The 230686-nt window shown below is 64.8% G+C and carries 169 protein-coding genes (2 of these 169 running past the window's edge); 118 read left to right on the forward strand and 51 right to left on the reverse strand.

The genetic code is table 11. The annotated features are described in order from the left end of the window. On the reverse strand, positions 1 to 155 hold the 5' end (the start) of the coding sequence (locus R4P47_RS02265) for an Lrp/AsnC family transcriptional regulator (protein WP_149405290.1). Its footprint begins 325 nt before the window's first position; only the first 155 of its 480 coding nucleotides appear in the window; it begins with the start codon at positions 153 to 155; its stop codon lies off the left edge, out of view. 134 nt (positions 156 to 289) lie between these two features. Here R4P47_RS02265 and pdhA point away from each other — a divergent pair, with 134 nt between their 5' ends. The 4 genes from pdhA to R4P47_RS02285 are packed head-to-tail and all read left to right on the forward strand — an operon-like array spanning position 290 to position 5901. Then, a complete protein-coding gene (pdhA, locus tag R4P47_RS02270; protein ID WP_317547478.1) occupies positions 290 to 1372 on the forward strand; it encodes a pyruvate dehydrogenase (acetyl-transferring) E1 component subunit alpha in 1083 nt (360 codons plus the stop codon). Continuing rightward, positions 1369 to 2364, forward strand: a complete 996-nt coding sequence (locus R4P47_RS02275) for an alpha-ketoacid dehydrogenase subunit beta (protein WP_300523801.1) — start codon at positions 1369 to 1371, stop codon at positions 2362 to 2364. The genes pdhA and R4P47_RS02275 overlap by 4 nt, the downstream gene beginning before the upstream one ends. A 48-nt stretch (positions 2365 to 2412) precedes the next feature. Next, positions 2413 to 3702, forward strand: coding sequence for a dihydrolipoamide acetyltransferase family protein (locus tag R4P47_RS02280; protein WP_317547477.1), 1290 nt, complete (start codon positions 2413 to 2415; stop codon positions 3700 to 3702). A 51-nt stretch (positions 3703 to 3753) separates the two neighbouring features. Further along, positions 3754 to 5901: a thiamine pyrophosphate-dependent enzyme gene (locus R4P47_RS02285; protein ID WP_317547476.1), complete on the forward strand. Its 2148-nt coding sequence runs from the start codon at positions 3754 to 3756 to the stop codon at positions 5899 to 5901. 1 nt (position 5902) lies between these two features. On the opposite strand, the gene R4P47_RS02290 is transcribed toward R4P47_RS02285, so the two are convergent. Beyond that, positions 5903 to 7384, reverse strand: coding sequence for an MDR family MFS transporter (locus R4P47_RS02290; RefSeq protein ID WP_317547475.1), 1482 nt, complete (start codon positions 7382 to 7384; stop codon positions 5903 to 5905). Positions 7385 to 7514: 130 nt separating this feature from the next. Here R4P47_RS02290 and R4P47_RS02295 point away from each other — a divergent pair, with 130 nt between their 5' ends. Beyond that, positions 7515 to 8162 (forward strand): TetR/AcrR family transcriptional regulator, encoded by a 648-nt coding sequence (locus R4P47_RS02295; protein WP_262498277.1) that lies wholly within the window; start codon positions 7515 to 7517, stop codon positions 8160 to 8162. Between the two features lie 39 nt (positions 8163 to 8201). On the opposite strand, the gene R4P47_RS02300 is transcribed toward R4P47_RS02295, so the two are convergent. Together R4P47_RS02300 and R4P47_RS02305 are read right to left on the reverse strand one after the other, a co-directional pair. After that, positions 8202 to 9347 carry an FAD-binding oxidoreductase gene (locus tag R4P47_RS02300; RefSeq protein WP_317547473.1) on the reverse strand — a complete coding sequence of 382 codons (1146 nt, stop codon included), beginning with the start codon at positions 9345 to 9347 and terminating at the stop codon, positions 8202 to 8204. Continuing rightward, positions 9344 to 9841, reverse strand: coding sequence for an Lrp/AsnC family transcriptional regulator (locus tag R4P47_RS02305; RefSeq protein WP_094686552.1), 498 nt, complete (start codon positions 9839 to 9841; stop codon positions 9344 to 9346). Before R4P47_RS02305 ends, R4P47_RS02300 begins: the two co-directional genes overlap by 4 nt. 170 nt (positions 9842 to 10011) lie before the next feature. Here R4P47_RS02305 and R4P47_RS02310 point away from each other — a divergent pair, with 170 nt between their 5' ends. The 4 genes from R4P47_RS02310 to R4P47_RS02325 all read left to right on the forward strand — a co-directional run bounded on the left by R4P47_RS02310 (position 10012) and on the right by R4P47_RS02325 (position 13274). Next, positions 10012 to 10584: an antibiotic biosynthesis monooxygenase gene (locus R4P47_RS02310; protein WP_149405297.1), complete on the forward strand. Its 573-nt coding sequence runs from the start codon at positions 10012 to 10014 to the stop codon at positions 10582 to 10584. Positions 10585 to 10608: 24 nt separating this feature from the next. Continuing rightward, positions 10609 to 11376, forward strand: coding sequence for a tyrosine-protein phosphatase (locus R4P47_RS02315; RefSeq protein WP_269594331.1), 768 nt, complete (start codon positions 10609 to 10611; stop codon positions 11374 to 11376). 16 nt (positions 11377 to 11392) lie between these two features. Next, positions 11393 to 11917 carry a peroxiredoxin gene (locus R4P47_RS02320; RefSeq protein ID WP_068051633.1) on the forward strand — a complete coding sequence of 175 codons (525 nt, stop codon included), beginning with the start codon at positions 11393 to 11395 and terminating at the stop codon, positions 11915 to 11917. A 229-nt stretch (positions 11918 to 12146) separates the two neighbouring features. Continuing rightward, positions 12147 to 13274 (forward strand): class I SAM-dependent methyltransferase, encoded by a 1128-nt coding sequence (locus R4P47_RS02325; protein WP_269594333.1) that lies wholly within the window; start codon positions 12147 to 12149, stop codon positions 13272 to 13274. 3 nt (positions 13275 to 13277) lie between these two features. On the opposite strand, the gene R4P47_RS02330 is transcribed toward R4P47_RS02325, so the two are convergent. Next, positions 13278 to 13703 carry a hypothetical protein gene (locus R4P47_RS02330; RefSeq protein WP_068051629.1) on the reverse strand — a complete coding sequence of 142 codons (426 nt, stop codon included), beginning with the start codon at positions 13701 to 13703 and terminating at the stop codon, positions 13278 to 13280. 197 nt (positions 13704 to 13900) lie between these two features. Between R4P47_RS02330 and R4P47_RS02335 the strand changes: the two genes are divergently transcribed. Next, positions 13901 to 14749: a Bax inhibitor-1/YccA family membrane protein gene (locus R4P47_RS02335; protein ID WP_269594334.1), complete on the forward strand. Its 849-nt coding sequence runs from the start codon at positions 13901 to 13903 to the stop codon at positions 14747 to 14749. Between the two features lie 67 nt (positions 14750 to 14816). On the opposite strand, the gene R4P47_RS02340 is transcribed toward R4P47_RS02335, so the two are convergent. After that, positions 14817 to 16037 (reverse strand): acetyl-CoA C-acetyltransferase, encoded by a 1221-nt coding sequence (locus tag R4P47_RS02340; protein WP_032376585.1) that lies wholly within the window; start codon positions 16035 to 16037, stop codon positions 14817 to 14819. 71 nt (positions 16038 to 16108) lie between these two features. Continuing rightward, positions 16109 to 17122, reverse strand: a complete 1014-nt coding sequence (locus R4P47_RS02345) for an SGNH/GDSL hydrolase family protein (RefSeq protein WP_094611866.1) — start codon at positions 17120 to 17122, stop codon at positions 16109 to 16111. A gap of 96 nt (positions 17123 to 17218) precedes the next feature. Between R4P47_RS02345 and R4P47_RS02350 the strand changes: the two genes are divergently transcribed. Next, positions 17219 to 18604 (forward strand): cystathionine beta-synthase, encoded by a 1386-nt coding sequence (locus R4P47_RS02350; protein WP_032397585.1) that lies wholly within the window; start codon positions 17219 to 17221, stop codon positions 18602 to 18604. 53 nt (positions 18605 to 18657) lie between these two features. Here the strand turns inward: R4P47_RS02350 and R4P47_RS02355 are convergent, their stop codons facing one another. Continuing rightward, positions 18658 to 19830, reverse strand: coding sequence for an acyl-CoA dehydrogenase family protein (locus tag R4P47_RS02355; RefSeq protein WP_094611864.1), 1173 nt, complete (start codon positions 19828 to 19830; stop codon positions 18658 to 18660). An 81-nt stretch (positions 19831 to 19911) separates the two neighbouring features. Here R4P47_RS02355 and R4P47_RS02360 point away from each other — a divergent pair, with 81 nt between their 5' ends. From R4P47_RS02360 to R4P47_RS02410, 11 genes are all read left to right on the forward strand, one after another. Further along, positions 19912 to 21084, forward strand: coding sequence for a cystathionine gamma-synthase (locus tag R4P47_RS02360; protein ID WP_032376589.1), 1173 nt, complete (start codon positions 19912 to 19914; stop codon positions 21082 to 21084). Next, complete coding sequence (locus R4P47_RS02365) at positions 21081 to 21857, forward strand: glutamate racemase (protein ID WP_317532192.1); 777 nt, start codon at positions 21081 to 21083, stop codon at positions 21855 to 21857. The genes R4P47_RS02360 and R4P47_RS02365 overlap by 4 nt, the downstream gene beginning before the upstream one ends. A 122-nt stretch (positions 21858 to 21979) precedes the next feature. Then, on the forward strand, positions 21980 to 23164 hold the full coding sequence (locus tag R4P47_RS02370) for an MFS transporter (protein WP_317532193.1): 1185 nt from the start codon (positions 21980 to 21982) through the stop codon (positions 23162 to 23164). Positions 23165 to 23361: 197 nt separating this feature from the next. Further along, complete coding sequence (gene mdo, locus R4P47_RS02375) at positions 23362 to 24633, forward strand: NDMA-dependent methanol dehydrogenase (RefSeq protein WP_269594342.1); 1272 nt, start codon at positions 23362 to 23364, stop codon at positions 24631 to 24633. 73 nt (positions 24634 to 24706) lie between these two features. Further along, on the forward strand, positions 24707 to 25744 hold the full coding sequence (locus R4P47_RS02380; RefSeq protein ID WP_149405306.1) for a MadB family AAA-type ATPase: 1038 nt from the start codon (positions 24707 to 24709) through the stop codon (positions 25742 to 25744). Next, entirely contained in the window at positions 25741 to 27258 is a 1518-nt protein-coding gene (gene madC, locus R4P47_RS02385) for a MadC family VWA domain-containing protein (protein ID WP_317783995.1), read from the forward strand. Before R4P47_RS02380 ends, madC begins: the two co-directional genes overlap by 4 nt. A gap of 185 nt (positions 27259 to 27443) precedes the next feature. After that, a complete protein-coding gene (locus R4P47_RS02390) occupies positions 27444 to 28631 on the forward strand; it encodes an iron-containing alcohol dehydrogenase (RefSeq protein WP_068051617.1) in 1188 nt (395 codons plus the stop codon). After that, entirely contained in the window at positions 28628 to 29983 is a 1356-nt protein-coding gene (locus R4P47_RS02395; protein WP_068051604.1) for a MadS family sensor histidine kinase, read from the forward strand. The genes R4P47_RS02390 and R4P47_RS02395 overlap by 4 nt, the downstream gene beginning before the upstream one ends. Before the next feature lie 23 nt (positions 29984 to 30006). Further along, positions 30007 to 30660, forward strand: a complete 654-nt coding sequence (locus R4P47_RS02400; RefSeq protein WP_032405004.1) for a MadR family response regulator transcription factor — start codon at positions 30007 to 30009, stop codon at positions 30658 to 30660. A gap of 153 nt (positions 30661 to 30813) precedes the next feature. After that, positions 30814 to 31827 carry a helix-turn-helix domain-containing protein gene (locus R4P47_RS02405; RefSeq protein ID WP_149405309.1) on the forward strand — a complete coding sequence of 338 codons (1014 nt, stop codon included), beginning with the start codon at positions 30814 to 30816 and terminating at the stop codon, positions 31825 to 31827. A 150-nt stretch (positions 31828 to 31977) separates the two neighbouring features. Further along, positions 31978 to 33243: an acyl-CoA dehydrogenase family protein gene (locus R4P47_RS02410; protein ID WP_317783996.1), complete on the forward strand. Its 1266-nt coding sequence runs from the start codon at positions 31978 to 31980 to the stop codon at positions 33241 to 33243. A gap of 81 nt (positions 33244 to 33324) precedes the next feature. Here R4P47_RS02410 and mftM read toward each other — a convergent pair whose 3' ends face one another. Both mftM and R4P47_RS02420 read right to left on the reverse strand, forming a co-directional pair. Beyond that, a complete protein-coding gene (mftM, locus tag R4P47_RS02415) occupies positions 33325 to 34152 on the reverse strand; it encodes a mycofactocin oligosaccharide methyltransferase MftM (RefSeq protein WP_317783997.1) in 828 nt (275 codons plus the stop codon). Positions 34153 to 34464: 312 nt separating this feature from the next. After that, complete coding sequence (locus R4P47_RS02420; RefSeq protein WP_269594346.1) at positions 34465 to 35184, reverse strand: TetR/AcrR family transcriptional regulator; 720 nt, start codon at positions 35182 to 35184, stop codon at positions 34465 to 34467. 49 nt (positions 35185 to 35233) lie between these two features. Between R4P47_RS02420 and R4P47_RS02425 the strand changes: the two genes are divergently transcribed. After that, positions 35234 to 35875: a TetR/AcrR family transcriptional regulator gene (locus R4P47_RS02425; protein ID WP_269594347.1), complete on the forward strand. Its 642-nt coding sequence runs from the start codon at positions 35234 to 35236 to the stop codon at positions 35873 to 35875. 56 nt (positions 35876 to 35931) lie between these two features. Here R4P47_RS02425 and mftR read toward each other — a convergent pair whose 3' ends face one another. Beyond that, positions 35932 to 36585, reverse strand: a complete 654-nt coding sequence (gene mftR / locus R4P47_RS02430; protein WP_317783998.1) for a mycofactocin system transcriptional regulator — start codon at positions 36583 to 36585, stop codon at positions 35932 to 35934. A gap of 105 nt (positions 36586 to 36690) precedes the next feature. Here mftR and mftA point away from each other — a divergent pair, with 105 nt between their 5' ends. Genes mftA through mftD (R4P47_RS02455) form a run of 5 tightly spaced genes read left to right on the forward strand, consistent with a single transcriptional unit; the run spans position 36691 to position 40729 of the window. Beyond that, the gene (mftA, locus tag R4P47_RS02435) at positions 36691 to 36804 is read left to right on the forward strand and encodes a mycofactocin precursor MftA (protein ID WP_094639111.1); all 114 of its coding nucleotides are present in this window, start codon (positions 36691 to 36693) and stop codon (positions 36802 to 36804) included. Between the two features lie 2 nt (positions 36805 to 36806). Continuing rightward, positions 36807 to 37100, forward strand: a complete 294-nt coding sequence (mftB, locus tag R4P47_RS02440; RefSeq protein WP_300514547.1) for a mycofactocin biosynthesis chaperone MftB — start codon at positions 36807 to 36809, stop codon at positions 37098 to 37100. Positions 37101 to 37134: 34 nt separating this feature from the next. Then, positions 37135 to 38367, forward strand: a complete 1233-nt coding sequence (gene mftC / locus R4P47_RS02445) for a mycofactocin radical SAM maturase (protein WP_037188381.1) — start codon at positions 37135 to 37137, stop codon at positions 38365 to 38367. Then, on the forward strand, positions 38367 to 39545 hold the full coding sequence (gene mftD / locus R4P47_RS02450) for a pre-mycofactocin synthase MftD (protein ID WP_317783999.1): 1179 nt from the start codon (positions 38367 to 38369) through the stop codon (positions 39543 to 39545). The genes mftC and mftD (R4P47_RS02450) overlap by 1 nt, the downstream gene beginning before the upstream one ends. Further along, positions 39542 to 40729 (forward strand): pre-mycofactocin synthase MftD, encoded by a 1188-nt coding sequence (gene mftD, locus R4P47_RS02455; RefSeq protein ID WP_317784071.1) that lies wholly within the window; start codon positions 39542 to 39544, stop codon positions 40727 to 40729. The genes mftD (R4P47_RS02450) and mftD (R4P47_RS02455) overlap by 4 nt, the downstream gene beginning before the upstream one ends. 80 nt (positions 40730 to 40809) lie before the next feature. Here mftD (R4P47_RS02455) and R4P47_RS02460 read toward each other — a convergent pair whose 3' ends face one another. Further along, positions 40810 to 41136: a LuxR C-terminal-related transcriptional regulator gene (locus R4P47_RS02460; protein ID WP_317784000.1), complete on the reverse strand. Its 327-nt coding sequence runs from the start codon at positions 41134 to 41136 to the stop codon at positions 40810 to 40812. Between the two features lie 223 nt (positions 41137 to 41359). Between R4P47_RS02460 and R4P47_RS02465 the strand changes: the two genes are divergently transcribed. Beyond that, positions 41360 to 45133 (forward strand): WD40 repeat domain-containing protein, encoded by a 3774-nt coding sequence (locus R4P47_RS02465; protein WP_317784001.1) that lies wholly within the window; start codon positions 41360 to 41362, stop codon positions 45131 to 45133. Positions 45134 to 45151: 18 nt separating this feature from the next. On the opposite strand, the gene R4P47_RS02470 is transcribed toward R4P47_RS02465, so the two are convergent. From R4P47_RS02470 to R4P47_RS02480, 3 genes are all read right to left on the reverse strand, one after another. Next, positions 45152 to 45895, reverse strand: a complete 744-nt coding sequence (locus tag R4P47_RS02470) for an aspartate/glutamate racemase family protein (RefSeq protein WP_317547416.1) — start codon at positions 45893 to 45895, stop codon at positions 45152 to 45154. 10 nt (positions 45896 to 45905) lie between these two features. Further along, on the reverse strand, positions 45906 to 47459 hold the full coding sequence (locus R4P47_RS02475; protein WP_149405318.1) for an NCS1 family nucleobase:cation symporter-1: 1554 nt from the start codon (positions 47457 to 47459) through the stop codon (positions 45906 to 45908). Positions 47460 to 47659: 200 nt separating this feature from the next. Then, positions 47660 to 48376, reverse strand: a complete 717-nt coding sequence (locus R4P47_RS02480; RefSeq protein ID WP_300514642.1) for a GntR family transcriptional regulator — start codon at positions 48374 to 48376, stop codon at positions 47660 to 47662. 70 nt (positions 48377 to 48446) lie between these two features. Between R4P47_RS02480 and mftE the strand changes: the two genes are divergently transcribed. The 13 genes from mftE (at position 48447) to R4P47_RS02545 (ending at position 64474) form a co-directional block, all read left to right on the forward strand. Next, complete coding sequence (gene mftE / locus R4P47_RS02485) at positions 48447 to 49133, forward strand: mycofactocin biosynthesis peptidyl-dipeptidase MftE (RefSeq protein ID WP_317784002.1); 687 nt, start codon at positions 48447 to 48449, stop codon at positions 49131 to 49133. Positions 49134 to 49258: 125 nt separating this feature from the next. Then, positions 49259 to 50656: a mycofactocin biosynthesis glycosyltransferase MftF gene (gene mftF, locus R4P47_RS02490; protein ID WP_317547794.1), complete on the forward strand. Its 1398-nt coding sequence runs from the start codon at positions 49259 to 49261 to the stop codon at positions 50654 to 50656. 33 nt (positions 50657 to 50689) lie between these two features. After that, positions 50690 to 52171, forward strand: a complete 1482-nt coding sequence (gene mftG / locus R4P47_RS02495) for a mycofactocin system GMC family oxidoreductase MftG (RefSeq protein ID WP_411567280.1) — start codon at positions 50690 to 50692, stop codon at positions 52169 to 52171. 91 nt (positions 52172 to 52262) lie between these two features. Continuing rightward, positions 52263 to 52400 carry a hypothetical protein gene (locus R4P47_RS02500; protein ID WP_176460347.1) on the forward strand — a complete coding sequence of 46 codons (138 nt, stop codon included), beginning with the start codon at positions 52263 to 52265 and terminating at the stop codon, positions 52398 to 52400. A gap of 109 nt (positions 52401 to 52509) precedes the next feature. Beyond that, on the forward strand, positions 52510 to 53805 hold the full coding sequence (locus R4P47_RS02505; protein ID WP_068051494.1) for a transcriptional regulator: 1296 nt from the start codon (positions 52510 to 52512) through the stop codon (positions 53803 to 53805). Positions 53806 to 53926: 121 nt separating this feature from the next. Next, on the forward strand, positions 53927 to 55450 hold the full coding sequence (locus R4P47_RS02510; RefSeq protein ID WP_068051492.1) for an aldehyde dehydrogenase family protein: 1524 nt from the start codon (positions 53927 to 53929) through the stop codon (positions 55448 to 55450). Beyond that, positions 55450 to 55989: a DUF779 domain-containing protein gene (locus tag R4P47_RS02515; protein ID WP_300514581.1), complete on the forward strand. Its 540-nt coding sequence runs from the start codon at positions 55450 to 55452 to the stop codon at positions 55987 to 55989. Before R4P47_RS02510 ends, R4P47_RS02515 begins: the two co-directional genes overlap by 1 nt. Positions 55990 to 56069: 80 nt before the next feature. After that, positions 56070 to 57053 (forward strand): cation transporter, encoded by a 984-nt coding sequence (locus R4P47_RS02520; protein WP_317784003.1) that lies wholly within the window; start codon positions 56070 to 56072, stop codon positions 57051 to 57053. A 136-nt stretch (positions 57054 to 57189) separates the two neighbouring features. After that, positions 57190 to 58644: an ethanolamine permease gene (gene eat / locus R4P47_RS02525; protein ID WP_269594359.1), complete on the forward strand. Its 1455-nt coding sequence runs from the start codon at positions 57190 to 57192 to the stop codon at positions 58642 to 58644. Then, on the forward strand, positions 58641 to 60053 hold the full coding sequence (locus R4P47_RS02530; protein ID WP_317784004.1) for an ethanolamine ammonia-lyase subunit EutB: 1413 nt from the start codon (positions 58641 to 58643) through the stop codon (positions 60051 to 60053). Before eat ends, R4P47_RS02530 begins: the two co-directional genes overlap by 4 nt. After that, positions 60050 to 60826 (forward strand): ethanolamine ammonia-lyase subunit EutC, encoded by a 777-nt coding sequence (gene eutC, locus R4P47_RS02535; protein WP_317784005.1) that lies wholly within the window; start codon positions 60050 to 60052, stop codon positions 60824 to 60826. Before R4P47_RS02530 ends, eutC begins: the two co-directional genes overlap by 4 nt. A gap of 53 nt (positions 60827 to 60879) precedes the next feature. Next, the gene (locus R4P47_RS02540; protein ID WP_317784006.1) at positions 60880 to 62514 is read left to right on the forward strand and encodes an AMP-binding protein; all 1635 of its coding nucleotides are present in this window, start codon (positions 60880 to 60882) and stop codon (positions 62512 to 62514) included. A 13-nt stretch (positions 62515 to 62527) separates the two neighbouring features. Next, positions 62528 to 64474, forward strand: coding sequence for an acetoacetate--CoA ligase (locus R4P47_RS02545; protein ID WP_317784007.1), 1947 nt, complete (start codon positions 62528 to 62530; stop codon positions 64472 to 64474). Here the strand turns inward: R4P47_RS02545 and R4P47_RS02550 are convergent. Beyond that, complete coding sequence (locus tag R4P47_RS02550) at positions 64450 to 64905, reverse strand: acyl-CoA thioesterase (protein WP_256980686.1); 456 nt, start codon at positions 64903 to 64905, stop codon at positions 64450 to 64452. The genes R4P47_RS02545 and R4P47_RS02550 overlap by 25 nt on opposite strands. 52 nt (positions 64906 to 64957) lie before the next feature. Between R4P47_RS02550 and R4P47_RS02555 the strand changes: the two genes are divergently transcribed. The 11 genes from R4P47_RS02555 to R4P47_RS02605 all read left to right on the forward strand — a co-directional run bounded on the left by R4P47_RS02555 (position 64958) and on the right by R4P47_RS02605 (position 139093). Beyond that, a complete protein-coding gene (locus R4P47_RS02555) occupies positions 64958 to 66415 on the forward strand; it encodes an amidohydrolase (protein ID WP_317784008.1) in 1458 nt (485 codons plus the stop codon). A 100-nt stretch (positions 66416 to 66515) separates the two neighbouring features. Then, entirely contained in the window at positions 66516 to 66962 is a 447-nt protein-coding gene (locus R4P47_RS02560; protein WP_317784009.1) for a hypothetical protein, read from the forward strand. Further along, positions 66959 to 68449 (forward strand): HAMP domain-containing sensor histidine kinase, encoded by a 1491-nt coding sequence (locus R4P47_RS02565; RefSeq protein WP_317784010.1) that lies wholly within the window; start codon positions 66959 to 66961, stop codon positions 68447 to 68449. Before R4P47_RS02560 ends, R4P47_RS02565 begins: the two co-directional genes overlap by 4 nt. 24 nt (positions 68450 to 68473) lie before the next feature. Next, a complete protein-coding gene (locus tag R4P47_RS02570) occupies positions 68474 to 68641 on the forward strand; it encodes a hypothetical protein (protein ID WP_317784011.1) in 168 nt (55 codons plus the stop codon). 109 nt (positions 68642 to 68750) lie between these two features. Then, on the forward strand, positions 68751 to 70250 hold the full coding sequence (locus tag R4P47_RS02575; RefSeq protein ID WP_317784012.1) for an SLC13 family permease: 1500 nt from the start codon (positions 68751 to 68753) through the stop codon (positions 70248 to 70250). A gap of 30 nt (positions 70251 to 70280) precedes the next feature. After that, positions 70281 to 71474: a glycerate kinase gene (locus R4P47_RS02580; protein WP_317784013.1), complete on the forward strand. Its 1194-nt coding sequence runs from the start codon at positions 70281 to 70283 to the stop codon at positions 71472 to 71474. 113 nt (positions 71475 to 71587) lie between these two features. Further along, a complete protein-coding gene (locus tag R4P47_RS02585; RefSeq protein WP_317784014.1) occupies positions 71588 to 72013 on the forward strand; it encodes a PPOX class F420-dependent oxidoreductase in 426 nt (141 codons plus the stop codon). Between the two features lie 268 nt (positions 72014 to 72281). Next, entirely contained in the window at positions 72282 to 102479 is a 30198-nt protein-coding gene (locus R4P47_RS02590) for a non-ribosomal peptide synthase/polyketide synthase (RefSeq protein ID WP_317784015.1), read from the forward strand. Between the two features lie 112 nt (positions 102480 to 102591). Continuing rightward, a complete protein-coding gene (locus R4P47_RS02595) occupies positions 102592 to 116523 on the forward strand; it encodes a non-ribosomal peptide synthetase (RefSeq protein WP_317784016.1) in 13932 nt (4643 codons plus the stop codon). Between the two features lie 281 nt (positions 116524 to 116804). Beyond that, positions 116805 to 124967: a non-ribosomal peptide synthetase gene (locus tag R4P47_RS02600; RefSeq protein WP_317784017.1), complete on the forward strand. Its 8163-nt coding sequence runs from the start codon at positions 116805 to 116807 to the stop codon at positions 124965 to 124967. Between the two features lie 185 nt (positions 124968 to 125152). Continuing rightward, on the forward strand, positions 125153 to 139093 hold the full coding sequence (locus tag R4P47_RS02605; protein ID WP_317784018.1) for a non-ribosomal peptide synthetase: 13941 nt from the start codon (positions 125153 to 125155) through the stop codon (positions 139091 to 139093). A gap of 39 nt (positions 139094 to 139132) precedes the next feature. Here the strand turns inward: R4P47_RS02605 and R4P47_RS02610 are convergent, their stop codons facing one another. The 9 genes from R4P47_RS02610 to R4P47_RS02650 all read right to left on the reverse strand — a co-directional run bounded on the left by R4P47_RS02610 (position 139133) and on the right by R4P47_RS02650 (position 147582). After that, complete coding sequence (locus tag R4P47_RS02610; protein WP_317784019.1) at positions 139133 to 140086, reverse strand: glycosyltransferase family 2 protein; 954 nt, start codon at positions 140084 to 140086, stop codon at positions 139133 to 139135. Positions 140087 to 140292: 206 nt separating this feature from the next. Beyond that, positions 140293 to 141255: an esterase/lipase family protein gene (locus R4P47_RS02615; protein WP_317784020.1), complete on the reverse strand. Its 963-nt coding sequence runs from the start codon at positions 141253 to 141255 to the stop codon at positions 140293 to 140295. A gap of 70 nt (positions 141256 to 141325) precedes the next feature. Continuing rightward, complete coding sequence (locus R4P47_RS02620) at positions 141326 to 142366, reverse strand: glycosyltransferase (RefSeq protein ID WP_317784021.1); 1041 nt, start codon at positions 142364 to 142366, stop codon at positions 141326 to 141328. Between the two features lie 33 nt (positions 142367 to 142399). Further along, positions 142400 to 143248, reverse strand: coding sequence for an ABC transporter permease (locus R4P47_RS02625; protein WP_411567281.1), 849 nt, complete (start codon positions 143246 to 143248; stop codon positions 142400 to 142402). A 2-nt stretch (positions 143249 to 143250) separates the two neighbouring features. Further along, complete coding sequence (locus R4P47_RS02630; RefSeq protein WP_317784073.1) at positions 143251 to 144030, reverse strand: ABC transporter permease; 780 nt, start codon at positions 144028 to 144030, stop codon at positions 143251 to 143253. 62 nt (positions 144031 to 144092) lie between these two features. Beyond that, positions 144093 to 145064, reverse strand: coding sequence for an ATP-binding cassette domain-containing protein (locus R4P47_RS02635; RefSeq protein ID WP_317784023.1), 972 nt, complete (start codon positions 145062 to 145064; stop codon positions 144093 to 144095). 120 nt (positions 145065 to 145184) lie between these two features. Then, positions 145185 to 146138 (reverse strand): diiron oxygenase, encoded by a 954-nt coding sequence (locus tag R4P47_RS02640; protein ID WP_317784024.1) that lies wholly within the window; start codon positions 146136 to 146138, stop codon positions 145185 to 145187. A 34-nt stretch (positions 146139 to 146172) separates the two neighbouring features. Further along, a complete protein-coding gene (locus R4P47_RS02645) occupies positions 146173 to 147075 on the reverse strand; it encodes a prephenate dehydrogenase dimerization domain-containing protein (RefSeq protein WP_317784025.1) in 903 nt (300 codons plus the stop codon). A gap of 12 nt (positions 147076 to 147087) precedes the next feature. Further along, positions 147088 to 147582 (reverse strand): hotdog fold domain-containing protein, encoded by a 495-nt coding sequence (locus R4P47_RS02650; RefSeq protein ID WP_317784026.1) that lies wholly within the window; start codon positions 147580 to 147582, stop codon positions 147088 to 147090. A 491-nt stretch (positions 147583 to 148073) separates the two neighbouring features. Here R4P47_RS02650 and rpsJ point away from each other — a divergent pair, with 491 nt between their 5' ends. The 11 genes from rpsJ to rpsQ are packed head-to-tail and all read left to right on the forward strand — an operon-like array spanning position 148074 to position 153374. Further along, entirely contained in the window at positions 148074 to 148379 is a 306-nt protein-coding gene (gene rpsJ / locus R4P47_RS02655) for a 30S ribosomal protein S10 (protein WP_003938093.1), read from the forward strand. A gap of 14 nt (positions 148380 to 148393) precedes the next feature. Beyond that, positions 148394 to 149059, forward strand: a complete 666-nt coding sequence (rplC, locus tag R4P47_RS02660) for a 50S ribosomal protein L3 (protein ID WP_027496309.1) — start codon at positions 148394 to 148396, stop codon at positions 149057 to 149059. Next, entirely contained in the window at positions 149056 to 149733 is a 678-nt protein-coding gene (rplD, locus tag R4P47_RS02665) for a 50S ribosomal protein L4 (RefSeq protein WP_008718317.1), read from the forward strand. The genes rplC and rplD overlap by 4 nt, the downstream gene beginning before the upstream one ends. Further along, entirely contained in the window at positions 149730 to 150035 is a 306-nt protein-coding gene (gene rplW, locus R4P47_RS02670; RefSeq protein WP_027496310.1) for a 50S ribosomal protein L23, read from the forward strand. Before rplD ends, rplW begins: the two co-directional genes overlap by 4 nt. 39 nt (positions 150036 to 150074) lie before the next feature. Further along, positions 150075 to 150911 (forward strand): 50S ribosomal protein L2, encoded by an 837-nt coding sequence (rplB, locus tag R4P47_RS02675; protein ID WP_008718311.1) that lies wholly within the window; start codon positions 150075 to 150077, stop codon positions 150909 to 150911. A gap of 13 nt (positions 150912 to 150924) precedes the next feature. Further along, positions 150925 to 151206, forward strand: a complete 282-nt coding sequence (gene rpsS / locus R4P47_RS02680) for a 30S ribosomal protein S19 (protein ID WP_008718309.1) — start codon at positions 150925 to 150927, stop codon at positions 151204 to 151206. Beyond that, complete coding sequence (gene rplV / locus R4P47_RS02685) at positions 151203 to 151625, forward strand: 50S ribosomal protein L22 (RefSeq protein ID WP_037188319.1); 423 nt, start codon at positions 151203 to 151205, stop codon at positions 151623 to 151625. Before rpsS ends, rplV begins: the two co-directional genes overlap by 4 nt. Continuing rightward, positions 151625 to 152434 carry a 30S ribosomal protein S3 gene (rpsC, locus tag R4P47_RS02690; protein ID WP_027496312.1) on the forward strand — a complete coding sequence of 270 codons (810 nt, stop codon included), beginning with the start codon at positions 151625 to 151627 and terminating at the stop codon, positions 152432 to 152434. Before rplV ends, rpsC begins: the two co-directional genes overlap by 1 nt. A 3-nt stretch (positions 152435 to 152437) precedes the next feature. Further along, positions 152438 to 152854 (forward strand): 50S ribosomal protein L16, encoded by a 417-nt coding sequence (gene rplP / locus R4P47_RS02695; protein ID WP_027496313.1) that lies wholly within the window; start codon positions 152438 to 152440, stop codon positions 152852 to 152854. After that, a complete protein-coding gene (rpmC, locus tag R4P47_RS02700) occupies positions 152854 to 153099 on the forward strand; it encodes a 50S ribosomal protein L29 (RefSeq protein WP_032376634.1) in 246 nt (81 codons plus the stop codon). The genes rplP and rpmC overlap by 1 nt, the downstream gene beginning before the upstream one ends. Continuing rightward, positions 153096 to 153374, forward strand: coding sequence for a 30S ribosomal protein S17 (gene rpsQ / locus R4P47_RS02705; RefSeq protein ID WP_317784027.1), 279 nt, complete (start codon positions 153096 to 153098; stop codon positions 153372 to 153374). Before rpmC ends, rpsQ begins: the two co-directional genes overlap by 4 nt. A gap of 64 nt (positions 153375 to 153438) precedes the next feature. Here the strand turns inward: rpsQ and R4P47_RS02710 are convergent, their stop codons facing one another. The 4 genes from R4P47_RS02710 to R4P47_RS02725 are packed head-to-tail and all read right to left on the reverse strand — an operon-like array spanning position 153439 to position 159632. Beyond that, entirely contained in the window at positions 153439 to 154761 is a 1323-nt protein-coding gene (locus R4P47_RS02710; protein WP_317784028.1) for an AIM24 family protein, read from the reverse strand. A 28-nt stretch (positions 154762 to 154789) separates the two neighbouring features. Then, entirely contained in the window at positions 154790 to 157915 is a 3126-nt protein-coding gene (locus R4P47_RS02715) for an ATP-binding protein (RefSeq protein ID WP_317784029.1), read from the reverse strand. A gap of 17 nt (positions 157916 to 157932) precedes the next feature. Then, positions 157933 to 158598 carry a hypothetical protein gene (locus R4P47_RS02720; protein ID WP_317532221.1) on the reverse strand — a complete coding sequence of 222 codons (666 nt, stop codon included), beginning with the start codon at positions 158596 to 158598 and terminating at the stop codon, positions 157933 to 157935. After that, the gene (locus R4P47_RS02725; protein WP_317532222.1) at positions 158595 to 159632 is read right to left on the reverse strand and encodes an endonuclease domain-containing protein; all 1038 of its coding nucleotides are present in this window, start codon (positions 159630 to 159632) and stop codon (positions 158595 to 158597) included. The genes R4P47_RS02720 and R4P47_RS02725 overlap by 4 nt, the downstream gene beginning before the upstream one ends. Before the next feature lie 238 nt (positions 159633 to 159870). Here R4P47_RS02725 and rplN point away from each other — a divergent pair, with 238 nt between their 5' ends. Genes rplN through R4P47_RS02745 form a run of 4 tightly spaced genes read left to right on the forward strand, consistent with a single transcriptional unit; the run spans position 159871 to position 161321 of the window. After that, entirely contained in the window at positions 159871 to 160239 is a 369-nt protein-coding gene (gene rplN, locus R4P47_RS02730) for a 50S ribosomal protein L14 (protein ID WP_032397538.1), read from the forward strand. Further along, on the forward strand, positions 160240 to 160557 hold the full coding sequence (gene rplX, locus R4P47_RS02735) for a 50S ribosomal protein L24 (protein ID WP_032397537.1): 318 nt from the start codon (positions 160240 to 160242) through the stop codon (positions 160555 to 160557). Position 160558: 1 nt separating this feature from the next. Beyond that, positions 160559 to 161131 (forward strand): 50S ribosomal protein L5, encoded by a 573-nt coding sequence (rplE, locus tag R4P47_RS02740; RefSeq protein ID WP_008718275.1) that lies wholly within the window; start codon positions 160559 to 160561, stop codon positions 161129 to 161131. A 4-nt stretch (positions 161132 to 161135) separates the two neighbouring features. After that, positions 161136 to 161321 carry a type Z 30S ribosomal protein S14 gene (locus R4P47_RS02745; protein WP_008718273.1) on the forward strand — a complete coding sequence of 62 codons (186 nt, stop codon included), beginning with the start codon at positions 161136 to 161138 and terminating at the stop codon, positions 161319 to 161321. Between the two features lie 93 nt (positions 161322 to 161414). Here R4P47_RS02745 and R4P47_RS02750 read toward each other — a convergent pair whose 3' ends face one another. The 8 genes from R4P47_RS02750 to R4P47_RS02785 form a co-directional block, all read right to left on the reverse strand. Beyond that, on the reverse strand, positions 161415 to 162113 hold the full coding sequence (locus tag R4P47_RS02750) for a DUF3303 domain-containing protein (RefSeq protein WP_317784030.1): 699 nt from the start codon (positions 162111 to 162113) through the stop codon (positions 161415 to 161417). A gap of 1 nt (position 162114) precedes the next feature. Further along, positions 162115 to 163482, reverse strand: coding sequence for a glutamine synthetase family protein (locus R4P47_RS02755; RefSeq protein WP_317784031.1), 1368 nt, complete (start codon positions 163480 to 163482; stop codon positions 162115 to 162117). A gap of 344 nt (positions 163483 to 163826) precedes the next feature. Then, complete coding sequence (locus tag R4P47_RS02760; RefSeq protein WP_317784032.1) at positions 163827 to 164066, reverse strand: hypothetical protein; 240 nt, start codon at positions 164064 to 164066, stop codon at positions 163827 to 163829. 49 nt (positions 164067 to 164115) lie between these two features. Continuing rightward, positions 164116 to 164358: a hypothetical protein gene (locus R4P47_RS02765; RefSeq protein WP_317547389.1), complete on the reverse strand. Its 243-nt coding sequence runs from the start codon at positions 164356 to 164358 to the stop codon at positions 164116 to 164118. Between the two features lie 24 nt (positions 164359 to 164382). Then, entirely contained in the window at positions 164383 to 164622 is a 240-nt protein-coding gene (locus tag R4P47_RS02770) for a hypothetical protein (protein WP_300525308.1), read from the reverse strand. Positions 164623 to 164624: 2 nt separating this feature from the next. Further along, entirely contained in the window at positions 164625 to 165830 is a 1206-nt protein-coding gene (locus tag R4P47_RS02775) for a colicin E3/pyocin S6 family cytotoxin (protein WP_317784033.1), read from the reverse strand. Then, positions 165830 to 166120 (reverse strand): WXG100 family type VII secretion target, encoded by a 291-nt coding sequence (locus R4P47_RS02780; RefSeq protein WP_317784034.1) that lies wholly within the window; start codon positions 166118 to 166120, stop codon positions 165830 to 165832. Before R4P47_RS02780 ends, R4P47_RS02775 begins: the two co-directional genes overlap by 1 nt. Beyond that, positions 166117 to 166449: a WXG100 family type VII secretion target gene (locus R4P47_RS02785; protein WP_317784035.1), complete on the reverse strand. Its 333-nt coding sequence runs from the start codon at positions 166447 to 166449 to the stop codon at positions 166117 to 166119. Before R4P47_RS02785 ends, R4P47_RS02780 begins: the two co-directional genes overlap by 4 nt. Positions 166450 to 166930: 481 nt before the next feature. On the opposite strand from R4P47_RS02785, the gene rpsH reads away from it, so the two are divergent. The 9 genes from rpsH to map all read left to right on the forward strand — a co-directional run bounded on the left by rpsH (position 166931) and on the right by map (position 172619). Next, entirely contained in the window at positions 166931 to 167329 is a 399-nt protein-coding gene (gene rpsH, locus R4P47_RS02790) for a 30S ribosomal protein S8 (RefSeq protein WP_008718266.1), read from the forward strand. Between the two features lie 14 nt (positions 167330 to 167343). After that, entirely contained in the window at positions 167344 to 167883 is a 540-nt protein-coding gene (rplF, locus tag R4P47_RS02795; protein WP_317784036.1) for a 50S ribosomal protein L6, read from the forward strand. A 1-nt stretch (position 167884) separates the two neighbouring features. Continuing rightward, the gene (gene rplR / locus R4P47_RS02800; protein ID WP_032365631.1) at positions 167885 to 168301 is read left to right on the forward strand and encodes a 50S ribosomal protein L18; all 417 of its coding nucleotides are present in this window, start codon (positions 167885 to 167887) and stop codon (positions 168299 to 168301) included. A gap of 34 nt (positions 168302 to 168335) precedes the next feature. Then, entirely contained in the window at positions 168336 to 169007 is a 672-nt protein-coding gene (rpsE, locus tag R4P47_RS02805) for a 30S ribosomal protein S5 (RefSeq protein ID WP_032397534.1), read from the forward strand. Then, positions 169007 to 169186 carry a 50S ribosomal protein L30 gene (gene rpmD, locus R4P47_RS02810; RefSeq protein WP_008718256.1) on the forward strand — a complete coding sequence of 60 codons (180 nt, stop codon included), beginning with the start codon at positions 169007 to 169009 and terminating at the stop codon, positions 169184 to 169186. Before rpsE ends, rpmD begins: the two co-directional genes overlap by 1 nt. A 2-nt stretch (positions 169187 to 169188) precedes the next feature. After that, positions 169189 to 169632 (forward strand): 50S ribosomal protein L15, encoded by a 444-nt coding sequence (rplO, locus tag R4P47_RS02815; protein WP_032397532.1) that lies wholly within the window; start codon positions 169189 to 169191, stop codon positions 169630 to 169632. 316 nt (positions 169633 to 169948) lie between these two features. Further along, positions 169949 to 171271 (forward strand): preprotein translocase subunit SecY, encoded by a 1323-nt coding sequence (gene secY / locus R4P47_RS02820; RefSeq protein ID WP_032397531.1) that lies wholly within the window; start codon positions 169949 to 169951, stop codon positions 171269 to 171271. Beyond that, positions 171268 to 171822 carry an adenylate kinase gene (locus R4P47_RS02825; protein WP_094639134.1) on the forward strand — a complete coding sequence of 185 codons (555 nt, stop codon included), beginning with the start codon at positions 171268 to 171270 and terminating at the stop codon, positions 171820 to 171822. Before secY ends, R4P47_RS02825 begins: the two co-directional genes overlap by 4 nt. After that, positions 171822 to 172619, forward strand: a complete 798-nt coding sequence (gene map / locus R4P47_RS02830) for a type I methionyl aminopeptidase (protein WP_317784037.1) — start codon at positions 171822 to 171824, stop codon at positions 172617 to 172619. Before R4P47_RS02825 ends, map begins: the two co-directional genes overlap by 1 nt. Before the next feature lie 18 nt (positions 172620 to 172637). Here the strand turns inward: map and R4P47_RS02835 are convergent, their stop codons facing one another. Continuing rightward, positions 172638 to 173531, reverse strand: a complete 894-nt coding sequence (locus tag R4P47_RS02835; protein ID WP_068051347.1) for a glycosyltransferase — start codon at positions 173529 to 173531, stop codon at positions 172638 to 172640. Between the two features lie 348 nt (positions 173532 to 173879). Between R4P47_RS02835 and infA the strand changes: the two genes are divergently transcribed. The 9 genes from infA (at position 173880) to R4P47_RS02880 (ending at position 179199) form a co-directional block, all read left to right on the forward strand. Beyond that, on the forward strand, positions 173880 to 174101 hold the full coding sequence (gene infA, locus R4P47_RS02840; protein WP_005140011.1) for a translation initiation factor IF-1: 222 nt from the start codon (positions 173880 to 173882) through the stop codon (positions 174099 to 174101). 89 nt (positions 174102 to 174190) lie between these two features. After that, the gene (rpmJ, locus tag R4P47_RS02845) at positions 174191 to 174304 is read left to right on the forward strand and encodes a 50S ribosomal protein L36 (protein ID WP_025347279.1); all 114 of its coding nucleotides are present in this window, start codon (positions 174191 to 174193) and stop codon (positions 174302 to 174304) included. 204 nt (positions 174305 to 174508) lie between these two features. Then, positions 174509 to 174883, forward strand: coding sequence for a 30S ribosomal protein S13 (gene rpsM, locus R4P47_RS02850; protein ID WP_008718227.1), 375 nt, complete (start codon positions 174509 to 174511; stop codon positions 174881 to 174883). After that, on the forward strand, positions 174883 to 175296 hold the full coding sequence (gene rpsK, locus R4P47_RS02855; RefSeq protein ID WP_027496331.1) for a 30S ribosomal protein S11: 414 nt from the start codon (positions 174883 to 174885) through the stop codon (positions 175294 to 175296). The genes rpsM and rpsK overlap by 1 nt, the downstream gene beginning before the upstream one ends. A 21-nt stretch (positions 175297 to 175317) precedes the next feature. Then, positions 175318 to 175923 (forward strand): 30S ribosomal protein S4, encoded by a 606-nt coding sequence (gene rpsD / locus R4P47_RS02860; RefSeq protein ID WP_032397528.1) that lies wholly within the window; start codon positions 175318 to 175320, stop codon positions 175921 to 175923. A gap of 99 nt (positions 175924 to 176022) precedes the next feature. Continuing rightward, on the forward strand, positions 176023 to 177087 hold the full coding sequence (locus tag R4P47_RS02865; protein ID WP_008718222.1) for a DNA-directed RNA polymerase subunit alpha: 1065 nt from the start codon (positions 176023 to 176025) through the stop codon (positions 177085 to 177087). A 34-nt stretch (positions 177088 to 177121) separates the two neighbouring features. Continuing rightward, positions 177122 to 177709 carry a 50S ribosomal protein L17 gene (rplQ, locus tag R4P47_RS02870; protein ID WP_068051325.1) on the forward strand — a complete coding sequence of 196 codons (588 nt, stop codon included), beginning with the start codon at positions 177122 to 177124 and terminating at the stop codon, positions 177707 to 177709. Between the two features lie 5 nt (positions 177710 to 177714). Continuing rightward, on the forward strand, positions 177715 to 178611 hold the full coding sequence (truA, locus tag R4P47_RS02875) for a tRNA pseudouridine(38-40) synthase TruA (RefSeq protein WP_317784038.1): 897 nt from the start codon (positions 177715 to 177717) through the stop codon (positions 178609 to 178611). A gap of 30 nt (positions 178612 to 178641) precedes the next feature. Further along, a complete protein-coding gene (locus tag R4P47_RS02880) occupies positions 178642 to 179199 on the forward strand; it encodes an NAD(P)H-dependent oxidoreductase (RefSeq protein WP_317784039.1) in 558 nt (185 codons plus the stop codon). 7 nt (positions 179200 to 179206) lie between these two features. On the opposite strand, the gene eccE is transcribed toward R4P47_RS02880, so the two are convergent. Further along, positions 179207 to 180895 carry a type VII secretion protein EccE gene (gene eccE, locus R4P47_RS02885; protein ID WP_317784040.1) on the reverse strand — a complete coding sequence of 563 codons (1689 nt, stop codon included), beginning with the start codon at positions 180893 to 180895 and terminating at the stop codon, positions 179207 to 179209. A gap of 132 nt (positions 180896 to 181027) precedes the next feature. On the opposite strand from eccE, the gene eccB reads away from it, so the two are divergent. Next, positions 181028 to 182482: a type VII secretion protein EccB gene (gene eccB, locus R4P47_RS02890; RefSeq protein WP_317784074.1), complete on the forward strand. Its 1455-nt coding sequence runs from the start codon at positions 181028 to 181030 to the stop codon at positions 182480 to 182482. 8 nt (positions 182483 to 182490) lie between these two features. On the opposite strand, the gene mycP is transcribed toward eccB, so the two are convergent. From mycP to R4P47_RS02905, 3 genes are all read right to left on the reverse strand, one after another. Next, positions 182491 to 183912, reverse strand: coding sequence for a type VII secretion-associated serine protease mycosin (mycP, locus tag R4P47_RS02895; RefSeq protein ID WP_411567282.1), 1422 nt, complete (start codon positions 183910 to 183912; stop codon positions 182491 to 182493). Continuing rightward, the gene (eccD, locus tag R4P47_RS02900; protein WP_317784041.1) at positions 183879 to 185450 is read right to left on the reverse strand and encodes a type VII secretion integral membrane protein EccD; all 1572 of its coding nucleotides are present in this window, start codon (positions 185448 to 185450) and stop codon (positions 183879 to 183881) included. Before eccD ends, mycP begins: the two co-directional genes overlap by 34 nt. Positions 185451 to 185579: 129 nt before the next feature. After that, complete coding sequence (locus R4P47_RS02905; protein ID WP_317784042.1) at positions 185580 to 186569, reverse strand: LLM class flavin-dependent oxidoreductase; 990 nt, start codon at positions 186567 to 186569, stop codon at positions 185580 to 185582. Between the two features lie 232 nt (positions 186570 to 186801). Between R4P47_RS02905 and eccCa the strand changes: the two genes are divergently transcribed. The 8 genes from eccCa (at position 186802) to glmM (ending at position 196163) form a co-directional block, all read left to right on the forward strand. Beyond that, positions 186802 to 190800, forward strand: coding sequence for a type VII secretion protein EccCa (eccCa, locus tag R4P47_RS02910; RefSeq protein ID WP_317784043.1), 3999 nt, complete (start codon positions 186802 to 186804; stop codon positions 190798 to 190800). Next, on the forward strand, positions 190797 to 192251 hold the full coding sequence (locus tag R4P47_RS02915; RefSeq protein WP_317784044.1) for a type VII secretion-associated protein: 1455 nt from the start codon (positions 190797 to 190799) through the stop codon (positions 192249 to 192251). Before eccCa ends, R4P47_RS02915 begins: the two co-directional genes overlap by 4 nt. 159 nt (positions 192252 to 192410) lie before the next feature. Further along, positions 192411 to 192776, forward strand: a complete 366-nt coding sequence (locus tag R4P47_RS02920) for a WXG100 family type VII secretion target (protein WP_269594400.1) — start codon at positions 192411 to 192413, stop codon at positions 192774 to 192776. A 64-nt stretch (positions 192777 to 192840) separates the two neighbouring features. Then, complete coding sequence (locus tag R4P47_RS02925; protein WP_068051312.1) at positions 192841 to 193122, forward strand: WXG100 family type VII secretion target; 282 nt, start codon at positions 192841 to 192843, stop codon at positions 193120 to 193122. A gap of 97 nt (positions 193123 to 193219) precedes the next feature. Beyond that, positions 193220 to 193561 (forward strand): TraR/DksA family transcriptional regulator, encoded by a 342-nt coding sequence (locus R4P47_RS02930; protein WP_094639189.1) that lies wholly within the window; start codon positions 193220 to 193222, stop codon positions 193559 to 193561. A gap of 174 nt (positions 193562 to 193735) precedes the next feature. Further along, the gene (rplM, locus tag R4P47_RS02935) at positions 193736 to 194179 is read left to right on the forward strand and encodes a 50S ribosomal protein L13 (protein ID WP_037188282.1); all 444 of its coding nucleotides are present in this window, start codon (positions 193736 to 193738) and stop codon (positions 194177 to 194179) included. Next, positions 194176 to 194700 carry a 30S ribosomal protein S9 gene (rpsI, locus tag R4P47_RS02940; protein ID WP_032397516.1) on the forward strand — a complete coding sequence of 175 codons (525 nt, stop codon included), beginning with the start codon at positions 194176 to 194178 and terminating at the stop codon, positions 194698 to 194700. Before rplM ends, rpsI begins: the two co-directional genes overlap by 4 nt. A gap of 107 nt (positions 194701 to 194807) precedes the next feature. Continuing rightward, the gene (gene glmM, locus R4P47_RS02945) at positions 194808 to 196163 is read left to right on the forward strand and encodes a phosphoglucosamine mutase (protein ID WP_149405352.1); all 1356 of its coding nucleotides are present in this window, start codon (positions 194808 to 194810) and stop codon (positions 196161 to 196163) included. Between the two features lie 6 nt (positions 196164 to 196169). Here glmM and R4P47_RS02950 read toward each other — a convergent pair whose 3' ends face one another. Further along, the gene (locus R4P47_RS02950; protein WP_037188278.1) at positions 196170 to 197210 is read right to left on the reverse strand and encodes an LLM class F420-dependent oxidoreductase; all 1041 of its coding nucleotides are present in this window, start codon (positions 197208 to 197210) and stop codon (positions 196170 to 196172) included. A gap of 151 nt (positions 197211 to 197361) precedes the next feature. On the opposite strand from R4P47_RS02950, the gene R4P47_RS02955 reads away from it, so the two are divergent. From R4P47_RS02955 to R4P47_RS02965, 3 genes are read left to right on the forward strand one after another with little or no spacing between them, the layout of a single operon-like run. Continuing rightward, positions 197362 to 197667 carry a type VII secretion target gene (locus R4P47_RS02955; RefSeq protein ID WP_068051310.1) on the forward strand — a complete coding sequence of 102 codons (306 nt, stop codon included), beginning with the start codon at positions 197362 to 197364 and terminating at the stop codon, positions 197665 to 197667. Further along, the gene (locus tag R4P47_RS02960; protein WP_317784045.1) at positions 197664 to 199460 is read left to right on the forward strand and encodes a hypothetical protein; all 1797 of its coding nucleotides are present in this window, start codon (positions 197664 to 197666) and stop codon (positions 199458 to 199460) included. The genes R4P47_RS02955 and R4P47_RS02960 overlap by 4 nt, the downstream gene beginning before the upstream one ends. Next, positions 199457 to 199726 carry a hypothetical protein gene (locus tag R4P47_RS02965; protein WP_317784046.1) on the forward strand — a complete coding sequence of 90 codons (270 nt, stop codon included), beginning with the start codon at positions 199457 to 199459 and terminating at the stop codon, positions 199724 to 199726. Before R4P47_RS02960 ends, R4P47_RS02965 begins: the two co-directional genes overlap by 4 nt. A 22-nt stretch (positions 199727 to 199748) precedes the next feature. Here the strand turns inward: R4P47_RS02965 and R4P47_RS02970 are convergent, their stop codons facing one another. Continuing rightward, the gene (locus R4P47_RS02970; protein ID WP_317784047.1) at positions 199749 to 200609 is read right to left on the reverse strand and encodes a chlorophyllase/cutinase-like alpha/beta fold protein; all 861 of its coding nucleotides are present in this window, start codon (positions 200607 to 200609) and stop codon (positions 199749 to 199751) included. Between the two features lie 100 nt (positions 200610 to 200709). Between R4P47_RS02970 and glmS the strand changes: the two genes are divergently transcribed. From glmS to tsaD, 8 genes are all read left to right on the forward strand, one after another. Next, a complete protein-coding gene (gene glmS, locus R4P47_RS02975) occupies positions 200710 to 202572 on the forward strand; it encodes a glutamine--fructose-6-phosphate transaminase (isomerizing) (protein ID WP_037188267.1) in 1863 nt (620 codons plus the stop codon). 8 nt (positions 202573 to 202580) lie between these two features. Then, a complete protein-coding gene (locus R4P47_RS02980) occupies positions 202581 to 204014 on the forward strand; it encodes an NAD(P)H-hydrate dehydratase (RefSeq protein ID WP_317784048.1) in 1434 nt (477 codons plus the stop codon). 80 nt (positions 204015 to 204094) lie between these two features. Next, positions 204095 to 205297: an alanine racemase gene (gene alr, locus R4P47_RS02985; protein WP_411567283.1), complete on the forward strand. Its 1203-nt coding sequence runs from the start codon at positions 204095 to 204097 to the stop codon at positions 205295 to 205297. Between the two features lie 3 nt (positions 205298 to 205300). Beyond that, a complete protein-coding gene (locus R4P47_RS02990) occupies positions 205301 to 206320 on the forward strand; it encodes an alpha/beta fold hydrolase (protein WP_037188263.1) in 1020 nt (339 codons plus the stop codon). Further along, positions 206313 to 206822: a tRNA (adenosine(37)-N6)-threonylcarbamoyltransferase complex ATPase subunit type 1 TsaE gene (tsaE, locus tag R4P47_RS02995; RefSeq protein WP_317784049.1), complete on the forward strand. Its 510-nt coding sequence runs from the start codon at positions 206313 to 206315 to the stop codon at positions 206820 to 206822. Before R4P47_RS02990 ends, tsaE begins: the two co-directional genes overlap by 8 nt. A gap of 52 nt (positions 206823 to 206874) precedes the next feature. Beyond that, a complete protein-coding gene (gene tsaB / locus R4P47_RS03000) occupies positions 206875 to 207546 on the forward strand; it encodes a tRNA (adenosine(37)-N6)-threonylcarbamoyltransferase complex dimerization subunit type 1 TsaB (RefSeq protein ID WP_317784050.1) in 672 nt (223 codons plus the stop codon). Then, positions 207543 to 208034 carry a ribosomal protein S18-alanine N-acetyltransferase gene (gene rimI, locus R4P47_RS03005; protein ID WP_411567284.1) on the forward strand — a complete coding sequence of 164 codons (492 nt, stop codon included), beginning with the start codon at positions 207543 to 207545 and terminating at the stop codon, positions 208032 to 208034. Before tsaB ends, rimI begins: the two co-directional genes overlap by 4 nt. Then, entirely contained in the window at positions 208031 to 209068 is a 1038-nt protein-coding gene (tsaD, locus tag R4P47_RS03010; protein WP_317784051.1) for a tRNA (adenosine(37)-N6)-threonylcarbamoyltransferase complex transferase subunit TsaD, read from the forward strand. Before rimI ends, tsaD begins: the two co-directional genes overlap by 4 nt. On the opposite strand, the gene R4P47_RS03015 is transcribed toward tsaD, so the two are convergent. Beyond that, positions 209053 to 210717, reverse strand: coding sequence for an Hsp70 family protein (locus R4P47_RS03015; protein ID WP_317784052.1), 1665 nt, complete (start codon positions 210715 to 210717; stop codon positions 209053 to 209055). The genes tsaD and R4P47_RS03015 overlap by 16 nt on opposite strands. 521 nt (positions 210718 to 211238) lie before the next feature. On the opposite strand from R4P47_RS03015, the gene groES reads away from it, so the two are divergent. Further along, positions 211239 to 211538, forward strand: a complete 300-nt coding sequence (gene groES, locus R4P47_RS03020) for a co-chaperone GroES (protein WP_008718149.1) — start codon at positions 211239 to 211241, stop codon at positions 211536 to 211538. 98 nt (positions 211539 to 211636) lie between these two features. Continuing rightward, a complete protein-coding gene (gene groL, locus R4P47_RS03025) occupies positions 211637 to 213250 on the forward strand; it encodes a chaperonin GroEL (RefSeq protein WP_149405362.1) in 1614 nt (537 codons plus the stop codon). 67 nt (positions 213251 to 213317) lie between these two features. Here groL and R4P47_RS03030 read toward each other — a convergent pair whose 3' ends face one another. After that, the gene (locus R4P47_RS03030) at positions 213318 to 214496 is read right to left on the reverse strand and encodes an IS30 family transposase (RefSeq protein ID WP_141214699.1); all 1179 of its coding nucleotides are present in this window, start codon (positions 214494 to 214496) and stop codon (positions 213318 to 213320) included. A 293-nt stretch (positions 214497 to 214789) separates the two neighbouring features. Next, the gene (locus R4P47_RS03035) at positions 214790 to 215083 is read right to left on the reverse strand and encodes a WhiB family transcriptional regulator (protein ID WP_027496361.1); all 294 of its coding nucleotides are present in this window, start codon (positions 215081 to 215083) and stop codon (positions 214790 to 214792) included. A 719-nt stretch (positions 215084 to 215802) separates the two neighbouring features. Here R4P47_RS03035 and R4P47_RS03040 point away from each other — a divergent pair. The 3 genes from R4P47_RS03040 to R4P47_RS03050 all read left to right on the forward strand — a co-directional run bounded on the left by R4P47_RS03040 (position 215803) and on the right by R4P47_RS03050 (position 218354). Then, positions 215803 to 216630 (forward strand): hypothetical protein, encoded by an 828-nt coding sequence (locus R4P47_RS03040; protein WP_317784053.1) that lies wholly within the window; start codon positions 215803 to 215805, stop codon positions 216628 to 216630. Between the two features lie 136 nt (positions 216631 to 216766). Continuing rightward, positions 216767 to 217345 (forward strand): sigma-70 family RNA polymerase sigma factor, encoded by a 579-nt coding sequence (locus tag R4P47_RS03045; RefSeq protein WP_032397500.1) that lies wholly within the window; start codon positions 216767 to 216769, stop codon positions 217343 to 217345. After that, positions 217338 to 218354, forward strand: a complete 1017-nt coding sequence (locus R4P47_RS03050; protein WP_317547367.1) for an anti-sigma-D factor RsdA — start codon at positions 217338 to 217340, stop codon at positions 218352 to 218354. Before R4P47_RS03045 ends, R4P47_RS03050 begins: the two co-directional genes overlap by 8 nt. 80 nt (positions 218355 to 218434) lie before the next feature. Here R4P47_RS03050 and R4P47_RS03055 read toward each other — a convergent pair whose 3' ends face one another. Next, positions 218435 to 218839 carry a DUF5319 domain-containing protein gene (locus R4P47_RS03055; protein WP_032378069.1) on the reverse strand — a complete coding sequence of 135 codons (405 nt, stop codon included), beginning with the start codon at positions 218837 to 218839 and terminating at the stop codon, positions 218435 to 218437. Between the two features lie 298 nt (positions 218840 to 219137). Here R4P47_RS03055 and guaB point away from each other — a divergent pair, with 298 nt between their 5' ends. The 4 genes from guaB to guaA all read left to right on the forward strand — a co-directional run bounded on the left by guaB (position 219138) and on the right by guaA (position 225419). After that, positions 219138 to 220661: an IMP dehydrogenase gene (gene guaB, locus R4P47_RS03060; RefSeq protein WP_188078559.1), complete on the forward strand. Its 1524-nt coding sequence runs from the start codon at positions 219138 to 219140 to the stop codon at positions 220659 to 220661. 57 nt (positions 220662 to 220718) lie between these two features. Then, entirely contained in the window at positions 220719 to 221858 is a 1140-nt protein-coding gene (locus R4P47_RS03065) for a GuaB3 family IMP dehydrogenase-related protein (RefSeq protein ID WP_037188243.1), read from the forward strand. 186 nt (positions 221859 to 222044) lie between these two features. After that, complete coding sequence (locus R4P47_RS03070) at positions 222045 to 223799, forward strand: FAD-dependent oxidoreductase (RefSeq protein WP_068051264.1); 1755 nt, start codon at positions 222045 to 222047, stop codon at positions 223797 to 223799. A 30-nt stretch (positions 223800 to 223829) separates the two neighbouring features. Then, the gene (gene guaA, locus R4P47_RS03075) at positions 223830 to 225419 is read left to right on the forward strand and encodes a glutamine-hydrolyzing GMP synthase (protein WP_032397497.1); all 1590 of its coding nucleotides are present in this window, start codon (positions 223830 to 223832) and stop codon (positions 225417 to 225419) included. A 5-nt stretch (positions 225420 to 225424) separates the two neighbouring features. Here guaA and R4P47_RS03080 read toward each other — a convergent pair whose 3' ends face one another. Continuing rightward, positions 225425 to 225685: a hypothetical protein gene (locus tag R4P47_RS03080; RefSeq protein ID WP_317547365.1), complete on the reverse strand. Its 261-nt coding sequence runs from the start codon at positions 225683 to 225685 to the stop codon at positions 225425 to 225427. Next, positions 225682 to 227058 (reverse strand): PspC domain-containing protein, encoded by a 1377-nt coding sequence (locus R4P47_RS03085; RefSeq protein ID WP_317784054.1) that lies wholly within the window; start codon positions 227056 to 227058, stop codon positions 225682 to 225684. Before R4P47_RS03085 ends, R4P47_RS03080 begins: the two co-directional genes overlap by 4 nt. A 111-nt stretch (positions 227059 to 227169) precedes the next feature. Between R4P47_RS03085 and R4P47_RS03090 the strand changes: the two genes are divergently transcribed. The 3 genes from R4P47_RS03090 to R4P47_RS03100 are packed head-to-tail and all read left to right on the forward strand — an operon-like array spanning position 227170 to position 230262. After that, entirely contained in the window at positions 227170 to 228558 is a 1389-nt protein-coding gene (locus tag R4P47_RS03090) for a sensor histidine kinase (RefSeq protein WP_411567285.1), read from the forward strand. After that, positions 228555 to 229202: a response regulator gene (locus R4P47_RS03095; protein ID WP_068051262.1), complete on the forward strand. Its 648-nt coding sequence runs from the start codon at positions 228555 to 228557 to the stop codon at positions 229200 to 229202. Before R4P47_RS03090 ends, R4P47_RS03095 begins: the two co-directional genes overlap by 4 nt. A gap of 52 nt (positions 229203 to 229254) precedes the next feature. Then, on the forward strand, positions 229255 to 230262 hold the full coding sequence (locus R4P47_RS03100) for a MerR family transcriptional regulator (protein ID WP_317784056.1): 1008 nt from the start codon (positions 229255 to 229257) through the stop codon (positions 230260 to 230262). A 135-nt stretch (positions 230263 to 230397) separates the two neighbouring features. Here the strand turns inward: R4P47_RS03100 and R4P47_RS03105 are convergent, their stop codons facing one another. Continuing rightward, on the reverse strand, positions 230398 to 230686 hold the 3' portion of the coding sequence (locus R4P47_RS03105; protein ID WP_411567286.1) for a serine/threonine-protein kinase. Its footprint extends 941 nt past the window's final position; 289 of the gene's 1230 nt are visible here — the last part of the coding sequence; the start codon falls outside the window, past its right edge; its stop codon occupies positions 230398 to 230400.

The raw sequence follows: 230686 nt of genomic DNA on the forward strand, positions 1-230686 counted from the left end.
GGCGTGAGCGATCCCTTGTCGTCCCATCGACCGAGGCGCGCCTGCACGGTGTTGCGGGACAGGCCCAAGGTGGTGGCGAGTTCGACGCCGGTGGCTCGCGGCTTGGCGCAGAGGGCGAGGAGGAGTCGGGCGTCGGTCTTGTCCAGATCGGTCATTGCGCACTTCCTGTCGCTCGGTCGTTACCCAATATTGTGCATCGTGCGCAGTTCTGAAGTCAGCACTTGTGCACTCTGGCTGTCGGTGGTGTTCTTGTGAAGGACATCACACCACGACGGAGAGTGCGACGAACATGAACACCACCTCGCTGGTACAGCTGATCAAAGAATCTGGAACGGTGGTCCGCAACGAGACCTACTCACCTCACGTCGCGGACATCGACACGGCCGCGATGATGGAGATGTACCGCGATCTCGTGGTCGTCCGGCGCATCGACGCCGAGGCGACCGCGCTACAGCGGCAGGGCGAACTGGGCTTGTGGGCACCGCTGCTCGGGCAGGAAGCGGCACAGGTCGGATCCGCTCGTGCGCTCGACACCGAGGACTTCGTGTTCGCCAGCTACCGCGAGCACGGCGTTGCTTACTGTCGCGGAGTAGACCCCACCCAGATGCTGCGGTTCTGGCGCGGCTCGACGCTCTCGGGCTGGGACCCGTACGAGTACCGCATGACTACGCCCGCGATCATCGTCGGCTCGCAGGGATTGCACGCCACCGGGTACGCCATCGGCATGCAGCTCGAGGGAGCCGAGGGCGCGGCCATCACCTACTTCGGCGACGGCGCAACCAGCCAGGGCGACATCTCCGAGGCGCTGGGCTTCGCCGCCAGTTTTCACGCACCGGTGGTGTTCTTCTGCCAGAACAATCAGTGGGCGATCTCCGAGCCGGTGACCGTGCAGACCAAGGCAACGATCGCCGCCCGCGGTGAGGGCTACGGCATTCCGTCGGTCCGCGTCGACGGCAACGACGTTCTCGCCGTCCTGGCCGTCACCAGGGCAGCGCTCGCTCGCGCCCGCGAGGGCAGCGGCCCGACTCTCATCGAGGCCGTCACCTACCGCATGGGCCCGCACACCACCTCCGACGATCCGACGCGATACCGCTCGGGTGCCACCGACGACGAATGGCGCGCCAAGGATCCGATCGACCGAATCGAGAAGCTACTGAGGCGAATCGGCGTGTTCGACGACGCATTCGCCGCCTCGGTCAAGCGCACCGCCGATGACGTCGCGGCCGAGCTTCGTCGCGGATGCCTCGAGACCGTCGAACCGGCTGCGATGTCGGTGTTCGACAACGTCTACGCCGACCCCCACCCCCTCCTGGACGACGAGCGAGCCCAGTTCGCCTCGTACCAAGCCGGATTCGAAGGAGCTTCGTCATGACCACCCTGGAACGGCCCACCAGTCTTCCGTTGGGCAAGGCCATCAACGCAGGTCTGCGACGAGCGATGGAGAACGATCCGAAGGTTCTGCTGATGGGCGAGGACATCGGCAAGCTCGGCGGCGTCTTCCGCATCACCGACGGCCTGCAGAAGGACTTCGGCCCCGGACGGGTACTCGACATGCCGCTGGCGGAGTCGGGCATCATCGGCACCGCAGTCGGACTCGCGATGCGGGGATTCCGCCCGGTGTGCGAGATCCAGTTCGACGGCTTCATCTATCCGGCGTTCGACCAAATCGTCTCGCAGGTCGCCAAACTGCACTACCGCACCAGTGGAAACGTCAAGATCCCCATGACGATTCGGGTGCCCTACGGCGGCGGAATCGGTGCCGTCGAGCATCACTCGGAGTCTCCCGAAGGCTATTTCGCGCAGACCGCAGGACTTCGCGTCGTCACGTGCAGCAACGCCGCCGACGGCTACTCCATGATTCAGCAGGCCATTGCCAGCGACGATCCGGTCCTGTTCTTCGAGCCGAAGCGTCGGTACTGGGAGAAGAGCCCGATCGACCTCGATGCCGACGCGTCGTACCCGCTGCATCGGGCGCGGGTGGTCACCGAGGGCACCGACCTCACCTTGATCGCGTACGGACCGCTCGTCGCCACTGCCCGCAAAGCCGCCGAAGTCGCTGCCCACGAGGGGGTGTCGATCGAGGTCATCGATCTTCGTTCACTCTCACCCATCGACTTCGAGACCATCGAGGCCTCGGTACGCAAGACCGGGCGTCTGGTCGTCACGCACGAGGCCCCCGTGTTCATGGGCCTCGGCTCCGAGATCGCCGCTCGGATCTCCGAACGCTGCTTCTACAACCTCGAGGCACCGGTACTGCGCGTCGGCGGCTTCGGTACTCCGTACCCGGCATCGAAGCTGGAGAAGTTCTATCTCCCCGACGTCGACCGGATTCTCGACGCAGTCGACCGCTGCCGCTCGCACTGACCTCGCGCTCACCGACCGCCGCCGATACGTACCGAACAGGATTCGACGATGCCCACCATCAAGAGCTTTCCGTTGCCCGACCTCGGGGAAGGACTCACCGAAGCCGATCTGCTGACCTGGCTGGTCGCGGTCGGCGACACGATCGAGTTGAACCAGAACATCGCCGAGGTCGAAACGGCCAAGGCCGCCGTCGAACTTCCGTCACCGTTCGCGGGCGTCGTTGCTGCCCTGCATGTGTCGGAGGGTGACACCGTCGAGGTCGGGGTTCCGATCATCGACATCCGAGTCGATGGAGACACCGAGGACCCCGACGTCGTCGTCACCGGCACCGATGTGGACGACGCGAGTCCTGTCGAGGACAGCGAGGAACGCGTTCCGGTTCTCGTCGGTTACGGCGTGGCGAAGGAAGGATCGAGTCGACGCGGCGGCCGGGGGACCACTCCGGTCTCTGCGGCATCGACCGGGCAGAACGGCAGACCGCTGGCTGCACCGCCGGTGCGAAAGATCGCCAAGGACAACGCCGTCGACCTATCCGAGGTACCCCCGACCGGAGCTCGCGGCGACGTCACCCGAGACGATGTCGAGTCATATCTGCACGGAGCCGACACTGCAGGGGAGCAGACCCCACTGCGGGTCGGCCGCGAAGAGCGGACCCCGATCAAGGGGGTGCGCAAACATACTGCGGATGCAATGGTGCGCAGTGCATTCACCGCTCCGCACGTCACCGAGTTCGTCACGGTGGACGTCACCGACACCCTGACTTTGCTGGACTCGCTACGGTCCTCCGCCCACTTCGCCGACGTGCGGCTGACCCCGCTGGCGCTGGTCGCCAAAGCGGTTCTCGTTGCGCTGAAATCGAATCCCTCGCTCAACTCCTCCTGGGACGAGGCTGCTCAGGAGATCGTCACCAAGCACTACGTCAACCTCGGCATCGCCGCAGCAACCCCGCGCGGATTGATGGTGCCCAACATCAAGGATGCACACGAACTGTCCCTGGTGGACATCGCCCGCGCACTGGCAGAGCTGACGCGAACGGCCAAGGAGGGCAAGAGCAGTCCGGCCGACCTGGCGGACGGCACGATCACGATCACCAACGTCGGAGTGTTCGGAGTGGACGCGGGCACTCCCATTCTCAATCCCGGCGAGGCTGCCATCCTGTGCTTCGGTTCGATCCGCCGCATTCCGTGGGAGCACGAGGGCGAGATCGCATTGCGGTCCGTGACGACACTGTCGCTCTCGTTCGATCACCGCCTCGTCGACGGCCAGCAAGGTTCGCAGTTCCTGGCCCTCGTCGGCCGGTTGCTGAGCACTCCGATGGATATGATCGCCCTGAGCTGATTCCTCAGCTCGGCTCGACGCAGACAGCTCGATGGAGACAAAGGTGCGAGTGTGGCCGAGGCGATCGACGAGTACTTCCTGAAGCAGGTTCGGTCGGCTCGGAACGGAGATTCGGCCGTTGCCGATCCGGACCGACTGCTCCGGTACTTCGACGCGCAACTCGCGAGCCGGCATCTCGACTTCGCCGCGCGCTGGTTGCAATCAGCTGGCTTCGGCTACTACACCATCGGCTCGTCCGGGCACGAGGCCAACGCAGCCGTCGGTGCCGCGACGACGGTCACCGACCCGGCACTGCTGCACTACCGCTCCGGTGGTTTCTACGCGGCACGTGCACAACAGTATTCGGACGCGACCCCGATCCGGGATGTGCTGGCGAGTCTGGTCGCCTCGACTGGCGATCCGATGTCCGGCGGCCGCCACAAGGTGTTCGGACATCCGGATCTGGGGATCGTTCCACAGACATCGACCATCGGCTCGCAGGTACCGCGCGCAGTCGGTCTGGCGTTTGCACTCGGCCGGGCGAAGGCTCTGCGGCATCGCACCCCGTGGCCCGAGGACGCCATTGTCGTGTGCAGCTTCGGCGACGCCTCGGCCAACCATTCGACGACGGTGGGGGCGCTCAACTCGGCGGCCTACTGCGCGCACCAATCCGTTCCGATGCCGATATTGTTCGTCTGCGAGGACAACGGGATCGGCATCAGTACCCGATCGCCGCGAGGGTGGATAGCGCAGTCGCTCGGCAGATTTCCCTCGATCGAGTACGTGCGGGCCAACGGACACGATCCTGATGCATTGATGCATACCGTCGACGCTGCCGTTGCTACCGTGCGGACACGGCGTCGACCGGTGGTCCTGCACCTCGAGACGGTGCGGCTGATGGGCCACGCCGGATCCGACGCCGAGCTCGCGTACCGAACCAATGCAGACATCGTCGGCGACTACATTCGAGATCCGTTGCTCGCCACTGCACGTACGCTGATCGGGGCCGGGGTGCTCTCGGCAGCCGACGTCGAAGTGCGCTACGAGGCGATGCGCGAGACCGTCATGGCCGAGGCCGAGGTAATGGTCGAGTCAGTGCGGACCGGGGCGTCGTCGCGCCTGGCCACCGCGGACGAGGTGATGGCTCCGCTGACCGAACGGCGACCCGCTGCCGTGGCCGCCACCGAGCAGAGCCTGCGGCCCGCACAGGGTGGGCCGCATCTGACGCTCGCCGCCATGATCAACAGGACCCTCACCGAGATCATGGCAGCGCGACCGGACGTCCTCGTGTTCGGGGAGGACGTGGCCGTCAAGGGCGGCGTCTACGGTGTCACGAAGGGTCTACGCAAGAAGTTCGGCGCAGCACGGGTTTTCGATACGCTGCTCGACGAGCAGACGGTGCTCGGCACCGCCCTCGGTACTGCGCTCGCCGGGTTCGTTCCGATACCCGAAATTCAGTATCTGGCGTACCTGCACAATGCGGAGGATCAGTTGCGCGGCGAGGCCGCGTCGCTCAAGTTCTTCTCCGATTCGCAGTTCACCAACGGGATGGTCGTGCGCATAGCAGGCCTGGCGTATCAGCGTGGTTTCGGTGGGCACTTTCACAACGACAACGCGGTTGCGGTGCTGCGTGATATTCCCGGCATCGTCGTTGCCGTTCCGAGTTCCGCGGCCGAGGCCGCCGCCCTGCTGCGGACGTGTGTGGCACTGGCCGTGGAGGAGGGACGGGTATGCGTCTTTCTCGAGCCGATCGCGTTGTATCACCGCAACGACCTGCTCGACGGTGACGGGGCGCTGCGGTGCGTCGACGAAGGCCCGGCCCAATTCGGCACCGTCGCAACGCATGGCGGTGGCATGGATCTGGCCATCGTCACCTTCGGAAACGGGGTGGTGATGAGCAGGCGCGCGGTGCCGAGGTTGCATGAGCACGGAATCGGCGTGACGATCGTCGACCTGCGGTGGATCGTTCCGCTGCCGATCGACGACCTTCTGCGCCGGCTCGACGGCTTCGATCGAGTGTTGGTCGCCGACGAGACCCGGCACGACGGGGGAGTGGGAGAAGGCGTCGTGACGGCCTTGATCGAGGGTGGCTACGCGGGCAAGGTCCGCCGAGTGGCGAGCAAGAATTCGTTCGTGCCACTCGGCGGAGCAGCAGATCTCGTCCTCCTGTCGGAAGACGAGATCGTGTCTGCGGCTGTGAAGATGGTTCGATCCGGTTGAGTCAGTGCACCGGCTGTGCGGGAGCGACCTCGTCGAGATCACTACGTGCCGGGGCGCGGATGAAGAACGACGCCACCACCGCAACCAGCGATACTGCACCGCCGTAGAGGAAGGCGGTGTGGATGCCTGCCTCCGAACCTCCCACCTGAGTTGCGCCGTCGGAGATTCGGGCTGCCGCGGTGTTCGACATGACGGTGACGAACAGTGCGGTCCCGGCAGCGCCTGCCAACTGCTGCACCGTGTTGAAGATGGCGCTACCGTGCGAGTACAGCTGGGTCGGAAGCGATCCCAGCGATGAGGTCATGAGCGGCGTCATGATCAGCGCGAGCCCCGCCGAGAGCAGCATGTGGATGCCGATCACCAAGGGCAGTGCGGTCTGCGCGTCGAGCACGGTCATCGACCACAGCGCGGCGCTCACCACCATCGCACCTGGAATGACCAACGGGCGCGGTCCGATTCGGTCGAAGATGCGTCCGACGAACGGCGCAAGCAGGCCCATCAGCAGTCCGCCGGGGAGCAGCATGAGTCCGGTGTCCAGGGTGTCGAGACCGCGGACGTTCTGCAGGTACATCGGTAGCAGGATCAGAGCGCCGAACAGGGCCATCATCGAGATTGCGATCATGCCGAGGCCGATGCTGAAGGTCGGGGTACGGAACGGACGCATGTCCAACAGTGCGCCGCCGCGGTCCTGACGCGAGATCTGACGCAGCACGAACACCACGAGGGCAATCGCTCCGACCGCCAGTGGCAGCCATACCGGCACCACGGACTCCTCGGCCGAATGTCCCAGGCTGCTCAGGCCGTAGACGATACCGCCGAAAGCCAACGCGGACAGGACGACCGACAGGGGATCGAACGACGGTCGACCGGTCTGGGTCACGTTTTTCACCAGGGTGGTCCCGATGGCGAACGCGACGAGCGCGATCGGCAGCACGAGCCAGAACATCCAACGCCAGTTCAGCGAATCGAGGATGATGCCCGAGATCGTCGGACCGATGGCGGGGGCCACGGCGATGACGATGGAGATCACGCCCATCATTGCGCCGCGCTTGTGCGCGGGAACGACGGTCAGCACCGTCGTCATCAACAGCGGCAACATGATCGCCGTGCCGCTGGCCTGCGTGACGCGTCCGAGCAGGAGCAGCTCGAAGCCCGGGGCAGAGGCTGCGAGCAGTGTGCCGACGGTGAACAGACTCATCGCAGCCACGAATACCTGGCGCAACGTGAAGCGCTGGAACAGGAATCCGGTGATGGGGATGACCACGGCCATCGTCAACAGGAATCCGGTGGTGAGCCACTGCGCCGTCGTCGCCGTGATGTCGAGGTCGACCATCAGGGTCGGGAGTGCCACGCTCATGATCGTCTCGTTGAGGATCATGACGAACGCGGCGATGACGAGAATGCCGATCAGAAGTTTGCTGCCCGGCGCGAGTTCGTCGTCCAGCGCGGACTCGGATGTGTGGTCGGTCTGAGGTGAGTTCATCGGACGCTTTCGAGTATCGGTACAAGGTGCGGACAACGGACCGCCTAGATAGCTTGAGTCACCATGACAGTGACTGTCAACTTGAATATTACTGGTAAGTTGACGGTGAGAACCCGAAGGAGTGACGAGGATGACCGAACGAGTGTTGGATCTGCGAGAACGACGTCGCCGAGACACCCAGCTCGAGATCTCCTGCGCAGCGCTCGACCTGTTCGAGAAGCAGGGGTGCGCAGCGACGACGGTCGACGAGATCGCGCGTCGGGCAGGGGTATCGCCCAGTACGTTCTTCCGTAGTTTCGCGTCGAAGGAAGAATCCGTCCTCGGAAACGACCCCGAGCTGGACGTCGATCTGCACGCCTGGCTGGCGTCCACGGCACCGGAAAACATCACCATCACCGGAATCGAAGCACTCTACGAGCGATCCGTCGAACGATTTTCCTCCGCACCGGACGAGGTGCGTGATCGTCTCCTTCGCACCCGACGGCTGATCGGGGCCGACGCGCACCTGCGATCCGCGGCCTTCGCCCACGACGCGATGACATTGTGCCGCGTCACCGATGCGGTGGCCGAACGGCTCGGTGGCCACGAATCGCGTTCCTATGCACGACTTCTGGTGGAGGGTGCCGGCATGGTCATGCGCATCGCCTTCGACGACTGGGCCGAGCGGGTCGACGGTGGACAGGACGCCGATCTACTGGACATCTACCGAACCACGGTGCGTGATCTACGACGCGTCGTCGGTAGAGCGGCTGCGCCGCACGTGAGTGAAACTTCGTAGCAGGGGTCGAGTTTTCGTGCACGTGGCGCGAAGCGCCTCTCACCCGAAGCGCTGCGGCGCCACGTCGCCCGGCCGTAGTCCGCGCTCGGTCACATCGACCGGAAGTGGTTGCCGCCGTATCAGAGACGCGCCCACTCTGGCCAGCGCCGCACACGTCTGGATTCCGTATCCGCCCTGACCGGCGCACCAGAAGAAACCTTCGACTTCTCGATCGAAGCCCACGACCGGGGTGCGATCGGGAACGAAACTGCGCAGACCCGCCCAGGACGAGCGCAGATGCCTTCCCGTCAGCGTGGTCGCCTCGGCGATGTCGTCGAACGCCCGCGCGATCTCCAGCTCGTCCGGGCGCGCATCACTCGGTTCGGTGGGCGTCTCGTCCGCAGGCGAACACAAGAGTTGTGCGCCTTCGGGTTTGATGTAGAACTTCTCGTCCATGTCGCTCAACGTCGCAAGATTCGCGGTGTCGAGATTGTCGGGTGCGGCGACCATGAACACCGACCGACGCATCGGCACGAGTCCGATGGGATCGGCTCCCGCCATCGCCCCGAGAACATCCGCCCACGCGCCTGCCGCGTCGACGACGAGCGGCGCGGTGTGGACCGACCCGTCCGTGGTGTGCACGTGCCACAGTCCGTCGACGCGTCGCAGTTGCGTCACACCTGCCCCGGTGTGCACTCGACCACCTCGATCGCGCAGCCCCCGCACGAACCCCTGATGCAACGCGTGTACGTCGACCTCCATCGAATGTGGTTCGTACAGTGCACAATCGATCAGTTCGGGACGCAGCGGCGGAAAGAGCGTCTGCGCGTCGGCCGGGGATACCAGTTGGGCGTCCGGCGTCAGTCGGCTGACGTCCGCGTACATTGCCTCCAGCGCGTCACCTCGGCCGCTGGCCGCGAACTGCAGCAGCGGACGCGGGGCGAGCAATTCGGATCGGAAGTGTTCCGGCGGGTTCGTCAGGAATTCTCGACTCGCCGTCGTCAGAGCGCGAATGGTGCTGTTGCCGTAGGTCTCCAGGAACAGTGCGGCCGAGCGGCCGGTGGTGTGGAAGGCCAGGGTCTTCTCGCGCTCGAGCAGCGTGACGCGTCGGTCGCTCGCGAGTTCGTATCCGAGCGAGACACCCCCGATTCCGCCGCCGATCACGATGACATCGGTGGAGTTCGGATCTCGCTCGGACGTGGTCATGGATTGCTTCCGTTCGTTGTCTCTGCGGTCCACTGCGCGCCCGGTCCGATCGCTTCGTCGAAGATCAGCCAGGTTCGCGTCGACAGTATCCCGTCGAGTCCCTGCAGCTTGTCGAGTACCAGATGGCGTAGCGCCGAGGTGTCGGGAGCTCGCACCAGAACGAGTGCGTCGAAGTCGCCGCCCATGAGGCTGACGTGTTCGACGAACGGAAAGGTGCTCAGGTCGTCGGCGACGGCTCGCCAGGAATCCTGCCGAATGGACAGTGCCACATAGGCCGACGCGCCGAACCCCGCCTTCTCGTAGGCGATGCGTGCGGTGAATCCCTCGATGACACCTTCGTCGACGAGGCGGTCGACGCGCACGTAGGCGTGCGCCCGCGAGATGTGGGTGGCCTCGGCCAGGGCGCGCATGGACATTCGGCCGTCGCGGCTGAGCTCGGTGACGATGCGTCGGTCCACGTCGTCGAGACGGTACTCGGGTCGGTGCTGTGCCATCCGTCCACTCCAGGTCGCTCGGAAAGGGTCTGTGTAGACGAATTGTCACATCTTTCGTGGCCATGAGCCATCGATCTTCGATTCGGCTCTCGATTTGAAAGTCGGTCCATCTGGCCGCACTCTGTGTAGAACACATCGATCCGCGACGAACACGCGCAGAAGGGGTAGTCATGACCACGACCGACACGCTCGATCACGTCACGACCTCGGTCGCACGACGCGTTCGACAGGGATACGAAACAGACTTCGTGGAGTGGACCGATCACGGGATGGATCTGGTCCGAACCTTTCCCGGATTTCTCGGTGGCGGCTGGCTGCGCAGTTCCGGTGATTCCAGCGACTATCACGTGGTGTACCGATTCGAGACCCACGACGACCTCGACGCCTGGCTGCGCTCGGATGCCAGGCGCACCTGGCTCGCCACCGGCCGTCCCATCGCCGACGACGTTGCGACCCATCGACTCTCCGGTGTGGAGGGATGGTTCGAGCCGCAGTCCAACCTCACCGACGCCGTTCGGGTGATCGGTGGACCGCCGCCGCGGTGGAAGCAGGCGATCTCGATCGGCGTGGCCTTCTACGCTGTCAGTCTGCTCGTCAACATCGTTCTCACTCCGCACCTGACGGACCTGAACGTGGCTCTGCGCACCGCACTGGTGGTGATGATGTGCACGCCGCTGATGGTCTACGTGGTGATGCCGTTCGTCACCGCCCGGCTACGGCGGTGGCTGGTACCGCACTCGTAGCTTCACCTTCGATAGGGTCGAAGCATGCCCGACGCCCCGGTACACGATCAATTCGCCCTCGACGGGGCCTGGAACTTCCGTGATCTCGGCGGTGTGCGTACCACGGACGGGGCGACGGTTCGGCCCGGATTGTTCTATCGCGCATCCGAATTGAGCGGGTTGACCGAGGTCGGGCAGCGCGTTGTCGCGGATCTCGGCATCCGTACCGTGTTCGATTTTCGCGGTGATGCGGAGGCCGAGCGAAGCGGTGTCGACAGGGTTCCCGCCGGCGTCGAGTCGATCTCCGTGCCGTACGAGAATCTGAAGGGCGAGCGAGCCCCACACGAGGCGGCACCGATTCTCGACGAGCAGAGTCAGGTGGACTACATGATGCGCGCCTATGCGTCGTTCTCGACTCTCGACGGTGCGTCGCATGCGATCAAGCGGGTGGTGGACGAGATCGTGGGGCGTCGCGGCGGTGTCCTGGTGCACTGCGCAGCGGGTAAGGACCGCGCGGGGTGGACGGTCGCGACGGTGTTGCGAGCGGCAGGCGTCGACGAGGACGACATCGTCGCGGACTATCTGAGGAGCAACGATGCGATGGAGCCGTTGCTCGCGCACGTCCGCCGGACCTGGGCCGGACTCCACGACGTTCTGCCGACCGAGGCGATCCTGGGAGTTCGTGCGTCCTATCTGGAGCACGGATGGGCCACCATGGAGTCGAACCAGGGTTCGTTCGGCGGATATCTGACCCACCTGGGTATCGATCGGGATCTCCGGCAACGCCTGACTGCTGCCCTCGTACAGGGCTGAGCGGTAACCTCGCCCCATGCGCATCGGAAAGACCGCCCCGGACTTCGAGTTGCCGGACCATTCCGGTGAACTGCGTGCGCTTTCCGACCTGACGGCGTCGGGTCCGGTCGTCCTGTTCTTCTATCCGGCGGCCAACAGCCCCATCTGCACAGCCGAAGCGTGTCACTTCAGGGATTTGGGCACGGAATTCGACAGATTCGGCGCACAACGTGTGGGCATCAGTACCGACACCCGAGATCGCAACCATCATTTCGCGCTGCAGAGGTCGTTCGACTTTCCGCTTCTCTCCGATCCCGACGGGGCGGTCGCCGAACAGTTCGGAGTGCGTCGAGGCGGGTGGTTCACGCGGCGGCGTCGGCTCCGAGAGCTCGAACGCGGCCACTCGAACGCGGGCCGTCGCGGATATGTGAGGCAATTACTGTCCGTGAAGCGGACGACATTCGTGATCGATCGGCACCGAGTGGTGCGGATGACGGTGCGGAGCGAGCGCGGTCACGTGCATGCGACCAAGGCGCTCGAGTACCTGCGCTACCTGTCGTGAGAGTTGCTCGTTACGTTCCGAACGTCATTCGTTCGCGCCGCTGAACAGGGCGGTGTAGACGGCAGGCTTCGAAGCTTCGGCGTGTGCATCGGTCGATGCATCGTCAGGATGGCTGAAGAGTGCCTCGTTCTTGTCTTTGTGTTCCATTCCCCGAGCATGCCCCTGATTCGCCGCAATAGCCACTCGCCGCGCGGGCTGTCGTGGGTGTGCAGGGTGGGATACTGCTCGGGTGCCCGATGAATCCCTGTTCGACGCCCTCCGCCGTGAGCCCGACGCCGAGGCACCCAACCTCCATGCCGTCGACGCCGCGGACCGCCTCGTCCTCGATACCGTCGACGAACTCCCCGGAATCGACAGGACGATGCCGATCGCGGTGATCGGCGACAGGTACGGAGCCATGACCCTCGGGGCCGTTTCTCTCGGTTTCACCGCGGTTCGCGTTCATCAGGACGCCGTCACCGGCGCGCGGGCACTCGAGCTGAACGCCGCGCGGGTCTCGTTGTCGGACTCCTACACCCAGCACGCCTTGGGCACCGAGCTGCTGACCGACGTGGGCACAGTACTGATGCAATTGCCGCGAAGTCTTGCCGAACTCACCGAGATCGCCGAGCACATCGCGGCACACGCGGCGGCGGACGTCGTCGTCCTCGCGGGCGGGCGAGACAAGCACATGACCCCCGCGATGAACGACGTCCTGAGAAAGTCGTTCGAGACCGTCACGGCCGGCCGCGGCCGGCAGAAAGCCCGAGTGCTCACCGCAACCGGGGCGGTGGCGTCGGGCATGACGTATCCGGTGAGCAAGCGGATTGCCGATGTGGACATGACGGTGGTGGCGCACGGTGCGGTGTTCGCGGGGGCCGGCCTCGATATCGGAACTCGTTTTCTGCTCGAGTACATACCGAAGATGCTGCCGCGGGCTCGCACCGCCGTCGATTTGGGTTGTGGCACAGGGATTCTCGCCACCGAGCTGGCTCGGACCAGGCCCGAACTCGAGGTGATCGCGACAGATCGCTCGGCGGCAGCGATCGCATCGGCGTCGGCCACTGCGGCGGCGAACGGGACTCGAATTTCGGTGATCGCCGACGACGCGATGTCGACCTTCGATTCCGAATCGGTCGATCTGGTGGTCTGCAATCCACCGTTCCACGAGGGTGCCGCGGTGCACACGGGCGCGGCGAGCAAATTGTTCGCCGCCGCCGGTCGGGTGCTGCGACCGGGCGGACAGATGTGGACGGTCTACAACACACACTTGAACTACCGGCGTGAACTGGCCGACGCGGTGGGTCCAACCGATCTCATGGGCCGCAACGGCAAGTTCACCGTCGCTCGCTCGGTACGCCCGAGCGAGCAACGATGACTGTCAGGTGACCGGGCCGCCGTCTTCGGGAGTTCCGTCGATCTGTCCCCGGTTGCGCCCGAGGTCCTCGACGAGGGTGCCCTCGACGATCTCGGCCTGACGCTGGCCTTCCGCGTAGTCGATGTCGGGATCCTCGTCGGATTCCTCGACGACGTGGTCGACGAGTTCCTCGGTCAGTTCGTCGTCTGGAGTCTCGGTGATCGGGCGGTCGAGTTCCTCCTCGACGGCGATGTCGGGTTCTTCCTCGCTGAGCTTGAGATCCAGGCTCTCGCCCTCGGCAGCCTCGCGAGCGGTGGTGCCGAAGCTGTTGGCCTCGCTCCAATGGTCGGGGGGATCGACCACGGTGTCGCCGTCGTCGTTGCGCACCTCGTCGGAGTCGACGCTTTCACTGGGGTCCAAGGTCTGGTCGGGTCCGTCTTCGATTGCCATTTCCTCATACTGCCCGTTTCGATTCGGTGTCACACACGCGGTCGTCTCCGCGTGTGTGCCCGGTACCCGGTAGAGTCCGTTTTGTCCGTCGTAGAAGTTCTCCTCCTGGGAACTTTTGTCCGGATGTCAGACGTTCTACTGATGACCGACGGGGAGATCCCCGGTGGGGATCAGAACTTACGAAGGGAAGAGACACGGTGCGCACCTCCAGCAACCCGGTGTTCCGCAACCTGCCCAAGCAGCAGGGCGGCGGATACGCCACATTCGGATCTGCGACGGCTGGAGCCTCGCAGGCCGCAACCTTCGGCCAGCATCCCGGAACGCAGGCCGACCCGTACACGACGCAGCCTGCTCAGCGGGCCATGACGATCGACGACGTGGTCACCAAGACCGGCATCACCCTCGGTGTGCTGAGCGTGACGGCGATCATCTCGTACCTATACGCCTCTGCCAACCCCTCGGCAGCGCCCGCACTCTTGATCGCTGGCGGTCTGATCGGGTTCGGTCTGGTCATGTTCGCGACCTTCGGTCGCAAGATGGACAACAAGTTCATCGTGCTCGCGTACGCCGCAGCCGAAGGCGTGTTCCTCGGTGCGCTGTCGCTGGTGTTCACCGGTGAAATCTTCGGCATGAGTGGTGGATCGGGCCTCATCGGCCAGGCGATCCTCGGCACGTTCGGCGTGTTCTTCGGCATGCTGATCGTCTACAAGACCGGAGCCATCCGCGTCACCCCGCGTCTGACCCGCATGATCGTCGGTGCCCTCATCGGTGTCGTCGTGCTGATGCTCGGCAACCTCGTCGCCAGCTTCTTCATGGACGGCGGCTTCGGACTGCGCGACGGTGGGCCCATCGCCATCATCTTCAGCCTCGTCTGCATCGGCATCGCGGCGTTCAGCTTCCTGCTCGACTTCGATCAGGCCGATCAGCTGATCCGCGCACAGGCTCCCGAGAAGGCAGCCTGGGGAGTCGCCCTCGGTCTGACCATCACGCTGGTCTGGCTGTACGTCGAGATCCTGCGTCTGCTGAGCTACTTCCAGAACGACTAGTACTCACACGAAAAAGCCCCGCCGCTCCTTCGAGGAGGGCGGGGCTTTTTCGTTGTGATCTCTCGACTCAGCTGAGTCGTTCCAGCACCATGGCCATACCCATGCCGCCGCCGACGCACATGGTCTCGACGCCGAACGTCTTGTCCTGGGTGGTCAAGTTGTTCAGCAGCGTGGTGGTGATGCGTGCACCGGTCATACCGAACGGGTGGCCGATCGCGATGGCACCGCCGGAGACGTTGAGCTTGTCCTCCTCGATGCCGAGGTCGCGTGCCGATCCCAGGACCTGCACGGCGAAGGCCTCGTTGATCTCGAACAGGTCGATGTCGGAGATCGACATGCCCGCGATCTTCAGCGCCTTGCGGGTGGCCTCGATAGGTCCGAGACCCATGATCTCGGGGGACGTACCGGTGACGCCTGTGGAGACGATGCGGGCCAGCGGGGTCAGGCCCAGTTCCTTGGCCTTGGTGTCGCTCATGATGACCAGCGCTGCTGCGCCGTCGTTGAGCGGGCAGGCGTTGCCTGCAGTGATGGTGCCGTTGGGGCGGAAGACCGGCTTGAGCTGGCTGATCTTCTCGTACGTGGTGCCGGCGCGGGGGCCGTCGTCGGTGTTGACGACAGTGCCGTCGGGCAGGGTCACCGGGGTGATCTCCCGCTCGAAGAAACCGGCGTTGATAGCCTCTTCGGCGCGGTTCTGGCTGCGCACGCCCCAGTGATCCTGGTCCTCGCGGGTGATGCCGGTGAGGAGGGCGACGTTCTCGGCCGTCTGGCCCATCGCGATGTACGCGTCGGGCAGTTCGCCGTTCTCGCGGGGATCGGTCCAGCTGTCCGCGCCCTCTTCCTGTGCCTTCTTGGTGCGGGCCTCGGCGTCGGCGAAGATCGGGTTGTGGCTTTCCGGAAGCGAATCCGAGCTGCCGTGGATGAAGCTCGACACGCTCTCGACACCTGCGGAGATGAACACGTCACCCTCGCCTGCCTTGATCGCGTGCAGCGCCATGCGGGTGGTCTGCAGCGAGGACGAGCAGTAACGCGTGATCGTCGTTCCGGGCAGCGAGTCGTAGCCGAGCTGAACCGCGACGATGCGAGCGAGGTTGTTGCCCTGCATGCCGCCGGGCAGGCCACAGCCCAGGAGCAGGTCGTCGATGTCCTTCGGGTCCAGCGAAGGCACCTTGGCCAGCGCGGCGGCGACCATCTGGGCGGTAAGGTCGTCGGGACGAATGTCCTTGAGCGACCCCTTCATCGCCCTGCCGATCGGTGAGCGCGCGGTGGCGACGATGACTGCCTCTGGCATGAGATCTCCTTCGAATCGATACTGCTTACCTGCTCTGTTACCGCCGAGTAGGCGATGTCTCCTGACCGAACTTACAACCCCGCCCGACCGCCGCCGCCACGACGTACGAGATCCTCGGATGCAGTGACGATCTCGGCGTCGAGCTCCGCCGTTCTGCGACGCAGGAAGCGATCGAGTGCGGCCGTTGCGCGGGGGATGGCTTTGCGTGATTCGACGGCCGCGGACACGGTGGGCAGTTCGGGTAGCGGTCCTCCGTGCCACACCCCCAACGCTGATGCGAGGACCGGCAGAATCTGCTGCGCCGCGAGCTCGTAGCCGGCGGCCGACGGGTGGAAGCGGTCCGCCGAGAACATGGTGTCGGGTGCCGCCAGAAACTCGGGGGAGAGCAGATCCGCCAACGCCACCGGATGTCCGCCTGCACTGAGCGTGCGGGCCGTCTGCGCGTTCGCGAGGCGTCGACCCCAATTGCGGACGACGGTGCGCAGCGGCTGCGGAATGGCCGTCACGACACCGAGATCGGGGCACGTACCCACGGCGACGACGCAGCCCTTGGCGGTGAGCCGCTCCACCGCGTCGCCCAACCGGGCCGCGGACGCCGCGATGGAGAATTTCTTGGTGACGTCGTTCGCGCCGACGAAGATGACCGCCGCGTCCGGGGGCGGGCCCGCGACGAACATCGCGTCGACCTGGCCTTCGAGTCCCTTCGAGGTGGCACCGGCAATCGCCTTGGTACTCAATCGGATTCGTTGCCCGGTTTCCTCGGCCAGTCCGCGTGCGAGCAGCACGCCGGGGACTTCGTCGGCGACGATGCAGCCCACTCCTGCTGCAGTGGAGTCGCCGAAGATCATCAGATGAATATCTGCTGAATTTCCCATCCGCCACCGTTCCGGGGCCGCGCATCCCGCGGTGTAGACGCCGTCGGCCTCCGGTGGTTTGGCGGTGGTGCGCCCGATGACACCGCGTGCCGCAGCGGCCTGCGCCATCAGATGTCGGTACGCGGCCCAGGACGCAGTCCCTGCTCCGGAGCCTGCGAGAACCGTCGCGGCGCTCGCTTTCGCAGCGGTACGCCATCCGCTCGCCGTCACAGATCGATCCCTCTCGTCGCGCCGTCGTCACCATCGTAGGCGGGTGTCGACGGCCGTGACCGAGAGTCGAATACCCGCATCTGGGAAGATGGTGGAATGCGCATCGCTCAGCACATCACCGAACTCATCGGCAACACCCCGTTGGTGAAGTTGTCCACCGTCATCGGCGACGGTGCAGGCACGGTCGCGGCCAAGATCGAGTACCTCAACCCGGGTGGTTCGTCCAAGGACCGCATCGCCGTGAAGATGATCGACGCGGCCGAGGCGTCCGGCGAACTGAAGCCCGGCGGCACCATCGTCGAGCCCACGTCCGGCAACACCGGCGTCGGTCTCGCGCTTGTCGCTCAGCAGCGCGGTTACAAGTGCGTGTTCGTGTGCCCCGACAAGGTCGGCGAGGACAAGCGCAACGTGCTGCGCGCCTACGGAGCCGAGGTCGTCGTCTGCCCGACGGCAGTCGCACCCGAGGATCCCAACAGCTACTACAGCGTCTCCGATCGACTCGTTCGCGAGATCGAGGGAGCCTGGAAGCCCAACCAGTACTCCAACCCCGCAGGTCCGGCCAGCCACTACGAGACCACCGGTCCCGAGATCTGGGCCGACACCGACGGCAAGATCACTCACTTCGTCGCGGGCGTCGGCACCGGTGGCACCATCTCCGGCACCGGCAAGTACCTCAAGGAGGTCTCCGGCGGCAAGGTCAAGGTCATCGGCGTCGACCCCGAGGGCTCGGTGTACTCCGGAGGCACAGGCCGCCCGTACCTCGTCGAGGGCGTCGGCGAGGATTTCTGGCCGACCGCCTACGACCCGTCCATCCCGGACGAGATCATCGCCGTCTCCGATGCCGATTCGTTCGACATGACCCGTCGCCTCGCACGGGAAGAGGGCCTGCTGGTCGGCGGCTCGTGCGGAATGGCTGCCGTTGCTGCTATCCAGGTGGCCGAGCGTGAAGGTCCCGACGCACTGGTCGTCGTTCTGCTGCCCGACGGCGGACGTGGCTACCTGGCCAAGATCTTCAACGATTCCTGGATGTCCTCGTACGGATTCCTGCGGTCCAGGTTGGACGGCACCACCGAGGAGACCTCCGTCGGCGCGGTGCTGCGCGGCAAGTCCGGTGCATTGCCGGATCTGGTGCACACCCACCCGTCCGAGACCGTGCGCGACGCCATCGAAATCCTGCGCGAGTACGGCGTCTCGCAGATGCCCGTCGTCGGAGCCGAGCCGCCCGTCATGGCAGGCGAGGTTGCAGGCAGCGTCACCGAGCGTGATCTGCTCAGCGCCGTGTTCGAGGGTCGCGCGGCGTTGGCAGACCCCGTCGCCAAGCACATGAGCGCGCCGTTCCCGCTGATCGGTGCAGGCGAAACCGTCTCCGACGCCACCAAGGCACTCGGCGAATCCGATGCGCTGATGGTCGTCGAAGAAGGCAAGCCCGTCGGCGTCATCACGCGCCACGATCTGCTCGGATTCCTCAGCAAGGGTGCCTAGCGGCAGTGGTGCGGCTGAGCGCCCCAGGGGGCACTCAACCGCACCACTGTGCGTCAGCGCACGGCGCTGGTACCGGTGAGCGCCTGCCCGATCACCAGTTGATGGACCTCGGATGTGCCCTCGTAGGTGAGGACGGATTCGAGGTTGTTGGCATGTCGGAGCACCGGGTATTCCAGCGTGATTCCGTTGGCTCCCAATATCGTTCGGCATTCACGAGCAATCTTGATCGCTTCGCGCACGTTGTTGAGCTTGCCGAGTGACACCCGCTCGCCCGGCAGTTCGCCCTTGTCTTTAAGTCGGCCCAGGTGCAGTGCGAGCAGTTGCCCCTTGCCGAGTTCGAGTGCCATGTTGGCGAGCTTGGCCTGGGTGAGCTGGTATCCGGCGAGTGGCTTGTCGAACACCGCGCGAGTCTGCGAGTACTCGATGGCAGATTCGATGCAGTCCCGCGCCGCACCCATAGCGCCGAAGACGATGCCGAAGCGGGCCTCGTTGAGGCAGCTCAACGGTCCGCTCAGACCGCGGGCCTCGGGCAGCATCGCGTCGGCAGGCAGTCGAACGTCGTCGAAGACCAACTCACCGGTGATCGACGCACGCAGCGACAGCTTCTTCTTGACCGTGTTGGCGGTGAATCCCGGTGTGTCGGTCGGCACGACGAATCCGCGAATCTTGTCCTCGGTCTGCGCCCACACGACGGCGACGTCGGCGACGGGACCGTTGGTGATCCACATCTTGCTGCCGTTGAGGATCCAGTCGTCACCGTCGCGCTTGGCCCGGGTGAGCATCCCGCCTGGGTTCGATCCGAAGTCGGCCTCGGTGAGCCCGAAGCAGCCGATCAGCGATCCCTCGGCCATGCCCGGAAGCCACTGCTGCTTCTGCTCCTCGGAGCCGTACTTCCAGATGGCGAACATCGCCAACGAGCCCTGCACCGAGACCAACGATCGGATGCCCGAGTCGATCGCCTCGAGCTCGAGGCAGGCCAGGCCGTACGCCGTCGCCGAGGTTCCGGCGCAGCCGTATCCCTCGAGATGCATGCCCAGCAACCCGAGCGAGCCCAGCTCCTTGGCCAGTTCACGCGCCGGCACCGTGCCCTCGTCGAACCAGTCGGCGATGTGCGGACGGATGCGCTCGTTGCCGAACTTGCGGACGGTGTCCCGGATCTGGCGCTCCTCGTCGTCGAGGAGTGAATCGATCGCGAACAGTTCGTCGACGCTCTGGGAGTTGGCCACGGTGCCTCTTTCCGCTGGGGGTTGTCTTCGCAGGTTACCCACGCCCCCGCCGGGCGACGCAGGCCGATTAGGGTGGAGGGCATGAGTGAGCAGCGCAGCAAGGCAGACAACACCTCCTGGCAGGGCTTTTCCACCAAGGCGGTCCATGCCGGGTACGAGCCCGATCCGCTGACCGGCGCGGTGAACGTGCCGATCTACGCCAGCTCCACCTTCGCTCAGGACGGCGTCGGCGGCATGCGCAGCGGTTTCGAGTACGCGCGCACCGGCAACCCGACGCGTCGGCCGCTCGAAGCCAATCTCGCGGCGATCGAGTCCGGCACCTACGGGCGCGCGTTCTCCTCGGGCATGGCAGCCACGGACTGCCTGCTCCGCTCGGCGCTTCGCCCCGGTGATCACCTCGTCATCCCCAACGACGCCTACGGCGGCACGTACCGGTTGATCGACAAGGTCTTCACCCAGTGGGGCATCGAGTACTCGGTGGCTGCAGTGTCGGACGTCGACGAGGTCCGCGCAGCGATGCGTCCGAACACCAAGCTCGTCTGGGTCGAGACACCTACCAACCCGTTGCTCAACGTCGGTGACATCGAGGCCCTCTCGGGCGTCGCACACGAGGGCGGGGCCAAGCTGGTCGTCGACAACACCTTCGCGTCCCCGTACCTGCAGCAGCCCCTGAGTCTCGGTGCCGACGTGGTGCTGCACTCGACCACCAAGTACATCGGCGGACACTCCGATGTCGTCGGCGGCGCATTGGTGACCGACAGCGAGGAACTGGACACGGCCTTCGCGTTCCTGCAGAACGGCGCGGGTGGCGTTCCCGGACCGTTCGACGCGTTCCTGACCTTGCGCGGCATCAAGACTCTTGCGCTGCGGATGGAGCGACACAGCGACAATGCCGAGAAGATCGTCGAATTCCTCGACGGGCATCCGGCCATCTCGCAGGTCATCTACCCCGGACTCGAATCTCACCCGTCTCATGCTGTCGCCGCGAAGCAGATGCGACGGTTCGGCGGGATGGTCTCCGTTCGTCTGGCCGGTGGCAAGCAGGCTGCGCTGGACTTCTGCGCGAAGACCGAGATCTTCACGCTCGCCGAGTCTCTGGGCGGCGTCGAATCGTTGATCGAGCATCCCGGTGCGATGACCCACGCCTCGACGGCCGGTTCGTTGCTCGAGGTGCCCGACGATCTGGTGCGTCTGTCGGTCGGTATCGAGGACGGCGCCGATCTGGTCGGTGACGTCGAGCAAGCGCTGGCATGATCGTCGCACTGATCGACTCGGGCCTCGGGATGCTCCCGACGGCTGCGCGGCTGCGACAAGCGCGCCCCGAGCTCGATCTGGTGCTGATGATGGACCCCGACAACGCTCCGTGGGGACCCAAACCCGATGGGTGGGTCGTCGATCGAGTGGTCGGCACCGCCCAGCATGCAGTCGAACTCGGTGCCGAGGTGGTCGTGCTTCCCTGCAACACCGCCAGTGTGACGGCGCTGAGTCACGTTCGGGCCGCGCTCGGTGACACGATTCCGGTGGTGGGTACCGTTCCGGCGATCAAACCCGCTGCAGCGGTGAGTGATCGGATAGCGATCTGGGCGACGGCGGCCACGACCGCGAGCGCCTATCAGGGGCGTTTGATCGAGCAGTTCGCCTCGCACCGAACGGTGACGAGTGTGGCGTGCCACGGACTGGCGGATTCGATCGACCGTGGTGACGAGCGGGGGATCGGTGCCGCCATCACCGCGGCCGTGGCCGCGACACCCACGGACGTCGAATCGATCGTGCTGGGTTGCACGCACTACCCACTGGTGTTGGACCGGATCGTTTCGCAGCTGCCGGGCGACGTCACGATGTTCGACAGCGCCGAGGCGGTGGCCAACCAGACGGTGCGACGCGTCGACGAAGTCGGTTCGAGCGGCTCGGGCACCGGCCGTGTCTCGGTGTGGTTGAGCGGAATCGAGGGCGACTTGCCCGCGAGCGCGCAGCGGTACCGCGAAGGAAAACTGCTGCGGGGCGACGCACGAGCCGAGCAACACTGACCGTCGGGGAATGCGGGGCGCTCCCGAGCGTTGTCTTTCACTGAGCTAACGGTTACTGCGGTGAAGGGAAACACATGGTCGGCGTGGGCACTCGGACTCCAGTGGAACGGACGGCGGTGCGCATGCCGCATCGGTACGCGTTCTGGGTCGTCGGCGTCGCCTTTCTGGTTCTGATGGCGTCCGCGTCGGCACCGTCACCGCTGTACCCGGTGTACCAACAGGCCTGGGGATTCAGCGCTCTCACCCTCACGGTCATCTTTGCCGTCTATGCGGTCGCGTTGCTGTCAACGTTGCTCACCGTAGGCAGTCTGTCGGACCACATCGGGCGCAAACCCATTCTGATCGCCTCACTGATTCTCCTTGCGGTCAGCTTGATGCTGTTCATCGTCGCCGACAGCGTCCCGGTACTCCTCGCGGCTCGCGTCGTGCAGGGAACTGCCGCGGGTGCGGCCACCGGTGCGCTGAGCGCAGCCGTCATCGACCTGCAGCCCGACGCGTCCACCGGACCGTTGCTCAACAGTGTCGCGCCCTCTCTCGGTCTGGCAAGCGGCGCGCTCGGGGCCGGATTGCTGGTCCAATTGGCACCTGCGCCCGACATCTTGGTGTTCGCACTGCTGATCGGCGCGGCACTGATCCTCGCGGTGGCATTGCTGTTCGTCCCCGAGACCTCGGCACTGCGTGGCTTCGATTCCCGCCGTCACCTCGCCTCGACCCTGCTGCCGAGGATGTCGATCCCCACGTCGGTGCGGGCACCGTTCCTGCTCATCGCTCCCGCTCTGTTCGCGACCTGGTCGCTCGGCGGGTTTCACCTCTCGCTCGGGCCGTCCATCATCGGCACGGTGTTCGGCGTGGACAACCACATAGTGGGCGGGTTGGAGATTTTCGCGATGTTCGCCTCGGGCGCGGTGGCAGCTGCACTGGTACGCAACGGGTTTCCCCGCACCGTGATGATGATCGGGGCGACGGTGTTGGCGGCAGGTGTCGCGCTCTCCCTGGTGTCGGTGCAGATCGAGTCGATCGTGCTGTACTTCGTCGGGGCTGTCATCGCCGGATCGGGCTGGGGAGCAACGTTCCTCGGTTCGATGCGCACGCTCGGCGCGCTGGTCCCCGCAGCGGAGCGAGGTGGGGTGTTCGCCACGACGTTCGTCATCAGCTACCTCGCGTTCAGCCTGCCCGCCGTGGTCGCCGGGCTGGCCGTGCATCGCCTCGGCCTGAGCACGACGGTGCAAGTGTACGGAGGGTTCGTCATCACGCTGGCGCTGATCTCGGTTCTCGGATTCTCTCTGGCGCAGCGGCGAGATCGATAGTGCACCAAAGCTTGTGAGTTCTCCTCTGCCGAGGGTGAGCGAGTACTCCTACCCGATCGGGTAGTTCGGTCGAGTCGTTGGCAGGGTTCCCGCCTCGAGGTGTTCCCACGCGGTACCGGGCAGGGGAGTGTGGTCATCAGTGAGACGCCGATCACAGAAGAAGGCGTCTTGTACTCACACTCACCGAGGAGACACCGATGGTCATCGAGCTCAACCAGATCTGGGAATTCCCCATCAAGGAGTTTCACCCGCTGCCGCGCGCCAAGCTGGGAGTCGGCGCCCACGACATGATCGGTGTCGAGGCCAAGGAACTCGGATTCAAGCGCTCGCTGCTGGTCACGACCGGTCTGCGCGGATCGGGCATCATCGAGGAACTGATCGGCAAGATCGAGTACCAGGGCGTCGAGGTGGTCCTCTACGACAAGGTCGAGTCCAACCCCAAGGACTACAACGTCATGGACGGTGCCGCGCTGTACCAGAAGGAGAAGTGCGACAGCGTCATCTCCGTCGGTGGTGGCTCGAGCCACGATGCGGCCAAGGGCATCCGCGTCGTCGTCGCCCACGATGGCCGCAACATCAACGAGTTCGAGGGATTCTCCAAGTCCACCAACAAGCAGAACCCGCCGCACATCGCCGTATCGACCACTGCCGGAACGGGTTCGGAGACATCCTGGGCCTACGTCATCACCGACACCTCGGACATGGAGAAGCCGCACAAGTGGCTCGCCTTCGACGAGGCGTCGACACCGACGCTGGCACTGGACGACCCGCTGCTCTACTACACCTGCCCCCAGCAGTGGACCGCGTTCTGCGGCTTCGACGTCCTCGCCCACGGCGCAGAGCCGTACGTCTCGCGGCTGGACTTCGCGCCGTCGCTGGGCAACGCGATCTACTCGATCGGGCTGGTCTCCAAGCATCTTCGTGAAGCTGTGTACGACCCGGGCAACCTGAAGGCTCGCGAGGGCATGATGAACGCCCAGTACATCGCCACACAGGCCTTCAACTCCGGTGGACTCGGCGTCATCCACTCGATCTCGCACGCGATCAGCGCTTTCTACGACAGCGCGCACGGCCTCAACAACGCCATCGCTCTACCGCGCGTGTGGGAGTACAACCTGCCCTCGCGTTACGAGCGCTACGCCGAGATCGCCGTGGCCATGGGCGTGGACACGAAGAACATGACTACCGTTCAGGCTGCCGACGCGGCAGTCGAGGCGGCCATCAGGCTCGCCAAGGACGTCGGAATTCCGGACAACTTCGGATCGATCCGTTCGGCGACGTACGACAAGAACCGGATGAACACCGGCAAGTACGCCGGCAAGGGCGACGTGATCAAGGGCGACGAGAAGTCGGTACTGAAGATCTCCGAGCACATCCAGGAAGACTGGTGCACCCCGGGCAACCCCCGTGAGGTGACCGTCCAGTCGATGCTCCCCGTCGTCTCGCACGCGATCAACGAGTCTTACTGATGCTTCGCAGTGGTGCGGTTGTGTGCCCCGGGCGGCGCACAACCGCACCACTGCGCCGCCTGAAAGGAAGCACATGACCTCGCTGTCGACAGTGCGTAGCGACGACACCGGCACCGTTCGATTCACCGACGCCGCCGATCTGCAGCGCGCGCTCGGAGAGCAGGACTACATCGCGGACGACGATCTCGCCACCGTGGTGCATCTGGCGACAGCACTCGATCGCCCACTGCTGCTCGAAGGCCCCGCGGGCGTGGGCAAGACCGAGCTGGCGAAGTCCCTGGCCGCGGCGAGCGGACGCAAGCTGGTGCGCCTGCAGTGCTACGAGGGTCTCGACGACAATCGGGCCCTCTACGAGTGGGACTACGCCAAGCAACTTCTGCACGTGCAGATGCTGCGCGAGCACATCGGCGCACTCACCCAGCACGTCACCGACATCGACGACGCCTCGAAGATGCTCGCCGCCAAAGACTTCGGCCTCTACTCCGAGCCCTTCCTCGCCGTGCGGCCCCTGTTGGAATCGGTGCTCTCCGAGGAGCCGGTGGTGCTCCTGGTCGACGAGGTCGATCGCACCGAGGAATCGATGGAGGCCTTGCTGCTCGAGGTGCTTGCCGAGAAGCAGGTGACGATCCCCGAGGTCGGTACGTTCACCGCGCGCAGCGATCCGTGGGTGATACTGACCTCCAACGACACTCGTGAGCTGTCGTCGGCCCTCAAACGTCGCTGTCTGCATTTCCATCTCGATTATCCGACCGCGGCGCGTGAGCGCGAGATCGTCACTGCTCGTGCCCCCGAGGTGCCCGCGCACATCGTGTCCGAGATCGTGGAGCTGGCAACGGAATTGCGTGAGCTACCGCTCCGCAAGAGCCCGTCGATCTCGGAAGTGATCGATGCGGCTCGTATCGCCTCGGTCCTCGGTCATACCGAAGACACCCGCAAGTACCTGCTCGCGGCCCTGGTGAAGTACTCGTCGGACATGAAGATCGCGCTGGCCGGACCGGTCGCAGAAACACCCTCTGCAGCAACATCACTCGGAACGGTCGTCAACACGACCGCGTCGGCCTTCAGAGGGCACGGTGGACGCGACAAGGGTGGCATCGGAATACGACGATGACCGTGGCACAAACGTTCTCGGCATCGGTGGTGCTCGATGTGCTGGCTGCGGTGTTCGGGCGCACGCTCAGGCACTTCGGAGTAGCGGCGTCGCCGGCAGAGGTCATCGAGGTACGACGCGTCCTCGGACTTCTCGGGGCACGTGACCTGGCGGTGTTGCGCGCGGCCTTGCGTGCGACGTGCGCCAAGTACGACCACGAACAGCACGGTTTCGATCTGGCCTTCGAGTCGATGTTCAGGGCACTCGTCGAGAGCGCCACGGACGAACATCATTCACCCTTGGGGGCGCAGGTAGCGGGCGGATTGCCGACGGACCTGGACGTCGGCGCAGACGAGGAAGCGGCCAAATACGCCGAGTACAACGAGCGTGCGGTCGAAATCGGTGATCTGCTCGACGCCCCGGAAGCGGACAAGGGCTTCAACCCGCACAAGGACGACGACGACATCAGTCTCTCGTCCGAGGACCACGATCTGTCGATCGACACCGACGGCGACATGGGTCGACGGGGTGTCACATACACCGTCGACCTGGAGCGGTCCGGGTCGACGGCGGCCGGGGAGTTGGCGTCGAGCACCAGCGGAGCTGTTGCGGGACAGCTGAACTGGGAGGATCCGGCGAGCATCCTGGCGTGGTTCGATGCCTACGATCCGAGTAGCGTCTACGGTGACGGGGGTGAATCCGGTCCACTGAGTGCCGCGATGCTCGACCGCATCACCGATGCCGTCGAGGCTTTCGTCGCGGCACTGGGGGACGTGACGGGGACGATGTCGTCACCGGTGCCGGTCGACGGCGCGGCGCAGGCGATCGGCCGGCACGCCGAGATCGAGCGCGCGAGTCACGAAGTGCTCAAACACATGCGGGGCACTCCTCGCCCACGACCACGCGAACATTCACGCGGACCGCTCGACATGCGGCGCACCGTCCGGTCCAGTCTGCGTACCGACGGCATCCCGTTCCGTCTGGTGACCAAAACCCCTGTGCCGGGAAAGGTTCGGTTGCTGGTACTGGCGGACGTGTCGTTGTCGGTTCGGCCCATCACCGCGTTCACCCTGAGGCTTGCGCAAGCCATGCATGCGCGCGCACACCGATGCACGGTGATGGGGTTCGTCGACGCACCGGTCGATGTGACGACCACCTTGCTCGGCAGTACCGGCGACGGCGCACTGGCCGCGGTGCTGGCGGACGCGCGGCTGGACCTCGAAGCGAGCAGCGATTACGGCAGAACCTTCACCGATCTGTTGCAGTCACACCCAGAAGTCCTGGACAAGCGCACCGCGGTCATCATCGTCGGTGACGGCCGGTGCAACGGACGCCCGGCCGGCCTGGAGGCCCTGGACGAGATCCGGTCGAAGGTGCACCGCATCGCGTGGATCACCCCCGAAGCTCGTCGTTACTGGGCGCAGGCAGCGTGCTCGATGGAGGACTACGAGCGAATTTGCGACCGGGTCGTCGTCGCGCGGGATGGCGAACAGTTGACCTCGCAGGCGGCCGAACTGGGCCATGCGCTGTCCTGACCTGACCGATCGTGCCGCCTACCTACCCGATCGGGCAGGTAGGAACCTGGCCCGGTGCTGGTGGGATCGGACCAGCCGTGCTCGTAAGGTTGTAACCTGAATCACAGGTCCGAGAGTTCTGGGATCGATGGACAGCGAGGGTGTGAACGGTGGACCAGGCAGCTACGGCGGACGTCGGCAAGGCGCTGCACGACCTCGATGCGCAGCGCAGCCGAGCCGAGACGCCACGAGTTCTCAAATTCCACGCACCCGAGATCGTGTTCGGTCCGGATTCGCTGGGCGAGGTCGCGCACGCGACATGTCGTCTCGGTGGGGTCCGGCCGATGCTCGTCACGGACTCGGGGCTGATCGAGAGCGGCTGGGCCGGGCAGCTGGTCGACCTACTCGTTGCCCAGGGCCTCGACCCCCAGGTCTGGAGCGCGCTCACGCCCAATCCCAAGGACGTCGAAATCGAGGCCGGGCACGGCTACTACGCAGAGAACGGTTGCGACGTGCTGGTGGCGATCGGCGGTGGGTCGGTCATGGATGCGGCCAAGGGGATCGCCATCCTCGCGGGTAACGGCGGCAGAATCCTCGACTACGAGGGCGTCGATCAGGCCACTCGGCCGATTCCCCCGCTGGTGATGGTGCCCACGACATCGGGCACCGGGGCCGACGTCTCGCAGTTCTGCATCGTCACCGACACGGCGCGCTCGACCAAGATCACCATCCTCGGCCGGGCACTCGTTCCCGATATCACCGTGATCGATCCGATGTTGCTCACCACGATGCCCGAATGGCTCAACGCGGCAACCGGTTTGGACGCTCTGACGCACGGAATCGAGGCATTCGTCTCTCTGGGTCACAACCAGCTCACCGACCACCATGCACTCCGGGCCATCACCATGGTGATGTCGCAGTTGGCACGCACCATCGACGAGCCCACCGATATGGCCGCACGTGGTTCGATGGCGCAGGCAAGTCTGGAGGCCGGTCTGGCCTTCACGAACGCGATTCTCGGTGCCACACATGCCATGAGCCATCAGGTGGGAGGGCTCCTCGACCTCCCGCACGGGGTGATCAACGGAGTGCTGCTGCCGCATGTCATTCGTTTCAACGCCGCGGAGGATCCGTTGCCCTACGTGGCCATCGCGACGAGCCTCGGATTGCCGGAAGGCAGAGCCAGGCCGGAGGAAGCCGCCATGGCTGTGGCGGACCGTGTCGATCGCCTTGCACGTCAGGTCGGCGTTCCCACCGGGCTGGCACAGATCGGTGTCCGCGAGTCCGATCTGGATGTGTTGGCCACCAACGCTTTACATGATGCCTGTATGTCCACCAATCCGCGTTCCGCCACGCACCGCGAGATGGTCGATCTGTTCAGGAGTGCGCTGTGACGTCCGGACCCGACCTGTCGCTGCTGACGGGACTGCGTTCGGGCAAGAACACGTTCTACCCCCAATATCGCGGCGCGGCCGAACGTTTGGAGCGCGTCGTCTATGCGCTGGAACTGATCTCGCGGGCACTGGTTCGGACGGTCGACGGGCCCGAGACGCTGGTGTGCGCGGTCGCGGAAGCAGCTCGTGCCCATCTGAGCGCACGCTGGGTGGTCTTCGCTCTTGCCGATGGCGCTCTGCCGGATGCCGGTCCTCGTCGACTCGTGCTCGGACCCGACGCCACACCGTTTCTGGTCGACAACGTCGAGGGGCCACCGTTGCCGGACGACGTCGTCGACTGCCTCGAGTCGATTCGGCAGTCGACGTGCGGCGACGGGCAGACACCTGTGATCTCCGCTCATCACGCCTTCGTGCCGATCGCGTTCGACGGAGGCGTCGTGGGTGCTTTCGCGGCGTGGACCGGAGAGCAGCGGGTGCTCGACGCCACCGACGCGGCGGTGTTGAGCATTCTGGCCAGTCAAACGGCGGTGGCGCTGCAGAATTCGGCGCTCTTCCAGAGTCGACGGCAATTGCTCGAGCGGACCGAGAGTGCCTATGCCCAGGCGAACCGCACAGCGGCCGATCTCGCAGCCCGCAATGCCGAACTGTTGCTGACACAGCGGCAATTGGGTGCCGCGCACCGGCATCAGGTCCTCGACGACGAACGCCACCGCATCGCTCGCGAATTGCACGACAGCGTCACTCAGGCCGTGTTGTCCGCTGGTATGCAGATCGAAGTGTGTCGCAGCGAGATCTCGGCCGAAGAACGCAGCGACAGATTGGATCTTGCGAAGGATCTGACGCGTCGAGCTGTGGAACAACTGCGGTCGGCGATCTACGCGCTCAATCATCCGCAGGACGCCGATCGAACGTCGCTTCCCGAAATGCTCGAACAGCTCTCCGTGGTCCACATGCCCGACGAGTTGCAGGTCTCGTTGCGTGTGGAGGGAACCCCCGTCGAGCTGAGCAGCGAGTGCGAGCATGCCTTGCTCCGTATCGCCGGCGAAGCATTGTTCAACACAGCGGTGCACGCGCACGCGTCGCGGGCGATTCTTCGGTTGACCTATTCGCTCGATCAGGTGCAGTTGTCGATCGCCGACGACGGCGACGGCGATCCGGCCCACCTGCGAATGATGCTGCACCTGGCCGAGTCCACCGATGTCGACGGCCGCCACCGCGGATTGGCGAACATGGCGGCCCGCACCCGTGAACACGGCGGGGTCTTCGAGATTCGCCGCGCCCGAACCGGGGGTGTGCGTGTGGCAGTGCGCATTCCCTTCCAGGAAAGATCCGAGAAGGGCGAAACACAGTGAGCGTTCCGACGGTTCGCACGGGCATGGGGCAGGTGGCGGCACCTACTGTCCGCATCGTCCTGGTCGACGATCATGCAATTCTGCGCGACGGGCTGCGTTCGGTGCTCGAGCGCGAGTCGGATCTGACGATCGTGGGGGAGGCGTCGACGCGGGAGGAGGGATTGGCCGTCGTCGCGCGGGTCGAGCCCGATATCGTGCTGATGGATCTCAAGCTCTCGGCCAGTTCGGATTACGAGGGCCTTGCCTTGTGCGCACAATTGGCCAAGGCGCACAACGGAATCGGATTACTGGTGCTCACAACTTTCCTCGACGACCGACTCGTGGTGGAGGCGGTGCACGCCGGTGCGCGCGGATACGTCGTCAAGGACGTCGATACCACCGAACTGGTGCGGGCGATACGTGCTGTCTCGCGAGGCGAGAGTGCCTTCGATTCGCGGAGTGCCTCGGCTGTCGTGCGATCACTCAACGGCACGCCGAGCAGCATAGAACGGCTGACCGAGCGCGAACTCGAAGTACTCAGGTTGCTTGCGACGGGCCTGTCCAACAACATGATCGGGACCCGACTGTTCATCTCGGCGACGACAGTGAAATTTCACGTCAGCAACATCATGCGCAAGCTCGCAGTGTCTCGGCGAGCCGAGGCCGTGTACGCGGCGAGCAAGCAGGGGTTGATCTGAGCGACGCCCAAACATCCGAAGGTGCGGGGAAGCTCTCCGCGCCCCACCCCCCCGGGTGTGAGGAGAGTGCACACATTTCGTAACGCAAATGCCTCGGATGGCTTACGCCCAGGGCTTACCGTGTGTGCACTCGAACCTAGCGCGGAGTGCATCATGACGTCGTATTGGACAACCCGGGGACTCGGCCCGGCCGATCAGATGAGCTATTGGGCCGATGTTCTCTGCCAGGCATTCACGCCGCTGGCACCGTGGCGATCCCGGGACCACGTCGAACACAGTTCGTCACGTTCAGGACTCCCCGGATGGGTGCGCTCCGCGGCGATCGGGGGTGGCAACGCAGCGGAGATCGCTTCCTGCACACAGCGAATCGATCACGGAAAACGCGAGGTAGCCCGCGCGGACGAGGATGTCGTCTTCGTCAATCTGCAACTGGACGGGCACTGTACGACCACTCAGGACGGGCGGCAGTGCACGGTCTCCCGAGGTGAGTTCGCCGTCGTCGACTCGACTCGCCCGTACCGGCTGGAGTTCGTAGAGCCCGGCAACGACGAACTGTGGCGAGTGCTGTCCTTCCGACTGCCGCGCCCTCTGCTGGCTGATGTGGTCGGTCCGTCGGCAGCGACGACTGCGCGGCGTTTCGCAAGCTCGTCGGGTTCTGCTCGGCTGCTCAGCTCGTTGATGGTGGAGACCTGGCGGACCGATTCCTCGCTGCAGACCGCCGAGCGGCAGATGATCGGAGCGGCCCATGTCGATCTGCTGCGTGCCGTACTGGGAGGGACACAACGGCGCACCGGATGCTCGTTGGAGACCGACGAAGCACTTCGGGTCTCCGTCGTTCGGTACATCGACTCCAGGCTTGCATTCGGCCGAGTTCCCGCCACCGATGCGGCCCGCCATGTCGGGGTATCGGTACGCACGCTCCATGCCCTCTTCGAGAGGACGGGAACCACGTTCGGTGCCGTCGTCCGTGAACATCGCGTCGAAGCGTGTCGGCGTGAGCTCGCCGATTCTCGGGACACTCGATCGATCGGAACGATAGCGGCAGCGTGGGGATTCTCGGATTCCGCCCATCTGGCCAAGACCTTTCGATCGCGCTTCGGATGCAGTCCGGTCGAATACCGCGCGTTGGTGCAGACAGGGGAAGTGCCGCAGTCGGCGCAGGGGTGAATCTGTTTGTTCGACAATGCAGAACGGTACCGATGACGGCGCAGTCCGGTACAAGACCGGGATGCATCGGGCGATGAAACATGGTGGGTAGGGCAGCGTCGCCCGATTCCGTTCTTCACCCCCACCAGGACAGACATCGAGGAGTCTCACATGACCCTGAGTTTCGAGCTCAGCCCCGAGCAGATGGCAGTGCGCATGCAGGCGCGGCAAGTGGCAGACGACATTCTGAGCGAAGTAGCGCCCACCATTTCCTCCATACCGAGCCCCGAGGATCGCTTCTACGCGCTGCAGCCGGTCTACAAGCAGCTGGCCGGTCTCGGCTTCGTGAAGGGACTGGTTCCCGACCAATACGGCGGCGCGTACTTCGACAATCTCACCTTCGCGCTCGCAGCCGAGGAACTCGCTCGGGTCGACATCAACGCTCCGACTGCGTTGCTGGGCACGGGATTGGGACTCAACCCGATCATCAATTTCGGTACCGAGGAGCAGAAGAACCGGTGGCTCCCGTTGTTCTGCGACGGCGAACCCCGATTGGCTGCGATCGCCTACACAGAGGTGACCGGCGGGGCCAATTACGACTCGGAGGACCCGACCGTCGGAATTCGGACCTTCGCGCGTCGCGAGGGCGACGAGTGGGTCATCAACGGTGCTAAGCACTACACCACCAATGCCTCGGGCTGGGACGGTCAGGGTGCCGACCTGATCAGTGTGGTCCGCCGTACCGATCCTGCACTGCCGCCGTCGGAGTCGCTCGCCGTCATCGTCGTGGAGAAGGGAACGCCCGGGGTCGAGATCACCGACATGATCGACACCATCGGACATCGCGCCACCAATTCGCCGCGGGTGGAATTTCGCGACGTGCGGGTGCCGGTCGGCAACATCGTCGGCAAGCCGGGCGACGGGTTGGACATCGTCGCCACCGCGTTCTCCTGGACCTTCTCGTCCATCGCTGCCGCGTGCGTGGGCAGGATGCGAGCTGCATTCGACTACTCTTTGCACTTCGCCAAGACCGACCACCGCTCCGGTCCGGTACCCGTCATCGAGTATCAGAACGCCGGCTACATGTTGGTGGACATCAAGACTCGCATCGAGGCGGTGCGCTACTTCGCGTGGAAGGCCGCCGACCATTTCGACCGCACCGGCGGACGGGATCGGGAATTGGCGAACGAGGCAAAGATCTTCGCATCCGAGACGGCCGTGCAGGTCGTGTACGACGCCATGCGTCTCGTCGGCGTCGATGCGTACACGAACCTGACACCGATCGCCGCGATCATGGAGGACGTCCTGTGTTTCCCGGTCTACGACGGCGGCAACATGGGGGTCCGACGGCGTAACGTCCACAATCTGCTCAAGGCAGACGGATTCGACTCACTCGCTGCAGCGGAGAATCGACTGTCGGTACCCGAGTACGCCTAGGTCGACGGAGGCAGTGGTGTCAGGATCCATTGCGATCCTGACACCACGTCGGCATTGCGATGTGGTACTCCCAGCAGCCTTTCAGACCAGTTGGGGGGTCACGGTCTTGTCGATCACGAGCCACCCACCGTGGTGCTCGAAGGTCCGAAATGCGCGGCCCGACGACCGACCGAGCTCGACCAGTGATGCCTCGTCGAATGTGCGGACGTGTCCGTGGCAGGCGGTGGTCTCGGTCTCGAAGGGCACGGCAACAACGACACGGGTGCGCGCGATGCGTAGCGCTTCTTCCACTATGCGGGAGCCGGTCTCGGTGTCGACGTGCTCGAGGAGATGCAGTGCAGTCACCGTGTCGGCACTGCCGTCGGCAACGGGAACATTGGCGGCGTCGCACACCACGGTGTCGAGCGTGATCCCGAGGTGTGGGGCCACGGTGGCGAGCAACCGCATGGTTCCGGCCGACAGGTCCGTCGCAGTCACCGAGTGGCCTTCCATCGCCAGCCGCAGTGGAAAGAAGCCGAAACACGAACCCAGGTCGAGCACCGACCCGACGATCAGGTTCTCCGCCCGTTCGTGGACAGGCGCGAAATCGGCGGTGCCCGAGAGCAGCTCGTCCAACGAATTGCGGTAATAGGTGGCCCATGCGTCGACCGGATCGGCGACCGTGGTGCGGACGATCCCGACCAACACCAACTCGAACTCGCGCTGCGAAAGACCTACATGGCGGGCGTGTGCGGTGACCATCGGAACCAGGCGCTCACCGATACCCGCAGACGTCAGGCCGTGGCAGACCTGCACGGTCGACCCTGTTCGGGCCGCGTCGAATTCCAGTCCGGGGAGGTGCCGAACCACCACGTTCTCGTGAGCCCAGACTCCATCCGGGCTCGGTGCGAGTGCATCCAACTCGGTCATCGAAAGCCATTCTGTTCGTCGGACTCTCAGCGAAGCCGTACCTTCGCACACCGCCGAGCGTTCCACACGACGGTGTGCGAAGGGACCGATCCAGGGAAGATCGGGCCGTTCGGAGGACGTGGAACCCACGCGCCGGACGGGCCACTGCCTACCCGGACGGTCAGGTGGTGTCGACTCCCGAAACTCGGCGAACGCGTCACGATCCAAGGAGTGTCCACGAAAAAGACGCGATACGCATGAGGGAGGTCCACTCCGAGTTTCGACTGTTGTTTCGGTCGAGTTACTCGACGGTGGTGGACGTCGGTCGGAGCTTCAGCGACCCTCGATCATTTTCGCGCACACATCTGTGGTGGCCGACCGAAGACGCGCCACCGCGATGTGGGACAAGGGCCCGCCCTCGATCCGTAAGGGCTGGATGGCGATGGTCGTGGCGATCATCGTGCGTGCTCGCAGCGACCGAGCGGCGTGATGCGCCGCGGCCGACCGCTTGTCCGCCGGTGTCTCCGAGTCGGGGAAGTAGTCGAAGGCGCGGCGTACGTGCCTGTCCTCGTACTCTTTGGTCAGCAGGCGCGTCCCAGGGGTGGCACCGCCGGCCACCTGAAGAAACAGCATCCGGGCCGCATCGGGGTGTTCTGCCGTCCAGTCCCAGACGGCGTCGACGGCCTCCTTGAACGCGGCGGAATCGGCCTCGGTGTCGTCCGGTCGAACTGCCTGGGCTGCGGCGGTACTGGCATCCATCGCGTATCCGAGCGCGGTATCGAACAGCTCTTCCTTGCCGGCGAAATGGTAGTAGACCGCCGTCGGAACCATGCCCGCTGCTTCGGCGATCTCTTGAATGGACGTTTCCGCAAAACCTTTGCGGGAGAAGACACGCACCGCCGCCTGGACGATGAGGTGGCGGCGAGAGGGCCGGTGGGCAGATCCCTTGGGGGGCTGGGCATCGGGCTCGGACGCAATCGGAGCATCGACAGCAGCTCCGAGCGCGGAACTCTCGTCGACTTCGGACGTCGAGCTGCTGGTTCGTCGCGGCACAGCGTCCTCCTCGGCACCTGGGTCAGTGCATGGTGCCATGATCTCCGTCATGGCAGCAAAGGCAGTGAAGCCGAAATCGACGGTGACGCCCCCGGCGGACAAGGGGGCCAAGCGTGCGGCGCATCGGCCCTCGCGGCGCGAAGTAGTGGTCGAGGCCGCCATGCATCTGTATTCGGTCAGGTCCATCGAGGACGTCACCGTGGCCGATATCGCCGCGGAGGCTCAGATGACGTCGGCGGCCGTGTACTACCACTACCCGTCGAAGGACGAGGTTCTGCTCGCGGGTTTACGTTTGTTCGCGGATGGTCTCCTCGACGAACTTCGGGCAGAGATCGCGGCCGATCCGGACGCTGCTCTGGGTGACATCATTTCTTCGTTGCTCGAGTGGACGGATCAGCACCGTGCTGCCGCATTGGTGTACTTCACCCGATCGCCCGGTTGGAGTCTGTCCATCGAAACCCTGCGAAGAGAAGTGCGTTCGGTGATGCTGGCGCTGTTCTCGGCCGAACTGCGCACTCGAAGCGGTATCGCGTCCAAAGCGAAGCAGGGTGCCGCAGCTGTTGCGTTGACTACCCTGCTCGAAGTGGCAGCCTCGTCATGGCTCACCGAGGATGCGGTTCTGGCCGGTCTCGGCCGACGTCGGTTCTCCGAGGAAGTTCGCGAGCTGGCGGCCGACATCTCGAGCGTCTGACGAGGGGTCTCGCGGCACCGATTTCACGAAGTATCTTCGGAGTTTTTTTCCAGTGCTCACTCGATGCGCTCTCCGTCCAGTCGGCTTTCGGCAGTGTCGCTGGGCGCTCGAAGCGGACCGACACCGGTGAAGAGAACCGACGCTCCTGCCGTCAGAAGCTCGGGAAGGCTGTTGTTCTCGTCGATCAGCCAATGCTCGTACGCCGAGATCGCCACCCCCAAGAGCATCCATCCGACGGTGCGCGGAAGATGGTCGCCGGGGTCGGAGTTCGTCCGAGCTGCCACGTATTCGGCGATGACCTGACGCCAGCCCTCGTACATCACCATCGAGTAGCTCTGCAGTGCTGGATTTCCCAGGATGAGTGCCATGCGCTGACGGTGAACGGCGGCTTCTTCCTCGGGGAATGTGTTGAACTGCAACAGGGCCGAGTGCAATCCGTCCGCGAGTCCGACGTTGCCGGGCAGGTCGTTCAGATGCGTCCTCAATGCCGTGAGTTGAGCGTCGAAATCGCCCCAGGGAACTGCGTTCTTGGACGGGAAGTAGCGAAAGAACGTGCGTCGAGCGATGCCCGCGGCATCGGCTATGTCGTCGACGCTGGTCTCCTCGAATCCCTTGGCGGCGAACAGTTCGATTCCGAGATCGCTCAGCTCGCCCCGCGTTGTGGACGGGCGCCTACCTGGCTGACTGGACGGTTTTGCGCTCCTGACCATTTTCTTCTTTCCATTCTCTGGTTTTCTGCACTCAGTGTCATTATGTTGGTGACCCAAGCCACTGTCGACTCCGATTGTGGTCCGAACAACCTCAGGAGGTTTCCGATGTCGAAGAACAACGAGAACGCTGTAGTCGATACGGCAGTCGTCGAATCCGATCTGGTCGAAGAGTCGTTGGTCGAGGAAGTATCCATCGACGGCATGTGCGGCGTGTACTGATCATGACCACTGCGGTGCGCGCGGACCTCGACGAGTTGGACCTGGATGTGCGGTGGATTCTGCATCCGCAGGTGGCGTTGCGGCCGGAGTCGTTCGGGGCGCTGCTCTACCACTTCGGAACTCGCAAGCTCTCGTTCCTGAAGAACCGCACGATCGTGGCGATCATCGAATCGCTGCCCGACCACCCGGATATGCGGTCGGCGATTGCGGCTGCGGGGATCACCGAGTCGCAGTCGGCGCCGTATGTCACGGCACTCGCGACGCTGGCCCGCTCGAACATGATCACTCGCCCGTAAAGCCCTGACCTATCGCAGAAGAGGACTTCCGCCCATGACCTCCACCCTCGAAAGACCAGCTCCGGTAGGAAAACTGGTCGATCAATTCGAACTCGGACTCGACGCCCCCATCTGTCTGACGTGGGAGTTGACCTACGCCTGCAACCTTTCCTGCGTGCACTGCCTGTCCTCGTCGGGTCGCCGTGACCCGCGCGAACTCAGTACCGAGCAGTGCAAGTCGATCATCGACGAGCTGCAGAAGATGCAGGTGTTCTACGTCAACATCGGTGGCGGTGAGCCGACGGTGCGGTCGGACTTCTGGGAGCTCGTCGACTATGCGACTGCGCATCAGGTGGGGGTGAAGTTCTCCACCAACGGGGTCAAGATCGACAAGAAGGTCGCGGCGCGTTTGGCTGCGTCGGATTACGTGGATGTGCAGATCTCCATCGACGGCGCGACGGCAGAGGTCAACGATGCGGTCCGCGGGCCGGGCTCGTTCGACATGGCCTGCCGTGCATTGGAGAATCTGAAGGAGGCGGGCTTCCGGGACGCGAAGATCTCGGTGGTCGTCACCCGGCACAACGTTTCTCAGCTCGACGACTTCAAGGCCTTGGCCGACAAATACGCTGCGACACTACGCATCACGCGGCTTCGGCCGTCGGGACGTGGCGCGGATGTCTGGGACGATCTGCATCCGACGGCGGGGCAGCAGCGAGAGCTCTACAACTGGCTCGTCGCGAACGGTGAGGGAGTGTTGACCGGTGATTCGTTCTTCCACCTGTCGGCATTCGGTGATGCTCTGCCCGGACTGAACCTGTGCGGTGCCGGGCGTGTGGTGTGTCTGATCGACCCGATCGGCGACGTGTACGCATGCCCCTTCGCCATCCACGAGAACTTCCTCGCCGGCAACATCGTGCGAGACGCCAAAGACGGCATGGGCGGGTTCCAATCCGTCTGGCAGACTTCGGAATTGTTCCAGGAGTTGAGGTCTCCGCAGACTTCGGGTGCATGCACCAAGTGTGCTCATTTCGATGCGTGCCGCGGTGGCTGCATGGCGGCGAAATTCTTCACTGGCCTGCCCATGGACGGTCCGGATCCCGAATGCGTCATCGGTAACGGCGAAATGGCGTTGGCGGCGGCGGGGGAGATCCCGAAGTCCAGCGTCGACCATTCCCGTACCGGGCAGCGCAAGACCCCACGAAAGTCGGTGCCGCTCACGCTGATGATGCGCCCCCCGGCGAAGATCTGCGACGAGAACCCGCTCGCAGGAATGGAACAGGAACACTGATGGCCAAGAGTGCGTGGTTCGAGACCGTTGCCGAAGCGCAACGGCGAGCGAAGAAACGTCTACCGAAGTCCGTGTATGCCGCACTCGTGGCGGGGTCCGAGCGCGGGTTGACGATCGACGACAACATGGCAGCATTCGGTGAACTGGGGTTCGCCCCGCACGTTGCCGGTCTGTCGGACAAGCGGGACTTGTCGACGACGGTGATGGGGCAACCCCTGTCGTTCCCGGTGATGATCTCCCCGACGGGTGTCCAGGCGGTGCATCCCGACGGTGAGGTAGCCGTCGCGAGAGCTGCTGCAGCGCGGGGCATTCCGATCGGATTGTCCTCGTTCGCCAGCAAGTCCGTCGAGGAGGTCGCTGCGGCGAATCCGCAGACGTTCTTCCAGATGTACTGGGTGGGCTCGCGCGAGATCCTGCTGCAGCGGATGGAGCGGGCACGCGCCGCGGGGGCCGTCGGATTGATCATGACCCTGGACTGGTCGTTCTCCAACGGCCGTGATTGGGGCAGCCCGTCGATTCCGGAGAAGATGGACCTCAAGGCAATGGTGCAATTCGCCCCCGAGGGCATCATGCGACCGAAGTGGTTGTGGGAGTTCGCCAAGACCGGCAAGATTCCCGACCTGACGACCCCGAACCTGACGCCACCCACCGGCGGTCCTGCGCCGACGTTCTTCGGTGCGTACGGCGAATGGATGGGCACCCCGTTGCCGACGTGGGAGGACGTGGCGTGGCTGCGTGAGCAGTGGGGTGGGCCGTTCATGCTCAAGGGAGTGATGCGGGTCGACGACGCCAAACGAGCCGTCGACGCGGGCGTGTCGGCTATTTCCGTCTCCAATCATGGTGGTAACAATCTCGACGGCACCCCGGCACCGATCCGGGCGTTGCCTGCGATCGCCGAGGCCGTGGGCGATCAGATCGAGATCACTCTCGACGGCGGAATCCGACGCGGCAGCGACGTGGTGAAGGCGCTGGCACTCGGTGCGCGTGCGGTGCTCATCGGGCGGGCGTACCTGTGGGGTCTGTCGGCCGGCGGTCAGGCCGGTGTGGAGAACGTGCTCGACATTCTGCGCGGCGGAGTCGATTCCGCCGTCCTCGGACTCGGACACACCTCGGTACACGATCTTTCGCCGTCGGATGTCGTCATGCCGCCCGGGTTCGACCGGAAGCTCGGGGTCTGAGCGAGGGCGTGTGGTTCGAGACCGTTGCAGAAGCGCAGCGGCGAGCACGGAAGCGTCTCCCACCGTCGGTGTACTCGGCTCTGGTAGCAGGTTCCGAACAGGGGCTGACCAGTCGTGACAACACCGCCGCGTTCGCCGAACTCGGGTTCGCCCCACACGTGGCAGGGTTGTCGGACACCCGTGAGTTGTCGACCACGCTGATGGGGCAACCGCTGGCGTTCCCGGTAATGATCTCCCCGACGGGTGTGCAGGCGGTACACCCGGACGGTGAGGTCGCCGTCGCCAGAGCTGCTGCGGCGCGGGGGATTTCGATGGGGTTGTCGTTGTTCGCGAGCAAACCGATCGAAGAGGTCGTCGCGGCCAACCCACGGACGTTCTTTCAGCTGCACTGGGCCGGTTCACGAGAGTTGTTGCTGCACATGCTTCAGCGTGCACGTGATGCAGGCGCGGTCGGGCTGATTCTGACGATGGACTGGTCGTTCTCGGAGGGCCGTGACTGGGGTAGCCCGGTGATTCCCGAACGCCTCGATCCGAGGGCGATGATCCGGTTCGCACCGGAAGCGCTGTGTCGGCCACGGTGGCTGACGCAGTGGGCGCGGTCGGGCGCGTTCCCTGATCTGACTGCCCCGAACCTCGCGCCGCCCGATGGGCCTGCGCCGACGTTCTTCGCTGCTTATCGAGAGTGGAAGGCGACCCCGCTGCCCACATGGGATGACATCGCGTGGTTGCGCGAGCAGTGGGACGGGCCGTTCATGCTCAAGGGTATTTCGCGGGTCGACGACGCACTGCGGGCCGTGGACGCAGGCGTCACCGCAGTTTCGGTGTCCAATCACGGTGGTAACAATCTCGACGGTTCTCCGGCGTCGATTCGGGTGTTGCCGGCGATCGCCGAGGCGGTGGGCGATCAGGTAGAGATCACCCTCGACGGTGGTGTGCGTCGGGGAAGTGACGTGGCGAAGGCACTCGCGCTCGGTGCGCGGGCCGTGCTGATCGGGCGAGCGTATCTGTGGGGTCTTGCGGCGAACGGTCAGGCCGGAGTGGAGAACGTCCTCGACATCCTGCGCGGCGGCCTGGACTCCGCCGTACTCGGTCTCGGTCGCACGTCGGTCCACGAACTGTCACCGTCGGATGTCCTGGTGCCAACTGGCTTCACGCCGGCGAATCAGCTCCCCGGTCTGGGATAACCGACGCCGATCGGAGTCCGGGATCCAGAACCGAGGGGCCGATTCGACGTCACCGCCGCCACAGGGGGACGAATCGACAGTCACCATTCGGACAGGTGAGTGTGGCCGTCCTGTAGTGCGCGAGCGAACAGGGCGGCCTTCGTCGGCGCGCTGCGTCCCACCGCCGCGTATTTCTGCCGGATGCGGGTGATGTGGGTGTTGATCGTGCCCACCGAGATGTAGACGGACCGAGCTGCGACCGTTTTCGAGTCGGAGGCGAACCAGGCGAGCATGACCTCGATCTCGCGGGCGCTCAACGCAGGCTTGCGGTGGCGAGGCTCGAGCGGTGTCGGGACTGCATCGGGTCCCCGCTGTGCCGGCCTTCGGAACGGGTGATGCACCGCCGATGCCAGCGTTCGTTCGAGCACGAAAATTTCCCCCCTGGAGTGTCCACTTGCCCCGACCACACCGTCCATCGTCGACTGGACTTCGTCGCGGATCCAGCTGAACGAGCATGTCCGTACAAGGTCAATACGGACGGCCACGGACTCCGTACGAGCGTCATTCAAACGCATCATTTGCTGTTCGTGCAGCTCAGCGCGACGCTCGAGTGCCACTATCGAGGTTTTCCCGGTTCTATAGTTCTCGCTCATGACCATCGACCGTCCGGATCCTTCGTCGATCACGGACCGCACGGAATTCGCGGCAGCATTGCGTGCGATCCGGACCGAGGCGGGTGCCACGGTCCGAGAGATCGTCGAGCGTTCCGGTGGCTTGCACGGCACCATCAGTGGCTGGTTCTCCGGACATCACGTCCCGACCAAAGCCAGCGCCGAAATGTTCGCTGCCGTACTGATCGCATGCGGCGTAGCCGACGAGGACGAGCGCGCCCTGTGGTGGGACGCGGTGTCGAGGGTGCGGTCGATCCCGGGCAGGCGGACCGTCGATCCGGCGAAGGGCGACCCTCCGTACAAGGGTCTCGAGGCGTTCGAGCCGGCCGATGCAGAGTGGTTCTTCGGACGTGACGACGTGATCGAGCGTCTGAGCACGCGCGTCCGGGAAGCCCTCGGCTCCGGTGGAGGCATCGTGTTCGTCGTCGGTGCTTCGGGCTCCGGTAAGTCCTCGCTCCTGCGTGCCGGGCTGGCATCGAGATTTACCGGTTCGGAAGTCCATTCCGGCGTCGGCGATATTCGTGCCTTCCCCGAGCGAGCCGAATCCTTTGCGCCGGGATCGGTTCTCGTCCTCGATCAGGCCGAGGAGTTGTGGACACTGGCGACACCGCTCGAGCGCGAGAACTTTCTGCGTGCGGCAGCGGCGTTGCCGAGCGCGGGGTCGGTTCTCGTGGTCGGACTGCGGGCGGATTTCTACCAGAACGCCGTGTCCGAGGACGCGCTGCTCGCCGGCCTGTCCGACAACCCGGTGGTTGTCGGACGTCTCACCGAGTCACAACTGCGGGAGGTCATCGTGTCGCCTGCCGCGAAGGCGGGTGTCTCCGTCGAGGCCGCCCTCGTGCAGGTCTTGGTCGGCGAATTGGGTCCACGCGGATCGCAGTTCGCCCACGACTCCGGTGCCCTGCCGCTGCTGTCCCATGCCCTGCTCACCACGTGGCAGGTGTCGAGCGGCAGAACGTTGACTGTCTCGGACTACCTAGCAACCGGCGGGATCGGCGGTGCCGTGGGGCAGAGCGCCGAGGAAGTGTTCTCGGCTTTGACCGCCGAACAGCAGCGCGAGACACGGCGCATCTTCATGCGGTTGGTCAATCTCGACGACGAGGTCGTCACTCGTCGCCGCGTCGATCGCGTGGAGCTGTTCAACGGAGACGAGAACGCGGTCGCGGTCACCGACGTCGACATCGTCGTCGAACGGTTTGCCGCACGCAGACTGCTGACCGTCGGAGAAGAGACCGTCCAGATCACCCACGAGGCGTTGCTGACGGCGTGGCAGCGGCTGCGCGAGTGGCTCGACGACGATCGTCAGTGGCTCGTCGAGCACCGTCGACTCACCCAGGCCGCAGAACTGTGGGAGAACAACGATCGCGACGACGGTTCGTTGCTGCCGGAATCGAGGTTGGCGCTGGTGCAGGAATCCCTCGGTCCGGTACGTCGGCGAGATCTCAACTCGGTGGAGAGGCGCTACCTCGACGCGAGTGCGAACCGAATCGAGCAACAGAACCGAAGCGACCGACGTCGACGACGCACCCTCGAAACGCTCGTCACTGCACTCGCGCTGCTGACCGTACTGGCTGTGACACTGGCAGTGACCGCGTTCGTTGCTCGGTCGGACGCGAACAACCGACGGGTCGAGGCCGAGCGCGCGGAGGCAGAGGCTGTCTCACGTCAGATCGCCGGCTTGGCAGGGCAATTGAGGACTCGAGATCCCGGGCTGGCGGCATACTTCGCATTGGCGTCGTACGAGGTGGACCCGACGGCGGAGGCACGATCGTCACTGCTCGACTCGTCCGCGATCCATACTCCTGTGCGGCTGCTCGGCGTAGAGGGCGGGGCGGTGACCGCGGTCGACCCGCGCGGAAACATCGTGGCGACAGCCGGTTCCGACGGACACGTACGGATGTGGTCGCTCGCAGACGGGCACGCGAAGCTCGGTGAAATTGTGTTGCGTGACGCCCGGGTGTTGACGTTCGATCCGCAGGGGAGCGTGCTCGCTGTGGGAGGATCGTACGGCGTCGAGCTGTGGGATGTGGCGAACCCGTCGGCACCGATGTTGTTGTCGTACACCGACGCCACGGGCGTGCGGAGCCTGTCGTACTCTCCCGACGGCCGGCTGCTCCTCGTCGGAACCCGAGATGACACACTGCCTCTCCTCGACGTTGCAGATCCCACCGCGCCGCGCACCATAGGTGAAGTCTCTCAACCTGGTTCGCCGACAGCGACGGAATTCAGTCCCGACGGCCGCTTCCTCGTGACGGTCGGTGCCGGGCGCGCGATGCGGCTGTGGGACGCGACCCGACTGACCGCGTCTCCAGCAGCCCCTGTCGTTCCGCTGCTCGACGTCCCCTCGGACGGATCGACCTACACCGCGCTACAGCTGGCATTCTCTCCCGACGGCACCACGTTGATCGCGGGTACCACCGGTCGCGAGGTTCTACGCTGGGCGGTCGACGGCGGTCGGCTGACTGCACTACCGGCGTTGACGGGATTCACCAGTTACGTCAACGACGTCGCGTTCAGCGGGGACGGGGTGTTGATCGCTGCGGCGAGTTCGGACAACACCACGAAGGTGTGGGACGCCGACTCGGGAACGCTGCAGCGGACACTGCCCGGCCCCATCGAGGTCACTTCGCTCGCGTTCTCACCGGATCGCTCGTCGATCGTGACGGCCAGTGGCGATGGCATCACGCGGATCTGGCCACTTCCTGGACCGGCCCTGGTCGATGCCGGCGACACGATCTATCAGAACCCCATCGGTGCGTCGGACACCCGGATGCTCGTCGGTGCCGGCAGCCGAGCCCCGGCCACGATCGTCTGGGACGTCACGGATGTGGAGCATCCGGTGGCGTCGGCACCGTTGGTGATCGGCGACGGTGCCCAGCAGACGGGGGCGGTAGCACTGACCGCAGACGGCACCCGTGCTGCTGTGGGTATCACCACCGGTGGATTTCAGCTTTGGGACACAACCGATCTCACCGATCCGGTCGCCCTCGGTGGCATTCGGGAGGCAACGACCAGCTTGACTGCGGGGCTGGTCTTCGACGGAACGGGAACCCTTCTGGTCGTCTCCGGCCAGAACTCGAACGACGTGTCGTTGTGGTCGCTGGCCGACCCAACGACCCCGCGAGCGTTGTCGACCCTGGAGGCGGGTAACTACCCCGCGGGTATGGCGCTGTCACCCGACGGTTCGGTACTCGTCATCGCCAGTGTCGGTGGCGTGGTCGAACTGTGGGACATCTCCGACCCCACCGATCCGCGTCGAAGGACCACGTTGGGCGGTTTCGGAAGTGACGTGCAGGCCGTGGCCATCTCACCGGACGGGCGAACACTCGCCGCAGGCAGTGCTGATCGCTCGATTCGACTGTGGGACATGGAGAATCCGGACAACCCACAGCACCTCTCGCGCATCGTCGGACCGTCCAGCCCGATCTGGTCGCTCTCGTTCGATCGATCCGGTACGCGGCTGGCCGCCGGTGAGGGGGGATCGACGCTCTGGCTGTGGAACGTGGGGGACCGCTACGCACCCGAGGAGTATGCCGCACTCACCGCGTACGGCCAGCGTGTCTACACCGCGGTGTTCGGCGCGGGCGGACAGGTGCTCTTCGGCGGTGGCTCGGCCCGCGACCTCCGCATGTGGCAGACCGAGCCGGACGAGGTCCGCAGTCGCCTGTGCGAATCCGGGGGCTCGGTGGTCACCGAAGCCGAATGGGACCGCTACCTGCCCGGGGTGCCGTATCGGCAGTTGTGCGAGACCTGATCGACCGCGGAGCCAGGGCTAAGGATCAGGGATCGGTCGGCTGAATCCCACCAGCATCCCGGTGTAGCGCTTGGGCGGCGGAGCGGCGAATTCGCCGCGCTTTCCGGTACCCAGTCCCAGCGAGACCAGTGACTGCACGAACAGTGTTCCCGCGGCGACGCCGTCGACCACCGGTACGCCGATCTCGGCCGAAATGTGTTGGCACAGATCGGCCATCCCCGCACATCCGAGGACCACGGCATCGCTACCGTCCGTCTCCACTGCGATGCGACACGCCTCGGTGACGATCTTGCGGGCGTCGGGGTCCGTCTCGAGATCGAGGACCGGCAGGTCGCACGCGTGGATGCCGAGGCAGTGGCGTCCGAAGCCGTAGTGGTTCGCCAGATCCTGGGCACGCCCGACGGTGCGTCCGAGTGTGGTGACGACGCTGAAGCCTCGGCCCAGGAAGCTCGCGGCGTGCATGGCCGCCTCGGCGATACCGATGACCGGCCCGGCCGCGAGTTCGCGAGCCGCGTCGATGCCGGGATCACCGAAGCAGGCGATGACGTAGCCGTCGACCCCCTCGGCCTCGCCACTGGCGATCTCGGCGAGAATTCCTGGGACGCTGAGGGCTTCGTCGACATGGCTCTCGATCGAAACGGGCCCCATCGCGGGGCTGACCGCGTCGACGACCGTGCCCGGGCCGACCACGGCCCGGGCACAGTCACCGATCGTTGCGGTCATCGAACTGGTGGTGTTCGGATTGATGACCTTGATGAGCACGGAAGAGATCCTATGCCTTCGCTGGAACGTCGAAGTTGGTGACAGCCAGCTTGGTTCGCGTCGCAAGGAAGTAGTACGTGGCGAATCCGATGCCGCAGCCGATGAACCAGCTGTACTTCGACGCCGTGGACATACCGGCGATCTCCAGGCCGTCGACGGCTCCGTTGAACAGCACGGTGAACATCGCCACCGCTGCGCCCGCGACGGTCGCGTACACCGCCGCCGGGTTGTAGCCCTTCGAGTACCAGTACAGGCCGGTCTTGGACATCGAGAAGAGTTCGTCGACCGCCACGTGCTGCTTACGGATCAGGTAGTAGTCGGCGATCAGGATTCCGAACAGAGGCCCGATGAACGCGCCGAGGGTCTCGAGCGTCAGGTGGATGACCTCGGGATTGTTGTACAGGTTCCACGGGGTGATCAGTACCGAACCGACTGCGGCGATCATGCCACCGGCGCGCCAGCTGATGCGTTGCGGGCTGACGTTGGAGAAGTCGAAAGCCGGAGCGATGAAGTTGGCGACGATGTTGATGCCGACCGTCGCGATGGCGAAGGTGAGGGCACCGAGGACGATGGCGAAGGTGCTGTCGATGCGGGCGACCGTCTCGACAGGGTCGGTGATCAGCTCGCCGAACACCGGCAGAGTCAGCGAGGCGGTGACGACAACGAGGATGGAGAACACCAGGAAGTTGACCGGCAGACCGAGGAAGTTGCCCTTCTTGACGGCAGCGTAGGACTTTCCGTACCGAGAGAAGTCACCGAAGTTGAGCATCGGACCGGAGAAGTACGAGACGACGAGCGCAATGGCTCCCAGCATGACGGGAACGGCGCTGAAGCCGGTGTACTCGACATCGCCGAGGGTGAGATCGATTGCGCCCCAGCCGGCTTTCCAGATCAGGTAGCCGCACAGCATGAACATGACGACGTAGACGGCAGGGCCGCAGAAGTCGATGAACTTGCGGATCGACTCCATCCCGCGCCAGAACACCGCAGCCTGAACGACCCAGAGGAACAGAAAACTCGCCCAACCGAGCAGCGACAGTCCGGCGAAACCGTAGTCCGCGGTGACGGCGTACGGAGCCAGAGACGGGAACAGCTTGATCAGCACGATGTCGAGGGCAGCCGATGCCAAGAATGTCTGGATGCCGTACCAGGCCACCGCGATCAGGCCACGGATGATCGCCGGGATGTTGGCACCGAGCACTCCGAAAACGCTGCGGCAGATGACCGGATACGGAACCCCCGTCACCTGGCTCGGCTTGGCGACCAGATTGCAGAAGAAGTAGACGATCGTGATGCCGACTAGCAACGCGATCAGCACCTGCCAACTGGCCAGCCCGAGCGCGAACAGGCTGCCCGCCGTCACGTAACCGCCGACCGAGTGCACGTCCGACATCCAGAAGGCGAAGAGGTTGTACGAGGTCCAGGTCTGCTTCTTCAGCGGAGCGAGATCCTCGTTGGTCAGCCGTGGGTCATAGGTGTCCTTGATCAGTCCACCACCGACGGGGTGGCCCGCGGCTTCCACGAGATCTCCCGTTTGAGCGGGACCGTGCGCTGTATCTGTCATCGATGCTCCTGACGGCATGGCGTATGAGACGAACGAAGGAGGTGAACGAGCGAATGAGGAAAAGTTAGCGGCGAAGTGTTGCGCACTCGTGACGAGAGCGATATATCTTTTCGGTCGTTCCTGCAGGCTCCACTCCCGTATCTTTTCCGGTCGTTCCTGCAGGCTCCACTCCCGTATCTTTTCCGGTCGTTCCTGTGGCCCTATTCCGACGACGGATCGGCGAACAACCCATGATCGTTCGACAGCGTCGAAATGACCGAATTGAGACGCGTGTGGTGATGCTGCGCGGCACGCAGCAAGCCAGCGGAATCGCCGGCCAGAAATGCCGCGAGCATTTCGGCGTGATCGCTGTGCAGCGAAGCCCTGTCCGACCCGGCGACATGCACCATGGGTTGCACGGGTTCGGTGATGTTCCAGGCGGATTCGAGCATGTGCAGCAATCGATGCATGCGGGACGGACGGGTCAGGGACAGGTGGAACTCACGCGAGAGGCGGTGATATTCTCGCGAGTCGTCCTGGGCAAGCGAGGCCTCGAGTTGACGATTGATCTCGACGATGTGGGCCCGGTCGGCCTCGGTGGCGAGCTCGACTGCGGACGGTAGTGCAGCCGTCTCCAATACCTCTCGCACGATGTACATTTCGCGAAGTTCGGCTGCGGTCAACTGCGCAACCGTGTAGCCCAGATTCGGTCGATGATCGACCAGTCCCTCGCCGATGAGTGTCTTGAGGGATTCGCGCACCGGAATTCTGCTCACCCCGAAGAGTTCCGCTACTTCATTGAGTGGAATCGGCGTATTCGGCGGCGCATCGCCGGCAAGAATGACTCGGCGTAACTCTTGCAGAATTGTCGGTTGCGGGCCGCCGGGTGCCGATATCGACAATTGCGAGAGCAATACGGATCGGCGACGGGGTGGCACGAATCGAAGATTATCGTCGCAGTGTTTCGGCGGCGTGACGTCCTCGTTCCATCCGATAGCATCTGCACTCATGGCCACGGACCCCCTCGGTACGCAGTACTGGCCGGACCTCGACGGGTCTCGCACCCTGGTGGTGCCGGTCGGCTCGATCGAGCAGCACGGTCCGCACCTCCCGCTCGATACCGACACTCGTATCGCAACCGCCGTGGCGCACACCATCGCGGATGCTCTCGTGGCCCCCGCGATCGCGTACGGAGCCAGTGGCGAGCACGAGGGATTTCCCGGCACCGTGTCGATCGGGGCCGCAGCTCTCGAATCGGTTCTGGTGGAGTACGGGCGTTCCGCGTGCCGCTGGGCCGAGCGAGTGGTGTTCGTCAACGGACACGGAGGCAACGGCCCCACCGTGCGCTCTGCCGTACTGCTGCTGCGCTACGAGGGCCGCGACGTCGTGTGGTTTCCGTGCGCGATACCGGGAGCAGATGCTCACGCCGGGCGCACCGAAACGTCGTTGCTGCTGCACCTTTCGCCCGAGGTGGTGAACATGAGCAAGGCCGAGGTGGGCAATGTAGCCGACATCGCCGATCTGTTGCCTGCGCTTCGCGTCGACGGCATGGCACCGATCACTGCGAACGGGGTGCTCGGTGATCCCACCGGGTCCGATCCGGAGGAGGGGCGTCGGATGTTCGAGCAGCTCTGCACCCGCGCCGGCGATGCTGTGCAGAGATGGAGTCCCTCCGAGCACGGAGTGATCACATGAACGAGCTCGATGGAATGCCTGCTGAGGAGCCGTCCGACGATTCCGGAAAAACGGGGCATGGGTATGTTCCGTCCGATTTCACGGGTGGCCGACACTTCGGCGTCTCGTCCGCTTACGATCTCCTGATGGGTGAAGGTCGGTTGCCTGACGGCTTCGGGGTGCGAGTCGATCCACGCGTACGCACATTCTCCGAAGGACGAGTCCTGATCGGTGGTTCACCGACACGCATGCTCAAGCTGGCACCGACGGCAGCGGCGATGATCGGTGACGGTTTCATCGAAGTGACCGACTCGCAGTCCGCTCTCGTCGCTCGCAAACTGCTCGACTCGGGTGTCGGGAACCCGCGCCCTATGTCGATCCCGTCGCCGAGCGACGTCACCGTGGTCGTACCGCTCAAGAACAACGAGGCCGGGTTGGAGCGCTTGATCGCCGCACTCCACGGTCTGCACGTCATCATCGTCGACGACGGGTCGGATGTTCCGGTCGCAGTGCCGCGGGTCTCGTGGAGTGTGGGCAGCGTGACGGTGCTCCGACACGAGCACTCGCGCGGACCCGCTGCGGCGCGAAACACGGGATTGCGATGTGCCACAACAGATTTTGTGGCTTTCCTGGACTCGGACGTCGTTCCGCGCAAGGGATGGCTCGAGGTGATGCTGGGACACTTCTCGGATCCGGCCGTGGCGCTGGTGGCACCCCGAATCGTCGCGCTGGAGCCCGAGGGCAGCGCCCTGGCCCGGTACGAACATGCGCGCTCGTCCCTCGATCTCGGTCGCAGGGAAGCAGCGGTACGCGCAGGCAGCTCGGTCTCCTACGTGCCCAGTGCGGCAATGCTGATTCGTCGGTCGGTGGCGATGGACTGCGAGGGATTCGACGAGTCGATGCACGTGGCCGAGGACGTGGACCTGTGCTGGCGGCTGCAGGAGGCGGGTTGGCGACTGCGCTACGAACCGGTCGCTCACGTCGCGCACGAGCATCGCGTCACCTTCGTCGAGTGGTTCGCCCGCAAGCTGTTCTACGGGACCGGTGCCACACCGTTGTCGGCACGTCATCCGGGAATGGTGCCGCCCATCGCAATGTCGCCGTGGACGTTGGTCGCATGTCTGCTCGCCGCGAGTCTGACGAGGATCGGACTCGTCGGTGCCGCCGCCACACTCGGTGTCACGATCGTCCGCCTGCGCAAGATGTTCGTCGGTCTGGATCAGCCCACGCGGATCGCGGCCATTCTCGCTGCCGAGGGTTTCGTGGCGGGGTTGTGGCAGTTGGCGTCGGCCCTGTGTCGACACTATTGGCCGATCACCCTGCTCGCTGTGCTGCTGTCGAGTCGTATTCGTAGAATAGCGCTGGGATTGGCTGTTGCAGAGGCGTTTTCGGATTGGTACAAGCATCGGGAACTCGGCGGCCTCGACCCGGTGCGGTATGCGTTCTACAAACGTGCCGATGATGTTGCGTACGGCGCAGGCCTGTGGCGCGGTGCACTGTCCGCGCGCAGCATGGACGCGCTCAAGCCTCGCCTGGACGGCTGACGCGGTGCGAGCCGGGCCCGCCCCGCAGACGGAGTGATCGGAATCGAGCACGCGGACGTCATCGTCGTGGGAGGCGGATCCTGCGGCTGCGTCGTTGCGTCGAGGCTCAGTGAGAATCCGGATCGGTCGGTGCTGTTGCTCGAAGCCGGGCCTGCGTTCTCCGGCGTCGCCGACGTTCCGGCGGCTTTGCTCGACGCGTCGACGCTTCCCATCGGTCCCGGGAGCGAATGGGTGGGCACCTATGCGGCCGAACTCGCGGCGGACGTGTCTCGGACGATCGCGCGGGGCCGGGTGCTGGGGGGCTCCGGCGCAGTGAACGGCGGTTACTTCGTCCGCGCCACGCCGGGTGACTTCGACGCCTGGCCGCAGTCGGTGTGGTCCTTCGATCAGGTGTTGCCGTTCTACATCGGCTCCGAAACCGATCTCGACGTCGGGGCGACCGGGCAGTGGCACGGTTCCCGCGGACCGATGCCGGTCTCGCGCACTCGCGTGCAGGACCGACATCCCGTGACGGCAGCATTCGTTGAGGCCGCGACGAACGCGGGCTTTCTGTTCCACGAGGACCTGAATGCTCCCGACGCGGCCGTGGGGGGAGTGGGCGTCGTGCCCTCGAATATCCGTGACGGGGTCCGCGTAAGTGCTGCTCTGGCATATCTGTTGCCAGTTGTCGGAAAGAAGAACCTTCGGGTACAGGGGAATACGACGGTCGCGTCGTTGATATTCAAGGGAAGCAAGGTGATCGGGGTCGAGATCATCGCCGACGGTGTACGCAGTGTCGTCGAGTCCGACACCGTTGTCATCTCGGCCGGCGCGGTGCAGACGCCCGCCCTGCTGCTTCGATCCGGCGTAGGACCGTCGGAAAGTTCTGCTGCGCTGGGTGTTTCGGTCATCGCCGACAGTCCGGGAGTCGGCCAGGGTTTCAGTGACCATCCCGAGGTTGCCGTTCCCGTCGTCACGACGAACGAATTCCCGACGGCATCTCGTGCTCTGGAAGCGGTGCTGCATGCGGGCGACGTGGAGATCAGGCCCTACACCAGAAGATTCGACCGACTCATTTCCGGGCTCCCCGCAGGTCCGCACGTGTTCGGTGTCGGCCTCATGCGCTCGACGGCGCGAGGGAGCATCGCGCTGCGCAGCACGGATCCGTTCGAGGCTCCGGACGTGCGCTACCGCTATCTCGAATCGGAGGGTGATCGGCAGGCGATGCGAGGTGGCGTCGCACTGGTGCGAGATCTGATCGCATCGCCGTCCATGGCCTGCGCTGAAGTCCCTGCGACCGACGACCCTTTCGCGGCACTGGGCACGTCGTTGCACCTGTCCGGTAGCGCCAGGATGGGTCCCGAGTCGGATCCGGGGTCGGTGCTCGACGATCACTGTCGCGTGCGGGGAGTGGACGGAGTCTTCGTGATCGATACTTCGGCGTTCCCGGTGGTGCCCAGCCGCGGCCCGCATGCGACGGCGATCATGTTCGCCGAGCGCGCCGCGGCGTTGATGGGAGGGGACCAGGCGCAATGACCGGTGACTGTTGCAGACCACGGTGGGGCGTGTAGGCGTAGCGTTCGTGGTCTGGGGACCGTTCAGGTTCCCCGATAGATGGGTTACTGCCATGTCGGACAAATCGCCCCGCAACACGATGACCAAGAAATCCGGCAAATCGCTCAAGGACAAGCGCGCAGACAAGCGGGCCAAATCGAGTGGTGACACCAGCAACGACATCATCACCACGGCCGTCAAGAAGAAGTAGGCACTGGGGGTCGGCGCAACCGGCCACGGCCGCGCGCGTCGGCCACGGCTGTATCCTTGCGTGTGAGCTGGGTTACAACGATGTGGACAGGTCACGGAGGAAGCGTCGAATGGCAAGCCGATCGGACAGTGGTGGCAACCCCTGGGTCGCAGTGCGCCCCGGCGAGGACGTCGCTGTGCTCGCGCGCCAGATGTCCAGTGCCCATCAATCTTTCGTCGACGATGTTCGTACCCACGGTTCGGCCGTCCGGTCCGTCGTTCTCGATTCGTGGATGCGCAGCCGAACCAAGGGTGTCGACCCGGACGGTGGCAACGACACTCCTGCGCTGACCGGTGCGGACCTCGAGCGCTACCGCAACGGACACCCGATGGCCATCATCCGCCCGGTGATTCGAAAGCTTCTGGTCGAGGACGCGTCCGACACCGGTTTGCTCGTTGCGATTTCCGATGCCGAGGGACGCCTGCTGTGGGTCGAGGGTGATTCCGCGGCCAAGGACCGAGCACTCGCGATGGACTTCGCCGAGGGGGTCGATTGGAGCGAGGAGAGCAAAGGCACCAACGCCCCCGGCACTGCGCTCGCGGTCGATCACAGCGTGCAGATCTTCGCATCCGAGCACTTCTCGCGGTCGGTGCACGAGTGGAGCTGCTCGGCGGCACCGGTGCACCACCCCACCAGTGGTCACATCCTGGGTGCCATCGACATCACCGGTGGCCCGCGGGTAGCGGTGCCCGAGGTGCTCTCGTTGGTGCGCGCAACGGTCGCCGCTGCTGAATCCGAGCTGCGCCTGCATCTGATGAACTCGCCGAAATCGTTGGGCGACACAGCTCCCCGGCTCGAGGTCCTGGGATCGGGACGGCCGGGAGTGGTGCGCGGATCCGGCCGGATACCGCTCTCTCAGCGGCACGCCGAAATTCTGCTTCTGCTCGGTGAGCATCCCGAAGGCCTGAGCTCCGACCACCTCGCCGTACTGCTCGACGAGCAGGAACTCGACTCGGTCACCATTCGCGCCGAGATGTCGAGGCTGCGCAAGGCCTTCGGTACTGCGGGCCTGGCATCGCGGCCCTACCGGCTGGTCGGCGAGTTGTCCTCCGACGTCGGCGATATCCGACGAGCCCTGGATCGAGGCGACGTCGACGCTGCTCTGCGCATCTATTCGGGCCCGGTGCTTCCCGGGTCGTCCGCGCCGGGAATCGAGGAGATCCGCGAGGAACTGCGGTCTCGGATGCAGGCCGCATTGCTCCGACTCGGAGATCCGGTGCTGCTGGCGCAGTGGACCTCGTCCATCCACGGGCGCACGGACGTCATCGCATGGGAGGCGTACCGGGCCACGCTCAGCCGCGACTCCGCGCTCTATGGGCAGGTCAGTGCGCGTATCGACCTTCTCGACCGCGATCTCGGCATCTGAGGAACCGGTCGCTCCAGGCCGTCCTCGGAATCGGCAACGTAGTTGCAACGTTGCAAGCCCTAGTGTCCTGAATCACACACCGCATCAACTGTGAAGCACGTGTCGATCAGGAGGATTTTCAATGTCCGTCTACGCCCGTCCAGGTACCGCCGATTCCGTCATGTCGTTCCAGTCGCGCTACGACAACTGGATCGGCGGCGAGTGGGTACCGCCGGTCAAGGGCCAGTACTTCGAGAACCCGACTCCCGTCACCGGTGAGAACTTCTGCGAGGTCGCCCGTTCCACGTCCGAGGACATCGAGCTCGCGCTCGACGCCGCACATGCCGCAGCCCCCGCATGGGGCAAGACCTCCGCGGCCGAGCGTGCCGTGATCCTGAACAAGATCGCCGACCGCATCGCCGACAATCTCGAGTCCATCGCGCTGGCGGAGTCCTGGGACAACGGCAAGCCGATCCGCGAAACACTGAACGCCGACATCCCGCTGGCCATCGATCACTTCCGATACTTCGCCGGCTGCATCCGCGCGCAGGAGGGATCGCTCTCCGAAATCGACAGCGACACAGTCGCTTACCACTTCCACGAGCCGCTCGGCGTCGTCGGGCAGATCATCCCGTGGAACTTCCCGATCCTCATGGCCGTGTGGAAGCTCGCCCCCGCCCTCGCCGCCGGTAACGCTGTGGTGCTCAAGCCCGCCGAGCAGACCCCCGCGTCGATCCTGCACCTGATCTCGATCATCGGCGATCTGCTGCCTGCGGGCGTGCTCAACATCGTCAACGGATTCGGCGTCGAGGCAGGCAAGCCGCTGGCATCGAGCCCGCGTATCTCCAAGATCGCGTTCACCGGCGAGACCACCACCGGCCGCCTGATCATGCAGTACGCGTCGCAGAACTTGATCCCGGTGACCCTCGAGCTCGGTGGCAAGAGCCCCAACGTCTTCTTCTCCGACGTGCTGCAGGCCAACGACGACTACCAGGACAAGGCGCTGGAGGGCTTCACGATGTTCGCCCTCAACCAGGGTGAAGTGTGCACCTGCCCGTCGCGCTCGCTGATCCAGGCCGACATCTTCGACGAGTTCCTCGCCCTCGCAGCCATCCGTACCAAGGCTGTGCGACAGGGAGATCCGCTCGACACCGAGACCATGATCGGCGCACAGGCCTCGAACGATCAGCTCCAAAAGATCCTGTCGTACATCGAGATCGGCAAGGGCGAGGGCGCACAGGTCGTCACCGGCGGCGAGCGCGCACAGCTGGGCGGCGACCTCAACGGCGGCTACTACATGCAGCCCACGATCTTCACCGGCAAGAACAACATGCGCATCTTCCAGGAAGAGATCTTCGGCCCGGTCGTCTCGGTCACGTCGTTCACCGACTACGACAACGCCATCGAGATCGCCAACGACACCCTGTACGGGCTCGGCGCAGGCGTCTGGTCGCGGGACGGCGGCATTGCCTACCGCGCCGGCCGCGATATCCAGGCCGGTCGTGTGTGGACCAACACGTATCACCAGTACCCCGCGCACGCGGCCTTCGGTGGTTACAAGCAGTCGGGTATCGGCCGCGAGAACCACAAGATGATGCTCGATCATTACCAGCAGACCAAGAACCTGTTGGTCAGCTACGCGCAGAAGGCACAGGGCTTCTTCTGATGAATGCCCCTCGGCCGCCTGCGCGGCTGAAGACCACCGTCGAGGCGATGGACCTGCTCCGTCGCCTCGGCGGTATCCACGGCGAACTGATGATGCATCAGTCCGGGGGATGCTGTGACGGGTCGTCGCCGATGTGTTATCCCGCAGGCGAATTCATCGTCGGCGACCGGGACGTTCTTCTGGGGTACATCGACCTCAGGCTCGGGGTCGGCGAGGTCCCACAGGATCTCCCGAGCGGGAGCGACGGTGTACCGGTATGGATTTCGGGGTCTCAGTTCCAGGCGTGGAAGCACACGCAACTCGTGCTCGACGTGGTTCCCGGCCGCGGCGGTGGGTTCTCGCTCGAATCGCCCGAGGGAGTGCGCTTCCTCAGCCGCGGACGTGCGTACACCGCCGAGGAGAACGATATCCTCGCCGAGCACCCACCGCTCGTGGGCGTCGACTGGGAAGAAGGCCGACGGCCGGAGATCCCCGACGATCCGCTGGTGGTCGCCGAGGCCGTCGATGCATGTCCCGTACCAGGGATGCTCCAGGGCTGAATGCCTGCGGCAGTGGTGCGGCTGAGAGCCCCAGGCGGCACTCAACCGCACCACTGCGCGGAGCGCATACAGTGCGAACGATGAAGAGCGCACCGAAGTCCGACCACGTCGAGGGTGACGAGAGCCTGCGCACCGTGGTCATCGCTTTCGTCGCCAACCTCGGCGTCGCGATCGCGAAGACGTTCGCGGCCGTGTTCACCGGATCTGCGTCGATGGTTGCCGAGGCTGCGCACTCCTGGGCCGATACCGGGAACGAGATATTCCTGCTCGTCGCCAATCGTCGAGGATCGCGCGGACCGGACGATCGACGGCCACTCGGGTACGGGCGCGAGACCTACTTCTGGTCGACTCTCGCAGCGGTCGGACTCTTCGTCGCCGGTGCGGCCGTGTCGGTGTGGCACGGCATCACCTCGCTGTTCGCCGGCGAATCGAGCAGCGAGAACTACCTCGTCGCATACGTGGTGCTCGGCATCGCATTTCTGCTCGAGGGAGTCTCGTTTCTGCAATCGGTTCGACAGATTCGCGGCGAGGCCGCCGAGTACCACAGAGACTTTCTCGATTACGCGCTCGAGACCTCGGATCCGACACTGCGCGCAGTGTTCGCCGAGGACAGTGCCGCACTGATCGGCATCGTCATCGCCGGTGCCGGAATCGGATTGCATCAGCTCACCGGTAACGCCGCCTTCGACGCCATCGGCTCGATTCTGGTGGGTGTGCTGCTCGGAATCGTCGCGTTCGTACTCATCGATCGAAACCGCCGATTCCTCACCGGCGAACCGGGATCGAGAGCATTATGGAACGCGGTGGTGCAGCGGATCGAGGAACTTCCCGACGTGGCGTCGGTCCGGTTCGTTCGCATCGAGTTCGTCGGTCCCAAACAGCTCTACGTGGTGGCGAGTGTCGATCTCGTCGGTGATTTCGCAGAATCACGCATCGCGCACACGCTCCGGCGGCTGGAGCGTGAGTTGGAAGCCAACAGAGCTGTGGTGGACGCAGTACTGACAGTCGCCGAACCGGACGAGGGAGACCTCGGCGACGTCAACGCCGCCGGTTACCAGCCGTAATTCGCCCGTCATTCATCGATGACGCGCCGCTTACATCACGCGCCTATCGTGAACCGATTCGCGCGCCACACCTGTTGTGAATCGTCCCCTCGGGCGTGACCGTCGTCCCGAGCGTTATGGCTACGAAAGGCTTGTCATGTCCGTAGTAGACCCCCAGTCGTCTCCTCCGAAATCGGGCTCCCACGAGAGCACTCAGTCACACGTCGAGGGCGGTGACTACCTGGCCAAGCGAACCCTGAAGAAGGGGACGGCCGGCTGGGTCCTGCTGGCGGGCCTCGGAGTCAGCTACGTCATCTCCGGCGACTACTCCGGATGGAATTTCGGTCTCGCCGAGGGTGGCTTCGGTGGTCTGCTCATCGCGGCGATCATCATCGCGGGCATGTACCTGGCCATGGTGCTCGGCATGGCCGAGATGTCCTCGGCGCTGCCCGCCGCAGGCGGTGGCTACACCTTCGCCCGCCGCGCTCTCGGCCCGTGGGGCGGATTCGCCACCGGTACAGCGATTCTCATCGAGTACGCCATCGCTCCCGCCGCCATCGCGACGTTCATCGGTGCCTACGTCGAATCCCTCGGGCTGTTCGGCATCACCGACGGGTGGTGGGTCTACCTGGTGGTCTATGCGGTGTTCATCGGAATCCATCTCTCCGGCGCAGGCGAAGCCCTCAAGATCATGTTCGTCATCACCGCGATCGCCTTGGTCGGACTCATCGTGTTCGCCGTCGCCGCCATCGGACAATTCGACGCGAGCAACCTGACCGACATCGCGCCCACCGACGCAGCCGGAGCTTCGGGATTCCTGCCGTTCGGCTACCTGGGCATCTGGGCTGCCGTCCCGTTCGCCATCTGGTTCTTCCTCGCGATCGAAGGCGTTCCGCTGGCCGCAGAAGAGGCCAAGGATCCGACCAAGAACGTCCCACGCGGCATCATCGCCGCCATGGGCGTGCTGCTCGTCACCGGTGCTGTCGTGCTGCTCCTGGTGACCGGCGCAGGCGGTGCCGACGCCGTCAAGGAATCGGGAAATCCGTTGGTGGAAGCCCTCGGTGACGGAACTGCGAGCAAGATCGTCAACTACATCGGCCTCGCCGGACTGGTTGCGTCCTTCTTCTCGATCATGTACGCGTACTCGCGCCAGCTCTTCGCGCTCTCGCGTGCCGGATACCTGCCGAAGACACTGTCCATCACCAACTCTCGCAAGGCCCCGACGCTCGCCTTGATCGTCCCCGGCGTCATCGGCTTCCTGCTCTCACTGACCGGTCAGGGCGCAATGTTGCTGAACATGGCCGTGTTCGGCGCGGCGCTGAGCTACGTACTGATGATGGTCAGCCACATCGTGCTCCGTCGCAAGGAGCCGAACATGGAACGCCCGTACCGAACCCCCGGCGGCGTCGTGACCACCGGATTCGCGTTGATCGTCGCAGCGCTCGCCGTGGTGGCCACGTTCGTCGTCGATTCCACCGCGGCACTGTGGTGCCTCGGCGTGTTCGTCGCGTTCATGGCCTACTTCGGCATCTACAGCAGGCATCATCTGGTCGCGAACTCGCCGGACGAGGAGTTCGCTGCGCTGGCCAAGGCCGAGGCCGAGCTGGAATGACGATCTACACCCAGCAGGTCTCGGGCACCACCTACACCTTCGACGGGTTGGTGGACTTGATGGCCAAGGCGACACCGCTTCGATCGGGCGACGAATTGGCAGGCTGCGCAGCCGAATCGGATGCCGAGCGCGCGGCAGCCCAGTGGGCATTGTCGGAGGTCTCGCTCGACGTCTTCCTGCAGGATCTGCTCGTGCCGTACGAGAGCGACGAGGTCACCCGGCTCATCATCGATTCACACGACCGCCTCGCCTTCGGATCGGTGTCGCACCTGACCGTCGGCGGCCTGCGGGACTGGCTTCTCCAGGTCACCGCCAGGCCGGACGCGGCCGCGACGTTGCGGTCGGTGGCCGCCGGACTGACTCCGGAGATGGTGGCAGCAGTCAGCAAGATCATGCGAAACCAAGATCTCATCGCGGTGTCTCGAGCCGTGCAGGTGACGTCGGCTTTTCGTACGACGGTGGGACTGCCCGGAACACTCACCACCCGGCTCCAACCCAATCACCCGACGGACGACCCCCGCGGAATCGCCGCGGCCACGCTCGACGGGTTGCTGCTCGGATCGGGTGATGCGGTCATCGGGATCAACCCGGCGACCGACTCGCCTCAGGCGACGGCCGAACTGCTGCACCTGCTCGACGAGATCCGGCAGCGCTTCGAGATTCCCACACAATCGTGCGTGCTCTCGCACGTGACCACCACGATGGAACTGATCGACAAGGGAGTTCCGGTCGATCTGGTGTTCCAATCCATCGCGGGCACCGAAGGAGCCAATTCGAGCTTCGGAGTGAACATTCCGCTGCTTCGGCAAGCCAACGAGGCCGGCCGATCGCTGCACCGCGGAACCGTCGGGAACAACGTCATGTATCTCGAAACAGGCCAGGGTTCGGCGTTGTCGGCGGGCGCGCATATCGGTACCGGCGACCGCCCCGTCGATCAGCAGACCCTCGAAACGCGTGCGTATGCGGTGGCCCGCGATCTCGAGCCGCTGCTGATCAACACCGTCGTCGGATTCATCGGGCCCGAGTACCTCTACGACGGCAAACAGATCATCAGGGCGGGCCTCGAAGATCACTTCTGCGGCAAGCTGCTGGGACTGCCGATGGGTGTCGACGTCTGCTACACCAACCATGCCGAGGCCGACCAGGACGACATGGACACCCTACTGACGCTCCTGGGTACCGCCGGGGTCGCGTTCGTCATCGCGGTGCCGGGTGCCGACGACGTCATGCTCGGCTACCAGTCGTTGAGCTTTCACGACGTGCTCTACGTTCGTCAGGTTCTCGGTCTGCGACCCGCACCGGAATTCGAGTCGTGGCTCTCCCGACTGGGCATGGTGGACGCCGACGGCAGAGTCCTCGACGTCGATGCCGCGGGATCGCCGCTGCGCGCGTTGATGAGTGCGCGATGAGCACGCCAGCGGAACGACCGGAAACAGAGTTCTGGGGCGAGTTGCGCGCGATGACGCAGGCTCGAATCGGGTTGGGCCGCATCGGTGATTCGTTGCCGACCACGCGGGTGCTCGAGTTTCGCTCGGCGCATGCTGCGGCGCGCGATGCTGTGCACATGCCGCTCGAGGTCGAGGAGTTCGTGGGCCGGGTGGAGCAGGTCGGTCTCGGTGCGCCGTCGGTGGTGACGTCGTTGGCGACGAGTCGCGCGGAGTATCTGCGACGGCCCGATCTCGGTCGGCAACCGAAGGATCTGTCGGAGGTGGTGAATTCCGAGAGCGAGATCGGCATCGTGCTGGGCGACGGGTTGTCCCCACGTGCGCTCGCCGATCACGGCGTGCCGATGCTGGAGGCGCTGAAAGCAGAGCTCTCCGATCGTTATTCGATCGCGGCTCCGGTGATCGCCACCGAGGCGCGGGTGGCGCTCGGTGACCACATCGCGGCTGCGATGGGTGTGCGGACGGTGTTGGTGCTGATCGGGGAGCGTCCGGGGTTGTCGGTCGCCGACAGTCTCGGTATCTATCTGACGCATCTGCCGAAACCCGGGTGCACCGACGCCGATCGCAATTGCGTATCCAACATCCATCCGCCGGAAGGCCAGGGGTATGCGCAGTCCGCACGAATCGTGGCCGGTCTGTTGGCCGGTGCCAGGAAGCTCGGGCGGTCGGGTGTGGCGTTGAAGGACACCTCGCGAGCCGATGTGCTCGAGGCAGGCGAGGCCCTGACCCTTGAGTGACATCCCCCTATTCGGGGGTGGCCGACGGTGACCGGGCTCACTACCGTGGCCGTATGGACAGTTACTCTTCCGGTGAGTCGGACACAGCGGTGCTGGACGACACGATCGGTGCGAATCTGGATCGAACTGCGGCGCGGTACTCGGATCGCGATGCGCTGATAGATGTTGCGTCCGGGCGACGGTGGACCTACTCGGAGTTCGTCGCAGACGTCGATCTGTTGGCGGCCGGGTTGCTCGTGGCCGGAGTCGAGGTGGGGGACCGCGTCGGAATGTGGGCACCGAACTGCCCGGAATGGGTTCTGGCGCAGTACGCGACCGCCAAGGTCGGTGCCGTGTTGGTCAACATCAACCCCGCGTACCGTTCGCACGAGTTGCAGTTCGTGCTGAAGCAGGCCGGGGTGTCGGTGTTGTTGTCGGCCAGAGAGTTCAAGGGATCGAACTACGCGGCGATGATCGACGACGCCCGCCCCGAGGTGCCGTCTCTGCGTGAGGTGCTGTTCATCGGGAGCATCCAGTGGGAAGCCATGACCGATCGCGGGCATCGAGCGCTGGCGAAGACTCCGCGCATGATCACCGATGTGTCCGAGCGGCTCCGCTGCGACGACGCCATCAACATCCAGTACACCTCGGGGACAACGGGTTTCCCCAAGGGTGCGACGCTCAGTCATCGAAACATCCTCAACAACGGATTCTTCGTCGGCGAGCTCTGCCATTACACCGCCGAGGATCGAGTGTGCATTCCGGTGCCGTTCTACCACTGCTTCGGCATGGTGATGGGCAATCTCGCGTGCACGTCGCACGGCGCAGCGATGGTGATTCCCGGACCCTCGTTCGATCCGGTCGCGACGTTGACGGCCGTCGCCACGGAGAAGTGCACCTCGCTCTACGGAGTCCCGACGATGTTCATCGCAGAACTGGCACTGGAGAACTTCGAGGATTTCGACCTCGGCAGTCTGCGTACCGGCATCATGGCCGGATCGCCGTGCCCCACCGAGGTGATGAAGCAGGTGATCGAGCGGATGGGGATGGCCGAGGTGTCGATCTGTTACGGCATGACCGAGACTTCTCCGGTGTCGCTGCAGACTCGGAGCGAGGACTCCGTCGAGCAACGGGTGTCGACCGTCGGACGCGTCGGTCCGCACCTCGAGGTGAAGATCGTCGATCCGATCGAGGGCAGCACACTGCCGCGTGGGGAGGCGGGCGAGCTGTGCACGCGCGGGTATTCGGTGATGTTGGGCTACTGGGAGCAGCCGGAGAAGACCGCCGAGGCCATCGACGACGAGGGGTGGATACACACCGGCGACATCGGGGTGATGGACCACGACGGCTACGTGGCGATCACCGGACGGATCAAGGACATGGTGATTCGCGGCGGTGAGAACATCTATCCCCGCGAAGTGGAAGAGTTTCTGTACACCCATCCCGACGTCCTCGACGCGCAGGTGATCGGTGTGCCCGACCCGAAGTACGGCGAAGAGCTGATGGTGTGGATCCGGATGAAAGACGATGCTGCGCCGCTCGATTCGGCAGCGGTACGTGAGTTCTGCGACGGGCGGTTGGCGCACTACAAGATCCCGCGGTACGTGCACGTGGTCGACGAGTTCCCGATGACGGTCACCGGCAAGGTGCGCAAGGTGGAGATGCGCGAGCGATCGCTCGGCCTGATCGAACAGCTGCCCTTCGGCTGACATACTCGCTTCCATGACCAGTGCGCTGTGGACGCCGACGGATTCCGACCTCGCCGAGGCTCGGGTGACCGAGTTCGCGCGCTTCGTCGAGCAACGTCACGATGTGCTTCTACCGGACTACCTCGCTCTGTGGCGATGGTCGACCACCGAGCTGGAGCTGTTCTGGCGAGCGGTGTGGGACTTCTTTGAGGTTCGCTCCTCCAGCGTGCCGACAACGGTGCTCGCGGAGCGCACGATGCCTGGCGCGCAGTGGTTTCCGGGTACGGAACTGAACTACGTGGACCACGTGACTCGGCACGCTCGACCCGGTCGCGCCGCGATCGTGCACGCCCGCGAAGACGGTTCGACGCGGACCGTGACGTGGGAGGAGATGATCGATCAGGCCGGGGCGCTGGCGGGGACGCTCGCAGGCGCGGGAGTTCGACGCGGCGACCGCGTCGTCGGGTATCTGCCCAACGTCCCCGAGGCGGTGATCGCGTTCCTGGCGACCGCGAGTCTGGGTGCGGTGTGGTCCGCGTGCGGGCAGGACTACTCGGCCTCGGCAGCGCTCGATCGTCTGGGACAACTCGAACCCACGGCACTGATCACTGCCGACGGGTACGTCTACGGAGGGAAGTTCCGAGACAAGGCCGCCGATGTCGACGCGGTCACGGCCGGGCTGCCGACGCTACGGCTGGTGGTGACGGTCGGCGAGGCGTCGGGAACTGCAGTGAGCTGGTCTGCCGCAACAGCGCAGAGCCGTGAATTGGAACCGGTCGCAGTGCCGTTCGATCATCCGCTGTGGGTCGTGTTCTCCTCCGGTACCACCGGTCTGCCCAAGGGCATCGTGCACGGTCACGGCGGCGTGGTGCTCGAGCATCTCAAATCGGTTGCCCTGCACTCCGATCTGGGGCCGGAGGACGTGTTCTTCTGGTACACCAGCCCCAGCTGGATGATGTGGAACTTTCAGGTCGCCGGTCTGCTGGCCGGTTCCACGATCGTGTGCGCCGACGGCAATCCCGCATTTCCGACGCCTGATGCATTGTGGGACATCGCCGCTCGGCTGGGTGTGACCTATCTCGGCACCAGCCCCGGGTACGTACTCGCATGCATCAAGGCCGACGCACATCCGGGCTCCGATCACGATCTCTCGGCACTGCGGGCCGTCGGGATCACCGGGTCCGCGATGCCTGCGACGTCGTCGATCTGGTTGTCGGAGAACATCGGAGCCCATGTGCCGGTCTTCTCCATCTCCGGTGGCACCGATGTGGTGTCGGCGTTCGCCGGGGGAGTGCGGACCGCGCCGGTCTGGGCGGGGGAGCTGTCGGTGCCGTTCCTCGGCGTCGCGCTGGACGCCTACGACGAGGACGGCCACGCAGTCCGTGGCACCGTCGGTGAACTGGTCGTCACCGAGCCGATGCCGTCGATGCCGCTGTACTTCTGGAACGACGCGGACGGATCTCGTTACCGAGAGGCGTACTTCGAGACCTATCCGGGAATCTGGCGGCACGGCGACTGGATCACCAGGACCGATCGCGGCAGTGTGCTCGTCCACGGCCGGTCGGATTCCACGCTCAACCGCAACGGAATTCGTATGGGGAGCGCTGACATCTATCAGGCCGTCGAATCGCTGGACGAGGTCACCGAGGCGCTCGTTCTGGGCATCGAGCTACCCGACGGCGGATACTGGATGCCGCTGTTCGTGGTGGTCCCGGGCGGCGCGACCGACGAGTTGGGTGAACGCATCCGATCCGTCATCGGAACCCAGGTGTCGCCGCGACACGTTCCCGACGACGTCATCGCCACGCCCGCGGTGCCCCACACCCGAACCGGGAAGAAGCTCGAGGTACCGCTCAAACGACTTTTCCAAGGTGCTGCTGCGGCGGGCACCGTCGATGCGAGTGCCGTCGACGACCCGGCGGCGTTGGCGTGGTTCGTCGACCGGGCGGCCGAGTTTCAGCGAGTCCAGCGCGCGAGGTAGGCCTTCTCCTCCGGCGCGATGCGGCGCAGAGTCTCGGCACCGACGTCGACCATCGCCATCCGGGTGGTCGCCACCACCGCGGGCGGCGAATCCGGTGCCGCGCCCGCGGCGCGCACCTCGTACCCGATGGTGAAGTCGACAGCGCGCACCTTCTCGAACCACAGGGTGACGTCGAGTGGACCGTCCGAATGACGGAGCGGCTTCTTGTACGCAATGGTCACGTTGGCGATCAACGCACTCTTGATCAGCGACTCGTTGGCCTCGCCCTCGCTGAGCAGCCATTCGATTCGCGCTTCTTCGAGCAGGGTGACCATTCGTGCATGGTTGATGTGCGCAAAGGCGTCCATGTCGGACCAGCGCACCGTCACGCTCGCGTGATATCCGACGGGACCGGTCTGCTCTGTCTGCATCGCAACAGGCTCTGTCTTCATTGCTAGAGGATGGCATGCGCGCCCGTGAAGTCGACGCTCTAGAGTCCCAGGAGTGATTATCGCCAATGTCGCACTGGATGGTTCCGGCGTGCTCTTCGACATCGAACTGGCAGGGTCGGTCATCGCGGCGATCACCCCCGCAGGTACTCGACGCGCAGCGGGTGACGAGGTGCTCGACGGTGGGGGCGGGGTGGCGCTACCCGGATTCGTGGACTCTCACGTGCATCTGACGCAGTGGGCGGCGGCCCGTAGGCGAATCGACGTCGGGCCGGCGATGTCGGCGGCCGACGCCGTCGCGCTGGTGTACCCCTACGCGCGTACGGCAGGTGAATCCGTGGTGCGCGCCAACGGTTTCCGCGATGCACAGTGGCCGGAGGAGCCACACAAGGACCTGCTAGAGAATGCGCTGCCCGGTGCCCGTGTGGCGATGACGAGCATGGACCTGCACACGCTGTGGCTGAGCCCCGCGTTGCTCGACGACCTGGGTATCGACCACCCCACCGGGGTGTTGCGCGACGTCGACGGCCTCGAAGCGGTCATGGCACTCGAAGAGCAGGAGGACCCGGCCGAACTCGATCGGGCCGTGCTCGACGCCACCGCGGCACTGGCGGTCCGCGGAGTCACCGGCGTCGTGGATTTCGAGTTCGCCGACAACAAGACGGTCTGGGATCGACGCCTGACGGCCGGCTCTCCCGCGGTACGCGTCGACACGACCGTGTGGCCGCAATGGCTCGACGAAGCACTCGAGCGCGGCGAGCGGACCGGAGACGTCTCGGCTCTGTCGGAACTGATCCGGCGCGGACCGCTCAAGGTGATGCTCGACGGCTCGCTCAACACCCGGACGGCGTGCTGCCACGACAGGTACCCGGGGATCGAGGGTGACGACGCGTACGGTCTGCTGCTCGAGACCCGCGAGGGTCTGTTCGAGCTCGTGTCGCGGGCCTCACGCGGCGGCATCGTTCCGGCGATCCACGCGATCGGTGACCGCGCGAACGGTGTTGCTCTCGATGCGTTCGAGCGCGCCGGTTGCGGTGGTCGAATCGAACATGCGCAACAGATCCTGCCGGAGGACATCGCGCGTTTCGCAGCGCTCGGCGTCGCGGCATCGGTGCAGCCGCAGCACGCGATGGCCGATCGCGAGATTGCCGAGGATCTGTGGGCCGGACGGCGCTCGGTGGCGTACGGATACGGAACCTTGCACCGGAGCGGGGCGAGGTTGCTGTTCGGTTCCGACGCGCCGGTCAGTCCGCCCGAGCCGTTGGCCGGAGTCGTCGCGGCGGTGTTCCGTACCGATGACGACCGACCCCCGTGGCACCCCGAAGAAGCCGTACCTCTCGAGGTGGCACTGCGGGCGGCGTGCGGTGGACGCGGGATACTCCGCGTGGGGGATACGGCTGACATCGTCGTTCTCGTCGAGCATCCCGTGCACCGATCGGCACACGATCTGGCCGACACCGAGATCCGAGCGACGATCTGCGCCGGCGCGCTGACCCACGCGTCCGCCGGATAGGCACCGGGTTCGCGGACGAAAATTCGGTCCATAGCCGGACATGAGAACTCACTCATGTTGCCCTCATCGGCGTCTCACTCGTTCGAGACAGTGTGGTGATGTGAAGTTCGCACCCAAGATCGCCGTCCTGGCGGCCGTGGTGATCGTTCCGGTGGGCGTAGCACTGGCGAGCACCGTACTTGCCGACACCCCACAGCCACCGAGCTTCGAGCCGCGAGTCACCGTCGGAGTCGCGGCACCGAGCGCATCCGAGACTTCCGGCGAGGCGCCGCCCCCATCGGCCACACCGGCCTCCTCGACCGCTGCACCCCCGACCGCTGCACCCTCGACCGCGGACCCCTCGACCGCTGAAATTCCTCCCGCGGCCACGGGCCCGGTGGGCGGTACGGCTCCTGCTGCAGCGGAGCCGCCGGCAGCACCGCAGTCCATCGTCGTCCCTGCCCCTCCTCCCGTCGAAGTCATTCCGGACGGTGATGACGATGACGACGACGTCGGTGGCCAGGACGATGCGGATGGCGACGACGATGTGGAAGACGACGACGGGTGAACTCGACCGAGAAACTGATCGACGGCAGTGATGCCCGCACCGAGGTGCTCGCGCGGAGGGGACCTGTGCCCGAGCCTGCGCCTCGTCGTCCCCGGGTAGGAACCCGTGTTCCGGCGCGGGTGCGCATCCTCGGTTGGCTGTTGTTCGTCATGGCACTGGCCATGCTGGCCGTGGGGGTTGCCGTACGAACGATCCTCCTCGCCGATGTCGAGAGAGACACCGCGGTGGCGCTCGAGCAAGAGATCGGCGAGTTCAGCGAGTTCGCTGCGACCGGCCGGGATCCGGACGACGGGTTGCCGTTCGGCAATGTCGCCGATCTGCTCCAGTTGCACCTCCAGCGCCAATACCCGGACGACGACGAGATCCTGTTCGGCTACACCGACCGACTGCTGCGTCAGGAGCGCAGCGGCCCGGGAGATCTGGTCGCCGACGCGGCCGTCGTATCGGCGATCGTGGACTCACCCGACAGTGTGGGATCGACGCAGACTTCGGAAGGCGAAGTCGCCTGGGCAAAACAAGTTGCCGAACCATCCGGTGGGGGCCAGGCCGGGACCTTTGCGATCGGAATCCTCGTCGATCGCGAGCGCGCAGACGTGTCGAACACCGTTCGTGTCGTGATCGGAGTGTCCCTGATGGCACTGCTGTTCACCGGCGGCATCGCCTGGGTCGTGGCCGGGCAGATCCTTGCCCCCGTGCGTCTGGTTCGCCGGACCGCAGCCCAGATCACCACCGACGACCTGTCCAGGCGGATCGAGGTGGACGGCCGAGACGACGTCGCCGAACTCGCCGATACGTTCAACGACATGCTCGACCGATTGGAATCCGCGTTCGCCGCGCAGCGACAATTCGTCGACGACGCGAGTCATGAGCTTCGTACGCCGATCACGATCGTCCTGGGGCATCTCGAATTGATGGGCGACGATCCACGCGAGCGCGAAGAGACGGTCCGGCTCGTCACCGACGAGTTGGACCGAATGAACCGGATCGTGGCGGACCTGTTGCTGCTCGCCAAAGCCGAGCGGCCGGATTTCGTGCACAAGCAACCGGTGGATCTCGAGACCCTGACGCGCGATATCGACGCGAAGGTGCGCGCGCTCGCCCACCGCGACTGGATACTGGGGCACGTCGGCACGGGCTCGGTGCGCGTCGATCCACAACGAGTGACGCAGGCAGTGCTTCAGCTGGCGCAGAATGCGGTGTCGCACACCGGCACCGGTGACCGGATCGTGGTTGGCTCCGAGCTCGTCGGGGACCGAGTTCTGTTGTGGGTGAGCGACACCGGTCCCGGTGTGTCCAACGATGACGCGCCGACCATCTTCGAGCGGTTCGCCCGCGGGACCAGTGGTTCGCCTCGCTCGGACAGTGGCGGCGCGGGTCTTGGCCTGAGTATCGTGCGAGCGATCGCCGACGGGCACCACGGTTCCGCGACGCTCGACAGTCGGCCCGGTGCGGGTGCAACATTCGGGCTGGACCTGCCGGCGCGATGAGCGACCGACGATGAGCGACCGACGATGAGCCGCATCGTGATCGCCGAGGACAACGACCGCATCTCGTCCTTCGTCGAGAAGAGGTTGCGCGCCAACGGTTTCACCACGACCACCGTGGTCGACGGCAGCACCGCGATCGACTGTGCGACGAGCGGAGATGTCGACTTCGTCGTCCTGGATCATCACGTGTAGAGATACGATTTCGACCTGGGATATCGGCCGGCCTGAGCGGAACAGCACATGAAAGAACGCTCATGGAACGTTCATCGACGTTTCATCGGACGGACCGAGACTGGTCACCATGAACACGGTCAGCTACAGAACGCAGCCACCTCCTGTCCCGGAACCGATGCGCTCGTGGCGCTTTCGCGATCTGTTGACCCGCCGACTGGTCCAGGGTGTCATGAGTTCGGTTGCGCTGCTGGTACTCCTGGCCGTACTCGCGGGCGCGGCGCAAGGGCTGCCCAGCGCCGGGCGGACCACGCTCGTGGTCTTCACCGCAGCTGTCGCGCTCTGGGTGTTCACGAAGATCGACGACACCTACGTAGCTCTCGGTGCCGCACTTGCTCTGGTACTGACCGGTGTGGTGAGCACCGACGCACTGTTCGACACTCTCGGCGAGGAGACCATCTGGCTTCTCATCGCGGCATTCATCATCGCCGCGGGAGTCCGTGAGTCCGGTTTGGCAACGCGCGCAGCAGTGTTCATCGTCAGTGGCGCGCGTAGCGTACGCCAGCTCGCCCATCTGGTGACGGCCGCGTTGATCGTGACCGCTTTCGCGATTCCCGCCACCTCGGGTCGCGCCGCCCTTGCGCTGCCGGTGTTCTTGGCGTTGGCGCAGGCGCTCGCCGAGCGCAAGCGGGTGGTGCGGGCGTTGGCAATCCTGTTTCCTACCGTCATCCTGCTGTCCGCGGTGGCGACGCTCATCGGGGCGGGGGCGCATCTGATCACCAGCCAGGTGCTCGAGAGTGCGACGGGTACCGGGATCAGCTTCACCGCGTGGCTGTTGCTCGGTGTGCCGCTGGCCGTGGTCAGCAGCCACTGCGCCGCCGAACTGGTACTGGTGCTGTTCACCGATCGGGAGGATCGCCGAATACCGTTGACGGTGAACGTATCCGACATGGCATCGCGACTCCCGACACCGGTGACGGGACCGCTGACCATCGCGGAGAACCGGGCCGCGACGCTGCTGGCCGTCGTCATCGTGCTGTGGTGCTCCGAACCGTTGCACGGCGTGCACCCCGCCATCATCGCCCTGCTGGGTGCCTTGATCTCCACCTCACCGCGGGTGGGTACCACCGACTTCGGAAAGGCGCTCGCTACCGTGCCGTGGTCGCTGCTGTTGTTCATGGCGGCAACGCTGGCCCTCGGGACCGCGTTGACGACGTCCGGTGCGGCAGGGTGGCTCTCGGACGGGCTGTTCACGGTGGTTCCGATCGGCTCGGCACCGCCCTGGGTGTTCATCGCGGTGGTGATCGTGCTGTCCGTGGCCTCGCACCTTCTCATCCAATCTCGCTCGGCACGTTCGTCCGTCCTCGTTCCGCTCGTCGTCACCACGGCTTCGGCGCTCGGAGTCGACCCCATGGCCGCGGCCTTCGCGTCGACGGCTGCAGCAGGCTTCTGCCACACCATGCCGTCCTCGGCGAAGCCGGTGGCAATCTTCGCCAAAGCCGAAGGTGTGGAGACGTATTCACCGAAGGACCTGCTACGCCTGTCCGCCTTTCTCGCGCCGCTGACCGCAGGGACCGTGCTGTTCTTCGCCGTGTTCGTGTGGCCGCTGCTCGGCACCCCCATCTCCTGATCTCCCACCCTCGAAAAGGAATCGATCACCATGCCGTCTTCCACCCCACTCCGGTTCGTCGTCGCCCCGTCCGGGTTCAAGGAATCTCTCGGTGCCGACGAGGTCGCGTCGGCCATTGCCGCTGGTATTCGCCGGGTGGTGCCCGGGGCCATCGTCAACTCGGTCCCCCTCGTCGACGGGGGTGAGGGGTCCGCTCGCGCCCTTGCCGGTGCCACGATGGGCAAGGTGATCGACACCGTCGTGACCGGGCCGGTGGGCAAGCCGGTCGATTCCCATTTCGCTCTGCTGGGAACGGACGGGCCGGTCACCGCGGTCGTGGAGATGGCAGCAGCGGCCGGTCTGTCGCTGGTTCCGCGAGACATGCGCGACCCGACGGTGACCACGAGCCGCGGAGTCGGTGAGCTCATCCGTACCGCCCTCGACTACGGTGCCGAACGAATCCTGTTGGGCTGCGGCGACTCCGGCACCTCGGACGGCGGTGCGGGGCTCCTACAGGCGCTCGGAGTGCGACTTCTCGATGCCGAAGGCCTCGAATTGGGCGACGGCGGAGGCGAGTTGACTCGGCTCGACCACATCGATGTATCCGGCCTCGATTCACGGCTGAGTCCGGGAAGCGGTGTGGAGATCAGGGTCGCATGCAACCCACACAACATCCTCTGTGGGCCCGGCGGAGTTGCCCGGGTCTTCGCACCGCAGAAGGGGGCCAGCTCGACGCAAGTGGAGATCCTGTCGGCCGCGATGGACCGCTGGGCCGAGGTGTTGGAGCGTGACGTGTCGACGCGGCCGCCCGGTCTGAACCTCCGCACCGGGCCCGGTACCGGCGCGTCCGGCGGGATGGGGGCAGGCGTGGCAGCGGTCCTGCGGGCCGAGCTGCTACCGCGCTTCGAGGTGATGCTCGATCATGTCGACCTCGACAGCCTCATCGCGACAGCCGACCTGGTGTTGACCGCCGAGGGGTCCATCGACAAGCAGACGCCGAAGGGGAAGATCCCGACGGAGGTCGCCCGCCGAGCCAAGCTTCACGGCAAACCTGTGGTGGCGCTCGCGGGAACCATCGGTCTCGACGCCCGCGCCAACTACGACTCGGGTATCGACGCCTTCGCCGGCATCCTGCCCTCACCGGTCGAGTTGGTCGAGGCGCTCGAACGGGGTGCCGAGTTCCTGACCGATGCCACGGAGCGAGCGATGAGATTGATTCTGGTCGGAGCGACCCTGGGCCACTGAGTCGGCCCCGGCATCGAACGATCCCGGTCGGCGGCGTCGTGAACGGACCCGTGGACCTGCCGAAGTACCCGAGATCGCCGATTCTGTCGGCCCAGCCGCGTAGCGTCACTCCGATGACGTCGTTCACCGATCCACGCGTGCGTGAATTTCTGTCGCAGGGCACCCGCACCGGCAAGCTCGGCTACCTCGCCTCCGATGGGCGGCCGCTGGTGGCACCCATCTGGTTCGTCGTGGAGGGTCAGCAGATCGTGTTCAACACCGGTGCCGATACGGCCAAGGGCAAAGCCATTCGTCGTGATCCGCGGGTGGTGCTGACCGTCGACCTGGAAGAGCCGCCGTACGGGTTCGTGCAGGTGCAGGGCATTGCCTCGGTGGACGAGAATCCGACCGAACTGGTACGCACAGCGACCGCGATCGGAGCCCGCTACATGGGCCGCGAACGCGCCGAGGAGTTCGGCACCCGCAACGGCGTACCGGGCGAATTGATCGTTCGGATCGCACCCACCAAGGTCATCGCCGCTTTCGACATGACGGGATGACGACCGACGATATCCGCGCGGTCGGCCCTGTAGATTGACCGGGTGCCGAATCGAGTCGGAGTGTGTCGGGTGCGCTCGAACGGGGTACCGACTTGTAACGGTCCGGTCCATTCGCACGGATATGTACCGAAGAGTAATTTCCGAATTTCCGTGACGAGTAAATAGGGAACGTAGAAATCAACTTGCTCGATGTGTTCGGTGCTCACCGATCGCCGCCGGTCCGGCGGCCGGTGAGGGCGCATGTGATTGTGGGAAAGAGAGGCTTCGATTGGACCCGCTAGCTGTTGGAGATGTCGGAGACGGCAACGAGAGGGTCGGCCCGCAGCACTCGTCGTTCCCCCTGTCGTCGGCCCAGTTGGGAATGTGGTTCGCGCAACACGTCGATCCCTCGGTTCCCGCGAACATCGCCCAGTACGTCGAGTTGAGGGGCGAGCTCGACGTCGAGCTTCTTCGACGCGCGTCCTCCCAGGCCGCTCTGGAATTGCAATCCGGTTTCGTGCGCATCACCGAGATCGACGCCGAACCCCGGCAGATCGTCGATCCCACCCTCGACGACTCGCTCGGCCTGCTGGATCTGCGCGACGAGAAAGACCCGCGGTCCGCGGCGCTCGCGTGGATGCACGCCGACTACAGCGCGCCGATCGACATTCTCGAGGATCGACTGATCGCCGCCACGGTTCTGCGCATCGAGGACGACGTCTGGTTCTGGTACGAGCGAGTGCACCACGTGGTACTCGACGGCTTCGGTGCCGTCACGTTCATGAACCGCGCTGCGGAGCTGTACACGGCGGCGGTCGAGGGCGTCGAGCCGACGAAGAATCTTGCCTCGGACCTGACGAAGGTCTACGACATCGACATGGCCTACCGCGATTCGACCCGTTTCGAGGCCGACCGCGAGTACTGGGCGTCACGCATCGACGGCATCGACGGAGTCACCACCCTCGCCGGGCACACGGCTGCGCCTGCCGCGAAGAGTCAGATCGACACCACAGCTCTGTCCACCGAGACGATGGAACACCTCGAGGCCCTGCGCGCCGAGACCGACACGACGATGGCCACCATCGTCATCGCGGCGTTCGCGACCTACCTCGCGCAGATGACCGGACGTGAGGACGTCGTGCTGTCGCTGCCGGTGACCGCACGTACCACCGCGGTGCTGCGTCGTTCCGGCGGCATGGTGTCCAACGTCGTGCCCCTGCGTTTGGACGTGGCCGGCGACACCACTGTCGAGACCATGCTGGCGCGCGTCAACGCCGAGGTCTCGGGAGCCCTGCGGCACCAGCGGTACCGGCACGAGGACATCCGCCGCGACGCGGGCGGAGCCAGCGGTCAGGCATCCTTCTTCGGTCCCTGGGTCAACATCATGCTGTTCTTCGGCGAGGTGCGTCTCGGTTCGATGGTCGGCGGCATCAACATCCTTTCGACCGGCCTCATCGAGGACTTCGGGCTCAACCTCTACACCAGCGTCGCCGGGTCCACGACCCATATCGACTTCGAGTCCAACCCCAACCTGTACGGACCCGACCAGTCGGGCCGAAACCACGAGCGCTTCGTCGACTTCCTCGGCCGGTTCGTGGCATCGGGACCGACTGATCCGGTGTGGAATCTGGCTCTGACGGACGGTGCCGAACGAGATCTGGTCGTCGCCGAGTGGAACGCCACCGAGCACGAGACCGAACCGGTCACGTTGCTGTCCGCGTTCGAGGCTGCTGTTGCGGTGAATCCCGACGCGACGGCTCTGGTGTACGAGGGCGAGGCGCTCACCTACGGCGAACTCTCGGCCCGGGTGAATACGCTCGCTCGCCACCTGATCGACATGGGCGTCGGCCCCGAGACGCTCGTCGGCCTCTCGATCCGTCGTTCGTTCGACCTGGTTGTGGGCATGTACGCCATCGTGGCGGCCGGTGGTGCGTGGGTGCCCATCGACCCCGACCATCCAGCCGAGCGCACGGCGTACATTCTGGACTCCGCGCAGCCCCGGTGCGTGCTGATCTCCTCGCGGGACGACGTTGCACTGCCCGACGGAACCGAGACGGTAGCGGTCGACGTCCTCGATGACGTCTCACGATCGTCGGCACCGATCCGGGATGCCGAACGCACTGCACCACTACGGCTTTCGAATACCGCCTACGTGATCTACACGTCCGGCTCCACCGGTCGGCCCAAGGGTGTCGCGGTGGAGCATGCGGCAATCCACAATCAGATGGAGTGGATGCTCTCCGAGTATCCGATGGACGAGTCCGACGTCTATCTGCAGAAGACGGCAACGACGTTCGACGTCTCGCTCTGGGGTTTCTTCCTTCCTCTGCGGGTCGGTGCGACCATGGTGCTCGCGACTCCCGACGGCCATCGAGACTCGGTCTACGTGGCAAACAAGATTGCCGAGCATCGCGTCACGGTCACCGACTTCGTGCCGTCGATGCTGACGGTGTTCGTATCCAACGCGCCGATGAACACGTGCAGTTCGCTGCGCCACGTGTTCGTCATCGGCGAGGCTCTGCCGGTCGAGACGGCGACGGCATTCCGCTCACTGTGCCGAGCCGGACTGCACAACCTCTACGGCCCCACCGAGGCCGCAGTCTCGGTCACCTACCACCCCAGTAGCGCTGCGGACACTCGGTCCGTGCCCATCGGCGTCCCCGAATGGAACACCAAGGCGTTCGTCCTCGACAGTCGCCTGCGCCCAACCCCGATCGGCGAGTCGGGTGAGCTCTATCTCGCCGGAGTCCAGCTTGCGCGCGGCTACGTCGGGCGACCCGATCTGAGCTCGGATCGCTTCGTGGCCAACCCCTTCGGAGTCCGTGGGGAGCGGATGTACCGCACCGGCGACCTGGTGCGCTGGCGTGCCGACGGGGTGCTGGACTACATCGGTCGTACCGATTTCCAGGTCAAGTTCCGCGGACAACGCATCGAACTCGGTGAGATCGAAACGGTGCTGCTCTCCCACGAATCCATCTCGCAGGCAGTGACGTTGGTGGTGCAGACGGTCACCGGCGACCAGTTGGTCGCCTACGTCGTCCCGTCACCGGGAAGTGCCATCGAATCGGCCGAGGCGATCGAGTTCGCCGGGCACTCGCTGCCCTCGTACATGGTGCCCGCCGCAGTCGTCGTTCTGGACGCGCTGCCGCTGAACACCAGCGGAAAGCTCGACCGAAAAGCGTTGCCGGAACCGGTGTTCAGCAGTGCCAAGAAGTATCGCGCACCGCACAGTCGGGCCGAATACGTCGTCGCGGGAATCTACGAGGACCTGCTCGGCGCTTCCAAGGTCGGCTTGGACGAGGACTTCTTCGAGCTCGGCGGCAACTCGCTGATCGCCACGCAACTGGTGACGCGGGTCGGCAGCGCTCTCGGAGTGCGCCTCGGTGTCCGAGAGTTGTTCGAGGCGCCCACCGTCGGTGCGCTGGCGGCTCGTGCGGAATCGGCAGCTCGCCTCTCGTCCGATACGCCGGTGCTCGAATCCCGCGAGCGGCCCGAGCGCATTCCGCTGTCGCCGGCGCAGCAGCGCATGTGGTTCCTCAACCGCTTCGACCCGACCACTGCGGTGTACAACCTGCCGTTCAGCGTGCACCTGACCGGGCCTCTCGACGTGGTCGCGCTGTCGACGGCGTTCGCCGATGTCGTCGAACGACACGAATCACTGCGAACGATCTACCCCGAGGTGGACGGCTCACCCGAACAGGTCGTTCTCACCGCGGCCAGAACTCCCGCGAAGATCCTTCCGGTTCGCGTCGAACGGCACGAATTGGGCGACCGCCTGCACGAGTTGGTCGCCAAGGGCTTCGACGTCACGATCGACACCCCGTTCCGGATCGCCCTCTTCGAGATCTCTCCGACCGAGCACGAACTCGCCATGGTGCTGCACCACATCGCTGCCGACGGAGCATCGTTCGGCCCACTGGCACGCGATGTCCTCGTCGCGTACTCGAGCCGAGTCAAAGGGCGCACACCCGAGTGGACGCCCCTCGAGGTCCAATACGCCGACTATGCGCTGTGGCAGCGTGCGGTACTCGGTCCCGAGAACGAACCGCTGTCGTTGGCCGCTCGTGAAATCGCCTACTGGAGAGCCACTCTCGAGGATCTGCCGGACCAGCTGACCTTGCCGTCGAGCAGGCCACGTCCGACCGTGTCGTCGAACGCGGGCAGCAAGCTGCGCGTCGATGTTCCGGCACCGTTGCATGCCTCGCTGACGAGTCTTGCTCGGTCGAACAACGCCTCGCTGTTCATGGTCATGCAGTCGGCGTACGCGCTGCTGCTCGCCAGGCTCAGCGGCACCACCGACATCGCCATCGGAGCACCGGTGGCGGGCCGCGGCGAACCCGCGCTCGACGACCTGGTCGGCATGTTCGTCAACACCCTGGTGCTGCGCACCGAGGTCGATCCCGCGTTGTCGTTCGAGGATCTCCTGGCACGAGTTCGCGACACCGACCTGTCGGCGTTCGCGCACGCCGACGTTCCGTTCGAGCGCCTGGTGGAGGTCCTCAACCCGGTACGTTCGACGGCCCGGCACCCGCTGTTTCAGGTCGCGATCTCGCTGGAATCGGCCATGTCTCGCGAACTCACGGTCGGTAACTTGCGTGCCGTGGCCGCCGAATTCGACGTTCCCATAGCCAAATTCGATGTACAGCTGTGGCTGACGGAGCATCTCGACGACGGGGTGCCCGCGGGCGTCGGCGCGGTCTTCGAGTACGCCACAGATCTGTTCGACGAAGAACTGATCGAGAGTTTCGCTCGCAGATTCCTGGCCATTCTGGACGCGGTCGTCGCCGACCCGACGGTTCCGGTCGGCGATGTCGTCATCGTCGATGCGGCGGAGTACCAGTGCGTGGCGTCGCAGTGGAACTCCTCGGGTGTCGGCGTCTCCGAGGAAGCGACGCTGGCCGACCTGCTCGACTCGGCGGGGGCCAGCAACCCGGACGGTATCGCGGTGCGCTTCGGTGGCACGTCGATGACCTATGCCGAATTCGGTTCGCGCACAAATCGTCTCGCCCGCGCGCTGATCTCCGGCGGCGTCGGTCCCGAGAGCCTGGTCGCTGTCGCGCTGCCGAGGTCGGCAGAGCTCGTGGTCGCTCTCGTCGCGGTGATCAAGGCAGGCGGCGGTTACCTGCCGGTCGATCCGAGCTACCCACTCGACAGAGTCGAGTACATGCTCGACGATGCCCGCCCGACCACCGTGTTGTTCTCCGGTGCAGACCGGGTCGAGTTGCCGTCGGACGTCCAGTCGCGTGCCGGTGTCGCATTGCTCGACATGGACACGATCGACCTGTCCTCGGTGCCCGACGGTCCCATCGCCGATGACGAGCGAACACGCGCCCTGCGGCCCGAGAACATCGCCTACGTCATCTACACCTCGGGTTCGACCGGTCGCCCGAAGGGCGTGATGATCCCGCATCGCAACGTGGTTCGACTGCTCGCCAACACCGATTCGGTCTACGGCTTCGGTGCCGAGGACGTGTGGACCATGTTCCACTCCTACGCATTCGACTTCTCGGTGTGGGAGTTGTGGGGACCGTTGCTGTACGGCGGCACGTTGGTTGTCGTCGACTACTTCACGTCCCGATCCCCGGAGGCATTCCACCGACTGCTGGTCGACGAGCGGGTGACGGTGCTCAACCAGACTCCGTCGGCGTTCTATCAACTGTCCGAGGCCGACCGCACCGCAGCATCCGCGGGCAGCGACCTCGCGCTGCGCTACGTGATCTTCGGCGGCGAAGCTCTCGAACAGCGTCGGCTCACCGGGTGGTTCGAGCGGCACGGAGACCGTGCGCCGCAGTTGATCAACATGTACGGCATCACCGAGACCACCGTGCACGTGTCCTACCGCGCACTCGATACCGCGTCCGTGCGGACGCGAGCATCGGTGGTGGGCAAGCCCATTGCCGGTCTGCGCGTATTCGTGCTCGATACCCGCCTGCATCCGGTTCCAGTCGGTGTTCCCGGTGAAATGTACGTGGCCGGTGGACAACTCGCGCGCGGGTACCTCGGCCGTCAAGATCTGACCGCCGTACGCTTCGTCGCAGATCCGTTCGCATCCGAGTCCGAACGCGGCACGTTGCTCTACCGCACCGGTGACCTTGCGCAGTGGAACAGCGCAGGCGAACTCGAATACCTCGGCCGCTCCGACGACCAGGTCAAGATTCGTGGTTTCCGCATCGAACTCGGCGAGATCGAGGCAGCTGTCACCGCTGCACTGTCCGTCACTGCGGCCGCGGTCGTCGTCCGAGAGGACGTACCCGGTGCCGTGCGCCTCGTTGCCTACGTCGTCTCCGCCGAAGCCGACGGGCAGCGGCTGATCGACACCGACGAGCTGCGATCCGGTGTGGCAGAAGTCCTTCCGGAATATATGGTGCCGTCGGCCTTCGTGGTTCTCGACGCGATCCCGTTGACGGTGAACGGCAAGTTGGATCGTCGTGCTCTCCCCGCGCCGGTGTTCGAGGTCCGTGAATTCCGGGCTCCGACAACACCCATCGAAGAAATCGTCGCGGATGTGTTCGCCGACGTATTGGGAGTCGATCGTGTCGGTCTCGACGACGATTTCTTCGAGCTCGGCGGAAACTCGCTGATCGCAACGCAGGTGGTGTCGCGGCTCGGTGCCGCGTTGGACGCTGCCGTCCCGGTCCGGATGCTCTTCGAGGCATCGACGGTGGCCTTGCTCGCGGTGCGGGTCGAACAGGCAGCGGGGGAGGGCGGGCGGATAGCGCTCGTCTCCACCGTCAGACCCGCGCGCATTCCGCTGTCGCTGGCTCAGCAGCGCATGTGGTTCCTCAACCGCTTCGACACCGGTTCGGCGGCGTACAACATTCCGTTCGCACTGAAGCTGACCGGCGAACTCGACGTTGCCGCGCTACAGGTGGCAATCATGGACGTCATCGACCGCCACGAGTCGTTGCGTACCGTGTACCCGGATACTGCGGACGGTCCGGAGCAGAGCATCCTGGATGCCGCTCAGACGGTGCCGAACCTGACGCCCATCGAGACGACCGCTGCCGACATTCAGCGGCAGGTGTTCACGCTTGCGTCGACCGCGTTCGACGTGACGGTCAACGTGCCCATTCAGGCACGCCTGTTCCAGATCAGCTCCCGCGAGCACGTGATCGCCATGGTGGTGCACCACATTTCGGCCGATGGTTGGTCCATGGGGCCGCTGGCCCGAGACATCATGATCGCGTACGCGGCCAGAACTGCCTGGGAACACCCGGCATGGATGCCGCTAGCAGTCCAGTACGCCGATTACAGCCTGTGGCAGCGATCGGTTCTGGGCTCCGAGGACGATCCGACGTCGCTGATCAGCAGTCAGGTCGACTACTGGGCCGACATGCTCGCCGGGGTTCCGGACCAACTCGATCTCCCCACCGACCGGGCGCGTCCGAGCCGGCAGTCGTTCGACGGTGCGTCGGTTCGATTCGAGATTCCCGCCGACGTCCATCGGCAGCTGTCGGCGCTGGCGCACCGGCACAACGCGTCACTGTTCATGGTGGTCCACGCGGCCCTCGCGGTACTGCTGGCGCGGCTGTCCGGTACCGACGACATCGCAATCGGTACTCCCGTGGCAGGCCGAGGTGATGCGGCGCTCGACGACGTGGTGGGGATGTTCGTCAACACGCTCGTACTGCGGACCGACATCGATCCGAACCGAACCTTCTCGGAGCAGATCGGGCGCGCCCGCGAGGTGTCCCTCGGTGCGTTCGGTCACGCCGACCTACCGTTCGAGCGACTCGTGGAAGTACTCAACCCCACGCGTTCGCAGGCTCGGCATCCACTCTTCCAGGTGATGTTGTCGTTCGAGAACCTCACACGGACACACGTCGACCTGCCCGGACTGTCGGTCGACAGCGTCGCCCTCGATGCCGAGGTCGCCAAATTCGATCTGCAGCTCACGTTGACGGAGCGGCTGACCTCGACCGGTCAGGCGGACGGCCTGAATGCCGAATTCATCTACGCCAGTGCACTGTTCGACCAGTCGACGGTGTCGTCGTTCGCCGACAGGTTCCTGTACGTACTCGCCGCCGCGGTGGAGGACTCGAACGTCAAGGTAGGTGATATCGAGCTCTTCGACGCCGTCGAGCGCGGTCTGATCCTCAAGACGTGGAACAAGACCGACCATGTCCTCGACACCGGAACGACGTTGCTCGACGCTTTCGATGCACAGGTAGCGGCACGCCCCGACCGGATCGCAGTCGTGTTCGACGGGGCAGCAGTGACGTACGGAGAACTCGACGCGCGGATCAACCGCGTGGCTCGCGGACTCGTTGCCCAGGGCGTCGGCCCCGACACCCTCGTCGCCGTGGCCATGCGTCGATCACTCGAGATGATCGTGGCTCTGTACGCCGTGGTTCGCTCCGGCGCAGGCTACGTTCCGGTCGACCCCGATCAGCCCGTCGAGCGCAACCACTACATTCTCGAGGCTGCGCAGCCTGCGGTTGTCATTACGACGGTCCGCGAAGGCTTCGACGTACCGTCTGCGGCAACGGTGTCGACGATCGAGGATCTCGAGTCGAGCTCTCTGCCGTCGAGTGCGCTCACCGATGCAGAGCGGCGTGGTCCGCTGCGGTCGGCCAACGTGGCGTACGTGATCTTCACGTCGGGTTCGACGGGACGACCGAAGGGTGTGGCGCTCTCGCATGCGTCGGTCGTCAATCAGGTGAGCTGGCTCGTGGATCAGTACGACCTCGATTCCGACGACGTCGTCCTGCAGAAGACTCCCTTCACGTTCGACGTGTCGGTGTGGGAGTTGTTCGGGACGTTGGCCGCCGGGGCTCGGCTCGTGGTGGCCGAGCCCGACGGCCACCGTGACCCTGCGTACCTCGTATCGGTTGTCGAAGCCGAAGGTGTCACGGCAACGTCGTTCGTGCCCTCGGTCCTGTCGGCATTCGTCACGGCGATCGGAGACGGCGGTTGCGCCTGCCTTCGTCACGTCTTGGTGGCCGGCGAGGCTTTGCCGGTGTCCGTGGTCGATGCGGCTGCAGCGGCACTGCCGGGCGCGCGAATTCACAACCTGTACGGACCTACCGAGTTCGCCGTCCACGCAACAGCCCGCCCGGTGGCCGGTGTGCCCGGACGACGGGTGTCGGGCGTGTCCGCACCCATGGGCTCGCCGGTGTGGAACACCCGCGTCCTGGTGCTCGACGCGAGACTGCGCCCGGTTCCCATCGGGGTCGCCGGTGAGCTGTATCTGACAGGAGCGCAGGTCGCGCGCGGTTACTTCGGGCGAGCCGATCTCACGGCCGAGAGGTTCGTGGCGTCCACGTTCGAGGACGGTTCCCGGATGTATCGAACCGGCGACCTCGTGCGCTGGTCTGCGTCGGGTGAGCTCGAGTATCTCGGGCGCTCGGATTTCCAGGTCAAGCTGCGCGGCCTTCGGATCGAGCTGGGCGAGATCGAGGCCGCATTGCTCGGCCACCGCTCGGTCGCTCAGACAGTGGTCGTGGTTCGGTCGGATCGACTGGTCGGATACGTGGTTGCAGCCGCCGGACATTCGGTGGATACCGGTGCCTTGCAGAATGCGGTGTCGACCGTTCTCCCGACGTACATGGTCCCGTCGACTTTCGTTGTTCTCGACGAGTTGCCGCTGGGTGGATCGGGCAAGCTGGACCGAAATGCGTTGCCGGAACCGGTATTCGAGACTCGCGCCTTCCGTCCACCCCGGACGCCGGTCGAGGAAATCGTGGCGGGCGTGTTCGCCGACGTACTGAGCGCGCCGCGCGTCGGTCTCGACGACGATTTCTTCGAGCTCGGCGGAAACTCACTCATCGCCACGCAGATCGTCGCGCGGGTGGGGTCGGCTCTCGGAGCACGTATTCCTGTACGAGTTCTGTTCGAGGCGTCCACCGTCGAGGAATTGGCCGCACGAGCCGAATCGCACGTCGGTGACAGGCGGGTTCCGTTGGTGGCGGCCACCAGGCCCGGCACCATACCGCTTTCCCTTGCGCAGCAGCGCATGTGGTTCCTCAACCGCTTCGATACCGAATCTGCGGTCAACAACCTTCCCGTCGCCATCCGGCTGTCGGGGAATCTCGACATCTCTGCTCTGCAGGCGGCGATCGGCGATCTACTCGACCGTCACGAATCGCTTCGTACCGTCTACCCCGAGACCGATGGTGTTGCAGCACAGGTGATCCTGCCGACCTCGTCGGCGATTCCGGTGTTGTCTCCGGTCCCGGTGAGCGAGGACGAGCTGTCCGCGCGAATCTTCTCCCTCGCTTCCTCGGGTTTCGACGTCACCACCGAGGTCCCGCTGCGTGCGGAATTGTTCGCGGTGGCGGACGAGGAGTACGTGCTCGTATTCGTGGCGCATCACATCAGTGCCGACGGTTGGTCCATGGGCCCACTGACGCGAGATGTGGTGGTGGCGTACGCGGCACGGGCAGTGGGAGAAGCGCCGGTCTGGGCACCGCTTCCGGTGCAGTACGTGGACTACACGCTGTGGCAGCGCGAGGTGCTCGGTGACGAGACCGATCCGAACTCGCTCATTTCCTCGCAGGCGGCGTTCTGGCGGAGTGCCCTGGCCGGACTGCCCGAGGAACTGGTCCTGCCGTTCGATCGCCCGCGGCCGATGGTTCAGTCCTTCGACGGCGGAATCAGCCGATTCCGGATCGAGCCCGAGCTCCACGCGGAGCTGGTCGGCTTGGCTCGACGTACCGGAACCACACTGTTCATGGTGGTGCACACGGCTCTTGCCGTGCTTCTCGCGCGGCTGTCCGGGACCTCGGACATTGCGATCGGCACACCGATTGCGGGCCGCGGCGAGGCCGAGCTCGACGACGTGATCGGCATGTTCGTCAACACCCTCGTTCTGCGCTCGAACGTGGACGGCAATGCCGGCTTCACGGATCTGCTGCAGCACAATCGAGAGAGCGATCTCAAGGCGTTCGGACACGCGGATGTTCCGTTCGAGCGACTGGTGGAGATCCTCAATCCGGAGCGTTCCACCGCCCGGCATCCTCTGTTCCAGGTTGCCTTGTCGTTCCTCAATCTTCCCGAGACCGGTTTCGAGTTGCCGGGCCTGAAGGTCGAGGCGGTCGAGTTCGACGTGGAGGTGGCCAAATTCGACCTGTCGCTGGTGCTGACCGAGCACACGGATCCGACCGGCGCACAGACAGGTATCTCGGCCGAATTCACGTACGCCACGTCCTTGTTCGACGCGTCGACGGTCGACGCTTTCGCACGCCGATTCGTTCGGATCCTCGAGGGTGCGGTCGCCACGCCGGAACGGCCGGTCGGAGATCTGACGATCCTCGACGACCTCGAATACGACTGGCTGACACACGTGCACGGCGACGAGGTCACCCACGGTGGCACTCTGGCCGAGATCTTCCAGCGCGGGGTCGAGATCAATCCGGACGGTGTCGCAGTTCGCGCCGACGGGCAATCGATCACGTACCGGGAACTCGACGCCGCCTCGACGCGCCTGGCGCGTGAGCTGATCCAGCGAGGTGCAGGCCCGGGCGAGATCGTTGCTCTGGCATTCCCGCGTTCCTACGAGATGGTGCTCGCGGTGTGGGCGGTCGCGAAATCCGGTGCGGCACATCTTCCTGTCGACCCGACGTACCCCCTGAGCAGGGTGGAGCACATGCTCGGGGACTCCGGTGCCCTGTTCGCGATCACGTCCGCTCGGTACGCGGACGATCTACCGACCAGCACCCACTGGCTGACGATCGACGATCCGGAGTTCCGTACGCGCGTGGCCCAGTGGTCCGACGCGCCCATCATGGACGCGGACAGAACGTCGCCTGCCGCGATGGACCATCCGGCATACATGATCTACACCTCCGGCTCGACGGGAAAGCCCAAGGGCGTCCTCGTCACGCACAGCGGACTCGGCGGCGTACTCGATGCCGCGGCAGATCTCTATCACCTGAACTCGAGCTCGAGGTTCCTGCACATTTGTTCCCCGAGCTTCGACCCGTCGGTGCTGGAGTGGATGGCAGCGTTCTCGGAGGGTGCGACCCTCGTGGTCGTACCCGCATCGACCATCGGCGGCGAGGATCTCGCCGAACTGATCCAGGCCGAGCAGGTCACTCACACGATCATCACACCTGCCGTACTCGGAACGATGGATCCGGCGGGTATGGATTCCCTGCAGGTCGCGTCGGTCGGCGGCGACGTGACCACACCGGACCTGCTCGCTCGATGGGCGGCAGGACGCAAATACTTCAACGGCTACGGTCCGACCGAGACGACCATCATCTCGACGTTCGCCGAACTCCGACCGGGCATGCCGATCACCGTCGGCCGGCCGATCCACGGAATGTCCGCCCTCGTTCTCGACGGTCGACTCAACCCGGTGCCGGTCGGCGCTGCGGGTGAGCTCTATCTCGCGGGAGGTGCGCTGGCGCGCGGCTACCACGCCAGGGAAGACCTCACAGCGTCGCGATTCGTATCGAACCCGTTCGGTGCTCCCGGCACTCGTATGTATCGAACGGGCGACGTGGTGCGGTGGACCTTCGGATCCGACGCCGTGTCGATGGACCCGGCAGCGGTGAACATCGAGTTCGTCGGACGCTCGGATTTCCAGATCAAGGTCCGTGGATTCCGTGTCGAACTGGGCGAAATCGATGCTGCGCTCGTACAGCACGAGAGCGTGTCCTACGCGGCGACGCTCGGCCGGGAACTCCCCAGTGGGGCAACGGGACTGGTGGCGTATGTGCTTCCGGTCAAGGGTGGGGTGGTCGATGTCGATCAACTGACCGAATTCGTTGCACGGTCGTTGCCGAGCCATATGGTGCCCGCGTCGATCATCGTGCTGGATTCGGTTCCACTCACCCCGGTCGGAAAGCTCGATCGTGCTGCGCTGCCGGAACCGGTGTTCACGGAGCAGCAGTTCCGCGGAGCGAGCAACGAGATCGAAACGATCATCGCCGAGGTGTTCGCCGACGTATTGAACATGGAACGAGTCAGCATCGACGAGTCGTTCTTCGCGCTCGGCGGCGACAGCATCGTCTCCATTCAGTTGGTCTCGCGTGCCCGGGCGAGGGGTATCTCGTTCACGCCCCGTGACGTCTTCGAGCGCAAGTCGGTGGCAGGCCTGGCCGAGGTCGCTGCCGTGCTCGGTGACACCGAGGAACGGCAGGTTCTCGAGGAGCTACCCGGGGGCGGGATCGGTCCGCTCGCACTCACTCCGATCATGAAGTCGATCGTCGAAGCGCCGGGTGGATTTGCTCGATTCGCGCAGTCCGTTGCGGTCGTGCTGCCGATCGGAATCGGCCACGGGTTGCTCATGCGGACCATCGGCGCGGTCATCGATCATCACGACGTTCTCCGCTCCGTCGTCGAACATGCCGAGGGCGGGGAGTGGACCTTCCGCGTCCGTGACACCGGAACCGACGACATCGAGAACATGGTGGTTCGGGTCCTCCTGGACAGCGCAATCGACGACGCCTCGCTCCGGACCCGCGCGGAGCACGAGCTGGACAAGGCGAAGGGCCGACTCGATCCCGAATCGGGCAGGATGCTCGAGTTCGTCTGGTTCGATTTCGAGCGTGCCGACTCCGCTCGTGCCGACTCCACTTCGGGGGCGGCAAGGCCCGGAATACTGCTCATCGTCGCCCATCACTTCGTAGTCGATGGTGTCTCGTGGCGAATTCTGTTGCCCGACTTGGCTGTTGCCTGGGCGCAGGGATCGGCCGAGCAACCGATCTCACTCGAGCCGATCGGTACCTCGATGCGGCGGTGGGCTCACGGACTCGTGGACGCCGCGCACGATCCCGCACGAGAAGCCGAGGTCGACCGGTGGATCGACACGCTCGCAGGAAGCGACCCGCAGCTGGGGTCGCGACGGTTCGACCCGTCCATCGATACGTTGTCCACTACCGACCGAGTGGACGTGGAACTGTCCGGCGAGATCACCGACGCCGTGCTCACCGGGCTTCCCAGCGCGTTCAACGGCGGGGTCAACGATGGATTGCTCGCAGCTCTGACCTTGGCGCTGGCCCAGTGGCGATCACGCAGAGGCACCGAGTTCGACGAGTCGTTGATCAAGCTGGAAGGCCACGGTCGCGAGGAAGGCATGGTCCCCGGTGCCGATCTCGCTCGTACGGTCGGCTGGTTCACCAGCGCATTCCCGGTCCGAGTCGACCTCCGCGGCATAGATCTACGAGAAGCATTCGCTGCCGGGCCTGCGATGGGCTCTGCCGTCAAGGCGGTCAAGGAACAACTGCTCGCCGTTCCCGACAAAGGCATGGGCTACGGACTTCTTCGGTACCTCAACGGTGAAACCGCCAAGGTTCTCCAGGCGGCTTCGAACACGCCGCAGCTGAGCTTCAATTACCTGGGACGCGTCACGACCGCCGGCATCTCGGAGGAGCTCACCGGTGGCGCATGGCTTCCGTCGACCGTGTTGGCCGACATCGGGGCTGCCGGTGACGCCGACATGCCTGCCAATGCTGTCGTCGACGTGAACTGCGCGGTGGTCGATACCGACGACGGACCGCGACTCACCGCCAGTTTCACCTACCCCCAGGGTCTGTTGACGCGGGAGAGCGTAGTCGAATTGGCCGATCTCTGGACGGCTGCGCTCGGCGCTGCCGCCGAGCACGTCGCAGTCGAGGGTGCAGGCGGTCTCACCCCGTCGGACGTGCCGTTGGTGTCGGTGTCGCAACACGATCTCGATGTGTGGGAGCGCGATTTCACCGGTGTGGCCGATGTGTGGCCGCTTGCTCCGCTGCAGTCCGGACTGCTGTTCCACGCTCTCATCGCACAGGCGACAGTCGACGTCTACACGATGCGGGTGCAACTGAAGCTGACCGGCACTGTCGACAGCGGGCGGCTTCGCGGTGCCGCTCAGGCACTTCTCGACCGGTACGAGAACTTGCGGACCGCCTTCGTGCAGAATGCCGACGGCACGTCGGTGCAGTTGGTTCTCGACGATGTCGAGGTGCCGTGGCGCGAGGTGGATCTGAGCCGTCTGGCGAGCGGTGAGCGTGAACTCGAGTTCGAGGCACTGCGAGTGCGGGACAAAGCGGAACATTTCGACCTCACCTCGGCCCCGTTGATGCGCTTCACCCTGGTGAAGTTCTCGGATTCGGAGTATCGGTTCCTGGTATCGAGCCATCACCTGTTGCTCGACGGATGGTCGACTCCGCTCCTCATGCGAGATCTGCTCGCGCTGTACGCCCTTCGAGGCGATCCGTCACCGCTGCCGCGCGTGCGCTCGTACCGCTCGTTCCTGGCCTGGGTGGCCGAACAGGACGCGTCGGCGTCCAGACGCACCTGGATCGACGCGTTGGCGGGAGTGGACGAGCCGACCACCTTGTCCGCGGTGGATCAGAACCGCGCCGTCTCCGCCGAATCCGGAGAACTCTCGCTCGATCTGAGTCCCGAACTGTCCTCGTCGCTGCAGTCGGTCGGGGCCGGTCTCGGCGTGACTCTCAACACCATGGTTCAGGCTGCCTGGGGGCTGCTCCTCGGGCGCTCGACCGGACGTGACGACGTCGTGTTCGGCGCGACCGTGTCGGGCCGTCCGGCCGGACTGACCGGTGTCGAATCGATGGTGGGCCTGTTCATCAACACCCTGCCGGTGCGAGTGCGTTTCGATGGGCACGAGTCCATCGAACGAACTCTGGTTCGCTTGCAGGGCGAGCAGGCAGATCTGCTCGACCACCACTACTTGGGCCTCAACGAGATTCAGCGGGCCACCGGACTCGGTGCGCTGTTCGACACGCTGACGGTGTTCGAGTCGTACCCCGTGGACGAAGCCGGTCTCACCGAGCAGGCGAAGAACATCGACGACATGTCGGTGGCGGATGTCGCGCTCGAGGACGCAACCCACTACCCGTTGACACTGCTGATCGCAGTCGACGACCGCGTGCACCTGAAGTTGAAGTATCTGACCGACGTCTTCGATGCCGGCAAGATCTCGACGATGATGGGGCGGCTGGAGCGGATCTTCGAGGCCTTCGCGGCGGAACCGACGCGGGCCGTCGGGGATGTCGATCTGTCCGATCCGAACGAGCGGGCTCTGCTGGCAGAAATCAACGACACCGCCTACGAACTCGACGAGTCCGCAACGTTGGTGTCGATGTTCGACGCGCAGGTTGCAGCAACCCCCGACGCGACCGCACTGAGCTTCGAGGGCGAGTCGCTCACCTACATCGAATTCGACCGTCGCGCGAATCGCGTTGCCCGCGCGCTCATTTCGATGGGAGTCGGACCCGAGTCGCTGGTCGCAGTGGCGGTGCGTCGCTCCCTCGACCTGATGGTCGGTCTCTACGGAGTCGTCAAAGCCGGGGCCGGATACGTTCCGGTCGACCCGGACCAGCCCGCAGAACGCGTGCAGTACATTCTCGACACCGCACGTGTTGCGCTGGTGCTGACCACGACCCGAGACGACTTCGCAGTCGACGGGACGGCCGTCGTTCGGCTCGACGAGATGGACCTCGGCACCGTCTCCGACGCGCCGGTGTCCGATGCCGATCGCCTCGAATCTCTGCGGCCGAGCAACTGCGCCTACGTGCTCTTCACGTCCGGTTCGACCGGTCGGCCGAAGGGTGTGTCGATCAGCCACCGCAGCATCGTCAACCGGTTGGTGTGGATGCAGCGGGAGTACGAATTACGCGCAGACGACGTGGTGGTGCAGAAGACACCGGTGACCTTCGACGTATCGGTGTGGGAGCTGTTCTGGCCGTTGCAGATCGGTGCGCGGCTGGTGCTGGCCAAGCCCGACGGTCATCGCGATCCGGTCTACCTCGCCGAGCTGATGCACAACGAGAACGTGTCCGTGGCGCACTTCGTGCCGTCGATGCTCGCCGTGTTCGCTGCCGAGCCCACCGTGGTGAACGTCGACTCGCTCCGGTGGATCTTCGCGTCCGGTGAAGCGCTCCCGATATCCACGGCTCGTGCTGCGGTCACGTCGGTGCCGACCGCGGCATTGGTCAATCTCTACGGCCCGACGGAAGCGGCCGTCGACGTCACGTTCCACACGTTCTCGGCCGAGGACTCCATCGTCGTGCCGATCGGGCGACCCGTCTTCAACACCCGAGTACACGTGCTCGACGGCCGACTGCAGTCCGTGTCCGTCGGCATGGTGGGGGAGCTCTATCTCGCCGGAGTCCAGTTGGCGCGCGGCTACCACAGCAGGCCCGACCTGACGTCCGATCGGTTCGTGGCGGATCCCTTCGACGCTGTCGGCGGTCGGTTGTATCGGACCGGCGACCTGGTGCGGTGGAACTCGGCAGGTCGGCTGGAGTACGTCGGTCGCTCGGACTTCCAGGTGAAGTTACGCGGATTGCGCATCGAGTTGGGCGAGATCGAAGCTGCTCTCCTCGACGATGTTTCGGTGGCACAAGCGGTGGTGCTTGTGGTCGACGACCAGCTCGTCGCCTACGTGGTGCCGACACCCGAAGCGTCGGTGGACGTCGATTCGCTGACGGCGTTCACGGCATCGAAGGTGCCGGAATACATGGTTCCTGCCATGGTCGTCGTTCTCGACGCCCTGCCCCTCGGCCCCTCGGGAAAGCTGGATCGAAAGGCGTTGCCCGCTCCCGTTTTCGAGAGTGACGCAGAGTTCCGAAGTGCGGAGACGGACATCGAGCTCGTGCTGAGCGAGGTGTTCGCCGATGTGCTCGGACTCGATCGAGTCGGCGTCGACGATTCGTTCTTCGCCCTCGGCGGAGACAGCATCGTGTCGATTCAGCTGGTTGCGCGTTCTCGTGCCCGCGGAGTCGTCGTCACCCCACGGGACGTCTTCGAGCAGAAAACCGTCGCGCGTCTGGCAACGGTGGCGACCCTGCAGGGCGACGTCGTCGCGCGTGCAGTGCTCGACGAGCTTCCCGGTGGCGGCATCGGACGTATGCCCCTGATGCCGTTCGCCCGATCGATGGTCGAACGCGGTGGCTCGTTCCATCGATTCGTCCAGTCACTGACCCTGGAACTGCCCGTCGGTATCGACCGGAGCGGAGTGGTCGATACCGTTTCCGCCGTGGTCGACCGTCACGATGGACTTCGTGCAACGTTGATCCACGACGACGAGGGGTGGAGTCTGTCGATTTCCGAGCCCGGCTCGGTGTCGATCGATTCTCTGATCGACCGCACGGAGATCGCCCCCGAACTCGATCGGGACGCAGCGTTGGCGACAGCATCGGCGGCCGTGGACGAATCGATGAGCCACCTCGACCCGTATGCGGGTCGGATGCTGCGGTTCGTGTGGATCGACTTCGGTCCGCAGACTTCCGGACGTCTCGTCGTCATTGCTCACCACTTGGTCGTCGATGGTGTCTCCTGGCGAATTCTGGTGCCCGACTTCGTCTCTGCCTGGGCGCAGATCGCCGCAGGCGCGACGCCGGTCCTTCCGGATGTCGGCACCTCCGAACGCCGGTGGGCACATGCGCTGAACGAGGAAGCCCACAGCGGACGGCGTCGAGAAGAACTGGATCTGTGGCGTCGAATCGCGTCCACCGGTGACCCGATTCTCGGCACGCGCGCGTTCGATCCCTCGATCGATACCGAGTCGACGGTCGAGCGGTTGTCGGTCGTCGTTCCGGCGGCCGTGACCCGGGCTCTGCTCACCACGGTTCCCGAAGCATTCCGGGGTGGAGTGAACGACGGTCTGTTGGCGGCTCTGGCCCTCGCCGTCGAACGGTGGCGTTCGCTGCGCGGAATCGACGCACCTGCGACGGTTGTCCAGCTCGAAGGACATGGTCGCGAAGAAGAACTCGTACCGGGTGCCGACCTGTCGCGTACCGTCGGTTGGTTCACCAGCATGTTCCCGGTTCGGCTCGATCTGGCGGGCATCGATACTGCCGCCGCCATCGACGGGCAGGGCACGGCACTGGCGTCCGTCGTCAAGGCGGTCAAGGAGCAATTGCTCGCCGTTCCGGACAAGGGTATGGGCTTCGGCCTGCTGCGGTACCTCGATCGAGTTGCTGCAGAGGAGCTTTCGCAGTTGTCCTCCGGGCAGATCAGCTTCAACTACCTGGGGCGTCAGACGACGGGTGAGATGCCGGACGGAATCGACGGCTGGCTTCCTGCAACGGATTTCGACGATCTGACCATCGTCGGGGACCCGGACATGCCGGCCAACAGAAGTGTCGACATCAACGCGATCGTGCGTGGTTCGGGCGAGAATCCCGAACTTGCCGCGACTTTCGCGTTCCCGCGCGGGGCAGTGGACGAAGCCGACGTGCAGCAGTTGGCAGAGCTGTGGGTGACCGCGCTGACGACACTGTCCGAGCACGTCGCAGACGGATCCGCCGGTGGACTGACCCCGTCGGACCTGCCGCTCGTCACCCTCGAACAGAGCGACATCGATCGGTTCGAGGCGCAGTACCCGGCGGCGACCGACATCTGGTCGCTCGCGCCGCTGCAATCCGGTCTTCTCTTCCATGCCATGCTCGCGGACTCGTCCATCGACGTGTACACGATGCAGATGGTGCTCACCCTGAGCGGAGACGTGGACGCACCGCGCCTGCGCGGTGCCGCACAGGCACTTCTGGACCGGTACGACAACCTTCGGACCGCATTCGCCACCGCGGCGGACGGCTCGTCCGTTCAGATCGTGGTGGACGACGTCTCGGTGCCGTGGTCCGAGCACGACCTCTCCGACCTTCCGGCCGGTGAGCGGATGGCCGCGTACGAAGAACTCAGGGCCCGCGAGCAGGAAGTCCCGTTCGACACGACCGCACCACCTCTCGTGCGCTTCACCCTGGTGAAAATCGCAGCGGGGGACTTCCGGTTGCTGTTCGCGAATCATCACATCCTCATCGACGGCTGGTCCATGCCGCTGCTGATGAAAGACCTGCTGGTGCTGTATGCAGTTCGCGGCGATGCGGCGTCGCTGCCTCGGGTCGCGTCGTACCGATCCTTCCTGTCGTGGATCGACTCTCAGGACGAGGTCGAGTCGGCGGCAGCGTGGGCACGCGCGCTCGACGACGCACCGGAACCCACCATGCTGGCTCCGGTGTCGGCCGACCGCGACATCACCTCGCGATCGGGCGCGGTCGAGTCGGTGCTCACCGAAGAGTCGACAGCAGCGCTGACCGCACTCGGTGCCCGACTCGGCGTCACCGTGAACACACTCGTACAGGCAGCGTGGGGTCTTGTGCTCGCCGCTTCGACGGGACGTAACGATGTGGTGTTCGGTGCCACGGTCTCCGGCAGGCCGGCAGGTCTGTCCGGAGTCGAGTCGATGGTCGGCTTGTTCATCAACACCATCCCCGTGCGAGTCAGATTCGATCAGGCGGAATCGATCGAATCGCTCCTCACCAGGCTTCAGGGCGAACAGGCGGACCTACTCGACCATCATTACCTCGGACTGACCGAGGTGCAGCGGGCTGCCGGTACCGGGAACCTTTTCGACACGCTCACAGTGTTCGAGTCCTACCCGGTCGACGAGGCAGGCTTGGCGGCTCAGGCGTCGAACATCGACGGTATGGCCGTGACCGGCGTCGAATCGAACGACAGCACGCACTACCCGTTGACGCTCCTGATCGTGTCGAACGATCGAATTCGGTTGACGCTGAAGTACTTCGAGGATCTTTTCGATCGTGACCACGTGGTCGCGATGTTGGCGCGAGTGGAACGCATCCTGGCGGCTGCGGCGGAGAACCCGAGCAGACGTTCGAGCGAGATCGAACTGGTCGACACCGAGGAACGCGCACGCCTGGTGGACGAGCGGAACGCCACCGCGCACCCGGTGGACGATCGTCTGCTTCTCGACGCCTTCCATGATCAGGTGTGGAGAACACCCGACGCACCGGCTCTGACGTTCGAGGGGCAGACGGTCACGTACCGAGACTTCTCGGCTCGGGTGAACTCGTTGGCGCGCTATCTCGTCGGCCGTGGAGTCGGACCGGACTGCGCGGTTGCCGTCGGGATGCGGAGATCGATCGATCTGTTGGTCGGCATCTACGCGGTGCTCGAAGCAGGAGGTGCGTACGTCCCGCTCGATCCCGAGCAGCCGGCCGACCGCATCGAGTACATCCTCGACACCTCCGACGCGCTCCTCGTGCTGTCCACCGCGAGCGATGGTCTCGCGGGCCACGGCAGCATTCCGTTGGTCGAGATCGACCGGCTCGCGTTGGAGCAGTACTCGGACCGGCCGCTCGACACGGCCGAGCTGACGGCGACGCCGACGACCGACAACGCTGCGTACGTGCTGTTCACCTCCGGATCGACCGGTCGGCCCAAGGGCGTGGCCATCAGTCACCGGGCGATCGTCAACAGGCTCGAGTGGATGCAGGCCCAGTACGGTGTGAACGAGTCGGATGTCGTCGTACAGAAGACACCGGTGACGTTCGACGTGTCCGTCTGGGAATTGTTCTGGCCCATGCGGATCGGCGCGCGCATGGTGATCGCCAAGCCGGACGGGCACCGCGATCCCGCGTATCTGGCGGAGCTGTTCGCCCGTGAGTCCGTGTCCGTGGCGCACTTCGTCCCGTCGATGCTCGGGGTGTTCACCGCCGAACCGGCTGCCGCCACCGCCGAGCGCCTTCGGTGGGTGTTCGCATCGGGCGAAGCTCTGCCGTCCACGACCGCTGCGCGACTGCGTGATCAGCTGCCGACTGCAACGCTCGTCAACCTCTACGGGCCGACCGAGGCTGCGGTCGACGTGACTCATCACGAATACACCGCCGCCGACACCTCGGGCGTGCCGATCGGCCGACCGGTGTGGAACACCCAGGTGTACGTGCTGGACAACGCCCTCCGGCCTTCGCCGGACGGGGCCGAGGGCGAGCTCTACCTCGGCGGTGTGCAGTTGGCACGTGGCTACAGCTCACGTCCCGATCTGACCGCAGACAGGTTCGTGGCCAATCCCTTCGGAATCGGTAGGTTGTACCGCACCGGCGACGTGGTTCGCTGGAACGGATCAGGCGAACTCGAGTACGTCGGGCGCTCGGACTTCCAGGTCAAGCTGCGCGGTCAGCGCATCGAGCTCGGCGAGATCGAAGCAGCGCTGTCGGCGGACCCGTCGGTCGCGCAGGCCGTGGTCGCGGTGCGCCAGGATCGACTCGTCGCCTGGATTGTGCTCTCGACGTTCACCACCACCGAAGCAGTCGCCGATGCGGTCGCCGAACGCCTTCCTGCGTTCATGCTCCCGAGTGCGTTCGTCGTGCTCGACGCTCTGCCGCTGACCGGTTCGGGCAAGCTGGATCGCAAGGCTCTGCCCGAGCCCGCTGTCGAGGCAGCCGAATTCCGCGCGCCGGTCACTCCTGTCGAACAGATCGTGGCGGACGTCTTCGCCGATGTTCTCGGCCTCTCGGTCGTGGGACTCGACGACGACTTCTTCGTGCTCGGCGGCAACTCGCTCCTGGCAACACAGGTCGTGGCTCGACTGAGTGCTGCGCTCGACACGAGCGTGCCGGTTCGTGCCGTGTTCGACGCGTCGACCGTGGGCGCGCTGGCGCGACGGGTACAAACCCACGTCGGCACCGGCCGGCATACAGCGCTGGTTGCGGGCCCACGCCCGGAACGTATTCCGCTCTCCCTTGCGCAGCAGCGGATGTGGTTCCTCAACCGTTTCGACTCCGAGTCCGCGGTCAACAACATCCCGGTGGCAATTCGTTTGAGCGGAGTTCTGGACAGAGCTGCTCTGCACGGTGCCGTGGTCGACGTCGTCGGGCGCCACGAAACGATGCGCACGGTGTACCCGGAGATCGACGGCGTCGGCCATCAGGTCGTAGTGGGCACCGACGAGGTGCCGGTGGATCTGGCACCGACGGTCGTGGCCGAGAACGACGTGCTCCATGCTGTCGTGGAAACGGTCTCTCGCGGGTTCGACGTCACTCGCGAGGTGCCCGTTCGCGTTCGCTTGTTGCAGGTCGGCGAGACCGAACATGTGCTGATACTCGTCGTTCACCACATTGCGGCCGACGGATTCTCGATGGGTCCGTTGACCACGGATGTGATGGTCGCGTATGCAGCCCGGGCTCAGGGCGATGCGCCGGCATGGCAACCGCTCACGGTGCAGTATGCGGACTACACAGTGTGGCAGCGGAGCATTCTCGGCAGTGAGAACGATCCCGATTCGCCTGTGTCGAAACAGCTCTCGTACTGGTCCTCGCAGCTTTCGGGCCTGGCCGATCAGATCGAGCTGCCGTTCGACCATGCTCGCCCCGCGACTGCGAGCTATCGGGGCCGTACCACGCAGTTCACCGTTCCGCCGGAGATTCACACGGCACTGGATCGGATTGCGCGAGAGCAGAATTCGACTCTCTTCATGGTCGTGCACGCGGCTCTGGCCGTGCTGATGGCACGGCTGTCTGCATCGGAAGACATTGCGATCGGTACACCGATCGCAGGGCGAGGTGACGCCGAACTGGACAACCTGGTCGGCATGTTCGTCAACACTCTGGTGCTGCGGACCCAGGTCTCACCGGCCAGCGGATTCGAAGCGTTGCTCGAGCACACACGTGAGGTGGATCTCGAGGCGTTCGCGCACGCCGATGTTCCGTTCGAGCGGCTGGTCGAGATCCTCGATCCCGGTCGGTCGCAGGCCCGGCATCCCCTGGTTCAGGTCGTGTTGGCGTTCCAGAACCTCACCCGCGCTGCGCTCGAACTTCCGGGTCTGACCGTCGAGGAGTTGCAGTTCGACGCCGAGATCGCGAAGTTCGACGTGCAGTTCACTTTCGAGCAGGCGGACGATCACGGTGGACTGACGTGCTACGTCAGCTACGCGACGGATCTGTTCGAGGCGTCGACCGTCGAGACGATGGGCGATCAATTCCTCGCCGTGCTGAACGGGATCGTGGAGAACTCTGCGGTCGCAGTCGGCGACATCACCATCGTGGATCCGCGGTCGCGTGATCTCCTACTGACGCAATGGAATACCTCCGGTTCCGATGTGTCGGTCGGCAACGACACGTTGGTGGATCGTTTCGACTCAGTGGTGGCAGCAGATCCCAACGGTGTGGCATTGCGCTTCGCCGGGACGCAGTTGTCCTACGCAGAGCTCGATCAGCGCGTCAATCGTCTGGCACGGCGTCTGATCGCAGCAGGCGCGCGGTCCGACGCGTTGGTCGCGGTTGCGTTGCCGCGATCCACGGAGCTGGTTGTCGCATTGCTCGCGGTCGTGAAGTCCGGTTCCGCCTACCTGCCGGTCGATCCGTCCTACCCGAGCGATCGCATCGACTTCATGATGTCCGATGCAGCCCCGGTTGCGGTGGTGACGACGGCGACGGTCCTCGACAGCGACTCGATGGCAGCAGTACGGGCGAGCGATGTCGCCGTCGTCGATGCCCTCGATGACGATTCGACCGAGTGGTCGTCGTCTCCGGTGACCGATGCCGAGCGGCCGACAGCTCTCGGTTCGGACAATCTCGCGTACGTCATCTACACCTCGGGCTCGACGGGCAAGCCCAAGGGCGTGCTCGTTCCGCACCACACCGTGCTCCGGTTGATGGACAACACCGAGTCCTCGTTCGGTTTCGGCACCGAGGACGTCTGGACGATGTTCCACTCGTATGCCTTCGACTTCTCGGTGTGGGAGTTGTGGGGACCGCTGCTCCACGGCGGCACGCTGGTGATGGTGGACTACTTCACTTCTCGTTCACCCGAGGCGTTCCGTGAACTTCTGGTGACCGAAGGCGTCACGGTGCTCAACCAGACTCCCTCGGCGTTCTATCAGTTGGCAGAGCTCGACCGGGTGCAGAGCACCGATTCGGGAGACCTGTCGCTTCGGTACGTCATCTTCGGCGGCGAAGCATTGGAACCTCGCCGACTCGAGGGATGGTTCGCACGGCACGGCGACGGTGTCTCCAGCGGTCCGGTGCTGGTGAACATGTACGGCATCACCGAGACCACCGTGCACGTCTCCTACCGTCCGTTGTCTGCGGACTCGATCGGCACGGCCTCGGTGATCGGTGCGCCGATCTCCGGGCTCGGTGTCTACGTTCTGGACACCAGGATGGAGCCGGTGCCGGTGGGCGTCGAGGGTGAGCTGTACGTGTCGGGCGGGCAGTTGGCGCGCGGTTATCTCGGGCGCGCCGATCTGTCCGCCACGCGGTTCGTCGCCAACCCGTTCGGCACGGGCCGGCTCTACCGGACCGGTGATCTTGCTCGGTGGACCGAACGCGTGACGGCTGATTCTGCCGAATCCGGTTCCGGCGAACTGGTCTACCTGGGACGTGCCGACGACCAGGTCAAGGTCCGCGGCTTCCGTATCGAACTCGGCGAGATCGAAGCAGCGGTGTCCACGCAGTCCGGTGTCTCCGCGGCCGCGGTCGTCGTCCGAGAGGACTCACCCGGTGCCGTGCGCCTGGTCGCCTACGTCGTCGGAGCGTCCGACCTCGATCTCGATGCCGTACGCGCAGGAGTGGCAGGCTCGGTTCCTGACTACATGGTGCCGTCGGCGTTCGTGAGGATGGACGAGATACCGCTGACCGTCAACGGGAAGCTCGATCGCAAGGCACTCCCCGAACCGACGGCCATGGCCGTCGAATTCCGGGCACCGACGACGCCTGTCGAAGAGATAGTCGCAGGTGTGTTCGCCGACGTGCTCGGCGTAGCGCGGGTGGGTGTCGACGACGACTTCTTCGCGCTCGGCGGTAACTCGCTGATCGCTACGCAGGTGGTCTCCAGGCTCGGCAGCGCGCTCGATGCGTCCGTTCCCGTACGCCTGCTGTTCGAGGCCTCGTCGGTGGGTGACCTGGCGGCGCGCGTCGAGTCCGCGGTCGGCGGGGGACGCACCGAACTGGTGGCCCGTGAGCGACCGGCGCATGTGCCTCTGTCTCTGGCTCAGCAGCGCATGTGGTTCCTCAACAGGTTCGACACCGAGTCGACGGCGTACAACATTCCGATGGCTCTTCGGTTGTCCGGCGCTCTCGACGAGGACGCGTTCGCGGCGGCCGTCGCCGATCTCGTCGCCCGGCACGAAACGCTCCGTACCGTGTATCCGGAGACGGATTCCGGTCCCGTGCAACAGGTTCTGTCGACCACGCGGGCCGGGATAGCCCTGACGGTGGAGGACTCCACGCCGGAGTCGGTGACGGAGAAGGTCATGGCGCTTGCCGCGACTCGCTTCGACGTGACCACCGAGGTGCCCGTCCGGGCAACGCTCTTCCGGGTTGCGCAGTCCGAGTACGTGATCGCCATGGTCGTGCATCACATCTCGGCCGACGGTTCGTCCATGGTTCCGATGACGACCGACCTGATGACCGCCTACGCGGCTCGGACGAACGGTGTCGAGCCTGCCTGGGCCCCGTTGCCGGTGCAGTACGCCGATTACGCCCTGTGGCAGCGTGAGGTCCTCGGCCGCGAGGACGACCCGACCTCTGTCGGTGCACAGCAGCTCGATCATTGGAAGGCTGCACTCGCGGACCTCCCGGACCAGCTGACCCTGCCCATCGACAGACCGCGGCCTGCCGATCAGAGCTTCCGCGGCGATCGTGTCGAATTCGCAGTGTCGGCTCGTACCCACGCCGCGCTGCAAGAGCTCGCCCGAGCCAACAATGCGACGGTGTTCATGGCGGTCCACGCGGCTTTCTCGGTGCTGCTCGCGCGACTGTCCGGAATGAGCGACATCGCGGTCGGGACGCCGATCGCCGGTCGTGGCGAGGCGGCGCTGGACAACCTCGTCGGAATGTTCGTGAACACTCTCGTGTTCCGACTCGACGTCGACGGCGGGCAGAGTTTCACGGATCTGCTGGCGCAGGCACGCGAAACCGATCTGCGCGCGTTCGCCAACGCGGACGTCCCGTTCGAGCAGCTCGTCGAGGCCCTCAACCCGGCGCGCTCGACCGCACGGCACCCGTTGTTCCAGGTCGGCTTCTCGTTCCAGAACGTGGCCCGTTCCTCGCTCGAACTCGGCGATCTGACAGTGACTGCCGTGGATGCGGATTCGGGTAATTCGCAGTTCGACCTTCATCTGATCCTCGCCGATCATTACGACTCGGCAGGTGCCCCGGCCGGTTTCGAGGCACTGATGACGTACGCGACGGACCTTTTCGACCGGACGACGGTGGAGAACATCGTGGCTCGATTCGTCAAGCTCCTCGATGCTGTTGTCGCGGAACCGGAGTCGGCCGTCGGAGACATCTCGATCCTCGACGACGCCGAACGCCTGACGTTGGTGTCGGAATGGAACCGAACCGACCACGACATCGATGTCGACGCCACCCTCGTCGATCTCTTCGACGCTCAGGTGCGCCGTGACCCGAACGCCACAGCGCTCGAATACGAGGGAACATCGCTGACATACGGCGAATTCGCCGGCCGGGTGCACCGAGTCGCGCGAGCGTTGATCGAACGCGGAGTGGGCCCGGAGTCTCTGGTGGGCCTGGCGATTCGACGTTCTGTCGATCTGCTCGTCGGCATGTACGCCATCGTCGAGGCCGGCGGTGCTTACGTACCACTCGATCCCGACCAGCCGGTGGATAGAACCGAATACATTCTCGACATCGCTCGACCAGTGTTGGTGATCAGCACGGGTGAACCGGTGTCAGCGGGCGCAGTGGACCTGGCGGAGTTGGAGAACGCCGTCGTCGACGGCTCGCCCATCGGTGCCCTCGAGCGACGCACCCCACTGCGAGCTGCAGACACCGCGTACGTGATCTTCACGTCGGGATCGACCGGCAAGCCCAAGGGCGTCGCCGTGTCGCACGGTTCGATCGTGAACCAATTGCTCTGGAAGCACGCGGAATTCGGCATGAACGAGTCGGATTCGGTGCTCCTCAAGACCGTCGCCACCTTCGACCTGTCCGTGTGGGAGTTCTGGTCGGCCCTGACCGTCGGTGCGAGGGTTGTCATCGCGACAGCAGACGGCCATCGCGATCCCGACTACCTGTTGGGTGTGTTGCGTGATCGTGCGATCACGACACTGCACGTCGTACCGTCCATGCTGTCGATGCTGGGCACTGTCGCCGACGGTGCGCTGTCGCCGAGCCTGCGTCGAGTGCTGGCGATCGGCGAAGCGCTGCCCGCGTCGACCGCACGCGAGTTCCTGACGAACAATTCTGCGGATCTGTTCAACCTGTACGGCCCCACCGAGGCAGCTGTCTCGGTGACCTCGCATCCGGTCGTCGACGTCGCCGCTGCGTCGGTGCCGATCGGTCGACCACAATGGAACACACAGGTCTTCGTACTCGATGCACGCTTGCGGCCGGTGCCGGTAGGTGTGAGCGGTGAGCTGTATCTGGCGGGCGCTCAGTTGGCACACGGTTACTACGCACGGGCGGATCTGACGGCCGATCGATTCGTGGCCCTGCCGTTCTCCGACGGCGATCGAATGTACCGAACCGGCGACATCGTCAAGTGGACCGAGAACGGCGAACTCGACTATGTCGAGCGAGCCGACTTCCAGGTCAAGCTCCGCGGCTTCCGCATCGAACTCGGTGAGATCGAGTCGGCTCTGCGTGATCTGGACACCGTGCGCGACGCTGCGGTTCTCGTATTCACCGACGCGCGTATCGGCGACCGATTGGTGGCGTACGTCGTCGGCACCGAGGCCGACACCGAGTTCGATACGGCAGCGGCCGCTGCGGCGCTCGCCGCGGTTCTGCCGTCGTACATGGTCCCGTCGGCCTTCGTGGTTCTGAATGCTCTGCCGCTCAACACGAACGGGAAGCTCGATCGCAAGGCGTTGCCGGCTCCCGAGGTGGCGGTCGGCGAATTCCAGGCTCCGACGAATCCGGTCGAAGAGGTGGTGGCCGGCACACTGGCAGAGCTACTCGGCCTCGATCGTGTCGGTCGCACGGACGACTTCTTCGATCTCGGCGGCAACTCGTTGATCGCCACCCAGGTCGTGTCGAGGCTCGGAGCTGCGCTCGACACCCAGATACCGGTGCGGACGATATTCGACGCGTCGAACGTGGCCGCCCTGGCCGCGCTGATACAGCCGCTCGTGGGCGGCGGAGCTCGCATCGCGTTGACTGCTCGTGAACGTCCGCCGTTGGTGCCGCTGTCGCTTGCTCAGCAGCGCATGTGGACCATCAACCAGGTCGACACCGAGTCGGCGGCCTACAACATCCCGGTCGCGATCAGACTGACCGGCGCATTGAATGTCGCTGCGTTCGCAGCAGCGCTCGACGATGTTGTCGAGCGCCACGAGGTGTTGCGCACGATGTACCCGGATTCCGATGCCGGACCGATCCAACAGATCGGGCGGGTACCGGCGATACTGCGCAATCCGGTGCCGGTCCAGGTGACCGAGACCGAGGTGTTCGATCGGGTCGGCGAAATACTCGGCGGCGGCTTCGATGTGACCGTCGAAGTTCCGGTGCGCGCGGCACTGTTCGCTCTGTCGGACAACGATCACGTGTTCGCCCTCGTTGCGCACCACATCACGGCCGACGGATTCTCGATGCGCCCGTTGATCCGTGACGTGATGTCGGCCTACATCGCGAGAGCCGAAGGGGATGCTCCGCAGTGGGCTCCGTTGCCGGTGCAGTACGCGGACTTCAGTGTGTGGCAACGAGAAGTGCTCGGCAGCGAGGACGATCCGGACAGTGCTCTGTCGACTCAGCTGGCCTATTGGAAGCGGCAGCTGGCCGGTGTTCCGGATCTGCTCCCGCTCCCGACGGACCACCCGAGGCCGGCTCGGCAGTCGACGATCGGTGAAGCGTACGAATTCGCCTTCGGGACGGATCTGGCTCAGCGCGTGGAGAAGACGGCTCGCGAGCACAACGCGACGGTCTTCATGGTGGTGCACAGCGCGCTCGCGGTGTTGCTCGCTCGGTTGAGTGGCACCGACGACATCGCCATCGGCACTCCCACTGCCGGCCGAGGTGAAGAATCGCTCGACGATCTGGTCGGCATGTTCGTCAACACGCTCGTGCTTCGCACCTCCGTCGAGGGTGGAATGACGTTCGCCGACCTCATCGCCCGTACCAAGGACACCGATCTGGCGGCGTTCGGGCACGCGGACGTGCCGTTCGAGCGACTTGTCGAAGCCATGGGCAAGTCCAGGTCAAGTGCCTACTCACCGCTGTTCCAGGTGATGCTGACCTTCCAGAACGCGGTGAGCGGCACGTTCGCATTGCCAGGGCTCGAGGTGACGGCACTGGCCGCAGACGAGGACCAAGCGAAGTTCGATCTGCAGCTGACCGCTGTCGAGCAGTTCGACGACACCGGTTCTCTGCAGGATGTGCGCGCCCTGTTCAACTACGCGACGTCGATCTTCACTCGATCCACCGTCGAGACGTTCGCCGCGAGATTCCTCCGCATTCTCGATTCGGTGACCACCGATCCGTCGGTGTCGCTACGAGCGATCGACATCCTGTCCGAGGCGGAAAGAGCGGACTTCGCGCCGAAGAAGACGCCGAGGACGATCAACGATCTGCCGGGACTGGTGAGTGCTGCAGCGGCGGTGGATCCGGCGGCGGTGGTGCTACGCCACGAGGACACCGATGTCACGTTCGAGATGTTGAGCACCAAGCTCGATGCAGTGTCGAAGGCGATGGGTGCCACGCTCAAACCGGAAGCCCTGATCACGGTTGCACTTTCGCAACTCGTACCGGGCATCTTGCCCGCACTCGGTGCCGCCGGTTACGCGGCAGCAGTGACGTCCATGATCGAGGCAGCGGAATCGGTGGCCGGTCGCTGACAGCGTCACGACCGGTCACGCGCCCCAGAACAGGGGGACGTCCGTCGTCGTCGGTACCGCCAGGGATACTTGGATCGGTAGTAACAAGAGCGTCGTTTGGGAGGAAAAGTACATGGTGTCTGGTGGGTCCGGTTCGCACTCGACGGCGATCGAAGATCTACCGGAGATCGTTGCGAGGGTCGCCGAGAGCGACGTCGAAAGAATTGCCGTCACTCTGGGGACCGTCGCAGTCGGTTACGGAGATCTACACCGTGAACTGACAGATCTCGATGCAGCGATGGGAGGTGTCCTCGGAGCGGATGCACTCGTACCGCTCGCATTGTCTGCGCTCGCACCGGGTGCCGTCGACACCGCGGAAGGCGGCCTGCAGTCGATCGTCGACACCATCGGTATCGACGCCCGCGAGCTACTCGGCGACATGGTGCCGTCTTCGGCTGCGATGGCGGACACGTTGCCCTCCCGGTTCAGAGCGCAGGTCGAATCGACTCCGGATGCGGTAGCCGTGGTGTTCGAGGGCGTCACACTGACGTACGCCGAATTCGACGCGCGCGTGAACACACTGGCGCGTCGACTCGTCGAGCTCGGTGTCGGCCCCGACGTCAGAGTCGGTCTGTCGATGTCGCGATCGGTGGATCTGCTGGTGTCGATGTACGCGATCGTCGAAGCAGGCGGTGCATACGTCCCTCTCGATCCCGCTCATCCGGCGGATCGAATCGCCTACGTCCTCGACATCGCCGAGCCCGCTCTGGTGGTCACCACCACCGCCGATCGAAGTGTGCACGCGGGTCGAGTTCCCGAGCTGATCGTCGACACCGAGGATCTGTCGGGATACGCGGCGGCACCGTTGGCGGCGGACGAGCGGCCACTCGGTGCCGTGCGTCCGGACAACACCGCGTACGTGATCTTCACGTCGGGATCGACCGGACGCCCGAAGGGGGTTGCGGTCTCGCACGCGGCAATCGTCGCGAATCTGGATTGGCGGCAGCGGGACTACCCGTTGACCCCCGCCGACGTGGTTCTGCAGAAGACCCCGTTCACGTTCGACGTATCGGTGTGGGAGTTCTTCTGGCCACTGCAGAGCGGGGCCTCGATTGTCGTCGCCGCCCCGGACGGTCACCGCGATCCGAAATACATCGCGGACGCCATGGTCTCGCACGGAGTGACGACTGCGCATTTCGTACCGTCGATGCTCGCAGTGTTCCTCGGGCAGTTCGAAACGTCGAGCAACCGCACCGATCGCATTCCGAGCCTGCGGCAGGTCTTCGCGTCCGGTGAAGCGTTGCCGGCAGGATCTGCGGCCCGCTTCCATACACTTTTCGACGCCGAGCTGCACAACCTCTACGGGCCGACCGAGGCTGCAGTGGACGTCACCTATCACCGCACCGACGGCCACGACGTCGTGTCGGTTCCTATCGGTGTTGCCGTGCCGAACACCGAATTGCACGTACTCGACGAGGGCCTGAATCGGACTCCTCCCGGTGTTCCCGGCGAGCTCTACCTCGCCGGAGTTCAACTTGCGCGCGGTTACCTCGGTCGCCCCGACCTCACTGCGGATCGTTTTGTCGCCGATGTACACGGAACTCGAGGTGCGCGCATGTATCGCACCGGGGACCTCGTTCGACGGCGAGCCGACGGTGCGCTCGAGTATCTGGGGCGGACGGACTTCCAAGTGAAACTGCGGGGGCTGCGCATCGAGCTCGGTGAGATCGAAGCCGCCTTGTCGGCGCAGGACGACGTTCGGCAGGCCACGGTGATCGTTCTGTCGGACGACTCCGAGACCGGGGTGGACGATCGACTCGTCGCCTACGTCGTCACGACGTCGGGTCGAGCCGACGCCGACGTGCTTGCAGCGGTGATACGTGGTCGACTACCCGATTACATGGTGCCCGCGGTGTTCGTGGCGCTCGACGAGTTCCCCGTGAACGCAAGCGGAAAGCTCGATCGCGCAGCGCTGCCGAAGCCCGATACCGCCGCACTCACGGCCGAGTATCGGGCACCGGCAACCGATGTCGAGCGGGCCCTGGTGTCGGTACTCGAGGATGTTCTCGGGGTCGAACGGTTCGGGGTCGACGATGATTTCTTCGTCCTCGGCGGAAACTCGCTGAGTGCAACTCGGGCCATTGCCCGGGTCAACGCCGACTTGAAGGTGAAGGTCGACGTTCGCGGATTCTTCGACTCGCCGACCGTCGCGGGACTCGCGGTGCTGGTCGAGGAGGCGCGGTCCTCCGGTGTGGGCGTGCGTGCACCACTCACCAGACGAGAGCGTCCCGATCAGGTGCCGCTGTCTCTGGCGCAGCAACGGATGTGGTTCCTCAACCGGTTGGATCCCGACTCGGCGGTCGACAACATCCCCGTCGCGATCCGGCTGTCCGGTGTCGTGGACAAGGACTCACTTGCTGCGGCCGTCGACGATGTCGTCGACAGGCACGAAGCCCTGCGCACCATGTACCCCGAGGCAGGGGGCATCGGCCATCAGGTGGTCTGCGATTCGGCCGATGCAATTCCACGGCTCGAGGTCGATGTCGTGGACGAGGCCGACGTGTACGAACGTGTGGTCGAGATGGTCTCCCGCGGGTTCGACGTGACTGCCGAAGTGCCGGTGCGGCTGCGACTTCTCGAGGTGTCCGAGACCGAGCACATCGTGGTGGTGGTCGCCCATCACATTGCAGCAGACGGCTTTTCGATGGCTCCACTGACGAGAGACATCGTGTCCGCGTACGTTGCGCGCAGCGCCGGTACTTCGCCCGAATGGACCCCACTCGAGGTGCAGTACGCAGACTTCGCGCTGTGGCAACGAGAAATTCTGGGTTCCGAGGACGACCCGGCCTCGTTGATCTCTGCCCAGGAACACTTCTGGACCGAAGCGCTCGCCGACGCGCCCGAGCAACTGGACCTGCCCTCCGACAGGCGTCGCCCGGCCGTGGCTTCGGGCCGCGGTGCCACCTACTCGGTCGTCGTTGATGCCGCCACGAGGGCCCGGATCGACGCGCTCGCCTCGCGCCACAGCGCGACGTCGTTCATGGTCGTGCATGCGGCCCTGTCGGTGCTGCTGGCGCGACTGTCGGGTACCGACGATGTCGTCGTCGGTACCCCGGTGGCCGGGCGCGGCGAGCAGGTACTCGACGATCTCGTCGGCATGTTCGTCAATACCCTCGTGTTGCGCGCCCGGGTGAACCCGCGAGAACGGTTCACCGATCTCGTTGCGGCGGTGCGGCGTACGGACCTCGACGCCTTCGGTAATGCCGACGTACCCTTCGAGCGCCTGGTGGAGGTGCTCGAACCGACCAGGTCGCGAGCCCGGCATCCGCTGTTCCAGGTGCTGCTCGTATTCCAGAACCTCGAAACCTCCACGCTCGAGCTTCCTGGCCTGACGGTGTCCGGGGTCGAATTCGATTCGGCCGTAGCCAAACTGGATCTTCAGATCACGGTGTCCGAACGGGGCTCCGGTCCAGAGACCGAGTGGGCGCTCGACTTCACCTACGCCACCGATCTTTTCGACGAGGGCACGATCGCCGCGCTGGCATCTCGCTTCTCGACCGTGCTCGATGCGGTCGGACAGCAACCCGACATCTCGGTCGGCGAGATCGAGATCGTGACACCGGAAGAACGTGTACTCGTACTCGACACCTGGAACGCGACCGAACAGCAGGTCGACGATCGCGTCCTGCTCGATGCCTTCCATCGCACGGCCCGTCGGATACCCGATGGTGTGGCGTTGTCGTACGAGGATCAGAAGCTGACCTTCGCTGAATTCTCCTCTCGGGTAACGGTCCTCGCGCGGTATCTGATCGAGCTCGGTGTCGGTCCGGATGTCCTGACTGCCGTGGCAATTCCCCGATCGGTCGACATGGTGGTCGCGCTGTATGCGGTCGTGGAGGCCGGTGGTGGTTATGTGCCCATCGACCCGGATCAGCCCGCCGAACGGAACGAGTACATCCTCGAGGCCTCGGCCGCCCCGTTGGTGCTGACCACGTCGACCGGTACTTTCTCACCGGTCGATCGACAGACGGTAGAGATCGACAGGGTCGACCTGGCGGGGTACACCGACGGTGCCGTCTCCGACGTCGAGCGGCTCACGCCGCTGCATTCGGATCATGTTGCCTACGTGATCTTCACCTCCGGGTCGACCGGTCGTCCCAAAGGCGTGGCTGTCTCGCATCGGGCCGTCGTCAATCAGATCTCGTGGATCGTCTCGGAGTTCGGTCTCGGCGATCACGACGTGATTCTGCACAAGACACCGTTCACGTTCGATGTGTCGATCTGGGAGCTCTTCGGAGCGCCGGCATCCGGTGCACAGCTGGTGCTCGCCCGCCCGGACGGCCACCGGGATGCTGCTTACCTCGCCGAGATCGTCGAGGCGAAGCGCATCACCGCGACGTCGTTCGTCCCGTCGATGGTGCCTGCGTTCAGCACCGAGATCTCGGCGCGCGACGCGTCGACCCTGAGACTGGTGCAGCTGGCGGGTGAGGCACTACCGGCGTCGACTGTCCAGGCACTCGCCCGGGCGACGGAGGCGCAGATTCACAACCTCTACGGTCCGACCGAGTTCACCGTCCACGCCACGAGCAGAGCTGTCTCCGGCGTCGACGGACGGAACCTCTCGGACACGACCGCCCCGATGGGTTCGCCCGTGTGGAACACCTCGGCGTATGTCCTCGACGCCGGCCTGCAGCCGGTGCCGGTCGGCGTCGCAGGTGAGCTGTATCTGGCAGGTGTGCAAAATGCACGCGGTTACCACGGCAGGCCGGGGCTCACCGCCGAACGTTTCGTCGCCGACCCCTATCGAGGCGGAAGACTGTATCGAACAGGCGACGTGGTGCGGTGGAACGCCGCAGGCGAGCTGGAGTACATCGGGCGTTCGGACTTTCAGGTCAAGCTACGAGGCCTGCGCATCGAACTCGGGGAGATCGAGACGATCGCCCGGACCGTCTCGACTGTGGCCGACGCTGTGGCTGCGGTCGGACAGGACCGCCTGGTGCTGTACGTCGTTGCGGTCGACACCGCGACGATCGACACGGGTGAGTTGCGGAGCGCGCTGGGGAGGGAGCTGCCCTCCTACATGGTGCCTGCGGTGTACGTCGTGTTGGACGAGCTTCCGACCAATGCTGCCGGAAAGCTCGATCGCGCCGCCCTCCCCGAACCCGAACTCGACGTGCGTGCTTTCCGTGCGCCATCGACTCCGATCGAGGAAATCGTGGCTCGCGTGTTCGAGGACGTACTCGGTACCCCGCGGGTGGGTGCGGACGACGATTTCTTCGCATTGGGCGGTAACTCTCTCGTCGCCACTCAGGTCGTGTCTCGGCTCGGGGCAGAGCTCGACGCGGCCGTGCCCGTTCGGTTGCTGTTCGAGGTGTCCACGGTGTCGGCATTGGCGGTACGGATCGAGTCCGAGGTCGGCCGCGGTGCCCGTCTTGCACTCGAACGGCGGGTCAGACCCGAACGGGTTCCGTTGTCGATGGCGCAGCAGCGTATGTGGTTTCTCAATCGACTCGAACCCGATTCGGCCGCCAACAACATCCCGATCGCAATTCGGTTGTCGGGACTGCTGGACCGCCGGGCGCTGCAGGTTGCCGTCGCCGACGTACTCGCGCGGCACGAGTCGCTTCGAACCGTGTACCCCGAGATCGACGGTGTCGGGTACCAGGAAGTGGTGTCGACAGCGTCCGTCGTCCCCGATCTGGCACCGATCCCCGTCGATCAGGAGCAGCTTGCGTCTTCCATCGAGGAGATCGTTCTCGCCGGCTTCGATGTCGCCGATCGGGCCCCGTTCAGAGCCGTTCTCTTCGAGGTGTCCTCCACCGAGCACGTTCTGGTTCTCGTTGTGCACCACATTGCCGCCGACGGGTATTCTCTCGGACCGCTCACTCGAGATGTGGTTCGTGCCTACACTGCTCGAGCAACCGGCCTCGATCTCGCGTGGGAACCCCTGCCGGTTCAGTACGCCGACTACACATTGTGGCAACGCGACGTTCTCGGATCGGAGTACGATCCCGAGTCGATCATCGCTGCCCAGAAGTCGTTCTGGCGCAACACCCTTGCCGGTCTGCCGGAGCAACTGAACCTGCCTTTCGATCGTCCTCGTCCCGCAGTGGCGAGCAATCGAGGGCGCACCCACCGATTCGAGATATCGCCCGCCGTTCGGCGTGCCGTCGAAGATGTTGCAGCGCAACGTCGCTCGACGCCGTTCATGGTTGTTCATGCCGCGACGGCCGTGCTGTTGGCGCAGTTGTCCGGAACCGACGACATCGCGATCGGAGCACCTATCGCCGGTCGCGGCGAGCCGGCGCTGGACGACATGATCGGAATGTTCGTCAACACTCTCGTTCTCCGGACGCAGGTCAGCCCTTCGGCGACGTTCGAGGAGATCCTCGCCGGTGTCCGGGAGGGCGACCTGGCCGCGTTCGCCAACGCGGACATACCGTTCGAGCGGCTGGTGGAGATCCTCGACCCGGCCCGTTCCACAGCACGACACCCTCTTTTTCAGGTCGCTCTGTTCTTCCAGAATCTGGGAACCGCCGAGCTCGAGCTGCCCGACCTGAGTGTGTCGGCCGTGGACTTCGATGCAGGTATTGCGAAGTTCGATCTGCAGATCGCCGTGATGGACACCGCGGAGGGCGACGGGTGGACCGTCGAATTCGTCTACGCAACAGATCTGTTCGACGCATCCGGTGTGGATGCGCTCCAGACTCGCTTGCTCCGTGTTCTCGGCGCGGTGACGGCTGACCCCGAGGTGGTCGTCGGTGACATAGGGCTGAGCACCGAGCCCGAGGTCGACCGGCTCGTGTCGGGATGGAATGCAACCGATCACGAGCTCCCCGACGCGGGCTTGCTCGACGGATTCGCCGCGATCGCAGCGGAACATCCGGACTCGACTGCCCTTCGTTACGAGGGTGATTCGTTGACGTACGGCGATTTCGCCGCACGCGTGAACGATCTCGCTCATGTCCTGGCAGCGGCCGGAGCCGGACCGGAAACGCTCGTGGCACTTGCTGTTCGACGGTCCATCGATCTGGTCGTCGCGATGTACGCGGTGCTCCGTGCCGGTGCGGGGTTCGTTCCCGTCGACCCGGACCACCCGCTGGAGCGGATCGGCTACGTTCTCGACGCAGCCGAACCGGTCTGTGTGGTGACCCGATCCGGTGACGAATTCGTCCCGCCCGGCACCGTTCCGGTGGTCGACGTTCATGCCGTTCCCGACGCCGCGGAGGCCTCGGTTGCGCTTCGGTCCCCGGTCTCTGCCGAATCGGTTGCGTACGTGATCTTCACGTCCGGCTCGACCGGCAAGCCGAAGGGCGTTGCGGTCGGCCATCGCGCGATCGTCAACCAGATGGAATGGATGCAGTCCCAGTACCCGCTCGGTTCGACGGATGTCTACCTGCAGAAGACCGCAACCACCTTCGACGTCTCGCTGTGGGGGTTCTTCCTGCCGTTGCGGGTCGGCGCGACACTCGTACTCGCGACGCCGGACGGGCACCGCGACCCGGGGTATCTCTCCGACATCATTGCCCGACACTCGGTGACCGTGACGGACTTCGTTCCCACGATGCTGTCGGTTTTCGCAGCGGCGGTGTCGCGCTCCGCACTCCGGACCTTGCGGGACGTCTTCGTCATCGGTGAGGCGCTGTCGGCGGACGCTGTGCGCGAGTTCTCCCGCGTCTCGCAGGCGCGGGTACACAACTTGTACGGTCCTACCGAGGCGGCGGTGTCGATCACCTATGCGGACGTGACCGACGTTCCTGCAGGTGCTGCCGTCACCATCGGGGTTCCCGAGTGGAACTCGGCGGCATACGTGCTCAATTCACGGTTGGCTCCCGTTCCCGTCGGTGTCCCGGGGGAGCTGTACCTTGCGGGGGTCCAGCTGGCTCGCGGATATCACGGTCGTGTCGATCTGACGGCCGAGCGATTCGTCGCGAACCCGTTCGTCTCGGGTGCGGTCTCGGCGAGTAGCCGCATGTACCGCACCGGAGATCTCGTCACCCGACGCAGGGACGGGAGTCTCGACTACATCGGACGCACCGATTTCCAGGTCAAGTTTCGAGGCCAGCGGATCGAGCTCGGCGAGATCGAGGCGGCGCTGCTTGCGCACCCCACGGTCGGACTTGCAGCGGTGCAGGTGGTCTCGACCGATGCGGGCGATCAACTCGTCGGCTATGTGGTGCCGTCGCCGGCGATGAACATCGACGTCGATCAGGTACGGGCAAGCGTGGCAGACACACTGCCGCGGTACATGATTCCGGCCGCCATGATGATCCTGGAGGAGTTTCCGCTCAATACCTCCGGCAAGCTCGATCGAAAGTCGTTGCCCGCACCCGAATTCGCCACCGTCGAGTTCCGAGCCCCGTCCAACCCGATCGAGGAGATCGTTGCCGGGGTGTTCGCCGACGTGCTCGGAATCGACCGGATCGGACTGGACGACGACTTCTTCGCGCTCGGTGGCAACTCACTCGTCGCCACGCAGTTGGTGTCGCGTCTCGGTGCCGCTCTCGACTCTCGGGTGGCGGTTCGAACGTTGTTCGAGGCGTCGACGGTTCAGGCGCTCGCGGCTCGTGTCGAGTCGAACACCGGTGGTCGGGTAGCTCTGACCGCACTGCCGCGCCCGGATCGGATTCCGTTGTCGATGGCGCAACAGCGAATGTGGTTCCTCAACAGGCTGGAGCCGGAATCTGCAGTGAACAACATTCCCGCAGCAGTTCGGCTGAGCGGGACGATCGATGTCTCGGCGCTCACCGCGGCCATCGACGACGTCGTGGCGCGGCACGAGATTCTGCGGACCGTGTACCCGGAATCGGCGGGCACAGGAATTCAGGTGATCCTTCCGGTGGATGCCGGACGGGTGGATTTCGAGATGCGTTCGATCGATGAGTCGGAGGTGTTCGCCGCCGTCGTATCCATCGTCACGGAGGGATTCGATGTCACCCGGGTCAGCCCGGTGCGTATTCGCCTGCTCGAGATCGGCGACCGCGAACACATACTGGTGGTGATCGCGCATCACATTGCCGCAGACGGCTTCTCGATGAATCCACTGATGCGGGACGTGGTGACTGCCTATGTGGCGCGTGCAGGAGGCGACGCCCCCCAGTGGACACCGCTCGCGGTTCAGTACGCCGACTACACGTTGTGGCAACGTCAGGTGCTCGGTTCCTCGGACGATCCGGGTTCCTTGATCAGCACGCAGGAAAGTTACTGGAGGAGCGCCCTCTCCGGGCTGCCCGAGGTATTGGAGCTACCGACCGACCGTGCTCGACCATCGGTTGCGAGTGGTCGCGGTGGTTCGCACACGATCGTGCTGGACGAGCAGACCTCGGCCGCGATCGACCGGCTGGCTGCGCAGCGTGGAAGTACGGCGTTCATGGTGGTGCATGCTGCGTTGGCGGTGTTGTTGTCGCGGTTGTCGGGCAGTGCCGATGTGGTGGTGGGTACTCCGGTGGCGGGGCGTGGTGAGGCTGTTCTCGATGATGTGATCGGGATGTTCGTCAACACGTTGGTGTTGCGTACGGCGGTGGATGGTTCGTCGAGTTTCGACGAGGTGTTGGCGGGTGTGCGTGAGGTGGATCTGTCTGCTTTTGCGCATGCGGATGTGCCGTTCGAGCGGGTGGTCGAGGTGGTCGATCCGCCGCGGCTGCAGGGTGTGCATCCTCTGGTGCAGGTGTTGCTCACGTTCGCCAACTTCGAGTCGTCGTCGTTCGAGATTCCCGGGCTGACCGCTTCGCCAGTGGATTTCGATTCCGCGGTGGCAAAGATGGATTTGCAGGTCACGGTGGGCGAACCGCATCTCGGCGCCGATGGAACACGGGGCCGAAGCGTCGAGTTCGTCTACGCGACAGACCTTTTCGAGCCCGAAACGGTGGCACGGTTGGGCCGTCAGTTCGCCGATGTCCTCGATGTGGTGACGAAGGATTCGACGGTGCCGGTCGGGGATATCGACTTGCTCGCGCCGACCGAACTCGCATGGTTGGTCGACGAGATCAACGCCACCGAGCATGCCGTCGACTCCTCGGCGACCCTGGTATCGATGTTCGACGCGCAGGTGGCCGAGTCGCCGGACGCCGTCGCGCTCAGATTCGACGGTGAATCGCTGACGTACCGTGAATTCGACGCTCGCGCCAACCGGTTGGCCCGGTATCTGGTCGCGGAGGGCGTCGGGCCCGAGGTGTGCGTTGCCGTGGCGATGCAGCGTTCGGTTGACTTGATGGTCGCGCTGTACGCGGTGATCAAAGCGGGCGGTGCGTACGTTCCTCTCGATCCGGAGCAACCGGCCGACCGCATCCGATACATAGTCGAGACTTCCAACGCGGCTCTGGCGCTGTCGACCTCGAACGACGCATTCCCGTCGGCGGTGGTCAGCCCAGTCCTGGTCGACGGTCTGATTCTCGACTCGTTCTCCGACGCCCCGTTGTCGGACAAGGATCGAGTGAGCTCGCTGACGGCGGACAACGGCGCATACGTGCTGTTCACCTCGGGATCGACCGGTAAACCCAAGGGCGTGACCATCGATCACCGGGCAATCGTCAATCGGCTGGTCTGGATGCAGGACAAGTACCCGATCTCCGAGTCGGATGTGGTTGCGCAGAAGACACCGGTGACGTTCGACGTGTCGGTATGGGAGCTGTTCTGGCCGCTTCAGGTCGGTGCGACGTTGGCCGTAGCGGTACCCGACGGGCATCGCGACCCGGCGTACCTGGCACAGTTCTTTGCTTCCGAGCGAGTCACCGTCACCCACTTCGTGCCCTCGATGCTGGCGGTGTTCGGAGCCGAGCCCACCGCCGCAAGAGCCGAAACACTGCGCCTGCTCTTCGCTTCCGGTGAGGCGCTTGCCGCATCCACTGCGCGGAATGTGCAACGGGCGCTTCCCTCGGTGCGGGTGATCAACCTCTACGGTCCGACCGAGGCCGCCGTCGATGTCACCTTCCACGAGTTCACCGATGCCGACACCGCAGGCGTACCGATCGGTGTGCCGGTGTTCAACACTCAGGTGTACGTACTCGACACCAGGCTGCGTCCGGTAGCGGTGGGTGCGGTCGGCGAGTTGTATCTCGGCGGTGAACAGTTGGCTCGTGGCTACGCGGCCAGACCCGACCTCACGTCGGATCGATTCGTCGCCGATCCGTATTCGGACACCGGCAGCCGCCTGTATCGCACCGGTGACCTCGTGCGATGGACGTCGGACGGTGAGATCGAGTACATAGGTCGGGCAGACTTCCAGGTGAAGCTGCGAGGCTTGCGTATCGAGCTGGGCGAGGTAGAAAACGCAATTCTCGGGAGTGAGTCCGTCTCTCGCGCAGTGGTTCTCGTTCGAGACGATCGACTGGTCGGGTACGTGGTCCCGAACACGGGTGCGGTCGTCGACGTCGAGTCGCTCGAGCGCTCACTGTCGGATGCTCTTCCTGCGTACATGGTTCCGTCCGCGTTCGTCGTGCTCGACGAATTGCCCCTCGGCTCGGCAGGAAAACTGGATCGTAGAGCGCTGCCGGATCCAGTGCTCGTCGCACGTGATTTCCGCGAACCCTCCTCGGAGACCGAACGCATCGTGGCTGCTGTGTTCGCCGACGTACTGGGGCTCACGAGGGTCGGGCTCGACGATGACTTCTTCGAGTTGGGCGGTAATTCTCTGGTCGCCACTCAGGTCGTCGCCAGAGCCGGTGGCGCGGTGGACGCGTCCATTCCGGTCCGTTTGCTGTTCGACGCCTCGACGGTGGCGGCATTCTCGAGCGCGGTAGCGGGTCTGGCCGGTACCGGTGGCAGACCGCCGTTGGTCGCGGTCGAGCGACCGGAGCGAATTCCACTCTCGCTGGCCCAGCAACGAATGTGGGTGCTCAACAACATCGATCCCGAGTCGGGTGCATACAACATCCCGCTTGCTGTTCGGCTCAGCGGTGAACTGGACGTGGATGCGTTACGAAGTGCCGTGACCGACGTGGTGGCGCGCCACGAGTCACTGCGCACGATGTACCCGTCCGATGCCGAGGGACCCGAGCAACGGATTCTCACCGCAGCTCAGGTTCCGTCGGATCTCGTTCCGAAGCTCGTCGACGGTCCGGAGGCTGCACGTCGGGAGGTCGCTGCCCTTGTGCTCGGAGGCTTCGACGTCACCGCCGGGGTACCCGTCCGAATGGGGCTGGTCCAGCTGTCGCCGACCGAACACGTGTTGGCTCTCGTCGTGCACCACATCTCCGCCGACGGCGCGTCCATCGCGCCCCTCGCGCGCGACGTCATGGTTGCGTACTCGGCGAGAAGTCGGGGAGAGCGGCCGGAGTGGACCGATCTTCCCGTGCAGTACGCGGACTTCGCTCTGTGGCAGCGTCGCGTGCTCGGTACCGTCGAAGAAGCGGGTTCGATCGCCTCGGAACAGTTGGCCTACTGGACCGAGACGCTGGCGGGCGCACCGGACCTGGTGGAACTTCCCACCGATCGACCTCGGCCATCGACACAGTCGATGCAGGGTGGTTCGGTCGATTTCCGGTTGGACTCGACGTCGCATGCGGGATTGGTCGAGTTCGCTCGAGATCGCGGTACGTCGTTGTTCATGATCGTGCACGCAAGTCTGGCGATTCTGCTGGGCCGGCTCAGTGGCAGCAGCGACATCGTCGTCGGCACACCCGTCGCAGGGCGAGGGGCCGAAGAACTCGACGAACTCGTCGGAATGTTCGTGAACACGCTGGCGCTGCGAACCGAGGTCGATTTCGGAGGGACGTTCTCCGGCCTCGTCGACGACGTGCGTGCACAGGACCTGGGTGCGTTCGGTCATCCGGACCTGCCGTTCGAGAGCATCGTCGACGCCCTCCTGCCGGTACGGTCGCAGGCTCGTCATCCGATCTTCCAGGTGGCTCTGTCGTTCCAGAATCTCGAACGCGTCCGACTGGAGCTTCCTGGATTGACCGTGGAAGCACTCGACGTCGACGAACTGGGGGCGAAATTCGATCTGCAGTTCACGATCGAAGAGCGCACCGACGGCAGCGGCCGCGCGGCCGGGTTGTTCGGATCCCTGCTCTATGCGCGCGACCTCTTCGACGAGTCGACGGCGCACGCTTTTGCAGACAGGTTGGTTCTCATCCTGCGGACGGTCGCAGCCGATCCGTACGTGATCGTCGGCGACATCGACATCACCTCCGAACAAGAACGGCAGGACAACGCGATCCGCGTCGCGGCGAACACCGCCGATACTCGTGCGACACGATCGGCAGGGGATCGACTGCTGCCGCAGGTCTTCGGTTCGGTTGTCGAACTGGACCCGGAAGCACCCGCCATCGCGGACGACGGCGAGGAGCTGAGCTACCTCCACATCGAAGGCAGATCGGCGCGTCTGGCGCGCATCCTGATAGACCGGGGCATCGGTCCGGGGGACCGGGTCGTCGTTGCGCTGCCGGTCTCTGCCGACTGGGCCGTTGCGGTTCTGGCGATCGCGAGCGCGGGCGCAGCCGTCGTTCTGTCGCCGGTGCACACGGAAGTGCCCAGCCTGGTTCGAGAATCGCAGGCCGTGGCAGTCCTGGGTACGAGCGACAGTGCAGTCTCGGCGGACGTGCTGTCGATTGCGATCGACGATCCGGCAACACTCGATGCCATCGCCGCCGCGTCGGCCCGTCCGATCGAGTACTCCTCGCGTACCCGACTGCTCGGTGGCGACGATCCGGCCGTCGTGCTGGCGGTAGAGGGCGAGAGCACGAGCCTGACTCACGAGGAAGTGGTCGCGAGGGTCACGAGCGCGGTCGACAGGCTCGGGATCACAGTCGAGTCGCGGGTTCTCGCCGCGCCCGATGCCGGCGACGTGTGGCAGCTTTTCTCTCTGCTGGCGTGCGTCGTCGCCGGTGGTACGTGGGTGGTGCCGGTACCAGAGAGCGACGGCACGATCCTCGACACCATCTTGGACGAATGGGTGACACACGCCGTGGTGGACAGTGCCTCGACCTCGAGTCTGCGAGGTGAGGAGTTCGAGGATCTCGAGGCGATCATTGTGACCGACGGCAAGTCCGGCGAGGCAGATTCGGTTGCACCGACCGACGTGTCGGTCTTCGCGGACGAGTATCCATTCGACGGGCCACGCCCTTGATGTGACCCGCGCGTCGGGAGCGGGTGGCGCTCGATCGGCCGGAACCGGGCGGTAACGTTGGGTGGGCTCGCAGCGGTAGACAGTTCGAGTTCTGTCGCACGCGGGAGACCTGTTCCTCGGTCTGTGCTGTCGACTGCGCCGAGCGCTCCGTGACCGGCTGGTCGAGCCGATCCGTCGGCCCGACCACGACCGCAAGGTCGGGTACCGAACAGAGGAGCAACCGAGGAAGTGCTTCAGGCACTGGGAAACATTGGAGGCGCGTTCTACATGGTTCGAGACGTATGAGCCGCGATCACACGTCGGACGGCACGAGTCCTGGGCCATCGGACGGCCGCGCCGCGCGGCGTCCTCGGCCACGGCGCGCCCGCCGCAACACCACTCCACTCCTCCCGCAGATCCTGACGGCAGCCGTCGAGATCGACCCGAAGCAGACGGCCGTGATCGAGGGCGACAGCAGCCTGTCGTACGAGCAACTCGACCGCCGGTCGTCTCGGATTGCGCGAGTTCTCGTATCCGAAGGCGTCGGCCCGGAAGACATCGTCGCGATTGCCCTCACCCGGTCGGTGGAATCGGTGACGGCCGTGTGGTCCGTCGCGAAGTCCGGGGCTGCTTTCGTTCCTGTCGATCCCACGTACCCAGCGGATCGCGTGCAACATATGCTGACCGACTCCGGTGCCCGAATCGGGATCACCACCCGCGCTTTCGTAGGGCAGTTGCCGACCTCGGTTCGATGGATCGTTCTGGACGACACTGCATTCGAGGCACAGCTTCTGTTGGTGTCGGACGAGAAGATCGCGGTCTCGGACAGGAAATCCACTCTTCGTGCGGACAATCCCGCGTACCTCATCTACACCTCGGGGTCGACGGGTGTCCCCAAGGGTGTTGTGGTCAGCCACACCGGCCTGGCCGCATTTGCCGCAGAACAACGCAGTCGATTCGGCCTGACCCCGGCCTCGCGGACCCTGCACTTCGCCTCGCCGAGCTTCGACGCGTCGATACTCGAACTGTTCATGGCTGTCATTGCCGGCTCGACGATGATCATCGTTCCGACGTACGTGTTCGGGGGCCAGGAACTTGCCGACGTTCTTCGTGACGGTCGGGTGACGCACGCTTTCGTGACTCCGGCGGCGTTGGCGTCGGTCGACCCGGCCGGCCTCGACTCGATCGAGGTGGTCGTCGTCGGTGGAGAGAGCTGTCCGCCGGAGTTGGTGGGCAGGTGGGCGCCTGGACGGCAGTTCTTCGATGCGTACGGCCCGACCGAAAGCACTGTGGTGAGCAACATCTCCACCGCGCTGTCGCCGGGAGATCCGATCTCGATCGGATCTCCGATACCGGGAACGAATGCGCACGTGTTGGATCGCCGGTTGCGTCCGGTTCCGAACGGGGTAGCGGGCGAGCTTTATCTTTCCGGCCTCGGACTGGCCCGCGGATACCGAGGTAAGCCGTCGCTGAGCGCGGGTCGGTTCGTTGCGAATCCTTTCGTGGACAGTGGAACCCGCATGTACAGGACGGGCGACATCGTGCGCCGGGACTCGTCCGGGTCGGTGGAATACGTCTCTCGCAACGACCATCAGGTCAAGGTGCGGGGCTTTCGGATCGAACTCGGCGAAATCGATACCGCGCTGACGGCCCACCCGTCCGTCTCGTTCGCGGTCACGATCGATGTTGTCGGTGCTAACGGTGACGTCGATCTTGTTTCGTACGTTCGCCCCGAAGAGGGTGCCCATGCGGATCCGGCGGATATCGTTGCCTTCGTTGCTGTTTCGCTGCCCAAGCACATGATTCCGTCCTCGATCATGGTGATCGACGACATTCCCCTGACGCCCTCGGGCAAACTGGATCGTGCGCGACTTCCGCAGCCCGAGTTCACGGTTCGGGAATACCGAGCACCGGAGAGTGACTCCGAAATCGCAGTCGCGCAGGTCTTCTCGGAGATTCTGGGCCTCGAGCGCGTGGGCCTCGACGACGACTTCTTCGATCTGGGTGGCAACTCACTGTCCGCTACCCGCCTGGTTTCTCGGATCGGTGCGTCCCTCGATGTCGAATTCGGTGCCAAAGCGGTGTTCGAGCAGTCGACGGTGGCGGGGTTGGCGGCGCATGTCGACGAACTCGAGAGCGGTCAGCGCGTCGCGCTGAGGGCGATGTCTCGGCCCGATCGCATCCCTTTGTCCTATGCACAGCAGAGAATGTGGTTCCTCAATCGGTTCGACAATGCCTCGCTCGCGTACAACATCCCCATTGCGATCCGGTTGACCGGTGGTCTCGATCGCGAGGTTCTCCGGGGTGCGATCTCCGATGTCGTGGACCGACACGAAGTCCTCCGAACCATGTATCCCGAGAGTGACGGCACCGGTTATCAGCTGATCCTTCCCCGTTCGGATTCATCGGGATTGCTCGATCTGCGCACCGTCGCCGAGGTCGATCTGATCGGGAGCGTCACCGAATTCGCCTCTGCTGCCTTCGATGTCACGGCAGAGGTTCCCTTTCGTGCTGCTCTGTTCCAGATCGCCCCGGAGGATGCGGTGCTGGCGATCAATGCACATCACATTGCCGTCGACGGCTTCTCCATCGGTCCCCTGACCCGAGACATCATGATTGCGTACGCAGGTCGGTTGAGCGGATCGTCGGAAGGATTGCCGCTGCTCGATATCCAGTATGCGGATTTCGCGCTGTGGCAGCGTGCCGTGCTCGGTAGCGAGGACGACCCGGAGTCCGTCATCGCCCAACAGGTCGAGTACTGGAAGAACCGGCTCGACGGTCTGCCGGAACTGCTGGAATTGCCGACCGACAGGCCGAGGCCGTCGCAGTCGACGACCGCTGGAGCGGCGTTGTCGTTCGTCATCGATGCGGAGTTGGCCCACGCGATCGAGGCACTGGCGCGGGGCCGGGAATCCAGCCTCTTCATGGTGATGCAGGCGGCCTTGGCCATCGTGCTCGCCAAGACGAGTGGGATGTCGGACATCGCGATCGGGACCGCTGTTGCGGGGCGCGGTGAGGAAGCCCTCGACGATCTCGTCGGAATGTTCGTCAACACTCTGGTGCTGCGGAACAACGTCGATTCCGACCTGACTGCCGCCGAGGTTCTCGCCGGTGCCAGGACAGCCACTCTCGACGCCTTCGGCCACGCGGACGTGCCGTTCGAGCGGTTGGTAGAGATCTTGGATCCACCGCGTGCAACCTCACACAGCCCGCTGTTCCAGGTGATGCTGACGCTGCAGAACCTGGACCCCATCGCGTTCGAGCTACCGAATCTGACGCTCGCGGCGGTGGACGTCGATTCGATCACGGCGAACTTCGATCTGGCGTTGACACTGGTTCCGTCCGGCGAGGGCCGCGAGGGAATCGGCGGGACGTTCGTGTATTCGACGGACCTGTTCGACCGATCGACCGTCGAGGGGTTCGCGGATCGCTTCCAGCGGACACTCGAACTCGTGGTCGCCGACCCCGCTGTACGCGTTCGCGATCTCGATCTCACGAGTGCAGACGAGCGGGCGGCGGTCATGCAGTGGAACAGAACCTCACGACCGAGGTCGGAGGAGACGTTCGAGGCAGGCTTCGATCGGTGTGCCACCGCCACGCCCGATGCTCCCGCGGTCACCTTCGGCGGTCTCACGATCAGTTATCGAGACTTCGCCGGACGGGTGAACGAGGCGGCACGCCAGTTGATCTCGCGGGGAGTCGGGCCGGAAACTGCCGTCGCAGTGGTGGGCACGCGGTCGGTGGACATGTTGACCGCCATCTACGCGACTCTGATCGCCGGCGCGGCGTATGTTCCTCTCGATCCGGAGTGGCCGGAGGATCGGGTTCGCTACGTTCTCGACGTCGCGCATCCCGTCCTGATCTTCGACGCCACAACCGATCCGGTAGTCGGAAGAGCCGCCGATCGATCGTCGATTGCCATGATGAGCGCCTTCGCTGTCGGTACCGGGGATACCGGTGCCGTGCGACCCGACGAGCGAACGGGTCCGCTGCGGCCCGAGAACATCGCGTACACGATCTTCACATCGGGTTCGACGGGTCGGCCGAAGGGTGTATCCGTTTCACACCGCGCGATCGTGAACCAGCTCGACTGGTTGGCGACGGAGTTCGGCGTGAATTCGACGGATGCGATTCTTCAGAAGACGCCGGTCGGCTTCGATGCGTCGGTATGGGAATTGTTGTTGCCTCTACGGGTGGGGGCTCGTCTGGTGTCGGCGCGCCCGGATGGGCATCGCGATCCTCGCTACATGTCCGAAGTGATTGCTACGGAACAGGTTACGATAGCTCAGTTCGTTCCCTCGGTGCTGGCGCTGATGCTCGAGTTCGCCGAAGCGGAGCAGCTCACCCCGCTGCGCGCGGTGCTTGTCGGCGGAGAGCAATTGGACGCGACATCGGCGTCCCGGTTCACCGAGTTGAGCGGGGCACACGTGCACAATGTGTACGGGCCGACCGAAACCGCGGTCCAGGTCACGCACTCGCCGCACACATCCTCGGACCTGTCCGTCGTCCCCATCGGCACTCCGGTGCACAATACTCGGCTGCACGTCCTCGACGACGGCTTGAACGAATTGCCGATTGCCGTTGTCGGTGAGCTGTACGTGGCCGGCGACCAGTTGGCCCGCGGTTACGCATCTCGGGCCTCGTTGACTGCCGAGCGGTTCGTCGCAGATCCGTTCGCTGACGCCGGCTCCCGCCTGTATAGAACCGGCGACCTCGTCCGGCGCCAGCGAGACGGATCGCTGGTCTACGTCGGTAGAAGTGACGCACAGATCAAGCTCAGAGGGCTGCGCGTGGAACTGGGGGAGATCGAAAGTGTGCTTCGCTCAGCACCTTTCGTGGCGGCGGCAGCGGTGTCTGTTGTCGACAACGCGCTGATCGGCTACCTGGTGGCCCGAGAAGGACAGGTTGTCGACGAGGCGGTACTGCGGCGCGAGGCGGCGTCCGCTCTGCCGGAATACATGATTCCCGCTACCTTCGTGATTCTCGACGAGTTGCCGACGAACGCCAGCGGAAAGCTGGACCGACGAGCACTGCCTGCGCCGGGTCCGGTGACCACCGCTCGATACCGTGCGCCGAGCACCGAAGTCGAAACACTCATCGCCGAACTCTTCGCGGGAGTTCTCGGTCTGGAACGCGTGGGAGTCGAGGACTCGTTCTTCGCACTCGGTGGCGACAGCATCATGTCGATCCAACTCACCTCACGGGCCAAAGCCCGGGGACTTGTGTTCCGCCCGCGTGACGTGTTCGAGGCCAAGACCGTGGGTCGACTTGCGGAGCTCACGACGCGGTCGTCATCCGCCGACGCCGTCGTTCTGGCCGAGGTCGACGGCGGCGGTATCGGAACGATGCCGATGACACCGATCGTGGAATCGATGCTGGAGCGAGGGTCGGATTTCGGGCGCTTCACTCAGTCACTCGCGATGGAGCTGCCGGTCGGGATCGAGCGCTCCGGAATCGTGACGACCATCGCAGCAGTGGTCGATCATCACGACATGCTGCGCGCCCGAATGACGGTGGAGGGTCCAGAACGCGGCATCTCGGTCGCAGCATCCGGTTCCGTGGATATCGACGCGCTGATACATCGAGTCGAACTGGCACCCGACGCACCGCAGGCTGCCGTCACCGCGGCGGGCTCGACCGCGCTGGACGAGGTGCTGTCTTCACTGGATCCCGTCTCCGGACGAGTGCTGCGATTCGTGTGGATCGATTTCGGTCCGAGCCGGTCCGGCCGCATCATCATGGTCGCTCACCACCTGATCGTCGACGGGGTGTCCTGGCGAATCGTGATTCCGGACTTCGTGACGGCATGGGCGCAGTTCTCGTCCGGGGTACCCATCTCGTTGACTCCGGTGGGAACGTCGATGCGAACGTGGGCGCACGAATTGAAGCGGGTAGCGGAGTCCGAAGCGCGCCTCGCCGAACTCGAGTACTGGCAGTCGGTCATGAAAACTCCGGATCCGCTACTCGGACGTCGTGCATTCGATCCCGCGATCGACAGACGATCGACGATGGAGTCCGTATCCGTGACCCTGTCGTCGGGAGTGACCGAAGCCTTGCTCACTCGTATCCCCGCCATCTTCCGAGGTGGGGTGAACGACGCACTCCTGGCTGCTCTCGCCATGGCTCTGACGCAATGGCGTCGAGCGCGTGGAATCGACAGCTCGTCGGCGCTTGTTCTGTTGGAAGGGCACGGTCGAGAGGAAGACGTCGTTCCCGGTGCCGACTTGTCCCGCACCGTCGGATGGTTCACCACGGTCTTCCCGGTATCGCTGGATCTGTCGGGCATCGACGTCGCGGATGCATATGCCGCCGGCCCGAGTGCTGGTTCGGCTGTGAAAGTGGTCAAGGAACAGTTGGCTGCGATCCCGAACAAGGGAATCGGGTTCGGTCTGCTCCGCTACATGGGTGGCTCGACTGCATCGGCTCTGCTGAACGCCGACCCACAAGTGAGTTTCAACTATCTCGGGCGGGTGGGTGCTGCCGCCGAGGTGGCCGAGGCCACCGGCCTCGGTTGGCTTCCCGCAACGGATATGGGCGACATCGATGCGGCAGCGGACGATCTGGCTGCCGTGGCCGTCGTCGATGTGAACGCGATGGTGGTGAGCGGTGACGACGGTGAGCAATTGACTGCGAGCTTCGCGTACGCATCGGGCGTACTCGGCCTCGCCGAGACCGAAGAATTGGCCGGTCACTGGGTGTCGGCGCTGACATCGTTGGCGCGTCATGCCGAGACGCCGACGGCGGGTGGCCTGACACCTCTCGACGTTCCGCTCGCCGATGTCACCCAGTCGGAGATCGAGGAATGGGAGGGCCGTTACGACGACATCGTCGACATCTGGCCACTGACCCCCCTCCAGCAGGGTCTTCAGTTTCACCATCTGGCGGCCGAATTCGATGTCGATGTGTACATGCCGCAGGTCGTGATGACGCTGGGCGGAGAACTCGATACCGCGCGACTGCTCGCTGCTGCGCGGGCAGTCGTGTCGAGGCATTCCAGCCTCCGCACGGCATTCGTTCGGACGAAATCCGGCCGGTCCGCGCAGCTCGTCCGTGCTCGCGACGATGTGGGTTGGATCGAATTCGATCTGTCGAACCTCGCCGACACCGATCGACAGTCCGGACTCGCCGAGATCGTGGCGCAGGACAAGATCAGCCGGTTCGATCTGGAAGCGGATCCTCTGCTGCGTTTCACGGTGGTGCGCTTGTCGGACGACGATTTCCGGTTGGTCGTGACGGACCACCACATCATCCTCGACGGTTGGTCCATGCCGATCCTGTTGCAGGAGTTGCTCGCCCTGTATGCACTGCGCGGAGACGACAGTCTTCTGCCTCGCGCCAAGGACTACCGGTCGTACCTGGCGTGGTTGAGCAGGGTGGACACGACGCAGTCACTGGACGCGTGGGCCCGTGCCCTCGACGGGGTGGCCGAGCCATCTCTTCTGGCCGAGGTGGTCGAGCCTGCAGTCCGTGGATGGGCACGTGCGCAGGATCGGGTGATCGGCCCAGTTCTGTCCGAGGCGCTCGCCGATACTGCGAGACGAGTCGAGGTCACGATGAACACCCTCACTCAAGCAGCATGGGCATTGTTGCTCGCCCGAACGCTGCAACGCGACGATGTGGTCTTCGGCGCAACGGTCTCCGGGCGCCCCACCGGTATCGACGGGATCGAGCAGATGGTGGGCCTGTTCATCAACACGGTTCCGGTGCGAGTGCGACTGGATCGTGCCGAGACTGTCGAGTCCTTCCTCGGCAGGTTGCAACGCGAGCAGGTCGACCTACTCGAGCACCATCATCTGGGTTTGAGCGAGATCACGCAGCGGGTCGGGAAGGGCGCGCGGTTCGACAGCCTCACGGTGTTCGAGTCGTATCCCGTCGACGAGTCGGCCATCGCAGAGAACGCTGCGTCGATCGACGGCTTGCAGGTTCTCGGAATGTCCTTTGCCGAGTCCACCCACTACCCGGTGGTTCTGAGGATCAGTGCCGGAGCGCAGCTACACATTCGACTCGAGTACATGGACGATGTCGTCGAGGCCGGGGAGGCTCTCGGTCTGCTGGAGTCGCTGGAGAACATTCTGTCCGTGTTCGCGCACGAGGGTGACAGGTCGCTCGACGCAGTCCTTGCCGACATTCGACCGGTGGCGGTGCGGCCGTGGTCTACCTCCTCCCGTGGTGCGGCTGCCGCTGGGGAGCTGTCGTCACACCGATCCACTCCCGCGACCGACGCCCGCATCGTCGATGCAGTGGCACGACTGTTGAACGTCGACGGTGTAACGATCGACGACAACTTCTTCGAGTTGGGTGGCACCTCTCTCGACGCGATGGCGCTGTCGAAGGTGGTGGGTTCGCAGTCGAACAAGCCCGTCCCTCTCGGTGCCGTATTGGCTGCACCGTCCCTTCGTGCGTTGGCCGATCCCGACTTTCTCGACGCATTCGATGCGCTGAGATCAGAGGAGGGCGAACGCTAGAGGAGCCGAGCCCACGCCCGTGACAGGAGAGCTCGAACTCGACGTGCCGACACTTCCGGCATCGTCCCGCATTCGGTTCGGTACCTCTGTCCCAGTACTGTTGGGGTGAAAAGTCCGCACTTGCTTGCTGGGCGTTCGCGCCGAGGTGCCGCAATCGATTTCGGAGTCGGGAGGATGTTGTCGAGATGCAGAGCGGACACGGTGTCGATCGGACGCTGTCGATCAGCGACGTGCCGCGGCTCGTCGCAGAGGCCTCCCGTACTGCACCGGAACGCACTGCGCTGACGCTCGACGGCGCTCGGGTCACCCTGCTGTCGCTTCACCGTGAGCTGAGTCGTCTCGACGCCGCAATGGGTGGCGCGCTGGAGCCCGACTCTCTTCTTGCACTGGTCATTGCAGATATTGCTCCCGGGCTCCTCGACTCCGACGACGGCGCATTGGATCGAGTCACGCGCTCCCTGCTGACCGAGGTATCCGCAGTTCTCGGCTTGGAGCCCTCCGTCGGCCCCTCGACCGAAGCGCGTCGAACTCTGGTCGACGCATTCGATGCAGGCGTCGACGCGTACGCAGACCGAATCGCCGTGCGCAGCACCGTCGAGCAGGTCACGTACGAGGAGTTGGACAGACGGTCCAATCGCGTTGCCCGATACCTCGTCTCGATGGGAGTCGGCCCCGATCGAATCGTCGGGCTCGCTGCGTCGCGATCGGTGGACCTCGTGGTGGGAATGTACGCGATCATCAAGGCAGGCGGCGCATATCTTCCTCTCGATCTCGACCACCCGAGGGATCGACTCGAGTACATCGTCGGTATCGCAGATCCCGTCCTGATCCTCACCGATGGATCCGGCACTGCGTCTCTGCCGGACGGCGTCCCCGTCACGGAGATCGGCACGCACGCGGTGGACGGGTTCGACGAAAGCCGACTGAGTCCCGAGGAATTGGTATCGCCTCTGCGAGAGCAGAACCTGGCCTACGTCATGTTCACTTCGGGATCGACGGGACGTCCCAAGGGCGTCGCCGTCCCGCACTCGGCGATCATGGAACACCTGTCGTGGCGTCAGCGTCGATACGAGTTCCGTCAGACCGATGTGGTTCTCCAGAAGACCCCGTACACCTTCGATGTGTCGGTGTGGGAGTTCTTCCTACCGCTGCACGTCGGAGCAAAGCTCGTTCTCGCAGAACCCGACGGTCACCTGGACCCTGGCTATCTGTCTGCGGTGATCCGAGACGAGGGCGTCACGGTGGTGCATTTCGTACCGTCGATGCTTGCGGTGTTCGTCGACTCGTCGCAGCATTCGGACCTGCGCTCGTTGCGGTACGTCTTTTCCTCGGGTGAAGAGCTACCTGCTTCGGCGGCAACACGTTTCGCCGCCATCTCTGCTGCGGAGCTGCACAACCTGTACGGGCCGACCGAGGCTGCCATCGACGTCACCCATCATCACGTGGTCGATGGCGACAGTGGGTCCATTCCCATAGGAGCCGGAGTGGACGGCACCGAGTTGCATGTACTCGACGCCGGCCTGCAACCCGTTCCGCCCGGCACAGCGGGCGAGTTGTATGTCACCGGTGTTCAGTTGGCCCGCGGATACGTGTCACGGCCGGGGACGACGGCCGACCGTTTCGTCGCCGATCCGTTCGCGGTGGGCAATCGTATGTACCGCACGGGTGATGTGGTCAAACGGACCTCGGCAGGTCTTCTCGTTTATCTGGGACGCACGGATTTTCAGGTCAAGCTGCGCGGGCTTCGAATCGAACTCGGCGAGATAGAAGCTGTGCTGCAACGCCATCGCAGCGTCTCCCAGAGCGTTGTGGTCGTACGCGCCGACCGTCTCGTCGGGTACGTCGTGGCATCACGGCAGGGCTCGATCGAACTGGAAGAACTGTGGGCGAGTCTGAGGGAGACGTTGCCCGAGTACATGCTGCCGACAGCGCTGACGGTGCTCGACAGCATGCCTCTCGGCTCATCCGGAAAACTCGACAGAAGGTCCTTACCGGAACCGGCAGAGAACCACGCGGTATTCAGCGATCCGGTATCCGACACCGAAATTGTTGTGGCCGAGGAGTTCTCGGCACTTCTCGGTGTCACTTCGGTCGGTCGCGAGGACGACTTCTTTGCGCTCGGTGGAACTTCCCTGTCCGCGACTCGGCTCGTGTCTCGATTGAATGCACGACTCGAAGTCCGCACAGCGGTCCGAGAATTCTTCGATACCTCGACTGTGGCGGGGTGGGCTCTGGTCCTCGATTCCGCCGAACGTCGCACGGCAGGAGGAAGTCTGGGATCCATCGCGTGGCCCGAGCAGATCCCGCTGGCCCCCGCCCAGCAGCGGATGTGGTTTCTCAACCGGTTCGATCCCAGCTCGTCCGTGGACAACATCGGGATTGCCATTCGGTTGTCGGGTCCACTCGACGTCGACTCCTTGCGCGGCGCAATCGATGATCTGGTGATCCGACACTCGTCGCTTCGGACGCGGTATCGCGAAGTCGATGGGGTCGGGACTCAGGTCGTTCTCGGCATCGACGACGTCGATATCGACTGGCGAACAACTCGAATAGAGGAAGCGCAGCTCGACGACCACGTGGGAGCAGTGGTGACCGCGCCGTTCGATGTGACCGCGGCTCCACCCTTCCGGGTCCGATTGCTCGAGCTCGGCCCACGCGAACATGTGCTCGTCGTGGCCGTGCATCACATTGCGGCCGACGGCTTTTCGATGGTGCCACTGACTACCGACGTCATGACTGCCTACGCCGCACGAGCGGACGGCCGTGCGCCGACATGGTCACCGTTGCCGGTGGAGTACGTGGACTACACCCTGTGGCATCGGGCTGCGCTCGGATCGCCCGAGGATCCCGACTCGCTAGGCAACGCACAGGAACGGTATTGGGCTTCAGCGCTGTCGGGAGTGCCCGATGCGCTCACACTGCCGACCGACCGACCACGACCGCAGGTGTGGTCGGGCCGCGGAGCGAAGCATGTGCTTGCGGTCGGTCCCGACACCCATGGTGCATTGACCGAACTTGCAGGCAGGCGTGGCACCACTCTGTTCATGGTGGTGCACGCTGCGTTGGCGGTGTTGTTGTCGCGGTTGTCGGGCAGTGCCGATGTGGTGGTGGGTACTCCGGTGGCGGGGCGTGGTGAGGCTGTTCTCGATGATGTGATCGGGATGTTCGTCAATACGTTGGTGTTGCGTACGGCGGTGGATGGTTCGTCGAGTTTCGACGAGGTGTTGGCGGGTGTGCGTGAGGTGGATCTGTCTGCTTTTGCGCATGCGGATGTGCCGTTCGAGCGGGTGGTCGAGGTGGTCGATCCGCCGCGGCTGCAGGGTGTGCATCCGATCTTTCAGGTGATGGTGACGTTCGCCGAGGTGGGAAACAGGCGGTTCGAGCTCGCCGGACTCGGTGTGGACGCAGTCGACATGGACGCCACGACCGCCAAGGTGGACCTGGATTTCACCGTCATCGAAAAGCGTTCCGCAACGGACGATCCGGCGGGTCTCTCTATCGCCGTCACTTACGCGAGCGACCTGTTCGACGCGGCGACGATCGAATCGCTGGCCGAGCGTGTAGGGGCAGTACTCGACACGGTGGTGGCAAACCCGTCGATCGTCGTCGGCGACCTCGAGTTGGTCGGCGACAACGAGCGGCGATGGCTGCTCGACGAGGTCAATGCGACCGGCCACGAGTTCGACAGAGCCGCTACCTTGGCGTCTGTGTTCGATGCGCAGGTGGCACGAACACCGAACGCGGTGGCCATCACATTCGAGGGCGAGTCCACGACGTACCGTGAGTTCGATGCGCGGGTGAACCGGGTGGCACGGTATCTGATCGACCGTGGTTCCGGGCCGGAGGCCACTGTTGCTGTGGCTCTTCCTCGTTCGCTGGATCTGATGGTTGCGTTGTATGCGGTGGTGAAGACCGGAGCGGCGTACGTTCCGGTGGACCCGACCCAGCCTGCTGATCGAATCGCGTACATCCTCGAGACAGCACAAGTGACGTTGGTCGTGGCGAGCTCGAGCCTCGACGGTGCTCGATCAGCGGCCGCGACCGTGGTGCTGGACGACGAGACCGTGACGAAATACTCTGCCGAGCCGATTACCGACGCGGATCGGATTGCGTCGTTGACGCCGGACAACACCGCGTACGTGCTGTTCACGTCAGGATCGACGGGCACGCCGAAAGGTGTTGCGATGTCGCATTCTGCGATAGTCAATCGGTTGGTGTGGATGCAGACGGAGTACTGCCTCACGGACGCAGATGCCGTGTTGCAGAAAACACCGATCACCTTCGATGTGTCGGTTTGGGAGTTGTTCTGGCCGCTGCAGGTCGGTGCACGGTTGGTGATCGCCCGGCCCGACGGGCACAGAGACCCCGCCTATCTGACGGAAACGATAGAGCGAGAGCATGTCTCGGTGGCGCACTTCGTGCCCTCGATGCTCGGGGTTTTCACTGCCGAGCTGGTCCCGGCTCGCGTCGGGTCGCTGCGATGGGTGTTCGCGTCGGGCGAGGCATTGCCGCCGTCCACCGCGCACGCATTCGTGGAACTGGTTCCGCGGGCCCGGCTGGTCAACCTGTACGGCCCCACAGAGGCTGCGGTCGATGTCACGTCCCACGAGTTCGACGCTGCCGACGTAGGTGGGGTACCGATCGGTCTTCCGGTGTTCAACACTGCAGTTCGAGTACTGGATGGGCGTCTGCATCTGGTTGCGGTGGGTGCCGTGGGTGAGTTGTACCTCGGTGGTGTTCAGCTGGCACGCGGGTACTCCGCACGTCCGGATCTGACCGCGGATCGATTCGTCGCGGATCCATTCGGACGTCCGGGTGATCGGCTGTATCGCACCGGGGACCTGGTGCGTTGGTCTTCTTCCGGCGAACTGGAGTATCTCGGCCGATCGGATTTTCAGGTGAAGCTGCGGGGTCTCCGAATCGAGTTGGGGGAGATCGAGAACGCACTGGCCCGCGATGATTCCGTGTCGCAGGCGGTGGTGGCCGTGCGTACGGATCGATTGGTCGCCTACGTCGTTCCCCCGGCCGGTGGGACGGTCGATACGCAGGCACTGCTTCGAGGTGTGGCACGCACAGTTCCGGAGTACATGGTTCCTGCGGTCGTACTCGTGCTCGATGCATTGCCGCTGGGGCCGGCTGGCAAACTGGATCGAAAGTCGTTGCCGGAGCCGTTGTTCGAGCGCCGAGTGTTCCGTGAGCCGGTGACCGAGACCGAACGGATCGTGGCAGGCGTGTTCGGCGACCTCCTCGGCGTGACCGAAGTCGGCCTCGACGACGACTTCTTCGGTCTCGGCGGCAACTCGTTGATTGCCACTCAGGTCGTGTCTCGACTCGGGGTCGAACTCGATACGCAGGTGCCGGTGCGAGCCGTGTTCGACGCGTCCACCGTGGAGAGCTTCGCGGCTCTGCTGGCCGATTCGGCCGGTACCGGGGCGCGTATTCCCCTCGAGGGAGGGCATCGTCCTGCCGATATTCCGCTGTCCCTTGCGCAGCAACGGATGTGGTTTCTGCACAAGCTCGAGCCCAACTCGGCCGCTTATCACATTCCTATCGTCGTTCGCCTGCGCGGTGAGCTCGATCTGAGCGCTCTGGCGCGTGCAATCGACGACGTTCGGCATCGACACGAGCCGCTCCGCACCGTCTACCCGGAATACGACGGTATCGGCCACCAGGTGATTCTCCCCTTCGAGTCCAGTCCGTTCGAGCTGGGCGTCGACGAGTGCTCGGAGAAGGAAGCTCTTCGACTGATCCGCGAGATGGTGCTCGGCAGGTTCGCGTTGGCGGACAGTGCGCCGTTTCGGGCGCACGTGTACCGCCTGGGCGGGGCCGAGAACATTCTTGCTGTCGTTGTGCATCACATTGCGGCAGACGGCTTCTCGATGGGGCCGTTGATGCGAGACGTGGTGCACGCCTACGCGGCCAGGGCGTCCGGGACGGAGCCCGGTTGGGAACCGCTTCCTGTTCAGTACGCCGACTTCGCGGTATGGCAGCGGAAGATGCTCGGGGACGAGTCCGATCCGCAGTCTGTGGTCAGCCGGCAGCTCGACTTCTGGACACGGCAACTGGACGGAATCCCCGAGCAGGTCGATCTGCCCACAGATCGCCCGCGGCCGTCGGTTCCGTCCGAGCGTGGCGGACTCCACGCGTTTCGTATCGGAGCCGACGTACACAGGTCGATAGTTCAGCTCGGGCTGGACATCGGGTGCACGCCGTTCATGATCGTGCATGCTGCGTTCGCAATCCTGTTGGCGCGCATGTCGGGTTCCGAGGACATCGTCATCGGAACGCCGGTTGCCGGCCGCGGAGAGCGAGATCTCGACGAGGTCATCGGGATGTTCGTCAACACCCTCGTTCTGAGGACCGAGGTTCGCGACTCGGTGTCGGTACGCGAACTCTTGGCCTCCACACGTGACGTGGATCTGGATGCACTGGCCCACGTGGACATCCCGTTCGAGAGACTGGTGGAGGTTCTGGATCCGCCTCGGTCGACAGCCCGCCAGCCTCTGTTCCAGGTCATGCTCGCCTTCCAGAACCTCGAGTCCGTGTCGGTCGAGCTGCCGAACATCGCTGCCGCCGGGGTGGAACTGGAAACGGGGTTGTCCAAGTTCGATCTCTACCTGACGATGTCGGAAGAGTTCGACTCTTCGGGTGAACCTGTCGGCATGCAGGCTCGGTTGCTGTATCTCGAAGATCTGTTCGACGAGGCAACGGTCGCGGCGACCGGCGAGCGTTTCGAGCGCATCCTCGGCGCGGTGGTTGCAGATCGAGATGTGGCCGTCGGCGATCTCGACGTGCTCGTCGGTGGCGAACTGCAGTCGGTTGTGCACGAGTGGAACCGCACCGGATCGGCGATGACGGACGAGCGGCTACTGGATCGGTATCGAAGGCAGGTGGCGTCGACGCCGGATGCAGTCGCGATCACGTTCGGCGATGAGTCGATAACTTACGGCGAGTTCGACTTTCGTGTCCGGGGCCTGGCAGGCTTCCTCTCTTCGATGGGTATCGGTGCGGAGTCGACCGTCGCCGTTGCCATGGCTCGGTCGGTGGAATTGGTGGTCGGCATCTACGCCGTGGTTGCGGCCGGCGCTGCCTACGTGCCGGTCGATCCCGGCCAACCCGATGATCGTGTCCGTGGTGTGTTGAATACCGCAGCAGTGACGGTCGTCCTGTCGACGTCGCGGGATCGTATGAGAGAACGCGGATTCGACGTGGTGAACGTGGACGAGCTCAGGCTCGATGGCGTCCTCGAGCGGCGGCCAGAGCACCTTCAGGCAGCCGAGGCCTCGGACGCTCGAACGCACCCCGACAGTGCGGCCTACGTTCTTTTCACCTCCGGATCGACAGGCGAGCCCAAGGGCGTCGTGGTGAGTCATCGAGCGATCGTCAACCGGTTGACGTGGATGCGGGCCGAATACGGGCTGCACGACAACGATGTGATGGTGCTGAAGACGCCGGTGACGTTCGACGTGTCTCTGTGGGAATTGTTCTTGCCGTTGCAGATCGGGGCACGGTTGGTGATCGCAGAAGCGGATGGGCATCGCGACCCGCGGTACCTTGCACATCTCTTTCGGTCCGAATCCGTCACCGTCGCGCACTTCGTCCCGTCCATGCTGACCGTGTTCGCAGCGGAGTCCGCGGCATCCCATGCCGAGTCGCTTCGATTCGTGTTCACCTCCGGTGAATCGCTCCCGGTCGCCACAGCGCAGAGCGCCGTCGAGGTGTTGTCACCGGTCCGCATCGTGAATCTGTACGGACCGACCGAAGCGGCCGTCGACGTCACCGGCCACGAGTTCGCCGAGACGGATACCACCAGTGTGCCTATCGGACGACCTGTCTCGGGCACGAGGGCGTACGTCCTCGACCGACGCCTGCGACCGGTTGCCCCAGGCGTGGTGGGGGAGCTGTACCTGGCAGGCGTTCAGTTGGCGCGCGGATACGCCTCCCGCCCCGACCTCACTGCGGAGCGGTTCGTCGCCGATCCCGTCGGTCGTGACGGTGGTCGTCTGTACCGCACCGGCGATCTGGTGCGATGGACTCGATCCGGTGAGCTCGATTTCATCGGCAGGAGAGATTTTCAGATAAAGCTGCGGGGCCAGCGCATCGAACTCGGTGAGATCGAACATGCCTTGGCGGCGCATCCTGGAGTGGCGCATGCCGTCGTCGTTCTGCGATCCGACGGCACTCTCGGGGATGCGCTCGTGGGATACGTTGTGCCACAGCCGGGATGGGCTTTGGATGGCACCGAGGTGCGTGCCGGCGCCAAGGGCAAGGTTCCGGACTACATGGTTCCCGCCGCGGTGATGGTGCTGGACGCACTTCCGGTCAGCTCGAACGGGAAGCTCGATCGACGAGCACTGCCGGAGCCCGCGTTCGAGGTCGGCGTCTTTCGTCCACCGTCGACCCCCATCGAGGAACTCGTGTCGGGAATCTATCGTGACCTTCTCGGAGTGGACCGGGCCGGCCTCGACGACGATTTCTTTGCTCTCGGCGGAAATTCGCTGACAGCCACCCGCGTCGTGTCGAGGTTGGGCGCAGCCCTCGGTGGAGAAGTATCACTGCGGACCTTGTTCGAGGCTCCGAGCGTCGAGATGCTTTCCGCCAGAGTGGAACACGACAGGAGAAGTGCTCTGCGGCCTGCGATCACCGCGCGCGGTGCGCACGACGGGCCAATTCCGTTGTCCTTGGCGCAGCAACGGATGTGGTTCCTCAACAGGCTCGACCCGTCGTCCGCTGCACACAATGTTCCGGTCACGATACGGCTGAGCGGCGAACTCGATGTCGACGCGCTTGTTCTCGCGTTCGGCGACGTCATCGCGCGCCACGACATCCTTCGGACCGTGTACCCCGACATCGACGGTGTGGGTTTTCAAGTCATCGAACCGGCATCTGCGAACCCGGTTCGCCTCGACGCCGAGGACGTGACTGCTGGGCAGACGATGGACCGCGTTCTGCGGCTGGTGGACTCCGGATTCGACGTCACGGCGGCAGTGCCCGTCCGGGCCTGCGTCCTTCGGGAGTCTGTCACCGAGCATGTCCTGGTACTGGTAGCTCATCACATCGCGGTGGACGGTTTCTCGGTCGGCCCGTTGACTCGCGACCTGGTGCGGGCCTACGCGGTCAGAGCAGCCGGACAGGCACCCGATTGGGATCGTCCTGCGATCCAGTACGCCGACTTCGCTGTGTGGCAGCGTGCAGTTCTGGGAGCCGAGGACGATCCGTCGTCGGTCACGTCTATGCAGGTCGACTACTGGCGTGCACAATTGGCCGACCTCCCTTCCGGGATCGAGTTGCCGACCGACCGCGTGCGCCCGACGGAATCGTCCGCTGCCGGTGCGACGGTATCGGTTTCGATCGATGCCGAATCACGTGCCCGGGTCTCGGCATTCGCGCATCGGGCCGGTGCCACCGAGTTCATGGTGCTGCATTCGACGCTGTCCGTGCTTGTCGCTCGATTGACGGCATCCGACGACATCGTGATCGGAACCCCGGTTGCGGGCCGCGGACACAGTGAGCTCGACGACATGATCGGTATGTTCGTCAACACCCTCGCCCTGCGTGTCCAGGTCGATATCGCGGGTAGTTTCTCCGCGCTGCTCTCCCAGGTTCGCGATGTCGACCTATCGGCATTCGCGCACGCAGACCTGCCCTTCGAGAAGATTGTCGACGTTGTCGATCCGCCGCGAATTCGTGGGCGGCACCCGCTCTTCCAGGTCGTGTTCACCTATCAGAACCTCGGACAGGTACACCTGGAATTGCCGAATCTGACCGTTGGGAAAATGGAGTTCGACTCGGTTCGTGCAAAATTCGATGTACAGGTCACCGTGTCGGACACCTCGTCCGCTGCGGACGGAGCACTCGGCTGGAATGTCGAATTCCTCTATGCAACAGACTTGTTCGACCGTTCCACTGTCGAACGGTTCGCCGAGGGCTTCATCAGATTGCTCGGGGGTCTGCTCGACGCTCCGAATCGGCCCATCGGAGACATCGAGTCGATGTCCGACTCGGAGCGCACTTCCCTCGTGCGCGAGTGGAGTGCATCCGCACCGGGTGGTGCGCTCGAACATGCCACGCTGGTGGACCGATTCTACGAAACGGTGCTGGAGAGACCGGATCTGACGGCTGTGCGATTCGACGGCCGTTCGTGGACCTACGGCGACGTCGGTGGGTCGGTCGATGCGCTCGCACGCCATCTCATCACCTGCGGTGCACGCCCGGAAACCCTTGTAGCCGTTGCGCTCCCGCGTTCGATAAGCCTGGTTGTCGCCTTGCTTGCGGTGTCTGTGTCGGGCGCGGCGTATCTGCCCGTCGATCCGTCCTACCCAATGGACCGGATCGAGTTCATGATCGACGATGCCGATCCTGTCCTCGCACTGGTGTCCGGTGCGACCTCGGCTTTCGGCTCCGTTCCGGTGCTCGATCTCGACCTGTTCGACTTCGACAGCATGGACCGCCGTGCGGTGACGGATGCCGACAGGCACTCATCTCTGAGGTCCGATCACCTCGCCTACGTCATCTACACCTCCGGCTCCACCGGCAGGCCCAAGGGTGTCGGGGTCACGCACGGCAACGTGTTGGAGCTCTTCGGCAACACGACGACAGCATTCGGGTTCGACGCGGACGACGTCTGGACGATGTTCCATTCCTACGCGTTCGATTTCTCGGTGTGGGAGATGTGGGGGGCACTGATCCACGGCGGCACACTCGTGGTCGTCGACTACTACACTTCGCGTTCGCCGCAGGATTTTCTTGCGCTCCTGTCGACCGAACGAGTCACCGTACTGAACCAAACCCCCTCTGCATTCCAACAATTGGCCGAAGCCGACCGCGAGCTACCGCAAACCTCTCTTGCCTTGCGGTACGTCCTGTTCGGAGGAGAGGCACTCGACCCGCGCCGACTGGCCGAGTGGTACGACCGGCACGGGGACGGAACCGGCGATTCCGCCGGACCCACTCTGGTGAACCTCTACGGAATCACCGAGACGACCGTCCATGTGACGGTCCGGCCCCTGTCCTCGCGCGACGTGAGTTCGTCGCCGGTCATCGGGGCCCCCATCCCCGGTCTTCGCCTCTACGTTCTGGACCGACGACTACGGCCGGTTCACATCGGGGTTGCGGGTGAGGTCTACGTCGGGGGTGGGCAGCTGGCGAGAGGCTATATCGGTCGTTCGGGTCTGTCGGCGGTTCGTTTCGTCGCCGATCCGTTCGGCGGTTCGGGAGACGTCCTCTACCGCACCGGTGATCGGGCGCGTTGGGTCGTGGTCGACGACGTCGCAGAGCTCGAATATGTGGGCCGTGCCGACGATCAGGTCAAGATTCGGGGTTTCCGAATCGAACTGGGGGAGGTGGAGACGGCGGTGAGCGCGCAGCGCGGGGTGTCTTCCGCTGCCGTCGTCGTCCACGACGACCCCGGTGTGGCCGCTCGGTTGGTGGCGTACGTGGTGTTCGCCGACGGGGCGTCGGCGGACATCGACGACGTACGCAGTGGTGTTACGCAGTGGGTGCCGGACTACATGGTGCCTTCGGTGTTCGTCCCCATCGACTCGATTCCGCTCACGGTCAACGGCAAATTGGACCGAGCGGCCCTTCCGTCGCCCTTTCTCGTGGAGTCGGAGTACAGGCCGCCGTCCACCGCGGTCGAGACAGTGGTGGCGAACGTCTACGCCGAGGTGCTGGGTGTGGACCGAGTCGGGGCAGATGCCGACTTCTTCGATCTCGGCGGAAACTCCTTGGTCGCGACCCGAGTCGTGTCGAGATTGGGTTCCGCGCTCGAGACCGTGGTTCCGGTTCGACTGCTGTTCGAGTCGTCGACCGTATCGGACCTCGCCGCGCGCCTCGAGTCGAGTGTGGGTGAGGGCGGCCGCCGTCGACTCGTCGCGCGTACGCGGCCGGCGACCATTCCCCTGTCTCACGCACAACAGCGAATGTGGCTTCTCAACCGCCTCGATCCCACCTCGGGTGCCCACAACATCTCGAGCGCACTTCGTTTGAGTGGGGCCGTCGACATCGATGTGCTCGCTCGTGCCCTGAAGGATGTCGTCGGTCGACACGAGTCGCTACGGACCCGCTATCCCGACGAGAACGGCGTCGGTTCGCAGGAGATCTTGCCGTTGTCGGAGGTAGACCTGAACCTCGTCCCCGAGGTGGTCGACGAAACCGATATGTCTGCACGGGTGGGTTCCGTCCTGACTGCATCCTTCGATGTCACGGTCTCGGTGCCGTTACGGGTGCGGCTGCTCGAGCTGTCGGATACCGAGCACATTCTGGTGATCGTCGTCCATCACATCGCGGCTGACGGTTTCTCGATCGGGCCGCTGATTCGAGACCTGATGACTGCATACTCGGCGCGCTCACACGGGCGGACGCCGGAGTGGACGCCGTTGACAGTTCAGTACGCGGACTACGCGCTGTGGCAGAGAGAAATTTTGGGCGACGAAAGCGATCCGACATCGCTCGTGTCGGTGCAGGAACAGTATTGGCGGCGCACACTCGACGGCCTGGAAGAACAGGCCGGCATCGCGACCGACCGTCCGCGGCCGAGAACACCGAGCCGGCGCGGTGCGACACACGAGTTCGTGGTGGACCGTGCCCTGACCGATGCACTGGTGTCCGTGTCTCGAGAACATCAGTCGACGCTGTTCATGATCTTGCACGCCGGTCTTGCGGTTCTGTTGGCGAAATTGTCCGGCGAGGAGGACATCGCCGTCGGCACTCCTGTCGCCGGGCGCGGTGAGCAGGAGCTCGACGATCTCGTCGGGATGTTCGTCAATACGCTCGCACTTCGCACGCCGGTGTCGCCGGATCACACTCTCGCCGACATCCTGCGCGGTGTTCGAGACACGGATCTCGACGCATTTGCACACGCTGACGTCCCGTTCGAGCGCATCGTGGAACTGATCGACCCACCGCGGTCGTCCTCGAAGACACCGTTCTTCCAGGTAATCCTTGCCCTGCAGAACCACGAGGCGGGTCGGCTCGAACTACCGGGGCTATCGGTAACCGGAATGGAAGCCCAGGCGCACTCCGCCAACTACGACATGCAGATCGTATTCTCGGAGGAGCGCTCCACCGACGACGAACTGCGTTTGACGTGCGTCATCGTGTACGCCACCGACTTGTACGACCGATCTACCGTGGAGTCCTTCGTCGAGCGGCTGACCGGCGTGCTGCGTACCGTCGCGCAGGCCCCGGGCACCGTGGTTCGGGACGTGGACATCTCCTCGGCCGGGGACAGCGTCACCGCAGCACAGATCGACGACGTCGAGAAGTCGTCCTCGGTGAAGCCCCAGCCGATGGCTCGCACTCTTGCTCAGATGTTCGAGGAAACCGTCGAAGCAGATCCCTCGGCTCCGGCTGTCGTGATCGGCGAAGCCGAGTCGAGCTATCTCGAAGTGTCCCGACGTGTTGCGCAGACGGCACATTTTCTGGTGTCCCGTGGCATCGGTCCAGGGCATCGGGTGGTCGTGGATCTGCAGGTCACGGCGTCCTCGGTCATCGCGATGTGGGCCGTATGGTCCTGCGGGGCTTCGGTTCTGCTGGACACCCGGTCATCCCTGGATCGTGTGACGGACGTCGATCATGTCGTTCTGACGACGTCGTCATGCGCTTCGAGCACCGGCTCGGCCGGCGATCGGCTCAGGGTCATCGTGATGGACGAACCGGACATCGCTACCGACATCGCGGCGCAGTCCACCCGATTGCCGGACTATGCCTCCCGTACGCGGTCTCTATCGGGCGAGGACGAGGCTTTTGTGGTGCCCGACGCCGCAGGGGACACAGTTGTCTCTCAACGCGAAGCGGTGACGCTGGCAGACCGGTGTGTCGACGAGTGGTCACTCGACTACGACTCGCGGACGCTTCTTGCGGTTCGAGGACCGACCAATACCGTGGGCGCTTGGCAGACGCTGGCAATGCTGGCCGCCGCATCGAGCGGTTCTGCGTTGGTGATGGACCCAGGCGAATCCGACCTGGACGAGGTGATCGACGGCAGCTGGGTCACGCACGTGCTCGCTGCATCCTCGGTGGTCGGGCCGGCGCAGAGAACCGATGTGACCGTGGTCAACACCGACACGTTTTCGGCGGTGCAATCGAGAACGGACAGCGATCGCGTATCTCGCGAACACCGGTGAAATGGGGAATGTGCCGTCAGCGTTCGCGGCACGCGCTACCTAGCGCGTAGATGCAGGTGGCGCGGTGGTCTCGACCGGTGAGGTGCTTGTCGCTACCGGGAGCATTCGTTGGTCGACCGACGACATGAGATACCGCAGCGAATACCGTTGCTTTTTCGGATCGTACGGGCGGTATATCGCGTACACAAGAATGTGCCACCACCAGTGCAGGCGAAGTGCGCGCGCCTTTTCCTGAGTCATCACGCCGTGATGAATAAAAGTGTTGATACCACAATCGATGTATTCGTGGAATTTGCTCGGAGGTGTGAGCGCTCGTCGGGGTGACACGAGGACATTCATATCCGACAGTTGAGCGATCTTCAGGTCCGATTTTCCCAAGCAGAGAGCCAGATCCAGGTCTTCGTGCAGATCGCAGTCGGCGCTGACTTTACCTTCGACGCGACGCCACGCGCTGCGCCGAATTGCCATGTTCGCTCCGTGCAGGTTGGTGACCAGGCGGCCACCTCCGACGTTGCCCTTCTCGATATGACGACCGAACCACCACGCCTTGAGTCCGCGAACGGGGGAGTCGTAGGGCTCGTTGAGTCCGGTGACACCGGCAACGTCGCTTCGTGCGGTCGACATGTACGTACGCACTGCACGCGCCCAGCCTGGGCGGACACGAGTGTCCGCATCCACCCGCCCGAGTATGGCACCTGTCGCCGCGCGGAACCCTGCGTTGCGCGCATATGCCACTCCGGGAATGCACTCGCGAACAAGGCGCACCTTCGGCTGAATTCGAGCTACCGCTTCGACCACGGCCGCGGTGCTATCCGTCGAGTTGTTGTCGACAACAATGATTTCGTGCAGCTGCTCGATCTGTAGAAGAAGCTGTTCGAGGCATTGCCCGATATAGGCCTCTTCGTTGTACGCGGGGACTATCACGGACAGCGTCAACTCATCGAAAGCATTTGTCACGCGTAGCACGTTACAGTTTGTGTCGAATTTGTTCAACCGTTGTGAGCGTAGGAATTCGGAATTGAATATCCGGGGCTATTCGACGGAATCTGTAAAGAGGTCATTCAAATTGACGAAAGCGGGGATTTCAATTGGTTGCTTCCACTTATTGATCAAGATTTTTGTTTCGGGCTTCGATTCAGGTCGAGCGTCGACACCTGACGTCACGAACTCGGTGGCTCACGCCCGCGATCTCGAACGACTCAGGTGCAGGTGGGCGTGTGAGATTCCGAGTACGAGGGGTCGAGAGCCGAGCTGACGACGTACTTCATCGCGGGGTCCGTCGTGAGTCCCAGATGAGACGTCGTGCTGTCCGGGCAGGTGTCCTGAACCCACTCGTTGGTGACGCTACCGGTTCCGTGATCGTCCAAGAATGTGCGCTCCGGCGGTGTGACCACGTCGTCGAATCGTGACGCGATCACGGTGTAGTCGATTCCGGGGAGGGTTTCACCGTTGGCATTGAGTCTGGTGAGCAGCGACGATCCGATCAATTGCTGGGAGCCGGCTTGGCCGAACAGCAATTGCTCGGACAACACTCGCGGGAGCCCGAGTGATTGTGCGATGAGGAAGAGTTGCTGGAGTCCGTTGAAGTTGGTGCCGTGGTTGGTGGCACCGAGCGTCACCAAGCGATGAACCGCACTGTTCTCCGGCGATGCAGCATCGGCACCACCATCGAACTTCAGGTACTGACGTGCGACCACTCCACCCTGGGAATGGCCGACCATGTCGACCTGCGCGGCTCCGGTGGTCGATCGCACTATGTCGACGAACGCGGCGACCTCTTTGGCCGATTCGGCGATGTCGCCCATTCCCCACGCCACATAATTCGGATCCCAGAACGCAGCCTGGCGTCCGTAGTCGAGGGCGAACACGCAGTATCCCTGCGCCGCGAGGTCGGGTGAGAGTTCGGACCACGCGGATTCCATGTCCATATTCGTCCCGTGGACGAGAACGACCGGTCGTGGATGTTCGGCAGACGGCGTGCACGACCAATCGTTGGCACCGGGCGGTGGTGGTCCCATGAGGTCGAACGACGGTGGCAGAGGCGATGCGGTCGGCGAGGCGTCGGCCTGCTGTGCACTGGCCGCCGACGAGAACGAGGTGAGGAGGACGAACAGCGCAACGAGTACAGTGCCCGGCCGCGTCAACTTTCTCGTCCAGCTCACTGCGTAACAGCCTCTCCGTACATCGGTTCTACCTCGGCGTCGACTCGACAGCACACGATTGGCGACAGTATCAGCTTCTTTCGTCGAAAAGGAATTGCGCGTTACGCATCGAATGGGTCGAATCGCCCGATTTGTGACGGGTAGAAGTTGTAGCCGGCTCATGTTGGACTCGAGACGATGCGGATGAAAGCGCCGAGTCGCGAGAACTCTGCTTTGTTCTCGGCCAACCGAAGGTGCGGAATTTGAGTCCACCCACCATTTCGCCGGTATGCGCCGCCACAGCACGTGCCCATTGGCCTCTCGAAACCTTGGTGATTCTGGACGGCACCAGCGGATTGCCGAGAAGCAGCAAGGTCCAGAAGTACACAACCCTTTTGATGTCGACCGGTGGGCAACCCTTTTCACGGTACGTTCCCTGCAACTTCGCAAAGCCGAATCCCAGGTTGTACGCCTGCCTGACCAGCGGCCGTAGTTCGGAGCGCAAGCGATATGCGACCAGTTGCTGTTCACTGAATCCCAACGAGTATCCGGCCAACTGAGCCCGCCAACTGAACTCGACGTCTTCGCTCGCGATGAAGTGGCTGTCCATACCGCCGAGGTCCCGGTAGACGTCCGCGCAGCACCCGAGGCTGGCACCGATTGCGAAGGGGAGAAACGACGACCTGCCCTGGTGCTCAGGCGGCGAGGCCGGCGTCCAGGCGCGGGCTTTCGCCGAGTTGATCGTCGATGTCTCCACTGCAGTACCCACGACATCGTGATGCTGGGCCAGGCTGGTCAGTGCAGTGATCCAGTTCTCGTACACGACGTCGTCGGCATCACAGAACGCCAGAAAAAAGCCCGATGCTTCTTCGGCACCGCGATTTCGCGCGAACGCAGGGCCAGGGACAGCCGACGAATTCACATAACGCAGGTTGAGCAACTCACGCAACGGATGTGTGGCCGCATGATGGGCCAGCTCAGTCGAACCGCCGTTATCCGAAATGATGGTCTCGAAGTGGCCCCGGTAATCCTGCGCCGCCAGCGCTTTCAACTGCTGATCGAGCAATTCGATCGTGTCTTTGACCGGAATTACGACAGATACGGAGGGTGTCGGCGTTCGCGAATCTTTCACGAGAATCGATCTTCCACGAAGTAGGAAGATATTTCACGCCGACGCCGATGCGCGTCGGTACCCCTTCACCGCTGGTACCACGAATACCGCCACCAAACCGAACGACCACGCAAGAGTCTGAAGGATCGGGCTCAGCGTGGGGCCTCCCAGGGCGAGAGCTTTCATGGCGTCGACGGCACACGACATCGGTTGAGCAGCGACGACCGGCTGTAACCAGGGTGGATACGCAGACACCGGGACAAATCCCGAATTGAAGAACAACAGCAGCGTGCACAGAATCGACACCAGCTCCACCAGCGGAGCGTCGCCGGCGACGGTGGCGAGAAATGTCACCAGAACCGCAAAGCCGAGGCCGAACACGATGGGAATCAGAACAAGTCCGACGGCGGCGAGGAGACCCTCGTTGAAGCGAAAGCCGAGTACGAACCCCATCGCGATGATCACCAGGGTGGTGATGAACACCCGCACTGCTTCGGCCATCATGCGACCCAGCAGCCCCGCGCCGCGGTGCGTCGGCAGGGTCCAGAAACGAGACAACAATCCGTTGATCCGTTCCTGCTTGAGTCCGACGGCGCTCACGATCGACCCGAACATTGCCCCGATCAGCGCGATGAGCGGAACCTGGCCGTATACGGCCGACTGGCCGGTCGCCATCGAGATCGAGTCACCCAGGACCACGCGGAACATCAGTAGCATCAGCGCCGGGTACAGAACAGCCTGGATCATCGTGGTCGGATCGCGCGACCACCGAGTCAGCAGACGCTTGCACTGGATCGCACTGTGAGTCCAGAGTGCCCGCATCGACGATTCGGGTAGCGGCTGATTGGGTTCTGGAAAGTCCAGCGTGCTGAGCGCCCTGCGGGGTTGCTGCAGATCCGTCATCGTCATTCTCTCCGTCGCAGACTCGCCCACAGGGCGAGCGGAATCAATACGAGCGTCAAGCCGAGGATCCACATCAACGCAGGCAGAATCACGGAAAAGCTGAGTGTCCCCTCGGCCATGTCACGCATCGCCGCGGAGAACTGCGAAATCGGTTGGTTACGGACGAACGGGCGAATCCACTCCGGAAATCCGGTCTCCGGTACAAATCCGGTCGACGCCATTCCGAGAATCAACTGGGGCAACGTCAACGCCTGACTGGTCGCTTCGGGGCTCTTGGACAGAGTCCCGATCGCGTCGGCACCGAAAGACAGAACCGTGCTGATCGCCAGCGCCATCGCACAGAACATCAGGGCTTGGGCGTAGCCGGCGCTGAAACGAAAACCGATCACGTGCCCGTAGGCCAAGGCGGCCGTCAACGTTGCGACCGACCTGATGAATGCGCTGCTCATGCGCGCCATCAGCGGTGCGCCGATTGCTACCGGCATGGTCTTGAGGCGCGTGGAGAGGCCGTTCATCGCTTCGGTGGAAGCTCGCTGGGCCGACGAGATAGCGGTGAACGCCATAGCTTGCAGCACGATGATGGGCATCAAGAATTGGGCGTAGTCGATACCCTGAAACTGCATCACGAACTTCAGTGGCAGATAGAACCCGATCGTGAAGATCAATGGCGCGATCACCGCCACCAGAAGTTCGCCCTTGCGCACCATGGTGCGGATGGTCCTCGCGGTGAGCACTTGCCACTGCACAAAACCCGAGGGCTCGAACCGCGGCTTGCGCTGCATCCGATCCGCGCTGCGCGCACGAACGTCGACAGAGACCGGACGTGCGACGCTCAACGTTGATTTCACTGCGGCGACACCGTATTCGCATGCCCCGTGAGGGACAGAAAAACGTCATCGAGCGACGGTCGTCTCAATGCGATGTCGGCCAGCGGAATACCGGCTTGATCGATACGACGAAGTACCTCGGACAAGGTGGCTGCGCCGTCGGGGGCCGGGATCGACAGTCGGTCGGCACCGGGCCGCAGGTCGTCGGCAACCGCCCGTGGCACCAAATCGCCCAACACCTGGACAACTGTCGGCAAGTTGTCCGGATCGAGAGGAACCACCTCGCAGAAGTTGCCGCCGGTCGTTGCCTTGAGCTGATCCGACGTGCCCTCAGCGATGACGGTGCCTTTGTCGATGACGATGATGTTGTCACTGAGGACATCGGCTTCTTCGAGGTACTGCGTGGTCAACAGCACGGTGATGCCCTGCGCCTTGAGCGCCTCGACCAACGACCACACACCCTGACGGCTGCGTGGGTCGAGTCCGGTGGTCGGCTCGTCCAGGAACACGACCTCCGGGCGCACGACCAACCCGCAGGCGATGTCGATTCGGCGACGCATGCCGCCGGAGTACCCGCGGACCGGCCGCTTGCCGGTATCCGAGAGATCGAACTCGTCGAGCAGGGCCTTGGCGCGGGCTTTCGCGGCCTTCTTGTCCAGACCCATGAGGCGACCGAAGAGTTCGATGTTCTCGCGGCCCGACAGGGTGTCGTCCAGGGCCGCGTACTGCCCGGTCATCATGATCGAGCGTCGTACCGCGGGGGCGTCGGCTGCCACGTCATGACCGGCAACGAATGCTCTCCCGCTGTCCGGTGCAATGAGGGTCGAGAGCACTTTCACGGTCGTGGTCTTGCCTGCACCGTTGGGGCCGAGAATGCCCAGTACGGTGCCGCGCTCGGCGGAAAAGCTGATGCCGCGCAGCGCATGCACATCACCGAAGGACTTGTGCACGTCCTCCACGTGTACGGCTGCGTGTTGAGCTGACGACATCGAATCTCCGAGCTGTTGGGACGAATGGTGGGACCGGACCCATGGAGTAGAGGGCCACTACTTGATACGGGAAACCCCCGAGAATGTTACCCGCGGGCCGCTGTCCGGAAAGCTCTGGAGTCAGCCCCAATCGATATCGATACTGTCCTCGACATCTAGTTTTCGGCACAACGACCGCAGTCCGCTGTAGTCCTGGACGAGTGCCCGTCGGCTCTTGTCCTGCTCGACGTCGGCCAGCATTTCTTCGGCACCGCGGACGCCCTCCAGCTCGAGGATGCGTCCCCAGGTGGAGAAATCGCTGCTCGAGAACGCGTCCATGCCATCGACGAGGCCGTCCAGGAACTTCTGCCGGTCGTCGGGACCGAGTCGCTCGAAGACGATCGCGGCCATGTCGTCGGCGATGGACGCATGGCAGTACTCGTCGCGGTTGTGCAGCTTGACCGTTGCCCGATTGATGGGCTGAATGACGTCGTCGTCCTCGATCAGGTCCAGGTACGACGTGATGGAGATCTCTGCAACCGTCATGAACGCGAGGGAGCTGATCGCGGCCGACCAGGGGTCGTCGCTGTTCGCCTGTGCCGCGCGTTGCCGGCGCACGGTGGAGCTGAACGGCAGAGAGCGTTCCGACAGGGCCCAACCGCGTCCGCGTCTGGTGGCTGCGCTCGCGTTGAGGTGCATGAGGGTGTGGTACTGCTCGTCCACCATGGCCTGGGTCACCGCAACTGCGAGGGTGTCACCCATCCCGGTCTCGAACACGTCTTGCGCCAGCAGGGCGAAACCGGGATGAACGACATGCTGCTCGACGTCCATCACGTTCTTGTTGAACGCGATCCAACCCCACGCCCGCAGGCGATTCTGCTGTTCGGGGGTTGCGCTGGTGAAGGTGTCGTGTTCGCCGAAAGGAATGAGGGCGTCGGGGAAATCCTGCTTGGTCGTGTCGAACAGGTCGTCGAGCTCGGGTTCGGGCTTCTTCACCGTTGCGCGCTGCGCCCAGTTCTTCGCCAACCGTGCGACGACCGCACTCTCCACGACATCGGCGGAGTCGAATTCCGGCAACGACGGTTGCTCCAACATCGCGTGCCTGCGCTTTCCGTTCGTCCGACTGCGGCTATCGGTTACCGCCGCTGCCTCGAACGATACCGAACATCTCCGCACACAATGCTCGATACTGATTGCCGTTCCCGCCCAGAGCGGCTTCGGCCTGCGTCAACAGGCGAGCGAAGTCGGCCTCGGAGCCGGAATCGACGGTCTCGCTCACCGTCTGCGTCGCTCGATGCAGCGCCGCCCTGGCATCGGCGGCGTGCGGATTGCCTGCCTGTACGTCCCAGTAGACCTCGGGTTCACCGCCGGTGATGCGCGCCAGCACCGCGAGCATCGTTGCGTGTGGGGGAGGCGCAACGGCGTCGATGTCGACGAACGGAAGGTCCAGTTCGGCCAGAGCCAGGCCGAACGCCAGCACACTGGCGTGTGTCAGCGCCTGCGTCGCGGCGGCGAGGCGATCATGGCGTGCAGCGTCGAGGAGCACTACTCGACCGCCCCACCGCGAGATTCCCTCGAGGAAGAGCTCCACCGGCGGGCCGGGTCGGTGTACGACGGCGGCGACGGGACGTCCGGCCATTCCGAGCGACGGGGCGAACATGGGATTGATTCCCACCACGGCACCGATCGGACGTGCGCCCTGCACATGGCGCGAGAAGCCGGACTTGACCGACAGGGTCTCCACCAGCAGAGCGTCGGGCCGCAGAGCAGACAGGTCCGCCGCCAGCGCCACGGATTCGGGCACCGCCAGAATGACCGTCGCCGCACGTGCCAGCACCGCTGCGAGCTGTTCGTCGGGCGCAGTGATGTCACCGACCGTGACGGGAAAGGCGTCGGGACCGTCGTGGATGTCGACGACGGTGACCGAAGCGCCGTCACCGCGCATCAGGTCGACCATCAGACGTCCGACCGCTCCCGAACCTCCGACCACAATCACGGAGTTGTCGGGCTCCGACCGCGTCACCGAGTTCATCGGTCGAGTATGTCAACGAGATGCGGCAGAGACCCAGATGGTGATGTCCGCGTGCACCACATCCACGCCTGCGGTGTCTCGGATCGCGACCGGCACGACGATGTCGATGCCATCGGTGACCGTCCCGAAGTCGGGGACCTCGTCGAGTGCGGCGACCGCGCGTAGTGATGTGGTGGCCTTCGTCAGATACTGGACCGTCATCGATTTGGGGATCCATCGGTGCGAGGTGGGGACGGTCGCCTCGGCGAGCATGCCCATCGCGACCTCGGCGAGGTTGCAGGCCGCGATGGCGTGGAAGGTGCCCAGGTGGTTTCGAATGCCGAACCACTTGGGGGCAGTGACCTCGCAGCGCCCCGGCTCGAGCGCGACGACACGGGGCAGTACGGATGCGAAGTACGGAACCCGTAGGCACATGCCGACAGAGAAGAGGGTGGAGCCGATACCGTTGTTGGGTAGCTTCGACCAGGCGCGATACGTGGCGCCGGTGGTGTTCTCGACGGTGGTCATGGCGCTACCTTACTGCTCGGTAAGGTAGCGCGGTGACGATCGACCGGCCCCGAGTTGATCTGATGCCCGGTCTGCGGCATACTGGTCGGGTTGCCTGGACACGGGACGCGCATGCGTGCGGCCTGACACAGGTGAGTCGGCCGAAAAGCCGACTGAGCAAGAACATGAGACCAGCGCTCCACGTGAGCGCGTCCGGAACACCAGCTCGATCGGTGCGGATTTCGTTGGATTCGGATGGTTGAAGCGAAAGTTTCAGCCCAGAAGAATGAGCGGAATCGCGACACGCCCGACCGCGTGGACCGGAGAACCATGACAGATGAAGAGCGGCAACGGAATCAGGTCACGCCTGGTCGTCAACGTTTTTCACTGTCGTGTGTGCACGAAGGCAGTTCGAGTCGGTGGGTTTCCCACGGCTCGGGGACTGTGCAGACGAGGTGGAGCAGGCCGAACGGCCCGTTCTACGACCAAGCGGCAAGAAAAGGACACTAAGCGTGGCGGGACAAAAGATCCGCATCAGGCTCAAGGCCTACGACCATGAGGCGATCGACGCGTCAGCGCGCAAGATCGTCGAAACGGTCACCCGTACGGGTGCCCGCGTCGTCGGACCGGTGCCGTTGCCGACAGAGAAGAACGTGTACTGCGTCATCCGTTCGCCGCACAAGTACAAGGACTCGCGCGAACACTTCGAGATGCGTACTCACAAGCGGCTCATTGACATCCTCGACCCGACACCGAAGACGGTGGACGCGCTCATGCGCATCGACCTCCCGGCCAGTGTCGACGTCAACATCCAGTGAGCGCGGAGACAACGATGACTGATAACAAGAACCGGCCTGCAACAGGAATTCTGGGCACCAAGCTCGGAATGACCCAGGTCTTCGACGAGAACAACCGCGTCGTTCCGGTGACCGTGATCAAGGCAGGCCCCAACGTGGTCACCCAGATCCGCACCCAGGAACGTGACGGCTACAGCGCCGTCCAGGTCGCATTCGGTGCGATCGACCCGCGCAAGGTGAACAAGCCCACCACCGGCCAGTTCGAGAAGGCAGGTGTCACGCCGCGTCGCCACATCGTGGAGATTCGCGTTGCCGACGCCTCGCAGTTCGAGGTCGGCCAGGAGCTCACCGCTGCAGTGTTCGAGGACGGCGCTTACGTCGACGTCACCGGCACCAGCAAGGGCAAGGGCTTCGCCGGAACCATGAAGCGTCACGGCTTCAAGGGTCAGGGCGCGAGCCACGGTGCACAGGCCGTGCACCGTCGTCCCGGATCCATCGGTGGCTGCGCAACGCCCGGTCGCGTCTTCAAGGGAATGCGCATGTCCGGACGTATGGGTGGCGACCGCGTCACGACGCAGAACCTCTCGGTCCACAAGGTGGACAGCGAGAACGGTCTGCTGCTGATCAAGGGAGCGATCCCGGGCCGTCGCGGCAACGTCGTGATCGTCAAGTCTGCATTGAAGGGTGGTGCACGGGCATGACCAGCCTCGAGAAGAACACCGAGACCAAGCTGACGCTCGATGTCAAGGAAGCCGGCGGCAAGACCAACGGCACCGTCGATCTCCCCGCGGAGATCTTCGACGCTCCGGCGAACATCGCGCTGCTGCACCAGGTCGTCATCGCACAGCTGGCAGCTGCTCGTCAGGGAACCCACTCCACGAAGACTCGTGGCGAGGTTCGCGGCGGCGGCAAGAAGCCGTACCGGCAGAAGGGCACCGGCCGCGCCCGTCAGGGCTCGACCCGCGCTCCTCAGTTCGTCGGCGGTGGCACGGTCCACGGACCGCAGCCGCGCGACTACAGCCAGCGGACCCCCAAGAAGATGAAGGCCGCCGCATTGCGCGGAGCCCTCTCGGATCGGGCCCGCAGCGAGCGTCTGCACGTCATCACCGAACTGGTTGCCGGACAGGTTCCGTCCACCAAGGGCGCGAAGACGTTCCTCGCCGAGATCTCGGACCGCAAGAAGGTCCTGCTCGTCGTCGGCCGCGAGGACATCGCAGCCTGGAAGAGCGTTCAGAACCTGGACGGCGTGCATCCCATCGCACCCGACCAGCTCAACACCTACGACGTGCTCAACGCCGATGATGTCGTTTTCAGCGTGGAAGCGCTGAACACCTTCATCGCTGGGCCTGCAAAGAACGAGGAGGCAAGCAAGTGACCACGATCGCCGATCCCCGCGACATCTTGCTGGCACCGGTCATCTCCGAGAAGTCCTACGGACTGATCGAAGAAGGCACCTACACGTTCCTGGTGCACCCGGACTCGAACAAGACGCAGATCAAGATTGCCGTCGAGAAGATCTTCGACGTCACCGTGACCAGCGTCAACACGATGAACCGTCAGGGCAAGCGTAAGCGGACCCGGTTCGGTTACGGCAAGCGCAAGGACACCAAGCGCGCGCTCGTAACGCTCTCCGCCGACAGCAAGCCCATCGAGATCTTCGGAGGTCCGGTCGCGTAAGCGACTGGGACTCTTCGGATATAGAGGACGAGAAGACTCATGGCAATCCGTAAATACAAGCCGACAACCCCGGGCCGTCGTGGCTCCAGCGTTTCCGATTTCGCTGAGATCACGCGTTCGACCCCCGAGAAGTCGCTGATCCGCCCGCTGCACGGTCGCGGTGGACGTAACGCACACGGTCGTATCACCACCCGGCACAAGGGTGGCGGTCACAAGCGTGCGTACCGTCTCATCGATTTCCGTCGTAACGACAAGGACGGCGTGCCGGCCAAGGTCGCTCACATCGAGTACGACCCCAACCGCACCGCGAACATCGCACTGCTGCACTTCGCAGACGGCGAGAAGCGCTACATCGTCGCACCCAAGGGCATCGCCCAGGGCTCGCCGATCGAGCAGGGTGCCAATGCCGACATCAAGCCCGGCAACAACCTGCCCCTGCGCAACATCCCGACGGGTACGACCATCCACGCGGTCGAGCTCCGTCCGGGTGGTGGCGCCAAGATGGCCCGCTCCGCCGGAGCGAGCATCCAGCTCCTCGGTAAGGAAGGCCCCTACGCCACGCTGCGTATGCCGTCCGGTGAAATCCGTCGCGTCGACGTGCGCTGCCGCGCAACCGTCGGCGAGGTCGGCAACGCCGAGCAGTCGAACATCAACTGGGGCAAGGCCGGCCGCATGCGCTGGAAGGGCAAGCGCCCGACCGTTCGTGGTGTCGTGATGAACCCGGTCGACCACCCGCACGGTGGCGGCGAGGGCAAGACCTCCGGTGGACGCCACCCGGTCAGCCCCTGGGGACAGCCGGAAGGCCGTACCCGCAAGAACAAGGCGAGCGACAAGCTGATTGTCCGTCGTCGTCGTACCGGCAAGAACAAGCGCTAGGAGGGAGTTCAGAATGCCACGCAGCCTGAAGAAAGGCCCGTTCGTAGACGATCACCTCCTCGCGAAGGTTGACGTCCAGAACGACAAGGGAACCAAGCAGGTCATCAAGACCTGGTCCCGTCGATCGACAATCCTGCCCGACTTCATCGGTCACACTTTCGCCGTCCACGACGGTCGCAAGCACGTGCCGGTGTTCGTGTCCGACTCCATGGTCGGCCACAAGCTCGGGGAATTCGCACCGACCCGCACGTTCAAGGGTCACATCAAGGACGACCGGAAGGCGAAGAGGCGATGACCAACTTCACCCCCACCGCCAATCCGACTGCCAAGGCCGTAGCGAAGCACGTTCGCGTCACGCCGATGAAGGCACGTCGCGTCGTGGATCTGGTTCGCGGGCGCTCCGTCGAGGACGCGCTCAACATCCTCAAGTTCGCGCCGCAGGCAGCGAGCGAGCCGGTCGCCAAGGTGATCGCCTCCGCAGCGGCCAACGCCGAGAACAACCTGGATCTCGATCCCAGCACACTGATCGTCGCCACTGCATTCGTCGACGAGGGTGCAACCCTCAAGCGATTCCAGCCGCGCGCTCAGGGCCGGGCATTCCGGATCCGCAAGCGCACCAGCCACATCACGGTGATCGTCGAAAGCCTGCCCAAGACCGGCGGAACGTCTCGCAACCGTCGTAAGGGCCAGGCGTCCAAGGAAGGGGCTCAGTAGTGGGTCAGAAAATCAACCCGCACGGCTTCCGCTTGGGTATCACCACTGACTGGAAGTCGCGCTGGTACGCAGACAAGCAGTACTCGGAGTACGTCAAGGAAGACGTCGAGATCCGCAAGCTTCTTGCCACCGGCATGGAGCGCGCAGGCATCGCGAAGGTCGAGATCGAGCGCACCCGTGACCGTGTTCGCGTGGACATCCACACGGCACGTCCGGGCATCGTCATCGGTCGTCGTGGCGCCGAGGCCGACCGCATCCGCGGAGCTCTCGAGAAGCTGACCGGCAAGCAGGTTCAGCTCAACATCCTCGAGGTCAAGAACGCCGAGTCCGAGGCTCAGCTCGTGGCCCAGGGTGTTGCCGAGCAGCTCAGCAACCGCGTCGCATTCCGTCGCGCAATGCGTAAGGCCATCCAGTCGGCCATGCGTCAGCCGAACGTCAAGGGCATTCGTGTTCAGTGCTCCGGCCGTCTCGGTGGCGCCGAAATGTCGCGCTCGGAGTTCTACCGCGAGGGACGCGTTCCCCTGCACACGCTCCGTGCCGACATCGACTACGGACTGTACGAGGCCAAGACCACCTTCGGCCGCATCGGCGTGAAGGTCTGGATCTACAAGGGCGACATCGTCGGCGGACGGCGTGAACTCGCTGCCGCTGCGGCTCCGGCCGCCGGTGCAGACCGTCCCCGTCGTGAGCGTCCCACTCGTCCGCGTCGCAGCGGTGCCTCGGGCACCACGGCGACCAGCACCGAGGCCGGCCGCGCGGCATCCGCAACCGAGGCTCCGGCCTCGACCGAGCCCACTCAGGAGGGCTGACGCATGTTGATCCCCCGCCGGGTCAAGCACCGCAAGCAGCACCACCCGAAGCGTTCGGGTGCCGCCAAGGGCGGAACTCAGGTGACATTCGGTGACTACGGCATCCAGGCTCTCGAGCCCGCCTACATCACCAACCGTCAGATCGAGTCCGCTCGTATCGCGATCACTCGCCACATCAAGCGTGGCGGCAAGGTCTGGATCAACATCTTCCCGGACCGCCCGCTCACCAAGAAGCCTGCCGAGACCCGCATGGGTTCCGGTAAGGGTTCGCCCGAGTGGTGGATCGCCAACGTCAAGCCGGGTCGTGTGCTCTTCGAGCTGTCGTACCCCGACGAGACCATCGCGCGTGAGGCACTGACTCGCGCCATCCACAAGCTGCCCATCAAGGCACGCATCATCACCAGGGAGGAGCAGTTCTGATGGCTACCGGAACCCCAGCCGCAGAGCTCCGCGAGCTCACCGGTGAAGAGCTGGTCACCAAGCTGCGTGAGTCGAAGGAAGAGCTGTTCAACCTTCGTTTCCAGATGGCTACCGGCCAGTTGGACAACAACCGTCGACTGCGCGTGGTGCGCCACGAAATCGCGCGTATCTACACGGTGCTTCGTGAACGTGAGCTCGGCTTGGCCTCTGGTCCTTCCGAGGACACAGCAGGTGACGCAGCATGAGCGAGGAAAACATTGTGACTGAAGAGCGCAACAACCGTAAGGTTCGGATCGGCTACGTCGTATCCGACAAGATGGAAAAGACGATCGTGGTCGAGCTCGAGGACAGGGTCAAGCACCCCCTCTACAGCAAGATCATCCGTCGCACCACCAAGGTCAAAGCACATGACGAGAAGGGCGACGCCGGCGTAGGCGATCGCGTTCAGCTCATGGAGACCCGTCCGCTGTCCGCCACGAAGCACTGGCGACTGGTCGAGGTTCTCGAAAAGGCCAAGTAGTACCTGCACACAAATGCCCGCTCCCTTCCTGGGAGCGGGCATTTCTGTGTTCCGGCCGCGCGGCCTATCTGCCCAACAAGCCGCCGAGCGCGCCGCCCACACCGGCCTGCTCACCACTGCCACTGCCACCGATCATCCCGCCCGGCGGCTGCTCCGACGGCTGTACGACGACAAACCCTTGGCCGGCGAACTCGAGGGTGAACCGCTCACCGGTCGACCGCCCGATCAGCGTGCCGAGACCGAACGAATCGTTCTTCTTGACTCTCGTCTGCAACGAGGACGACCACGCAACCGCAGCCTGCGGATCGGCGAAGGTGGGCTGATCGACGTTCAGCACCACCGGAATCCCGTCCGTGGTGATGGCGATCCGTCCGCGCCCGGTGAACACACAGTTGAAGAAGCCCGCGTTACCGCCTGCCGCAGCACCCTGCACACGCTTGACGTCGTAGCTCAGCGTGGACTCGAAAGCCAGCACGTTGGCACCGTTGATGGTCAGACCGTCGGACCCGTCCAGGTCGATCAGATGGACGTCCTGAGCTGCGTTGGCGAGAAAGAGATCGCCCCGGCCCGTGACTTTCATCAGAGGGACACCCTCGCCCGAGAGCGCCTGCTTGAGCGCCCGGCCGATACCACCCGAGCCCTTCGCCTCGAACCGTAGATCGCCCTGGTACGCGACCATCGAACCGGCCCGGGCCATCACGTCACCGTTCATCCCGATTCGGCACATCTTGCTGCCCTGCTTCTGAATGCCCGAGCCGGGAACCTCGGCGTGGGCGGGCGTGAACAGTTCACTTCTCATGGCCAGGACTCCTCGAGGGACGGGTGAATTCACGGGTGGCGCGGCGGCGTCTGCTGATGGCTCGTCGGGGGTGTCGGGCGTCGGCTCGTCGTCTTCGACACTGATCCCGAACGCCGTGGCCAACCCCGCCAGACCATCGGCGTAGCCCTGGCCGACGGCACGGATCTTCCACTGCTCGCCGCGGCGGTAGAACTCGAGACACACCAGCGCGCTCTCGTCTCCGAGTGCATCGGCAGTGAATGCCACCAGGGCTGTGTCCGACGCATCGGACACCGTCACCGCCGTCGGACCCGCAGCCGCGAACGTGGCCGGCCCCGTTCCGTCGAGGGACGCCGCAACGGCCACGGTATCGACGCCGGCGGGGACGGCGGTGGCGTCGAACATCAGCAGGTGCCCGGTCGATGCACGGCGATACTCGACACCGGGGGCGGATGGCTGGTTGTAGAACACCAGGTCCGCGTCCGAACGCACCCGCCCGTCCGGCCCCAGAAGCAGCGCGGAGACGTCGACCGAGGTCGACGCTGCGAGTGTCACCGTCAGGGGACCGGCAGGAGCGGGGCAGTTCTCCCCGCGTGCGAGGGTTTTCATCGAATCCAGTGTGCCACTGTCGAGGGCGTCAGGACTGGCGCGCCAGCTCGATGACCTCTTCCTCGGTCGGCGGACTCTTCGGATGGTAGGACAGGCACAGCGGAGTGGCCGTACGACGGAATTCTGCGCCCTCCACGGCCGCGTAGAACTGACCGGCGGGCAGGCGTCCGACGTCGGGAACCGAGCCACCCTTCACCCGCGCCATCTCTTTGGCTGCCTCCACCTGTGAGGGACTGTTGAGCAGGCCGTAGAACTGAGTGGACGCATTGCCGGCGATTCGATTGTGCAGACCTTTCGGGGCCTGGGTGGCGAACACCAGGCCGAGTCCGTACTTGCGTGCCTGCGAGGCCAGAGCGAGAGTGCTGTGTGTCGCAGCGGTCGTCCTGTCCGAGGGCGCGAAATTCTGCGCCTCATCCATCACGAACAGCCCACCCAGCGGCCGGTCGCCCGCAGGGTTCTTCTTGATCCAGGCGAACAAACCCATCTGCAGCTGGTTGACGAAGCTCTGCTTCTGCTCGTCGGTGGTCAGGCCGGCGAGGTTGATCACCGAGACCCTGGCCTTCTTGCCCTCGGCCGGAGTGAGCAGAACGGCCGGATCGACCGGGGTACCCGCTCCCGCGAACATCGGATCGTTCGCGGCGGCGGCCTTGAGATTCTCGGCCAGTCCGGCCGCGATGCGCACCGCATCGCGCATCTCGCTGGCGTCCTCGGGAAACTCTTCCAACAGGTCGATGAAGGCGGTCAGGTCCCCGCCCTGCGGCCGTCGACCGAACAGATCGAGCGCTGACTTCAACACGGCCCGACCGTGTTTGGCCTTCTGTGACGTGCCCAGAACTCCCGCAGCCGGTTCGAGTGAGGCCAGTGCCGACTCGACGGAGGCCTCGAACTCGTCGGCGTCGCCGAGGACGCTGACGAAGTCCGGAAGTGGCTGGAAGCTCAGCGGCCGACCGGAGGACTTGCGAGGCGTCCAGACCACGACGTCGGTGTCGCGCAGATACGCGGTCGCCTTCGCTTCGTCCCCCGGTGGCCACGTCCTCTCGTCCTCGGGCCACGCGGTGCCGAGCCGAGCCAGGTCGTTGTTGACGTCGAGTACGATCGCCGAAACTCCCTGCAGCGCACACTCTTCCACCAGGCGACGGATCAGCACCGTCTTGCCCGAACCGGAGCCCGCGAAGATCGCAGTGTGCTTGCGCAACGCTTCGAGTGGAACGGCGACGTCCGCACCTGTGCTGAGTTCGGCACCGACCACGATGGACGGCCGCCGCGGTGCCGCGGGCTGCGCTGCGACGCTCGGCGTCTCGGGTTCGATGAGGGCGGTGTCGTCGTCGACGACACTGACAGCGGGAAGCACCGCCCGGAACAATTCCACATCGTGCGCCGGCTTGCGTGCGAGCAGCCAGGACGTGAGTGCGGGGGAGTTCTCGGTCAACAGGATCGACAACGCCGCCAGAGCCCTGCGGTCCTCGTCGCCGAAGGGCACCACGATGCCTCCGGCGCGCCGCAGGGCCGCGATGGTCTGCTCGGTTTTCGCGCCGTTCGGCCACGGATCGTTTCTGATCAGGATCAGCCGACGCCTCGGCATGTCTATCCGCAGGCCAGCCGTCGTCACGGCCCGTTCCACTCGGGCCAGCGCGGCGCGGGCGTTACCGGACGTGACCGCGCGGAAGCACCAGTGCTCTTCGTCGTCGGTATCGGTGTCGACGGTGTGGCGCAGGCGAGCGTGCAGCGCAGGCTTGCCGCTCGGCGGCGGATCCTGGGCCAGGCTGTCGTCGGACGACTGATGCTCGTGAATCCACGCGGTCAGGCCCGCGGACAGCAGTGCGGGAACGATCGAGTCCTCGCTGTCGGGTCGGAGCGGAATCGAGACGTCGACCTGCTCGCGAAGTTGCTTGTAGCGATCGTCGAGCGCGTCGAGTTCGTTGACCCGCGCAGTGGGTAGATCCGGCGCATCGGCCGGACCCGACCTGTCGGTGAAGCTCTCCAACTCCGACGCGACGCCGGTGTCGAGGCAGTGCCTGATGTGGCGATCGACGGCGATGAGCAGCTGGCGCGGAGTGAAATCGGGGGCCTGCTCGAACGCGTCGGGCGCGACCGGCCACGTGGGGTGCGGCGGAGTGAACCCGGCTTCGAGGAAGCACGCTGCCAGACGTCGTCCGAGAAGGAGGCGTCCGATGTCCGACGATGGAATCGGCTTGAGCGACTGAGTGACTCGGAAGCGGTCACGCATCGGCGCGACTCCGCGCGCGGCGATCAGTTCCCAGGCACTCGACAGCGCAGAAAGTACCGAGGCGGTGCGGGGGAGGGTCTCGCGTAACGACATCAAGCCGTGCGCGAGCTGCTCGACGACCTTGTCTTCCTGAGCGTCGGCGAACTCCTGGTCCGATCCGGTACGAGACTGCGCCACGAGTGTGTCGATCTGGTCGATCGCGAGAATCGTCGGACCGGTGATAGCGAGCAGACGCGAGATGTTCTCGGCGATGCCCTGATGGCCGAGTTCGGCCCGGCGGATGCCCCAGGCCGAGAACTCGTCCGGATCGACATCGTCGATCGATTGCAGGTATGCGTCACCCAGGTCCTGAACTGCCGAGTCGGGGGCGATGGACAGCACGAGTGCGCGCAGCGTGTGCTGCGACGTCCGGCGGTGGCGGGGGTGAACCTTGTACACCGCGGTGACGAAGTCGTTCAACGTGTCCGCGTCGATCATGTTCTCGCCCATGATCTTTGCGCGTTGATCGTCGGGAATCTCGCCGATCTCGCACAGGCGTCGGAGCAACAGCCCGAGCTGGCTGTCCGATCCGCGGCCGGATGGACGCATCAGGTCGTCGAGCATCCCCATCAGCGTAGAGCGCCAGAATCCGGCAGCGTCGAGCAACCTGATCAGGAAGAAGTAACCGCCCTTGAGCTGCACTTCTTCGCGCACCTGGCCGAGCAGATGCGTCTTGCCCGAACCGGCCGGGCCGCGCACGACGACCCCGAGCGGACTCGCGTCGTCGGAGGCGTCCGCGTCGTCGTATGCGTTCATCACTTCGAGGAACACTCGTTCGTGCATCCCCGGCACATGCACGTTGGACTGCGAACGCCACACGTCGTCGGGGGTCGGTGCCCAGCTCAACCGCACCGATTCGAGAGCTCTGATCTGCTCGTTGTCCGTCATCGTCGACTCAACGCCCATCATGGTTCGATCGAGAGAAGGTGGTTCTGCTGATTACCGACGACGACGGCCGCGGCGCGTTCCTCGTCGGTCAGAGTCTTCTGATTTTCTTCGGGTATCAGCGAGACATCCGCCGCACGACGCAGGCGCGCGAGGGCGTCGTCCAGATCGGTTCTGGGTATGTCGCGCAACTCGTTTCGCAGGCGCGAGAGTCGCACGGTGCTGCCGGGTTCGCGCGCGATCCGGGCATACGCCGCGCGAATCGAGGCTTCGATGTCGACGGTATCGGAATCGACGGCCTTCTCGTCGATTGCAGATTCGTCGGGTGCAGCCTCGTCTCCGCGGGGCGAGAACACGTCTGCCGGACGGCTGTCGGTGCGGTCGAGCCACCGACGCAACCCGGCCAAGACGGTGAACATGGCCTTTCCTGCTCCCGTCGACCGGGCCGGTGGCTCCCCGCCGATGAGTTCGCCGCAGGTGCGCCAACCCTTGTCGGTCAGTTCGAGAGTCATCGGTCGGACGGATGCATTCACCTCGATCAGACCGGCATTCTTCAGCCTGTCCCGGGACGGCTTCGCGAGCTCGGGTCCCATCGCTCTGAGTTCGGAGTTCTTGACCGGACTTGCCTCGGCCATCAGGACGAGCAGCACTGCCGCTTCCGTCCCGTTCAGGTCTTCGGTGCTCATCGAGGATCCCCCTTCGATCGTCTTCTCGATACTGCCTCGCGGATGGTAGCGACCACACGTTGCGGATCGTCGATCACCTGAGCATTGGTGAAGCGCAACACCATGTAGCCGTGTGTCTGCAGCTGGTTGTCACGGACGCGGTCCTCGGCGAACCGATCGACTGCCCGGTGCTCGTTTCCGTCGATTTCCACTACGACCTTCTCGGTGCGCCACAGTACGTCGACCGTGAACGGTCGGCTGAGCTCGTCGAGCCGGATCGAGCGGTTGTGCTCACGCCCGGTGGCCCAGTCATGGGCGTCCAGCGCGCGGCACAGACGCTTCTCGGGTTCGCTCGCCGGGTGGGGGTGACCCGCGATCGGGGGATAGCTGAGCGGCCGGAATCGATCGAGGACCGTGCTGACGCCGTCGGGTACTTCCGGCGCACGTACCGAGACCGACGGGAATCGGTTCACGCTCGACGCCCCGTCGCCCGTCACCCAGACCCCTGCCCCGGCGTGGGCGCACAACCATTCCGCTGCTCCCGCGACGACTCCGGCGTCCGTTCCGACGGGCACGACCAACACGAGGGCAACAGTGCTTCTGTGCTGAGCGGAGGCAAGTACTCGGGCCGACCCTGCTGCTCGGGTCTCGACGGTGAATGCGGTTCGACGCGGCGACCGCCCCGCGACTGCGGCATCTGCGAGGGCCCCGACGTACGGACCGAAGTGCGCTGTGTCGCCGGCGAGCCGCACAGCGGCGGCGCGTGCAGCGCGCCGATGCAACGTCGACGAGTCTTCCTGATGGTCGAATTCCGTGAGCAACAGCGGAACCGAGTCGACTGCAGCGTTCTCGAGTTCTGCCACCACCGCATCGACGAGATCGACGGCACGATTCGCCGTCGCTGGATCGACCGCGAAGAACACGATCGAGGGCGCGTCCGACGGCAGAGGGTTCACGGACTCGGCGAGTTCACGCTCGGTGGCACCGTGCAGTCGGACGACCCGATCCAGTGGCAGACTCGACCACCAGTGGCCGCCGTCGCCCGTCGACGTCATCGCCGCGCCCCGCTGATCCGAAGATGTCCCATCCCCGAAACCGTACCGAGAGTTCCGGGTTCGCAGGCGGCGGCCGGTGCTCGCGCGATGGCGATTTGGATCCCTGGGGCCCGTTCCCCTACACTTGACCGGTTGCCTGTGGCAGTGGTGTGCCTTCGTGCGCCCGTTCCCGGCAGCCGACCGCGCGTGTCGGGACGGAAATCCGGCACGTACGTACATCCAGGTCAAGGAGAAGTTAGTGATTCAGCAGGAGTCGCGAGTACGCGTCGCTGATAACACGGGCGCGAAGGAAATCCTTTGCATCCGCGTTCTCGGTGGTTCGTCACGTCGCTACGCCGGAATCGGCGACATCATCGTAGCTACGGTGAAGGACGCCATTCCCGGTGGAAACATCAAGAAGGGTGAGGTCGTCAAGGCCGTCATCGTCCGCACCATCAAGGAGCGTCGCCGTCCGGATGGCTCGTACATCCGTTTCGACGAGAACGCTGCGGTGCTGATCAAGCCCGACAACGATCCCCGTGGAACTCGTATCTTCGGCCCGGTCGGCCGTGAGCTGCGTGAGAAGAAGTTCATGAAGATCGTCTCGCTCGCCCCGGAGGTGCTGTAAATGAAGGTGCACAAGGGCGACACCGTTCTCGTGATCGCAGGCAAGGACAAGGGTGCCAAGGGCAAGGTCATTCAGGCCTACCCCGCTGACTCCAAGGTTCTGGTCGAGGGTGTGAACCGCATCAAGAAGCACACCGCGGTCTCCGCCAACCAGCGCGGCGCATCCTCGGGTGGCATCGTCACCCAGGAAGCTCCGATCCACGTATCGAACGTCGCAGTGGTCGACTCGGACGGAAACCCCACTCGCGTGGGCTACCGGACCGATGAAGAAACCGGCAAGCGCGTTCGTGTTTCCCGGAAGAACGGGAAGGACATCTGAGATGACTACCACCGAAAACATCGCGGGCGAACAGCCCCGCCTCAAGGCGCGCTACCGCGCCGAGATCAAAGACGCCCTGAACACCGAATTTGCATACGAGAACGTCATGCAGATCCCCGGCATCGTCAAGGTCGTCGTCAACATGGGTGTCGGCGACGCCGCCCGTGACGCCAAGCTGATCAACGGTGCAGTTGCCGACCTCGCTGCCATCACCGGCCAGAAGCCGGAGATCCGCAAGGCTCGCAAGTCCATCGCACAGTTCAAGCTGCGCGAAGGAATGCCCATCGGCGCACGCGTCACCCTCCGTGGCGACCGCATGTGGGAGTTCCTCGACCGTCTGGTCTCCATTGCCCTTCCCCGAATCAGGGACTTCCGCGGCCTCTCGGGCACGCAGTTCGACGGCAACGGAAACTACACGTTCGGCCTCAACGAGCAGTCGATGTTCCACGAGATCGACGTGGACAAGATCGACCGTCCGCGCGGCATGGACATCACCGTAGTAACCACCGCAACCAACAACGAAGAAGGCCGCGCGCTGCTCAAGCACCTCGGCTTCCCGTTCAAGGAGAACTGAGTCCATGGCGAAGAAGGCATTGGTCAACAAGGCCAACAAGAAGCCGAAGTTCGCGGTGCGTGCATACACTCGCTGCAACCGCTGCGGCCGTCCCCATTCCGTGTTCCGCAAGTTCGGCCTCTGCCGTATCTGCGTGCGCGAGATGGCACACGCCGGAGAGCTTCCCGGAGTTCGCAAGAGCTCCTGGTGATCTGAGGCCTCCGGGCTTCACCACACCACGCTGATGGGCGTGGGTTCCTTCCGAGGAGCCCACGCCCATTTCGTGTTTCTCAGGCCCGGAGCTTCATACCGACCACACGTCGTGTCGCAGGTCGAGCGATCGGGTCAGAGCCAGTGCGGCATCGCGATCATCGCTCTCGACGATCATGAGCAGGCCACGTTCGGACATGGCCGACGCGAAAGTATCGGCGGAGACGGTCCTACATCCGGGTGGCATAGTTGGGTCTCCGAGTTCTCGATAGGTGTCGGCAATCGCTACTCCGTCCTCGGCTGGGTCGAATCCCCAGACGGTCACGAAATGCCCTACGTTCCAATCGAATTCGGTCAACTCTGCAGTATGTACATTCGCCAGCAGGCTGAATCGGAACTGCGCGTCCGCGAGGCGGGAAAGAAACAGACGCAGTCTCCCGGCACCGGGTCCCCTGATCGGAACAACGGAAACGCGGTGGTCGGTCGCCGTCTCGATGCCCGACGCGAGACCTGCTGCTGTGGTCCCGGCTGCATCGATCGATGCAGCCCTCGGCAGTACATCCCACCCGTCGGTGGTCCGGGGCGATCCAGGGGGACGCGCCGACTCGACCTCGATCGGCCAGATCGCGGATCCCGATGCGACCGCGAGTGCCGTGACATCCGGTGCGTCTTCGTCGAGAACAGCGGTCAACGCTACCGATGCCGAGAACGGTCCGCAGAGTTGATCCGGTTGCGGCAGAACACGATCGAGTGCCGAGACGATTGCACCTGCGCCGGGGAAGCGTCGCAGCATCTCAGTAGATCCAGCGCAACGATTCGAGCAGTTCGTCCTCGGTGTGACTCTCCGCCCACGCGGCATCGGCGTCCCGGCACGCAACGAACGCGCCCAGAAGATCCTCGCCCAACACGTTCGCGACGAGTTCGGATGACAGCAGGTTCTCCCGCTGCTGAGTATGGGTCGTCGCGAGTGGGGAGATACCCGCGGCCTCACGACGTGCGTCGTCCCAGCCGCCCACATCCTGCTGAACCGGTGGCGGCAACTGGGCCGAATCCGCTACTCCAGACAGGCCGGCCGCGATCGTGACGGCCAGCGCCAGATACGGATTGGCCGACGCATCGCAAGCCTTCAACTCGACGTTGGTGTGATTCGGACCGAGCAGCGGCGACGACGGTACGAGCCGCACTGCAGCCTCACGGTTCTCGACGCCCCAGAACCCGAAGGCACCGGCCCAGTAGCCGGGTCGACGACGCAGCAGCGATCCCGAACTCGGTGCCGTGATGGCAGTGAGTCCCGGCAGTTCTCGAACCAGGCCTGCGATGTAGGACCGGCCGGTGTCGGACAATCCGTGCTCTCCGTCACCGGTCAGTGCGTTCCGACCGTCGCGGACCAGCGACGTGTGCAGATGCCAACCATTGCCTGCACTGCTCGACGACGGCAGGGGAGCGAAGCTGGCCCGCAGACCCAGAGCGCGTGCCGCTGAGTGGATGGTCTGCCGCGCGAGGATCTGCGCATCGGCCGCGGCGAGTGGATCGAGTGGACTGAGCGCGATCTCGATCTGGGAAGCGCCGTACTCGGCGTGAATCTGGCCGATGCTCAGACCGTTCGCGGCAAGCGCGTTGAGCAGCAGCACGACGAATTCGTCGACATCGCGTACTGCGTTCGCGGAGTATGCAGGTCCGCGATGAGCGGACAGGCCGTCCGATTCGCGAGTCAGCGCGAACTCGATCTCGAATCCGGCCCGCACCTCGAATCCGGCATCGGACGCCTTCTGCACCTGACGCTCGAGAACCGCGCGCTGATCGTAGGGCCAGGGAGAGCCGTCTGCTGAGAGCTGCCGGCCGTGTACCCAGGCAAGCCCCGATTGGCCGGCGAGCGCTACTACGCTCGACGCGTTGTCGATCACCGGAATCAACCGCACATCGCCGGACGGGGTCGACAGTCCATCGTGGGCGAACGTGATCCCGTCGTGCGAATCGAATACGGCGAACACCGCGGTGATTCCCACTCCGCGACGTGCGACTGCCGTCAATTCTGCGGTGGGCACGGTGCGCGATCGGACGATGCCGTTGTTGTCGACCCAGCCGATGGTCACCCCGGCGATGTTGCGGTCGCGCAGCGAGTGGGTGAGATGGTCGATGTCGACTGCCTTCGAGTCCGTCATGGTCCGACGTTAGCGAAGAAGTGGGAGTTCGGGTGTCCAACCGGGTGTGCGGATTGCGAAATGGCTGGGCTGCGCGGGAACTGAGCGATTGCCGCGCTTCATCGTCTATGCGGTTGAGCGCAGGGCGGAGTCGCCGCGACGTGAGTCTCACGGACGACATTGGAACAGGGTTGAAGAGTGCGCGAGGCCTGCATCTGAACCTCCGGACCGTGTCAGGGCGCGTTGTGATGTCAGGTGCCGAATGACAGATTCTGAATGTCGACAGTCATGTTCCCGAGCACGTGAATTTCGGGCCGGTTTTCAGTCGCGTTACAGCTGGTCTCCAGGTGCCAGACTGCCCTTCCTCAGTCGATGAACAGGCCGATGAAGTACTCATTATCGGAGCTGATCCTGAAATCGCCCTCGATGTACCGCGCGAACTTCGGCACGTCGGCCAATGCGACTGGATATGGTCCCATTTCTAGGGGAAGTTCACTTTCGTCGACGTCAATCAGTTCTCTGATTTCGTCTCCGGTGATAGCAGTCAGGAGGTAGCTGTGTGCGATCGTATCGGTTCGTTTATTATAAGATTCCAAATACCACATGCCGTCTCGCTACTTCTTGCTTACCGGCCATGGCGGCGGAGTGTGAAGTCTATTTCGGTTCGGCAAGAAACGAGACTTCGTACGAATGATTCTCCTTCGCCTCGAACGGTATTTGCATGAACCGAGCAAAGTTGGGTATCTTCTCCGCCGGAACGTCGTTCTGGCCGACTGCAACGGGTAGTTCGAAGTCGCTGTCATCGATCTGGAGCGTGCGTTTGACGAATTCGACAGTCATGTCGCGAAGAAGGTGTATTTCTGTTCCCAACTCGGTTTCATCATCGAATTCTTGCAAGTACCAGATTTCCTTCTCCTTTAGTCAGTCTGCGAAAAGGCCTACGAAGTATGTACAGCCGAGGTCGATCAGCAGCTCGCCATCAATATATCTGGCGAATCTGGGTAAGTCTGCGGGCGCAACCTCGTGCATTGCGGCTTCAATCGGTCCGCTTTCTTCATTTGTCCCGATCAATTCTTCTATAGTCGTGCTGGTTGCACCCTGAAGCGGATAGCTTTTTGCAAGAAGTTCAGATTTGTTCTCGTACGCGTCCAAGTACCACATTGTCATCTCCCTGGTGTTCGGCCGGGCGCTGGCCCCTTGGTCATGTCGCCCGTTACTGGGTCGAACTCGCCTAGGTGTTTTCCGTTTTTCGTGTATTTTTCGATAGCTCCGTGCTGGTAGTCCCACTCCAAAATATTTCCTCTGCTGTCAGTCCAACGCGGTCGATTATTCAACGGCTTCGTCTGTTTGGCATCAGGAAAGCCAGGAAGCCGTCGATCAGCCGGGGGAGGGTTGTAGTGCCAATTTCCTCCGCCGGTGTTTGCGTTGAAGGTGGTCGGACTTGCTTGTAGGAGCGGTTGCACGTCCGATGCAATTCCAATGGCCGCCGCGCCGGTTGCCACGGTGACACCGACGGCAATTGCGGACGCCGCTTCCACTCCGGTCAGGACGGCGATGACACTTCCGGCGATGGCGCTTCCCGTCGCGCCGGTAACGGCGACTGTTCCCACGCCGAGGGTGAAGAAGCCGGCAACTGCACCGGCGATCGTGCCGGCAACGATGGCGGTTCCCACGATATCGATGACGCTCTGGTGAGCGTCCTGAATGGTCGACGCCCATTCGCCGCAAGCGCTCGCGAGAGTGTCGAATTGGTCGGCGACGTTGTGCGCAGCGCTGTAGACGCCGTCCATCTGGGCGAGGACCTGCGGCAATTCGTCGGAGGCAAGTTTTTCGATGTCGGTCCACGCGGAGTTCGTGGAATCGCTCGCTCGTCTCAGCTCTTCGGCCGCGGTGCGCCACGCGCTTCCGAGTCCCCGCAACTTCTCCGGGTCACCGTTGGGCCACATGTGGCCCTGTAGCCATCGCGTGATCAGTCCCCACCCCATCGGGGCGTCGGTGTCGCCGCCGTAGGAACCGTTGAACAGCGGTGTATTCGTATGAGGAAGTTGTGGGGGAACGGGCAGCGGCGGGGTCGGCGGAACGGTGTTCGCATTCTCTGCGTTGGCGTGATTGACGCCGGTTGCTGCAAGCAGGTCGTGGAGCTTGCCGAACGCATTCGCGATGTCGGTCCCCGCGGTGACTGCGTCGAATGCCGCGGAATCGTAGCTGTCTGCCCAAGACTTTCCGGCGTTGTCGGTGCCTGCGCAGCCCCAGTTCCGGTGGAGTTCCGCGGCGAGTTCCGCTATCGCGCCGCTCGAGATGGTCTTGGCGCTGCTGTACTGGGAGGCCGCATCGGCGAGGATTTGCGGGTCGACGCTGATCGGGGCCATCAGGGCCACATTCGCTTGTTGTGGTCGACGGCTGCGCGGTAGCGATCATGGGCGCCTCGCGCCAGCGTGCCGAGTTGCGCGAGCGCGGTTCGCATATCGTTCAATTCCTGCCGGAGCAGCTCGTGCTTCGAGCGGTGAGCCTCAGCCGCTTCGCCCTCCCATTCGATGCCGAGATCGTTCACCTCGCGCTCCACTTCGGCGATAGCCGATTCGATCGTGGCTCCAACTATGTGTGCGCGATCGACAAGAGCGAGAATCTGTTCGACGTCGGCGACGTAGCGCGCCGTCAACGGTCCAACCGAAGGCCGGAATCCACCATGTGTTCATCGATCACGTTGTCCGTTGCGGCATATTCGGTCGCAATGCCATCGAGCAGCCACGCGTCCTCGGTGAGCGCGCCGCATATCTTCCGAGCCGAATCGACCCACTCCGCCCACAGAACTGCATGGGAATCGGCCGCAGCGCCTGTCCAGGAGGTCTCCAGCAATTCCTCCACGGCGAGACGGACGAGATCGATGTCATCCCACAACACGTCGGCGAGGCCGGACATCCGAGCAGAGGCACGGCGGATCCGATCGGGATCGGCTTTCACTGCGTCGTGCGGGACGAACCCGGCCATGGTGGGACGTCGACCGTCCTGGCAACGGAATCGGTTGTGCGCATCGAACCCCCCGGAGCGATGAAATGATGTCGGAAGAATACTGCACCGAACCGACGAACACGGCTGTGTCTCGCGAGTCCTACTGGCATGGTGCCGCTCGAGCTCTACCACGACCGATTTTGAGAATGGCACCCGGTTCCCTACACTAGAGCGGTTGCCCGGGCTTCGTCGTGCCTGCACGCGAGTCCTTGCAATGGAAACGCAACCTCGAGTTCTCCGTACGTCAGCATCGAAATGCGGAAGCTCGAAACACCTGGCAGTGCAGCGATGCATTGCTTGGAGCGCAACCCCTGACCGGCAACAGTCGGTCAGGACATGTTCACTTCGTTGTAGGCCCACGATGTGACGAGCCAGGCCCGCCGGGTTCTCGAGAATCCAGGGGCACCAGCTCGCGCGTGCTGCATGGGAACCGCTGCGAGAAAGGTGCACAGGTCACACCATGACGATGACCGATCCAATTGCAGACTTCTTGACCCGTCTGCGCAACGCCAATTCGGCGTACCACGACGAGGTGAAGCTTCCCCACTCGAAGCTCAAGGCGAACATCGCCGAGATCCTCAAGCGCGAGGGCTACATCTCCGACTACCGCACGGAAGACGCCGAGGTGGGCAAGACCCTCATCGTCGATCTGAAGTACGGCCCGAGCCGTGAGCGCAGCCTCGCCGGCGTGCGACGCGTCTCCAAGCCCGGTCTCCGGGTGTACGCAAAATCCACCAATCTGCCCAAGGTTCTCGGCGGCCTGGGCGTGGCGATCATCTCCACGTCCACAGGTCTGCTCACGGAGCGTCAGGCGGCCAAGCAGGGTGTGGGCGGAGAAGTCCTCGCCTACGTCTGGTAGGGGAGGCCACCACCATGTCACGTATTGGAAAATTGCCGGTACCGGTCCCCGCTGGAGTCGATATCACCATCGACGGCCAGAGCGTTGCGGTCAAGGGCCCCAAGGGTGCCTTGAGCCTGACGGTCGCCGAGCCCATCCAGATCGCTCGCGCCGACGACGGCACCATCGCCGTCACCCGGCCCGATGACGAGCGCAAGAGCCGTGCACTGCACGGACTCTCGCGCACTCTCGTCGCGAACCTCATCACCGGTGTCACCAACGGTTACACCAACAAGATGGAGATTCACGGCGTCGGTTACCGCGTCGTACTCAAGGGCAAGGACCTCGAGTTCGCACTCGGTTACAGCCATCCTGTGCTGATCGAAGCACCCGAGGGCATCACGTTCACGGTCGAGTCGCCCACGCGATTCACCGTTGTCGGCATCGACAAGCAGAAGGTCGGTCAGATCTCTGCCAACATTCGTCGTCTGCGGCGTCCGGACCCGTACAAGGGCAAGGGCATCCGCTACGAGGGTGAAGTGATCCGCCGCAAGGTCGGAAAGACGGGTAAGTGATATGAGCCAGCAAACAGCAGACAAGGCGAACGTCGTCAAGCGCACTCCGCGTGGCACCGACGTCTCGACGAAGCGTCGCCTGTCGAAGGCACGTCGTCACTTCCGCCTTCGCAAGAAGATCTCCGGCACGCCCGAGCGTCCCCGCTTGGTCGTCAACCGGTCCTCGCGTCACATCCACGTGCAGTTGATCGACGACCTCGCCGGCCACACGCTGGCCAGCGCGTCGAGCATCGAAGCAGATGTGCGCGCCCTCGAGGGCGACAAGAAGGCCGTCAGCGCGAAGGTCGGCGAGCTCATCGCCAGCCGCGCGAAGGCAGCCGGCGTCGAGGCAGTCGTGTTCGACCGCGGCGGCAACAACTACAGCGGCCGCATCGCGGCACTCGCAGACGCAGCCCGTGAAGGCGGGTTGACGTTCTGATGATGACAATGACTGACAACGGAAGGACAGCCTGATGCCGGGACGTCAACGGCGTGACGGCGGAAGCGGCCCCGCCGGACAGAACAGTGGCCCCAACGCAGGTGGCGACAACAACCAGCGCGGCGACAACCGCGGTGGCGGTCGTGACCGTCGTGACAACGGCCGTGGCGGCAACGCTGCGGACAAGTCGAACTTCATCGAGAAGGTCGTCACGATCAACCGCGTCTCCAAGGTGGTCAAGGGTGGTCGACGCTTCAGCTTCACCGCCCTCGTCATCGTCGGTGACGGCAACGGACTGGTCGGCGTCGGCTACGGCAAGGCCAAGGAAGTTCCCGCGGCCATCCAGAAGGGTGTCGAGGAGGCTCGCAAGAGCTTCTTCCGCGTCCCGATGATCGCCGGCACCATCACGCACCCCATCCAGGGTGAAGCCGCAGCAGGCGTCGTCATGTTGCGTCCGGCCAGCGCCGGTACCGGCGTCATCGCCGGTGGCGCTGTGCGTGCCGTGCTGGAGTGCGCCGGTGTCCACGACGTGCTGTCGAAGTCGCTCGGTAGCGACAACGCCATCAACGTCGTGCACGCGACCGTCGCAGCTCTCAAGGGTCTGCAGCGTCCCGAGGAAGTTGCGGCTCGCCGCGGCCTGACCCTCGAAGAGGTTGCACCCGCCGGAATGCTGCGCGCACGCGCACAGGCAGGAGCGGTGAAGTAATGGCTCAGCTGAAGGTCACCCAGATCAAGAGCACCATCGGCCAGAAGGCGAACCAGCGTGACAGCCTGCGTACTCTCGGGCTCAAGGGCATCCGCCAGACGGTCGTCCGCGAGGACAACCCGCAGAACCGCGGACTGGTCAACACGGTGCGCCACCTCGTAACTGTTGAGGAGGTCTAACCATGACCATCAAACTGCACCACCTGCGCCCCGCAGCCGGATCCAAGTCGACGAAGATTCGCGTCGGCCGTGGTGAAGGTGGCAAGCGCGGCAAGACCGCAGGTCGCGGTACCAAGGGAACCGGCGCACGCAAGAACGTGCCGGCACGCTTCGAGGGTGGCCAGATGCCCCTCCACATGCGTCTCCCGAAGCTCAAGGGCTTCACCAACCGCAACCGTGTCGTGTTCCAGGTCGTGAACCTGCGCGACATCGAGCGTTTGTTCCCCGAGGGCGGTCAGATCGGTATCCCCGAGCTCATCGCCAAGGGTGCCGTTCGCAAGAACGAGCCCGTCAAGGTTCTCGGCGACGGAAACCTGACCGTGAAGGTCGAGATCTCGGCCAACAAGTTCACGGGCTCCGCCAAGGAAAAGATCGCCGCTGCCGGCGGTTCTGCAACCGAGGTATGAGCATCGGTTCGATGTGCTGAGTAGCAGTGCATCGACCAGCAGTTCGTGACGATGGCCGCAGCCACAGCTCTCGCAGCTGAGCTGCGGCCATCGTTGCCTCGGCACCACGTGCCGTGGTCGACCGAACGGACGGGGTCCAACACTGACCGTCGGGCGGTTCGATACGCACTGTTAGAGTTCTAGAGTTCACAGAAGTTCGTTTCGATGCGGGCGACGCATGTCGCTTGCAGTCCATGCTCGTGAGGCTCACGGGAGCACCGGTTTGCGCTCCCGACGAAGTACTCGCAGCGTCAATGCAGTCGTGCCAGGAGGATCTTTGCTTTCCGCCTTCGTGTCGGCCCTCAGGACTCCTGACCTGAGACGGAAGATCCTCTTCACGCTCGGTCTGGTCGCCCTGTATCGCTTCGGTGCCACGCTGCCGTCGCCGGGCGTCGACTACGCCAATGTCCGAGCATGCATCGACCAGGTCTCCGGTGGAGACTCGGCGGGCATCTACTCGTTGATCAACCTGTTCTCCGGTGGAGCGCTCCTTCAGCTCTCGGTGTTCGCGATCGGCATCATGCCGTACATCACCGCCAGCATCATCGTGCAGCTGCTCACCGTCGTCATCCCGAAGTTCGAGGAACTCCGTAAGGAGGGCCAGTCGGGGCAGGCCAAGATGACGCAGTACACGCGTTATCTGTCGATCGCCTTGGCCATCCTGCAGGCGACCGGCCTGGTGGCACTCGCTTCGCGCGGCCAGCTGCTTCAGGGCTGCCAGCAGGACATCATCGCCGACCAGTCCATCTTCGGCCTCGTCATCATCGTGCTCGTCATGACCGCCGGTGCAGCCGTCGTCATGTGGTTCGGTGAGGTCATCACCGAGCGCGGCGTCGGCAACGGCATGTCGCTGCTCATCTTCGCCGGAATCGCCTCGCGTATCCCGTCCGAGGGCAACTCGATCCTCGAGAGCCGCGGCGGATTGGTGTTCGGTTTCGTCTGTTTCGCAGCGTTCCTGATCATCACCGGCGTGGTCTTCGTCGAGCAGGGTCAGCGCCGAATTCCCGTCCAGTACGCCAAGCGCATGGTCGGTCGGAAGATGTACGGCGGCTCGTCCACGTACCTTCCGCTCAAGGTCAACCAGGCCGGCGTCATCCCGGTGATCTTCGCGTCCTCGCTGCTGTACCTGCCGAACCTCATCGCCCAGCTCACCTCGGCGAGCACCGCGGTCGACCCGAGTTGGTGGCAGCGCATCATCAACGAGTACCTGGTGAACCCCGCAAACCCGGTGTACATCGCGATCTTCTTCGGTCTGATCGTCTTCTTCACGTACTTCTACGTGGCGATCACGTTCAACCCCGAAGAGCGCGCCGACGAAATGAAGAAGTTCGGCGGGTTCATCCCGGGCATCCGTCCGGGCAAGCCGACCGCCGACTATCTGAACTACGTCCTCAGTCGCATCACGTTGCCGGGTGCGGTCTACCTGGGCACCATTGCCGTGCTCCCGAACCTGTTCCTCGACATCGGAAGTTCGGGTGGAGGACAGAACCTGCCGTTCGGCGGCACCGCCGTTCTGATCATGGTCAGCGTGGGCTTGGATACCGTGAAGCAAATCGAAAGCCAGCTGATGCAGCGTAACTACGAAGGGTTCCTCAAGTGAGACTTGTTCTGCTCGGTCCCCCCGGTGCCGGCAAAGGCACCCAGGCCGTCCTCCTGTCCGAGAAGCTGGGCGTTCCGCACATCTCCACCGGCGACCTGTTTCGCGCGAACATCGGTGAGAAGACGGCGCTCGGACTCGAAGCGAAGAAGTACCTCGATGCAGGCGACCTTGTTCCCAGTGAGCTGACCATCGACATGGTCCGCAGTCGCCTCGCCGAGCCCGACGCGGTGAACGGCTTCCTGCTCGACGGCTTCCCGCGTTCGGTGGGTCAGGCCGAGGCGCTGGTCGGTATCCTGGCGGATCTGAACGCCGAGCTCGACGCAGTACTCTCCTTCGCCGTCGACGAGGACGTCGTCGTCGAACGCATGCTCTCGCGTGGACGCGAGGACGACAAGGAAGACGTCATCCGGAACCGACTCAAGGTGTACCGGGACGAGACCGCGCCGCTGCTCGACTACTACGAGGGTCAACTCGTGACGGTCGACGCGATCGGTGAGGTGGACGAGGTCAACGCTCGCGCGCTGAAGTCCATCGAGGACCACGGCAAGTAATGGCGTTCGGCCGTAAACGCAAGGTCGTGCCGTTCCGCAGCGCAGGCGAACTCGACGCCATGGCTGCGGCCGGCGCGGTCGTCGGCGCTGCTCTGGTTGCCGTTCGGGCAGCGGCGGTACCCGGTGTCTCGACTCTCGAGCTGGACCGAGTGGCCGAGGCGGTCATTCGCGACGCCGGCGCTGTGCCGTCGTTCCTCGGGTATCACGGCTTCACCGGCAGCATCTGCTCGTCGGTGAACGACCGTGTGGTGCACGGCATTCCGTCGGCGGATGAGCTGCTGGTCGCAGGCGACCTGGTGTCCATCGACTGTGGGGCAGTTCTCGACGGTTGGCACGGAGACTCTGCGTGGACGTTCGGTGTCGGCGACATCATCGAGGCCGATGCGATGCTGAGCGAGGCGACGCGGCTGTCGATGGAAGCCGGTATCGCCGCGATGCTTCCCGGCAACCGGCTCACGGACGTCTCGCACGCCATCGAATCCGGAACCCACTCGGCCGAGCAGGCACACAGCCGCAAGTACGGAATCGTCGACGGGTACGGCGGTCATGGCATCGGCCGTGAAATGCACATGGACCCGTTCCTCGCGAACGAGGGTGCGCCCGGCAAGGGGCCGGAGTTGGTGGTCGGATCCACCCTCGCGATCGAGCCCATGCTGACCCTCGGAACGTACGACACCGACATTCTCGACGACGGGTGGACGGTCGTGACCACCGACGGATCCCGATCCGCGCACTGGGAACACACCGTTGCCGTCACCGAGGACGGGCCGCGCATTCTGACCCTGCGACCCAGTTAGGGTCGGGTCCGGTCAGGGTCACCAGGCCAACGAGCCGTAGCGCCGCCCGCCACGGAGCAGGCCGAGGTGCGCAGCCACCAGACGTAGCCAGAGTCGAGTGGGCATCCTGGTCACGGCAGTCGGAAGCAGAGGGTTCCGTACGCCCAGCATCAGCAGGGCGACGGAGATCGAGCGGGCCCGGAACGGCGGGCAGCCGTGGACTCGGTAGAGGCCGCGCACGTGAGCCGATCCGTATCCCAGAGCTCCCGCTTGTTTCCAGTTCTCCCGGTGGCCGGTGCGCAGTCGGTACGAGACCAGTGGTTCGGCGATGAAGTGCAACCGACGGCCCGCGTGCTGTGCGCGCCACGAGAATTCCATGTCCTCGCTGGCGTGTACGTATTCGAGCATGCCGCCGAGCTGACGGTAGGTCGATCTGCGGCACGCCATGCTGGCACCGATGACGAACGGCAGGAATGTCGACTTGCCCTGATCCGTGGGCGGTGCGAAAGGCGTCGATGCTCGCGTGGCAACGGAGTTCAGTGTCTCCGTCTCCAGGCCGGTACCCACGAGGTCGTACTCGTCGAGGCCCGCAACGATGCGTCGGAGCCAGCTCGGGTGCACCGCGTCGTCCGCGTCGCAGAATGCAAGCAATTCGCTGCGGGCGGCGTCTGCACCCCGGTTGCGTGCGAACGATGCCCCCGGGGTTCCCGCAGCATCGACGTATCTCAGGTCCAGAGCGCCACGAAGGTGATGGCTGTCGATGTGTTCGCGAAGGCCGTCGGTCGAGCCGTTGTCACTGATGATCACCGTGAACGGATGCTCGTAGTCCTGTCGAGCGAGAGCTCGCAGTTGATCGTCGAGAACGTCCTTGGCGTTGTGAATTGGGATGATGACGGATACGACCGGGTCTCCGGCGCGCGTGTCTGATCTCAAGAGGGGTGCCTCGTAGTCGTCTTCGCGGACACGGCCGCCGCTGCGAACGCAGTCGGTACGGCCAGTGGTTGTGCGGCTGTGATGCAGCCCGGCGGAACGTTAGCTCAGGAAATCGAACTGGGGCAAACGTTGACCTGGAGTATGGACACTGGACGCATTTGGCCAGACGTGCATTACCCGGTAGCATGGATCGACGGTGCGCCCTGCGTACCGGATGTTCGCGTGCCCTGGTGGGCTGCGAACCGTTCCGGCGATACGTCGACCCGTTGATTCGGGTCGGTCAGTGGGCATCACGGTAACGGAAACAGATGCAATCAACCAGGTGTGAGAGCCAGGATCGCGGAGGATATGGCCAAGAAAGACGGTGCTATCGAGGTAGAGGGCCGAGTTGTCGAACCGCTGCCCAATGCGATGTTTCGCATTGAGCTCGAAAACGGCCACAAGGTACTCGCTCACATCAGCGGAAAGATGCGTCAGCACTACATCCGCATCCTTCCCGAGGATCGCGTCGTGGTGGAGCTTTCGCCCTACGACCTCACGCGTGGACGCATCGTTTACCGCTACAAGTAAGAGCTTCCCCGGCCACGTCCGGTCGGGGAGAACCATGCTCGGGGCCACTGCACGCAGCGGGGCCGAGCTACACACAGGAGATCAACGACGTGAAGGTTCAGCCGAGCGTCAAGAAGATCTGCGAAAAGTGCAAGGTGATTCGTCGTAACGGACGCGTCATGGTGATCTGCGACAACCTGCGTCACAAGCAGCGTCAGGGATAACCACCGAGCATTTCGCACGTCGGCTTGGCAACAGCTAGAAGATGACCTCCCAGCACCAACCGCGACACACGCGTCGCGGCAGACCCCCGGCACGGAGGCCGGGGCCCCACTGAGTTAGTTGAAAGACGCTTCACACCCCAGCGGTGAGAAGGACACAGGGGACGGACTGGGAGCAGACCTCCGGACAAGAAAAGGAAATGCCACATGGCACGTCTCGCAGGTGTGGATCTGCCGCGCGAAAAGCGCATGGAGATCGCACTGACTTACATCTACGGCGTCGGCCGTACCCGCTCCAAGGAAATCCTCACAGCGACGGGCGTCAGCCCCGACCTGCGAAGCAAGGATCTCGGCGACGACGATCTGCGCAAGCTCAGCGATTACATCAACGAGTCCCTCAAGGTCGAGGGCGACCTGCGCCGCGAGGTTCAGGCCGACATCCGTCGCAAGATCGAAATCGGCTGCTACCAGGGTCTTCGCCACCGTCGTGGTCTGCCCGTCCGTGGACAGCGCACCAAGACCAATGCGCGTACCCGTAAGGGACCCAAGCGCACCATTGCCGGCAAGAAGAAGGCGAAGTAATGCCCCCCAAAGCACGCGGTACCGGTCCGAAGAAGGCGCAGAAGACGCGTCGCAGGGACAAGAAGAACGTCCCGCACGGATCTGCGCACATCAAGAGCACGTTCAACAACACGATCGTGTCGATCACCGACCCCGCCGGAAACGTCATCTCGTGGGCGTCCTCGGGACACGTGGGCTTCAAGGGCTCGCGCAAGTCGACTCCGTTCGCCGCACAGCTCGCAGCCGAGAACGCTGCGCGCAAGGCACAGGAGCACGGCGTCAAGAAGGTCGACGTGTTCGTCAAGGGTCCCGGCTCCGGCCGTGAGACCGCGATCCGCTCGCTTCAGGCCGCTGGCCTCGAGGTCGGCACCATCTCCGATGTCACCCCTCAGCCGCACAACGGCTGCCGTCCGCCCAAGCGGCGTCGGGTCTAGCGGGAAGGAAAGGTTTAGAAAATGGCACGTTATACCGGTCCTATCACCCGCAAGTCGCGTCGTCTGCGCGTCGACCTCGTCGGAGGCGACCAGGCGTTCGAGCGTCGTCCCTACCCGCCCGGCCAGCACGGCCGCGCGCGGATCAAGGAGAGCGAGTACCTGCTCCAGCTGCAGGAGAAGCAGAAGGCTCGCTTCACCTACGGCGTCATGGAGAAGCAGTTTCGTCTTTACTACAAGGAAGCCAACAGGACGGTCGGCAAGACCGGCGAGAACCTGCTGACCATCCTCGAGAGTCGTCTCGACAACGTCGTCTACCGCGCCGGACTGGCACGCACGCGTCGTCAGGCCCGTCAGCTGGTCACGCACGGTCACTTCCTGGTGAACAACAAGCGCGTCGACATCCCCAGCTACCGCGTCTCGCAGTACGACATCATCGACGTGCGTGAGAAGTCGGCACAGACTCTGCCGATCCAGATCGCCCGCGAAAGCTACGGCGACCGTCCCGTCGCCCCGTGGCTGCAGGTCGTCCCCAACCGTCTTCGCATCCTGGTGCACCGGTTGCCGGAGCGCGCACAGATCGACGTGCCGCTCCAGGAGCAGCTCATCGTCGAGTACTACTCGAAGTAAGGCGCAGCACGCATGTGAGTCTCCCCGTGAGGCTCACATGCGTCTTCGCCTCCACACGTGGGCGTCAAATAGCGGACGCCCGTACAGGAGGAACACACAATGCTCATTTCACAGCGCCCGACGCTGACCGAAGAGGTCATCGCCGACAACCGCTCGAAATTCGTCATCGAGCCGCTCGAGCCCGGCTTCGGTTACACACTCGGCAACTCGCTCCGCCGCACCCTGCTGTCGTCGATCCCCGGCGCTGCTGTCACCAGCATCCGTATCGACGGCGTCCTCCACGAATTCACCACCGTCCCCGGAGTCAAGGAAGATGTCACCGACATCATCCTGAACCTCAAGGGCCTCGTGGTGAGCTCCGAAGAAGACGAACCGGTCACCATGTACGTCCGCAAGCAGGGCCCCGGCGCTGTGACCGCAGGCGACATCGTGCCCCCGGCCGGCGTCACGGTGAACAACCCCGATCTGCACATCGCGACCCTGAACGACAAGGGCAAGTTGGAGATCGAGCTCGTAGTCGAGCGCGGTCGCGGCTACGTCCCCGCCGTTCAGAACAAGGCTTCGGGTGCCGAGATCGGCCGTATTCCGGTCGACTCGATCTACTCACCCGTGCTCAAGGTCACCTACAAGGTGGAGGCCACCCGCGTCGAACAGCGCACCGACTTCGATCGGCTCGTTCTCGACGTGGAGACCAAGAATTCCATCACCGCGCGGGACGCGCTCGCTTCGGCGGGCAAGACCCTGGTTGAGCTCTTCGGCCTCGCCCGTGAGCTGAACGTCGAAGCAGAAGGCATCGAGATCGGACCCTCGCCCGCCGAGGCCGATCACATTGCTTCCTTCGGACTCCCCATCGAGGATCTGGACCTCACCGTCCGTTCCTACAACTGCCTCAAGCGCGAGGGTGTTCACACCGTCGGCGAGTTGGTTGGTCGTACCGAGTCCGATCTGCTCGACATCCGTAACTTCGGGCAGAAGTCCATCGACGAGGTGAAGGTCAAGCTGCATTCGCTCGGCCTCTCCCTCAAGGACAGCCCCGCGTCGTTCGATCCGAGCACCGTGCCTGGCTACGACGCCACCACGGGCACGTGGAGTGACACCGACGCCGGCTCCTTCAGCGACACCGAAGGTGCCGAGCAGGACTACGCCGAGACAGAACAGCTGTAATCAGCTCGCTGGAGCTCTTACTAGGAGATTCATCATGCCCAAGCCCACCAAGGGCCGCCGTCTCGGCGGGTCGGCGTCGCACCAGAAGGCCATCCTGGCCAACCTGGCGACGTCACTCTTCGAGCACGGCCGCATCACCACCACCGAGTCGAAGGCCAAGCGCCTTCGTCCCCACGCCGAGAAGCTCGTCACCCACGCCAAAAAGGGTGATCTGGCGCATCGTCGTGAGGTTCTCAAGACGATCAACAACAAAGATGTCGTGCACAAGCTGTTCGCCGAGATCGGGCCTTTCTTCGCCGATCGCGACGGTGGCTACACGCGCATCATCAAGACCGTCCCCCGCAAGGGTGACAACTCGCCGATGGCCATCATCGAGCTCGTCAACGAGCAGACGGTGTCCAACGAAGCCGATCGCGCTCGCCGCGTGAAGGCTTCGCAGGCTGCTCCCGCCGCAACCGAGGCTCCGGCCGAGGACGCGACCGACGAGAACGTCGTCGAGGCTGTCGAAGCCGACGCGACCGACGCCGAGGTGGCCAACGCCGACGCAGTCATCGAAGGCATCGAGGACAACGACGCACACGCGTCGGACGCCCCCGAGGCCGAGGAAGCCAAGAAGGACTAGTCCTTTTGAGCTCCGCGCACGATCGAAGCGGGCCCGCCATTCCCCCAGGGGAAGGCGGGCCCGCTTTGTCGGTCCCCACCAGATTTCGGCTCGACATCTCGTACGACGGCACGAGATTCTCCGGGTGGGCGCGCCAACCGGGTATCCGCACCGTCTGCGGAGTGCTCGAAGAAGCCTTCTCCACGGTGCTGCGGCAATCGGTAGAGCTGACCGTGGCGGGACGAACCGACGCGGGAGTCCATGCGACGGGACAGGTGGCGCACTTCGACGCCGTCGACGTTCCCGACGATCACGACCGACTGGTCCGCCGAATGGCCCGGTTTCTACCCACCGATGTTCGAGTGCGGGCCATCACCGCCGTCTCCCGTGATTTCGACGCGCGATTCTCGGCATACCGCAGGCACTACGAATATCGTTTCGGCACTGCGCCATACGGTGTCGACCCCCTCGATGTCGCCGGTGTCGTCTCCTGGCCCAGGCCCATCGATCTGGGTGCGATGCGTGAGGCATCCGTGGGATTGGTCGGTCTGCACGATTTCGCCGCGTTCTGCAAGCGACGTGACGGTGCCACCACCGTTCGGGAACTGCAGCGCTTCGACTGGGAGCGCGACGGCGATCGTCTCACCGCATACGTCAGCGCCGACGCATTCTGCTGGTCGATGGTCCGTAGCCTCGTCGGTGCCATGCAGGCCGTGGGGGAAGGGCGTCGAACTCCCGACTGGGCGCGGTCATTGTTGACTCGGCGCGAGCGGGCAAGCGAGGTGGCGGTGGCTCCGGCGCACGGCTTGTCCTTGGTTGGAGTCGACTACCCGCCGGCCGACGAGCTGGCTGCTCGGAACGCGGCCACCCGAGAAGTGCGCTCGGCGATCACCGGCGACGGTTGCTGTGGGGGAGAGGGCTGACCGAGCGTCACCGGGTCTAGTGTCGGAGCGATGCAGCCGATACAGCTCGCCATCGTCGTCGGTAGTGTGCGTGCCGGTCGAGTGGGACCGACCGTCGCGGCCTGGGTTCGAGGTGTTGCCGCCGAACGCACCACCGTCGAGGTGGTGGACGTCGACCTGGCCGATTTCGAGTTACCGAATTCTCTCGTTCCGAGCGAGGACTCCGAACGCTTCACCGGGATCATCGGTGCGGCCGACGCCTTCGTGTTCGTCACTCCCGAGTACAACCACGGCGTACCCGGTGCGTTGAAGACTGCGCTCGACACGGTGAAGTACGAATGGCGTGGCAAGCCGGTGGGATTCGTCTCCTACGGCGGGCTGGGCGGTGGGATTCGAGCGACCGAACAGCTGCGGCAGATCACTGCCGAATTGCACATGGTCTCGGTCCGAGATGCCGTGTCGCTTCACCGGGTGCGCAAGCGGTTCGACGAGTCGGGACGGATCGACGATGCCGCAGCCGGCGACGCTCTCGGGCGTCTTCTCGATCAGCTGGAGTGGTGGGCCGATGCGGTGGCCGGCGCTCGTGGGCGCGCCGACTACCCCGGCTGAGAATCGGTCATGCACGAACCGCGGGGCGCAGACTCCTGGGGCGGCCGATGAACGCCGTTTCCTGCGGAATCGTGACCAGTGTCAGCTCGACCTCGAGTGAACCGGATCGGACTCGAATTCGATCTCCCGACGCATGGGGCTGGACGATCGTCAGATCCGGCTCAGGCACGCTTCGCTCCTGTTCGGGGCGGCCGGTCCGCGGTAGGTGCTCGGACAACGAGATCATGGTGACGCCCGAAAGTCCCTGTTGCACAGGCGGTGCCGAACCGTCGGCGAAGTCGATCAGGATCACGTCGTACGACGGCCGGGATCGAAACGTGGTGCCGTCGACCAGTAGTCGATCGGGTGCGCCGATGGCGTCGAGGATCGCGCGCCAGGCGTGTGGGCGATCCGTGCGGACGAGAACCCTGGCACCGGTGGCGATGGCGCGGAAGATCAGTTGCTGGGCGAGGTAGAGCTCTCCGGCGATTCGAACTCGCGTCAGGCCCGGTCCGAACAGCCGCACCGCGACACCGTGTCCGTGAGCGTCGGATCCCAACAGCTGGCCGCACCCGCTTACCGGGAGTTTCAGCTCGTCCATCGTCGTTGTGTCGAGAATTCGGCTGGGAGACAACGAATCCAGGGCGGGTAGGGCCAGCGGGAGCTGGGCGAGGATGCCGTCGCGTTGACTCCCGCTCATCGAGGTCAGCGCGCGTACACGAGGCTTCGTGATCGGTGTTCGAGTGGCGAATCTGCACGACCCATGGATGCGCACCTTCCCGGTGTCGTGGGTCGGTTGCAGGCGGAAGGACAGCGTCGTTCCGAGGGACGGTGTTGCCCACAGGGTCGCGATGTCCTCGGCAGTGACTGTGCTGCAATCGATTCCGAAGCCGGTACTCGACGCACCCGGTAGGGGTGCTGTCGACCACGTCTGGGTCAGGTCGTCGATACTCACGCCTCGGCACAGGTGCAACACAGCCGATCGTAGTTCGGAGCTCGTCAACAGTCGCGAGGACAGCCCGTGGGCGTTCAGAGCGCGATGTACGCGAGTGGTCGCGACGACAGCGGCGCGGGCTGCCCCGGCCCTGCCTCCGCCTCTGGCCCCGATCGCACGAGCATTCGCACGCAGGTCGAGAGTGACTGCCACCCAGACTGTTCGCACCGCTACTGCCGGTAGCGGACCGATGAGTGACTCGTACACCTCGGTGGCGACCGAGCCTGCCGAGCTGCGGAATCCGAGTGCAACGACGTCGATGGAGCAGACCTCGATGTCGTGCTGTCGCAGACACGACGCCAACGCGTCGACAGGAAGCGTGTGTTGCGTCTCGGCGCTCGCCTTGCCGAGGACTGTGGTGGCGTGCCCGGGCGGGACGATCTCGATGGTGCAGGTGACGGTGTCGCGCTGCCAGTGGACCCCGACCGGGCCGACTGCCGTGTCGGTGTGGTCCGTACTCACACCGACATCGGGGGCACGATCGGCGAGGAACCGCCAGATTGTCCGGACCCAGTCCACGACCGATCTGCGCCGAACGGCGACGAACGGAACGAGCGCTACCGTCGCAACAGCGAGCAGAGTCAGCCCTGGTCTCACCTGTGCCGCGAACAGAGCCCAGCCGATCGCCACGGCTGCGGTCTCGGCCACGATCACCCGCCGCACCGTGGGCGCGACGAAAGGAACGGCGGCTCGCCCACGCCCTGCCCGACCGGTACGCGTCATCGAAACCCTCCCCCCGAAGGTCGCAGTGCCCCATCGACGAACGCCAACGCGGTCGCCGAGGTGTGCGGACGAACTGTACTGTGTCGCGTGACCCGAATGGGGATCGGGTCCGCACAATCCTGGGGAGGAAGCGTGGCGTCGACGCCGACAACGAAGTGGCAGGTTGGCGGTTACCGCTTTCTCGTCCGCAGAATGGAACATGCGCTGATCAGACGCGACGTTCGGATGCTGCACGATCCGATGAAGTCGCAGTCGCGGGCACTGCTGGTGGGCGTCGTAGTCGCCTGCATCGGCTTGGCGGGATGCGCTGCGCTGGCGCTGTTTCGGCCGCAGGACAAGATCGGCGACGCGTCGATCGTGGTGGGCAAGGATTCGGCCGCGATGTTCGTGAAAGTGGACGACGTGTTCCATCCGGTGCTCAATCTCGCGTCGGCTCGATTGATCGTAGGCAAGCCCGACGACCCGTTGACGGTCAAGGAATCCGAATTGTCCGCACGACCCCGCGGGGCGCTGGTGGGTATTCCCGGTGCTCCGTCTGCGCTACCGCACGACGGTGACGGCAGCGCAGAAACGTGGACCGTCTGCGACACCGTCGACCGGATTACGGGAGTGACCTCGACAACGGTTGTGGTGGGTGATCCTCGCTTCGGTGAAAGCACGGCTGCGCTCGCCGATTCCGAGGCGTTCCTCTGGACATCCGACGGCACTGCCTATCTCGTGCACGACGGCACCAAATCGCCGGTCGACCTGATCAACAGGGCAGTGGTCCGCGCACTCGGACTCGAGGACGCGACACCGTCTCCGGTCAGTGCCGGTCTGCTCAATTCCGTGCCCGAATCGCCCCCCGTCGCAGCACCGTTCGTGCCTCGAGCGGGTGAGGCTCCTGCGTTTCCGTTCGACGGCCGGACGATCGGTTCGGTCGTCAAGGTCGCCGGTCGCGACGTCCAGTACTACGTGGTTCTCGAGGACGGAATACAAGCGATCAACGAGACTGCGGCCCTGCTCCTGAAATTCACCGATTCGCAGGGCAGTCCGGAAATCGCAGCCGTCAATCCCGACCTGCTCGCGAATGCTCCCAAAACGTCCTTCGGGCTGGAGGTTTCGACGTTTCCGGAGACCGCTCCCACGATCGTCGATACCGGGGAGCGCCCGGTGGGTTGCTTGACGTGGGAGCCACTCGCAGTTGCCGACGGCGGGCCTTCGGCTCGACTGGTCGAGTCCGCCGGTCGCGGGCTGCCGCTGGAGGCAGATGCACAACCGGTTGCGCTGGCTCAGGCCGATGGTGGCGGTGACGCCGTCGACCAGGTCTATCTGGCACCCGGTAGCGGCGGTTTCGTGCGCAGTACCGGTATCTCCGCGTCGAGTACACGTCAGGGCAGCGTCTTCTTCGTGGCCGATACCGGAGTGCGCTACGGCGTCGACGGTGCCGAGGCTGCGTCGGCGTTGGGGTTCGGACCGCCGGCACCCGCGCCCTGGCAGATACTCCAATTGCTCGGCAGTGGGCCAACTCTCGGGCGCGGCCAGGCCCTGACGATGCACGACGGTGTTGCTCCCGACCCGCAGGCCGCGGCACTTCCGACGGAGTAGCGCCTGGCTCAGTCGGTTCTGCCGCGTCGGCGCAGCGGTACCGACAGCGCGAGTCCGAGTGCCAGGATTACTGCCACCAGCACCGAACCGGTGACGGCTGTGGTCCGCGGTCGATGATCCGGCGTGGGCGGCGGCAACGGCGCACTCATCGCAACACTGTCCGCAGGAACCGACCGGGGGGTGGGCGTCACCGAATCGGTCACCGCTGCAAGCGGATCGACGACGCCGTGGCCGACGAAGGGATTCCACCCTTCGGCCGGCTCGTGCGCCGTTCGTTCGATCCGATCGATCACCTCCAGCGCCGACAGTTCGGGCCGGTGGGAGCGCACCAGCGCCGCAACCCCGGCAACCAGCGGTGCCGCAAAACTCGTTCCGGTCATGGGAATCACGCCATCGGTGCCCCGGGTGCCGTTCGCCAGTCCGTTGCCAGTAGGCGACAGCGACGTCATATTCGAGCCCGGAGCGGCGACGTCGACCCACGGACCGGCCAGGCTGAACGGAGACGGTGTGCCGTCCGACTCGACCGAACCGACAGTCAACACGTCGTCGAACCACGCCGGAGTCGCGATGGTCGCGATGGACGCCCACGGGTCGGCACCAGGCCGAAGCGGATCGGTCATCGGGTTCTGTGCCTGGCAGGCAGCGCTGCCGAGATTTCCAGCTGCTGCGACGACCACGACGTTCCTCTCTCGGACGGCGTACTGCACGGCCGCGCCGAGCGGACCGTCGGCCACACCGCCTCCGGCGGGCACGCAGGCGACCTCGGAGATGTTGATGACCGAGGCACCCGAGTCCACCGCAGTTCGGATGGCCATGGCCATGGTGCGCACGTTGCCGTAGCCCGCGGCATTCTCCGGCTCTGCTGTCTTCTCCTCCTCGGGCCGGTTGTCGACGATCTGAAAGACACTGCTGGACTGACGAATCGACAGTATGCGGGCGTCGGGTGCGCCTCCAGCGAATCCGCTGCCCGGTGCGGTCTGTGCGGCGATCAGGCCGGCGACCATCGTTCCGTGTGCATCGCAGTCGAACAGCCCGTCGCCTGCGCTGACATAGTCGCCGCCGGTGATCAGACCCGGCAGGCGCGGATGTGCGGTGACGCCGGTGTCGATGACGGCAACCACTTGACCTGCCCCACGGGTGATGGGCCAGACCGATGCGAAGTCGAGCGCCTTCAGTGCGGTCGGCACGTCCTGGGCGTCGGCAGTCGCGGACGGCAGCGCGCAGGCGTTCTTCTGTTCCGTGGGTTCGAGCGGGCCGGGAGCGCTCGGCGCAGGCAGCTGGAAGGGGTCGATCACCGGACGTTCGGCGCGTGCGGGATACCCGCCGAAGGCTGCGTCGAACGACAGCGACAGAGCAGTGAACGCCGCGATGACGACCGTTCGCCGTCGGTGCGGCGTCACAGCCCGCGGACGACGCTGTACAGACCGCACACCCACACTGCGATCGGAATGACCAGGGCGATGGCGGCGTATTCGAGTAGTTCGGCCGCTCTCCGCATCACCGGCGAGTACGTCCGTGTGGGCACGAATGCCCCGAAGATCGACGAGGCCACCGCGCCGGCCAGTGCCACCCCGAACAGAGCGAGGACGAGATCCGGCAGTGCGACGACCGCACCGACGAGGAGCGCCAGCAGAATCGTCGCTCCGCCTGCGACCAGCGGAACGGCATGCGTCACAACGGCATAGGTGCGTCCACGCAGCAGCAGGACGAGCGCACACAGCGCCGCCAGCGCGACCGCAGGCCAACGGACGCCATCTCCCGAATCGGCTCCCGCCGCGACAAGCACGCCCGCCACCACGGCGACGCTGAACGCCGACAGCAGACCGGTCAGGTAACTACGCGCTTCGGCCGCGGCGACCTGCAGATCGTCGAACGAGATCGCGTCGAGTTCTGCTTCCTCGACGGTGTCCAGCGGTGCTCCCGCGGTGGGGACCGGTGGAAGCGGCAATTTGGCCTGCATCATCGACACGCGGGCAGAGAGCGCGATTCCAGCCAGGCCGGTGAGGGCCGCGGCAGTACCGATCGCCGGTGGTGCCATCGTGGTGAACAATGCGCACACCGCGGCAGCGAACGTCAGAAGCGCCACCGATATCGCAGCGGTGAACAGTGCGAACCCGGTCCCGCCGATACGAAGGGACAGCAGAGCTGTCGCACCCGCCATGGCCGAACCCAGCATCAGCTGAGCCGCGCCGATTTGCCCGGGTACCAGCACGATTCCGCCGGTGAACATCAGCGCGACAGCACACCCGCCGAAGAGGACGGCGACGGCGTGCTGGTGATACACCCGCCCCAGAATCACTCCCGCGATCGCGAAGAGTATCGACGCAGTGAGGGCAGCGAGCCCCTCGACGAGACTGCCGACGTGCTCGGCTCCGGCCCGGATCGGCCCACGTAACAGGACCGCGCACGCCAGCAACACCAGCGCACCGGTGACAACCGAACCCACCGTGCGCGCGGTACGCGCAGTCCAGTGCGGAACATCGTCGGTACCCGATCGCGCAACGGAATACATGAGGTCGTCGAACAGTGGAACCGGCGCGGGCCGCTCGGCCACACCCAACACGAGCAACTCACCGTCACGCACCGACAGCTCCGCCAACGTCGCAGTCGGTGACAACGGTGGGAACCCGATCCGCGCGAGCGTCCACGCCACGGGCAACCCGTCCGACGCGGGATCCTCGTCGCCGGGTTCACAGCGCACCGCTCGTTCCGCAGGCTCCACTCCCGCCGCAATCAGGTCGACGATTCCCGGTACGAGAAGCGAGACCGGAACGTCCACCGGCAGCGCCATGTCCACCTGCGTGGACCTGGCCAACACCGTCACCCGACAGACTTCCTGCGCGAAGACGGACTGCGCGCCCGCTGCCCGCCGACCCACGTCCGACGCGGCGGGTGACTGTGTCGGATCGGCAGGTGCCGTGCGTGACGGCGCAATGCCGGCCGATGGACGGCTGTCGGCGCGTGTCATGGATATCCCCCCGGATACGTTCGATTCACGTTCCGATGCCCGCCCCAGTGGGCATCGGTGTCCAAACCTTACGACATCGCGGCGACAAGCAATCGCCCGTCGGGATCTGCCGGTGACGCAGCGCCGCCGTCAGGCAGGAACCAGGTCACTCACCTGTGCGAGCAACTCGAACGAGCGAAGCCACGATGCGCGGTCGGACACACCGGACGCGACGATCAGCTCGTCCGCTCCCGTGCGTTCGGCGAAACGGTCGAGGTAGTCCTTCACCATGTCCGGAGTGCCGACGGCCGAGTACTTGGTCATCTTCGTGATCTGTTGGCCCGCAGGCGCTTCGAGGACCATGTCGGCTTCCTCGTCGGTGAAGGTCCGGCCGCGGCCGAGCAGGAGGCTGACGCGGCTGCGCTTGGTGCGGAGGAACTGGGCCTGTGCGTCGGCCAGAGAATCGGCCGCGATCACGTTGACGCCCACGATCAGGTGTGGCTCGGACAATTGAGCGGAGGGCCGGAAGTCACGTCGGTAGATCTCGACGGCCTGCTCGAGGGCGTCGGGTGCGAAGTGCGAGGCAAAGGCATAGGGCAGGCCGAGTGCAGCGGCGAGCTGTGCGCCGAAAAGCGACGACCCCAGGATGTACAGCGGTACCTCGGTACCTGCGCCGGGAGTCGCGCTCACTCCGGGGATCAGAGACTCTTCCGACAGGTAGCCCTGCAGTTCCTGGACATCCTGCGGGAAGCGATCGGCCGACGCGGGATCGCGTCGCATCGCCCGCATCGTCACCTGGTCACTGCCGGGTGCGCGGCCCAGCCCCAGATCGATCCGTCCCGGGTACAGCGTCGCCAAGGTACCGAACTGCTCGGCGATGGTCAGCGGCGCGTGATTGGGAAGCATGACTCCGCCGGATCCGAGCCGGATGCGCTCGGTGTGGGCAGCGACGTGCCCGATGAGAACCGACGTGGCCGACGACGCGATCGTCTTCATGTTGTGGTGCTCGGCGTACCAGATGCGTCGGTATCCCCAGTTCTCGGCATGCTGAGCGAGTGTGACGCTTGCATCGAAGCTGTCGCGGACTGTTTCGCCCTCGCCCACATGAGCGAGATCGAGGATGGACAGAGGTACGGACACGGTTGGGGCCAGCCTTTCGTTCGTCGAGCACGCGGCCGAAGAGCCGCATTCAATTGCAACGGTGTCGGGCAGCGTTCTATTTCTCGTCGGACGTACCGGTGGTCATGTCCGTCCGGGGTGGCGACGCCGACTGTGGACCGCCCGGTCTTCGATGCGCTAGCCTGTCGTCCTGCAGCCTCGGGGGGAGGCTGCCGCGATGCAGTTCTGGGGGCGTGGCCGTGGGGGCGGATCTATGAGTACCGTGCGCTTCGTTCGCGGTGCCCGACGGGAAGTGCCTCGATCTCCTGGCGGGGAAGTGACCCTGCAGCCGCCGCCCGAGATCCCACGCGCGGTGCCGGGCAATCTGCTGATGAAGCTGATGCCGCTGGTGATGGTTGCCGCGATGGTCGGGATGGTCGCGCTGATGTTCACCTCCGGCGCAGCGGCGAACCCGATGATGTTGATGTTCCCGGCCATGATGCTGATGTCCATGGTGGGGATGTTGGCCGGCGGCGGGAAGTCCGGCGGGGCGCGCACCGCCGAGGCCAACGAGGACCGCAAGGATTACCTCCGCTATCTCGATCAGCTCCGCCGCGACGTCGCGGAAACCGAACGCGCGCAGCGCCGAGCCCTCGAATGGAGCCACCCGGGCCCCGATACGTTGTGGTCGGTCGCCGGAACCGAGCGCATGTGGGAACGGCGACTGTCGGATCCGGATTTCGCTCACGTCCGAGTCGGCCTGGGGGATCAGCGGCTTGCCACTCGACTGGTTCCGCCCGAGACCGGGCCGGTGGAGGAACTCGAACCGGTTTCGGCGGTGTCCCTGCGTCGATTCGTGCGGGCGCATTCGGTGGTGCCCGCGCTGCCGACCGCGGTGTCACTGAGGGGGTTCGCGGCGCTGTCCATAGCGGGCGACCGGGACGGTGCCCGCGCGATGGTGCGCGCGATGTTGGCCTCGCTGTGCACCTTTCACGGGCCCGACCACGTCGCGGTCGCGATCGTCTGTGGTCCGGACACCGTGCAGCAGTGGGAGTGGGCCAAGTGGCTTCCACACACTCAGCACGACGTTCTGCGCGACGGGGCCGGGTCCGCTCGGATGATCTTCGGTAGTTTTCTCGAACTCGAGGGTGCGCTGGGCGACGTGCTGAGTGTGCGGAATCGATTTGCGCGTGGAGCTGTGCCGGTTGCCGGCGTCGTGCAGCTGGTGATCGTGGTGGACGGCGGGCTCCTCGACAACCGTTCGACCGATCTCACCGACACGGGCCTCGATTCCGTCACGATCATCGATCTGTCCGGCCTGTGCCCACGACTGGCTGCATCGCGTGGAATCCAGATGTTCGCCGAGAACGGGTCGATCGGAGCGGTCAGCGGAACCACGGTCGAGGTGTTCGCCGTCGCGGATTCGATGAGCACCACGCAAGCACACGCCGTTGCGAGACGCCTGTCGCCGTACCGCGCGCCGTCGTCCTCGTCGGTCGTCGATGTGGTCGACGACGGCGGAGTCCGGATTTCGGGGTGGAACAGCCTGGTCGGTATCGCCGATGTGGGCGCACTCGACACGGACCGAGCGTGGACGATGCGCCGGGGACGCGAGAGGCTGCGGGTACCGATAGGTGTCGCCCCCGACGGCAGTGCTGTCGAGATCGACCTGAAGGAATCTGCCGAGAACGGTATGGGGCCGCACGGATTGTGCATCGGCGCAACGGGTTCCGGTAAATCCGAGTTTCTCCGTACGCTGGTGCTCGGCTTGGTGTCGACTCACTCGCCGGAACAGCTGAACCTGGTGCTCGTCGACTTCAAGGGCGGCGCGACGTTCGCGGGTCTCGAATCGGTACCGCACGTGGCCGCGGTCATCACCAACCTGTCCGAGGACTTGGCGTTGGTGGATCGAATGCGCGACGCGTTGGCCGGCGAGATGAACCGGCGCCAGGAGTCGCTGCGCTCGGCAGGCAACTTCGCGAACGTCTCCGACTACGAGAGGGCACGCGCCGGGGGAGCGGATCTGGCACCGATGCCCGCCCTGTTCGTGGTGGTCGACGAGTTCTCGGAATTGCTCAGTCAGCAACCCGAATTCGCCGAGTTGTTCGTCGCGATCGGTCGGCTCGGGCGCTCGCTGCACATGCATCTGCTGCTCGCCAGCCAGCGCCTCGAAGAAGGAAAACTACGCGGTCTCGACAGTCACCTGTCGTACCGAATCGGTCTGAAGACGTTCTCCGCGAACGAATCTCGTTCGGTGCTCGGGGTTCCGGACGCGTATCACCTTCCCGCTCAGCCGGGTGCGGGCTATCTCAAGTGCGATTCGGCCGAGATCGTCAGGTTCGCTGCGGCATACGTCTCCGGTCCTTACGCGCCGCCGCGTTCCGGTCCTGGCGCGCGGCCCTCGCTCGGCGGAGACATCAGGCCGAAGCCCTTCACCGCCTATGCGGTACCACTCGATTCCATCGATGTCGGCCGGATCGAGGCTGCTACTGCGCCGGCGGCCGAACCGGATCCGGTCGACTCCGAGAGCACCGGTGCGACGGTGCTCGACGTTGTCGTCGGACGAATTCGGGGTCGGGGAATGCCGGCCCACGAGGTGTGGTTGCCGCCGTTGGACACTGCACCGACGTTGAACCGGTTGCTGCCCGCATCGGTTCTGACCGAGCGGATCGGTCCGCTCAGCACCCTCCGCGCCCCGATCGGGATCATCGACCGGCCTTTCGATCAGCGCCGCGATCTGCTGACCGTCGATCTGTCCGGTGCTGCGGGCCACGTCGCCATCGTCGGTGCCCCGCAATCGGGCAAGTCGACGGCGCTTCGGTCGTTGATCCTGGCTTTCGCGATGACGCACTCGCCCGCGCAGGTCCAGTTCTACTGCTTGGACTTCGGCGGCGGAACGCTGGCCGGGTTGGCCGACTTGCCGCATGTCGGTTCGGTGGCCAATCGGCTCGACGTCGATCGGGTGCGGCGGACCGTGGCCGAAGTCGCCGGCGTCGTTCGGCAGCGAGAGAGGACGTTCCGGGATCGCGGGATCGACTCGATGGCCGAGTTCCGACGGCGACGTGCAACGCAACCCGTCGACCCGGAGGATCGTTTCGGCGACGTCTTTCTCGTCATCGACGGTTGGCCGTCGATCAGGTCCGATTTCGAGAGTCTCGAACAGCAGATCGCCACTTTGACGACGCAGGGCCTCGCCTTCGGTCTGCATCTGATCCTCACCGCCTCGCGGTGGGCGGAAGTTCGGCCCGCGACCAAGGACCTGATCGGCACCCGATTGGAACTGCGACTCGGTGACCCGTCGGATTCGGACATGGGTCGCGCCAAGGCGGCGAGCGTTCCCGAGGGGCGGCCGGGCCGGGGCATGACCAGGGACGGACTGCATCTGCTGATCGCACTTCCGCGAGTGGACGACGTCTGTTCCGTCGACGACCTGTCTCGCGCAGTCGGTGAGTCGGTCGCCGCGATCGCGGCTGCATCTGCGGGAACTCCAGCGCCGCCGGTGCGGATGCTGCCGGAGCTGCTCGAACGATCAGCGGTGCTCGATCAGCTCGGTGATGCGTGGCCACGAACCCGTGGCGGCATCCCTGAGCTCGCAGTTCCCATCGGCATCGACGAGGCCGAATTGGCGCCGGTGGTGGTCGATTTCGCGGAGAATCCACATTTCGTAGTGTTCGGTGACAGTGAGTGCGGCAAGACTTCCTTGTTGCGTGGAATCTGTCGATCGCTCGTCGAGGCGAACTCGCCCGACAGCGTCAAACTCATCGTCGCCGACTACCGCCGAACTCTGCTCGGCACCGTCGATTCCGAGCATCTGGCCGGGTACGCGGCCTCGCAGGCGACGCTGACCGCCATGCTCGTCGACCTCGCCGGCCGCATGGCCGATCGCATGCCAGGAGCAGACGTGACCCAACAGCAGCTTCGCGAGCGGTCGTGGTGGAACGGCCCCGAGGTGTTCGTCGTCGTCGACGATTACGACCTGGTTGCCACGTCGTCGGGAAATCCGTTGGTCCCGTTGGTGGAACACCTTCCTCATGCGCGGGACATCGGGCTGCACGTCGTCGTGGCGCGTCGTTCGGGCGGGGCAGGCCGGGCGCTGTTCGACCCGGTGATCGGACGGTTGCGCGATCTGGTGACGCCGGGACTGGTCATGAGCGGAAGCCGCGACGAGGGGAACCTGCTCGGGACGGTCCGTCCCAGTGCCATGCCACCCGGACGCGGGGTCTTCGTCGACCGCTCCGGCCAGTCGCTCGTCCAGCTCGGACATTCGAGTTGACGGGCCACTCGTGGCGATATGCCGCAGTGCATCTGGGCTACACGGAAATTTCCGTCGTCGCCACGGGCGCAGCCTTCGAGGGGCCGAGAGAGAGCGTCGGATCGGCGTTCGCCACCGAGGAGGGCGGCCGATTGGTGTTCGGCCGGGGCGTAGCCGGAGACGAGATACCGCCGCTGCTCTGCATCGACGATGCGTCGATCCCGGTCGGGACCACGGTGTGGGATCGAGAGGTGGTGTTCCACGGAATCGTGTGGTCGGCCCTGCACGGTGCCGGCGTACACGACCGACTCGACGTGCTCGAGATCGCGTATCCGTCGACCTGGGGCGAGGAACGTGTGGGCATCGTTCGCGCGATGTTCGCGACCTCGGCAAACGAGGTGGTGCTCGTGGAGACGGCCGAGGCCGCCGTTGCGTCGTCGGGTGAACGGGCACCGTCGGCCGCGGTGGTCGTAGAAGTCGGAGCTCTCGATACGTCCGTCGTCGTGCTCGACGAGTCGGGGGCGCACGGCGGAGACACCGGCGCGATCCTTCCGTTCGGCATCGGTGACGACGATGCGTGGCGACGAGCGGTAGGGGAATACGTTCGGTTGTCGATCACGCGCTGCCCGGATGAGGTGTACGTGGTGGGTGCGCCCATCGGAGCGGATCCCGTCGTCGATCACCCCACGCAATGGCTGACCGGTCTCGATGTCGCCGGATCGCTGTACCGGCGAGCCGGGGCGGATCTCGTCCCGGCACCGTCGGTACGTGCCGCGACGACGCGATCGGCGGCATGGCTCGACGACGTCGCCGCACCGCCGCGGTCCCGGGAGAAACGACGTCGCCCTTTGCTCGCAGCCGTAGGTGCCGTGGCGGCGATCCTCGTATTCGTCTGCGCAGCTGTGTATTTCGCCGGACAGTCTCCAATGGAGTCGGATGGGACTGCAGCACAACCGTTCTCACCGGTCGTGGCCCCGAGCGCTACATCCTCGTCCGTAGCCGCACCGCTACCGACCACGACGGCCGACGCGCCACCGCCGGTCGAGACGGTCACCTTCGTGTCCGGGCGGGTGTCGATGCAGTTGCCGAGCACCTGGACGAAGTTGGACGACCCCGACCGCATGGTGCTGATTCCACCGACCCCGCCCGAGCGTCGGATCGTCGTCACCGTGGCGGACCTGTTGCCGGGCTCGACGCAGGAGCAGGTCGCTGCCGAGCTCCGGTCGGCCATCGATGCCCGTGGGCCGGATTCGACCATCGGATCTCTCGAATCCACACGAGATTTCGGCGGCCGCGTCGGAATCGCCTACACCGAGAGGCCGATCGACGATTCGACGGTGCTGTGGCGCGTGTTCGTCGAATCCGACCTGCAGGTCAGCATCGGTTGTCAGTTCGAGGGAGACGACGCGACGGTGATCGACGCCGAATGCGGGCAGGCGACGCAGACGTTGGACATCGTTCCGGCCTCGTGAGAGCGGCCCACATTTTTTCGTGCGCGGCCGGAACCGAATCGAGGGTTCGTTGCGTCCAAGGAGATGTAGGGGAGTGAGCGGGCCGACAGTGGCCTCTCGGTCGAGCAGCACGTGCGCCGCGGGTGCAGGTGAATCGAGTATCGAAGACAAGGAGTCGAAGTGGGATATCCAGGGGGACCGGAATCTACGGGTTCGTCGAACGGCGTCACGGTCACGCCGCAGGAGCTCATGGCTGCCGGAGCCACGATCGAAGGCCTGAGCGTGTCGATCAACGCGTCCAATTCGGCCGTTCGCTCGATCGTCGAGCAGACCGCCGAGGCGTGGGTCGGCAAGGCGGGCAAATCGTTTCAGGACGTGATGGCCCAGTGGGACACCAGTGCGCAGAAGATGCGCAGTGCGCTCGAACAGATCTCCGCGGACATCAAGACCAACGGCCACGGCTACTCGGACGCCGACGACGACAACGTGTCGGCCGTGAACCAGGTGGCCGGATCCCTGAACTCGGGACTGTCCTCGTTCAAGTGACGCCGCATCCGGTGACCACACGACAACTCACACGACCACGCTCGACCAAGGAGACCGATCCGATATGAAATACGACTTCGCGCAGATCGCGGCGCTGACAGAGGCGATGAACAAGCAGGCGAACGTGACCAAGGACCTCCTCGGGGACGTGGACAGCACCGCGAAGCGGCTCTACCAGTCGTGGGAGGGCGACGCGATGACGTCCTACTACGAGCTGCAGCGTCAGTGGAATTCTGCATCCGACGAGCTCAACCTCATTCTGTCGAGCCTCGTCGCAGCCGCCCGTACCGGTGGCGAGACGATGCACGGCGTCGAGATGGCCAACAAGGCGCGGATGGCTCGCTGACCGGTCTCGACACCACGCATCTGCCCCGACCGAGAACATCGGTCGGGGCAGACGTCGTTTCGTCGCACGCCGGTCCGTCGCGGTGTCTACTGGAGTGGTGACGGACTTCGCAGCAGCACTCGGGACGGAGCGGTCGCGCTCCCTGCATCGTCTCGAGTCGCTTCGTGGCGAACTCGCGTCGGTGATCGAGGGATCGCGGCTCACCACCGACGACGACGAGCACGATCCCGAGGGATCGACGATCGCGTTCGAGCGAGCGAAGATCGCGGCGCTGATCACCGACACCGAATCCGAGATACGCGAGATCGGTGCGGCGTTGTCGCGGCTCACGGCCGGGACGTACGGCTTCTGCGAGCGGTGCGGTGGTGAGATTCCGGCGATCCGGCTCGAGGCGCTGCCCGCTGCCCGTCGGTGCGTGCAGTGTGTGCGCCTGCGCTGACGAGCGGAGGCGTTTTGACCTGGGCGTCCGCTCCCGGTATCGTTCCCCGTTGGCGTGTATGGGCTCGCCGCGTGTTCACTTGCGTATCGAGCTCTTGTCCTCGGGTCTCAACTGGCCGCCGAGGGCATCCACACGTCTTGGCCAGCAGCGACATCATGAAGACAGGAATTTTCTGTGTCTACTTACGCCCCGAAGGCCGGGGACACCACCCGGACGTGGCATGTGATCGACGCCACGGACGTCGTGCTCGGACGCCTCGCCGTCCAGGCCGCGACACTGCTCCGCGGTAAGCACAAGCCCACCTACGCACCCAACGTCGATGGCGGCGACTTCGTCGTCATCATCAACGCCGAGAAGGTTGCCATCAGCGGCAACAAGCTCGACGGCAAGTTCCACCACCACCACTCCGGCCATCCGGGCGGCCTGAAGTCGCGCTCGACCCGTCAGGTCCTCGAGAGCAACCCCGATCGTCTCGTGGAGAAGGCCGTCGTCGGCATGATCCCCAAGAACAAGCTCGGTAGTGCCATCGCGAGCAAGCTGAAGGTCTACGCGGGACCGAACCACCCGCACGCCGCTCAGCAGCCCGTTCCGTTCGAGATCAAGCAGGTGTCCCAGTGACGGCGCCGGAGGGAAATGACGTGACGTCGCAGGAGAACATCGAAGAGATCGCCGCCGACGAGTTCGTGGCAGTCGAAGATCCCGAGGTCGTCTCGGACATCGAAGCCGCAGCCGCTCCGGCCCCGATCGTGTTCGATCGCCCGATCCAGACTGTCGGTCGCCGTAAGGAAGCCGTCGCTCGTGTTCGGTTGTCCTCGGGCACCGGCGGATTCAAGCTCAACGGCCGCACCCTCGAGGATTACTTCCCGAACAAGGTGCACCAGCAGCTGATCAAGGCTCCTCTCGTTCTGGTGGACCGCGCGGAGTCCTTCGACATCGTCGCACTGCTGCACGGTGGCGGACCGTCGGGACAGGCAGGCGCACTGCGTCTGGCCATCTCGCGCGCACTGATCGAACTCGCACCCGACGATCGCCCGCCGCTCAAGGCCGCGGGCTACCTCACGCGTGACGCGCGTGCAGTCGAGCGCAAGAAGTACGGCCTGAAGAAGGCCCGTAAGGCGTCGCAGTACTCCAAGCGCTGACGCGTCTTACCCGTTTCATCCTCGAGGGCAGGCATCCAGCAGTATCGGACGCCTGCCCTCGAGGCATTTCCCACCACATTCTCTCCGCTCGAAGGAGTTCTTGGTTCATGGCGCGATTGTTCGGCACCGACGGAGTTCGCGGACTGGCAGGCGGGGTTCTGACCGCAGAACTGGCGTTGACGATCGCGCGAGCCGCAGCCGCCGTGTTGGCACCGAACGTCGACGGCGTCCGGCGGGTGGCAGTGGTCGGTCGTGATCCGCGTATCAGTGGGGCGATGCTGAGCGCAGCCGTGTCCGCGGGACTGACCGCGTCGGGTGTCGACGTGATCGACGTCGGAGTTCTCCCCACGCCTGCGGTTGCCTACCTCACCGCCGAATACGACGCGGCGCTCGGCGTGATGATCTCGGCGTCTCACAATGCGATGCCCGACAACGGAATCAAGATCTTCGCCGCAGGCGGACACAAGCTCGACGACGACGTCGAAGACCGGATAGAAGCTGCCCTGGATCCCGAGGGGCGCTCCCGGAACGACGCACAGCCCTACGGCGCCACCGGTGCCGCGATCGGCCGCATCGACGTCGCGCACGACGCGGCAGCCCGCTACACCGAGCATCTCGCTTCGTCGGTGTCGCATCGACTCGACGGCGTGACCGTCGTGGTGGATTGCTCGCACGGTGCCGCCTCTGTCGTCGGGCCCGAGATCTACCGACGGGCCGGTGCGACGGTCGTGGCGATCAATGCAGAACCCGATGGCATCAACATCAACGACGGGTGCGGGTCGACGCACCTGGAGGGATTGCAGAAGGCCGTCGTGGAGCACGGTGCCGACCTCGGTATCGCGCACGACGGAGACGCCGACCGTTGTCTCGCCGTCGATGCGTCGGGTTCCGTGGTGGACGGTGACGCGATCATGACGGTGTTGGCCATCGCGATGCACGACGCCGGCCACCTGACCGACGACACGTTGGTCGCAACGGTGATGAGCAACCTCGGTCTGCACATTGCGATGCGCGAGGCCGGAATCACGTTGCGTACCACCGCGGTCGGAGATCGATACGTGCTCGAGGAGCTACGCCGCGGCGGGTTCGCGCTCGGGGGTGAGCAGAGTGGACACGTCGTGCTGCCCGCAGTCGGAACGACCGGAGACGGAATTGCCACTGCCCTGCGGCTGATGGAGCGGATGGCGCAGACCGGGCGGTCCCTCGCGGACCTGGCTTCGGCGATGCGGACACTGCCGCAGGTGCTGATCAACGTCCGCGTGTCGGACAAAGCAGCGGTGGCGTCGGCACCGTCGGTGTCGGACGCCGTCGCGTCGGCCGAGCGCGAACTCGGGGAATCGGGTCGAGTTCTGTTGCGCCCCAGCGGTACCGAACAGTTGGTGCGGGTGATGGTGGAAGCGTCCGAACTCGACGTCGCGACCCGGCTCGCCGAAGAGCTGGCGGGCCGGGTCGCGTCTGTCTGACGTTTCTCAGGCCGTCAGTTCGCGCAGTGCGGTCAGCTGCGCCACGCGACCTGCGGTGTTCTCGGCGAGCGGCGCGACATTGAGGGTGGTGACACCCGCTTCGGCGAAGGCTGCGACCCGCTCCTTGACGAAGCTTTCCGGGCCGATGAGGTTGACCGCGCGCGCGAGCTCGTCGGGAACTGCCGCTGCGGCCTCCTCCTTCTTGCCGGCCAGGTAGAGGTCCTGGATCTTCTCGGCCTCGGCCTCGTATCCGTATCGCTGAGCCAGGGAGTTGTAGAAGTTCTTGCCCTTGGCTCCCATGCCTCCGATGTACAGCGCCAGATGTGGCTTGACCCAGGGGAGGTACTTCTCCGCGTCCTCGCCGATCGCCAGCGTCGGACTTGCGAAGACCTGGAGTTCGCCGAGTGACGGGTCACGCTTGGCCTTGCCTGCTGCGAGGGAATCGCCCCACACGTCGGCGGCCTTCTCCGGGAAGTAGAAGATGGGCTGCCAGCCTTCGGCGATCTCGGCGGTGAGTTCGACGTTCTTGGGGCCCAGTGCGGCAATGACGACCGGAATGCGATCGCGCACAGGGTGATTGATCAGCTTGAGCGGCTTGCCCAGACCGGTTCCCTGGTCGGCCGGCAGCGGGATCTGATAGTGCTTGCCCTGATACTGCACCTTCTCGCGACGCCAGACCTGGCGGCAGATCTCGATGACCTCGCGGGTTCTGGCGATCGGTGCGTCGTACTTGACGCCGTGGAAGCCCTCGACGACCTGCGGTCCCGATGCGCCGAGCCCGAGCACGAATCGGCCCTCGGAGACGTAGTCGAGACCGGCGGCGGTCATGGCGGTCAGTGACGGTGTCCTGGTGTAGATCTGGAAGATGCCGGACGCGATCTTGATCGTGCTCGTCTTGGCCGCGAGGAATCCGAGTTGGCTGACGGCGTCGAACGAGTAGGCCTCGGGCACGAAAATGATGTCGAGACCTGCCTTCTCGAGCTCGGCGACCTCGGCAACGGTCTCGTTGAAACCACCGCTGTAGTTCAGCATCGTTCCGATGTGCATGGGACTCCTCGTTCGGTGAGTAGCTGGTGCAGCCACTTCAGGTACCTGTTACGGACATTTCACATCGGGACGTTACCGCTCCCTGGGGAACCGATGTGAGTCGGCGCACGTCATAGTGAGAAAGGGGTACTCGGAGGGGGAACGGGAACGTATGAGCGACGGAGTTCGGGTGGACGCGGACCGGGTTCGCGGGGTGGCAGATGCATTGGTGTCGTCGGCGGAAGTGCTCGGTGACGCCGCCGATTCCGTCGCCGACGCAGGCTTCGGCGCAGCCGGGGCCGGACGGAACTACGGTGACCTGGGCGCTGCGTACTCGCAGGCGTACCTCGGGCTCGGGCGTGCCGTCGGGGCATGGCGGTTCGCGGTCGACGACATTGCCGATGCCCTCACCACCGCGATGAACGAGTACGAGCAACAGGACGACGCCACCGCGTACGCGATCGAGTCACCCCGGTGACACCTCCTTCGGCCTCGTCCGGTGACAGGGCGTCGATAGACGAGATTCTCGATGCGAACGCCGAAGGATTGCTGTTCTTCGAGCGCTTTCTGCCACTGGTCGGCCGTGTCCCGGGCGTGGAGGTTCCGCAGTATCAGGACATGTGCGCCAGGTACGACGAGCAGCGTGGGCTGAACCTCGGTGCGCTCGGACACGATGCAGACGCCGTGGGGACGGTGTCCGCAGTACTTGCCGATCAGCTCGAGGAGCAGATTCAGCTTCGCCGGGTCCTGCAGTTGCGTTGGCACGGTGAGGCGGGGGATGCCGTGCAGACCTATCTTTCGGCCGAACAGGAAAAGGCTTCCCAGTTCCTCGCGTCGATCGAAGATTCTCACCAGACGATGTGTGCGGCCGTCGACGTTCTCCGTGACGCAGTGACCGACAAGGCCGAGCTCGTCGGCGGCCTCGACACCGACCTGGTGGACGGCAAAGACGTCGACCAGATCGATGCGATTCTGCTGGCGTCGGGAATCGAGTGCCTGCCGGTCGATCGAGAGTCGGTGTTTCCACGATTGGCGTCTGCGTTCGAGGATCTGAACGACGGTGTGCGCAGCGGCGATGTCTCCGACGAGTTCGCTGCCGAGGTGACCGAACGCTGCGGGCGCTGGATCGACACCGAGTTCGTTCCGCGGGTGCAGGGCACATGCGAGGCCGTCCTCGCAGCATGTACCGCCACGGACACCGCCGTCAGAGACTGTCTGAAGTTGGTGGTGGACATTCTGGGCAGTGTCCACGAGCCTTCGTTCGGCGGACTCGACGAGCGCAGTTGGGCACTCGCCCCCGGTACAGCAGCGCCGTGGACGGGGCCCGACAGCTCTTCGGTAAACCCGGATCCTGCCGGGATCGGTTCCACGCCTGTCGGTTTCGGAGCCGGACCAGCTGTCGGACCCGCCGCTGTCGGCCCGGCCGTCTCGCCACCCGGCGGCAACGCACTCGCCGGATCGGACAGCGTGGATCCGGCCGAATCCCTGGTCGCCGACGGTCGTGTCGTCGATCAATTGGGGGATTCTCTGGACGGACTCGTGGATCGAGTCGTCGCCGAGATCGTCGACCGTGTCGACGACGCGCTGACCGAGACGATCGACAGTGGAGATCTCCAGGGCTCAGGCGATACGGCAGTCGACAGCCGGACAGGTGACGAGAACACCGAGGAAGCTTCTCCGGACGTGAGCGGCGATCGGCCACCCGAGTCGGACCCGTTGTCGCAGCCCGGGCAGTCGTGGCCCGAGGCCGGCGACGAACGCGGCCATCTCGAGGCCGAGCTCGACGGGCATCGCGCCCGCATCGCACTCGAACACGACGGCACGGTGTCTCTCGAACTCGAGACTCCCGGACTCGGAACTCGCTCGTTCGAGCTCGGAATCGGACCGCTCGGCCTACCCCAGATCGTCGAGGTCCCCGGTGTCGTCGACGCGGTGGACGGACCGGCCCCGGCTGCAGCGTTGCAGTCCGAACCGGAACCCCCGTCCGAACCGGAACCCACGTCCGAACCGGAACCCCCGTCCGAACCGGAACCCACGGCAGAATCCGTCGCGGCGGCGGAACCGGTGCCATCTGCGGAACCGGTGCCGGCTGCCGAACCGGCACCCACGTCCGAATTCGACTCGGATGCATCGGTGCAGTGCACGCCGGAGTCACCCGACACGGAGCAGCCTGCTGTGCAGCATCCGGTAGTTGCGGATCGACCGGTCACCGATCCGCAACCCGCCGACACGGGTAGCGGTGCAGGCCTGAGTGAAGCAGGGGAGCTGTGAGCACCGACAGTGCGTGGCGTCGGGAGTTGCATCGAATACGCGATGAGCACCGGATCGCGATGGCGCGGGCGGCCGAGGCGTTGAGTCGGGCACAGGCCCCGGCAGTGGACCGAGGCGGACGGATTTCAGCGACGGCGAGCGGAGCGGACTCCGACGTCGAGTCGATGTCGGGTTCGGTGCTGCAACCGGCTCACCTGGACCGGCGAGCACCCACACCGCACGTCGAGACCGATCCCGACGAACGGCCGAGGTCCTGGCTGGTGTGACACCGGTCGGTGACGAACGGGACTAGCCCCGGCCGAGCAGGGCCTTGATCGACGCGGACGCCTTGGGCTTGGGCTGCGCGTCGAGCGGCGCGTGCGGATCGACCGCTCTGGTTCCGTCGATCTCACCTGCCGATCCGGCCAACTCCTCGTAGTCGGAGTCACCTGTCAGGTGGAACAGCAGAAACGCGGTGAGCACGGCACGGGTGCGCTGTTGGGTCTTGCGATCGGGCTTGTTGATGCCCAGTGCGCCGAGGATCCGCCTGCCTTCGACGAATCCGTCTGCCGTCGAGCCGTCGATTCGTCGGAGCACGGACGGTCCACGCCAGGACTGGGCGAGAGCGAGTGAGTTGTCGGTGAGCGAATCGGCGTTCGAGTTGTCGCCGACGACGAGCCCGGGGACGGCAAGTCCGGCGGCTGCCTCCTCGGACGACGGTGCCGTCGGTGCCGGGAACAGTGCGGCTACGGCCTTGATGTCCGCTCGCCGAGAGGCTGCGAGAACAGCGGTCCCGGCACCCATCGCGTGGCCTGCTGTGGCGAGTTTGTCCGGATGCACGCTGATGTTGCCGGGGCCGAGACGCACGCCGGTCATGATGTCGAGCACAGTGCCCAGGTCGGTCGCGAGTCCGCGGTGCGAGGGTACGAGGCCGCGCTCGGTGTCCGGTGCCGCAACCACGATGCCCCAGGACGCCAAGTGCTTCAGAGTGTCGGTGTAATGGCTGGGACGCAGCATCCAGCCGTGTGCGAAGGCCACGCCGGGCAGGCCGAAGCCCTCGGCGGGGGTGTAGACGACACCGGGTTGCCCGGCGAGGGCCAGGTCGCCTCGGAGCACCTTGTGCGGGCCGCGCTTGGAGAGAGCAGATGCCAGCTTCTTCGGTTTCGCCACGAGAGATGACGCTACCGAACTGCGGCGCGTCAGGGGGACACCGGACACGTCAACCCGAGCGAATGGGTCGTGCGCGCCCCGCCGAGTACCCTGATTGTCCATGTGCGGAATCGTGGGTTACGTCGGCCACCGCCCAGCGCTGGGTGTGGTGGTCGAGGCGCTTCGGCGTATGGAATATCGGGGTTACGACTCGGCGGGGATCGCCATTCTCGACGGCGCGGGAGCGACCGCGGTCGAGCGCAAGGCCGGTCGCCTGGCGAATCTCGAAGCCGAATTGGACGACATCGGCACCGACACGTTCGTCGGAACCACCGGCATGGGTCACACCCGGTGGGCGACGCACGGCCGTCCGACCGACCGCAACGCTCACCCCCACCGCGATGCGTCGGGCACCGTCGCCGTGGTGCACAACGGCATCATCGAGAACTTCGGACCGCTGAGGGCCGAGTTGGAAGCCGTCGGGATCGAGTTCCTGTCCGATACCGACACCGAGGTCGCAGTGCACCTCGTCTCGCGTGCCTACGCCGAGGGTCCGACCGCGGGCGACTTCGTGGCCAGCGCCAAAGCTGTTCTGCGTCGTCTCGAGGGTGCGTTCACTCTGGTGTTCACCCATTCCGATCACGCGGACACGATCGTCGCGGCTCGTCGCTCCACGCCCCTGGTACTCGGTGTCGGCGAGGGCGAAATGTTCCTCGGGTCGGACGTGGCTGCCTTCATCGAGCACACGCGCGACGCCGTCGAGCTCGGCCAGGACCAGGTCGTCGTCATCACCGCCGACGGCTACGACATCAGCGATTTCGAGGGCAACGAGGCGCAGGGGCGTCCGTTCCGAATCGACTGGGATCTGGCAGCCGCCGAGAAGGGCGGCCACGACTACTTCATGCTCAAGGAGATCCAGGAGCAGCCAGCCGCTGTGGCGGATACGTTGCTCGGCCACTTCGACAACGGTCGAATCGTGCTCGACGAGCAGCGACTGTCCGACCAGGAACTGCGCGACGTCGACAAGGTGTTCGTCGTGGCCTGCGGTAGCGCGTACCACTCGGGCCTGCTTGCCAAGTACGCGATCGAGCACTGGACCCGGCTGCCGGTCGAGGTGGAACTGGCCAGCGAATTCCGTTACCGCGACCCGGTTCTCGATCGTTCGACCCTCGTCGTGGCCATCTCGCAGTCCGGCGAGACCGCGGACACCCTCGAAGCCGTTCGGCACGCCAAGGATCAGAAGGCGCGTGTTCTCGCGGTCTGCAACACCAACGGCTCGCAGATTCCGCGGGAGGCCGACGCCGTCCTCTACACGCGGGCCGGTCCGGAGATCGGCGTCGCGTCGACCAAGGCCTTTCTCGCCCAGGTGACCGCGAACTATCTGGTCGGTCTGGCGTTGGCGCAGGCTCGCGGCACCAAGTATCCCGACGAGGTCGCCCGTGAATTCGCCGAACTCGAAGCGATGCCCGAGTTGGTACAACGGGTGCTCGAGACTGTCGAGCCGGTCCGGGCGCTCGCGCGAGAGCTCTCGACGGCCACGACGATTCTGTTCCTCGGCCGACACGTCGGCTATCCGGTTGCTCTCGAAGGTGCGCTCAAGCTCAAGGAGCTGGCGTACATGCACGCGGAGGGCTTCGCGGCCGGCGAGCTCAAGCACGGTCCGATCGCGCTCATCGAGGACGGTGTGCCGGTGATCATCGTGATGCCCTCGCCCAAGGGTCGGGCGGTGTTGCACTCGAAGATGCTGAGCAACATTCGCGAGATCCAGGCGCGTGGTGCGCGAACGGTCGTCATCGCCGAAGAGGGCGACGAGGCAGTGCGGCCTTTCGCGGACAACTTGATCGAGATCCCGGCTGCGTCGACGCTGCTGCAGCCGTTGTTGTCGACGATCCCACTGCAGGTGTTCGCCGCCGAGGTGGCTCAGGCGCGCGGCTACGACGTGGACAAGCCACGCAACCTGGCCAAGTCCGTCACCGTCGAATAGCGCTCGGCATGCGCGGCTACTACACACCCGAGCAGATTCGGAATGCGGAAGCGCCGCTACTGAATTCCCTGCCGAACGGCGTTCTCATGCGTCGCGCCGCCTATGGTTTGGCCGCTGTGGTGGCAGCCGAGCTCACGGCGCGCACGGGCGGCGTCGCGGGACGCCGCGTGACGATTCTGGTGGGCACGGGAGACAACGGCGGCGACGGTCTGTGGGCGGGGGCGTATCTGCGTCGACGCGGTGTCTCGGTGTCGGCTCTGCTGCTCGACCCGACGCGGGTGCACGCCGAGGGCCTCGAGGCCCTGCGATCGTCCGGCGGACGTGTGGTGACGCAGTGCGGACCGGCGGACATCGTGGTCGACGCCATCGTGGGGATTTCCGGCAAGGGCCCGCTGCGGCCCGATGCTGCTGCGGTGGTCGAGCGGATCACCGCACCGATCGTGGCCGTGGACGTTCCCAGTGGAGTCGATGTGGAGACCGGTGCCGCACCGGGGCCGGCGGTGACTGCCGAGGTGACGGTGACGTTCGGTGCCCGCAAGCCGGTGCACGTGCTGGCCGTACCTCGGTGTGGCCGAATCGAACTCGTGGACATCGGCCTGGATCTGCCGGCGCCTGCGATGGCGTCGTTCGAGCCGGCCGACGTCGGACGGGTGTGGCCGATCCCGTCGGCCTCGGACGACAAGTACTCGCAGGGCGTGGTGGGTGTCCTGGCCGGTAGTGCCACGTTCCCCGGTGCCGCACTGCTCTGTGTCGGTGCGGCGGTGGCGGCCACCTCCGGAATGGTCCGCTACGTGGGAAGCGCAGGGGCAGAGGTCGTTTCGCACTGTCCTGAGGTCGTTGCCGCCCCGGACCTCGACGCGGCGGGGAAGGTGCAGGCGTGGGTGGTCGGTCCCGGTTTCGGCACCGACGAGGATTCGGCGGAGATCGTGCGTCGAGTGCTGGAGACGGATCTGCCGGTCGTCGTCGACGCGGATGCGCTCACGATCCTCGCACGCAACGAACGCTGGGTCGCCGGACGCACCGCACCGACTCTGCTGACCCCGCATGCCGGGGAGTTCGCGCGCCTGACCGGATCCGACCCCGCACCCGACCGAGTGGGATCGGTTCGAGATCTCGCCGCGCGTTGGGGCGTCACCGTTCTCCTCAAGGGGCGAGCGACGATCGTCGCCGATGCGGACGGCACCACGTTCGTCAGCGATGCCGGGGGATCGGCTGCATCGACCGCCGGTTCGGGCGACGTACTGTCGGGCATTCTCGGGGCGCTGCTCGCGTCGGGAATGGCACCGTCCACTGCGGCTGCCTGCGGCGCGAAGGTTCACGCACTGGCCGCGGCCCGTGCGGCTCACGGATCGGACGGAGAGTTCGCAGCGCCCATTTCTGCGAGCCCACTGTGTGAGTCCATCCCCGACGCCATCCGGACCGTGCGCTCGCTCACAGTCTGACCGTGGTCGTGCGTGGCCCACGTCCGATGCCGGGTGTGTCACGAGTTGTGGCACCCTGATCCGTCGTATCGGCGGCTCGGATGGCACTATCGAATGTTGTGAGTATCGGCTGCGGCGAGGAGAGGACCGATCCTCGGACGGGTTCGGGTGCTGTGGCGTCCGTGGACCTCGACGCGGTGGCTCACAACGTCCGCGTGTTGCAGCAGTTCGCCGGGGACGCCGCCGTGATGGCGGTCCTCAAGGCAGACGGATACAACCACGGTGCCGTCGAGGTCGCACACGCCGCAGTGGCAGCCGGTGCACAGGAGCTCGGCGTCACCACCATCGGTGAGGCCCTCGAACTCCGCGCTGCGGGTGTGACGGTCCCGGTGTTGGCGTGGTTGCACCGAACGGACTCCGATTTCGCTGCGGCGATCACCGGGCAGGTAGGGATCGGGGTGTCCACGGCTGCCCAGCTCGACGCTGTGGTCGAAGCGGCACGCCGAGTGGGTTCCACCGCTGATCTCTCGCTCAAGATCGACACCGGACTCAATCGCAACGGGGTCCCGGAATCGGATCTCGATGCAGTCCTGGACGGTACGGCGGCCGCCGTCGCGGAGGGAACTGTGCGGTTGACGGGAATGTTCTCGCATCTGGCCTGCTCCGACGAACCGGGGCACCCCGCCAACGACGCCCAGGCCGAGCGGCTCCGCGACGCGGTGCGGCGCGCGACCCGGCGCGGAACGCCTCCCGCCGTCGTGCACCTGTCCAACTCTGCAGCCACGCTGACCAGACCCGATCTCGGTTTCGACATGGTCCGCCCGGGTATTGCTCTGTACGGCTTGTCGCCGGTGCCCGAGCTGGGAACGTTCGGGTTGCGCCCGGTCATGACGCTGTCGGCGCAGGTGGCGAACATCAAGAAGGTGAGCGAAGGTGAATCTGTGTCCTACGGCTACACCTGGACAGCTCCTGCCGACACCGTGGTCGCACTCGTCGCTCTCGGATACGCCGACGGGGTGGTTCGCCGCCTCAGCGGGCGGTTCGAGGTGACCATCGCAGGACGTCGTTATCCCTCGGTGGGGCGAGTGTGCATGGACCAATTCGTCGTCGATCTCGGTGGTGACCGCTCGGGTGTCGCGGTCGGCGACGAGGCGCTACTGTTCGGATCAGGGGACAGGGGAGAGGCGCACGCTCAGGATTGGGCGGATGCGCTCGACACGATCAGCTACGAAGTCGTCACCGGCGTTCGTGGACGCGTCCGACGACGGTTCGTCGGCGCTCGCGTAGGGGAGGCGACGGTCTAGATCATGCTCGGATTGCTGGAGAGTATTGCGATTGTGGTGCGGGAGACGGCGTTTCGGTCCAACAAGGATCCGTTGGCCACCGAGAACCTCGACCTGATGGATGCCGATCGCGGCAGTATCGTCACCGCGGACGACGGTGTACCGCTTGCGGTCCGCGAAGTGGGTCCGTGTGACGCCGAGACCACCGTGATCTTCGTGCACGGCTACTGCCTGCGCATGTCGTCGTGGCATTTTCAGCGCCGCGCGCTCGAACAGCAGTGGGGTTCGACGGTACGCATGGTCTTCTACGACCAGCGCGGTCACGGACGTTCGGGAGTGCCGAGCCCGGAGAGCTGCACCATCGGTCAACTCGGCCTCGATCTCGACGCGGTGATTCGCTCGGTGGTACCCAAGGGCCGCATCGTTCTGGTCGGGCACTCGATGGGCGGGATGTCGATCCTGTCCATGGCGCGGCAACGATCGGACGTGTTGCGCCAGCGGGTCATCGGCGCAGTTCTGATCTCGACGACTGCGGCCGGTCTCGCGCAGTCCGGGGTGGGTCGTAGTCTGCAGAATCCGGCGGTCGACGCGTTCCGGCTCGCGGTGCGGACCTCGCCCGGTTTCGTCCAGTTCGGTCGCGGTGCCGTGCGTGCGCTCATTTCACCGATACTGCGGGCGGCGTCCTACGGCACCAGAGTCTCCCCGCGGCTGGTGGCGTTCTCCCAGTCGATGATCGACGACACCTCCGTCGTCACGATCGTCAACTTCCTCGAGACTCTCGAGCTGCACGACGAGTCCGAGGCCCTGCTGGAATTCGAGAACATCCCGGTGTCGGTGGTGTGTGGCGACGAGGACTGGATCATTCCGTTCGCCAGCTCGGAGGCTCTGGCTCGGGCCCTGCCGCGTTCGGAGACGGTACGTGTGCGCCAGGGTGGGCACCTGGTCCAACTCGAATTTCCCGAACAGGTCAACGGCGCGATTCAGCGGCTCGTGGCACGGGCGACGGAGGCAGCAGGCAAGAAGCGACGGTGGGGCGTTGTCTGACGAGCCGCTGACCTTGCCGGTGAACGTCGAATTGGTCACTGCCGCAGACACTGCCGAGTTCGGTGCACGGCTCGCCGACGTTCTGGTCGCCGGCGATCTGGTGATTCTCGACGGCCCGCTCGGGGCCGGAAAGACAGCGATGACCAAGGGGATTGCGGCCGGACTCGGTGTCCAGGGCCGCGTCACCTCGCCGACGTTCGTCATCGCCCGCGAGCACCGGGCCGGGTCACGGCCGGGTGGACTACCGCCGGTCGCGCTGGTCCACGTCGATGCCTATCGGCTCGGCATGACGGGGCAGTCGGCGGTCGACGAACTCGATGCCCTCGACCTCGATACCGACCTCACCGACGCCGTCGTTGTGGTCGAGTGGGGCGAGGGATTGGTAGAGAAGCTGACGGACGGCCATGTGTCGGTGCGTCTGACGCGTGATCCGGATTCCGATGTTCGGCGCGTGACGGCGAGTCGGGTGAACAGCAGAGCGGATCCCCGAGAACGACGCTGACCGGGTACCGGGTGCGCGGCCCTACCCCTGAAGACGGGTAATCTGAAACATCGTGCTTGTACTTGCCGTCGACACCTCGACCCCCGCCGTCACCGCAGGTGTGGTGAGCCTGACCGAGCCCGGCGCCGGTGCAGTGGCCACGACCCTCGCCACACGGGTTCGGGTGGACGCGCGATCTCATGCAGAAATCTTGACGCCCAACATTCTCGAGTGCTTGGCCGAGGCCGGAATCACCGCGGCCGAGTTGGGGGCCGTCGTCGTCGGCGTCGGTCCCGGCCCGTACACCGGGTTGCGGGTGGGCATGGCGACAGCTGCGGCATTCGGTGACGCGCTCGGTCTTCCCGTGTACGGCGTCTGCAGTCTCGACGCCATCGCCGCAGATGTCTCCGAGCCCGGGTCTCTGTTGGTGGTGACCGACGCGCGCCGGCGCGAAATCTACTGGGCGCGTTACGAAGCCGGGGTTCGGGTTGCAGGGCCCGACGTTGTCGCCCCGGCCGAACTGGATCGTGTCGGAGTCGACGCGGTCGCCGGATCGGCACCGCATGCTGCGGCATTCGAGCTTCCGATTCGTGATGTGCAGGCACCGTCTCCGGCCGGTTTGGTCGCCGTTGCCGCTGCGGACATCGGCAGCGGGATCGTCCCGGGCCCGCTCGTCCCGTTGTACCTGCGTCGTCCCGACGCCAAGACGCTCGACGAGCGCGCCGCAGCGAAGGCTTCGAAGTGACGGTGTCGATCGAGTCGATGACGACGGCGGACGCTGCTCGGTGCGCGTATCTCGAGACCGTGCTGTTCCCGGGTGACGACCCGTGGGCGGAGGATGCATTCATCGCGGAACTGGCGGCGCCACACAATCATTACGTCACGGCGAAAGAGCACGGCGAGGTCGTCGGCTACGCAGGCATCTCCCTGCTGGGCCAGCCCAGTCGCGGCGCGTTCGTCGTCGGTGAGTCCGAGGTGCACACCATCGGTGTCGATCCGTCATATCACCGCCGAGGAATCGGCGGGCGACTGCTCGACGAATTGCTCCGAGTGGCCGACGAGCACGGTGGGCCGGTCTTCCTCGAGGTACGGACCGACAACGAGCCCGCCATCGAGTTGTACCGACGCGAAGGGTTCGAGATCGTCGGCACCAGGGTCGGGTACTACCAGCCGAGTGGGGCCGACGCCTTCACCATGCGTCGGTCCGAGAAGACGGAAGGATCAGCCCGATGATCGTCATGGGTATCGAAAGTTCTTGCGACGAAACAGGAGTCGGGATCGTCCGGTGGAGCGGGGCGGGGACGTGCGAGCTGATGGCCGACGAGGTGGCCTCCAGCGTCGACGAACACGCGCGGTACGGCGGAGTGGTGCCCGAGGTGGCGTCGCGCGCGCATCTGGAAGCCATCGTGCCGACCATGCGGCGGGCTCTGGCGACCGCTGACATCGAGCGTCCCGACGCCGTCGCGGTGACGATCGGACCGGGGCTGGCCGGGGCGTTGCTGGTCGGGGTTGCCGCTGCGAAGGCGTACGCCGCGGCCTGGGGCGTGCCCTTCTATGCGGTGAACCATCTCGGTGGCCACGTCGCGGTCGATACTCTTGAGCACGGCCCGATGCCGTCGTGCGTGGCGCTGTTGGTGTCCGGAGGTCACACTCATCTGCTGCACGTCGACGATCTGTCCCGGCCGATCGCCGAGCTCGGGACCACGGTCGACGACGCAGCGGGGGAGGCCTTCGACAAGGTTGCGCGGCTCCTCGGGTTGGGGTATCCGGGTGGCCCGGCACTCGATGATGCTGCGCGCGACGGTGATCCGGCTGCGATCGCGTTTCCCCGAGGCATGACCGGCCCACGCGATGCCCGTTACGATTTCTCCTTCTCCGGGGTCAAGACGGCCGTCGCTCGATTCGTCGAGGCCAGGCAACGTGCGGGAGATCCGATTCCTGTCGCAGACATCGCGGCGTCCTTCCAGGAATCCGTCGCCGATGTCCTGACGATGAAGGCCGTTCGCGCGGCAACCGACGTCGATGTCGACACGATCGTGCTGGGTGGGGGTGCCACCGCCAACTCTCGCATTCGTTCGCTGATCGAAAGTCGTTGTGCAGAGCAGGGTTTGACGCTGAGAATTCCGAAGCCGCGACTGTGCACCGACAACGGCGTGATGATCGCTGCACTGGGTGCCCACCTCGTTGCGGGCGGAGCCGAGCCGTCGGCGTTGACCGCTGTGACCGACCCCGGCCTCTCGGTCGCGACCAGTCAGGTGCCCGGCTGAGCGTCCTGCGTTGCGGCTGTGGTCTCGGACGAACGCGGAGCCGACGGCTCGGCTGCCGACAGTGGATCGGTCGGGGATCCGGACGCCGCGGGAGCTGCGACCGGCGGCGACCATACCGTCGGTGGTGCCGTCAGTTCCGGGGTGGGTTCCGAACCGCTGACATCGGTGGTCGGCACGGTGATCGACTCGGTCGGCACCGGAGTGAACTCGGGTGTGACCTCGGTAGTGGGCTCGGGCGTCGGGCCGGGAACGATCTCGGTCGTATCGCTCGGGTCCGAGGACTCGATCGGTTCGGAGGGTCGAACCGGAGTCGTGGTGACCGAGGTCGGCGGCTCGATCGGGATCCCGGTGGTGGCATCGGGGGACGCCGGGTTCGTGGTGGGGTCGATCGGCCAGTCGATCCGCGGGAGGTCCGGTGCGGGACGCAGCGTCGGGGTACTGGTCGGCGGAGCGGTCGTGGTGAACCGCGCCGACGATCCGGTGGCGTCGACCGAGGTCGCCGTGGGGTCGGATCGATCCCCGGGGGTGCGTCCTGCTGTCGTCTGATCCTCGTCGGGGGAGTACCCCCCGGTGGCCGGCGTACCGGTATCGCTGGATTCGGTCGCGGATCGCGCGGTACTTCCGGCCGGAGAGACGCTGGCATCGTCGGCAGGCGTCATCGTCTGCACGCCGTAGGCGAGAACGAGACCACCTGCGACGACGGCGGCCGCGATCGCACCGGAGTATCGGCTCATCCGGGTCGCGGTGTTGCGCGTGGCCGAGACGAGTTGGTAGCCGCCGCCGTCGGCCGACGCAGCAACGGAGGCGGCGCCGACGGCAAGAACCGCGTCGGGCTCGGACATTCGAACGACCGGGGCGTGGAACATGTCGGTGAGCGTGGCGGCGAGCAGGGGGATGTGCGCCCCTCCACCGATCAGCACGATGACCTCGGGTTCGTGAGTGCTCTCGTCGAACACTCCTCGTACGAACTCGGCGGCGGTGCCGAAGATCGGGGTCGCGGCGGTGTCGAACGCGTCCCGGGTGACCGTCAGCGGAATTCCGCTGTAACGCGCGATGCTGACTTCGTCCGAGTGGGACAGCTGTTCCTTGACCGATCGGTACCGCGCGGACCCGATTCCGCGGTCGTCGCGGATGTCGTCCCGAAGGTTGTCACGGGTCATGTCCTGCACGAGGTTCCTGACGAGCACGTTGATGGCGTCGCCGCCGACGGCGTCCGATCGGCCGTGCGCCAGTACCTTGTCGGTGGTCCGATCGGTGACGGTGACCGACATGCCCGAGGCACCGAGATCGACCAGCGCGATCGTGTCGTATCGATCGATCAGGCCGGTGGTCGCCAGATGCGCGGACGCGGCTGCGGATTCGGGGACCAGTCGAACATCGCGGGTGGTGTGGGTCAGCGCTGCACGAATACCCGCAGCGTGCTCCTCGGTGCGGTAGGTGACGGCGATCGCGTCGGGGGACCGGTGACCGGGAATCAGCGAGGCCATCAGCTCGATGGCCGAGGTGACCAGATCGCCGATGTCGGTGTTCGCTTGGCGATCGGCGGATACGGTGCGGTACTCGACCGTGCGACTACCGTCGGTGTCGACGGTGACAAGGGCTGCGCACACGACCTCGGATCCGGTGGATATACCCACGCCTACTCGCATGCTGCACCTCCCGCCCCTGTGTACCTGTCCGGAATCGACTGTTCTGTGTGCCATGTCGCGGCACGGCTGTCGACCGTTATCGCTCGGACAGCTCCGTTATCGTAACGTTACTTCGTGCCTCATCGCGAGCGTAATATGCCGCTCGGTAGGTTCTTCGGTGAGAGTTCATAGCCTCCTACCTGGTCGTTCGATGGCTTCGCGGACGCCGGTAAAACAGCGGGAAACGGCTCCGGTGTTCGGCGTTTCGGGTCCTGATTCGCCCGTTTTCGGATCTTTGTGGTGGTGCAGGAGGGCGCGTGAGTACCCGCGCGACCCACGCGTCACGAACCTGGCGAACCCAGCCCTTGAGTGCTGGCACTCTCGTGTATAGAGTGCTAGTTGGCACCGAGCGAAGTCCCGGCACCCGCGACGACGGGAACGAGTTCAGGCCGTGATTGTCAGAACCGCAGGAGAAGTACTTACACACAGCTGTCCGGGGATCCGACCCCGGACGCGTACCCCATAACTTTGGAGGGCTCAACGTGGCGAGCGTGAAAATCAAGCCGCTCGAGGACAAGATCCTCGTCCAGGCCAACGAGGCCGAGACGACGACCGCCTCCGGTCTGGTCATCCCCGACACAGCCAAGGAGAAGCCCCAGGAGGGCACCGTCGTCGCCGTAGGCGAAGGCCGTGTCACCGAGAAGGGCAACCGCATCCCGGTCGACGTCAAAGAAGGTGACACCGTCATCTACAGCAAGTACGGCGGCACCGAGATCAAGTACGCCGGCGAGGAGTACCTGATTCTGTCGGCACGCGACGTGCTGGCTGTCATCGCCAAGTAGGCCACAACGCATCCCGCCCCGGTATCCGATTTTCGTGTCGGTCCCGGGGCGGTGTGCGTTCGATCGAGTTTCTTTACTCGAAGGAGTAACACCGAAACATGGCAAAGCAAATCCAATTCAACGAGGAAGCGCGCCGCGCACTCGAACGCGGCGTCGACAAGCTGGCCGACGCCGTCAAGGTGACGCTCGGGCCGCGGGGACGCCACGTCGTCCTGTCCAAGGCATTCGGCGGTCCGACCGTCACGAACGACGGTGTCTCGATCGCTCGTGAGATCGACCTGGAAGATCCGTTCGAGAACCTCGGCGCGCAGCTGGTCAAGAGCGTCGCCACCAAGACCAACGACGTCGCAGGCGACGGAACCACCACCGCGACGGTCCTCGCGCAGGCGCTCGTGCGTGGCGGTCTGAAGAACATCGCCGCAGGTGCCAACCCGATCGCGCTCGGCACCGGCATCTCCAAGGCGGCCGACAAGGTCGCCGAGGCTCTGCTCGCCGCCGCAACCCCGGTCGAGGGCAAGCAGGCGATCGCTCAGGTTGCCACCGTGTCCTCGCGTGACCCCGAGATCGGTGAACTCGTCGGCGAGGCGCTCACCCGCGTCGGCGCGGACGGCGTCGTCACCGTCGAGGAGTCCTCGACGCTGCTCACCGAGCTCTCGGTCACCGAAGGCGTGCAGTTCGACAAGGGCTACCTGTCGCCGTACTTCGTCACCGACGTCGACGCGCAGGAAGCAGTTCTCGAGGACGCGTACGTCCTGCTGTACCGCGAGAAGATCACCTCGCTTCCGGACTTTCTGCCTCTGCTGGAGAAGGTTGCCGAGAGCGGCAAGCCGTTGCTCATCATCGCCGAGGACACCGAAGGTGAAGTTCTCTCGACGCTGGTCGTCAACTCCATTCGCAAGACGATCAAGGCCGTGGCGGTCAAGGCGCCGTTCTTCGGTGATCGTCGCAAGGCGTTCCTCGACGATCTCGCGGTCGTGACGGCCGGCCAGGTCATCACCGCCGATGTGGGTCTGAGCCTGAAGGAAGCCGGACTCGAGCTGCTCGGTCGCGCTCGTCGCGTCGTGGTCACCAAGGACGACACGACCATCGTCGACGGTGCGGGCACGCAGGACGACATCGACGCGCGCGTCGGTCAGCTCCGCCGTGAGATCGAGAACACCGACTCCGAGTGGGATCGCGAGAAGCTCGAAGAGCGTCTGGCGAAGCTCTCGGGCGGCATCGCGGTCATCAAGGTCGGCGCTGCCACCGAGACCGAGCTCAAGGAGCGCAAGTTCCGCGTCGACGACGCTGTGGCTGCGGCCAAGGCCGCCGTCGAAGAGGGAATCGTCCCCGGCGGCGGTTCGGCTCTGACTCAGGCAGCGTTGGCTCTGGCCGACGACCTCGGCCTGACCGGCGACGAAGCCACCGGTGTGGCCGTGGTGCGCAACGCACTCAACGCACCGCTGTTCTGGATCGCCTCCAACGCGGGCATCGACGGTTCCGTCGTCGTCAGCAAGGTGGCAGAACTGCCGAAGGGACACGGATTCAATGCCGCGACCCTGACGTACGGCGACCTGCTGGCCGATGGCGTCGTCGATCCGGTCAAGGTGACGCGCTCCGCTGTGGTCAATGCCGCGTCGGTTGCACGCATGATCCTGACGACCGAGAGCGCGATCGTGGAGAAGCCGGAAGAGGCCTCCGAGCCTTCTTCCGGGCACGGACACGCTCACTGAAGTTCATGACACGAGAAAGCCCCCAACCCCTTTGGCGGATTCTAGGGGTCCTCGCAACACCTGATGGTCAGATGCCTGTCAGTAGATCACGTAAACGCTCGGCTGGAGTTTTCCAGCCGAGCGTTTTGCGTGGACGGGAGTTGAGGCGGTGGGCAACGTTCTCGAGGTCGGTGGCGCTGTACACGGACAGGTCCGTGCCTTTGGGGAAGTACTGGCGTAGCAAGCCGTTGGTGTTCTCGTTCGATCCGCGTTGCCATGGTGAGTGTGGATCGCAGAAGTACACCGGCACCCCGGTGGCGACGCTGAACTGCTTGTGCGCTGCCATCTCGCACCCTTGGTCCCACGTCAGTGAACCGCGCAAATGCGTTGGGAGAGAACCGATCAGAGGAACCAGAACGTCCCGGACCTCCTCTGCAGTGTGCCCGCCGGGGAGGTGACCGAGAAGCAGGTACCGGGTAGAACGCTCGACCAATGTCACGATCGCCGACTCCGATCGAGTACCGACGATCAGATCACCCTCCCAGTGCCCGGGCACGGAGCGGTCGGCGACCTCCGCCGGCCGCTCGGAGATCATCACCATCGCATCGACGAATCGTGAGGTGCGCTGCTCGGGTGAGCGGTGCTGTACGCGGCGAGTACGTCCGGTGCGCAATGCGGCAGCAACTTCTCGGCGTAGTCCGCCGCGCGACTGTACGTAGATGGCCTGGTAGATCGTTTCGGTGCTCACACGCATCGCCTTGTCATCGGGGAAGTCGACAACTAGAGCGTGGCAGATTTGCTCGGGCGACCACTGCAGGGCGAGTTTGCCGGCGACGTAGGACCGGAGCGAACCCTGTGCCGCCAGCTTCGCCGGTTTCGGCCGGGCACGCGAGATAGCCCACAGCCGATGTGCCCGGTGCGGGTGGTACTCGTCGGCGATGCCGTAGGTGTCGATCTCGCGTTTGACGGTCGAGGCCGCCCGGCCGAGGCGGCGTCCGATCTCACGCAGCGAACACCCGGCTCGACGCAGGTCGGCGATCTGTTCACGGTCGGTCACCGTCAGATACCGAGGGTGCAGTGTGGACTCGATGCGGGCCAGCGACGGCCTCTGAGCAGCGGTGACGAACGTTGTCATACCGGTTTTGTAGTCGATACGTCGACCATCCGGGTGCAGGCGCGCACCACCGATCTTGCGGATGCCCCCGTCCCAGTCCTGCGCGGTCCGGAGGTGGACCCCGACCTCCCGAGCAGCCTCGCGCCGCGAGATTCCCGACGAGCGAAGTTCCTCGTATCGTCCCCGACCCGAATGCTCGGCCCGGCCGCTCTTTCCGCGCCCTTGCACACCCGCCTGACGAACCCACCCGAAGGCAGTGTTCCGGTTCACCCCGACACAGCGTGCGGCCGCGCTGACATTCCCGTCCTCACGGTCCAACGCCTCGAAAAACCGCACCTTCAACCCAGCACATGCCACGATCCCCGCAACTCCCTCAAATCGAGGGTGTTGCGGGGATCGTTAGAACCCGCCTTTCGGGTTGGGGGCTTTCTCGTGTGGTCGGGTGACTACACCGCAATGCGGCGGCGGTTGTGACGAGCGTGCAGTTCTCGCTCGGTCTCCGACATTCCGCCCCAGATCCCGTAGGGCTCGCTGACGTTGAGAGCGTGTGTACGGCACTGGGCGAGGACGGGGCAACTACGGCACATTTCCTTCGCCCGCATCTCGCGCTGTGCTCGTGCCCGGCCCCGCTCGCCGTCCGGGTGGAAGAACATGGACGAATCGACGCCACGGCACAGGCCGTGCATCTGCCAATCCCAAATGTCGGCGTTCGGCCCAGGGAGGTGATTCGGCTGCGGCATGGAAACTCCTAGGGTGGTGTGGCTTCTCGGATTCGTGATCCGAATGCCGACAACGTTATGTGGATCGACGAAATCGAGTCAATAGTTCTCTGTCGTGTGCAAATGCATAGTTATGGGGCAAAGAATTAACACGGGCGATATTTACTTCGACTCACCCGCGTGCGTGTCCTTCCTGTTGAAGAATCCGTCGACACGGGAGACGATGGGAAGGGCATCGGCATTCCGGCTGTCGAAGCGAAGTCGCGGAGTTCAGTTGTCCGGCATCGGTCGTCAGGGTGATCGCTCGATGCGACCGACAGGCACAAGTTGGTGTTTCGCCTGATCACAGGCGTTTCGTTGGTGCTTCGGGTAGCTCCGTTGCTCGCGTCGGGTGAGGCGTCGATCCATTCGGTCGAGGCCGCGCGAGGTGTCCGACGCGATTGTGCGGATCGCCGTCCGGTGACCGAAGGGGCGCACGGACGGCGTGCGACGCATCGGTTGCCGATCGTGTGACCGACTGCGCCGATTAACCTATTCGCCACACAGCGTTCAGATTCTCGTCTTCGAGTCGGCTGCGTTCACATTGTTAATTCCTTGAAAACTGCATTCTGTGCGCGCGAAACGACGCGCTGTTGTCCCTTTTCGGACCGACAGTGAATTCGCCTCACGCAATTGCGTCGCGTCGTATCGGTAGGACTCGGACGCCGTTCGTCATCGGCGATGGCCCTACCCTTGCCTCCGTGCCTTCAGAGCAGAGCTCGCTGTTCACCGCGACGCAGTCCGAACTCTTCGACGCCGCATTCGGCGGCAACCCCGGCCGATTCCCGCTGCCCGCAGCCACCGATCCGCGAGAGAGCTGGTTTCGCAGTGTCGCGTTGGCAGGGCAGGGCCGGTACAGCGCCGCCGGAGTCGAGCTTCGGCGGTATCGACCCCGCAGCGCGGAGCTTCGGTCGCTGCACGCGTCGACCACAGCGTCGTGGTTGCGTCAGGTGGGCGAACATGAGCGAGCCCGCCACTGGGACGGCATCGCGGTCCTTCTCGTCGGACTCGGGGGACCGCCGAGATCGACGGACTCGGTGGAGGCCCGGAGCGATGCGCTGACCGGCCTGGCCGCAGACGCGTTGGGAATCGGACGTTTCGGCCTCGCGGACACCCTGTTGGCCCGCAGTGCGGAGCAGCGGCAGGACCCCGCCGGTCGAGGGCTGTGGCGTCCGGCACTACGGGCGTCTTGGGTAGCGGCCGAGCTGGCGATGATGCGCGGCGACGGCCCAGGGGCGGTCCGACACGCCGAGAACGCTCGGGCTCTCGCCAACGATGCCGATTCGTTACGCCACATCGTCAAGACCGACCTGGTGTCTGCGGCGGCGCTGAGCTGTATCGGTGAGACCGGACCTGCTCGTGAGTCGGCCGTTCAGGTGGCCTGCGCTGCGGAGATGGCCGGGCTGCTGCCCCTGCGCTGGGCCGCCACGATGCTCTGCGAAGGAACCGGCGGGGTCGACGCCGGGATGGCCTCGTCCGCGGACCTGGCCGCCGCCATCGATCGCCTGGGTGGTTCGACGGTCGGTTGACCAGGACCTGGGTCGAAGGCGGACCGATTGGTTCGGTTGTGGCCGGGTGGTGTCGCTATCCTTGGTCTCGTTCCACCACCACGTGGAAGCGCTCCCATGCGGGTGCGTACCTGTAACGCGGGGAAATTTGTCGACGATGAACAGTGCGGGTGAGGAGTTGGACTCTTTCGTCGTTGCCGCAGCGCAAGGCGATCGACTGGCTCTGTCCCGGGTCTTGGAATTCATCCGACCACTCGTCGTTCGGTACTGCCGGGCACGGGTCGGTTCGGCTGAGCGCGGTCAGCTTTCGGCCGACGACGTGGCGCAGGAGGTCTGTTTGGCAGTCATGACCGCCTTGCCGCGATACCAGGATCAAGGTCGTCCGTTCATGGCATTCGTGTACGGCATCGCGGCTCACAAGGTCGCCGACGCCCATCGCAGCGCCTCGCGTAACAAATCGGACCCGGCCGCCGAAGTACCAGATGTCGTGTCGATGGAGCACGGACCGGAGCAACGCGCTCTCGAATCCGAGTCGAGTCGACAGATGACTGCACTGCTGGACACCTTGCCCGCCAAGCACCGCGAAATTCTGGTGCTCCGACTCATCGTCGGATTGTCGGCCGAGGAAACAGCAGCCGCCGTCGGCAGCACTGCAGGCGCTATCCGCGTGGCTCAGCACCGAGCTATCGCAAAACTGAAGAACGAAGTTGTGAGAGCAGGTGAAATGTATGGCTAGGGACAATGGTCACGGTGGCCCCGGTGAGACGCCGCGTCGCGGAATCTCGCGTATCGGTGAGCACGTGAACTCCACTGGACCGAAGCAGAACGATCCCTATGCCGACATCGGCGCAGACGGTGGTCCTGTGGACCTCGTCGCCGTACGTCGTGACGATGCGTTCATCGACGCGATCAGTGGCGACGGACCGATTGCCACCGATGACGCAGACGAGTACCAACTCGCCCTTCTGTTGGCCAATTGGCGAGCAGACGTGATCACGCCGGCCATGCCGGCCGGACCCTCCCTCGACGTGGTCGTCGCCTCCGTCGAACGCGAGAAGCTCGCCGCCGACATGGCGCGCTCGAGCTCGGCCAACCGCGGTGGACGCATGCGTCTGCTGCGTCCCATCGCCGGTGCCGCAGCCGCGATCGCCGTCGTGATGGGTGGCCTGGTGGTCATCTCGTACAACTCGACACCGGACGATCCGCTCTGGAGCGTCAAGTCGGTCGTCTTCTCCGAGCAGGCGGATTCGACTGTCGCTCAGATCGATACGACGTCGAAGTTGCAGGAGGCGGAAAATCTCCTGTCCTCGGGGGACACCACTGCCGCTCGCGCACTCCTCGACGGCGCGTCGAACAGCAGTTCCGCTGTTCTCGACGACGGTCAGCGCGCCGAGCTGGACCAGTGGCTGGAACGTCTGCTGCAGGAATTGCAGGCTCTGACGCTGCCCGCGCCTGTTCCGCTCCCTGCGGAGGTCGTCCCGGCTCCGGTCCCCAGTCCGGAGGTCTTCGTGCCACCGGCACCGGTGGATCAGGTCACGCCCGACACCACGGGTGTGCCGAGCACTCCGGCTCCGGCAACGACGACGCCCGAGGTCCCGCCCACGACGACGACGCCGAGCCCGACAACGACCACCGACGTCGTGCCGACGGTGCTGCAAGAGCCCGGTCAGCCGACGGCAACCGCCGGAGGCAGCAGCTCCTCGGAGAACCGCGACCGTATGTCGGTTCCATCCGGCGGCAGCTGACAGGTTCTCGATCTTTCACCGGCAACGAAGAAGCCCGACACGATCATCGTGTCGGGCTTCTTCGTGTCGGAAGTCAGGGTTCAGCTGTCGAATCCGTCGCCGTGCAACGCGTCGTTCATGGAAGCGTCGGCGAAACCTCGGCAGTAGTCCCAGGTCACGTAGGCGTCGGGTACAGGGTCATAGGCAGGCTCGTGCGGCCGGACGGTTCCGTCGACGAGCAGCTGGAGCAGATTCGCGCGCAGCATGTCCCAGTCGTGGTAGTGGTCCTGCTGGCAGTCCTCGCAGCACACGACGAGACCGCGGATGCCGCGGTGGCCCAGGAGAGCCTCGTAGACAGCCAGGTCCGCCAGGTCCTCTTCGACGGCCAGGCGCTCCTGAGGATCGAGGGGCTGGCCTGGCTCGATGGCGTCGAGGGCGGCCGACGGGTCGGCTGGGTCTCCGGCGAACGGATCCGGGGGTAGACCGGGAGGCAGTTGATCGCGCACGCCTCCACGGTACGCAGGACTGGTGGGTCTGCGCCAGCCGTTCGAACGCGACATGCCGGACGTACCCGCCACCGACAACGCCGAGGCCGTCGTTTCGGGGCTCGCAGGCCACTGACAGCGAGACGCATTCGCACTGGTTGTGCCCTAGCCGATACCATGGTTCACGGCGCTGAACAGATGAGTGCAAGTGCCGAAACTCCATCCGTTCTCCAATCCCGCACTGCGGTGCGCCTGCGAGCTCTCACCGGCCGCACGCCGCGCCGAAGTGCAACCAGGCTCTAGGGAGGGCCAGATTCGCATGAGTAGTCCCGGAGCCCACGTCCGCACAGGCGGCGACGATCCCAACAAGGTCGCGATGCTCGGCCTCACGTTCGACGACGTCCTGCTGCTGCCGGCCGCTTCGGATCTGATTCCCAGCTCGGTCGATACGTCCAGCCAGATCACCCGCGAGATCCGCTTGCGAGTGCCGTTGGTCAGCTCGGCCATGGACACCGTCACCGAGGCCCGGATGGCCATCGCCATGGCCCGGGCGGGCGGTATGGGTGTGCTGCACCGCAACCTGTCACTGCAGGATCAGGCATCTCAGGTCGAGACGGTCAAGCGTTCGGAGGCCGGGATGGTCACCGACCCCGTCACCTGCAAGCCCACCGACTCGTTGGCCGAGGTCGACGCCATGTGTGCGCGGTTCCGTATCTCCGGTCTTCCCGTCACCGACGAGACCGGCGCACTGGTCGGCATCATCACCAACCGCGACATGCGATTCGAGGTCGATCAGAATCGCCGCGTCGCCGACGTGATGACCAAGGCCCCGTTGATCACCGCACAGGAGGGCGTGACTGCGGAAGCGGCGCTCGGCCTGCTGCGCCGTCACAAGATCGAGAAGCTGCCGATCGTGGACGGCAAAGGTGCGTTGACCGGCCTGATCACCGTGAAGGACTTCGTCAAGACCGAGCAGCACCCCGACGCCACCAAGGACCGTGACGGTCGACTGCTGGTCGGTGCCGCTGTGGGCGTCGGGCAGGATGCCTGGGCTCGGTCGATGGCGCTGACCGACGCCGGGGTGGACGTCATCATCGTCGACACCGCACACGGCCACAATTCGCAGGTGCTCGAGATGGTCAGCAAGCTCAAGGCGGAGGTGGGCGACCGCGTTCAGGTCGTCGGCGGCAACGTTGCCACCCGCGCGGGCGCACTTGCTCTCGTCGAGGCAGGCGCGGATGCGGTCAAGGTGGGTGTCGGACCGGGATCGATCTGCACCACCCGTGTGGTCGCAGGTGTCGGCGCTCCGCAGATCACTGCCATCCTCGAAGCCGTGGCCGCGTGCAAGCCGCACGGTGTGCCGGTCATCGCCGACGGCGGTATGCAGTTCTCCGGTGACATCGCCAAGGCTCTCGCTGCCGGTGCCTCGACCGCCATGCTCGGATCGTTGCTGGCCGGAACCGCCGAGTCTCCGGGCGAGCTGATCCTGGTGGGCGGCAAGCAGTTCAAGAGCTACCGCGGAATGGGTTCGCTCGGCGCGATGCAGGGACGCGGGGGAGCGAAGTCGTTCTCCAAGGACCGCTACTTCCAGGACGACGTGTTGGCCGAGGACAAATTGGTGCCCGAGGGCATCGAAGGTCGCGTCCCGTACCGCGGACCGTTGAACCAGGTCATCCACCAGCTCACCGGTGGTCTGCGCGCTGCGATGGGGTACACCGGGTCCACCTCGATCGAGGACCTGCAGAAGGCTCAGTTCGTACAGATCACGGCGGCCGGGCTCAAGGAGAGCCACCCCCACGACATCACGATGACCGCAGAGGCCCCGAACTACACCACCCGATAGTCGCTTCGGCCTTTCCTGGGCCGATTCGATTCGCTCCCGAAGTAGAAAGGTGCGCGCGTGCGCGACCTCGTTGAAATCGGCATGGGCAGAGAAGCCCGCCGCACCTACCAGCTGGACGACATCGACATCGTGCCGTCCCGTCGTACCCGGTCGTCGAAGGAGGTGTCGACGGCATGGCAGCTCGACGCGTACCGCTTCGACATTCCCCTGCTCGCGCACCCGACCGATGCTCTGGTCTCGCCCGAGTTCGCGATCGAGCTGGGTCGACAGGGTGGGCTGGGGGTCATCAACGGTGAAGGGCTGTGGGCGCGCCACTCGGACGTGCAGGCCAAGATCGATCAGCTGATCCACATCGCCGAGACCGATCTCGATCCCGACGCGCCGATCGCCTTCCTGCAGGAACTGCACGCCGCGCCGCTTCGGCCGGATCTGCTGGCCGCAGCGGTCGGTCAGGTCCGTGACTCCGGGGTGACCGTCGCCGTTCGGGTGAGCCCGCAGAACGCTCGCTCGCTCACCCCTGCCCTCGTGGCATCGGGCCTGGATCTGCTGGTCATCCAGGGCACGATCATCTCCGCCGAGCACGTGGCACACGGCGAGGACGAGCCGCTCAACCTCAAGACCTTCATCGCGGAACTCGACGTTCCCGTCATCGCCGGCGGCGTGAGCGATCACCGCACCGCACTGCACCTGATGCGTACCGGTGCGGCAGGCGTCATCGTCGGTTACGGCTCGGTCGAAGGTGGCACGACCACCGGTGAGGTGCTCGGAATCGGCGTTCCGATGGCCACCGCCATCGCCGATGCGGCCGCGGCGCGTCGGGACTACCTGGACGAAACCGGCGGGCGCTACGTGCACGTCATCGCCGACGGCGACATCACCACCTCCGGTGCACTCGCCAAGGCCATCGCCTGCGGGGCCGATGCTGCAGTTCTCGGTGCTCCGCTGGCCGTCGCTGCCGAGGCTCCCGGCGGAGGTTGGTACTGGCCGTCCGCCGCGGCGCACCCGTCCATGCCGCGCGGTGCGCTGCTGCCGATGTCGGCGGGGGACCGTCCGAGCCTGGATCAGGTGCTCAACGGACCGTCGCGTGAGTCGTACGGCTCGATCAACCTCGTCGGCGGACTGCGTCGGTCGATGGCGAAGTCCGGATACTCCGATCTCAAGGAATTCCAGAAGGTGGGCCTGAACGTCAGGGCTTGACGACGTCTGTTCCAGCAGGGCGCGTACTCCTCTCACACGGGGGTGCGCGCCCTTTCTGCTGCATGGCGTCCACGTAAGTCGACCCTGGGTTGGTGATACCTCTCGTAACAGCTAGAATCGCTTGTGGCGGTAGTCACATGGGGGTGTGCATACTGTTCGACAGCATCGGATGTAGCGGAGGTCACCATGGGTTCAGCTGTTCGCGCCACGGATTACGACGTCTTGATCGTCGGTTCGGGCTTCGGCGGAAGTGTCACCGCGCTGCGCCTGGTGGAGAAGGGATACCGCGTCGGCATCCTGGAAGCCGGGCAGCGCTTCGAGGACAAGGACTTCGCAAAGAACAGCTGGGACCTCAAGCGTTTCCTGTGGGCTCCGAAGCTCGGCCTCTACGGCATCCAGCGCGTGCACCTGCTGCGCGACTGCCTCATCCTCGCCGGCGCCGGAGTCGGCGGCGGCTCGCTGAACTACGCGAACACCCTCTACAAGCCTCAGGCGCCGTTCTTCGAGGACAAGCAGTGGGCGCACATCACCGACTGGAGCAGTGAACTCTCCCCGTTCTACGACCAGGCCACCCGCATGCTCGGCGTCGTGCGCAACCCGCACATGACCCCCGCCGACGAGGTGATGAAGTCGGTTGCCGAGGACATGGGCGTTGCCGACACCTTCATTCAGACCCCGGTGGGCGTGTTCTTCGGAGACGAGCCCGGCAAGACCGTCCCGGACCCGTACTTCGGCGGCGCAGGTCCCGAACGCACCGGATGTATCGAGTGCGGCGAGTGCATGACCGGTTGCCGCCACGGAGCCAAGAACACCCTGCTCAAGAACTACCTCGGCCTGGCCGAGCGCGCAGGAGCCGAGATCGTGCCGATGACGACCGTCACCGGTCTCGTTCCGCGATCCGACGGCACCTGGGACGTCGACACCGAACGCACCGGCGCTCGGCTGCGCAAGGGGCGCAAGACCTACAGCGCAGCCAATGTCGTTCTCGCCGCAGGCACCTGGGGCACGCAGAACCTACTGCACAAGATGAAGGACACAGGTGCGCTGCCCCGTCTGTCGGACACGCTCGGAGAGCTGACGCGTACCAACTCCGAGTCGATCGTCGGAGCGGCCAAGCTGGCGGTCGATCCGAACATGGACCTCACCCGCGGAGTCGCGATCACGTCCTCGTTCCATCCCAGCCCCAACACCCACATCGAACCGTGCCGCTACGGCAAGGGCTCGAACGCTATGGGCATGCTGCAGACGCTGATGACCGACGGCGGCGGAAAAATCCCACGGTGGCTCAAGTTCGTGTTCGCGCTGATCGCGCATCCGATCCAGTTCGTCCGCGTCGTCAACGTCCGGCACTGGAGCGAGCGCACCATCATCGCGCTGGTGATGCAGAACCTCGACAACTCGATCACCACGTTCACCAAGCGCGGGCCGTTCGGCCGCAAGATCTCGAGCAAACAGGGTCACGGTGAGCCCAACCCGACCTGGATCCCCGAGGGCAACGACGCCACCCGCCGCATCGCCAAGAAGATCGGCGGCGTCGCAGGGGGTACCTGGGGTGAACTGTTCAACATCCCACTCACGGCCCACTTCCTCGGCGGCTGCGCCATCGCCACGGACTCCGAGCACGGCGTCATCGATCCGTACCATCGCGTCCACGGCTACCCGACGCTCAGTGTGGTCGACGGGGCCGCCGTATCGGCCAACCTCGGAGTGAACCCGTCGCTGACCATCAGCGCGCAGGCCGAGCGTTCCGCGGCACTGTGGCCGAACAAGGGCGAGCTGGATCTCCGTCCGGCACAGGGGCTGCCGTACCAGCGTCTCGATCCGATCGCCCCGAACTCTCCGGTCGTCCCGGTGGATGCTCCGGGCGGTCTGCGACTGCCGATCGTGGAGATTCGGTCGGGTTCCTCGGCGATGCCCGTCGAGCATTCGGGTGTTGCATGAGTGCTGGAACAGTCCCACTAGACTGACCCGGTGACCGACTCCTCTGCACACGATCCCGCACACGCACGCCCGGTTCTCGTCGTCGATTTCGGCGCCCAGTACGCGCAGTTGATTGCCCGCCGTGTGCGCGAGGCCAACGTGTACTCCGAGGTGATCTCGCATACCGCGACGGCCGAGGAGATCGCGGCGAAGGATCCTGTCGCGCTTGTGCTTTCCGGTGGACCCTCCAGCGTCTACGCCGAGGGTGCGCCCGAGCTCGACTCCGCTCTCCTCGACCTCGGCATCCCCGTGTTCGGCATCTGCTACGGATTCCAGGCCATGGCCCAGGCCCTCGGCGGAACCGTCGAACACACCGGAACGCGGGAGTACGGACGCACTCAACTCAGCGTGGACGGCGGTCGTCTGCACGACGGTCTGCCCGCAACGCAGCCGGTCTGGATGAGTCACGGTGACGCGGTCACCGCGGCCCCGGAAGGCTTCACCGTCACGGCCACCAGCGCAGGCGCGCCGGTGGCTGCCTTCGAGAACGAGGGCAAGCGCATGGCGGGCGTGCAGTATCACCCCGAGGTTCTGCACTCCCCGCACGGGCAGCAGGTGCTCAGCCGATTCCTGCACGAAACAGCGGGCATCGCCCCGGATTGGACTGCGGCCAATATCGCCGACGCTCTGGTCGACGCAGTGCAGGAGCAGGTGGGCCCCACGGGCAAGGCCATCTGTGGCCTCTCGGGCGGCGTCGACTCCGCGGTGGCGGCGGCACTGGTGCAGCGGGCCATCGGTGACCGTTTGACCTGTGTCTTCGTCGACCACGGACTGCTGCGCGCCGGCGAGCGTGAGCAGGTGCAGCAGGACTTCGTGGCCGCGACCGGAGCCAAGCTCGTCACGGTCGATGCGGTCGACACCTTCCTCGGCGCGCTCGAGGGCGTCTCCGACCCGGAGGAGAAGCGCAAGATCATCGGCCGCGAGTTCATCCGGAGCTTCGAAGGTGCCGTGGCCGAGGTACTGGGCGAGAACGCCGAGCACGGCGACGCCGTCGAGTTCCTGGTGCAGGGCACGTTGTACCCGGATGTCGTCGAGTCCGGGGGCGGGTCCGGTACCGCGAACATCAAGAGTCACCACAACGTCGGCGGGCTGCCGGACGATCTGCAGTTCGCCCTGGTCGAGCCGCTGCGTGCATTGTTCAAGGACGAGGTGCGTGCGGTCGGACGCGAACTGGGATTGCCCGAGGACATCGTCGGCAGGCAACCGTTCCCCGGACCCGGACTGGCGATCCGCATCGTCGGTGAGATCACCCGCGACCGTCTGAACACGCTGCGTCACGCCGATTCGATTGTCCGAGAAGAACTTACGGTCGCCGGCTTGGATCAGCAGATCTGGCAGTGCCCGGTGGTGCTGTTGGCCGACGTGCGTAGCGTGGGAGTGCAGGGCGACGGCCGTACCTATGGACACCCGATCGTGTTGCGTCCGGTGTCGAGCGAGGACGCGATGACGGCGGATTGGACCCGCCTGCCGTACGACGTGCTGGAAACGATCTCGACTCGGGTGACCAACGAGGTTCCGGAGGTCAACCGAGTCGTTCTCGACGTCACCAGCAAGCCGCCGGGCACCATCGAGTGGGAGTGACGGCGTCAGTTCTTTCTGCTGGGGCCCAGTAGAAGCGCGAAGCCCACGACCACCGCGGCGACGACGAACACCCAGCGGAACTGGACGTCGCCCAGTGCCGCGATCGCATCTCGGCCGATGAGTGCTGCGACCGAGACGACCATGGCAGCGAGGCCGGCGAGGAGCAACAGTGCCGAGGGGCCGCGTCGGCTGGAGGTGTGATCCTCGGTGTCGGAATCGGCGCTGCCGTGGTCGAGTCCGATGCGGTCGGTCTTGTTCTTCTTCACGGGTTCTCCACCTTCAGTTCGCCGAGTGCCAGATCGCCCACGATCGTCAGAACCGGAGTATCGGTGGTGCCAGGACCGAAGCGTGTCTCGGTGGGGCACTGACCGATCGCCGCCTCGCACTCCACGATCACGTTCATCGAAGCGGGCACGGTGACCGACGCGCTGCCCAGCGCCACATCGATCTCGACGATGTGGTCTTCGGCGAGTTCGAGGCCGGTGAGGTCGAGGTTCAGCTCGCCGGCCCCGACGTCGTAGGAGGGGTCGAGCTCGGCGGCGGTGAGTGGGGCGATCGTCTGATTCCCTGGCACTCTGTTGTTCAGGTCCACCGGACCGACCGCCGACGCCAGAACGACGAAGCCGGCCAATGGTGCTGCGACCACCAGCAGTCCGTAGCCCTTGCGTAGGAACGCGCCCAATACGAGTCCCACGGAGATGACTGCCAGAGCGACGGCACCGACACGGCCCGGTGATGCCCAGTCTCCTCCGGTAGCCGAACCGACTGCTGCGGTGACTGCGGCAGCGAGCAGAGCCAGGCCGAGAAAGCTTGCCGTCCAACGTGATCGGCGCTTGCGTTCGATCGCCGCAGGCGGAAAGGTGCCAGCCGGTTCGGGAAGATCCCAGGCGAACGGGGCCACACCGAGCGGATCCCACGACGGGGGAGTCACGGTCGGCATGTCGGTGGGCAGGTCGGCCGGCTTCTCGGCGGATGCGGTCGACTTGCTCAGGTTCACGGTGTGCGCGTCGGCGTCGATGCCGGTGTGCTCGATGGGCTTCGGCGTCGGAACGTAGCTTTTCGGCAGGGTCGTGTACGGGGTGTAGCGCTCGTGCTGGAACTGTGGCGGACGATACTGCGCGGCCGTCCACTGCTCGGCCGATGTGCTGGTCGAGCCGAAAGGCATCGGAGCGTAGCGATTACGGGAGAACTCCGCCGTCCGCATGTACGGCGGCGGCTCCGGGCACCGTTGGTGCAGCAGCCACAGTCCACCGAGCATCGCCACCAGTGAGATCAGCCCCGAACCGCCGAGTCCGACACCTACCGGGCCGATGGTCGACACCGCGATGACCAAGGCCACTGCCACGACCACCATCTTGGTCGTCGAATCGGAGCTGTTCCCACGCCCGACCAGCGACTCCGCACCCGACGCCGTATCACCGGCGCGGTTGAGCACCAGCCACCCCGCCAGATACAGCACGATGCCGGTACCGCCGAACAAGGTGGAGACGACGAACGCGATCCGAATCAGAACGGGGTCGACGTCGTAGCGGTAGCCGATACCGGCCGCAACACCCGCTACATGCCCGCGTTGCGGCAAGCGGTGCGGACGGGTGCGCCACATCTGCTGAAGTTGATCCGAGACGGTCACGTTGCTCATGCCAATCATCGTGGCGGTGCCGGTCGAGAAACACATCAGGGATACCCCTGATCTTCGTCCCCGAGATCGGGTCCAGCTCGACGAACCCGCGAAACATCAGGGCGAACCCTGATGCGACGACCACCGCATCCGTGCCAGGATCGAGGCGTGCACCCTGTCGACAATCCACCCGTTGACGCCGCCCGCAACACACCTTCCGAAGCCGGCGACGTGCCGGGCACCCATGCCGTTCCTCTTTTTCCTGCCGCTCCAGCCCGCACCGCTCCTGCCCCCTATCAACGACGCGGCGGCGGCCGCATCGTCGGCGGCGTCGCAGGCGGTCTCGCCGACCACCTCGGCGTCGACGTGTTCAAGGTCCGGGTCGCATTCGCACTGCTCGCCGCGTCGGCCGGTGCCGGAATTGCCGCCTACGGACTGATCTGGATGTTCACGCCCGCGGGCGAGGACACTGCGCACCCGAGTGCCGCCGAACGTCAGCGTGCGCTCGGGTTGGCTGCCATCGGTCTCGGCCTCGCCGTCGGGCTCGCCTGGCTACTCAGCGGCACCGCTGCTTCGGTCATCGTGCCGGTCATAGTCGTGGTGATCGGTGCTGCCCTGGTGTGGCGCGAGTTCGACTCCGAGGGCCCGCGAACGGCTCTGGGGCTCCCCAAGCATCCGACCGTGTTGAGTTGGGCGAGGGTCGTCGGCGGAACGACGTTGATCGTGCTCGGTCTGGCCGTGGTGGTGCTCGCCCGCGTCGATCTGGCGGCGCTGCGCTCGTCCTTGCTGGCGGTGGTGGTCACTCTCGTCGGCGTCGGCCTGTTGACGGTTCCCATCTGGTTGCGCACCTGGCGTGCGCTCGGTGCCGAGCGGGCTGCGCGCATCCGCAACGACGAACGCGAGGAAATAGCGTCGCACCTGCATGATTCGGTGCTGCAGACACTGGCCCTGATCCAGAAGCAGTCCGATCATCCACAGGAGGTGATGCGGTTGGCGCGCGGCCAGGAGCGTGAACTACGCAAGTGGCTGTTCGACGGCGGCGACACCGACAACTCGAACTTGTCCGATGCGCTCGAGACCATCTCCGGTGAGGTCGAGGATCAGCACGGTGTCACCGTCAGACCGATCACGGTCGGTGACGTGCAACTACTGCCCGACGACGTCGAATCCGGCCTGTCCAGGGAAAGTTTCACTGCTCTGCTGGGTGCAACCCGAGAAGCACTGGTCAACGCGGCCAAGCACTCCGGTGAGACCAATATCGACCTGTACGCCGAAACCGAACCGGACCAGGTCAGTGTTTTCGTTCGCGACCGCGGCACCGGATTCGACGAGTCCGCGGTACCCGAGGATCGCCAGGGCCTGGCGAAGTCCATTCGGGGACGCATCGAGCGCCGCGGCGGCACGGTGCAGGTACGGTCGACCGTCGGCAAGGGAACCGAAGTGCGAATCTTCATGCCCCGCAACGGTGCCTCCGTGACTACCGAATCATCCGAATCCACTCAGCAGGAGCAGCCGACGTGACCGAACCTTTCCGCGTTTTCCTGGTCGACGACCATGCGGTGTTCCGTTCCGGTGTGCGAGCCGAACTCGGCCGCGAGGCGGACATCGAGGTCGTCGGGGAAGCGGGAGGCGTCGCCGAGGCGGTCTCGGGAATCGAATCGACCAAGCCGGACGTGGTGTTGCTCGACGTGCACATGCCCGACGGCGGCGGCGTGGCCGTGTTGAACCGCATCTCCGAGGGGCCGGTGTGTCTCGCTCTGAGTGTGTCCGACGCCGCCGAGGACGTCATCGCCGTCATCCGTGCCGGGGCGAGGGGATACGTCACCAAGACGATCTCCGGCTCGGAGCTCGCCGACGGTGTTCGACGCGTCGCCGGGGGAGATGCCGTGTTCAGCCCCCGCCTGGCCGGGTTCGTCCTCGACTCGTTCACCGGTCGCAGCGCCGCTCCGGAGCCCCCGCTGGATCCGGAACTGGATTCGTTGACGCCCCGTGAACTGGAGGTGCTGCGGTTGTTGGCGCGCGGGTACACCTATCGTGAGATCGCCGAGGATCTGTTCATCTCGGTCAAGACCGTCGAGACGCACGCCTCGAACGTTCTCCGAAAGACTCAGCAGTCCAACAGGAATGCGCTCACCAGATGGGCGCACAAGCGTCGAATCGACTAGGTGACCGGATCTCGCTTGACCTTCGACCTACCCGAAGCCTCAGGATTTCCCCATGACTGATTCGGACCAAGAATTCCTGACCATCGGTGTGTTCGCTCGCGCGAGCGGGCTGACCCCCAGTGCCCTTCGCTTCTACGACGACTGTGGGTTGCTCGTGCCGGCATCCATCGACGCCAAGTCCGGCTATCGCTACTACACCCGAGCACAAGCGAAGCGAGCGAACATCATCCGCCAACTCCGCGAGATCGGGATGCCGCTCGACACCGTGGCCTCCGCCCTCGACGGCGACGGAGCTGCAGCGGTGGAGATGGTGGATCGGCACGTCGAGGAGCTTGCCGCGCACGCCCGGGCAGCAGCCGAGGCTGCGGTCTCCATTCGCCGGTTGTTCGACGAAAAGTACTGCACAGCAACGGTATCTGCCGCCGAGTTCGCGTCGGCGGTGCAACAGGTCGCGTCGGCGGCCGGAACGAGCGAGGAGTTTCCGGTGCTGCGAGGCGTGTTGGTCGAGGTGGACGGTGGCACTGTCACGCTCACCGCGACGGATCGGTATCGACTCTCCACTCGAAGCCTCGTCGCGCAGAGCTCACCCGGTGCATCCTGGTCGCGTATCGCAGCGGTCGGCTCCCTCGGGTCTCTACCCGCGTCGGGGAACTGTGCGTTGACGGCAACCGAAGACGCGATGGTGCTCGAGTCCGAAGGCGTCCAGCACACCGTGGATCTGGTCGACGGCGACTTCCCCGACTGGCGGACGATCGTCGACGGTCTGGCTCCAACTGCGACGCGGGTTGTGGTGCAACGAGATTTCGTTCCCCTCGACAGCGGCACGCTGCGGATCGACGCAGGCCCGGACGGCCTGACGGTCGAGGGTGTTGTCGTCCCCGCACGGGTCACCGGTTCCGAGACGACGGTGTTCTTCGATGCGGCCGTCCTGCAGGCTGCCGTCGCATCGGCCGTCGGACCGGACCTGATGCTCGATATCGCCGCGCCGGATCAGCCGATGCTGGTGCGGTCGGCAGTCGACGGCGCTCTGACGACACTGGTGATGCCGGTTCTCGGCTGATCGATGGGCGTCGTGCCCTAAAGTTCTGGGCTACATCGACTTTCGATGGCGGGTACTTGCCGATCCCCATCGTCGACGCATGGTTGCGGGTGCTGTCGGGGCGGGGAAATCCGATGCGGAGATCGGTGCCGAGGGTCAGATCACAAGCATGATCACCAGAACGAGAACGATCACGACGGCGAGCACGAGTGCTGCGAGGATTGCGGTCGACGGAATCGACGTTCGATCGCCGATGACGTCCTCGATGCGCATCAGGACGTCGTCGATCGGGTTCTTCTTCTTTTTCGGCAGGTCGAACGGTGGTGGCGAATACGTGGACGGGACCGGATTTGCTTGGCTCTCACCGGGTTGCACGGCCGGTAGGCCCGCGATGGTTCTTCCGAACTCCCGCGACGGACGGCGAGATTCGGAGACCGGTGTCGAG

It is taken from the genome of Rhodococcus sp. IEGM 1370 (assembly GCF_033142325.1).
Classification (GTDB): domain Bacteria; phylum Actinomycetota; class Actinomycetes; order Mycobacteriales; family Mycobacteriaceae; genus Rhodococcoides.

Bases quoted from the DNA above. Each gene is read 5' to 3' on its own strand.
- pdhA (WP_317547478.1), top strand. From the start codon at position 290: ATGAACACCACCTCGCTGGTACAGCTGATCAAAGAATCTGGAACGGTG.
- R4P47_RS02275 (WP_300523801.1), top strand. From the start codon at position 1,369: ATGACCACCCTGGAACGGCCCACCAGTCTTCCGTTGGGCAAGGCCATC.
- R4P47_RS02280 (WP_317547477.1), top strand. From the start codon at position 2,413: ATGCCCACCATCAAGAGCTTTCCGTTGCCCGACCTCGGGGAAGGACTC.
- R4P47_RS02290 (WP_317547475.1), bottom strand. From the start codon at position 7,384: ATGAACTCACCTCAGACCGACCACACATCCGAGTCCGCGCTGGACGAC.
- R4P47_RS02295 (WP_262498277.1), top strand. From the start codon at position 7,515: ATGACCGAACGAGTGTTGGATCTGCGAGAACGACGTCGCCGAGACACC.
- R4P47_RS02300 (WP_317547473.1), bottom strand. From the start codon at position 9,347: ATGACCACGTCCGAGCGAGATCCGAACTCCACCGATGTCATCGTGATC.
- R4P47_RS02305 (WP_094686552.1), bottom strand. From the start codon at position 9,841: ATGGCACAGCACCGACCCGAGTACCGTCTCGACGACGTGGACCGACGC.
- R4P47_RS02310 (WP_149405297.1), top strand. From the start codon at position 10,012: ATGACCACGACCGACACGCTCGATCACGTCACGACCTCGGTCGCACGA.
- R4P47_RS02315 (WP_269594331.1), top strand. From the start codon at position 10,609: ATGCCCGACGCCCCGGTACACGATCAATTCGCCCTCGACGGGGCCTGG.
- R4P47_RS02320 (WP_068051633.1), top strand. From the start codon at position 11,393: ATGCGCATCGGAAAGACCGCCCCGGACTTCGAGTTGCCGGACCATTCC.
- R4P47_RS02330 (WP_068051629.1), bottom strand. From the start codon at position 13,703: ATGGCAATCGAAGACGGACCCGACCAGACCTTGGACCCCAGTGAAAGC.
- R4P47_RS02340 (WP_032376585.1), bottom strand. From the start codon at position 16,037: ATGCCAGAGGCAGTCATCGTCGCCACCGCGCGCTCACCGATCGGCAGG.
- R4P47_RS02350 (WP_032397585.1), top strand. From the start codon at position 17,219: ATGCGCATCGCTCAGCACATCACCGAACTCATCGGCAACACCCCGTTG.
- R4P47_RS02360 (WP_032376589.1), top strand. From the start codon at position 19,912: ATGAGTGAGCAGCGCAGCAAGGCAGACAACACCTCCTGGCAGGGCTTT.
- R4P47_RS02365 (WP_317532192.1), top strand. From the start codon at position 21,081: ATGATCGTCGCACTGATCGACTCGGGCCTCGGGATGCTCCCGACGGCT.
- R4P47_RS02370 (WP_317532193.1), top strand. From the start codon at position 21,980: ATGCCGCATCGGTACGCGTTCTGGGTCGTCGGCGTCGCCTTTCTGGTT.
- mdo (WP_269594342.1), top strand. From the start codon at position 23,362: ATGGTCATCGAGCTCAACCAGATCTGGGAATTCCCCATCAAGGAGTTT.
- R4P47_RS02380 (WP_149405306.1), top strand. From the start codon at position 24,707: ATGACCTCGCTGTCGACAGTGCGTAGCGACGACACCGGCACCGTTCGA.
- madC (WP_317783995.1), top strand. From the start codon at position 25,741: ATGACCGTGGCACAAACGTTCTCGGCATCGGTGGTGCTCGATGTGCTG.
- R4P47_RS02400 (WP_032405004.1), top strand. From the start codon at position 30,007: ATGGGGCAGGTGGCGGCACCTACTGTCCGCATCGTCCTGGTCGACGAT.
- R4P47_RS02405 (WP_149405309.1), top strand. From the start codon at position 30,814: ATGACGTCGTATTGGACAACCCGGGGACTCGGCCCGGCCGATCAGATG.
- R4P47_RS02410 (WP_317783996.1), top strand. From the start codon at position 31,978: ATGACCCTGAGTTTCGAGCTCAGCCCCGAGCAGATGGCAGTGCGCATG.
- mftM (WP_317783997.1), bottom strand. From the start codon at position 34,152: ATGACCGAGTTGGATGCACTCGCACCGAGCCCGGATGGAGTCTGGGCT.
- R4P47_RS02425 (WP_269594347.1), top strand. From the start codon at position 35,234: ATGGCAGCAAAGGCAGTGAAGCCGAAATCGACGGTGACGCCCCCGGCG.
- mftR (WP_317783998.1), bottom strand. From the start codon at position 36,585: ATGGTCAGGAGCGCAAAACCGTCCAGTCAGCCAGGTAGGCGCCCGTCC.
- mftA (WP_094639111.1), top strand. From the start codon at position 36,691: ATGTCGAAGAACAACGAGAACGCTGTAGTCGATACGGCAGTCGTCGAA.
- mftB (WP_300514547.1), top strand. From the start codon at position 36,807: ATGACCACTGCGGTGCGCGCGGACCTCGACGAGTTGGACCTGGATGTG.
- mftC (WP_037188381.1), top strand. From the start codon at position 37,135: ATGACCTCCACCCTCGAAAGACCAGCTCCGGTAGGAAAACTGGTCGAT.
- mftD (WP_317783999.1), top strand. From the start codon at position 38,367: ATGGCCAAGAGTGCGTGGTTCGAGACCGTTGCCGAAGCGCAACGGCGA.
- R4P47_RS02465 (WP_317784001.1), top strand. From the start codon at position 41,360: ATGACCATCGACCGTCCGGATCCTTCGTCGATCACGGACCGCACGGAA.
- R4P47_RS02475 (WP_149405318.1), bottom strand. From the start codon at position 47,459: ATGACAGATACAGCGCACGGTCCCGCTCAAACGGGAGATCTCGTGGAA.
- mftE (WP_317784002.1), top strand. From the start codon at position 48,447: ATGGCCACGGACCCCCTCGGTACGCAGTACTGGCCGGACCTCGACGGG.
- mftF (WP_317547794.1), top strand. From the start codon at position 49,259: ATGGGTGAAGGTCGGTTGCCTGACGGCTTCGGGGTGCGAGTCGATCCA.
- R4P47_RS02500 (WP_176460347.1), top strand. From the start codon at position 52,263: ATGTCGGACAAATCGCCCCGCAACACGATGACCAAGAAATCCGGCAAA.
- R4P47_RS02505 (WP_068051494.1), top strand. From the start codon at position 52,510: ATGGCAAGCCGATCGGACAGTGGTGGCAACCCCTGGGTCGCAGTGCGC.
- R4P47_RS02510 (WP_068051492.1), top strand. From the start codon at position 53,927: ATGTCCGTCTACGCCCGTCCAGGTACCGCCGATTCCGTCATGTCGTTC.
- R4P47_RS02515 (WP_300514581.1), top strand. From the start codon at position 55,450: ATGAATGCCCCTCGGCCGCCTGCGCGGCTGAAGACCACCGTCGAGGCG.
- R4P47_RS02520 (WP_317784003.1), top strand. From the start codon at position 56,070: ATGAAGAGCGCACCGAAGTCCGACCACGTCGAGGGTGACGAGAGCCTG.
- eat (WP_269594359.1), top strand. From the start codon at position 57,190: ATGTCCGTAGTAGACCCCCAGTCGTCTCCTCCGAAATCGGGCTCCCAC.
- R4P47_RS02530 (WP_317784004.1), top strand. From the start codon at position 58,641: ATGACGATCTACACCCAGCAGGTCTCGGGCACCACCTACACCTTCGAC.
- eutC (WP_317784005.1), top strand. From the start codon at position 60,050: ATGAGCACGCCAGCGGAACGACCGGAAACAGAGTTCTGGGGCGAGTTG.
- R4P47_RS02540 (WP_317784006.1), top strand. From the start codon at position 60,880: ATGGACAGTTACTCTTCCGGTGAGTCGGACACAGCGGTGCTGGACGAC.
- R4P47_RS02545 (WP_317784007.1), top strand. From the start codon at position 62,528: ATGACCAGTGCGCTGTGGACGCCGACGGATTCCGACCTCGCCGAGGCT.
- R4P47_RS02550 (WP_256980686.1), bottom strand. From the start codon at position 64,905: ATGAAGACAGAGCCTGTTGCGATGCAGACAGAGCAGACCGGTCCCGTC.
- R4P47_RS02570 (WP_317784011.1), top strand. From the start codon at position 68,474: ATGAGCCGCATCGTGATCGCCGAGGACAACGACCGCATCTCGTCCTTC.
- R4P47_RS02575 (WP_317784012.1), top strand. From the start codon at position 68,751: ATGAACACGGTCAGCTACAGAACGCAGCCACCTCCTGTCCCGGAACCG.
- R4P47_RS02580 (WP_317784013.1), top strand. From the start codon at position 70,281: ATGCCGTCTTCCACCCCACTCCGGTTCGTCGTCGCCCCGTCCGGGTTC.
- R4P47_RS02585 (WP_317784014.1), top strand. From the start codon at position 71,588: ATGACGTCGTTCACCGATCCACGCGTGCGTGAATTTCTGTCGCAGGGC.
- R4P47_RS02595 (WP_317784016.1), top strand. From the start codon at position 102,592: ATGGTGTCTGGTGGGTCCGGTTCGCACTCGACGGCGATCGAAGATCTA.
- R4P47_RS02600 (WP_317784017.1), top strand. From the start codon at position 116,805: ATGAGCCGCGATCACACGTCGGACGGCACGAGTCCTGGGCCATCGGAC.
- R4P47_RS02605 (WP_317784018.1), top strand. From the start codon at position 125,153: ATGCAGAGCGGACACGGTGTCGATCGGACGCTGTCGATCAGCGACGTG.
- R4P47_RS02625 (WP_411567281.1), bottom strand. From the start codon at position 143,248: ATGACGGATCTGCAGCAACCCCGCAGGGCGCTCAGCACGCTGGACTTT.
- R4P47_RS02630 (WP_317784073.1), bottom strand. From the start codon at position 144,030: ATGCAGCGCAAGCCGCGGTTCGAGCCCTCGGGTTTTGTGCAGTGGCAA.
- R4P47_RS02635 (WP_317784023.1), bottom strand. From the start codon at position 145,064: ATGTCGTCAGCTCAACACGCAGCCGTACACGTGGAGGACGTGCACAAG.
- R4P47_RS02640 (WP_317784024.1), bottom strand. From the start codon at position 146,138: ATGTTGGAGCAACCGTCGTTGCCGGAATTCGACTCCGCCGATGTCGTG.
- R4P47_RS02645 (WP_317784025.1), bottom strand. From the start codon at position 147,075: ATGAACTCGGTGACGCGGTCGGAGCCCGACAACTCCGTGATTGTGGTC.
- R4P47_RS02650 (WP_317784026.1), bottom strand. From the start codon at position 147,582: ATGACCACCGTCGAGAACACCACCGGCGCCACGTATCGCGCCTGGTCG.
- rplC (WP_027496309.1), top strand. From the start codon at position 148,394: ATGACTGATAACAAGAACCGGCCTGCAACAGGAATTCTGGGCACCAAG.
- rplD (WP_008718317.1), top strand. From the start codon at position 149,056: ATGACCAGCCTCGAGAAGAACACCGAGACCAAGCTGACGCTCGATGTC.
- rplB (WP_008718311.1), top strand. From the start codon at position 150,075: ATGGCAATCCGTAAATACAAGCCGACAACCCCGGGCCGTCGTGGCTCC.
- rpsS (WP_008718309.1), top strand. From the start codon at position 150,925: ATGCCACGCAGCCTGAAGAAAGGCCCGTTCGTAGACGATCACCTCCTC.
- rplV (WP_037188319.1), top strand. From the start codon at position 151,203: ATGACCAACTTCACCCCCACCGCCAATCCGACTGCCAAGGCCGTAGCG.
- rplP (WP_027496313.1), top strand. From the start codon at position 152,438: ATGTTGATCCCCCGCCGGGTCAAGCACCGCAAGCAGCACCACCCGAAG.
- rpmC (WP_032376634.1), top strand. From the start codon at position 152,854: ATGGCTACCGGAACCCCAGCCGCAGAGCTCCGCGAGCTCACCGGTGAA.
- rpsQ (WP_317784027.1), top strand. From the start codon at position 153,096: ATGAGCGAGGAAAACATTGTGACTGAAGAGCGCAACAACCGTAAGGTT.
- R4P47_RS02710 (WP_317784028.1), bottom strand. From the start codon at position 154,761: ATGAAAACCCTCGCACGCGGGGAGAACTGCCCCGCTCCTGCCGGTCCC.
- R4P47_RS02715 (WP_317784029.1), bottom strand. From the start codon at position 157,915: ATGACGGACAACGAGCAGATCAGAGCTCTCGAATCGGTGCGGTTGAGC.
- R4P47_RS02720 (WP_317532221.1), bottom strand. From the start codon at position 158,598: ATGAGCACCGAAGACCTGAACGGGACGGAAGCGGCAGTGCTGCTCGTC.
- R4P47_RS02725 (WP_317532222.1), bottom strand. From the start codon at position 159,632: ATGACGTCGACGGGCGACGGCGGCCACTGGTGGTCGAGTCTGCCACTG.
- rplX (WP_032397537.1), top strand. From the start codon at position 160,240: ATGAAGGTGCACAAGGGCGACACCGTTCTCGTGATCGCAGGCAAGGAC.
- rplE (WP_008718275.1), top strand. From the start codon at position 160,559: ATGACTACCACCGAAAACATCGCGGGCGAACAGCCCCGCCTCAAGGCG.
- R4P47_RS02745 (WP_008718273.1), top strand. From the start codon at position 161,136: ATGGCGAAGAAGGCATTGGTCAACAAGGCCAACAAGAAGCCGAAGTTC.
- R4P47_RS02750 (WP_317784030.1), bottom strand. From the start codon at position 162,113: ATGCTGCGACGCTTCCCCGGCGCAGGTGCAATCGTCTCGGCACTCGAT.
- R4P47_RS02755 (WP_317784031.1), bottom strand. From the start codon at position 163,482: ATGACGGACTCGAAGGCAGTCGACATCGACCATCTCACCCACTCGCTG.
- R4P47_RS02760 (WP_317784032.1), bottom strand. From the start codon at position 164,066: ATGTGGTATTTGGAATCTTATAATAAACGAACCGATACGATCGCACAC.
- R4P47_RS02770 (WP_300525308.1), bottom strand. From the start codon at position 164,622: ATGTGGTACTTGGACGCGTACGAGAACAAATCTGAACTTCTTGCAAAA.
- R4P47_RS02775 (WP_317784033.1), bottom strand. From the start codon at position 165,830: ATGGCCCCGATCAGCGTCGACCCGCAAATCCTCGCCGATGCGGCCTCC.
- R4P47_RS02785 (WP_317784035.1), bottom strand. From the start codon at position 166,449: ATGGCCGGGTTCGTCCCGCACGACGCAGTGAAAGCCGATCCCGATCGG.
- rpsH (WP_008718266.1), top strand. From the start codon at position 166,931: ATGACGATGACCGATCCAATTGCAGACTTCTTGACCCGTCTGCGCAAC.
- rplF (WP_317784036.1), top strand. From the start codon at position 167,344: ATGTCACGTATTGGAAAATTGCCGGTACCGGTCCCCGCTGGAGTCGAT.
- rplR (WP_032365631.1), top strand. From the start codon at position 167,885: ATGAGCCAGCAAACAGCAGACAAGGCGAACGTCGTCAAGCGCACTCCG.
- rpsE (WP_032397534.1), top strand. From the start codon at position 168,336: ATGCCGGGACGTCAACGGCGTGACGGCGGAAGCGGCCCCGCCGGACAG.
- rpmD (WP_008718256.1), top strand. From the start codon at position 169,007: ATGGCTCAGCTGAAGGTCACCCAGATCAAGAGCACCATCGGCCAGAAG.
- rplO (WP_032397532.1), top strand. From the start codon at position 169,189: ATGACCATCAAACTGCACCACCTGCGCCCCGCAGCCGGATCCAAGTCG.
- map (WP_317784037.1), top strand. From the start codon at position 171,822: ATGGCGTTCGGCCGTAAACGCAAGGTCGTGCCGTTCCGCAGCGCAGGC.
- infA (WP_005140011.1), top strand. From the start codon at position 173,880: ATGGCCAAGAAAGACGGTGCTATCGAGGTAGAGGGCCGAGTTGTCGAA.
- rpsM (WP_008718227.1), top strand. From the start codon at position 174,509: ATGGCACGTCTCGCAGGTGTGGATCTGCCGCGCGAAAAGCGCATGGAG.
- rpsK (WP_027496331.1), top strand. From the start codon at position 174,883: ATGCCCCCCAAAGCACGCGGTACCGGTCCGAAGAAGGCGCAGAAGACG.
- rpsD (WP_032397528.1), top strand. From the start codon at position 175,318: ATGGCACGTTATACCGGTCCTATCACCCGCAAGTCGCGTCGTCTGCGC.
- R4P47_RS02865 (WP_008718222.1), top strand. From the start codon at position 176,023: ATGCTCATTTCACAGCGCCCGACGCTGACCGAAGAGGTCATCGCCGAC.
- rplQ (WP_068051325.1), top strand. From the start codon at position 177,122: ATGCCCAAGCCCACCAAGGGCCGCCGTCTCGGCGGGTCGGCGTCGCAC.
- R4P47_RS02880 (WP_317784039.1), top strand. From the start codon at position 178,642: ATGCAGCCGATACAGCTCGCCATCGTCGTCGGTAGTGTGCGTGCCGGT.
- eccE (WP_317784040.1), bottom strand. From the start codon at position 180,895: ATGACGCGTACCGGTCGGGCAGGGCGTGGGCGAGCCGCCGTTCCTTTC.
- eccD (WP_317784041.1), bottom strand. From the start codon at position 185,450: ATGACACGCGCCGACAGCCGTCCATCGGCCGGCATTGCGCCGTCACGC.
- eccCa (WP_317784043.1), top strand. From the start codon at position 186,802: ATGAGTACCGTGCGCTTCGTTCGCGGTGCCCGACGGGAAGTGCCTCGA.
- R4P47_RS02925 (WP_068051312.1), top strand. From the start codon at position 192,841: ATGAAATACGACTTCGCGCAGATCGCGGCGCTGACAGAGGCGATGAAC.
- glmM (WP_149405352.1), top strand. From the start codon at position 194,808: ATGGCGCGATTGTTCGGCACCGACGGAGTTCGCGGACTGGCAGGCGGG.
- R4P47_RS02950 (WP_037188278.1), bottom strand. From the start codon at position 197,210: ATGCACATCGGAACGATGCTGAACTACAGCGGTGGTTTCAACGAGACC.
- R4P47_RS02955 (WP_068051310.1), top strand. From the start codon at position 197,362: ATGAGCGACGGAGTTCGGGTGGACGCGGACCGGGTTCGCGGGGTGGCA.
- glmS (WP_037188267.1), top strand. From the start codon at position 200,710: ATGTGCGGAATCGTGGGTTACGTCGGCCACCGCCCAGCGCTGGGTGTG.
- R4P47_RS02980 (WP_317784048.1), top strand. From the start codon at position 202,581: ATGCGCGGCTACTACACACCCGAGCAGATTCGGAATGCGGAAGCGCCG.
- alr (WP_411567283.1), top strand. From the start codon at position 204,095: ATGGCACTATCGAATGTTGTGAGTATCGGCTGCGGCGAGGAGAGGACC.
- R4P47_RS02990 (WP_037188263.1), top strand. From the start codon at position 205,301: ATGCTCGGATTGCTGGAGAGTATTGCGATTGTGGTGCGGGAGACGGCG.
- tsaD (WP_317784051.1), top strand. From the start codon at position 208,031: ATGATCGTCATGGGTATCGAAAGTTCTTGCGACGAAACAGGAGTCGGG.
- R4P47_RS03015 (WP_317784052.1), bottom strand. From the start codon at position 210,717: ATGCGAGTAGGCGTGGGTATATCCACCGGATCCGAGGTCGTGTGCGCA.
- groL (WP_149405362.1), top strand. From the start codon at position 211,637: ATGGCAAAGCAAATCCAATTCAACGAGGAAGCGCGCCGCGCACTCGAA.
- R4P47_RS03035 (WP_027496361.1), bottom strand. From the start codon at position 215,083: ATGCCGCAGCCGAATCACCTCCCTGGGCCGAACGCCGACATTTGGGAT.
- R4P47_RS03045 (WP_032397500.1), top strand. From the start codon at position 216,767: ATGAACAGTGCGGGTGAGGAGTTGGACTCTTTCGTCGTTGCCGCAGCG.
- R4P47_RS03050 (WP_317547367.1), top strand. From the start codon at position 217,338: ATGGCTAGGGACAATGGTCACGGTGGCCCCGGTGAGACGCCGCGTCGC.
- guaB (WP_188078559.1), top strand. From the start codon at position 219,138: ATGAGTAGTCCCGGAGCCCACGTCCGCACAGGCGGCGACGATCCCAAC.
- R4P47_RS03070 (WP_068051264.1), top strand. From the start codon at position 222,045: ATGGGTTCAGCTGTTCGCGCCACGGATTACGACGTCTTGATCGTCGGT.
- R4P47_RS03085 (WP_317784054.1), bottom strand. From the start codon at position 227,058: ATGAGCAACGTGACCGTCTCGGATCAACTTCAGCAGATGTGGCGCACC.
- R4P47_RS03090 (WP_411567285.1), top strand. From the start codon at position 227,170: ATGCGACGACCACCGCATCCGTGCCAGGATCGAGGCGTGCACCCTGTC.
- R4P47_RS03100 (WP_317784056.1), top strand. From the start codon at position 229,255: ATGACTGATTCGGACCAAGAATTCCTGACCATCGGTGTGTTCGCTCGC.